Origin of the sequence: Priestia sp. YIM B13491 (assembly GCF_042787605.1) — a bacterium.
Classification (GTDB): Bacteria; Bacillota; Bacilli; order Bacillales; family Bacillaceae_H; genus Priestia; species Priestia megaterium_E.
This window is the reverse complement of the sequence record NZ_JBHZOR010000002.1, coordinates 518,409-749,094: the sequence shown is the minus strand read 5'-3', so window position 1 is coordinate 749,094 and position 230,686 is coordinate 518,409. Positions and strand designations below refer to the sequence as shown.

Genomic DNA, 230,686 nt, shown 5'->3' with positions numbered 1-230,686 from the left:
CAAAATGGCTCAAGTTGCAGCTGACTATAATGTTCCTATTATTTTAATGCATAATCGCCATGAGCCCAATTATACAAATCTGATTACAGATATGATAAGTGATTTGGAAGAAAGCATATCAATTGCAAAAGCTGCAGGAGTTCGAGATGATCAGATTATTTTAGATCCAGGCGTTGGCTTTGGAAAAACGGCTGCGCATAATGTAGAAGCGATTCAGCATCTAGATCAGCTGACAAAGATGGGCTATCCTGTGCTGCTTGCTACTTCTCGTAAAGGATTTATTGGACAAATAGTCGATGCTCCTCCAACGGAAAGAATGGAAGGAACTGCAGCTACTGTATATGCAGGGATTGCACAAGGCGTTCAAATGGTTCGAGTTCATGACGTATTAGAAATCAAGCGCTTTATAAAGATGGCAGATGTACTGGTAGGAAAACATATATTTCAGTTTTAATAATCATTTAAGCAGACGCGTAAGCGCTGCTTTTTTATTTTCCTTGATTTCTCCGGATAGAATACATGCCTTTAGATAAATTTAAGTAATATGAAGGTTGTAAAAATGGAGGGTGAAAATGAGAGCAGTAACGTATCAAGGACCTAATCAGGTAAAAGTAGCAGAAGTAGAAGATGCGAAGTTAGAGAAGAAAGATGACATTGTCATTAAAATAACGTCAACGGCTATTTGTGGTTCTGATCTGCATTTATATCAAGGAAGCATGCCATTGCCTCACGGTTATATTATTGGTCATGAACCAATGGGGGTTGTGGAAGAAGTAGGGCCGGAGGTTACAAAAGTAAAAAAAGGAGATCGCGTTATTATTCCGTTTAACGTAGCGTGCGGACAGTGTGCATACTGTAAGGATGATTTAACGAGCCAATGTGATAATTCTAATCCACATTACGATTCTGGCGGCTATTTCGGTTATACTGAAAAGTTTGGAAATCATCCGGGAGGTCAAGCTGAATATTTAAAAGTGCCGTTTGGGAATTTTACACCATTTGTCATTCCGGAATCGTGCGAATTAGAAGATGAATCGCTTCTTTTTTTATCAGATGTGCTTCCAACTGCTTATTGGAGTGTAGAGCATGCGGATGTTAAAAAAGGAGATACCGTTATCGTACTCGGCTGCGGACCAGTGGGATTAATGGCTCAAAAGTTTGCTTGGATGAAAGGTGCCAAACGGGTTATTGCCATAGATCATGTTCCATACCGAATTCAGCATGCAAAGAAAATGAATGCCGTAGAAACCTTTGACTTTACAGAATACCCAGATATGGGGGAGCATTTAAAAGAAATCACAAAAGGCGGAGCTGATGTGGTGATTGACTGTGTAGGTATGGATGGCAAAAAGTCGCCTCTTGAATACATTGAGCAAAAATTAAAACTTCAAGGTGGAACGCTCGGACCCATTCAAATTGCGACAAAAGCCGTTCGTAAATGTGGAACCGTCCAAATCACCGGGGTATACGGAAGCAACTATAACAGTTTTCCTTTAGGAGCTTTTTTTGCTCGAAATGTAACTCTCAAAATGGGGCAAGCTCCTGTCATTCCGGTTATGCCGAAATTGTATGATCAAATTGTACAAGGAGAATTCGATCCAAAAGAAATTATTACTCATAAAGTCGCTTTAGAAGACGCAGCTAATGCCTACAAAATCTTTAATGATCATCAAGATAACTGCATTAAAGTTATTTTAAAACCTTAAAAGGCCAGTTCTATTAGGTGAAGATTCCCGAGCAGTGAAGCTCGGGAATTTTTTATGTATGTAAAGTGGGGGAGGAAAATAATGCACGATTGGATGGTTGATTTTACATAATTTAGCTTTATGATAGAAAGAGAAGATATAACGCTTTCATATTCTGATTAAATCGTGCTGCTTAAAATGAAATAAATAACATCTTGGTATTCAGTCTTATTCAATCACCGAAATATGGAGGAGAGAATGAATGAAATTAGCATTGCTTCTTGTCATTATTATCGGCGTTGCTGCCCTTGCAGGTACGATCAGTGCTGCAAAGAAAGTAGATGAAGATTACGGAAAATCTAAAAAGAAAAGTATAGTGAATTTATCTATTATTTACGGAGTCGTATTCATAGGCTCAATCGTAGGAGTAGCGTGGTATATTGCAGTGAGACCATAAATAAAACGAACACTTCCGTGTTCGTTTTATTTTGATTTTAACGTTAATTCTCCGCTTGAAACAGCTGCATCAATAGGATATTTTCCATTTCCATGCTTTCCTTTTAATACATCTTCTGTTACGGTTGCATTGCTTAACTTAAAGTCATTGTTTATATCACCGCTGCTTACTTTTCCATTCACTTTAAAACCAGCGCTTTTCGGAAGAACCAGCACGGCATCTCCAGATCCTACATCTACAGAAACGGCCTCTTCTAGCTTTTTAAAATCCATATAGAGATCACCAGATCCAATGCGCGCCTGAAGTTTTCCTTTATAGTTTGTTCCTTTAATTTCCCCAGATCCTACAGCAAATTTAGCTGTTTGGCTTTCAACATTACTCAGCTGTAAATCTCCAGAATTGACATCCGTACGAAGAGAGGTGCTCCTCAAGTTTGAAATACTTGCATTTCCAGAACCTACTTTAATCGAAACATCTTTCAGCTGAAGCGCTTGCTCAGGCTGTGTAGCAACTTGAAGGTCCCCAGAACCTACCGTAAGCGCAAGGTTGTGGTGATAATCTCTAGGAATGTAGATTGTCACTTTTGTGTTTGAAAAAATAGAAAGCCATTGAAAAGGACTTTTTTGATAAGTGACGACTAGGGTATCTCCATTTTGCTTTACATCTACTTTTCCTTTACCTTCTACTTTTGTTTTAATATCTTGACGATCTTGCGGCACGACAGTTGTACTAATGCTTGGAGAGTCAATTTGAATATGCTGAATATCACTTGATAACGCCGCTTCAGACTTGGACGTCTTGAACGAACTTAACGACCAAGAGGAAGGTGCAAACGCAGTAGAAAAGAGGACTGCCGTACCACCTATCACTAAAATAAAAGCCAATATTTTTTTCACGTTATAACCCGCTTTCTACCTAAATTAAATTTGTTTTCTTCTACCATAAAGTGTAAATTGAAAAGCGGTTAATTTCAACGAACAGCAGGATTATTTTTTTCTACGTCTCAAGTCGTAAAAATGAAATATTTTTTTGAGGAATTAAATGAAAAGCGAAGTAGATATTTAAACATACTCATCAAAGAATCAAATTCTTTGTTTCAAAAATAGGAAAATAATTGAGTTAAAAGAACGGTTAAATTCACTTTTTTTGTGTAATTTTCTGATGAGTAGTTCAAAAGAAGTAATAAATAAATAGAATTTTCATACCAATTTTATTATTCCGAAAAACTTTTAAAGTGTTGATTATTAAAAAAATAAAGGGTAGAATTTGTTCATATCAATTGAATACAGCTAAGATTACGATCTTGTATATTATCAGTAATATGGTCTGATAGTCTCTACCTAGTAACCGTAAAAAACTAGACTACAAGAAAGTTTGGATATAAGCAGCAAAAAGAAGGGCGTATTCTCATGAGTACAGTCTTCTTTCAAAGCTCTTACTTTTCATACTTTCTGTTATTGTCAGAATTTATGAAAAGTAAGAGCTTTTTTTGTTTTTCAAATACACACCTGGGAGTGGCTTGCATGTACTTTTTATTAAATTTATTAGGCGTTTTTGTAGTAATGGGTGTCGTCTTTTTATGTTCTCCTAAAAAGAAAGAAATAAAGTGGCGTCCTATTGCTTCACTGCTAGTCGTTGAAGTCCTCATTACTTGGTTTATGTTAGGCACTTCAATCGGAACATGGATTATTAATAAGATTGCTTCGTTCTTTACTTGGCTAATTTCCTGTGCTAACGATGGAATTGCTTTTGCGTTCCCATCCGTGATGGGAAATGAAACGGTTGACTTTTTCTTCAGTGCATTACTGCCTATCATCTTTGTCGTGACATTTTTTGATATTTTATCTTACTTTGGTATTTTAACGTGGATTATTGATAAAGTAGGCTGGGTCATTTCGAAAGTTTCTCGTTTGCCTAAATTAGAAAGCTTTTTCGCTATTCAAATGATGTTTTTAGGAAATACGGAAGCATTAGCGGTTATTCGTAATCAGCTTTCTGTGTTAAAAGACAACCGTTTGCTTACGTTTGGAATTATGAGTATGAGCAGTATTAGCGGATCTATTATCGGTGCTTATTTAACGATGGTTCCCGCTACGTATGTGTTTACAGCAATTCCACTGAACTGTTTAAACGCGCTTATTTTAGTGAGCTTATTGAATCCAGTTCATGTTACAAAAGAAGAAGATATGATTTACGTACCGCCAAAGTCGGAGAAAAAAGACTTTTTCTCTACCATTTCAAACAGTATGTTAGTCGGAATGAACATGGTTATTGTTATTTTAGCGATGGTTATTGGATATGTAGCTCTTACATCTGCGCTTAACGGTATTTTAGGCGTTATCGTAGACGGCTTGACTGTACAAAAGATTTTCTCTTATATCTTTAGTCCATTCGCATTCTTACTAGGGCTAACGGGACATGATGCAATGTACGTAGCTCAGCTGATGGGTATCAAGCTAGCAACAAATGAATTCGTGGCAATGATGGATTTGAAGAAAAATCTAGATACACTTCCACCGCATACGATTGCAGTTGCTACAACATTCTTAACATCTTTTGCTAACTTCAGTACGGTGGGTATGATTTATGGGACGTATAATTCTACGTTATCAGAAGGTAAATCAACGATTATTGGAAAAAACGTATGGAAACTGCTTGTGAGCGGTATCGCTGTTTCGTTATTAAGTGCTATGATTGTTGGATTGTTTGTTTGGTAAAAAGTTAAAAAAAGCTGTGCTTTCGTCTTAGAAAGCACAGCTTTTTTTCTTGTTGCATCACCTATTCATTTGCAGAAAAATGGTTATGAATATCCACAGTAAAAGAAAATCACACTATTCAAGAAAAATTCATTTTACTTTTGCAGAAAAACATTTTAAATCTAGTGAGCATTATGTTAAGATTACAAAAGGCTGTTTCATTTAAATTGAGAACACCGCATAAATATGTAAGTAAATATGCATAGAAAACAAAGGTTTATTAATTTTTTTCTAGGTAATATCTCGTAATAAATAGGTTGAAAGGAAATGTCGTTAATATGATAGAAGGACAACAGCAAACAAATGAATTAAAAAAGACGATGAAAAGCAGACATTTGTTTATGATTTCGCTCGGCGGGGTTATCGGTACAGGTTTCTTTTTAGGAACAGGATACACGATTAGCCAAGCAGGAGCGATTGGAGCTATCCTTTCGTTTATCGTAGGTGGCTTCATTATGTATTTAACAATGCTTTGCTTAGGGGAACTTGCAGTAGCAATGCCAGTTTCCGGTTCGTTTCAGACATATACAACAAAATTTATTGGCCCTGGTGTTGGTTTCGCTTTTGGATGGTTATATTGGTTGGGCTGGGCTGTAACGGTTGCATTAGAATTTTTGTCAGCAGGTCAGCTTATGCAAAGATGGTTTCCTGATTCTCCTGTATGGATCTGGTGTGCTATATTTGCCCTTTTATTATTCTCATTAAATGCACTGTCAGCTAAAGCGTTTGGTGAAGCGGAGTTTTGGTTTGCCAGCATTAAAGTGTTAGCTATTATTTTATTTATCGTGCTTGGTGGAGCTGCTATGTTTGGTTTTCTTCCATTAAGTAATGGAGACAGCGCACCGCTTTTCTCTAATTATACGGCTCACGGTGTGTTTCCTCACGGAATTAGTGCCGTGTTGATTACCATGATTACAGTTAACTTTTCATTCCAAGGCACGGAGCTTATTGGTGTAGCGGCTGGGGAAAGTGAAAACCCAGACAAGACTGTACCAAGAGCAATTAAACAAACGGTATGGAGAACGCTTGTATTTTTTGTACTAGCTGTAGCTGTCTTAGCGGGTATGATTCCGCTTGAAAAAGCAGGCGTAGTTGAGAGTCCATTTGTTGTTGTATTTGACCAAATTGGTATTCCATATGCAGCAGATATTATGAACTTTGTTATCCTAACGGCACTGTTATCTGTAGCTAACTCAGGTCTTTATGCAGCAACGCGTATGCTGTATTCATTGTCAAAAGATAACATGGCAAGTTCAGCTTTCATGAAAGTAAATAAACGCGGTGTGCCGATGAATGCTCTGCTTTTAACATTAGGCATTGCGCTTTTATCTTTACTTTCAGGATTCTTTGCTCAAGAAACAGTATTTGTATGGCTCATTTCTGCAGCGGGTTTAGGTGCACAAATCGGCTGGATTACGATTGCTGCATCACTGCTTGCATTTAGAAAAAGATATATAAATCAAGGAGGGCAAATCGAGGATTTAAAATTTAAAGTCCCTCTTTACCCGGTATTACCTTTAATCGCATTAGTATTAAATACAATCGTATTGGGAAGCATGGCATTTGATGCAGAACAGCGAATGGCACTGTATGTCGGTATTCCACTAGCGCTGCTGTTTTATGCTTATTATCACGCACGTGTAAAAAAGAAAGTTGATTTATCTATCAGCCGTCAAGAAGTGCAGCTTAAAGACGACAAAAAAGTAATTTTATAAAAAAAGACGCAAAAGCCTGGGCTTTTGCGTCTTTTTTTATTGTTTATTTGTCAACTTAAAATAAAATTAAGTTGACAAATAAAAAGGGATTATTGCAAACTTAAAGCAGCGAAAAGAGAAAGGAGGGTGAATATGAAACCGAAAACAATGGCGTATGTTTCCTTATTTGCAGCTTTAACGGCGATTGGTGCATTTATAAAAATTCCTATTCCCTACATACCGTTTACTCTTCAAATTGTTCCTGTTTATTTAGCCGGTGCGCTGTTAGGTCCGCGTTTAGGTTTGTATAGTCAGCTATGCTACATAGGTATTGGGTTAATCGGTGTTCCGGTTTTTGCAGAAGGAGGAGGTTTAGGGTATATTTTCAAACCAACGTTTGGCTATTTAATTGGCTATGCTATGGGTGCATTTATGAACGGCTACCTTATTCAAAAATATGACTTAAAGAAACCTTTTTCTATCTTTTTAGCTAATTTATCTACGTTAGCTATTGTGTACGCAGTCGGCTGCTTTTGGCTTTACGGAGCAATGAAATGGATAATTGAAAAGCCTCTTTCACTGAGCGATACACTTCTTTTTGGAGCTGTTTTGCCAATGCCTGGAGATCTTTTGTTGTGTATTTTATGTTCAGTGCTGATTCACCGAATGCAGCCTCGATTTAGTCGTTTGTCATCAAAGCGGGTTAAAGCGGGGTAACTAAGACATAGAAAAAAAGGAGAGAAAAGAAAATGGGCAAAGCGTATTTTATTACGGGAACTGGAACAGATATTGGAAAAACCCTGGTTACAAGTATTTTGTATAAAGTACTTGGTCGTCTAGGAATAAAAACGACAATTTGCAAACCATTTCAAACCGGCTACCAAGACAAAATTGGAGGTTATCCGGATATTCACTGGTTTGAAACAAGGCTCGGAGTAGCAGATACGGGTATTTATCAGTTAAAGCCGGAGACGTCTCCTCATTTGGCTATTGCACTGAGCAACAAGCAAGTAGAGCCTTCAATCGTCTTAAAACGCATTAATGAATTAAAAAAGAAATTTGATGTAGTGCTCGTAGAAGGAGCGGGAGGTCTTGCCGTACCTTTAATTGAGAAGGAAACAACGTTCTATATGACAAAAGATTTGATCATAGATGCACAGATGCGGGTTATTGCTGTTGGAACAACAGGGTTAGGAGCTATTCACGATGCGCTTTCTACCTTTTCATATGCAAGTGAGCATCACCTTAAAATCAACGGACTCATTTTTAATCGTTTTAATCACAGCAGTATCATTCATAACGATAATATTCGAACGATTGAAAAGCTGCTTCAAATATCATCTTTAATGACCGTTCCAGTATTCACACATATCGATGAAGAGTTAGATGCATATATTGAGAAAATGATGAGGAAAAAAAGTGTTATTCAACATATTCAGGAGGTGTTTGACTGTGCCGTATCAAAAAGCTGAGCTGGAGAAATGGGATAAAGAATATGTATGGCATCCCTTTACGCAAATGAAAGCTTACCGTCAATCCAACCCTCTTATTATTGAAAGAGGAGAAGGAAGCTATTTATATGATGTAGAGGGAAACAAATATTTAGATGGATACGCTTCTCTATGGGTGAACGTGCATGGACATAATGATCCGGAATTAAATACAGCTTTACATATACAAGTGGAAAAATTAGCGCATTCTACGCTGCTTGGATCCGCAAACGTTCCATCTATTTTGTTAGCCAAAAAGCTAGCGGAAATTACCCCTGGCAGCTTATCGAAAGTCTTCTACTCTGATACAGGCTCCGCCGCTGTCGAAATTGCGTTGAAAATTGCCTATCAATATTGGCAAAATCTCGACTCTGTAAAGTACAAAAACAAAAATAAATTTATCTCATTGAATGAGGCATATCATGGAGATACAATTGGGGCAGTCAGTGTGGGAGGCATGGATTTATTTCATCGCATCTTTAAGCCTTTGCTGTTTGAACGAATTCCCGCACCTTCTCCTTATACTTACCGTATGGACGGGGTAGAAACGGAAGAGCAAGCTTCAGCTTACTGTATTCAACAGCTAGAGAAGCTCTTGCAGAACAAAGGAGAAGAAGTAGCCGGTTTGATTATTGAACCGCTTGTTCAAGGAGCCGCGGGTATTATTACACATCCTCCAGGTTTTTTAAAACAAGTAGAGCGTCTGTGCAAAGCGTACGGGGTATTGCTGATTTGTGATGAAGTAGCCGTTGGATTTGGACGAACCGGAACGCTGTTTGCATGTGAACAAGAAGATGTTGTACCGGATATTATGTGTGTAGGAAAAGGGATAACAGGAGGGTATATGCCGCTTGCGGCTACGTTAACAAGCGAACAGATATTTAATGCTTTTTTAGCTCATCCAGATGAAAATAAAACGTTCTTTCATGGACATACGTATACCGGAAATCAATTAGCCTGTACAGTAGCGCTTAGAAATATTGAACTGATAGAAGAAAGGGAGTTAATCCGTAGTGTAAAAGAAAAGGAAAAAGTTTTTAAACGTTATCTATTAAAGCTTTATGAACTGCCCAACGTGGGAGACATTAGACAAAGAGGATTAATGGCAGGAATCGAAGTTGTGAAAGACCGCCAAACAAAGTCTATTTTTGAAGATAAAAAAGTGATGGGGGACATCATTTTAGCGGCTCGTCAAAAAGGTTTAATTATTAGAGAGCTAGGTCCTGTGATTACGATGATGCCTATTCTTTCAATGACAGACGAAGAATTAAAAACAATGGTTGAAATTGTATATGAATCAATTAAAGAAGTAATTGCACGTCATACAGTGAGTTAAATAAAAAGAGGATAGGACAAAAGTTTTTTATTTAGTTTAAAAAAGATCCGAACGATTCATCGTTCGGATCTTTTTATGGTTATGGGAACGTGAATTTCTCCTTTTTTTTATCAATAAATATTTTTAATGCTTGATAGGCGAAGTGATCGTACATGCTGATTTTCATCTTTTAATAGAAGCGTTTGTTCGAGTAAGTTTAAGTTTTGAATATAACCTTTTACCGTTTGAACAAAACCGTTGTTTTGATAGTTAATAGTTAATAATTTATTTGTTTTTAATGCTTTTAAAATCATACCTATTTTCTCCCTTCTTATATCGTAGCTGCCGAAAAACTACAAAATAATGAAGAAGCAATTGGAGGCTTGTATTATTTATAAAAATTACTCTGTTTTTTATAAATGCTCTCCTGCTACTAATAGTAGAGGGTGATGGTGAAAAACAGATGAAAGATAAAGGGTAAGGTTTGATTTATTGTAATGAACTGACTTTTCCTTTACAAATACCTATTTCAAATTTCTTTTTAGTGATAAAATACTGTTAGTGAAATAACTACTTCTCTTCATTAAAGGGTAAGAACGGGTTATATTGATAGAGTTTTAGTTCTCTATTTCTAGTAATGAAATAAGAGATAGAGAAATAGACTAATAAAAATCAATCAAGGAGTTTTTTTATGGATCAGAGTTTTATTTTAAATCTTTTAGAAATTTTACTGATTAACATTGTACTGAGTGGCGATAACGCAGTCGTGATTGCTTTAGCTTGTCGGAATCTTCCGGACCAGCATCGAAACAAAGCGGTTGTTTTCGGTACATTAGGAGCGGTTGTATTACGTGTAGGGCTAACGTTTGTCGCTGTATATTTATTAACAATCCCATTTTTAAATTTCATCGGAGGCCTGCTTCTTCTATGGATTGCGATTAGTCTTTTAAAAGGTGAAGATGACGGAGATATTAAAGCGAATTCAACTCTAGCAGGTGCTATTAAAACAATTATTATAGCGGATCTTGTTATGAGTTTAGATAACGTAGTAGCGGTTGCGGGTGCGGCTAACGGCAATATTCTACTCATTATCCTTGGTCTTGTTATCAGCATTCCGTTAATCATTTGGGGAAGTCAGCTTTTAATGAAAATTATGGAAAAATTCCCGATTATCATCATTGCCGGAGCAGCGCTTCTTGGCTATACTGCTGGTGAAATGATCTTTAAAGACAAAGCGGTGGGACATGTATTAGAAGGATTAAATCCGTATTTGCATACGATTGTTCCTATTTTGTTAGCTATTTTAGTTGTTGTTGTTGGGAAACTTAGCGGACGTTCTAAAAAAGAAACGCATTAATAATAAAAAAAGACCCCTGTGAGGGGGTCTTTTTTTATTATTTAGCTAATGGAGGTGCGGAATTAACATCTTGTACTGTTTCTACAGGAGGATGAAATTCATTTTCCATTTTCGATACAACTACAGTTGCTACACCATTTCCAATTAAGTTCGTAATAGCACGAGCTTCCGACATGAAGCGGTCTACCCCGATTAACAGCGCGATTCCTTCAACTGGAATCATTGGGAATGCAGCAAGCGTAGCGGCTAGTGTAATAAATCCAGAGCCAGTAACTCCGGCAGCTCCTTTAGACGTTAACATTAAAATACCAAGCAGCGTAATCTCTTGCATTAACGACAGGTCGACTCCATACGCTTGAGCGATAAAGATAGCAGCCATGGATAAGTAGATGGCTGTTCCATCTAGGTTAAATGAGTAACCAGTTGGAATGACAAGTCCTACCACCGATTTTGAACATCCGTACTTCTCCATTTTGTCCATCATTTTTGGCAGTGCAGATTCCGAAGAAGACGTACCTAATACAAGTAGAATTTCTTCTTTAATAAAAGCAATGAATTTAAAAATATTAAATCCATAAATCTTAGCAATGGTTCCAAGTACAAATACAATAAATAAGAACATAGTAATGTAAACAGATCCCATTAAGAAACCGAGTTTTTGAAGAGAGCCTATTCCAAAGTTACCGATCGTATAAGCCATCGCTCCAAACGCCGCAATAGGTGAAAGTTTCATAATCATATTAACAATGCCAAAGAAAATATCTGTACAGCGTTCAAAGAATGTAATGACAGGAGCCGCTTTTTCGCCGAGTGTAGCTGTAGCCATTCCAAATAGTACGGCAAAGAATAAGATTGGCAATAATTCACCATTTGCCATTGCGCCAAATACGCTGTCTGGAATAATTCCCATGATAAACTCCATAAAGCCATGCTCTGCTTCAGCTGCTTGCTGCGTATATTGAGTAACATCAGCTCCGTTTGCGCCATTGATATTAAAGCCAGCCCCAGGTTTAATAAAGTTTACAACGATAATTCCAATTGCTAAGGCAAAAGTAGTGACAATCTCAAAGTATAAAAGAGCTTTACCTCCAATTCGTCCCACTTTCTTTAAGTCTCCCATGCTTCCGATACCGATGACCACTGTTAAGAAAATAATTGGGGCAATCACCATCTTAATTAGTTTAATGAAGATATCAGCCAATACTTTTAATTTAGCTCCAAATTCAGGAAACATGAAGCCAATTGCAATACCAAGAAGGATACCGATAACAACTTGAACAGTTAGATTTTTAAAACTTAATTTCATACGTAATGCTCCTTTCGAGAATATTTTTGTTAACGCTTACATTATTCTTATCCTTATATTAACTGATAATTTTAACTATTTATATTTCTGGTGATAATGTTCTTTTTGGTCATTTTGGTCAAAAAAAGTGATGAACATATAGTCATCACTTTTTGCTTTCGATATTTTTTATTTGCTGAATGATATCAAGCGTTTGTTTTGTTGCATTGTTTTCAAACGATTGATAAAGAGAGTTAAACTGTTTTTTCCATTCGGCTTTTTGTAAATCATTTAAGTAATAAACGCGCATGCCAGATTTATTTTTTATTTGCTGCAGCTGTTCATCGTTCATCATTTTTGATTGAGTCCAAATCCAGTTAGTTGTTTCTACCATTGCATCACTTAATAGTTGTTTTACATCTTCAGGGAGGTTGTCCCAATACTTTTCATCCATTAAAACAGCATAGCCCAAGTATCCATGGTTGCTGATGGTCATATATTTTTGCAGCTCGTACAAACGTTTTGAATAAATATTAGAAATGGTATTTTCCTGTCCATCAAATTCCTGTCGTTCGAGGGATTGATATACTTTATTAAACGAGACAGCCTGAGGCTTGGCGCCAAGAAGTTCGAATTGTTTTTTGATTACTTCACTTGGCATAATGCGAAACGTTTGACCTTGAAAATCTGCTGGATGGAGCAAAGGTTTCGTATTGCTAGTCATTTGTTTAAAGCCGTTGCTCCATAACGCAAGCCCTTTAATGTTTTTCTCTTGCAGCGTACTCAACAAATCCTGTCCGATTTTACCGGTAAACACTTGTTTTGCCTCGCTGTAATCATCGAAAATGAAGGGAAGATCAAAAAGTTGCCACGTAGGGGAGAGGTCGCTTAGCTTTGAAATGGAAGGTGCAATCATTTGTACATCATTTCGGCGAAGGGCGGCAAGTTCTTCGTCGTCTGAATACAATACACCGTTTGAATATACTTCAATTTTAACTTTGCCATCCGATTTTTGATTAACGATTTCAGCAAATTTTTGAGCGGCTAAGCCTTTTGGAGTGTTTTCGGCTACAACGTGGCTAAAATTAATCACAATTTGCTTATTTAATCCTTTTTGCTCATCGTCATGATACACATTATCTTGATTTATAACCGTATACTGCAAAAAAACATAGATCATCAAGAAAACGCTGACAATGATACTTGCCCCTATAAACATCTTCAAAATGTCCAACCCCGCGATTCAATAATTTTTCTCTACAAATATTCTAACACGCAATTTCTCAACGTGGTAAAATTAAAATAAACTTCAATCAGCAGTAGGTGTTCCGCTATGACACGCTTATCCATGCAAACGAAAATGACGGGGTTAATCTTTTTTATCGTGGTCTTTTCGTTGTTTTTAGCAAGTATCGTGGTGATTAATAATTTTGTACAGTCAAAAGAAAACGATTTAGAGCAAAGGGCTTTAATCACTTCGAGAACAGTTGCTGAAATGCCTGAAATTCGAGAAAAAATTGAAAAAGATAGCAAGAACATTAATCAAATTGTAGAGCCGATTCGCATTATTCACGGTGCTTATTATGTAGTGGTTATGAATATGAATCATGAACGTTTGTCTCACCCTTTGCAAAGCATGATTGGAAAAATCTCTAAAGGAGATGATGAGGGACAGGCGTTTGCAGAACATACCTATACCGATAAAGCAAAAGGAGAAGGCGGAATGGTCATTCGCTCTTTTGTGCCCGTTGTGAACGATCAGCATGAACAAGTAGGCGTAGTCGTCTCGGGCTATCTTCTTCCGAAATTTACAGAGGTCATTTTAAGTTTAAAAAAAGAAATTTTTCTTATCTCAGGTCTTGCTCTTTTTTTTGGAGGATGGGGAGCGTGGGCGCTTGCATCTCGTATCAAAAAAGAGATGTTTGAGCTTGAACCTCATGAAATTGCTCGTTTGTTCGTAGAACGAACGGAGACCTTTAATGCCATGCATGAAGGAGTCATTGCCATTGATAAAGAGGAGAACATCACTATTTTTAATCATAAAGCGAAAATTATGATGGATGTACCCGATGAGGTAATTGGAAAAAAGATCTATGATGTGATTCCAGATACAAGACTTCCAGAAATTCTGCAGCTTAATCAGCCTGTTTATAATCGAGAGCTTCAAGTTCGGAATTTGAATATTTTAAGCAATCGTGTGCCGATTAAGGTTAATAATCACACAGTCGGTGCGGTCGCTATTTTTCAAGACCGAACGGAAGTTAAAAAATTAGCTGAAGAGTTAACAGGAGTTAAATCATTTGTAAGCGCTCTTAGAGTTCAAAACCATGAATACATGAATAAACTTCATACGATTGCAGGGCTTATCCAACTTGGAAATAAAGACAAGGCTCTTCAGTATGTTTTTCAAGTGTCTGAACAGCAAGAAGAGCTCACCCAGTTTCTTCATAAGCATATTAAAGATGAAAGTATATCGGGATTGCTGTTGAGCAAAGTCAGCCGTGCCAAAGAACTTGGAATTGAGTTAGCTATCGATCGCCACAGTGAGCTTCACTCATTTCCTCCTTACCTAGATCATCATGATTTTGTGATTATTATTGGTAACTTAATTGAGAACGCTTTTGATTCATATCAACATTTGGAGCGTCGTGAACGGAAGATCTATATAAGTATGGAACAAAATGACGGGATTCTTTCTATATTAGTTGAAGATAACGGGTGTGGCATGAATGAGGATCAAGTAGAGAGAATCTTTGATGAAGGTTTTTCAACCAAGGCAAAGGAAAATAGAGGAATTGGTTTGCATTTAGTGAAACAAATTGTTGAAAAAGGAAACGGTCAGATCGAAGTAGAGTCAGAAGTAGATGTTGGAACGACTTTCATCATTACATTCTTTTTATAGGGGGAGTGGGAAATGAATAAAAAAGAATGGACGGTGCTTCTCATAGAAGACGATCCTATGGTACAAGAAGTGAATCGCCAATTTATTGAACAAGTTGAAGGGTTCATCGTTATCGCTGCAGCTTCGAATGGTTTAGAGGGTATGCAGCTCATTAAACAGCATCAGCCTGATTTAACGATTATTGATATGTACATGCCTAGTCAAGATGGCTTAACTACCTTACAGCAAATTCGAGCAAATGGCTATAAAACAGACGTGATAGCGGTTACGGCTGCAAGTGATATTGAAACCGTACGGAAAGTTCTTCAATACGGGGCGGTGGATTATATTATGAAACCGTTCAAGTTTGAACGAATGAAGCAAGCGCTTGAGCAGTATCGTTCGTTTCAAGTTAAAATAAGTCAAAAAGAACATATTACTCAGTCTGAATTAGATTCTATGCTGTTTCAGCAATTCGAAGAAAAAGCCGATTTGCTTCCAAAAGGGCTAAATGCGGTTACGCTAAGGAGGATACAACAATATCTTTCCGAACAAAATCATCCAATTTCCGCTGAAGAAGTAGCGGACGGCGTAGGAATTGCGCGTGTGACGGCAAGAAGATATTTAGAGTTTTTAGAACAGGAAAACGAGCTGAAATTATCAGTTGAATACGGCAGAGTGGGGAGACCTATTAATCGCTATATGTTAAAAATAAATTAAATGATACAGAACAGCTTTTATTTGGAAAAGCTGTTTTTTTGCGTTAGAAAGTATATCTTTTTCTCTCCTAGAACAAATTAAGGTATACAGTTTTCGCTATCCAAAGAATATTTCGTGCGGTCATTAATTCATAAAATGTCCCTGAAAAAGGATTAATGGCGGAAAAATTGGGGAATATGCACTTTGACATTTAATTTTAGCACAGGAAGGTTTTGAAACATGGACATATTTTTAGCCGTCTTACCAGCCATATTTTGGGGAAGCATTGTGCTTTTCAATGTGAAACTAGGCGGAGGACCTTATAGTCAAACGCTTGGAACTACATTGGGAGCTTTGATTTTCTCCATAGGTATTTATATTTTTGTACACCCTACGCTTACACCTTTAATCTTTGGCGTTGGAGTTGTATCGGGGCTATTTTGGGCAGTTGGACAAAGTAATCAGCTGAAAAGTATTGATTTAATTGGAGTTTCTAAAACGATGCCTATTTCAACTGGGCTTCAATTAGTTTCCACTTCATTATTTGGAGTAATTGTGTTTCACGAGTGGTCTACAAAAACTTCAATCATTCTTGGTGTGCTCGCTCTTATCTTTATTATTGTAGGGATTGTTTTAGCATCACTTCAAAGCAAAGAAGAGAAAGAGGCTGAAGAAGGAAAAGGAAACTTCAAAAAAGGAATTGTTATTTTATTAATTTCAACCGTTGGTTATTTAGTTTATGTTGTAGTAGCCCGTCTATTTAATGTAGACGGATGGTCGGCTTTATTACCTCAAGCGATTGGTATGGTTATTGGAGGAGTATTGCTGACGTTTAAGCATAAGCCATTTAATAAATATGCAATTCGCAACATTATCCCAGGTCTTATTTGGGCCGCTGGTAATATGTTTTTATTCATCTCACAACCTAAAGTAGGCGTAGCGACAAGCTTTTCGCTTTCCCAAATGGGAATCGTCATTTCAACATTAGGCGGGATCATTATTTTAGGTGAGAAGAAAACGAAGCGTCAGCTAGTTGGGATTATTATTGGAATTATACTGATCATCATAGCAGGAGTCATGTTAGGGCTCGCCAAAAGCTAACTAGGAGGGTATTAACAATGTATAAAGATTTAGAAGGAAAAGTAGTTGTCATAACAGGTTCATCTACCGGTTTGGGAAAATCAATGGCGATTCGTTTTGCGACAGAAAAAGCCAAGGTAGTTGTGAATTATCGTTCGAAAGAAGAAGAAGCTAACAGCGTTTTAGAAGAAATTAAAAAAGTCGGCGGAGAGGCAATTGCCGTTAAAGGTGACGTAACAGTTGAGTCTGACGTGATCAATCTAGTTCAATCTGCTATTAAAGAATTTGGAAAGTTAGACGTTATGATTAATAACGCAGGAATGGAAAATCCGGTTTCATCTCATGAAATGTCTTTAAGCGATTGGAATAAAGTCATTGATACGAACTTAACGGGAGCATTTTTAGGCAGCCGTGAAGCGATTAAATATTTTGTGGAAAATGATATTAAGGGAACAGTTATTAACATGTCGAGTGTTCACGAGAAAATTCCTTGGCCGTTATTTGTTCATTACGCAGCAAGTAAAGGCGGAATGAAGCTCATGACTGAAACACTTGCATTAGAATACGCTCCAAAAGGTATTCGTGTAAATAACATTGGACCGGGAGCGATTAATACACCGATTAACGCTGAGAAATTTGCTGATCCTGAGCAGCGTGCAGATGTAGAAAGCATGATTCCAATGGGATACATCGGAGAGCCGGAAGAAATTGCAGCGGTTGCTGCATGGTTAGCTTCTTCAGAGGCAAGTTATGTAACAGGGATTACGCTCTTTGCTGACGGCGGTATGACACAGTACCCATCATTCCAAGCAGGACGCGGATGAGAAAAAACGCACTCTATGATAGAGTGCGTTTTTTAGTTTTCCTGAGCTTTTTTTTGGTTCTTAGGAGCTGACTGGTGTTGAATTCGTAAAAAAAGCAAAACCAAAACGGTGCAGCCAGTGATGCTGTACATCCCAAGAACAAGCGGCTGCTGTGTATCTGTTCCAGAAGTAATGCCGTGATACAGTGCAAGCAAATAGCCTGGAAAAGCAAGAAAATGAATAGCTTTCCATGTTTTTCTCCCCAGCTGTTTTATAAAATCGGATGTGATGATCAGTACGAATAAAATGTAGAGTGAAATAGTACCAAGACCTGTGCTAATTGGTTTGTAATCGGAAGTGAACGGAATTAAAATGTCAGATAGTGAAAAATGAATAGATTGATCAAATGATAAAACAAGTCCGTGAATCATACCAAATAATAACCCGAACCACCCTGATGATTGATGAACCAGCAAAAGCTGTTTTTTTCGTTTTGGTTTAAAAAATGAAAAGCTGTGAGAAATGCCAGCGGCAACCGATACAAACATGAGTAAATAAGAAGTTAAGCCGGCTGCCCGAATGGTATTCCAAACGGGAAAGTGGGCACTAAATTGCGCGAGGAGAGTAGCCATAATGGTATACCTGACCTTTCACATTTTTTTCGATTAACACTTCGCCTTCTTTTGTAACCGCAATGACCTCTAAAGAAGGGTGATGCATTTTAGCTAATCTTAATCCGGCGTCCCATCCGAGAATAAGCATGCATTTTGCATAGACTTCAGAAACGGTCAAGTCTTCTGAAACAACCGTTGCTTGCAGAAGCTCTGATGAACTAGGCTTGCTGATTCTGCCATCAATAATATGATGGTGAGTGTGGCCGTTTACTTTCCACAAACGCTTGCCCACACTGCTTGTGGCAATGCCGCTGTTGCTCTTTACTTTAATACTCATGAGATTTTTTGATAAATCAAATGGATGAGAGAGCGCAATAGACCAGTGCTTGCTAGCAGGCCCCCATGTTACAATATCACCGCCTCCATCGATTGCCCCAAGTGAAGTTCCTTTTTTCTTTAATTGATTCGCCATTTGCTGAATGCTCCAACCTTTTGCGATTCCGCCTAAATCCAGGCCGACATTAGAAGCAAGGTGAATACTTCTCATTCCTTTATGAATCATAAGAGGGTTAACAGCATCAAAAGCTGCTACTTCTTGAGGAAGCTGATTGTTAGGCAGTTGTTCAAAACTTTGGTCATATCCTAGAGTTTGAATAGAATGATACAGAAATGGGTTGAAAATTCCGTTTGTCTCATTGTAATAGTAAGAGGCTGTTTTTACAGCTTCATACAACATTTTTGACGGTAAAAATAATCTTCCGTTCAGCGAATTAAGCTGTGAAAGTTCGCTTGTTGGAAGAAAGCGGCTTAGGGTTTCTTCTACAAGATAACACCAGCTCTCCACTTTTTGGCTGACATGTGTTTCAAGCTGATATACGTTAAATTCGGTATTCATTGCTTTAAATGAGTAGCTCATTACATCACATCCTTAAGAAGGTCTTGATTGCATAGAAGAATCATCGTTATTGCCCCAATTATCCTGACTATTTCCGGAATCATCATTAGACCACTGATCTTGCTGATTACTTGAATCATCGTCTGACCACTGATCACTTTGCTCACTAGAACTGTCATTTGACCATTGATCTTGCCCGTTAGTTCCATTGTCCGTATTGGAGTCAGATCCTGAATCTGGAAATAGCTCCGTCTCATCTTCCATTTGAGTTTGAGATGAATTATCAGCTGATGCATCGTTATTTAGTGCTGTAGTTGTTGAATTTGTTTGATCATATTTTTGAGAAAGTCCTATAAAAGTGGTAAATGCAGCAACGCTCGATAAACCAACCATCCATTTTGTCCATTTATTAGCTGCCATTGATATGCTCCTTTTATCTTTCATATTTTGCAACTGAACACTGAAGAAAAACTGTAGTGGAAGGTAACATACATCGTTCAATTGTTATAGTTCAATATAGACAGAGAAAATGAAAAAATAGTGAAATAGATGTAGGTCGGATTATTTTTGTGGGGGAATTCAGTGAATTATTAGATTAAAAAAGGGTTGTTCTTTTTAGAACAACCCTTTTTTAATCACCGATAAATCTTACTAATTGATACGTAATAAACCGTTAACTGTACAAGAGAAAGAAGCAAAAGAACGGCAATGGGATAGAAGCTAAAAGAATTAGGTAACAGCGGATAAAAAGCTATTAATATAGCACCTATAGGAATAGAAAATAGGAGGAAAACAAAGGCTTTTTTACAAGCTTCTGCTGTTATCATCTTTTCACGTTCATCTTCTTCTGCAAATTCAAACGGAAATAATAAAGGCGAAACGTTCTTCGTCTTTTTACGGGCGCGGTAGTAAAAAAATGAGACAATTAAAAGAACAATTAAAGAAGCAAAAGAGCCTATAGACATAGTAATTTCCCACGGAGGTTCAGGGTCGGTCATAACTTCACTAAATTGAATATTTAGGCTTAAAAAATCATATAAAAACCAACCTACGCACAACAGGGACACTACATTCAACAAATAAGATTTAATAACATTACTCAACATTTTTCTCCTCCTTTTGAAGTGTAAAAACATCTTCCATTTTTAATTGAAAGACATCACAAATTGTTAAACCAAGTAGTAGGGAAGGAACGTAATTTCCCTTTTCAATAGCTGCAATGGTTTGGCGAGTGGCTCCAACTTTTTCAGCTAAATCTCCTTGCGTATATCCATGTTTAGCTCTAAGCTCTTTTACGTGATTAATAAGAGTCAATATGATCACCCGCTGACTTTTTAATAAATTTGTTAAGTTGATTTAACATTATGTAAAGTTAATTTAACATCAATTGGATGATTTTTCAATAACTAATGGATAAAAAATACAAAAAAGATCCTAGAAGAATTCTTCAGGATCTTTTTTGTTAATAAATTTCTTTAATGCCAGACAAACGAATGGAAAAAATATTTTGTTTTTCATCTCGTAGGGAGAGGGTTTGGTCGGTTAGGTTTAAATTTTGGATTTTTCCTTTGAAGGTTTGAAGCAGGCCATTTTCGTAATAATTCACGGTTACATGTTTGTTTTTCTTTAACGCTTTTAAAATCATTTATTCATCTCCTTTCATGTGTGCATCTGTTATGAAAAGAAAGCTGTGGTTTAAGCATAAGAATTTGAAGAATGCTCAAGGCAGAATTATTATTATACAGCAAGATGAGAATAGTTTGTAGATAAATTGTGAAAAAATGCACAAGTTTGCAGTACGGGTGTTGCAACAGAATACAGTATATGAGGGGATAAGGGGTTTTATGATAAAAAAGGTGATTTTAGTTTATTTATTTATGGGTATTAGGTAAACTAGTAGATGAATTTAAAGAATCTATCTATAGTTGTGAAGGCTAGGATTTCATTTAATTTTCATTTTCTATGAGTATAATGATAAAGGTTTTCTATATGTTCTTTGTGAATCTACTCATAAACTAATCGAGAAAGGAAAATCAAAATGAAGCGAATCGTTTCTAAGCCGCTGCACTATTTCATATTAGCCGCTGTTTTAATGTGGATAAAGTCGTATGTGGCTTATAAAACTGAATTTAATTTAGGCGTAAGCGGCGTAATGCAGCAAATGCTGCTATTCATAAACCCTGTGAGTTCAGTGCTGATTTTTTTAGGAATCGGCTTATTTTTTAAAGGAAAGAAAGCAGGAGCTTGGATTCTTGCAGGCAGTTTCATTATGACGCTGCTGTTATACAGCAACATTCTCTATTATCGTTTTTTTAACGATTTTGTAACGCTTCCTACACTATTGCAGACAAGTAATGCAGGAAGTATGGGCGGAAGCATTATGGATTTATTAAAAGCGCATGATGTTTTTTATTTTGTTGATTTTATTATTTATTTTTTCTTCTTTTTTAGTAAAAAAATTGACTGGCATAATGAAAAAGTATCGGTTAAGAATGCTGTAACCATTCTTTCTTTAGGATTCATGGTCTTTTCTGTCAACTTAACATTAGCAGAAATTGATCGCCCGCAGCTTCTATCTCGAACTTTTGACCGCAATTATTTAGTAAAGTATTTAGGGGCATATAATTATACGATGTATGACGGTGTTCAAACTGCTCAAAACTCTAAACAGCGAGCTTTTGCAAGCAGCAATGATTTAACAAACGTCGTTAATTTTAAAAACAGTCACTATGCGGAGCCTAATTCCGTTTATTTTGGAAAAGCTAAAGGGAAAAATATTATTAAAATTCATTTGGAATCATTTCAGTCTTTTTTAATTGATTACAAATTAAATGGCCAGGAAGTGACACCTTTCTTAAATTCATTGGCCCATGGAAATGACTTTACGTATTTTGATAACTTCTTTCATCAAACAGGACAAGGAAAAACATCAGATGCTGAGCTGATGATGGACAACTCTCTATACGGCCTTCCTCAAGGTTCTGCCTTTGTACTGAAAGGAAGCAATACGTATCAGGCAGCACCAGCTATTTTAGATCAAAAAGCTGGCTATACGAGCGCTGTGCTTCACGGAGACTATAAGACGTTTTGGAACCGTAACGAAATTTACAAGCAGTTCGGTGTGGATAAGTTCTTTGATGCAAGTTATTACAATATGACGGGTGAAAATAAAATTAATTATGGCTTAAAAGACAAACCGTTCTTTAAAGAATCTGTTCCAATGCTGCAGTCTTTACCACAGCCGTTCTATGCGCATTTAATTACGTTAACAAATCATTTTCCATTTTTACTTGGAAACAATGAGGCAAGCATCCAGCCGGCTAACACGGGCGATGCAACAGTTGACCGTTATTTCCAAACGGCTCGTTATTTAGACGAATCATTGCAATCTTTCTTCCAAGAACTGAAAGCTTCTGGGCTTTATGATAATTCTGTGATTATGATTTATGGAGATCACTACGGTATTTCTGAAAATCATAATGCGGCAATGGAAAAAGTAATAGGAAAAGAAATTACGCCTTATGAAAATGCTCAGCTGCAGCGTGTACCTCTATTTATTCACGTTCCTGGAGTGAAAGGCGGAGTTAATCATACGTACGGTGGAGAAATTGACGTTGTGCCAACTCTTCTTCATTTAGTAGGAATTGACAGCAAAGAATTTATCCAATTTGGTACAGATTTATTTTCTAAAAATCATGATGATGTAGTGGCATTCCGTAATGGCAACTACGTATCTCCGAAGTATACATTAGTGGATGGAACGTATTATGATTCTAAGACGGGCCAAGCGCTTAACGAAAATAATCAAATGAAAGCTTATAAACAGAAGGTAGCGAAAGAACTGGAGTTATCTGATCAGGTTCTTTATGGAGACTTACTTCGTTTCCACAAGCTGAAGGATTTCCAAACAGTCGACCCTTCGAAATATATGTACGGGAAAGAAGAAACAGAAACACCAGCTAAATAAAGCTAAAATCAAAAGAACATGATGACTTCTGCAAAGCAGAATGAACATCATGTTCTTTTTTACTGTAAACTATTCATCAATAAATTTCTTTAATTCCCGATAAGCGAATAGAGAAAGTATTTTGCTGTTCATCTTTTAATGAAAGCGTTTGGTCTGTTAAATCTAGGCGCTGTACTTTTCCTTTAAACGTTTGAAGCAAACCGTTTTTATAATAGTTAATTGTAACGGCCCCGTTTTTTCTTAATGCTTTTAAAATCATTTTCAAAACTCCTTCCATATTTAAAATGTGTATGATTAACGAGCTGTAACATTCATTTTCATTTGCATATTTTTATTATACACAAAAATAGAAAGCGTTTTCACTTAAAGTTTGAACACTTTGTGAAAACTTTAACAGAGAATGTGACAAATACATACAGAAACTGATTTATTTGTCGTATTCATCATAAAACACATTTATGAAAGGAGTGTTAAGAACGTGTTAAAACTTTATGGATGGAAGAATATTATAAAATATTGTTTGAAATGTCGTAGTGAATCCATTCATCGTTCGTTACATTTCCGCCCATTTTTCTGTAAAGCGTTTGGGCTCTTGTATTATCACGAGCCGTTTCCCAAGACATAGCTGCATACTGCTGTTCTTTTGTATACTGGTGACTAGTAGAAAATAATTTTCCGCCAATTTTTTGTCCTCTTGCTTTTTCTATAACGTACAAGTCATTTAAAATCGCTACAGGCTTTACACGCGTGGTGCTAAATGTAAAATAAAGCGTTGAAAAACCTACTGCCTCGTCATTTTGAGTCGCGATAAACTGAACGCCAGCATCCGGATGGTGAAACAAGTGATTAATCAAATTTCTCAGCTGCTTTTTGGTAGGCTGAGGGCGCTTGTAAAAATCAACAATGTATTCGTTCATTAATGAAATAAGTGCTTCCATGTCAGCAGCATTAGCTTGACGAATTGTAATAGTAGTCATTAAATCTTCTCCTTTTTAATCAGATGATCTACACTTATAGTAAAAGAAATGCATCTCCTCTAAAAGAGCCAGATTTGAAAAATAAAATAGGGACAGATGAAAGGAGCTAGCGTGAAGTTCACACCTTTATTAAACCGCAAGGATGATATACCTTTGTATCACCAGCTATATGAATATATAAAAAAAGAAATTGTGTCCAGCAGGGTAGAAGTGAATGACAAACTGCCTTCTATCCGGTCTCTTGCTGCTTACTTAAACGTAAGTCGAAATACTGTAGATATGGCCTATCAGCAGCTTTTAGCTGAAGGGTATGTAGAAAGCAAGCCCAAAAGTGGACTGTACGTAACGAATACACGGTTTGATTTACTGCAAACAGATAGAAAGCCGACTGTATTTTTACACCCTCACTCAGAAACAAAGTCGTGTACCTATGATTTTCGGTATGGAAAAGTTGATAGCCGTTTGTTTCCCTTGAATGAGTGGAAAAAACGATACAATGAAAGTCTTCAAACTTATAGAGAAGCTTTGTTCACGTATCAAGAAAGTCAAGGAGAAGAATCACTGCGTGAAGAAATTGCGACGTACCTTTATCAGTCAAGAGGAGTGGTTTGTTCAAAACATCAAATTGTTATTGGAGCAGGTACGCAGCAATCACTCAGTTTATTAGCGCAGATGTTAAAGCAAAGCATCAGAGATATTGCCTTTGAAAATCCTTGTTATGACGGGGCTAGCTTTGTATTTAAGCAGCATGGATTTTCCTTAAAAACCGTGTCGCTTAATAACAAAGGCATAAACATTCAAGAGCTTTATGATAGCCAAACACGAGCTGTTTATGTTACACCATCTCATCAGTTTCCATATGGAATGATCATGCCTGTTTCAAGAAGAATAGAGCTTCTTGAATGGGCGAATGACTGCAATGGGTTTATTATCGAGGACGATTATGACGGAGAGTTTCGTTATAAAGGAAGTCCTATTCCTTCATTGCAAAGCTTGGATTCGAATGGTCGCGTCATTTATACAGGTACATTTTCAAAATCTTTTATGCCTTCTTTAAGAATCAGCTACCTTGTGTTACCTGAAGTTCTTCTAAAAACATATCATGAACAACGTTTCTCTTTATACGAGCAAGCTGTTCCAACTCTCCATCAACAGACGCTCGGGCTGATAATGAAAAATGGAGAGTGGAATAAGCATTTAAGAAGAGTGAGAACTGCTTATCAACTGAAACACAGTACTCTTTTAGCAGCTTTAAAGAAAGAGTTTAACGAAAACATTACGATATCAGGTGAATTGGCAGGTTTGCATATACTTGTACGCGTACACAACGATATGAACGAACAGCAATTAATTAACGCAGCTCGAAAGCAAGATGTCTCCGTCTACGGTACCTCTCGTTATTGGCTTACGGAAGTACCTAAACAAAAACCTCATATTTTGTTAGGCTTCGGAAGTTTGAGGAGAGAAGAAATAGAAGAAGGAATAAGGCGGTTAAAAAAAGCTTGGTTATAAATCCATGCTTGTTTTTTCGGTTTCTTGACAAAAGTTGCCTAGTCCTTTAGACTTTTTTGCATATATTTTAAATTATCTGAAAGGAGGATAGGGTAATCGAAGCTAACTGCTAGTGGACAACCCTAGATTAAACAATGAATCCTATCCAACAAATTTTACATACATTCCCTGTGATTGTACTAGATGGTGCAATGGCAACTGAACTTGAAAGATATGGCTGTGATTTAAACGACAGCTTATGGTCTGCAAAAGTGCTGATGGAGCAGCCGGAATTGATTAAGAGAGTGCATCAAGATTACTTTGAAGCAGGAGCTGACTGTGCGATTACAGCAAGCTATCAAAGCACATTTGAAGGTTTTGCTAAACGTGGACTGAGTGAAGCAGAGGCTCGCGAGTTAATTCAAGCATCTGTAAAAATTGCGGCTGAAGCAAGAGATGAATTTTGGCACCAAGAAGAGAATCGTCTTAATCGTCCCAAACCAATTGTCGCCGCTTCGGTAGGGCCTTACGGAGCATTTTTAGCAAACGGATCGGAATATACTGGACAGTATGACGTAACAGAAGAAGAGTTAATGGAATTTCATCGTCCTCGTATGAAAGCATTAGTTGAGGCAGGAGCGGACGTATTAGCTTGTGAAACTATTCCTAATGTAATGGAAGCAAGAGCTATTGCGAGGCTGCTACAAGAGTTTGAAGGAGCGTACGCATGGATTACGTTCAGCGCAAAAGATGACCTGCACATTAGCAGCGGAACATTAATCTCGGAGTGTGCACGCTATCTGGATTCTTATGAGCAAGTAGCGGCTCTTGGAGTTAACTGTACGCCGCCTCAATATATTTCTTCACTTATTAAAGAAATTAAATCTCAAACGGATAAGCCAGTCATTGTGTATCCAAATTCAGGGGAGCATTATGATGCTGAATCTAAAACATGGAACGGGACATCTGCTGGCGAAACGTATGGCTGCAGCGCTCACAGCTGGTATGAAGCAGGTGCTCAGTTAATCGGAGGGTGCTGCCGTACAACTCCAGATGATATCAAAGGCATTACAAAATGGGCTAGAAAATAACAGATTGAAAGAAAGAGAATGTGAGAAAAGTTGTTTCGCTAACGTTAAACACGAACGATCTATTTTTGATAGATCGTTCGTGTTTTTTTATGGTCCTGGTGAACGTAGGCTTCGTGTGGGCAGGTCCTTCTAGCTGTTGCACGGAAATCAACAGAGGTGTCACAAGCAGTTCAGCTCATTTATCCCCATGTTCCGTCTTTAGAGTAGATTCATTTTATTATGTCCCAGTCTTTTTTTCTTGTAAAATAAAAGAATATAAGTTAAAAAATCTTTATTTGAACGAAAGAAGGGATGATGAAAGTGAAAGATATTAAAAATATTTATTGTGTAGGCCGAAACTACGCACTGCATGCAAAAGAATTACATAATGATATTCCAACATCACCTTTTTTATTTTCCAAACCTACTCACGCTCTCGTTGAAGCAGCTGGACAATCAATCACTCTTCCTAGCGACCAAGGAGAGGTGCACTTTGAAACTGAACTGATTCTTCATATTGGACAATCTTACAAAGAAGGCATAACAGTGGATGAACTCGTTGACGAGATGACGATTGGATTAGACTTGACTCTTCGAGACGTGCAGAGCGAATTAAAACAAAAAAAGCACCCTTGGCTGCTTGCAAAAGGATTCAAACATTCAGCGGTTGTGGGAAACTTTATTCCATTTGAAGGAGTAGAAGCATCTAAGAAGAAAAACTTTTCGCTAGTGAAAAACAATGAACGCGTGCAGCTGGGGAATATTAAAGATTTGATTTTTGACTTACAAACGATTATTGATTTTACAGGAAAACATTTTGGTCTTGATAAAGGAGACCTTATTTTTACAGGTACACCTGAGGGAGTAGGTCCGCTTACTCATCATGATGAGCTTTCACTTAAATGGGGACAGCAAGAGCTTGGTTCTTGCATCATTTCCTTTCGTTAACAAAAAGAAGCTGAAACAAAAGTAGTTCAGTTGAAAGAAGATCCGAACGATGAATTGAGATTCTTGATAGAGAATCCAACTCGTTCGGATTTTTTATTGTGATGGTGAACGTAGATTATATATATTTGCTTCTAGCTGTTTAGAGGGTAAAGCGAAGACTCCTAGGGGTGAAGTGGAATGGATGAGACCCCGCAGGAGCATGAGCGACGGGGATGCTCAGCGGCCGCCCGCGAAAAGCAAAGTCTTGCGCGGAAATCAACAGCGGTGTGCCAAGCAGTCCAAAACATTTATCTCAGTTCGTATTTAGATTATCTTGACTTCGTTATGCTTCAATCTCTTTTTTTACGAAGTCTTAATTTTTTAGCCTTCAGAATGAATTTAATATCCAATGGGAAAGCTGTTTCTATCTCCTATAGAAAACGAGGTTCTCAGCGTGGTGCTCTTAATTCTTACAACGGTGATTTCTATTTTGAGTGTACTAGTTATGCCAAAGCGTATCAGCTGGATAGAAATGTATACAACTTCTTTGTTTGTCATGTTTTTAGGATCGGTAGCAGATATATATCTTGATGTTAAATATGATCTTTATGGATTCTTCACAAAAGGAGTAGATTTTGAATATCTTTTAATTTTTATTTTTGTTTATCCTGCAACGAATAGTGTATTTTTAAATTTTTATCCACAGAGCAAGAGTTTGGCTAAAAAAGCTTTATATATTACAGTGTGGGTAATTCTTACAACCCTGTTTGAATACATTTCTGCCCAAACAGAAGTGTTTTATTATAACGAATGGAAGACGCTATACTCGTTTTTTTGCTATCCTTTTCTTTATATAGCAATGGTTTTAAATTTAAAAATGATACGGAGGCTTCAGATTATCGATAAACAAAAATAGAAATAAAAAAAAGTAATGATAAATCATAAAAAAATGATATTTTATTAATGGCTACATATGTAATATAGTAAAAATAGAAAATAAACGAAGCAGCATATAAGCAGGGTTAAAAAACATCAAAACGGGAATCTTGACATTAACTTCATGTTTTTAACCATGTATTGTGAATGAATATACTTATTGCTAAATAATATGTTGTAGAAGGAATTTAGCAAAGGAGGCAAGAAGATGTTTAAGCGTAGTGAAAAAATCCAAATTCATGGCGTAACGTTTCATGGAGTCATGAGTGCGAAGCAAAAAGCCGCCCTGCAGGAAATTGCTAATGTAACAGACGAAAAAGACTGGGATGGGCTAAAAGGCGTGTATTGCTTAGGCAGTGTAAAAGTGCAAGGGAAAGATGTGCTAGGCGTGTACTATGGCCAATTTAATGATAACCTTCCAAAAGATAAGCGCAAACTTCAGTTTGAAATTGACTATATTAAATATACAGTAACGGAATGTCCTATTGTCTTTATCGATACAACAAAAAATAAAAAGCCTCATCAATTTGCTTTTATCATTCTGCATGAATTAGGCCATCATGTGGATCGTATGACAAATGGAACGCTTTTAAAAGAAGGAAATAGAACGCAAGAAATGTTTGCTAATACGTATGCTTTAGAGAAATATTCAAAAATAGAAAAGTTCCAAACAAAGAAGTTGAAAAACATTCCATTTTTAGAGGAGTCTCTTGCTCAATGGAATAAAACTCCTCATTCTGGAGCTTATTCTCTTAGAGTTCAAATTGAATAATTCACGAGAATAGTTCCTCTCTCTCCGTTTTTTATTTTCCTATCTTTTTTCCTCTTCCTTTCTTTTATTCTTCCAATGAACAAAAAGGATTTAATTACCCATAAAGTTTTAAAAGTTTTTATAGTACGAATTATTTACACTATACCCTTCTGTAAATTATGATTATTTTAAGAAAAAACAGAAAATTTTAAAGTTTTAAGGTACAACTTAATAGTGAACAAGCGATGTTGTAATCGTATAGACGAACTGGCATACATATGCGAGTCATACATACAAACGAATCGCTTCCACTGTTATGAAAGCGGATTCAAAAATAGGAGGGGTAATAATGTTAGCTATTCTTGGGTTTTTGATGGTTTGTACATTTATGTTTCTAATTATGACAAAACGATTAACGCCGCTTATTGCTTTAATGGTTATTCCAGTATTGTTTGCAATCATAGGGGGATTCACAAGTGATATTGGAGAAATGGCTTTAAATGGTGTAAAAGAATTAGCACCTACAGGCGTTATGTTAATGTTTGCTATTTTATATTTTGGGATTATGATTGATGCTGGTTTGTTTGATCCAGTTGTAGGAAGAATTTTAAAAATCGTAAAAGGTGATCCACTAAAAATCACAATTGGTACAGCTATTTTAGTTCTTATTATCTCATTAGACGGAGACGGAACAACAACATATATGATTACGCTCTCAGCGATGCTTCCGCTTTATAAAAAGCTAAACATGAAGCCTATGATTTTAGCCTGTATCGCTATTATGGGCAGTGGAGTTATGAACTTAACGCCTTGGGGCGGACCTACTGCTCGTGTGATGAGCGCATTGAAGTTAGATGCTTCACAGGTGTTCACACCACTGATTCCAGCCATGATTGGTGGAGCTGTTTGGTTATTATTTACGGCTTACTATTTCGGGAAAAAAGAGCGCCAGCGCTTAGGTGTTATTGATATTCAAGACGTTACAAATGCTCAAGTAGCTTTTGCAGAAGCAGCCGCTGCTGAAGGAATCGAGTACAAGCGTCCGAAGCTTTTATGGGTAAACTTTGCTTTAACAGCTCTATTATTAGTAGGACTTATCACAGCAGTTATGCCGCTTCAAATCCTGTTTATGATTGGATTTGCAATCGCTATCATGATTAACTATCCAAATTTAGAAGTTCAAAAAGAGCGTATCACAGCACATGCCGGTAATGTACTTGCTGTTGTATCTCTTGTATTCGCAGCAGGCGTATTCACAGGCATTTTATCAGGTACAAAAATGGTAGATGCAATGGGTAATAGTTTAGTAGGATTAATTCCAGATGCGTTAGGGCCTTACATGTCTGTGATTACAGCCATCACAAGTATGCCATTTACGTTCTTTATGTCAAATGATGCTTACTACTATGGAATTTTACCAATTATTGCTCAAGCAGCTTCAGCATACGGTATTGATGCTGCAGAAATTGGCCGTGCTTCATTGATTGGTCAACCTGTTCACTTACTAAGTCCTTTAGTTGCTTCTACGTATCTATTGGTCGGTATGGCAAAAGTCGAGCTTGGTGAATTCCAGCGCTTTACTTTAAAGTGGACGATTGGAACAGCGATGGTGATGCTTTTAGTAGCTATTATTACAGGAGTTATTACGCTGTAAAGATCATGAACCTAAAAACTTATCAATTCCGCTTTTGGGATTGATAAGTTTTTTTGTCTAAAAAGCTTTTGGAATAAGGAGCGGATATACAAAAAATTTTGATAAAATAAAAGAGGAATAGAACTATAAGGTAAAGGCTAAAGGTGCGATGAAATGAAAAAATGGTTTCAAGTATCGCTGCAAACAAAAATCGTAGGTTTATCCGCAGCATTAATCATAACTGTTATTGTTCTTTTAGCGAGTATTTTCTCTTACATGCAGTTTGTAGAATCTAAAAGGCAAGCCGAGCAGCTGGCTCTTCAAGCAGCCAAATCAATATCATTTATGCCGGAAGTCAAAGCTGCTTTTCAAAAAAAACAGCCGAGTCGCTATATTCAGCCGCTTGCCGAGCAAGTGAGGGAACAAATCGGAGCAGCAAGTATTGTGGTTCAAAACCGTGAGCAACTCATCTATTCTCATTCTAATCAAAAATGGATAGGAAAGAAAAACAAAGAGGCGGTTAACGATAGAGCACTGCTGTTTGGCGGATATTATACGCTTGACGGAGAGGGAACCACAGGTCCTGCAATTATGGGGAAAGCGCCTATTGTTATCAGTCACGGAAAGTATACGGAGGTCGTGGGAGTAGTGACGGTTGAGTTTTTAAAGTCTCATGTTCATGCTCAGCTCATTACGCGCATTCAGCAAATTATCCTATTTTCACTAGCTGTTTTATTGCTTGGTATGATCGGGGGTATTTTTTTAGCTAAAAGTATCAAAAAAGATACTCTCGGTCTTGAGCCCCATGAAATCGCTTCTTTATACCGTGAACGAAATGCGATTTTACTGTCGATAAAAGAAGGAATTATTGCTATTGATCATCAGGGCTTTATTACGATGATGAATACATCAGCTAAAAATATGCTAGGACTACAGACGGAATATTTACATCATCATATCATTGAAGTATTTCCTTATACGAATATGATTGAAGTGCTAGATACGGGAATAGCCCGAAGCGACCAAGAGATTTTTTTGAATGAAAAAACGTTTATCTTAAACTTAACACCTATTATTGAACATCAGCGAATTGTAGGAGTGGTCGCTAGTTTTCGTGATAAGACAGAATTAAAAAGCTTAATCAATACGATTTCAGAAGTACGAAAGTATTCAGAGGATTTACGAGCTCAAACCCATGAGTTTACGAATAAGCTGTATGTTTTGTCGGGTTTGCTGCAGTTAGGGCAGTACAAAGATGCATTTGAGTTTATTCAAAAAGAATCAGCCGTACACCAAACACAAAATCGTATTCTATTTGATCAGATACTAGATTCTAAAGTCCAAGCAATATTGCTTGGGAAGATTGGAAAAGCATCTGAAAAGAAAATTCACTTTTCGGTTGATTCGGAGAGTACACTCGATACGCTCCCAGAACATATTGAAATTTCTCATCTCATTATCATTATTGGGAATTTAATTGATAATGCATTTGAAGCAGTGAGTCAGCAGTCTGAAAAAGAAGTGTCGTTTTTTATTACCGATATTGGTCATGATTTAATTATTGAAGTGATGGATAACGGACCTGGTATATCAGAAGAAGTACTAAATCAAATTTTCACAAAAGGTTTTTCAACCAAAGGTACAGACAGAGGATACGGACTGGCAAATATAAAGAAAATGGTAGATGAGCTTGGAGGATCTATTGAAGTATATAATCAGCCAGAAGGAGGAGCCATTTTTTCAGTTTACCTTCCAAAAAACTGAATCATGAGAAGTAAGGGGAGAGTCGAAATGTTAAGAGTCGCAATTGCAGAAGACGATTTTCGAATTGCTCAAGTTCAAGAGCGATTTTTATTAGAAGTAGATGGTGTGGAAGTTGTAGGTAAAGCGTTGAATGCAAAAGAGACGCTTGAAATGCTAAAGGAGAAGAAAGTTGATTTACTTCTTTTAGACATCTATATGCCAGATGAAATGGGAACAGATTTACTGCCAAAAATCAGAGCGCAGTTTCCACACGTTGACGTTATCGTGGTAACGGCTGCCACCGAAAAAAACATTGTAGAAATCTGTTTGAGAAACGGCGTCGTTAATTATTTGATTAAGCCGGTTATGATGGAATCCTTCATTAATGCTATTAAACAGTATCAAGAGAAAAAGGAACTGTTTAGTACGCGTGAAGAAGTTGATCAATCATTTATTGATGCGTACTTTGGACATGTCAGAACAAAGCCAAAAGCGGATAAATCTCTTCCTTCAGGTATTGATGGTATCACGTTACAAAAGTCAAAAGACATTTTAAAAAGCATCAAAGGAATTACGATCGAAGAGATGGGGCAACACATGGGAGTATCTAGAACGACAGCTAGACGATATTTAGAGTATCTAGTATCAACTGGTGAATGTCACGTTGAGTATGATTATGGGATTATTGGACGGCCGGAGCGCAAGTACTATTTAGCGTAGCATTAGCCTTGAAGGATGGTATATATGATCAAAAAGCTCATGATAGTGTTTATAAGTGTATTGCTTGTTAGCTGTTCTTCTCCCTCTAAAAAAGACCGTATTGATATGGGGGAAATTGAAATTGTGGCAGCCGGTGCAAAAGGCGGAGGAGCAGATGCAACAGTAAGAGCCATTCAACAAGTGCTAACGGAAAAGAAGATTGTGAAGGTACCCGTTTCTGTTAGTAATAAAATAGGCGGGCAAGGTGAAGAAGGATGGAAATATATTAAACAGAGAAAAGAAGGGAATATTGTTTCCGGAAATTCCAGTTTGCTGATTACAAATAATTTGCTAGGGCAAAGTCAATTAACCTATAAAGACTTTACTCCGCTCGCTATTTTAACATCTGAATGGGAGGTCATCGTAGTTCCTGCTAACTCTCCTATATATAATTTAAAACAGCTCATACGCACGTTAAATCAAAGTGAATCCAGCATGAAAGTAGGAATATCACCTCGCTTAGGAAACGACGATCATTTATCGTTCATGCAGCTGAATAAAAAAGCAGGCGTAGACTCTTCCAAGCTTGAGTTCTTCGTTTACAACAGCAGTCATAAAGTGATCGATGCGCTCGTTCATCATCAGCTAGATGTAGCACCTATGTCATTATCAGAAGTAAAAAAGCAGTATGAACAAGGGCAGGTAAGAATACTCGCCGTTTCTTCTCCCAGCAGGCTAGAAGAGTTAAAAGAGATCCCAACGTGGAAAGAAGCGGGAATTGACGTAACATTTAGCCATTGGAGAGGTCTAATGGGACCGCCTAATATGACCAAAGAGCAGGTAGCATATTGGAATAAGACAGTGTATGAAATGGTTCATACAAAAGAATGGGAACAGCTGCTTAAAGATAACGATTTAACCTCTTTTTATAAAAATAGCAGCGGTGCTAAAGTCTTTCTTGAACAGCAAAGCAAGCTGTATTCTGACTTAATGGGCGGAACAAATGACGAGTAGACATGATAAAGAAAAGGTTGAGGCATGACGAAATGAATCTAATCTAAAGATGAACAAATGGGATATATGAGCTGAACTGCTTTAGACACCGCAGTTGATTTCCGTGCAAGACTTCGCTTTCCGCGGGCGGGCGATGAGCCTCCTCGTCGCTTACGCTCCTGCGTGGTCTCACCTGTCCCGCTTTTCCCGCAGGAGTCTTCGTCTTGCCCTACAATCAACTGCTAGAAGGAACGAAACAGATGAAACCTATGTTTACTACAACAAAAAATGAACCACTAATCAAACATTTTGATTAATGGTTCATTTTTTCATTTCGGCTAAACTACGTTTGTTTCAACCTCTTTCTATCAGTGTACATCTTTTAAATCCAAGTTTTGAATGAACTCAATAAAAGCTTTTACGATGTTAATTTTTAATGAATCCTCATGATAAAACATCCATGTACTGCGCGTTAAAGGCTGCTGGTCTTTTGTTTTTAACGTGTATCTGTAAATCTCTGCTGCGTCATCAAGCAGCATACTCGGCAAAATCGCATAACCGAGTCCGTTTACAACCATCTTTTTGCATGTTTCTGCTTTATCCACTTCAATACTGACAAGGGGAGGCTGAGAGTAATTTTCAGCCCACCAGTTATCAACAGATGTTTTTAAAAAACGATCTTGGTGATAGTCAATTCGAGGTATATTGGGAAGGTTGTTTATGTCAACAGGCTGTGCAGACGCAATGCAAATCGTTTCTTTAAAAAGCAGCTCTTTCTGATCCTGCCAGTTATAATCACCTTTTACAAACGCAATATGAACATCGTGCTTATAAAGTAAGTGAGCCATGTCACTGCTCCATCCGGTGGTGACTTTGAATTCAACGTCAGGAAATCGCTCTTTAAATAACCGTAATAGTCCAGGTAGCTTGTAGTCAGTGAAAAAGTTAGACACTCCTAGACGTAAAGTACCGGTTAATTGATCATCCATGTTTAACACATTTTCTTTTATTTTTTGAAGCGTGAGCAGCATTTCTTCTGCGCACTTCACTAAATATTCCCCCTGCGGTGTAAATTGAACGCCGCGGCGTCCTCTGTTCACAATCTGAACATGAAATTCCTTCTCCATCTGCTGCAGTCTATGCGTAAGCGCAGGCTGAGAGATAAACAGCTCCTTGGCTGCTTTTGTAATGTTTTTTTCTCGATACAACACTTGTAGAATAAGCCAATCTCGATCGTCCATACTACCCCTCCAGGAATAAAAAAAATGAATGGTTTATAATAAAATTTCGATATTTTAATTATCTCTAAAATTATACTATAGTTAAGAAGAAGAATGTTCGGTGTAAGAAAGAAAAGCCTTGTAGAAGGAAGGAAGTAGATATGAACGCAAGAATTATTTTTTTACAATCTATATTTTTTATTTTATTAACAAGCGTCGGAGGATTTCTTTTATCGTTAACAGGTTTATCCATTGGCTGGATGCTTGGGACCCTCATTTTAGCTGCTATTCTAGCTTTCCGAAAGCCGCGTTTTTTATCTCAAACAAGCAAAAAAGGTATTCCAAAATATTGGCTGTACGCAGGACAGTGTATTTTAGGGATTGAATTAGGTCAAAAGATTAACTTGTCTGTATTAACTACGTTTCAATCTCACTGGTCCACCATTACGATCATGCTTTTGCTGTCCGTTGTTTTTTCTCTTTTATCCGGTTATTTGCTATGGAAGTTCAGTTCCACAGACTTATTAACAAGCTTTTTCGGCACGACTCCTGGAGGAATGAGCGCAATGCCAGGCATGGCTGAAGAGGTAGGGGCTAATACGGCAGTTGTAAGCATCATTCAAACAATGCGCGTGTTTTTAGTTGTGCTTGCTGTTCCTTTATTTGTGGTCTATTGGGGAAGTAATACAGGTCGGCATGCAGTGGCAGCTACTCTAAGTATTTTTGGGTGGGAATCACTGCTATGGACAGGCGTTTTAATCGTTACAGCAGTAGTAGGCTATTATATAGGAAAAAAACTAAAATTTCCTGCTCCTTGGTTAGTAGGGGGAATGCTTACTGTTGCGATTGTTCAAACAGCTGCTTCATCGTACGCGGGCTATAATCTTCAAGCATACTGGCCTCATTCTGTGATGATTTTATCGCAAATTTTTATCGCGTCAAGCATTGGTTCTCGCTTTCATAAAGAAATGTTTATCGGCGTAAAAAAAATTATAGTTGTTGCGCTTATTAATACAATCGGCTTAATTGCTGCTATGTTTGTTTGTGCACTACTCGTCTCCAAAATAACTGGAATCGGGCTTATTACGTCTATTTTAGCGTTTGCTCCTGGAGGCATTGCAGAAATGGCGACTACATCAATTGTACTGCAAGCTGATTCGACGTTGGTAGTAGCCGTCCAAGTACTTCGAATTTTAACCATTTGGCTGCTTCTTCCTCCGCTGTTTCGCATGTTTCATCAATGGGGAGAAAGAAAAAGAATACATTCACACGTTTCCTAATAAATATGTGAATGCACTAGGCAAAGTAACAGAGAGTTTTAAAGAGGAAAATGGGGGGAGAATAGATGAGTAATAAAGAAATGGTGGTCAGTCAGTTCGGGGGGAATGCTGGAAAGTACGTCAAAAGTAAAGGTCATGCGAAAGGCAAAGATTTAGCTGTTTTAGCGGAAATTGCTGAAGAAAATAGAGGAGGAAAGCTGCTTGATGTAGCAACAGGAGGAGGACACGTGGCAAATAAGCTAGCACCTGTTTTTCAAGAAGTAACGGCTTTTGACTTAACTCCTCAAATGCTGCAAAGTGCTGAAGGCTTTATTAAAGAAAATGGTCATGAAAATGTATCGTTTGTTCAAGGAGATGCTGAAGATATGCCATTTCAAGATGACGAGTTTGATACGGTAACGTGCAGAATTGCACCTCACCATTTTCCTAATATTAAACAGTTCATCAAAGAGGTATACCGAGTGTTAAAGCCAGGCGGACAGTTCTTGCTCATTGATAATGTAGCACCGGAAGTGAATGCTTATGACGAGTTTTATAATCGAGTTGAAAAGACAAGAGATCCAAGCCATTATCGTGCTTATAAAAAAACAGAGTGGCTTTCTATGCTTGAAATGCAAGGGTTCCGTACAGAAGTGCTGACAACTTTTCCAAAGCGCTTTTTATTTGATGACTGGTGCGGGATGATGAATGTTCCGGAAGAGACAAAGCATGAGCTTACTCAATATATGCTGAATATACCAAGGGGATTTAAGCAGTTTTTTGACATCAAAACGAATCAACAAAGAATTGAATCGTTTCAAGGGGAAGCAATCTTTGTAGCGTGTTACAAAAATAAATAAAAAGAAGCCAACTCACCGGAGTTGGCTTCTTTTTTTACTTATGCTCGTTGGTTTGAACGATTTCCAAAATATTGCGTAATACGATCTAAAATAATCGCTAAAATAACGATTGAAATTCCAGCTTCAAAGCCCGTGCCGACTTCAAGTCGAGAAACTGCACGGTATACTTCCGCACCAAGTCCCGGAGCACCTACAAGAGAGGCAATAACAACCATTGAAAGAGATAGCATGATGCTTTGGTTAATTCCGGCCATGATGGTTTTTGTAGCTAATGGAAGCTGTACTTTAAATAATTTTTGTTTTGTTGTTGAACCGTAGGCATTTGCTGCTTCTACTAAGTCAGCGGGTACTTCGCGAATACCTAGGTTCGTTAAGCGAATCGTCGGAGGCATTGCAAAGATAACAGATGAGATAACACCTGGCACTACACCGATTCCAAAAAAGAAAAGTGCTGGAATCAAATAAACAAATGCGGGCATTGTTTGCATAAAGTCTAAGATTGGCGTAATAATTCGAGCCGTCTTTTCGCTTTGAGATGCCCAGATGCCAAGCGGAATTCCTACTATAATCGAAATCAGTACGCTTGTTAAAACGAGGGCTAGTGTGTCCATGGTTTCTTGCCAGTAGCCAAGATTAAGAATAAATAACAGGCCAATCATTGATAAAATAGTAAATGACCATTTTTTACTTGAAAACCAAGCAATGATTCCGACAATTAAGATTAAAATTAATGCTGGTGGAAAAGTTAACACTAGTACAATAAAACTTACAATACCATCGACAATAGCTGAAATAACATCAAAAAAACCTTTGATATTATCATTTAAAAACGTGACAAAATGGTCAATCCAATTGCCAACGGGAATTTTAGGAATACTATTCATTTACGTTCACCTCATTACTATCAGTACCGGCGAGTGCTTCAATCACTCGTTCTTTTTTAATGATGCCGCGCAGACGATGGTTTTCATCTACAACCGGTAGCGGAAAGCGGCTGATAACCATTTTGTCGTACAAGTTTTCTAGTAGCGTATCTGTTGTAACAGTTGGAATATCCGTATCTAATACGTCTGCTGTCAGTTTATCTTGTTTAATGGCACGGCTAATATCATCTGCAGTTACAACTCCTAAAAGAGTTTTTTTCTTGTCTACGACGTAGATGCTTGAATAACCAGCTTCTTGCATGATTTTAAGAGCCACGCGCGGACCTCGGTCTACGGTAATAGATTCGGCACGGTTCATCACGCTTTCAGCTGTGTATACTTTAGCTACATTAACGTCTTCCACAAAGCGCTCAACATAATCATTGGCAGGGTTTGTCATAATTTCTTCAGGTGTTCCTACCTGAACAACACTGCCGTCTTTCATTAAAACGATGCGATCTCCGATTCGAAGAGCTTCATCAAGATCATGGGTAATAAAAATGATTGTACGTTCCATTTTTTCTTGAAGCTCCAGTAAGAAATCTTGCATGTCTTTACGAATAAGCGGATCTAGTGCACTGAATGCTTCATCCATTAATAAAATATCAGGGTCATTGGCAAGTGCTCGGGCCAGCCCGACGCGCTGCTGCATACCGCCGCTCAGTTCACCAGGGTATTGATTTTCGTACCCTTTCAAACCTACTAATTCAAGCGCTTCTTTTGCTTTCTTTTCACGTTCGGCTTTTGGTGTACCTTGAACTTCTAGTCCGTATTCTGTGTTATCAAGAACCGTACGGTGAGGGAATAGGGCAAAGTTTTGAAAAACCATGCTCATTTTTTTTCGGCGCATGTCGCGGAGTTCATCTTTGTTCATTTTTACTACATCGTCACCGTCCAAAATAAGGGATCCAGATGTTGGTTCAACAAGGCGATTAAACATACGAACTAAAGTGGATTTACCACTTCCAGACAGGCCCATAATAACGAAGATTTCACCGGATTTGATTTCGAAGTTTGCTTGATTAACCCCTATTGTCATTCCTGTTTCTTCTAGAATTTCTTTTTTTGTTTTTCCTTTTTGAAGTAAATCAATCGCTTTTGACGGATTCTTACCAAACACTTTGGTTATATTTTGTACTTTTAATTTTACGTGTTCCATATGTCCACCTCAATTGTTGTTTTCTTTTACGTCCATTAATCTTTTGTCCAACTGTCAACTAGCTTTTTATGCTTTTTTACCCATTCTTGCGCTGCTTCTTCAGGATTCGAAGATTTTTCAACTTGTGATAGAAGAGGACTGATTAATTTATCATTCATCTGTGCATTATTCATCCATTTTATGACTTGAGGATTTGTCTTTTTAAATTCCTTGCTTGTCATTGTGTAAATGTTGTCAGGGTCTCCAAACGAATTTTTAGGATCTTTTAAGTATTTGATATCAAAGTCTGCAAAAGCCCAGTGAGGATTCCACATAGTAACAACAATTGGTTTTTTGGCATCATAGGCTTTGCGCAGTTCACTGAGCATAGCTGCCTCAGACGATTTTACAAGCGTATAGCTTTTAAGGTTATAATCTTTTAACGCCTGTTCGGCTAATCCATTAATACTGGAGCCTGGGTCAATTCCAATTACTTTGTTATCGACATCAGAAGCAACCTTAGCAAGGTCTTCCGTTGTGTTCACATCTTTCATATAGGCGGGAACTGCGAATCCTAAGCGCGCGTTTTTAAGCCAAGGGTCTTCGATGTTTACTTGATCTTTATACTTTTTGTAAAAAGGCGCATCTGTTGTAGGCAGCCATGGTGCAAACGAAATATCAATGTCGTCATTGGCCGTTCCTACCCAAACACCGGCTTTCTCTAAGAAAACAGTTCTAACCTTATAACCTCGATCTTCTAAAATCTGTTTCCATACGTATGTGTAGGCGATGTTTTCAGTATAGTTATTCATGCCGATGGTAATGGTTTTTTTATCTTTAAATGCGCCATTACCGTTGCCGCAAGCCGAAGTAATAACTAGAAGAAAACAAATCATACTGATTAACAATAGTTTCTTCATGCAATGTAACTCCTTTATAAAGTTTTAAATCAATCTGACTGATATGTAGAACGGATGCTAAACACAACGAAGTGTATACCCGGTTTTTTTAGGTAGTAAACATAGAAAATATAAAATGTGAAATAGAGTGGGTGATTTTTCGGCGTTATAAAGTTATTTTTAACTAAAAATGTACATTGTAGTTAAGAGAAATTATGGGAAATAAATGGATAAAATAAGTGACTGTAGAATCAGTTTTACATGTTACCACTCTTTTTTTTACTCCGTCAACTTTAAGTGAAGAGTAATTAGGTCATAAAGCTTTATAAATAAACGCAGAAAAGTATCTTTCTAATAAAGATACTTTTTCAGAAGAATAGTTGCTTGAAGAGCGTTATATCAGCTTTTATTTTGGATTGTCAAAAGAAGAGAAATAACAGTGAGACATATAAAAAAAGCGAGGGTAAAATGATAAAATAAAAAAATATTTTTGAAGTCGGTATACGGCCGATTTTTAATTAAATTTAAAGATTCAGAAAATTTTATCTTGCGTAATTTTGGTTGCTTGTAGTAAAATGAATGAAAGTCATTCATTTTATAGGTGGAGGGAAAGAGTTGGTTACAAGCACAAGTGAAAAATACGATAAAATCTTACAGGCAGCGATTGAAGTTATATCTGAAAAGGGGCTTGATAAAACGTCAATTTCAGACATTGTAAAGCGTGCAGGCGTAGCTCAAGGAACTTTTTATCTTTATTTCAGATCCAAAAATGCCCTTGTTCCTGCTATTGCAGAAAACTTACTTTCTTTGTCGCTTGAAAAAATTAAAGAAAGAGCTAAAACAGCAACAAATTTTTTAAGTACATTAGAGGTAATGATTGACGAAACGTATAAAACAACAGATGAATATAGAGATGTTCTTGTTTTATGCTATTCAGGGCTCGCTTTTGACTATTCATTAGAAACATGGGAAGCTATTTACTTACCTTATTACAACTGGTTTGAAGAGGTATTAAACGAGGCTGTTAGAAAGGAAGAAGTCATTAAGCAGCTTAACGTTAAATGGACAGCTAAAACGATGATCAATTTGATTGAAAATGCTGCGGAACTTTTTTATATCGGGCGAGAGCAAGATGTCACACTTGAACAATCGAAGGAAGAACTTTTTCAATTCTTAAAGCGTTCTCTTGTGCCATCCGTGTAATATTAGCGCTGCTGATATTACACCTATCAAAATGACTGACATTCATTCAAAATATACAATTAATTATCAGAATTATAAGTTTTTTAAAGTTTAAAATGACTGACAATCAGTCGTTATTTAATAAGGAGGTATCTTATGGATCGTACAGCCGTTAAAACGTTAACTTTAAATATGTACATAAACGGAGAGTGGAAAAAAGCAGAGAAGCAGCGTCCTACTGTTAATCCAGCGACAGGTGAAGTAATTGGATATGCTGCAGAAGGCAGCGCAGAAGATATGAAAGCAGCAATTAAAGCTGCACGGGAAGCCTTTGACAGCGGAATTTGGTCTGAGACTTCTGCATCTGAAAGAGCAGCTATCTTATTTAAAATTGCCGATAAGCTTGAAGAAGCGAAAGAGGAATTAGCAGCGCTAGAAACAATGGATAACGGAAAGCCCTATCGCGAAGCTGAGGCTGATGTGGAAGATGCAGCTGCTTGTTTTAGATATTACGCTGGATTAATTACAAAGCCAGACGGTCAAACGTACAGTGTTCCTGCACCTATGCAAGCAATGGTTATAAAAGAACCAATTGGAGTGTGCGGATTGATTGTACCTTGGAATTATCCGCTGTTGATGAGCGTGTGGAAAATTGCACCTGCTTTAGCTGCAGGAAATACGATTGTATTTAAACCTTCTGAAGTGACACCGGTTACTCCTACAAAACTTTTTGAGATCTTAGAAAGCGTAGGATTGCCAAAAGGAGTAGCAAACCTTGTTATGGGAGCCGGAGATACTGTAGGAAATACGCTTATTCAAGATAAGCGTGTTGATAAGATTTCCTTTACAGGCGGAACGGTAACTGGAAAACACATTATGCGTCAAGCAGCAGAGAATGTAACGAAAGTCTCTTTAGAACTTGGAGGAAAGTCACCGAACATTATATTTGCTGACGCTGATTTTGAAACAGCTGTAGATTATGCCTTATTCGGAATTTTTGCAGGTAGCGGCCAAATTTGCGCTGCAGGTTCTCGTATTTTAGTAGAAGAAAGCATCGCTGAGAGATTTATCGAACGTTTTGCAGAGCGTGCTCAAAAAATTAAAGTAGGAAATGGAATGGAACAAGAGATTGAAATGGGCCCTCTTGTAAGTGAAGAACATATGGAAAAAGTATTAAAGTACGTCGAAATTGGAAAGCAAGAAGGCGCTCACCTTGTATGCGGAGGCAATCGAATCACCAGCAGTGGATTGGAAAAAGGATTCTTTGTAGAACCTACGGTTTTTAGTAACGTTACGTCAAATATGAAAATTGTGCAAGATGAAATCTTTGGTCCGGTTGTTGTTATTCAAACGTTCAAAGATGAAAAAGAAGCTATTAAGCTTGCAAATGATACGGAATACGGTTTAGCAGGCAGTGTGTTTACAACCGACGGCGCAAAAGCTCTTCGAGTGATTAAAAAGCTGCGTGCGGGCATCACTTGGGTAAACACGTATCATTTTACATTTAACGAAGCGCCTTGGGGCGGATATAAGCAGAGCGGAATTGGCCGAGGACTGGGCACGTTTGGATTGGAAGAATTTCAAGAAGTAAAACAAATTAATATTAATTTACAAGTAGAGCCAATCGGCTGGTTTAAAAATTAAAAAGTAGAGAAGGAGCGATATTAAAATGAATACAGTGACGAAAAATCAAGAAGTAAACAAAGCATATGGTGAAGTAAACGAATATATCAACAAAGTGCTGGGGCTTATTGAAAAAAGCGAAGTGTCAGCTGAAGAAGCACAGTGGATTACGAAAGAAACAGTAGACGGATTTCGTGAGCATGTCAACCCAGGCTTTTTAGAATATCGCAAAACAGTAACGGTGGATACGCAGTTCGCAGCTGTTGAATGGTCAGATGAAGGCTCTTGTTTTACGGATGTAAACGGTAAAAAATACATTGATTGTTTGGGCGGATTTGGAATTTATAACGTGGGGCACCGCCATCCTAAAGTAGTCAAAGCTGTTCAAGATCAGCTTCAGCGTCAAGCGCTCCATAGCCAAGACTTATTAGATCCACTTCGTGCGATGCTTGCGAAAATTTTAGCAGATATTACACCGGGGGATTTGAAGTATTCCTTTTTCACAAACAGCGGAACAGAAAGTGTAGAAGCCGCTTTAAAATTAGCGAAAATGTATAGTGATCGAACAACGTTTATTTCCACAACACGTTCTTTTCATGGAAAAAGTCTAGGTTCTTTATCAGGTACGGCAAAAGGAATGTTCCGTAAACCATTTCTGCCGTTAATTCCAGGTTTCCGTCACGTACCGTTTGGTGATATTGACATGATGCGCAAAACATTTGAAACGTGCGCGCTTGTAGGGGAAGATGTGGCAGCTGTTTTATTAGAACCAATTCAAGGAGAAGGCGGCATTATTCTTCCTCCTGAAAATTATTTAAAAGAAGTGCGTGCACTATGTGATGAGTACGATGCTATCTTAATTTTTGATGAAGTTCAAACAGGTATGGGACGTACCGGTGAAATGTTTGCATCAGAACTATACGATGTTGTACCCGATATTTTATGTCTTGCTAAAGCGTTTGGAGGAGGGGTTATGCCTGCTGGGGCAGTCGTAGCAAAAGAAAAAGTGTTCTCAAGCTTCTTTGATAATCCTTTTATGCACACAACAACGTTTGGAGGCAACCCGCTTGCCTGCGCAGCCGCTATTGCAACCATTAACGTGTTGATTGAAGAACAGCTGCCAAACCGTGCGAAAGAGCTGGGAGAATATTTCCTTGCTGGTTTAAAGAAAGCAGCTGAAAAACATGGAGATAAAGTACTTGAAATCAGAGGGCAAGGTTTAATGATTGGAATTGAGTTTCACCAAGATGAAATTGGCTACGCGCTTTCTAAAGGTATGTTTGATGAAGGGATTCTAGTAGCCGGCACGCTTGTAAACTCTAAAACAATTCGTATTGAGCCACCGTTGACTATTTCAGCGGAAGAAGTAGATCAAGTCATTTCTACATTTGAAAAAGTATTAAATGAGCTGAACCACCAATAAATGTAACAAGGAGCAACGAATATGAGTCGGCAAACGTTTCTTATTCCCGTATTGCTTTCAATGATTTTAGTAGTGGAAATGCCTAGCGACTAACTGAAATCATTGAAACGGAGGAATAAATTATGAAATATCCATTGTCCCCAGATGTCAAACCAGAATTTTGTACAACGGGCTCATTTATGAGGCTGCCAGCGGAAAGAGAAAATGCAAAAGTAGGGCTAGTAGGGATGCCGTTTGATACGGCAGCATCTTTCAGAGTAGGTGCGCGCTTTGCCCCTCAGGCAATTCGGCAATCTTCCATGACGCTGTTTCCTTATCACCCGGTACACGACGTATATCCATTCGATGATACAAATGCTATCGATATTGGTGATGTGCCCGTTATTCCACATAATATTCACAGAAGCTATGAATTAATGGAAGAAGCGGTAGGCACTCTTATGGATAGAGGAATTGTTCCAATTGGAATTGGAGGAGATCATTCGATTACCTTAGCAAGCCTTCGTGCTGCTGCTAAAAGATATGGTCCAGTGGCTATGATTCATTTTGATTCTCATACAGACACGTGGGATACGTATTACGAGGAAAAATATTGGCACGGATCTCCTTTTATACGCGCATATGAAGAAGGGCTAGTAGATCCAAAGAAGGTCTTTCAAATTGGTATCAGAGGAACATTAAACCACCCGGGAGATGTTCAAGAAAGCAAAGACCTCGGTTATCATGTAGTAACGGCAGGGGAGCTTGAACATCAAGGATTTTCAGTGGTTTTAGAGCAAATGAAGACAGCGATTGGAGATACGCCGTGCTTTTTAACGTTTGATATTGATTTTGTTGATCCTTCTTGCGCACCAGGAACAGGAACGCTTGAAGTAGGCGGATTCAGCAGCAGAGAAACGCTGCAAATGATTCGTTCTCTGACGGAATTTAACTATGTTGGATTTGACCTGGTGGAAGTGCTGCCTTCTTATGATCCAACTCAGATAACCTCGTTGCTTGCAGCTACAATCATTCATGATTTTGCTAGTTTAGTTGCAGTGAAAACGAAAAGAAAGTGATTGAATACTACGATTGAATAACGGCTTGTAAGCAGAAATCCCTCTTATTCAGAGGGTATTTCTGCGTTGATATAGCAGGAGATTAGGAACATATAGCTATTTAAAATAAAGCGCTTTCATAATATGATAAAAGAAAAAGATAGTTTGTTAGCAACCCTTACCAACTTAAAGAAATAAATCATATATTTGCTATAGTAAATGTAACAACTCTTTATATAAAAATGAATGAAAGTCATTCATTTTTATATAAAGAAATTAAATACAGGCATTTATGGATTTGATTGTCAGAATGTTCTTAATAAATAGAAGGGGGAAGATAAATGAAACATGAAACAGTAACATTAAAAAGGTCGTTGAAATTATGGCAGATTGTATTAATGGGGATCGGATATATGACTCCGATGGTAGTGTTTGATACGTTTGGGATTGCGTCTGATATGACGAATGGACACGTTCCCACGTCTTATATCATAGCCCTTGTCGGGATGCTTCTCACGGCAGTAAGCTACAAAAAGATGATTCAAGTGTTTCCAAATGCAGGGTCAGCTTATACATATACGCAAAAGACAATCAATCCACATTTAGGGTTCTTAGTTGGCTGGTCTGCATTAATGGATTATCTCTTTTTACCGATGGTTAACGCACTTATTTTTCAAATTTATTTATCATCTATTTTTCCTTCGGTACCATCGTGGATTTGGGTTGTCAGCTTCGTCATTATCGTTACGCTGCTAAATCTACGAAGCGTTAATTTCACCGCCAATTTCAATACGTTTCTTGTTGTATTTCAAATGACGATTTTAGTATTGTTTGTTGCTGTTTCAATCAAAGCCTTGCTAGGCGGAATGGGGGAAGGTGCTCTTTTTTCTATGAAGCCTTTCTTTAATCAGAACATGACCTCATCAGGGCTAATAGCGGGAGCCACACTTATGTGTTTTTCCTATTTAGGATTTGATGCAGTGGCTATGTTATCAGAAGAAACGCCTAATCCTAAAAAAACGATTCCGCAAGCTATTTTTTTAGTTGCGTTAATCGGAGGAGTCATGTTTACCGTGACATCTTATTTTATTCAAGCGGTTTTTCCAACGTTAGAAGGATTCAAGCATCCAGACGCTGCGGCTCCTGAAATTGCTATGTATGTGAGCGGTACGCTGTTTCAAATTGTCTTTTTAGCTGGAGGAATTGCAGGAACATTATCATCAGGCATGTCATCGCATGCAAGCGTTTCACGTTTATTATACGTAATGGGACGCGATCGAATTTTACCTCAGTCATTTTTTGGTTATGTTCATCCTAAGCTGCGCACCCCTTCGCGAAATATTGTATTAGTCGGAGTTGTATCAGCAAGTGCTATTTTCTTCAGTCTAGCAACAGCTACGTCATTTATTAATTTTGGAGCACTCATTGCGTTTTCTTTTGTTAATATTTCGGTTATTGCGCACTATGCTGTTCATCAAAAGCAGCACCGGTCGGCTAAGGGATTTTGGTCATACATTGTTATGCCACTGTTAGGAGCAGCAGCGATTGGCGTTTTATGGCTTAACTTGGAGCGCAACTCCTTTTTACTTGGTATTGGCTGGGCTATTGCCGGTTTAGTTTATTTAGTGTATGCAACGAAAGGTTTTAGAAGGCAGCTGTCTTCCATTGAGTTTAAGGAAACAGAGGAAATGTCACCTTTGATGAAAGTCGGAGAAAAGTAAGGATAGAAACTACCTGTTTAAGCCTATCTTATTAAGGAAGCCACATTTATGGATTACGTATTTTGAACGTGTTACTATGTAAGAACGATAAGATAGAAAAAGGTAGGTAAATTATGATTAAAGCAGTTGTGTTTGATTTTGATGGATTAATTATTGATACAGAATCAGTGTGGTATGAGGTATACCGCGAAATGTTAGAAGACAGGGGAGTAGATCTACCGATTGCAACGTTTGCTTCTTATGTGGGAACGGATGCTACGGCACTTTACGATTACTTGCTTCAGCAGTTTAACAATGAGTTCACAAAAGAGGAACTAGCTCAAGAATCGTTAAGACGTCATCAAGAAAAAATGAAATCATTAGTAGCCCGAGAAGGTGTAGCGGAGTACTTGGCAGAAGCAAAAGAACTTGGATTAAAAATTGGTTTAGCAAGCAGCTCATATCGAGACTGGGTAACAGCATTTTTAAAAGAGCTAGATTTGCTGCACTATTTTGAAGTCATTCAAACGCGCGATGATGTAGAAAAAGTGAAGCCAGATCCGGCTCTTTACCGAAATGTAATTGAAAAGCTAGGAGTAGAGCCCTCTGAAGCTTTGGCATTTGAAGATTCTTCTAATGGAGCGAAAGCTGCTATGGCAGCAGGCTTGCGCTGTGTGATTGTACCAAATCCGTTAACTAAACATCTGTCATTCGAAAGATATCACTTACACATCGAATCGATGAAAGAGAAAAGTTTAAAAGAAGTGATTCAGTATCTTTGTATTGAAGACTAACGCTAAAAGCGCCACATTTTTCAAAAGAAAATGTGGCGCTTTTTTTATTGTTTTACTGCTTCCTCAGTCAAATAAAAAGGGTTATCTACAGGGGTATAGACGCTGTTGTAGTGTTTTTTTAGCTGTTGCAATAATAAGTCAATAACCTTTAAAGAAATCCTAATTCAGCATTAGTAATAGCTTCATTTATGTTTCATTATAAAGAGAGAAGTTTCGTTGACACCCTGGAAGAATATGTTTTAAGATTACTTCCAAACAGATTTAATTCTTAGTTAATTTATGTATTTAATTAGTTTTGGAGGTTTCTATGGGGAAACATATTTATTTAAATGCGTTTGATATGAATTGTGTTGTACATCAGACACCTGGTTTGTGGACGTACCCAAGTGATCAGGCGGCCGAATATAAAACGTTAGATTACTGGGTGAAGTTAGCTAAGCTATTGGAAAAAGGAAAGTTTGACGGTTTGTTTTTAGCCGATGTGTTAGGTATTTATGACGTTTATAGGAAAAGTAATGAAGGAGCACTTAAACAAGCTGCTCAGCTTCCAGTGAATGAACCAACTGCACTTATTTCCGCTATGGCATATGCAACAAAGCATTTAGGGTTTGGGGTAACGGTCTCTACTACTTATGAGAAGCCTTATGCGTTTGCGCGAAAATTTTCGACGTTGGATCATTTAACAAATGGACGTATTGCATGGAATATTGTGACTTCATATCTTGAAAGCGGGTCAATTAATCTAGGATTAGAAGAACATTTTACGCATGAAACCCGCTATGATATTGCCGACGAATTTTTAGAAGTTTGCTATAAATTATGGGAAGGAAGTTGGGAGGAAAGAGCTGTTGTAAGAGATAAAGAAAAAGGGATCTTTACACTTCCAGACCGGGTTCATCCGATTAATCATAAAGGGAAGTGGTTTAGTGTTCCGGGTGTACATTTATCAGAACCTTCCCCGCAGCGAACTCCAGTTTTATTTCAAGCAGGAGCTTCTGCCCCAGGAAGAGCATTTGCCGCCAAACATGCTGAGTGTATCTTTACAAGTTTTCCTACCAAAAAAGTAGCTGCAGATTATGTGAAAAAAATGCGCGCTCAAATCGCCGCAGAAGGCAGAGACCCACAGAGCGTATTAATTTTTAATTTATTTACACCAATTGTTGGACGAACTGAAAAAGAGGCTGAGAAGAAGCTTGTTCAGTTTGAGAGCTATGTCAATTTCGAAGGAGCAGCTACGCTGTTTAGCGGCTGGACGGGAATCGATGTTTCTGCCTATGAACCAGAACAGCTCATTGAATTTATTGCGACGAATTCAGTTCGTTCCGCTTTAGAGAAATTTACAATAAGTGATCCCGATAGAAAGTGGACGGTAGAAGAGGTAGTGAAATTTGTCAGTATCGGAGGAATGGGACCTGTTACTGTGGGAAGTCCGGAACAAGTAGCTGATTTTATGGAAGAGTGGATAGACGATACAGGCATGGATGGATTTAATATGGCTTATGTGACCACGCCGGGAACGTTTGCTGATTTTATTGATTTAGTGATTCCTGTTTTGCAGGAAAGAGATTTATTCAAAACAGATTACAGTGAAGGAACTTATAGAGAAAAGCTATTTAAAAAATCACATTTCTTGCCTGATGAACACTATGGCGCTCAGTATCGAAAGACGAGCCAAAGGGAGAGTTTAACATGACTGCAACAACTGTAAAGGAAGAAATTTATCTTGATCAAGCAAAAAAGCTGTCCGTTTCTTTTGCAAAGGATGCAGCACAAAGAGATAAAGAAGGCGGAACACCTAAACAGCAAAAAGATGCTATTCGCCAAAGCGGGCTATTAAATTTATTAATTCCTCAAAAATATGGCGGAGAAGGCGGGAAATGGTCAACGGCTTTAGCTATTGTTCGAGAGTTGGCGAAAGGCGATGCAGCATTGGGTCACTTATATGGCTATCACTCCTTGTTTGTCTCAGATATTCGAATCAAAGGCACAGAAGAACAGCAGGCCTATTTTTATCCTTTATCTGTTCAGCAGCAAGCTTTTTGGGGGAATGCCTCTAATCCTTTAGTAGAAAGCCTAAAAGGTGACAAGCAATCACAAGGTTATCTATTAAATGGAACGAAAGCGTTCGGTTCTGGTTCACCGGATTCTCAGTACTTATGGTTATCATTTAATGACAGAGAAACGGGGCAATATTTAAACGGAGTCGTGCCTACTGACAGAACAGGCATTACCGTCAAAGATGATTGGAATGCGATGGGACAAAGACAGACGGGAAGTGGAAATGTAGATTTTAAAAATGTACGAATAGAAGAACATGAAGTGATTCAAGATTTTGTTGAAAACCCTACTTCTTTTTCAACTATTGGAGCCTCGCTGTCGCAAATTATTTTAACGAATGTCTTTATAGGAAGCGCCTTTGGAGCAATTGAAGAAGCACAAAACTATACGGCTTCTAAAACAAGGCCTTGGTTAACATCAGGAGTAGAAAAAGCTTCGGATGATCCAGGTATACTGCGGAAATACGGTGAACTCTGGATTCAAGCGAAAGCAGCCAGTGCACTTGCAGATGAAGCAGCTCTCATATTGGATGAAGCGTGGGAAAAAGGCAGAAAATTAACGGAAGAAGAACGTGGAAACCTAGCAGTTCACGTAGCGGCTGCCAATGTTTTTGCTGGTAATGCTGCACTGGATATCACAAGTAAGATATTTGAAGTTATGGGAGCGCGTTCGGTTCATGCTGAATACGGATACGATCGATTCTGGCGTAATGTAAGAACTCATACTCTTCATAATCCAGCTGAATACAAGCTTCGAACGGTTGGGAACTGGGTGTTAAATCAGCAGTATCCTACACCTAATCCGTATGCTTGATTTAAAAATAGTAAAAAATGAAGCTATCAGACAACTGAGGCTCCTTATTGCAGTTTATTTGTAATAACGGAGTTTTTTTATGTAGCTTTAAAAAGGGGCGAATACAAGTGGAGTTATTTTGGTTTATTCCAACGTATGGAGATGGACGTTATTTAGGAAGCCATGAAGGAGCCAGGGCTGCAAGCTATTCTTATTGCAAACAAGTTGCACAAGCTGCGGATGAGCTAGGATATAGCGGGGTTTTGCTTCCAACGGGAAAATCATGTGAAGACGCGTGGATTGCTGCATCTACTTTAGTGCCAGTCACTGAAAATCTGAAGTTTTTAGTAGCGGTACGCCCGGGTTTAATGTCGCCTACACAAGCCGCAAGAATGGCTGCAACATTTGACCGCTTTTCGAAAGGAAGGCTCCTTATTAATGTCGTAGCAGGAGGAGATCCCGTTGAGTTAGAAGGAGACGGAGTGTTTTTAAACCATCACGATCGCTATGAGCTGACAGATGAATTTTTAACGATATGGAGAAGGGTATTAAATGAATCCGATGTTCACTTTGACGGAGACTACTTGAGTGTTAAAGGTGGCAACGTACTTTATCCGCCAGTCCAAAAACCGTATCCTCCCCTTTATTTTGGAGGTTCTTCTCCTGTAGCGATGGACGTTGCCTCAAGGCATATAGACGTCTATTTGACTTGGGGAGAGCCTCCTGCACAAGTAAAAGAAAAAATTGAACGCATGAAAGAAAAAGCAAAGCAGACAGGAAGAGAAATTCGATTTGGCATCAGGCTTCATGTCATTGTTCGTGAAACTGAAGAAGAAGCCTGGAAAGCTGCAGATGAACTGATTCAACATGTAGATGGAGAAGCTGTTAAATCAGCCCAAAAAGTATTTTCTCGAATGGATTCAGAAGGTCAAAAACGTATGAGCGCCTTGCATCAAGGTGACCGTTCAAACTTAGAAGTAAGCCCTAATCTATGGGCCGGTGTAGGGTTAGTTCGAGGAGGAGCAGGGACTGCTTTAGTAGGAGATGCTGATACGGTGGCACAACGAATCAAAGAATATGCAGAGTTAGGTATCGAAACATTTATTTTATCTGGATATCCCCATTTAGAAGAAGCATATCGAACAGCAGAGCTTTTGTTTCCAAGGCTTCCAGTTAAGCGTAAGCACGATGAGAACGAGCGCACATTTATCAGTCCATTTGGTGAAGTGAAAGTGAATGATAAAGCACCCGCTAAAAGGTGAGAAAGGAGGGTAATCATGAACAACACCCAAACGATTGCAGCGTCTCAAGAGAAGATCCTCGAATTGGCTAACCAGTTGGCTAAAGAGTTTTCCAAAACTGCTGCAAAAAGAGATAGAGAAGGTGGAACGCCTCTACATGAGCGTAATCTGCTTAGAAAAAGCGGTCTTTTAGCTCTCCCGATTCCTAAGGAATACGGGGGTTATGGAGCCAGCTGGCCGATTGTTTTTAAAGTCGTGAATATCATTGCGAAAGCAGATAGTTCACTTGCCCACTTGTTGGGGTATCATTATTTGACGGTTTGTTCGACGTTTCTATTTGGAAGTATTGAGCAGTACAAAACTTTTTACAAAGAAACAGCAGCTCACCAGCTATTTTGGGGCAATGCCTTTAACCCTAGAGATTCAGGACTAAAAGCAGTCCGAGAAAATGGGCGATTAATGCTTAGCGGAAGCAAGAGTTTTTGTTCCGGGGCAACCGATTCAGACCGTTTGTTAGTATCGGCTCAAGAAGAAGGAAGCGGTGAGGTATTGCTATGTGTACTTCCTACTCATAGAGCCGGAATCGTTACTGAAGATAATTGGGATGGATTTGGCCAGCGCCAAACGGATAGCGGAAGTGTAAAGTTTGAAGATGTTATCGTTTATGAAGAAGAAATGTTGCGTAAAGCAGCTGAAGAGCAAAAGGTTTTTCCTACGGTACGAACGCATTTGGCTCAGCTTATGCTCACTCACTTATTGTACGGTATTGCTCAAGGCGCTTTGGAAGAATCAAAAGTTTACGTGAAGGCTCATACAAAGCCGTGGATAAGTTCAGACGTTGAAGCAGCAGAGCAAGATCCGTACATTATTCAGCAATACGGTGAAATGAGTTTAAACCTTCATGCTTGTTCAGCACTTATAGAAAAAGCTGTTGCAGAATTTGATCATGCATGGAAAAAAGAAGATGCGCTAACGAAACAGCAGCGGGGCGAGTCTGGAGTTGCGATTGCGTTGGCCAAAACATTTACTGTCAAAACGGCCTTACATATTACCTCTACTATATTTGATGGGATGGGAGCGAGAGCCACGTCTGATCAGTATAAATTTGATCGATACTGGCGCAACGCCCGGACAATTAGCTTACACGATCCTATTGCTTATAAGCTGCGTGACATAGGGAAATGGTGTCTTAGCAGTGAACTGCCGCCTATTACACCATATTCATAGAAAGTCTGCTAAAAAGAGGCTGGGAGAAAAATAATTTAGTTGAAGGAAGATCCGGACGATGAATCGTTCGGTTTTTTTATGGTGATGGTGAACGTAGGTTTCATATACTGAGTTTCTTCTAGCCGTGTCTTAAGCAGTTCAGCTCATATATCCCATTTGTTCGTCTTTAGATTGGAATGATGTAGCTATATCTCAATCTCTTTTTTGTAGAATAGATATAATTTTTTTAATTAAAAAATAACGAATCAGCTTGTTTAAATAGATAAAACTGATATAATGATAACGATTATCAGTTTCAAGAGTCGATTATCTACATAAAGATACAAGCAGGAGGAATGACATTTGAATAAGAAAAAAATAGGACTGCTGGCTTTTATTACAATGCTGGCAATCGGAATGCTTATCGGCTGCAGCAACACGAATAAGGAAAATTCAGCTGATGAAAAAAGTGAAAAAACAAGAGTGGTCAAGCATGAGCTTGGAGAGACAAAGGTAAAAGAGAATCCAAAGCGAGTAGTCGTATTAGAGTTAGGCTTTATTGATGCATTGTTAGATGCTGGTATCAAACCTGTAGGAGTAGCTGATGATGATAAAGCAGAACAGCTTATTGATAAAGATGTACTAAAAGAAATCAAAGGATACAAATCAGTTGGCACGCGAGCGCAGCCAAGCTTGGAATCGATTAAACTGCTGAAGCCAGATTTGATTATCGCTGATTCAGAACGTCATAAAAATGTATACAAAGAATTATCGAAAATTGCGCCAACGATTGAGTTGAAAAACTTAAATGCTAATTACGATGATTTATTAAATACAGAGTTAAAAGTAGGAGAAGCGGTTGGGAAGAAAGCAAAAGTTGAAAAAGTGGTAGAAGAGCATAAGCAAAAAATGAAGGATTTAAAAGAAAAAGCACCAAAAAATCCGGGCAATGTACTTGTTATCGCTGATGCAAATGGTAATATTAATGCTAGAACTTCAAATTTCTTTACAACGGGTGTTCTTGAGCAATTAGGCTTCAAAAATGCATTAACAGATCCTACAAAAGAGTACAGTGTAAAAATGACAATGGAACAGCTTGTAAAAGCAGATCCTGACAAACTCATTGTTATGCGAAATGAAAAAGGTCATACGCCTTTAGCAAAACAGCCATTATGGAAAGAGCTAAAAGCGGTTAAAAATAATCAAGTGTATGAAGTTGATGTATTTAAATGGTCTCTTCGCCGAAGTGTACAAGGTGCAAATGGTATTGCAGATGAAGCAGAAAAGTTATTATTTGAAGGCAAATAATAACGAAGAAAAGAACAATCCAGTGGGGTTGTTTTTTTCTTTTTAGTGAACTTTCAAATGAAAGGAGGCGCAGTCTACTATGAAAGCTGTTCATGGTTTATCCAAAAGAAACAAATCTCCGCTTCGTATAATAGCTATTTTTCTTGCGGTTATTATTCTTTTACTGATTTCAATGTTTTTATCTATTTCCATCGGTTCTATACATATTTCTTTTGGAACGATTAAGCAAGCTATACTAAATTTTGATGGATCAAAAGAACAGTCTATTATTCAAACTGTCCGCCTGCCTCGCTTACTGGTAACGGCATTTGTTGGCGCTAATTTGGCTGTCGCTGGAGCGTTGATGCAAGCATTAACTAGAAATCCATTAGCTTCTCCTGGTATTTTTGGTATTAATGCCGGCGCATCAGCGGCAATGGTATTTTTAACGGTTTTAGTGCCTGGTGTAAGCATGATTGGCGGGGTATTTGGTGCATTTTTAGGAGGCGCATTTGCTGCTGTTATTGTTTATGTCATGAGTTCGTTGATTAAAGGAGGCGACAGTGATGTAAAGCTTGCTTTAACAGGTGTTGCTATACAAGGTATGCTTATGTCTCTCACGCAAACGCTGCTGATTTTTAATGAAAGCAAAACAGAAGGCGTTATGTTCTGGCTCACCGGTTCAGTTATTGGGCGAGATTGGGGACATGTTCATGTATTGGTTCCTTTTAGCATCGTGGGCCTGCTTATTGCGTTTGGTCTGGGAAGAGCGTCTTCTTTATTGTCTTTAGGAGATGACGTAGCTAGAGGACTCGGGCAGCGAGTCTTTGCCATTAGAGCGTTCACTGCAGTTGTTGTGATTGTATTAGCAGGTGTTTCGGTGGCAATTGCGGGCCCCATTGGCTTTGTAGGGCTTGTTGTTCCTCATATGGTACGCTATTTAATAGGTGTAGATTACCGGGTCGTTTTGCCAATGAGCGCGCTGCTTGGTGCATCTTTATTGCTGTTAGCAGACGTATTATCACGATTTATTACATACCCGTATGAGACTCCTGTAGGTGCAGTAACAGCATTGCTCGGAACGCCGTACTTTATTTACTTAGCGAGACGCAAAAAAACAGAAAGGAAGGCATGAGTTATATGCAGACTGTCAATAAAACAAAAAAGCAGCCATCTCGATTCAAGTCTGTCGGCCTGTTTATCATTCTTTCTGTCTTAATTATAGCGCTGAGTGTGATAAGCCTTAGCTTAGGAGACATTAACATACCTCCTCTAGACATTATTACGTCTTTTATTGGTATTGGCGATCCTGACTTGACGTCCATTTTAGTAGAATTTCGTCTGCCTCGTATTTTGCTGGCTATTTTAACGGGAGTCGGCCTAGCTGTGTCCGGAGTCGTCGTACAGTCTATTATGAGAAATCCGCTCGCTAGTCCAGATACATTAGGTCTATCAAGCGGGTCAGGATTAGCAGCTGTTGCAGTCACTATTTTACTGCCTTTAGCAAGCCCATCTGTTTTATCCGTCGCTGCGTTTGCAGGAGGCTCGCTTGTCTTTGTCATCGTCTATTTGCTTGCTTATAAAAAAGGAGTAGAACCTATTCGATTTGCATTAATCGGTGTAGCAGTCAGCGCTTTTTGTTCATCCGGTATTCACTTGTTAATTTCAAAAGCAAATCCAAACGTAAATGCGGCACTGATTTGGCTGAGCGGCAGCTTATGGGGAAGAACATGGGATCAATTAATTGGTTTACTTCCCTGGATCGTTATATTAGTACCGCTGATTTGGCTGTTAGCTGCCCGGTTAGATTTAATTCATTTAGGTGATGAAGTGGCTCGAGGACTAGGGGCTAGAGTAGAGTTAATTCGTCTAGTATTGCTGGCAAGCGCAGTGGCAATGACGGCTGCGGTTGTATCGGTGGTTGGCACAATTGGCTTTGTAGGGCTTATTATTCCTCATGTGGCCAAACGGTTAGTGGGACCGAGACACAAAAAATTGATTCCTACAGCCGCTTTGCTTGGCGCTTTGTTTGTACTAGCAGCAGATTTAATTGGGAGAGGAATTGCTCCTCCGATTGAAATTCCGGCCGGATTAATCATTGGCATTATCGGCGCTCCGTATTTTCTTTATTTACTGTGGAGAGAATCTAAAAAATGAGGCTGTGACAAAAGTAGTGTAGTTAAAGTTAAACACGAACTATCCATCAAAAATGGATGAATAGTTCGTGTTTTTTTGTAATCATGGTGAACGTAGGTTTCATATATGCAGGTGCTTCTAGCTGTTGGTTGTAGAGCAAGGCGAAGACTCCTGCGGGAAAAGCGCAACAGGTGAGACCCCGCAGGAGCGCAAGCGACGAGGAGGCTCAGCAGGCGCCCGCGGAAAGCGAAGCCTTGCACGGAAATCAACAGCGGTGTCACAAGCAGTCCAACTCATTGCTCGTCTTTAGATTGGGTTCATTTCGTTATGCCCCAATCTCATTTTTATTCCAAATGAATTTTTGGGAATGGAATATGCGGAGGCTCTTCTAGCCATCCTTGCTCAATACTTATTCTTGATACTTCTTTGGCGTATTCCAAAATTTCATTCGTGAAGTTTGTATAGTTTAAAGCGAGATCTAAACGCGGGCTCGTTGACATCGCAAGCCCATATCCACGTACATTTTCAGTAATCATCGCAGCCAGGTGAAACATCATGAGTTTTTCTGAAAATGGAGGAACGGAAGACTTTTCTACTCCGTAATCCCACTTCATTGTGACCGGTATGTTTTCTACCATTAGCGGTTGTGACAGGGATTCAATGTGCTGCTGTACCTGCTCTCTACCCTTTAACAAAAAAGCTTGAATTTCCTGAGAAGGAGCTGTTTGAGCAAACCCTAAAATTAAATCCTTTGCAATTAAGTTCGTCTGTATGCTTGACACGATATGAGAAATTTCAATGACCGTTAACGGCCGCTTTTCATCAAAATAGCTCCCTAAGAAGAGCTCTTTGTCGTTCATATCAGATGCATCTGCAATAGGAATAGGAGGAAGCTCTATAAAAATTTGTTTTTCTAACAGCAAATCTGTAATCGTTTGGTTAAGCTTTTCCGCTTTTAGCAGTAAGCTGCGAAAAAAAGACCGTACATCATTCCTTGCGGCAACATCGACGCCCATAGTTGCTGATAGCAGAAGGACATTTGAAATATGCTTCAAATAAAGCAAATAAAAAGAATCCGAAAATAATTTTGGAGCTTCAGTATCAAGGTCTTCTTCTCCGAAACCGAGCGGGATTGGCATATTTTCTTTTAAAAAGATAGCAGTGAGCGCATCACTGTTTCTTGTTGTGATGTGCAGTGTACCTTGAATCGCTTTTTGAATATCTAAATCGTCTACATGACACAGAAAATGGTTAAGCATACAAGAAATTGCTTTATCGTTCATATATTGCTTCCAAATAACAGCCATCTCGGCAGCTGATAGTGGAGAAAATGATTGATTGTTCATAATAAACTCCTCATATATAGATAATTAACAAGTTTCTAAAAGGTTATCAACTAGTATAAGTCAAAGGAAGTAAGATAAACACTATAGAAAGTAAAAAAAGGTATCAACATTTTACTATAAGAGTAACCGTCATGCATAATTTAAAGGTTCTTTTAGGAAAAGAAGAGTTCAACCGATTCTTTCTTGCAAAGCAAAAATAAAACCGAAATAATAAATGAAGAAAGTCAGGAAAGAAAGGAGTTTCATTATATGCCAGAAGGTCCAGAAATTAGACGAGCAGCCGATGAAGTGGAAAAAGCGATTATCAGTCTTCCCGTTGGAGAGATATGGTTTGCTTTTCCCTCTTTACAGCATTACGAAGAAGTATTAACGGGTGCTCGTATTAAAAGGGTAGATACAAAAGGGAAGGCTATGCTTATTCGTTTCGACAACGGCTATACCATTTATTCACATAATCAGCTTTATGGAAAATGGTATGTACGTTCATCTTACAATTATCCATCTACAAACAGACAGCTGCGTCTTGCTATTCATAATGAAAAGAAATCAGCGCTGCTCTATAGCGCTTCTGATATTGAAGTATTGCGTGATGAAGAAGTTTCTGCTCATCCTTTTGTATCAAGAGTAGGTCCGGATATTTTAAGTGAAGAAGTAATGGCAGATGAGCTTTTAGATCGCTTCTACTCTAAGCCATTTTACCGCAGAAAATGGGCGTCGCTGCTGCTAGACCAAAGCTTTATAGCGGGGATTGGAAATTATTTGCGCAGTGAAATCCTATTTGTAGCGGGAATTAATCCTGCAGCTCGTCCGGTAGACTGCACGGAAGAACAGCTTAAAAAGGCAGCTGAAGCAACCATTTCTCTTGTCAAACAGTCCTATGAAACAGGTGGCATTACAAATGATGTAAAGCTTGCTGAAACGTTAAAAAAGAAAGGTCAAAAGCGCTCTGAATACCGCCACTGGGTTTTTAACCGTGAAGGAGAAGCTTGCCGAATTGACGGCACCCCTATCTTAAAAGTGCAAGCTGCTTCTAGAAGGCTTTATTACTGTCCTACTTGTCAAAAATAGCAGGATATATTTATTCTGCTATTTTTTCGATGTGAAAATGAATGACTGTTCATTTTTGTGATATAGTTAAAAAGTAAAGTCATAACCTTAAGGGGATGGATAAGATGGAATGTAAAGCAGGAGATACATTTACGTGGCAAAGAACGTTTCAAGAGGAAGAAATCATGCAGTTTGCGGAGATGACTGGAGACCGGGGCAAACATCATATAGAACGTGACGAAAAAGGGCGGCTAATGGTGCATGGACTTATGACTGCTAGTATTGGAACGAAAATAGGAGGAGACTTAAACTACATTGCAAGAGAAATGGTGAGTGAATTTCTTCGTCCAGTTTTTGCAGGAGATACAGTTACCTGTGAATGCATATTAACTGAAGTAGAAAAAGCAGATGGTTTTCAAAAAGTGAAAATCAAATCAGTGTATCGAAATCAACAAGGTAAAGAAGTACTGATAGGGAGAAGTAATGGAATTATTAGAGATTAAAATAAAAACGTTAACAAATAAGTATGAATGCTGTTAGAAAAGTCACGGATTCGTGACTTTTTTATTGTGCAATTTCCTTCTTTTGTTGGTTACCATTTAAATGTAAATATGGTAATTTAGTAAAGTTGGGTTTTGTAAATGGTAAAATTGTGTATTTACTAAGTACATAGATTCTTGTTTTTGGAAAAATATTTAAAAAGGAGTTTCTTATATGAAAAAAATAATGAATACCAGCTTAGCACTATCATTCGCTCTATTGCTTTCGGCATGTGGGATGCCGTCTTCAGAGGAATTAACGGGTGACGTGAAAGAAGCACAAGAAAAGGTGAAAAATGTTCAAGTGAAGGTCACTGGAAAAGAAGAAGGCTCCTCTGATTACCAAGTAAACGGAGTACAAGAATTTGATTTTAAAAGTAAAGCAGGTTACATTAACACAAAAATGAACGGCGAAGAATTGAAGATGTATCATGACGGTGATGAAACGTTAGCTGTGGCTGGAGAAGAAAGCACAAAAGTACAGGGAGAAGAAAAAAAGTACGTTACGGCTTTAATTAATAACGCTATGGAGCTTCAACAAAATCCAATACGCTACTATCAAAAATATGATAAAAATCTTCCAAATGAATTTGACGTCACCGAAAAAGACAAAGAGTATGTATTAACATTTAACGGAGACAAAGACAAAAAGCAAAAAATTGTAGCAGGTGATGCTAAAGCTTATTATAAAATAACAAATCAAGGCAGCGATACCGCTGTAGACCTTGACCAAATTAAAGGAAAAGATTTTTCGCTTGTTGTGACAATTGATAAAGAAACGAATCAAATAAAGAAAGTAGTAAAAAATCAGTCGTATTCAGTTAAAGTAGACGGAAAAACAGAAAACTCAAAGTCTAAGCAAACGTATACGTATACATATAATCAATTAGACAATGTAACAAAACCAAAAGTGGAAGCAAAAGCCGCTGCTGCTTCTAAAGATAGCAGCAGCGAAACGCCTAGTAAAGAAAAGCAAGCTGCTTATGCCAAGGAAGCGGGACAATACGTGGATGCTTTAATTCAAGCAACTGTGTATCAAAATACAGATCAATTTGTTGCTAAACATCCGAATCAGCAAGATAAGAAACAAATGAAAGAAAAAGGGGAGTTCCAAAAGAGCTCGTTTGTAGAGTTTTTTGAAACGAATTTTAAAGGTGCTTTATCATCATTGAGCTCAAATATAACCGACGAGCAGTTAAACGAAGTAAGCAGCGCTTTTCTACAAGCTCTTTCATCTACAAAATATAAAATTAAAGATGCAGCATATAGTGATGAAGATGATGCGTACGTCGTACAAGTCGAAATTCAAGGATTTAACGATGCAAGTGTATTAGCGGAAGTCATGACACCACTTGCAGAAAAATATCAGGCGGGTGAGCTGAGTAACGAGCAGTTAGTAAACGAACTTATTAACGGAGTAGCAAAACGCTATCGTGAGCCAGTTGAATTACTTCCGGCAAAAACAGTCCCTGTACACGTCGTAAGAAATGGTGAAAAAGATTACGAAGTTTTAATGCAAGATGAGTATCTGTTAACATTTGCTCAACAATCATAAAGAGACATAAAAAAAGATTTCAGCTATATGCCTGAAATCTTTTTTTATGTTCGTTTGAAATATAATTTTAAAAAATAAAATAAATTATTGAAATTATATTTTAAACGAATTATAATAACCATAACTTCACTACAAGATGAAAAAGGAGCCAAAAAAGATGAATGAACAGCTTACGTTATTAACAACGGAGTCTCAAAATGAGCAGACAACGAAGATCGATACAGCTAGTACAAAAGAAATTTTAAACATAATGAATAAAGAAGATCAAAAAGTGGCGCTTGCTGTACAAAAAGTACTTCCAGACGTAGGGGTGGCAGTTGAATTTGTAAGTGAATCGTTTCAAAAGGAAGGCCGGCTTATTTATGTCGGAGCGGGAACAAGCGGAAGGCTGGGAGTATTGGATGCTGTTGAATGCCCGCCTACTTTCAGTACCAATCCGGATCAAGTACAGGGATTGATGGCTGGAGGAGAAAAAGCATTTGTTAAAGCAGTTGAAGGTGCTGAAGATAAAGAAGAATTGGGAGCAGCAGATTTACAAAAAATTCATTTGAATGAACGAGACACAGTCATTGGAATTGCTGCAAGCGGACGCACTCCTTATGTGATTGGTGCATTAAGATATGCAAAATCTGTAAAAGCTAAAACGGTAGCGCTGTCTTGCAATGGTAATTCTCTTATTGGAAAAGAAGCGGACCATAGTATTGAGGTGGTAGTAGGTCCGGAAGTGCTAACAGGTTCCACAAGGTTAAAAGCAGCAAGCGCTCATAAAATGATTCTCAACATGATTTCTACAGCGGCTATGATCAAAGTAGGAAAAGCGTATGAAAACTTAATGATAGATGTTCATGTGAGTAATGAAAAGCTTAAAGAACGAGCGATAGGTATTATTTGTAAAATTACAGGTGTTTCTTATGAACAAGCAAGCCAAACGCTTGAAGAAGCAAATAATGAGGTAAAAACAGCAGTGGTTATGATCAAAACAAATGAAAATTACGACACCGCGAAGATGTTACTGAATAATGCGGGCGGTTATGTGAGAAAAGCGATTGAACATTACGTATAAAGGAGAGAAACGATGTCAACAGGCGGATTAACAATGATTAAAAACATGGTGGCTAAGCTTCCTGATTCGGAGAGGAAAATTGCTGAATATATTTTAAACAACCCGCATACTGTGATAAACAGTACGGCTGGAGAATTAGGTAGACTAGCGAATGCTAGCAGTGCTGCTGTTATTCGTTTGTGTAAATCTATCGGGGTTAGCGGGTTTCAAGAATTAAAGGTAAGAGTAGCCGGTGATTTAGCTAGAGATACGGAGCAAGGATACCGCGATATTGAAACAAATGAAACGATTCAATCTATTGTCAAAAAAACGGCAAGCAACAGCATTCAAAGTCTAAGTGATACGGCCGAGCTTGTGAATTATAAAGAAGCAGAGCGGGCTGTTTTAGCGCTGATTGAAGCTAAAAACATTCATTTTTTTGGAATCGGTGCTTCACATATTATTGCTATGGATGCGCAGCAAAAATTTCTTCGAATTAATAAAAATGCCACGGCTTTTGCAGATAGCCATTTAGCAGCTACACTCATCGCAAATGCAAGTAAAGACGATGTAGTTGTGGGCATCTCTTTTTCAGGGGAGACTCCTGAAGTAAGCAACGTCTTATCTTTAGCTAAAAATCGCGGAGTAAAGACGATTAGCTTAACCAAATACGGACAGTCTACCGTTTCATCTTTAGCTGATATCTGTTTGTATACGTCTTATTCTCAAGAAGCGCCGTTTCGAAGCGCAGCTACATCGTCTCGTTTAGCCCAGCTTTATGTGATTGATGTACTATTTTTAAGTATTGCAGCGCAGCAGTATGACCAGACGATTGAGTATATTGATAAAACAAGGGATGCCATTCAGTTTTTGAAAACTAAGAAATAAAAAAAGAAAACGATTACAAAAAGGGGATTTTGTGGTCTGTTTCCTCAGTACCGTATCCATCTAAGAGGAAAATACAAAGGGGGATTAACATGTCTTTAGATAATCATCAATTAGCAAAGGTTATTTTGAAGATGCTTGGGGGAGCATCAAATATTGAAGCGTATACGCATTGTATGACGCGGCTGCGCGTGACTGTAAAAGATGATTCAATTGTAAAAAAGGCAGATATACGAAAGCTTGAAGGCGTACTCGGATTAGTGGAAGAAGAAACGCTGCAAATCATTATTGGTCCTGGAAAAGTAAACAAAGTAACAGAGGAGTTTGGAAAGTTAATTGATGAATCTGGCGGTATTAATTTAGAAAATCGTGCGGCTCAGCGGAAATCGGAGCTGAAAGAAAAAAATGCAACTCCGTTTAAGCTCTTGCTTCGCCGAATTGCAAGTATTTTTATTCCGTTAATACCTGCTCTTGTAGCATCTGGACTTATCACCGGAGTGACAAAAGCAGCAGTTCAAGCGAAGTGGCTTCCTGCAGATTCACAGATTGCTATTCTTTTAACCGTTATCGGAAGCGGCTTATTTGCTTATCTGGGTATTTTAGTAGGTATTAATGCAGCAAAAGAATTTGGTGGTTCGCCGGCTTTAGGGGGCTTAGCTGGTATTTTAGTCATTAATCCTGCCGTAGCTGATATTAAACTTTTTGGTGAAGCACTTTTGCCGGGTCGGGGTGGCTTAATAGGAGTTTTGCTTGCAGCAATCTTTATGGCCGTAGTGGAAAAACGAGTGCGTAAATTTGTCCCTCAGTCACTGGATATTATTATTACACCAACCGTTACGGTGTTAATTACAGGCATTATTACGTATGTAGTATTCATGCCAATCGGCGGCTTGATTTCAGACGGAATCACAAAAGGCCTTTTAGGAGTTTTGGAGGTTGGAGGAGTTGTAGCAGGCTTTGTTTTAGGAGCAACATTTTTGCCGCTCGTCATTACAGGACTTCATCAAGGTCTTACTCCTGTTCATTTAGAGCTTATCAATTCAATTGGAGATGATCCGCTTCTTCCTATACTAGCAATGGGCGGAGCCGGTCAGGTCGGTGCAGCTTTTGCTATCTATATCAAAACAAAGAAAAAACGTTTAAAGCGAGCAATTGGAGGCGCTCTTCCTTCAGGGCTGCTTGGAATTGGAGAGCCGCTTATTTTTGGAGTCACACTTCCTTTAGGACGCCCCTTTTTAACCGCTTGTCTTGGAGCTGGAATCGGCGGAGCGTTTCAGGCGCACTTTCATATTGCGACTGTAGCAGTGGGAGTCTCAGGTTTGCCGCTTACGTTTTTAGTTCATGCGCATCAAATTCTTCTTTATTTACTCGGGTTAGTTGTTGCTTACGCAGCCGGCTTTGTTTGTACGTATTTCTTTGGATTCAACGATGAAATGGCGAGAGAGTTTGAATGATTGGCATTTCGTTTTATTTAAATGATAGTGATGCTAAAAAAAGATTAATAGAAGCAAGTGAGTGCGGCGTCACACGTGCATTCACTTCGCTTCACATTCCAGAGGAAAAAGGAGATTTGGCTGAACGGGCAAAAGAACTGCTGTATGTGGCTAGAGATTGTGGAATAAGCGTGTATGCAGACGTATCCAAGCATACGCCGGTTCATTTAGGTATCGAAAGCCTTATGTCGCTATCTTCACTTGGCGTATCTGGTATTAGACTAGACGATGGGTTTAGCACAGCAGAAACTCTTTCGCTTGCGAATGAATTTTATATTGCTGTTAATGCAAGTACGTTATCCAAACAAGAAATTGAAGCACTCTTATGTGCAGGTCTTCATCATCATCAGCTGCTTGCATGGCATAATTTTTATCCTCGACCTGAAACAGGGCTTGAAGAAACGTTTTTTCAACAGCAGACAGATTTATTTAATGAACTTCGTATCCCAGTCTGCGCTTATATTCCCGGGGAAGGCGAAAAGAGAGGCCCTATTTATCAAGGTCTTCCTACTAGAGAAAAAGACCGTAATAGATGCCCTTTTACCTCTGCAGTAGATTTATACGGCTGCGGAGTAGCGGAGGTTTATATTGGAGATCCATGCGCCGGTTCAAGTTTATTAAAGCGTTTGGTTCAATATCAAGAAAGCAGCATTATTCCGCTGCGCATTCGTTCACCTCATATAGAGGGAACGTACAGCGTGCGTCCAGATGTATCAAGAGACGCTCTGCGTTTAGTTGATACACGATCTGTGAAACCAGTGCCGCCATTTCATACAGTCGAGCGCAGAATCGGAGCAATTACAATGGACAATGATGGCTACGGACGTTATAGAGGAGAGGTTCAAATAGCTAAAACGAATTTGCCTGCAAATGCGAATGTGAACGTGATTGGGTATGTGATAGAAGAAGATCATGAGCTGCTTTCGTTAGTGAAACCGGGGCAAAAACTTGAGCTTATTCCTGTCTGAATGGAAAAACGGTGTATTTTTAAAGAAGCCGATAGCTAACTAGTAAGCTTATAAAAGTAAAGAGCACACACTGCTTAAAAAAAGTGTGTGCTTTTTATTTTACTAAAAAGGAAACTATTTTCATTGCTGAATCATGAACCTTTCTATTGAATAAAACGCTTTACTATGATAAAACTATTACAGGTAAACATATGATAATCGTTTAATTTTATAGAGATACAACGCCACTAGGGGTGCTTTCTAAGCTGAGAGAGACGAGAAGTCTTAACCCTTATAACCTGAACTAGGTAATACTAGCGTAGGAAAGAGGTATTGTAATGGATGTTTTGTATGGTATTTCCTTACGAACTCGTTATAATAATTTTTTGTATATAAACAAAAACACTTCTTTCCTGCGAAAGAAGTGTTTTTTTATGCGTAAAGGAAGGTGTCATACATGGAAGAAACAATTGATTTGCTTGTCAAACAGGTAGAGGAGCGCAAAGGGGAGCTAATCCAGTTAGTAAAAACGCTTGTTGCATATAAAACGCCAGCGCCTCCTGCACGAAATTCTCATGAAGCGCAGCGCTACGTAGCGGATTTCCTTAAAAACTGCGGTTTTTCCATCGATATGTGGGATTTATATTGCAACGATCCTATTGTAGTGGGCACGTTAAAAGGGAAAAAATCAGCTGACTATCAAAGCTTAATTATTAACGGGCATATGGATGTAGCTGAGGTACAAGAAAATGAAAAGTGGGAGACAAATCCGTTTGAAGCTGTAGTAAAAGACAACATGATAATCGGACGCGGAGTTGCTGATATGAAAGGCGGCTTGGCAGGAGCATTATTTGCAGTCCAGCTTTTAACAGAAGCAGGAATCGAACTGCCGGGAGACTTGATTTTTGAATCCGTTGTAGGAGAAGAAGTGGGAGAGGCAGGTACGCTGCAATGCTGTCAGAAAGGATATACAGCTGACTTTGCGCTTGTTGCTGATACGAGTGATTTACATATTCAAGGTCAAGGCGGAGTAATCACGGGATGGATTACGATAAAAAGCAGTAAAACCTATCATGACGGTACACGCCGAAGTATGATTCATGCTGGAGGAGGTCTGTTAGCTGCGAGTGCTATTGAGAAGATGGCAAAAGTGATCGGAGGGCTGCAAGAATTGGAGCGCCACTGGGCTGTTACAAAAAGCTATCCAGGATTTTTGCCGGGAACAAATACGATTAATCCAGCAGTAATCGAAGGGGGAAGACATGCTGCTTTTATTGCAGATGAATGCAGGCTGTGGGTCACCGTTCACTATTATCCCAATGAATCATACGACCAAGTATCAAAAGAAGTGGAAGAATACATTTTAGCTATTGCAAAAGCAGATCCATGGTTAAAAGATAACCTGCCAACCTTTGAATGGGGAGGCACATCAATGATTGAAGACAGAGGAGAAATCTTCCCGTCATTAGAAATTGATGAAAATCATGCTGGAGTACAGCTGCTTGCACATACTCATGAACAAATTGAAGGGAAAAAGCCCCCAATCGATGTGTCAACTAGCGTAACAGACGGGGGATGGCTAGCTGATGCGGGGATTCCGGCCGCTATTTATGGTCCGGGAAATTTAGCAAATGCACATGCTGTGAACGAACAATTAGATATAAATCAGCTTGTTCAATATACAAAAGTGATGTTGCAGTTCATTTATACGTGGCTGCATACGCATAAGGAGTGATCATCATGAAATTTAGTGAACGATTATACGAAAAGCTGCAGCCTATTTGGCGTCAAAATCATAATCATCCCTTTGTACAGGGAATGGGAGACGGAACGCTTGAAAAGGAGAAGTTTCGCTTTTACATGATTCAAGATTACCTTTACCTAATTGATTATGCAAAATTATTTGCGGTTGGAGCCATGAAAGCTACTGATGTTCAAACGATGGGGAAATTTGCTGCACTTTTGGATTCTACATTAAACGAAGAAATGAGCCTGCACCGTGAGTATGCCAAGAAATTTGAAATCAGTGAAAAAGAATTAGAAAAAGCGCAGCCATCTCCTACAACGCTTGCATACACACACTATATGCTGCACGTTGGTCAAAGCGGCACATTAGCTGAATTAGTGGCGGCTCTTTTGCCTTGTATGTGGAGCTATTGGGAAATAGGAAAAGAACTCAGTGAAAAGCCTGGAGCTAACAATGAGTTTTATCGTGAGTGGATTGAAATGTACAGCTCAGAAGAATTTGGAGAACTAGCGACATGGTGTATTAATTTATTCGACTCACTTACTGAAGACAAATCAGAAGCGGAGTTAGAAAAGCTCGAAGAAATTTTCTTGAATACAACGCGTTTTGAGTATATGTTCTGGGATATGGCTTATAACGAAGCGATGTGGCCAATTCATGAATAAGTCTGTGTTATCTTTTCAAAACGTCAGTTTTACGTACAAAAACGGTGATCAACCGATTTTAACATCATTAAACTTAGACGTAAAAGAAGGCGAGTTTGTCAGTATCGTTGGAGCGAGCGGTTCTGGGAAAAGTACGTTGTTTCGTCTCATTACAGGCCTTGAACAGCAGAGTGAAGGCGATATCGTGATTAACGGACAGTCTTATGAAAAACGGCTTGGAAAAGTAGGCTACATGCCGCAGCAAGATTTGCTTCTTCCGTGGCGCACGATTTTAGACAATGCAGCTCTGCCGCTTGAGCTTCACAATGTGTCAAAAGCAAGTGCTCATAGGCAAGTATCTCAGCTGCTCGAAGAGTTTGGTTTAAAAGGGTATGAAAATCGTTTTCCAAGTGATTTATCCGGAGGGATGAAGCAGCGTGTTTCTTTTCTGCGAACGGTATTAAGCGGTTCTAACGTACTGCTTTTAGATGAGCCTTTTAGTGCGCTTGATGCCATTACGCGTTTATCAATGCAGGAATGGCTGCTTGAACAATGGCAAAAGCGTAAACATAGCATCTTATTTATCACTCATGACGTAAACGAAGCCCTGTTTTTATCAGATCGTATTTTTATCTTTTCAGACAAGCCGGTAAGTCATCTTGAAGAGATTAAAGTACCGCTTAGCAGGCCTCGAACGCAAAAAGATTTGAATCAACAGCGTGTGCTTGATGTGAAAGATTATTTAATTGAACAGCTAAGATCGAAGGTGAACACATGAAAAAATACGGGGCTTCAGTTATTTTAGTCGTCATTTTGCTGGCTGCTTGGGAAATTGGAGCACGCATTGTAAACTATCCGTTTATTTTACCAACGCCCACCGGTATTTTAACGAAGCTTTGGGAGCTGCGAATGGATTTATTGTTTAAGCATTTACCAGCTACGCTATCTATTGTTGTAATTGGGCTGGTTATATCCGTGGTGCTGGGAGTTATGCTGGCTGTATGGATGAATTGGAGTCCGCTTATTGAGCGTGCTTTCTATCCGCTTATTATTGCGTCGCAAATGATTCCCACCATTGCCATAGCTCCTGTATTTGTTCTGTGGTTTGGCTACTCCATTTGGAGCAAAGTGATTGTGACCGTATTAATTACTTTTTTTCCTATTACGGTTAGCACATTTGACGGGCTTCGTTCGACCAATAAAGAGTTAAAAGAACTCATGCTGACCATGGGAGCAACAAAAAAAGATATTTTCTTTAAGTTGAACATTCCTTCTGCACTGCCTCATTTTTATTCAGGGCTCAAAGTAGCGGTTACCTTTAGTATAATAGGTGCTGCCATTGGCGAATGGTTAGGTGCACAAGCAGGCTTAGGATATTTCAGTCGTCGTATGATGACACAGTTTGATGCAGCTGGTGTATTTGCACCAATTGTGATTTTATCCGCGCTTGGTATTTTATTCTTTATTATTGTAGTAGGTTTCGAAAAACGTTCATTAAAGTGGAGGAAAACAGAATGAAAAAATGGTTTGTAATTGGTTTAAGCCTGATGCTTGTTTTGATGCTCGCTGCTTGCGGCCAGGACAAGGAAAATAAAGCTGGTGACAGTAAAAAATTAAAAGACGTTACAATTATGCTTGATTGGTACCCAAATGCAGTGCACAGCTTCATTTATGCTGCACAAGAAAAAGGATATTTCAAAAAAGAAGGGCTGAATGTGAAAGTACAGTTTCCTGCTAATCCAACAGACTCGCTTAATTTAGCAGCTGCGGGGAAAGTTACACTCGGCCTTTATTATCAGCCTGATGTAGCAATGGCACGAGCAAATGAAGATGTGCCGGTAAAGTCGGTAGGAGCAATCGTAAGGTCTCCATTGAACCGAGTTGTGGCGTTGAAAGATAGCGGTATTAAGCGTCCTAAAGATTTAGAAGGAAAAGTAGTAGGATACAGCGGAACACCATTAAGTGAATCTGTTCTAAAGAAAATGGTGAAAAGCGATGGAGGAGATCCGAATAAAGTAAAACTAGTAGACGTAGGATTTGAGTTAAATTCATCGCTGATTAGCAAAAAAGTAGATGCCGTAATAGGTGCATATATTAACCACGAAGTACCATTACTTCATAAAAAAGGATATAAAACAGTTGACATTGATCCTTCAGATTACGGCGTGCCATCTTATTACGAGCTAGTGGCAGTTACTGGGGATCAAACGTGGGCAAAAGATTCTGATACGATTAAAGCGTTTTGGCGTGCCGCTACAAAAGGGTATGAGTACACAGAGAAACATCCAAAAGAATCACTTCAAATTCTATTAGATAACCAAGATAAATCAAACTTCCCCCTTGAAAAAGACGTGGAAACAAAAAGTTTAAATATTTTACTTCCGAAAATGAAGTCTGAACAAGGATTTGGCAGTCAAACGAAAGAATCATGGCAGTCAAATGTAGACTGGTTAAAAGATTCAGGATTAATTAAGAAAAAGCCAAATGTAGATGAAATGTTTGAGAATATCGGAGAATCCAAGTAAATAATTTAAGACAAATTTAAAAAAACCTTCTTATACTGAACGTAACTTTCTGAACGAGAAAGTGAAAAGGTAAAGGAGGTTTTTTTATGGCTTTTACAATAGTAGATAAGGAAACATGTATTGCTTGCGGAGCATGTGGAGGGAGCGCACCAGGTCTTTATGATTATGATTCAGAAGGTCTTGCTTATGCGGTGTTAGATAACAACGAAGGAACAAAAGAGGTTCCTGAAGATCAGCAAGATGAGATGATGGAAGCGTATGAAGGATGCCCAACAGAATCCATTAAAATCGCAGATCAGCCGTTTTATGGAGATGCAACAAAATTCGAATAAGGTTTTTAAAAAAGTTAACGATAAAGTACATTTAGTTATGACATAAGTGAATATTTGGTGAAATAGAAAGTTTCAAAATAAAAAAGGTCTTGCCTAGAGCAAGACCTTTTTTTATTCTAAATTTGCATGCTTTCCGTACATTGTATGGGTATCAAGTTCTTTCTTCTCCATGAAGCGAAGAATCAGCGCATCGTAAAAGAGAAGAAGCGTTTGCTCAAACAGCGACGCCATAGGCTGTACTGTTTGATAACTGCTTTGTTCTTGATCCTTCGGAGCACCAGGCAGCTTCACGACAAAGTCAGCCAGCTTGCCAAGCGTGGAGTCGGGAGAAATTGTGACTACTCCAACTTTTCCTCCAAGTTCTTTTGCTTTTTGAGCGATAGGAATCAAGCTCTTCGTCTCGCCAGAACCTGATCCGATGATTAATAAATCATCCTTTGTGAAAGTAGAAGTCACGGTTTCTCCAATGACATAAGCATCAATGCCCATATGCATCATACGCATAGCAAACGACTTGCCCATAAGACCTGAACGGCCTGCTCCAGTGACAAACACTTTTTTAGATGAGATGATGCCATTTACAAGCTGCTCAGCTTCATCATCAGCGATTAGAGCTGTTGTTTGTAAAAGCTCATTCATAACTGTTTTTAAATGTTCGCTTGTCTGCATAGAAAGCTCCTTAATTTGTAATAAGCTCTTTCATTTGAGAAGCAACTGATTTTTTATCATCTTGGCTCGTGATTCCTCCACCAACAATAACAAGATCAGGCTGTGCTTTTACTACTTCAGGTAAAGATTCTAATTTAATGCCGCCAGCAACGGCTGTTTTTGCATTTTTTACAACGCTTTTGATTGTTACTAAATCTTCAAAAGAGTTTTGACCAACTGCTTGAAGATCGTATCCTGTGTGTACACAGATATAGTCAACGCCAAATTCGTCTAGCTCTTTTGCGCGTCCTTTAATATCTTTTACACCAATCATATCGACAAGAATTTTTTTACCTTGTTTTTTTGCTTCTTCTACAGCACCTTTGATTGACATATCTTCAGCAACACCTAAGATGGTAATGATGTCTGCTCCGGCTTGAGAAGCTTGCTGTACTTCATAGCCAGCCGCATCCATAATTTTTAGGTCAGCTAATACTTTTAAGTTAGGAAATGCTTCTTTAATTTCTTTAACGGCGCGAAGCCCTTCATTGATTACAACTGGCGTACCGATTTCTACGATATCAATATGTTCTTCAACTTCTTTTACTACCTCTTTTGCTTGAGCGATATTAACAAGATCTAATGCTAATTGTAATTCCATTCTACTCCACTCCTTAGAAAAATCTATAGATACCTTTTGTGCTTTTTTACGTAAAAAGCAGCTGGTTTAGTTATTGTACCCGCAGTTTGAGGTTCTTAAAAGTACGCACTTTTCCCGCAAATAGTGTGGGAAATGATAGTATACAGAAGTATACTAATGGACATATCAGTCTTGTAACCGCTTAATTTTCATTAAAAATGCGGATGATGTTGAGTAACATCATCCGCATAAAAAAATAAAAACTATGGAATAGAAGGAGTAGTTTCCATCATTTAATTAACGTTTCCGCCTTTTGTTCTTGATTAGCGAGCACTGTATCACGGTAATTTTTACCCCAATCGTACATAGCTGTCAAAATCGGCATTAAACTTTCTCCTTCTTTCGTAAGTGAGTATTCGACTTTAGGTGGTACGACAGGATAGACTTTACGATTAACAATCAGATCTTCTTCCAGTTCCCGCAGCTGATTAACCAGCATGCGCGGCGTAATATCAGGAATAAGCGATTTTAATTCCCCGAACCGTTTTGTTCCTTCACGTCCTAAGTGCCATAGTATTAGCATCTTCCATTTTCCACCGATAATAGCAAGCGTCAATTCTTTTTCACAGTTAAATTCCTTATTAAGCTGGCTCAATTGCTTCACCCCTATGACCAATAGTATAAAATTTATTTTAAAGTACTTCTTATTATACCGGTGCTGACAATCCTTTTACAAAAATCCGGCTTGCGCTTTTCCGTTAAAAAAGGGGAGCTTTTTTATTACATAGTTATTCTTGACTAGTGGGAGCAAAAAGGTGGCCTTTAGTCATGTTTTTTGTGTTCAATTGTTTAAATATAAAAAAAGATGGGAAATCACTCAATAACAATGCTAAAGGAGGCAGTAAAAATGGAAAGAAGTCGATCTGAATTACAAAACCCTGCTGTAAGCAACAGCGCAGGCATTAACAACGATATAGGAATCAATAACAATCCACAGACAGCTAATAGCCCTACTGCTGTTGGCAACGGAAAAAGCTGCAGCAGCAAGCTCGTAAAAGGTGTTGTTGTCGGAGCAGTTGTGGGTGGATGTATAACACTACTCGATAGCAAAACTCGTTCGTCTGTTAAAAGAAGAGCTGTTACGTTAAAGGACTCTTCTACAAACATGATTAATCAAGTAAAAGAAAATCCTCAAGAAACAAAAGAAAAAATGGTGCAGCAAATGAAAAACGCATCGAATCTTTTAAAAGATGCAATTAATGATGCTAAACATTTGTACGAGCGTGTAAATGAAGATTTCTTTAAGCAAGCAGAAGATGTGAAAAGCGTTACGCATGATGCAAAATCGACGGTAGAAGATGCTAAAAGTGATTTACAGCAAATTGGTGAAAAAGTGAAAGATGCAACTTCTGAAATAAGTAAGGAAAAGATGACGCCAGACGAAAAACCAGAAGCTGAGCGTGAAAGAACATACCAGTCTATTCACTAAAAGGGAGATGTTAACTGTGAGTCAAATGAATGAAGGAACTACAAAAGACATGAATAAAATTGAAGAAACGGCAGATAATTTAGGGACGGAGAAAAAAGAAGCAATTTTGCAGAACTTTGATACGTTTACCGATTATTTAAGTCAAAAAGTTCATGTCGGTAAAAAGCTCGGGTTAAGTGAGGAACAATTAACGGCCGCTACAAAAAAAGTGGCTAGCTATTTAGCCAAAAATGAGGAGCCTCGAAACCGAGAAGAAAAAGTCCTTCATGAGTTATGGAAAGTCAGCAGTGAAGAGGAAAAGGAAGTCCTTTCTCATCTCATTTTAAAACTAGTTGCGTAACATTAAAAAAGCATCCCATCTATCAGGATGCTTTTTTAATGTATTAAGATGATTGATTTTGAGCCTCTTGAATCGTTTTATCCCAGTCAATACCGCAATCATCCGTTGCACAAGAAGATTGCTGTGCGCAGCTTGCACATTTTCCCTGAGTACTCTTGCGGAAGAATTTTGTCATATGATAAAGAGCATATCCAAATATCAAAACCCCAATTAAAATGTTAATAATCAATGTTATTCACTCCTTTTAAGAAAAACCAAGTACTTTTCCAATAGTGTGTACAAGCAAAGCTACGACATAAGCGACAACCAAAGGGTAGGCCACAGCAAATGCTGTCCATTTCAATGAGCCGGTTTCTCGTCGAATAACAGCGACGGTTGCTAGACACGGAACATAAAGAAGAACAAACACCATAAACGTATAGGCTGTTAGCGGTGTAAAGAATGTCTTCATTGTGTCGCCAAGCTGTCCTTCTTGTACTTTATAAATGATGCTCATAGTCGAAACAACCACTTCTTTTGCTAGGAAGCCTGTAATCAGTGATGCTACAGCTTGCCATGTCGCAAAACCTAAAGGGATAAATAGCGGAGCGATAGCACCTCCAATAATAGCCATAAAGCTATTTTCCATATCTACTCCAAAACCGCCAGGGCCAGCGTAAGATGATAGCCAGATAAATACAGAGCCAGCTAAAATAACCGTACCTGCTTTCCGGACGAAATTTCGGCCTTTTTCCCACGTGCTTCTCCAAAGAGTCTTGGCTTGAGGTACGCGGTAAGGAGGAAGTTCAACAATAAAAGTTGATTGTTCGTCTTTAAGAAGCGTTACTGATAAAATTTTCGTTACAACAAGTGCTAAAATAATGCCAAGCAAGTACATAGAAAACACCACAGCTGCTCCGTTTTGTACAAAAAACGCACCTACAAACAAAGCGTATACAGGAAGGCGTGCTGAGCAGCTCATAAATGGATTTACTAAAATGGTCATAAGGCGCTCTTTTCGCTGTTCAATTGTACGCGCGGCCATGATCCCTGGTACGTTACATCCAAAGCTAATAATCATCGGAATAAATGCTTTTCCGTTCAAACCGAAAAATTCCATGATACGATCCATTACTACAGCAATTCGAGCCATGTATCCTGAATCTTCAAGCAGTGAAATGAAAAAGAACAGGACAAAAATTTGTGGTACAAATACTAGTACGCCGCCTACGCCTGCGATGATGCCGTCCACAATTAAATCATGAATAAATGGAGCGGCACCAGCTGCAGTTAGAAGAGAATCAGCGCCTTTACTAAGCGTTCCGCCAAAAAAACCGTCCAGTTTATCAGAAAGAGGAACGCCAATCCAAGTAAACGTAATATTAAAAATCAAATACATTAAGCTAAGAAAAATAGGGAGACCAAGCCACTTATGCGTCACAATTCGATCGATTCGATCTGTGAAGGTTAGAGGTGTTTCGCTGCCCTTTATGATACACTCGCTGGAAATGCGCTCAATAAATGCTGTACGCACGTCGAAGAAATGCTCGCTAAGCGGCTTGGTTAATTTTTGTGCAGCCGCTTTTCGAAGTTCAAGCAGCTCTGAGTAACTCGTTTTTTCTTTTAATGTTGATTCGATTACGCTATTTTCCGCTAAAAATTGAATGGCAATCCATCTGCTGACATCCGCTTTTGTTTGAATCATACGAATTGCTTGTTCAGTGGTTTCCCCGTAATTTAATTGAAATGAAGGGGCTTTTAAATCTTGCTTCAAAGTGGAGAGAAGCTCATTAATTCCTTTTCCATTGCGGGCAATAATTGCAGAAACCGGAATATGTAATGATTTGCTAAGCTTCTCCAAATGAAAAGTCAATCCGCGTTTTTCTGCTACATCAATCATATTTAAGCCGATTACTAATGGTTTTCCATATTCCAATGCTTGAATAGTGAGATGCATGCTTCTTTCAAACTGAGAAGCGTCTACGATATTCAGCATACTGTTAAATTCTCCGGTTAACAAAAAGTTAGTTACCACTGCTTCATCTGAAGAAAGAGGAGTAAAATCATACACACCCGGCAAATCAACCAGCTGGCTGTTTTGCTTTTTAATAGACCCAACTTTCTTTTCAACGGTTACACCGCTCCAGTTTCCTACGTATTCATAGGAATCTGTTAATATATTGAATAAAGAAGTTTTTCCTGTGTTTGGATTTCCTAAAAGTGCAATTGTACTCATGCTGTCTCAACCTCAATTTTAGCCGCATCCCTTTTTCGGATGCTAATCATTTGACCTTGACATTCAATAATACAAGGTCCTCCTAAGATGGTTTTTTGCTTCATGCATAGTTCACAGCCTTTTTTTACTCCAAAAGAAAGAAGGCGGCGTTCTAGTGATCTATCTAAAAATTCAATGTTTTTAACTTTTACTTTGTCGCCAATACTCACGGTAGTTAAATTCATCATTCAGCACTCCTGTTAATGATAATCATTTTCAATTTGTATCTATCTCGATTATACATAAGGTTCTAAAATCAATCAATGCTTCTAGAGCGTTACAATTAAAAATATATATTTATAACTATATTTTTCAGATGAAATTATGTACGATTTTAGCAGCAAATTGTCAGGAGGGATGTGAGTGGAGGTAATCATTCGCAAAATGAGAAAAGAAGATATTACGTCTGTTCAATACGTCGCAAAGATGAGCTGGTATGATACATATGAAGGAATTATTCCTAGAAGCGTTCAGAATCGGTTTCTTTCAGAAGCATACTCCAATAAAAGGATGCTGTGGCGCTTGCGTAATTCGTTCATTTATGTAGCAACTATTGATGAGAAAATCGTAGGGTACGCTAACTTTTTCCCACTACAAAACAGAGGGGAAATAGAACTAGGATCTATCTATATACTTCCTGCTTATCAAGGAAAAGGAATCGGTTCGCAATTGTTAGAAAAAGGAATGAAGCGCTCGAAGGAACTAAAAATCGTTTACATTAATGTAGAAAGGGAAAACGGAATAGGCCGTGCTTTTTATCAATCAAAAGGTTTCCAGCTCGTGGATGAATTTGATGATGAATTTGAAGGGCATTTGTTAAAAACGATGCGGATGAAGTTAATGATTTAAGCCTATAGCATGAACGTTATCTTAAAAAAGCTGATTTTAAACTTTCTGCTAAAATCAGCTTTTAATTACAGAATAACGATTGACCTTATTCTTGTGAATATGGTAACATTAATCAGAACTTAATGACCGAAAATGTTTTTCGGTCAAACAGTCAGGCGGAAGTAAGGATTATTGGAGGCTAAAAAACATGAATATGATTAAAGGAGAATGGAAAAAAATCTTTTCCAAACCAATGACTATTGTTGTGATTTGCGGATTGTTATTTGTTCCATTACTTTATAATGTCATCTTTTTATCTGCTTACTGGGATCCATATGGAAAAACAGATCAAATTCCAGTTGCAGTGGTAAATGAAGATAAAGGTGCTACGTTAGATGGAAAGAAATTGAATGTCGGTCGTGATTTTGTTGATGATTTAAAGAAAAATGATAAATTTGACTGGAAATTTACGAACAAAGAAAAAGCGTTAGAAGGCCTAAAAAATGAGGACTACTATTTAGTTTTAGAAATTCCAAAGAATTTCTCCAAAAATGCAACAACATTAATGGATAAAGATCCTAAAAAAATGAAATTTATCTATCATACAAATGCCGGAAAGAACTATTCAGGCGCTCAAATTAGCTCAAATGCAGTGGCTAAAATCAATGATCAGATTAAAGAAGCAGTCACAAAGCAGTATGCTGAAACGGTATTTGACAGCTTTAAGCAAGTAGCGGACGGTCTTCAAAAAGCAAGTGACGGTGCAGGAGAGCTCGAAAACGGCTCGAAAACGCTGCGAGATAATATGAAGAAACTAGCAGACAGCACGGTTACATTCGAAGACGGTACAGCTAAATTGGCAAACGGATTAACGGATGCACGAAAAGGAGCAACAGATTTAAATGCAGGTGCTGCTAAGCTCCTAAACGGTGCGGACACAATTAATGAAAACTTAGGCAGCCTAAACAGCGGTTTAGGGAAGCTAGAAAGTGGGAGCGGGCAGCTTTATGCGGCTTCTAAAGAACTTGAAACAGGTGCCGGAAAGCTTAGCACTGGATTAGGACAACTACAAGACGGAACTGCAAAACTGCAAGGTGCAACACAGCAGCTCAATGAAGGAACAAAGACACTTCAAGGGAAATTACCGCAGTTTACAAGCGGCTTAAACCAAGTGGACGCTGAAGTGAGCAGCGTTACGCAGCAAATTAATCAAGCAGAACAGGAAATTACGCAGATTAAACAGCAGGTCGATTCAAAAAAAGCAGAGTTTGAACAGCAGCAGCAAGCTCTCATTGACAGCATTAACAGCAACGAGTCCATTCCTGATGAGCAAAAACAAACGCTGATTGCAGGAATTAAAAAACTTACGTCTCAGCAGTTTATGGATGAACAGCAGCAAAAAGCAGAGCAGCTAAAAGCAAAAGTAGATAAAGTGAAAGAGTTATCTGCGGCTCTTCAAAAGCTGTCTAAAGGCGGAGAAGATATTCAAAGCGCTATTAATAAAATTGCTGATGGACAAAGTCAGCTGTACAATGGCCAAACAAAATTATACAATGCCCAAACTCAACTATACAACGGTGCTGTTAAACTAGCAGACGGAGAAAAGCAGTTCAACAGCAAATTTGCGGAACTAAACAGCGGTATAGCTGACGCTCATACAGGAGCTGGAAAGCTTGCTGACGGGCAGCAGCAACTTGTGAATGGACTTAAAAAGTCTGAACAAGGAAGCGCAGCGCTAGCAAATGGCTTAACGCAGCTAGAAAACGGGGCCACCAAGTTAGTAAATGGTTCTAAAGAGTTAACAAATGGTTCGTCCAAACTATATGATGGTTCATCTAAATTATCAGATGGAACAAGCGAGCTTCATTCATCTTTAGCAGATGGTGCAAAAGATGCAAAAGATGTTAAAGCGGATGATAAAACATATAGCATGTTTTCAAATCCAACGGATTTAAAATCAGATAAACAAAACAACGTAGATAAGTACGGTGTCGGATTAGCTCCATACATCTTATGTATTGGCTTGTTTGCGGGAACGTTAATGTTCTCAGCGGTATATCCAATGAAAGAGCCATCAATTCGACCGACATCAGGCATTTCGTGGTTCTTAAGTAAGTTTAGTGTCATCACTATTGTAGGTATGCTGCAGGCAGCGATTGCTGTTACAGCTCTTCTATGGGGCTTGCATTTAAACGTAACAAGCATTTGGCACTTCTATATCTTTACCATGATTACAGGTGTGACGTTCTTTACACTTATCTTGTTCTTAACAACAGGGTTAGGAAAAGTAGGGCAGTATTTAGCCTTCATTATTCTGCTGCTTCAAATTGGCGGCAGTGCAGGTACATTCCCTAAAGCACTTGTACCGGAATTTTTCCAGGCAATTAATCCGTACTTGCCTATGACCTATGCAATTCGCGGTTTCCGTGAAATCATTTCCATTGGTGATGATTTCGGCTACGTATGGCATCAGGCTGGCGTACTTGGAATCTTTGCAGCAATCTTCATCACTCTTTCATTGATAATGTTTTATATCAATGCCAGAAAAGAGAAGCATCACAAAGAGGAACAGGCAGCAGCATAATTTAACTAATATAAAAAGAGAGTTCCAGTTTAAAAAGGAACTCTCTTTTTCTTTATGATAGTATAGGTTTACGTATAAAAGAGGGGAACGTGAATACATGCAGCTTACAAAATTTTCGATATATGAAAGTGATCGTGTAAAAAAGTGGCAGGAAGGGCTGAAAGAATGGGACGGTTCAATATCGGAACGGATGATAAACGACCGAGCTGAAGATGAATTTTGGCAGCAGTATGTAGAAAAAATGTCTTTTAATTCAGTAAATGACCCTGTAGTAAAACAGCTTCAACGAGAACTTCTTGCTTTTTTGAATCCAACTGACTCTGTTATGGAAATTGGCCCTGGCTGGGGAAATTATACGTTTTCGATTGCTGATTATGTAAAAGAACTTACGTGTATGGATTGTTCGCCAAGCATTATTCGCTACTTACAAACGCAATCAGAGGACCGCTCTAATCTAAAGTTCATAGAAGGTAAATGGGAGTATGAGCGTCTAACAGATAACTATGATGCCGTAGTAGGAATAAACTGTTTTTACCGTATGCATAATATTGTCGATGGTCTCTTAAATATGAATGATTCGGCTAATCGTTTGGCGGTTATAGGCATGTCAACGGGTCCAGAAAAGCCTCACTACGTAGAGTTACATAGAAAGCTTGGGTACGAGATTAAATGGCGCCATAAGGAATATATTGACTTACTAAATATTTTATATGAACTGGGTATTTACGCGGATTGTAAGCTGGTTCCTATAACCAAAACGGTAACCTATGAGACGTACGAAGATCTTATCAAGAAGAACTCGACAAAGGTGCTTTCTAAAGATATTGACAAGTTAGAAACTGAGAAGATTATTTTACAGCATGTAAAGAAAATAAATGGCACATATGAATATACGTATCAATATCATATGGCTTTTATTTATTGGAAACCGATAAAAAGAACCCGTTGAGTAAAATCAACGGGTTCTTTTTAGTAGGGATAAAGCTGTAATTTAGGATAAGCAATATTAAAATCGTCGCCGCTTAGAAGAACTTTCAATTCCTGCTTCTTCACGGTATTTAGCTACTGTTCTTCTTGAAATCTGAATTCCTTCGCTGGAAAGAAGAGACATGAGCTTTTGATCTGAAAGAGGTTTTAATTTATTTTCTTCGGCAATTAATGTTTTAATTTTTTCTTTTATAAAGGCAGTAGAATTGCTTTGTTCGCCATCAGTTCGCTCTAAAGAATTGGTGAAAAAGTATTTTAACTCAAACAGCCCGCGTGGCGTTTGAATATACTTTCCGTTAGTCGCACGGCTTACCGTTGATTCGTGACAGTCTATTTTTTGAGCAATATCTTTTAAGGTAAGCGGCTTTAGCCCCGAAATACCCATTTCAAAAAAATCTTGCTGATGTTCCACAATTGCTTTGGACACGTTGTAAATCGTCGCATTACGCTGCTCAATACTATTGATTAGCCAAGTAGCTTCATGAATTTTTTCCTGTACGTATCGATCGGTTGTTACGCATGCAGAGCGATGAACCAGCTTTTGGTAGGTACTGTTAATTTCGATGGACGGAAGCAGCTCGCTATGAAGAATAACATGATAGCGGCCGTCAATTTTTTGTACCGTTACATCAGGCGAGATGTACTTCGTAAGCGGGACGTGGAAATCTCCTGCTGGCCGAGGATTTAATGTCCGCAAGCAGTCAACAATTTCTTGTACTTCACGCATCGAAATAGAGTATTTTTTTGAAATGTTCCGATATTTTTTGTTAGCAATATCTTCAATATCGTGTTTTACCACGTCGTATAAAAGAGGAGGCTTTGACTTTTTGGCCTTAATTTGAATAAGCAGTGAATCGACAAAATTTTGAGCGCCCACGCCAATCGGATCAAAGCTTTGTAAAACGTGAATCATATCGTTGACTTCGTTAAATGAAACATTCAGCAGTTCGGCTGCCAATTTTGGCTCAATTGCTAAAAAGCCGTTTTTATTTAAGTTTCCAATTAGAAATTGAACGATGTGTTTTTGGTGTGTGTGTAAATGATTTAGCATAGACAGCTGCTCTAATAAATGACTCTCTAATGTCACAGTTTGATCAGATATATAATTAAACGGATTATAATCGTCATCGGTATAACCTTTTGAATATGAACGCTGTTCTCTAGTATCAAATGAATCTTTTTGCTGAGAGTCGCTAGCAGACAGTTTAATTACAGGATTTTCATTGACTTGCTGATGAAGATAATGAACTAAATCGGCTGTAGAATAATTTAAAATGTTGATAGACTGACGTAATTCAGGTGTCATGGCCAATTTTAATAGTTGTTTTTGGGATAAATCTAAACCTAATTGCATCATTGAATCACCTATCATTCTTGAGTTTTATTTCGACAATTCTGGCTGCATCGTTCGACATCATCATAGCTGAAAATGCGAAAGAATTCTATAGTGTTGTCAGATGTTCTTACATAGGGGCGAATCGCAAGAAAGAGTAGGAGAATAGATAAAACAAGCGAATAGCTCCTGGCAATAGCTATTCGTTTGTTTTAACAGAGCCGCTAGGAGAACTTAGCTGCAATTTGGGGTGTTTCCCATTCTTCTATCTCCCCATGCGCACATCATATTTAAAATTTCTCGTAAGGTTTCGCCTTCTTCACTGAGTGAGTACTCTACTTTAGGAGGAACTTCATTGTATACTTTTCTATTAACCACACCGTCTTTTTCTAATTCTTTTAGCTGTTGAGACAGCATTTTTTTGGTAATAGCAGGCATAGCTCGCTGAAGTTCACTAAAACGTTTTTCGCCTTCTTTTAATAGGCATAAAATAACAACTTTCCATTTCCCGCCGATTACTTCAAGCGTTGCTTCAACAGGTATATTATAGTGGGGTGCTTTCACCGTTAATCCTCCATTCATAAACAGATATGAAATATGGATATAATAATTTAATATCCATAGACCTAGGTTACCGGGAAGGTACCTGGTTACATGAAAGTGCCGTCTTTTGTAAACAACATGTATTTATTATACTGAAAAAGAACTTTTAATTGAAGGAAGAAATGTAAAAGGGGAGATCTTGATGAAAGCTTTACTGCTAGAAGGAAAAGGGAAAGTAAGTGAGATGAAAGTCGGAAATATTCAAAAGCCGCATCCAGCTAAAGGTGAAATTTTAGTTAAAATTAAAGCTACTGCCCTGAACCCTGTAGATTATAAAACAGGAAACGGCGGTAATCCTAGTTGGACATATCCTCATGTATTAGGACTTGATTCAGCTGGCGTTGTAGAGGAAGTGGGAGAAGAAGTCACAGCTGTCAAAGTCGGAGACCGCGTTGTATATCATAGCGATTTATCAAAAAAAGGCGGGTTTGCACAATACGGAGTGACAACAGCCCACACAGTTTCTCTTATTCCGCAAGGAGTTTCATTCGAAGACGCTGCGGCTATTCCATGTGCGGGATATACAGCATATCAAGCATTGTTTCACAAAATGAACGCTTCAAAAGGACAAACGATTTTAATTCACGCAGGTGCTGGAGGGGTTGGAGGATTTGCCATGCAGCTTGCCAAAAATGCAGGTCTTACAGTGCTCACAACCGCATCTTCTCCCAATCATGAGTTTGTAAAAAGTTTAGGTGCTGATTATGTAATCGACTACCGCAAAGAAGACTTTGTGAAAAAAGTGCTGGAGCTTACCGATGGAATCGGTGTAGATTTAGTCTTGGATACCGTTGGACGAGACAATGCAGACGAGTCGGTAAAGGCTCTTGCTTTTAATGGTCAAATTGCATTCATCGCGGGACCGCCTAATGTAAACGATGCGATTTCGTTTGCGCACCCACTATCGTTTCATCAAGTTGCATTAGGAAGTGTACATCAGTCTAATAACGTAAAAGAACAGCGAAAGCTTGCTGAGATGGGAAATAGAATGCTTTTGCTTTTACAAGAAAATAAGCTAAATGCACTCGTGGAAAAAGTCATTTCACTAGACGAAGTGCCGGCAGCATTAGATGAACTGGCGACTCGTCGAGTAAAAGGGAAAATTGTAGCTGTAATAGATAAGTGATAGAACAAAAAAGAGATTGAGACATAACTACATCAATTCAATCTAAAGCCAAACAAATGTAAGAAAGGAGCTCATATCGATCATTTATTACACCACTGTTGATTTCCGTGCAAGGCTTCGCTTTCCGCGGACGATGAGCCTCCTCGTTGCTTGCGCTCCTGCGGGGTCTGATCCCTTCCGCTGTTCCCGCAGGAGTCTTCGCCTTGCTTTCTAATCAACAGCTAGAAGCAACTAACTGGATGAACCCTACGTTTACCAACACAATGAAAAGGTCCGAACGAGTACTCATTCGGACCTTCCTTAAACTAACATACTTTTTATTTTACCTCTTTTAAATCGTAAACTGCTGCGTATAGAGCTTGTGATAAAACCCTTGTTTTTCTAGCAGCTCGCCATGATTTCCTTCTTCAATAATTTGTCCGTCTTTTAAGACAAGGATTTGATCTGCATTTTCAATCGTTTTAAGGCGGTGGGCAATCACAAAGCTTGTTTTTCCTTTTAATAGATTACTCATTCCTCGTTGAATATCAATTTCTGTTTTTGTATCAATATTGGAAGTAGCTTCGTCTAAAATTAAAATGTCACAGTCAGAAAGCATGGCTCGAGCAATCGATAAAAGCTGCTTTTGACCTTCACTTAAATTTCCTCCACCAGCTGAAATCACGGTATCGTATTGCTGCGGCAAATGTTTGATAAACGAATGAGCATTGGCCATCTTTGCGGCGCTTTTCACTTCTTCATCGCTGGCATCTAACCGGCCAAATCGAATGTTATCCGCAATCGTACCGGAAAATAAATAGGTATCTTGAAGAACAATGCCGATTCGGTTTCGTAAATCATGGATGTTATAGTCACTGATGGAACGTCCGTCAATTTTAATGTCTCCGTTTGAGATGTCATAAAATCGTGTGAGCAAGTTAATGATGGTTGTTTTACCAGAACCTGTTGGACCGACCAAAGCAACCATTTCACCTTTTTTTGCTGTCAGTGTAACATTTTTTAAAATCATTTTTTCATCGTTATAGCCAAATGCTACGTTTTCAAAAGCAACGTCTCCTGCAAATTTTGTAACAGAAAGAGCGTTTGGCTTGTTTGTGACGTCCGGCTGCTCATCCATAATCGCAAACACGCGCTCTGCGCCGGCAATAGCTGAAAGAATGGTGTTTACTAAGTTTGCCATTTGACTGATTGGGCGAGAGAACTGACGTGAGTAGTTAACAAATGAAGCGATCATCCCAACTGTAACGCTACCTTGAACAGCCATAAATGCGCCCGCTCCGATCACTAGTGCTAAGCCTAAGTTGTTAATAAAGTTTGTGACAGGACCTAAAAAGCCTGAAAATGTTTCCGCCTTTGTTGCTGAACTTCTCAGCTGTTCATTTCGTTCATTAAAAACAGTTAAAAAGTCTTTTTCCTTACTAAAAAGCGTAACAACTTCTCCTCCAGAGATTGCTTCTTCTACAAAGCCGTTTAGCTCACCTAAGTCTTTTTGACGTTTGACAAAATTTTCACTGCTGCGTTTTAATATTTGTCGAACGATTATAACCATCAAGGGAATAACAATCAGCGTGATAATGGCAAGAATCCAGTTGAGCGAGAACATCGCAATGGTAATGCCGACTAAAGACAAAATAGAGGACAGAGCCTGAATAACGCTTTGACTCAGAGCGCTGTTTAGATTATCAATATCATTTGTGACTCTGCTCATTAACTCTCCGTGAGCTCGTTTGTCAAAAAAGCGAAGGGAGAGAGTCTGAAGCTTTGCAAATAAATCTTGGCGGAGCATTCCAATAGTTGTAAACGAAACGTTCACCATTAAATAGGTTTGCAGCCATGTTAATAAAGATGTCGTGATATAAATTCCTGCAAGAATAAGGGACATTCGTATCGTCCCGCTGATATCTTTAGGAATAATATGCTCATCAATAATAACCCCAATTAAATAAGGGCCTAATAAATTAAGCAGGGAAGTCACAATAACTAAGATTATCGCAGCCGCAAGCGGAGGTTTTCGTTTCCCCATATATGACCAGATTCTGTACAGTGTTTTTTTCGCATTCTTTGGCTTAACTACAGGGCCTTTCATCATTCCTCTAGGGCCGCGAATAGAGCTCATTTGATTTTTACCTTGATTATTCACTAGGCAACACCTCTTTTCCGCCTTGTGCAAGGTAAATGTCGTAATAAAGAGAGCGATAACGAAGCAACTCTTCATGAGTCCCTTGTTCAGCAATTTTGCCTTCATCCATGACGATAATATGATCAGCGTGGAGAAGAGACGAAATTTTAGAAGCAATAATGATAACGGTCGCATCAGCAAACTCTTCTTTTAAATGTTTTAGTACCTGCGCTTCTGAGACAGCGTCCAATGCCGAAGTTGCATCATCGATGACCAGGATAGCGGGCTTTCTAACAAATGCACGCGCGATTGAAAGACGCTGCTTTTGCCCTCCTGATAAATTGGTTGCTCCTCGCGTTAAAGGATACTCATATCTTTCTGGAAGTTTTTCAATAAACTCCGTTGCGCATGCAAAATCCGCAGCATCTTCAATTTCTGAGGAAGAAGCCTGATCTTTTCCCATTCGAATATTCATATCAATCGTGCCGGTAAACAGCGTAGCTTTTTGAGGAATAAACCCAATGGATGAGCGAAGCACTTTTACGTCATAGTCCGTAAGGTTTTTTCCATCTACGAAGATTTCGCCGTCATCAGGATCATATAAGCGGGAAATAAGTTTTGCAAGCGTCGACTTCCCGCTTCCAGTAGAGCCGATAATGCCAATGGTTCCCCCGTGTCTAGCAGTGAACGAAATATCTTTTAATACGTTTTCGCCATTTTTACTATAGCTGTATGTAACGTTTTGAAACGATAGATCACCTTTAAGTCTGTTGATTTGAGCAGCAGAGTTTGCTGGAGGGATGTCTATTTTTGTTTTTAAAACAGAATCGATTCGTTCAGCTGAAGGGAATGCGCGTGTAATTTGCATCAGCACCATGCTGCTTGACATAAGTCCGTTTAAAATAATCGTTAAGTAATTAATAAAAGCTAAAATCACACCTGCTTCAATTTTTCCTGCTTCGACTTGAAGTCCTCCCAGCCATAGAGTAGCTACCATTCCGATATTTACGACAAATAAAATAACGGGCATTAAAAGCGAAATAAGCTGAACAGCACTCATATTAGCTCGCGTCAAGGAGCTGTTTGCTTCTTTAAACTGATTGATTTCATACGATTCTCTTACATACGCTTTTACTACACGCATCCCTGATAAATTTTCTTGGACTTTTGTATTTACACGATCAACGCTTTGCTGAACTTTTTTAAAAAGTTTTCCAGCTTTCGTGATCACAAACCAAATGCATAAAAATAAAATAGGGACGACCACAACGATAATAGGAAACAAAGAACGAGCGGTTAATAACACGATCACAATACTTCCTGCAAAAAGTAAAGGACCTCTAACTAATACTTTTAGCGTCATATTCAATGCGTTTTGAACACTCGTTACATCATTTGTCATGACGGTAATTAAGTGACCAGTCCCTAGTTTGTCTCTGTTGCTGTTTGAGAGGTTTTCAATTTTTTCAAAAAGCGATTTCCGAATATCGGTAGAAAAATTTACTGCCGCTTTTGTGCTAAGGATGGCGCAGACGATACCGGCAGCTAAGCCAATGACTGCTAACATGAGCATAAGGATACTTCGCGTGATAACATATGTTTGATCGTTGTTTGCAATGCCATAATCAATGATATGCTGCATAATAGTAGGCTGAAGAAGGTCAGCTAACACTTCAATTACCATCAATAGCGGGGCAAACAGCGCGAGCCATTTGTAAGGTTTTAAGTAAGGGTACAAAGATTTAATTGTATTCACACATTGTGGCACTCCTTTCTGTAAAAAATATGGTAACATAGAATAAGTTTAGAAGTTTGTTTCAAGCACCATTTATTATACGCCAATGCAAGCAGAAATCCACTTTTTGAGAGGGTCAGGTATGCAATGAATCAAACATTACGAGTACATCATCCGCTTTTTGGATCTTTGTTATATGACTCGGCCTGGGTTGGAGAAAAACAGGTCACTTTCTTTGGACAAAAACAACAGGTGTTGCTGACAATTGATGGAGATAAAGAGAAGCCATTTCAAAAACGACAAGAAGAGGCCTTTCAAGCATTTTGGCTTCAAGGTGAATTATTGTTAAAGAGGACGGAAAAAGCTCTTTTTGATTATTATCAGCAGGTGCGAGATGAATACAGAACTCAAGTTGAAAAAGACGTAGTAGACTTATTAGTTCCGAATGTAAAAAAGCGAAAAGACATCGGTTTTTTAGTTGAGTGTATTCAAATCTTTGTTCCTGAAGCACCTCATGATACAAGAGAACTTGGTTTGTTTTTTGAATGTACGTGGGAAGAAGAGCATATGTTAGCTGTAAAGTTTAGAAATGAACAAATTTCCGCTATTGGTTTACAAGAAGATTTATTCTAGTAAAAAGCCTTGAAGCAACCTGCTTCAAGGCTTTTTGGCATTAATGTTTGACAGGCTCTTCGATTCCCATACCTGTATTTGCTTTTACTAAAATTTCATCAAATTTCTTTTCGTCTGCTTTTTTAGACGAAAGAAGTGTTCCTACAAAAGCAGCTAAGAAGCCTAGAGGAATAGAGATAATACCAGGGTTTGTTAGCGTGATGAGCGGTTCGCCTACAAAGATAGCAGCTCCCGGCTCAGGTGCCCACACGTTTGGACTAATGGCAACTAAAAATAGTGAGCTGAATAGCCCAACCAGCATCCCCGTAACTGCTCCTGCTGTATTGAAACGTTTCCAAAAAATAGTGAGAAGAATAATTGGCAAGTTAGCGCTCGCTGCTACGGCAAAGGCAAGTGCCACTAAAAATGCCACGTTCATGTTTTGAGCAAATAATGCAAGAATAATAGATAAAATGGATACCCCAATAGAAGCCCATCGTGCAGCCACTACCTGTTCTTTTTCAGTAGCAGCTCCTTTACGCAGAATATGACTATAGAAGTCATGCGCGAATGCTGAAGCTGCTGAGAGCACCAGTCCAGCTACAACAGCTAAAATTGTAGCAAATGCTACAGCTGAAACGAACGCAAAAAGAAAGTCTCCGCCAAGAACTTGAGCGAGCAGAGGAGCCGCCATATTTCCTGCTGCATTTGCTTTGATAATATCATCATATCCTACAAAAGCAGCAGCACCGAATCCTAAAAAGATTGTCATAATGTAAAAAACGCCAATGATCCACGTTGCATAAATAACAGACTTTCTTGCGGTGATGGCATCTTTTACTGTGAAGAAACGAATAAGGATATGAGGCAGGCCTGCTGTACCAAGAACAAGAGCTAAATTCAACGAAATCATGTCCAGCGGATTTTTGAATTTATTTCCTGGATTTAAAAAGCCGTCACCAAGAGGAGTTGCAGTTTTCATCTCGGAAAACATTTTAGCTAAGCTAAAATCAAATTTTGAAAATACGATAATGGAAATAATGAACGTACCAATCATCAGAAGCAAGGCTTTGACAATCTGAACCCAGCTAGTCGCTGTCATTCCTCCAAATACAACGTAAACCGTCATCAAGACGCCGACAATCAAGACAGAGTATACGTAATCTAGACCAAGTAATAAATGAATTAATGCTCCTGCTCCAACAAGCTGCGCAATCATGTAAAAAATGGAAATGGTGATCGTGTTTAACGCAGCAACTCCCCGCACTTTCTTTTCGTTAAAACGAGCTGCTATCATATCTGCCATCGTGTACTTTCCTAAGTTGCGAAGTGGTTCAGCTACAACGTATAACACAACCAGGTAAGCAACTAAAAAGCCGATGCTGTAAAAAAAACCGTCAAACCCAGAAAGCGCTACCATTCCAGCTATGCCTAAAAATGATGCAGCAGACATATAATCTCCGGCAATTGCCATACCGTTTTGCCAGCCGGTTAAACTTCCATCTGCTGTATAAAAGTCACTGGTCGTTTTTGTCCGCTTGGATGCCGCATACGTAATGATTAGCGTAAGACCTACAATGGCTAAAAAAAGTGAAAAAGCTAGTACGTTCATTGATTTAACCCCCTATTTAATTTGCAGCTTCTTTTTTAATCGTGTCAACAAGTTCATCGAATTTCGAGGCTCTTTTTGTGTATAGAATGCATAGGGTCCAGGTCATCACAAACTGTGCAAAAGCAAATACCCAGGCCCAGGTCATAGAAGCAAAAGCTGGTTTGTTTAGGACGGTTGTGTAAGCCGTTAAGATAGGCAAGGTAAAATAAAAAGCAAGAAAAAACAGAGAGAGCGGTAAAATAAAATTGCGTTTTTGTTTTAAAAGCTTTTGAAATGAAGCAGACTGTACAATTTCTGTGTAATCAGGAGAGGAAGAAGCATTGTTTACCTTCTTTAAAGAATTTTCATTCATCGCCAAGCAGAATTCCCCCTTTAATAATAAATAGATGAAGCGAAAAGCTTCATATCACTTGAATTATATTATTTTCGGAATAAAAAGTAAATTCTGTCTTTTTGTGAGAATGGTAACTGTGTAGGTTTTTTAATATACTGAAGGTTCGTAATAAATGCATACTGACATAATAAAAAAAGAACAACATTTAATACAAAGGAAAAATCATTCGCAAAAGAAATGTTGAAATTAATCCTTAGTTTCTTATATATATAAGGCTTTTCTTTATTATTTAAACGTTATTTGTTTGTTTGATCTTTTGAAAAAGAAAAGAAGATGATGATAGAATCATAAGCACACAATAATGCTTAGAGAGGAAACAGGTTGAGAAAATAAGCTATTATTTAGAGATGGTTATAAATAGACAAGATATTATGAAAGATTTCTATATGAATGATATTTTTTCTTTATAGTAAACAAATAATGTAACTACTTATATAAAAGAGAAAAGGTGAAAGAATGGCATTTGGAATTAAACGCCCGGAACTAAACGCATGGAAAGCAGCTGTTAAGCGAGGAGAGATCGCGTTTTTAACTCATTATTGGCTTGATGAGCGTTTTCCACATGCAACTACCGTAACAAAAGTAGGTTGCAGTGACTTAAATAAGCTGATTAAGTGGGGAAAAAAGTACGGTATTCCCGCTAAGTATATTGATAATCGATCCGGCTATCCTCATTTCGATTTACTAGGTGAGCGTCAGAAAGAAATTATGAAAAAGGAAAATCAGCTGGAGCAGCTGAAGCGATTTGAAGAAGTTAACGAGTGAAAAGCAAAACTAATTTCAAAAAATGTAAAAAAATTCTATTGTTAAGACTTTTTTTATGTTTAAATAGAAAAAACAGTGGAATAGATTAAGAAGAACAATCACGTTATGTATTCTCTTATATAGGGAAAATAACTTAGTGTAGTTTCCTTATTTGATACGATAAAGAGCTTTGTTTTATAATAAAATTGTTGTTCGGATAAAAGGAGGAAGAAGGGCATGTCCGAGGTTGGAACTTTAAAAAAAGGATTAGATATCTTCTCTTTGCTTTTAAACCGTCCGAATATGACTATTCCAGAAATGATGGAAGCGCTCGGTTTTAATAAGAGTACGATGTATCGTCTTGTGAGCACGCTTGAGCAAAACGGATTTATTGTAAGAAACCCGTCTAACCGCTATACGGTTTCACCGCAACTGGTGCTGGCACTCGTGCAAAATACGATGCATACGAACTATGAAATGAATTGGCTCTCTGTTCCTGCTATGCAGAAGCTGAGTGAAGAGACCAAAGAGACCATTTATGCGGGAATTCTCCATCATAAACAAATGGTTACAACTCAGGTGGTTAACGGGCAATATAGCACTCGTACGCATTCTGAAGTAGGAAATAAAAAGCCGCTTCATGCAAATGCTATTGGAAAGTGTATTCTTGCTTATCAAGAGGACAGCGTACAAAAATCTATTCTTCATGAACTTTCGCTTGAAGCTTATACAGATCGAACGATCACCGAGCTGGACAAGCTTGAAGCTGATTTAGCTTTAAGTAAGGAAAGAGGATATGCTGTCGACGATGAAGAACGGGAGCCGGGCGTTCGCTGTATTGCAGCCCCTATTTTCAGAAAAGGAAAAATAATGGCGGCTATTGCTTTATCAGGTCCATCCTTTCGTATTTCACAAGAGAAAGACGAAGAACATGCTGCACTTGTTAAACAGTGCGCAGAACAAATTTCACAAGCAATTACTCTTTACGAATAATTCAATAGTAAAAAAAGGGGATGAACAGCAACATGGAAAACTTACAGTCAACGACGACCTTAGCAAACGGCGTTAAAATGCCTTGGTTAGGTTTAGGTGTTTATAAAGTAGAAGATGGTCAAGAAGTTGTAGATTCAGTTAAATATGCAATCAAAGCTGGATATAAAAGCATTGATACGGCTAAAATTTATGAAAATGAAGAAGGCGTGGGACAAGCGATCAAAGAATCAGGTGTTTCTCGCGAAGAACTGTTTGTTACATCAAAAGTGTGGAATGCAGATCAAGGATATGACACAACTATTCAAGCGTTTGAAACAAGCTTAAACAAGCTAGGTCTTGAATATTTAGATTTATACTTAATTCACTGGCCAGTTGAAGGCAAGTATAAAGATACGTGGAAAGCACTTGAAAAGCTTTATAAAGATGGGGAAATTCGTGCAATCGGCGTATCAAATTTCCAAGTTCATCATTTAGAAGACTTAATTGCAGACGCAGAAGTCAAGCCGATGGTAAACCAAATCGAATTTCATCCACTTTTAACACAAACAGAAGTGCGTGAATACTGCAAAAAACAAGGAATCCAAGTGGAAGCATGGTCACCGCTTGCACAAGGTGAGCTGCTTGATAACGAAGTGTTAACTCAAATTGCTGAAAAGCATGGAAAATCAACTGCTCAAGTTATCTTACGTTGGGACTTGCAAAACGAAGTAGTAACTATTCCTAAGTCAACAAAAGAACATCGTATTATCCAAAATGCAGACGTATTTGATTTTGAATTAAATGCAGAAGAAGTTGAAAAAATTAACGCATTAAATCAAAATCACCGCGTAGGTCCCGATCCAGATAACTTTGACTTTTAAAGCAAGACTAAAACGTCTTGTAAGATAAATAATAAACAAAGCGCTATTGTCATTCATGCAGTAGCGCTTTGTTTATTAAAAAATAAATGTGATGGTTGAACGAGGAGGAAAAGTAATGAAGATGTCAGGAAACACTATTTTAATTACGGGCGGAGCGTCTGGAATTGGGTTGGCACTTGCAGAACGGTTTTTAAATGAAGGAAATGAAGTTATTATTTGTGGAAGAAGGGAGTCAAAGCTGCAAGAAGCAAAAGAAAAATTCCCTTCAGTACATACAAAAGTGTGCGACGTATCAATAGAAGAAAGCAGAGTAGAGCTAGTAAAATGGGCGACTGAAAGATTCCCGAAATTAAATGTTATTGTGAATAATGCAGGCATTCAGCAGCGCGTAAATCTTTTACACATGCACAAAGAGTGGCAGTATTACGAAAAAGAACTAATGAGTAATGTAAGTGCTCCTATTCATTTAACGTCGTTATTGATTCCTCATTTCGTTCAGCAAGAAGGTGCTGCGGTTATTAACGTTACTTCCGGGCTGTCTTTAACACCTGGAGCATGGGTGCCAATCTACAGCGCAACAAAAGCGGCATTAAGGTCGTTTACGATTAGTCTAAGACATCAATTAGAAGAAACAAATACCGAAGTGATAGAAATTCTTCCTCCAGCCGTGAACACGGATTTGGGAGGACCGGGACTTCATACATTTGGAGCACCGCTTGATGACTTTGCCGATTCGATATTTGAAGAATTGAAAAAAGGTAAAATCGAAATTGGCTATGGAGACAGCGCTAAGAGGCTTCATGCTTCCAAAGAAGAAATTGAGAAAGCTACAGCACAGGCTTGGAGTGGATTTTTGAAAAATAATCCTGAATTTTAAAGACAGCAAACAAAAAGCTTACTAAACTCGTCAATAGTAGCGGGTCATAAAAAGCGTGTGTCCATAAAATAAATGAACACACGCTTTTTAGCATTAACGATCTACAGTTTGTCTAATTCGTTTTTCCATTTTTTCAAGCATGCGGAGGTACTCATCCTGTTCTTCAGGAGTTAGAGCAAAAAGCATGTCTTGCCAAAATAAATTCCGCTGCTCAATTACATAGTTCACTAATGTTTCGCCAGCCTCTGTTAAGGATATCCATACAATTCGGCGGTCTTTTTGGTCACGTACGCGCTTAATGAGTGCATCAGCTTCTAATTGATTTAATAAAATGGTAGTAGCCCCGGAGGTTAGCTTTAGATTTGAAGAAATTTCGGCTACCATACGTTTAGAGCTGACTCCAATGAATTTTAGAATTAAAAATTTCGTAATGGTCAAATTATAGGGCTGCTCACTGATTTTATCTTCCAAGAGCTTTCGCTTGAGTTCAAATAATGAGGTTTTAACTTGGTCAAGTTTTTCTAGTTTATCTATTAACTGCTGATCCATTATAATCACCTTTTCTTTATCATTATAGGTGTTAAACAATTGCTGCTAGTTACCTATTGTGGTTTATGTATATAGGGAGTTTGTTCCAAAAAAAGAAGCTGTTTTTGTGTATAACCCTATGCTTATATATCTAACTTTAAAGTAAAGTAAAGTACTTGTAAAGAAACCAAAACTTTTAAGTTGTATTTCAGTTAAAGATGTAGTAAAGTATTCAGTCGGGAAAACTTTATGAAACATAAATGTTTAGTTTTAAAAATAAATTAAAATCAAAGTTATTTACAACTAAATATCTTTGTGATAAAGTTATCTAGCGTAATACTTAACTGAATGAAATATTAAGGAGGTAAAATAAATGTCAAGAGGGCGTTTAATTTTAATGAACTTTATCGGAATTATTGTAGTATTAGCTTTAATTATTGGTGGGGGATACTATTATATTCAAAAATCTAATTATGTATCCACAGACAATGCAAAAGTGTCCGGCGACCTTTATACAGTAGTAGCGCCAGCAGCAGGTAAAGTAGCAAGCTGGAACGTTGAAGAAGGTAAAGATGTTTCAAAAGATGATGAGGTAGCTAAAATCCAATCAGAAGATGGAGAAAAAACAGTTACAGTACCAGAAGACGGTAAAATCATCAAAACACAGGTAAAAGAAAATCAAATGGTTCAAGCTGGTCAACAAATTGCTAGCGAAGTAGATATGAATAACTTATTCATCATTGCAAACATTAAAGAAGACAAATTAAAAGATATTGAAGCTGGCGATGACGTTGATGTAACAGTTGACGGAGATACTAAAACAACAATCGATGGAAAAGTAGAAGAAATCGGTTATGCAACAAACTCAATTTTCTCATTAATGCCAAGTTCTAATTCAGACGGCAACTATACGAAAGTATCACAAACAGTTCCTGTTAAAATCTCTATTTCTAACTACTCTGAAAACGTACTACCAGGTATGAACGCAGAAGTTAAAATCTCTAAAAACTAAGAACGTACATGATTAAGAAGAGAAGAAAGGAGGAAGGAACTGATGTCAGCAAACACGATACAACCAGAGGAAAGCTCAGTTAAAAAGCATATTCCGCTGCTAGTCGTACTTATGCTTGGATTGTTCTTAGCAATTTTAAACCAAACGCTGCTAAATGTTGCGATCCCGCATCTGATTACAGAGTTTGGCGTTACGGCTAATACGGCACAGTGGTTGCTTACAGGATACATGCTTGTAAATGGTGCACTTATTCCATTATCAGCCTATTTAATTGAACGTTTTGGAGTTCGTCGCTTATTCTTATTTGCAATGGCCTGCTTTACAATAGGGGCACTTGTCTGCGGAATTGCGCCGACTTTCTCGATTATGCTAATCGGACGTCTTGTTCAAGCAGTCGGAGGCGGAGTGCTAGCACCTCTAGTTATGACCATTATCGTATTTATTTTCCCTCCTCATATGCGCGGAAAAGGAATGGGTATCTTTGGTTTAGCCATGATGTTCGCTCCGGCAATTGGACCGACGCTTTCAGGATGGGTTATTCAAAACTATGACTGGCACATTTTATTTACGGGAATGGTGCCACTAGGTGCGCTCGTATTTATTATTGCAGCTTTTAAATTAAAAGATATTAAACCACCTCAAAATGTAAAAGTAGATCTAATTTCTGTGTTTACATCTCTTGCAGGTATGGCTTTACTTCTATACGGCTTCAGTGAAGCTGGAAACGATGGCTGGACGGATTCAGTTGTATTGTCAACGATGATTGGCGGTATTGTCTTATTAATCATCTTTGTCGTGCAGCAGCTTCGACTTAAGAGTCCATTACTTGATGTGAGAGTATTTAAATACAGTATTTTCTCATTATCTAATATCATTAGTATTGCCATTACAATTAGTATGTATGCTGGTATGTTCTTATTGCCAATTTACTTGCAAAACATTCGTGGCTATTCAGCATTTGATTCAGGTTTATTAATCTTGCCCGGTGCACTTGTTATGTTAGTTATGTCACCAATTTCTGGTACGCTGTTTGATAAATTAGGACCGCGTCCACTAGGGATTGTCGGGATGTTGATTACGGTTGTAACAACATTTGAATTTACAAAATTAACGCTTGAAACACCGTTTAGTCATATTGTTATTATTTATATGATCCGTGCATTCGGTATGTCATTATTGATGATGCCAATTATGACGGCTGGTTTAAATCAGCTGCCGGCAAAATTAAGCAGCCATGGTACATCAATGGCGAACACGCTTCGTCAAGTGAGTGGTTCAATCGGTATCAGTTTAATGACTACAATCTTTACAAATCGCACAACATATCATGTGAATGAAATGAGCAGTTCCATGACTACATCCGATCCATTCTTTATGAATAACTTCCAGGCATTTGTGCAAAAAATTGCTCAAACGCTTCACCTTTCTCAAACAGAGGCGCAAAAACAAGCTTTAACAACATTAGCTGGAAAAGTTCAAGCGCAAGCAACTGTGCAAGGAATTAACGACGCGTTTTATTGGACAGTTATTATTGCCATTATTGGATTGATTTTAAGTTTCTTCCTACGTGATGTTCGTAAAGATGCAGTAGTAGAAGTAGAAGAGACAGAAAAAGAAACAACAGACGATATTCGTATGTTACCGGCACCAAAAGATATGAACTCATAAGCAACGGAGGGATAAAGGATGAAAATTTGTATCGTATATGATAGTGAAGGCGGACATACAGAAGCATTAGCAAAAGCGATTGCTTCTGGCGCCGAGCTGTCTGGAGAAGCAACTGTATATGTAAAGCATGTAGAAGAAGCAGATGTACGTGAACTGCCTGAAATGGATGCTATTATTTGGGGCTGCCCAGGGCATTTTGGAACAATCAGTTCAGGGTTAAAAACGTGGATTGATAAATTAGGTTATTTATGGGCAGAAGGTAAATTAATTGATAAAGTAGGTGCGGTGTTCTGTACAACAGCTACAACGCACGGTGGCTTAGAAGCAACGCTTTTAAATTTAATCACACCGATGCTTCATCAAGGAATGGTTATCGCTGGCTTACCAGGTAACATTCCAGAAAATGCGCTGTACGGTACTTATTACGGTGTGGGAATTACTTGTCCAATCGAAGGTGACGAATTATTAACAGAGAACGACCAAGCGCTAGGTAAAGCGTTAGGAGAACGTGTTGTTCAAGTGACTAAACGAATGACACAAGGACAGTAGGTGACAGTATGTTAGGTATTTTACTGATCGTTGTAGCTGTGATTCTGGTTGTACTAATTATTACAATGAATGCTAAAGCATCATCTTCTAAGCGCCAGCGTACAGTTCCACCTAAAAAAGAAGCGGCTGCTTCAAATGCTCCTAAAGAGCCAAAAGTAGAAGAGAAAAAAGTGGCAGAAAAAAAACCTGCAACACCAAAAGAAGCACCAAAAGAAGAGCCAAAAGAGCCACAGGCCAAGACGGAAACGAGAACATCTAGACATAAGAAAGAAAAAGATGTCATGAACGATGATATGTATCGTCAAGTGCTGCAAAAGTTTAGAGAAGGCGAAAAAGACGACACGGTTTTTACAAAAGAAGAACGTGACGTTATGAATGATGACGCTTTTCGTAAGGCTTTAAGATCGTTTAAGAAAAACGATAGTGAATGAGTTTCTTCTATTATAATAGTACGGAATAAAATAGATAGAAAATAGGTTATAAGCATTCCGCGAAACCAGCCGCTCTCCCCAGGCTAGGTTTTGCTTGGAGTGCAGCAGGGGGCTGACATGTTAACCATCGACTCCCTGATTATAAGAAAGGGGACGTCAAAACATGGAACAGCTCACATTTATTGAAGAGGTCCAGAGAATTTCGATATCCCTTAACAAAAAGGTAATGACAGAGATAAAAGAAAGGTTACTTTCACAAGGGATTACACCTTTTCAATATCATATCTTATTAATTATCGGTAAGTGCAGTCACATTGGAGTAACCAAGCTGGCAGAAGAGATGCGCGTCAAGCCTAGTGCAATTACTCCTGTTATTAATCGTTTAATAGACTTAGAGTTAGTTTCACGCTATCACTCTAAAGAGGATCGCCGCAAAGTAAACATTGAGTTAACAGCTAAAGGTGAACAAGTGATTGAAGAAGCAAATGAAATTGTGCAAAAGATGATTGCTCATTTCTTTTCTTGCTATGAACCGAAAGATCAAGAGCAATTTTTGAAATTATTTAAGAAACTAGACGCTAATATCTAATGAAAGAAAAATCACTTCTTAATGAAGTGATTTTTTTTAATAAAAAGATTGTCAACTTCACTTTTCCATGGTATCATTTGTGTAAACGGTTACATATATGAAGGGAGGGAAATAAAGTGGTAACAATTCGCGATGTAGCAAAAGAAGCAGGCGTGTCCGTTGCGACCGTTTCGCGCGTTTTAAACAGTACAGGATATGTAAAAGAAGACACGCGTGTGCGAGTAATGAATACAATTCAAAAATTAAACTACAGCCCTAACGAGGTAGCCCGTTCGCTTTATACACGTGAATCTCGTTTGATTGGTCTCTTGCTTCCAGACATTACAAACCCTTTTTTCCCTCAGCTTGCACGAGGAATAGAAGATGAAGTACATAGCCATGGATTTCGTTTAATTCTTGGCAATAGTGATGAGCAGTTAGAGAAAGAATTAACTTATCTCCAAACGTTTACGCAAAACCATGTAGTAGGGATGATCACGGCAACAACAAGTCTAGCTCAGAAACTATATGAAGGTCTTACATTTCCCGTCGTGTTTTTAGATAGAAGTTCTGATCAGTATCCATCCGTTTATGCTGATGGTTTTGAAGGTGGAAAACTTGCTGCAGAAGAAATAATCAAAAGAGGAAGTAAAAGAATTACACTTATCAAAGGTCCAGTAAATGTAAAGCCTGCTCAGGAACGTTTTCAAGGCTCTCTGTCTGTTTTGAGTCAGTCTGATGCAGACTTTTACGTATTAAATACAAATTCTCTAGCGTTTGACGATGCGCAGAAATGGGCAAAGGAAATCTTTCAAAAGTACCCTGAAACGGACGGGATTATTGCAAGTAATGACATTGTAGCCACAGCCGTTTTACACGAGGCGTTTCGATTAGAAAAAAGCGTGCCTGATGATCTGCAAGTAATTGGTTTCGATGATATTCCGCAAAGCCGCTTTTCGTTTCCAGCGCTGTCTACAATTCGTCAGCCTGCTTATGAAATGGGCAAGCAAGCAGCAGGTCTGTTAATGAAATGCATTAAGAAAGAACCTTTAATTCAAAAGCAAGTACAACTACCCGTTACGTTTATTGAACGAAATACGACACGAAAGGTTGAGGAACATGGCTAAAGTAACTGTGATTGGAAGTTCATCAATGGATTTAGTAGTAACATCAAATATTCGTCCTGGAGCTGGAGAAACAGTATTAGGAGAATCATTCAAAACCGTTCCGGGAGGAAAAGGAGCGAACCAAGCTGTTGCAGCAGCCCGTCTTGGAGCTGATGTGAGTATGATTGGGTGTGTGGGCGAAGATCATTACGGAAAAGCAATCCTGGAGAATTTCAAATCAAACGGTGTATCTGTGGAAAATGTGAAACCGGTTACAGATTCAGATAGCGGAACAGCGCACATTATACTCGCTGAAGGAGATAACAGCATTGTAGTCGTCAAAGGAGCAAACGATTATATTACTCCAGACTACGTGGAAAAAGCAAAAGAAAAAATTAAAGAAGCGGATATCGTACTTATTCAGCAAGAGATTCCAGAAGAAACGGTTGAATATGTTGCTGAGCTTTGTCAGGAACTTAAAGTACCGCTTTTGTTAAATCCGGCGCCTGCAAGACCATTAAAAGCAGAAGTGATTGAACAAGTTTCTTACATCACTCCAAATGAACATGAAGCAGAGCTTTTATTTGAAGGAAAAGAAAAAGAAGAAGTATTAAAACAGTATCCAAATAAATTGTTTATTACAGAAGGAAAACAAGGTGTGCGCTATTTTAACGGCAAGAAAGAAGTATTGGTTGCTTCTTATCAAGTAGAAACGATTGATACAACAGGAGCAGGAGATACATTTAACGCAGCGCTTGCTGTGGCACTTGCCGAAGGAATGGGTTTTGAAAAAGGAATTCAGTTTGCTAATCGCGCAGCTTCGCTATCCGTCACTAAATTTGGTGCACAAGGCGGTATGCCGACTCGCAAAGAAGTGGAGGAGAGTCTGTAAATGAAACGTCACGGAATGATTAACAGTCATATTACGAAAATACTAACAGATCTAGGTCATACAGACACTATTGTCATTGCAGATGCAGGGTTACCTGTTCCGAGTGATGTGCCTAAAATTGATTTATCTTTAAAGCTAGGAGTGCCTAGCTTTGAAGATGTAGTAGTAGCTGTGTTAGAAGATATGGCTACAGAAAGAATAGTGATTGCTTCTGAGATGAAAGACAGAAATCAAAAGGCTTACGAGTTGATGGAAAAGCAAAACATCTTAGTAGAAGAAGTATCGCATGAACAATTAAAAATGCTGACAAGCAAAGCGAAAGTTGTGATTCGTACAGGAGAAGCAACTCCTTATGCAAACTGTATTTTACAAGCGGGAGTTATTTTTTAAAAGAGGTGAACAGCATGCATATTGCAATGAGAGGGATTCATAAAGCCTTTGGAGCAAACCGTGTACTAAGAGGCGTGGATTTTGAATTACATGAAGGTGAAGTTCACGCACTAATGGGGGAAAATGGAGCGGGGAAATCTACGCTGATGAATATTTTAACCGGCCTTCATAAAAAAGATGAAGGGCAGATTCTGATTGATGGCAAAGAGACGTATTTTCAAAATCCAAAAGAAGCAGAACAAAACGGAATTACCTTTATTCATCAAGAGCTGAACGTTTGGCCTGAAATGACGGTGCTTGAGAACTTATTTATCGGCAAAGAATTAAAAACGCCTTTAGGTTTTTTAAAAACAAAAGAAATGAAAGCGTTAGCAAAGAAGCAGTTTGAAAAATTAGCTGTGACCATTCCTCTTGATCAAGAAGCGGGACTTTGTTCTGTCGGACAGCAGCAAATGATTGAAATAGCCAAAGCGCTGATGACGAATGCAAAAGTCATTATCATGGATGAGCCAACCGCAGCGCTTACTGAGAGAGAAATTCAAAAGTTATTTGACGTAATTAATGCGCTGCGAAAACAAGGTGTATCGATTGTGTATATTTCACATCGTATGGAAGAGATTTTTGCTATTTGTGATTCCATTACGGTCATGCGTGACGGACAGACGGTAGACAAAAAGCCGATTCCAGAAACCAGCTTCGATGACGTGGTTCGCAAAATGGTAGGAAGAGAGCTAACCGATCGATTTCCTGCTAGGACATCTCCTAAAGGAGACGTTGTATTTGAAGCAAAAGGCTTGGAGAGAAAAGGTGTATTTCATGACGTTCATTTTTCAGTGCGATCAGGAGAAATTGTCGGTGTTGCGGGGCTAATGGGAGCTGGCAGAACCGAAATTATGCGCGCTATCTTCGGGCTTGATCCATTAGAAAAAGGCGAAATTATATTAAATGGCAAACGGGTCAGTATCACAAAGCCCGACCAAGCCATTAAATTAGGTCTCGGGTTCATTACAGAAGATCGTAAAACAGAAGGGCTCGTCCTGGATTTTTCTATTCGAGAAAATATTGCGCTTCCAAGTCTATTCAGCTTTTCGCCAAAAGGCTTTATTGAACAAAAAAGCGAGCAGCAATTTGTAGATTTACTTATTAAACGTTTAACGATCAAAACCGAGTCGTCTGAGACGAGTGCGGGTAACTTATCGGGAGGCAATCAGCAAAAAGTAGTGATTGCCAAGTGGATTGGCATTGGACCAAAAGTGCTGATTTTAGATGAACCAACTCGAGGAGTTGACGTCGGGGCAAAGCGTGAAATTTATCAGCTTATGAATGAACTGACAGACAGAGGCGTGGCTATTATCATGGTGTCTTCAGAGCTTCCGGAAGTGCTCGGCATGAGCGATCGCATTTTGGTTGTGCATGAAGGAAAAATAACGGGTGAACTGACAAGTGAAGAAGCAACTCAAGAAAAAATTATGACATTTGCAACAGGAGGTCAGTAAAATGAAAGCAAACACAGCGATAAAAGAAAATCGCGTTGATAACGTGATGCAAAAGCTAGGTCCGTTACTAGGTCTATTTATTCTTATTGTCATTGTATCGATTTTAAATCCAAGCTTTTTAGAACCTTTAAATATTTTAAACTTGCTGCGTCAAGTAGCCATTAATGCCTTAATTGCATTCGGTATGACGTTTGTCATTTTAACAGGCGGAATTGATTTATCGGTTGGCTCTATACTTGCTTTATCAAGTGCGTTAATGGCAGGTATGATTGTGTCAGGTGTAGATCCTATTTTAGCTATTTTAATAGGATGTGTGTTAGGAGCTGTAATGGGTATGATTAACGGCTTGCTTATTACAAAAGGAAAAATGGCGCCGTTTATTGCAACGCTAGCGACGATGACAATTTTTAGAGGGTTAACGCTTGTTTATACAGATGGAAATCCGATTACGGGCTTAGGCGAAAACTATTACTTCCAGTTATTTGGCCGCGGCTATTTTCTAGGTATTCCTGTTCCGGCAATTACGATGGTACTAGCGTTTGCTGTCCTATGGGTGATTTTGCATAAAACGCCGTTTGGCCGCAGAACATATGCAATCGGGGGAAATGAAAAAGCAGCATTTATTTCAGGAATTAAAGTACCAAAAGTTAAGGTTATGATCTACTCACTAGCAGGATTATTGGCAGCGCTATCAGGAGCGATTTTGACTTCTCGTTTGAACTCTGCTCAGCCAACGGCAGGTACGTCTTACGAGTTAGATGCTATCGCTGCAGTAGTACTGGGTGGAACAAGCCTTTCTGGAGGACGTGGACGCATTGTTGGAACGTTAATTGGTGCGCTGATTATCGGAACGTTAAACAACGGTTTGAACTTACTCGGCGTTTCGTCATTTTACCAGATGGTCGTAAAAGGAATTGTTATTTTAATCGCGGTATTAATTGATCGCAAAAAGTCAGCTTAGGAGGGAAAAGCATGAAGAAAATTTGGCTCGTGCTATTATCATTTTCATTATTACTGTTAGGGGCTTGTTCACTTCAGCCTCCTGAGTGGGCGAAACCATCTGAAAGTAAAAATTTAAAAGATATTAAAATTGGTTTATCCGTTTCTACGTTAAACAATCCGTTCTTTGTTTCGCTAAAAGAAGGGGTACAAAAAGAAGCAAAAAAACTGGGCATGGAAGTAGTTGTAGTAGATGCTCAAAATGATTCAGCCAAACAAATTAACGATGTAGAAGATTTAATGCAGCAAGGTGTTAACATTCTGCTTATTAACCCAACGGATTCAGCTGCTATTTCAACAGCTGTACAATCGGCTAATAATGTAGGCATTCCAGTTATTACGCTAGATCGTTCAGCAGAAAAAGGAAAAGTAGAAACACTGGTAGCTTCAGATAATGTAAAAGGTGGTCAAATGGCTGCTGATTACATTGTGAAAAAAGTAGGGGAAAAAGCTCAAGTAGCAGAACTTGAAGGCGTGCCGGGAGCTTCAGCAACTCGTGAACGAGGAAAAGGGTTCCACAACGTTGCGGATCAAAAGCTAGATATTACGGCTAAACAGTCGGCTGATTTTGACCGTACAAAAGGCTTAAACGTTATGGAGAATGTTCTTCAAGGAAATCCTGGGATCAAAGCCGTATTTGCTCATAATGATGAAATGGCATTAGGAGCTATTCAAGCGATTAACAGCTCAGGAAAAGATGTGCTAGTAGTAGGGTTTGATGGAAACGACGATGCAATTAAAGCGGTAAAAGAAGGGAAGCTAGGAGCAACTGTAGCTCAGCAGCCTGTTTTAATCGGTAAACTTGCCGTAAAGTCTGCTAAAAATGTTCTTCAAGGCAAAAAGGTAGATAAGCAAATTCCAGTGCCTTTAAAACTAGTAACCTCTGACAAATAATGGTTTTATACATGTGTAGAAAAAAGACGCTCATTTGATTTATGGGCGTCTTTTTATGTATGTAAAGTGTAAAAAAGAAGTGAAAAAGTCACAACTTTATAAATAGTGTAGGAATTATGTAGGTGGAATTTATGTAATAAAAAGTAAAAAACACCGAAAAAAGACGGTAAAACACATAATTTTCTGTGAAAAATTTGTAATATACCTGTAATAATAAGCGTTTATTTCTATTTTTAAAGAGTAATTTTGCCCTGTTTATGACAAAAATATATCTTTTTTAATAAACAGTAAACCTCTCTATCAAGGGATTCTGGTGATGAATTCCCAGAAAGAGATTCTTGGTTATACAGATTATGGGAAACTTTTAACTGTATTGTAACATAAACAGATAGTTTTTTATGGTATAACTATGTCTATGAGGAAAGGGGACTATTACTTTATGAAAATTTTTAAGCGTATGACTCTTGCAGCAGTCACAGGAATTTTCTTCATGACCGGCATCACAGAGACTCACGCCCAATCGAATGAAGAAGCGCTCCAGAGTACTGAAAATAAAATTAAAGAAACAGAAAAGGCTGTTCAACAAAAAGAGAAAGAGAAACAGTCTATCAATTCAGATGTTCAAAACATTCAATCACAATTAAATTCATTACATACAGTAATCTCTAGCAATAAAAAAGAGTTAGCATCGACTGAAAAGCAGATTTCAGAAGCGAACAAAATGATTGAGAAAAAGAAAAAAGAAATTGTTTTGCTTCAGGAAAAAGTGTTAAGTCGTAAAGATATTATTGAAAATCGATTAGTTGCTTTGCAGCAAGACGATAAAACAAGTGTTGTTATTGATACATTAATGAATGCTGATAACTTTGGAGATTTTGTTGCACGTATGGGTGCTGTCACAACGTTATTGTCAGCAGATAATGATATTTTAAAGCAGCATCAAAATGATTTAGATCAAATTGAAAAAGATAAAAAAGAAATTGATAAGCAAGAAAAAGTATTAGAAGCAGCAAAAGGTAGCTTAGCGGCTAAACAAGCTGAATTAGATAAAAACGTTGCCAAACAAACAGCAACGTTAACAACTATGCAAGAAAAGTACAGCACGGTCGTAAATGAAATTGATGCAGCTTCTTCAGAAAAAGCAAACCTTCAGTCTGAATTAACAGGCATTCAAGATAAGATTGCAAAAGAAAAAGAAGCAGCTCAAAAGCAAGCTGAGCAAGTGGCAAAACAGCAGGCAGCTGAAAAGGCTGAGGCTGATGCAGAAGCAAAGCGTCAAGCTGAACTGGCAACGGCTAAAAAAGAAGTAAAAACAGAGCCAAAACAAGAAGTAAAAACAGCTGCTGCTACAGAGAAGAAAGCAGCCGTTTCTTCAGAAGCAAAAGAAACGAAAAAAGAAGAAAGCACACAAAAGCATTCTGGAAAAGAAATGTATGTAGAAGCAACAGCTTATACAGCTAATTGTGCAGGATGTAGCGGCGTAACAGCGACTGGACAAAATGTAAGTTCAGGCACTCATAAAATTATTGCGGTAGATCCATCCGTTATTCCATTAGGTTCAAAAGTATATGTAGAAGGATACGGAGTGGCAACAGCAGGTGATACGGGCGGTGCGATTAAAGGATATCGAATTGATGTATTAGTACCTTCTGAGTCAGCTGCAAAAGCATTCGGACGTCGTACAGTGAAAATCACGGTGTTAAATTAAAGAAAAAGGCTGAAAATATTTTAGTTGCAGGAAAATCCGAACGATGAATCGTTCGGATTTTTTCATTGTTGTAGTGAACGTAGGTTTCATCTAGTTAGTTGCTTCTAGCTGTTGATTGGAGAGGAAGGCGAAGACTCCTGAGGGAAAAACAGAAGTGATGAGACCCCGCAGGCCCGTAATCGACGAGGAGGCTCATCGGTCGCCCGCGGAAAGCGAAGCCTTCTATGGAAATCAACAGTGGTGTCACAAGTGATCGATACCAGCTCATTACTCCCATTTGTTTGTCTTCGGATTAGGTGGATGGAGGTATGTCTCAATCTCTTTTTTGCATATTTGGTGAGCAAGTTGCTAGCTAATCTATACTCTTTTCGTTACCATACAATAAAGTAAATGGAAGAAAAGGAGTGTGTAAAATGAAGATAGTCGATCCAGCGGTACAAAGTGCAAAAGACAATTATCATTTGTTAACAGGGGTCGTCATTCCCCGGCCGATTGCGTTTGTTACAAGTCAAAATGATGACGGTGTAGTGAATGCCGCACCGTTTAGTTTCTTTAATGTAGTTGCGGCAGAGCCTCCGCTGATTGCCGTTTCGGTTTCGAGAAGTGAAGGTCAAATGACGAAAGATACGGCAAAAAATATTAGTGCATCTAAAGAATTTGTAGTTCATCTTGTAGACGAAAACTTAGTGGAACAAGTGAATCAAGCGGCATCTTCTTATCCTTCTTCCGTGAGTGAAGTCGAAGAAACAGGGTTAACACTAGCACCGAGCAAAAAAGTGCAGGTTCCCGGAATTCAAGAAGCCAGCATTCGGATGGAGTGTAAGCTTCACCAAATTGTTCCATTAGGAACGGATGAGGCATACAGCTCAGATTTGTTTATCGGTGAAGTTGTGATGTTTCATATTAGTGAAAAAGTGATAGAAAACGATCGCGTTTCTGCAGAACGTGTGAAGCCAGTCAGCCGACTTGCGGGTTCTAACTATAGTAAATTGGGGCAATTATTTTCCTTAGAACGTCCCAAATAAGCAAGAAAGTGTTACTTATGTAGCAAAAAAATAGTATACATTGGATTTTTTTAAATAAGCGATTGTGTTCTGTTTCAACAACGACAGTACATTCGCTTTTTTTCATGAACGAAAAAGTTAATAGAAACCATAATAACAAAATCAATTTAGAAAAAGGCAAAAATGTAAGGTTTTTGCCTTTTATATTTACCATTGAGGAAAAGGGTATTCATTCATATAATTTAGATTAAGTAAATTGTATACGCTTTCAATATACAGAATTATTTTTCAATAATTCTCTTGAGAAAGAGTCATGAGCGTTTACAAAAAAACTTGCCACACTAGGAGACGAGATTATAGGAGGGGTATTCATTGAAACGTTGGTTTAGTTTAATCAGTTTTGCACTCATTTTAACCCTAGTACTTGCAGGATGCGGAGGAAAGTCCGCTAATGAAACAAGTGGTAGCGGTGGAAAAGAAGTTGTTGCATGGGCTTGGAATATTAACGTACCGGTATTAAAGAAAGCAGCAGCAGAATACCAAAAAGAGAATCCAGGATTTAAATTAAAAGTAGTGGATATGGGACGTGAAGACGTTTATTCAAAATTAACAACAGGATTGCAAGCTGGCGGAAAAGGCCTTCCTGATATTGTATTAGTAGAAGACGATCGTTTCCAAGGATACTTGGATGCATTTCCAAATGCATTTTTAAACCTATCTAAAAAAGGATTTGATAAGCAAGAAGATAAGTTTCCAGAGTTTAAGAAAACTCTTTTATCAAAGGATGGGGACATGTACGGCTTCCCGTTTGATGCAGGTCCAACAGGCGTTTTCTATCGCACAGATTATTTTGAAAAAGCAGGCGTAGATCCAAACAGTATCAAAACATGGGATGATTACATTGCGGCTGGTAAGAAAATTAAAGAAAAAGTTGGCGTTGATTTACTAGGTTTAGATTTTAATAATGACGATGGCTTATTCCGAATGACGCTGACACAGCAAGGTACGTTCTATTTTAATAACAAAGGAAAGTTGAATTTAACTTCTAAAGAAGCGAAAAAAGCAATGGAGTTAAATAAGAAGTTAAAAGAAGCAGGCATTGTTAAAAATACAGTGGGCTGGGATGCTTCAATCAGTGCTTTAGCAGAAGGTAAAGTAGCAAGTTCACCATCTGGTGCTTGGCTATCAGGTTCTATTACGCAGCAGGCTCCAGATTTAAAAGGAAAATGGGGAGTGTTTTTATTACCTTCGTTTGAAGAAGGAGGCAACCGTGCTTCTAACTTAGGCGGAAGCAACTATGTGATTTCAGCAACTAGTCAAAAAGCAGATGAAGCGTACAAATTTATGGAGTATTTCTCAACAACGGATAAAGTTCAAGAAGAAGCGATGAAGGGCGGATTATTCCCATCATTAAATACCGTATATTCTTCAAAATTATTCACTGCACAAGATGAGTACTTTAGCAATCAAACGATTTGGAAAACATTCGCAGATGAAATGAAAGATATTAAGCCGGTTAACTTTACGGGCAATTACTCAGTTGCAAACAGTGAAGCAGTCAAAGCTGTGTCAGAAGTAACAAATGGTAAAGGCGTTAAAGACTCGCTTGAAGCAGCTCAAAAACGCTTAGAAAACCGAATTCAAAAATAATCAAGAAGCATAGAAGGTGATTTTTAGAAAATTGCCTTCTATCTCTTCTTCTTGCGGTACTAGGAGGTCATCATGAAGACAAATAAATCGTTGCCTTACTTATTTATTGCTCCAGCACTTTTGCTGTTTGCGCTGTTTACCATCTACCCTATTTTTTCATCTTTTATTCTAAGCTTTCAGAGCATGGAAGGCGGAAAGTATGTATTTACCGGGTTATCAAACTATACACGATTGCTCGGAGATGATATTTTCTGGAAAGCGCTTGGAAATACCGGCATTATTTTAATCGTTCAAGTGCCCGTAATGATTTTATTAGCACTTGTACTAGCTAACGCGTTAAACAGTCAGCTTTTAAGACTAAAAGGTTTTTTCCGAGTTTCATTTTTCTTGCCTGCAGTAACGTCACTAGTTGCCTATTCTATTTTGTTTTCAATCATTCTTCAAGATGAAGGAATAATGAATACTATTTTAGGTTTTTTTGGTATTGATGCCATTCAGTGGCTGGGAGATCCATTCTGGGCTAAAGTCTCAATCATCGTTGCGATGACTTGGAGATGGACAGGTTATAACATGGTTATTTTTCTAGCAGCTCTTCAAAGTTTATCTCATGAAGTTTACGAAGCAGCTGATTTAGACGGGGCAAACCGAATTCAAAAGTTTTTCCACGTAACGGTTCCACAATTAAAACCCGTTATCTTATTTGCTACTATTTTATCAACAATTGGCACGCTTCAATTGTTTGACGAACCTTTTAACTTAACAAAAGGCGGCCCTGCTGATTCCACGATGACGCTAGGCTTATATATTTATCAAAATGGCTTTAAATACTTTGATTTTGGATATGCTTCAGCTATTGCGTACGTTGTTGTATTATTAGTTGGTATTTTAACGTTCTTCCAATTTAAATTTACGGGTGATAAATCATGAGTGTATTAGAGAGAGTAGAAGCAACTGCAGTAGCTACCGTGCCTAAAGTTAAAAAGAAAAGTAACATCATGCGCAAAATAGGATTATACAGCATGCTTGGGCTGTTCACGATTATTTCTATTTTTCCTTTTTACTGGATGATTATCGGCGCTACGAATGAATCAGGAAAAATGTTTACAAACCCTCCAACGCTGAAGCCTGGCGATCAATTTATGACAAATCTACAAAATTTAAATGCTTCAATTGATTTAGGGCGCGTCTTTTTTAACTCAGTATTTGTTTCAGTCGTGTATGTGATTGTAGCTTTAATGGTCTGCTCCACAGCCGCATATGCGCTGTCTAAATTTGAATTCAAAGGTCGAAACGCAATTTTCACTACGCTTTTATTGTCTATGATGATTCCATATCAAGCAACGCTCATTCCGCTTTTTCAGCTGATGTCGAATTTTAATTTGCTTGATACGTATTTTGCTCTTATTGTTCCGCAGCTGTGCTTTCCGTTTGCTATCTTTTTATTACGTCAGAACTTTTTAGCTTTTCCAACGGAACTTATTGAAGCAGCTCGTTTAGACGGAGCTGGAGAGATGAGAATCTTTTTAACTATTGTGCTTCCTTCTATGAAGCCTGCTATGGCTGCAGCAGCTATTTTCTTATTTATGACACAGTGGAATAACTTTATGTGGCCTCTAGTTGCGACTACATCTAACGAAATGGCTACATTGCCAGTTGCTCTTTCAAGCTTAATTGGGTTATCGATTATTGATTACGGTCAAGTAATGATGGGAGTAACGATTGCAACCATTCCAATCATTGTTTTCTTCCTGGCACTTCAGCGTCATTTTATTTCAGGAATGCTTGGAAGTGCAGTAAAATAAAAGCAGAAGCTCCTATTATAGGAGCTTTCTCAATGAACAGGGGGAGAGAAGATGGAAGAAATACCTGTAGGAGTTCAGCTTTATACGCTGCGTAAAGAAACGAAAAAAGATTTTAAAGGAACGCTTCAAAAAGTAGCTGCTTTAGGATATCAAGGGGTAGAATTTGCAGGGTACGAAGGATATACAGCAAAAGAAGTAAAAGCATGGTTAACGGATTTACAGCTGAAGCCGGCTTCTAGTCATGTGCCGCTTGAACAATTAGAATCTAATTTAGAGCAAGTGATTCACTTTGAACAGCAAGTTGGAAATTCACATATTGTTTGTCCTTATTTAATGCCTGAACGTCAAACGGAAAAAGGGTATTACGAACTTATTGATTCTTTAAATTCTATTTACGTGTATTGTAAAAAAGAAGGTATGTCGTTTAGCTATCATCATCATGATTTTGAGCTGAAGAAATTGTCAACTGGAAAGTCAGCTCTCCAAACAATCTTAGAAGAAACTGAGGTAAACGTAGAGCTGGACATTTATTGGCTGACTAAAGCAGGCGAAGATCCAGTGGAGTGGATGAAGCATTATCAAAATCGTACGCCTTTTATTCATTTAAAAGATATGACAACAGACGGCGAGCAATTTTTTGCTCCTCTTGGTACCGGAGGAGTAGATGTAAAGGCTGTAATGCAAGAAGGACATAGAGCAGGCGTAAAATGGTGGATCGTTGAACAAGATCACTGTATAGAAAGTCCTCTTAGCAGCATTAAAAAAAGCTTAGCATATATCAAATAAAAAACGAACAGACGCTGTCTGTTCGTTTTTTTTATTGATAAGCTGGAGTCCACTCAATTTCTCCGCACTTATTCGTATAATCGATATTCACCTCAAAGTTATGTTTTTCATAAAAATGAATCAATCTTTCGAGATGATCCCAGTCGCGCTCAGCGATATCGCCTTTAATGACATGAACATTTTGATCAACCGCTACTTCTTTTAAATAATTCATACATACAGAGCCATATCCTTTATTAGCAGGCCCTTTAATATCACCGATAAAAATCGTGTGATTATCTTCATATACGCCGTCGATAGCAAAATCCCAAGCCCCTCTATAAGCTTTTGTGCATTCGTTTAGCATAATTTTACATGCGTTTCCGTCATTTTGTGCCGATACAATAACTAACTGATTATCTTCAGGCTGATCGACGCCAATAACTTCATACTTTTTAGCAATTTCTTTTAAATTATCCTGCATGCGAAATAGCTGAAACTCTAAATCATCAAGTGTTTCTTTTAGTTCTTCTGCATTCTGGTTTTTTTCTGTAAGCTGAGTAAACATTTTATACTCCTTTCCGTCTGTTTTCGGTCTAAGTGCGCCTATGACAAAGAGGACACGGTGTATAAAGCGAAACTTTATTTAGCAAAGTATCTACCTTAGTAAAAATATAAAAAGGAAAGAACCTGATTTGATTGATCGTTCATCAAAACGGCTGCTTTCCTTAACATTCACTTTTAAATTTTTCACAACGTGTATAAGGGTAACAAAGACTCATTAATTTTGTCAATAAGGTTGTAGGTCTATTTATAAAGAAGATAACAGGTCATTTTGCTTATTGGGAAGAAAAAATAATGAGTGAAAAAAGAATCATTTTAAAGTAAAATCATTGGAGGAAAAGTATGGTTAAAAAGGAATTGCTTTTCATTTTAAAAAAACATACTTAAAATAAAATTAAGAAAATATTTCATTTACTTACAAAATATTATAGAAAAATGTATGGAGTAATATGGAGTAAGTGTTAACTATATCGAACAAAGGGTGTATAAGATGGATAAATATCAAATTGCATTATTAGCTAATGTCCGCAAGCAGCTGCAAGAGTGGACCGATCAAAATAAAGAAATACCTCATGAAGAGGTGTACCGCTTTTTGCATTCAATTTCTGGAACGGCTGCGACCATTGGACTGCATTATTTAGGAGACCGCTCCCGCGAGTTAATGGAAGCTGTGGAAAAAAATCAGAAAAAAACCTGGGATTACGCGGAGTTAAATGCTTTTTTATTAGATATTATTAAAATTTGTTATCAAGATGAAATTCAATCGGTAGAAGATATAAATAAACCGCTAGAAATCAGTGAAAAAACAGCTAATATTTTACTTGTTGACGACGACCTTTCAATGTTGATGTATTTAAAAGAACAGTTTGAAAAACAAGGCTGGTACGTATTAGCAACTGCCTCTAAAGAAAAAGCTATTACGGCTTTTTACGAATTAAAGCCGGATTGTTTTGTTGTAGATGTCCATATGAAAGACGGTACAGGCTTTGACATTCTTTCATTTTTACGCGATAAAACAAAGCAACTGTTCGTCCCGATTGTCATGATGAGCGTTGATAATCAAAGAGAGACGCGTTTGAAGGCCTTTAAATTAGGGGCCGATGATTTTTTTGTTAAACCTCTCGATATGGAAGAAAGTCTACTTCGAATTGGTCACCATATTGAACGAAAGCAGATGTTTAACTCCTATTTAATGTTTGATGAATTAACAGGAGCCTATAACCGAACGTATTTAAAAGAAATCTACAGTCAGCAGCTATCCAGCTACGACCGCTTAAAAGATCCTTTTTGTTTAGCGATTTTAGATTTAGATTTCTTTAAGAGAATAAATGATGGATATGGACATCTTATGGGAGACCGTGTGCTGCAAGCATTTGTAGAGTATATGAAGCATGAAATTCGTCCAACAGATCACATTTTTAGATATGGAGGCGAAGAATTTATTCTTTTACTGCCAAAAACCAATATAAAAGAGGCAGAAACAGTATTGAATAGACTGTTGGATTTCTTTGTGGAAAAAGTGTTCACACATCAAAGCAATTCGTTTTATTGCAGCTTTTCCGGCGGAGTTGTAGAAGTTCATAACACTGAATGGCCGTTAGAAAAAGCTCTTCATCAAGCTGATGAGGCATTATATATAGCGAAGGAATCAGGACGTCAAAAAATTGTAGCTTCTTCTCAAAGCAAGCTGGTTAAAAAGCGAACGCTTCGTATGGCTATTATTGATGATGATTCTATCATTCGAACGATGCTGAAAGAGCTTTTAAGCAAGATTGATGTAGGAGATCGCTATGAAGTGAAAATAGAAGTGTTTAAAGATGGGATCGAATTTTTTGAGTCTCAATGGATTCATTCTAGCGATCAGTACTTTGTTATTTTAGACGGAATGATGCCTAAAATGGATGGCTTAGAAGTACTGCAAAAATTAAGACATAATAAACGTCACGATCAGTATACGGTTATTATGCTTACATCAAGAAACAGCGAACAAGATATTCAAAGAGCATTAGAACTCGGGGCAGACGATTACATGACAAAGCCATTTAAGTTAATGGAGCTTGAAGCGCGCGTACGTCATTTAATGAAGAAGGTGAAATAAATGGCGATGTCCATTCAAGTGGTGTATGTCTTATTTAGCGGATTGCTATTGCTTTTAGTCTGTTTTCTGAGTTATTTACTTATTCAAAAAGCGCGTTTAAACGCTTTTCGAGCAAAAGTAGAATCCTATAAAGATAGTATAAAAGAATCTCTTTTTATTTATTTATACAGAAAAGATGAAGAGCATCGGGTAGAGCCTAAAAATAAAATAGAGCTGGCGGGTGTAGAGGAACTATTAAGCGGTTTTTCTGCAGCTGTGCAAGGCGATGAAATTTTAAATAACATTACGCTCTATGCGGAGAAGGTTTTTACTCCCAAATATAAAAAAGAGCTGCATCATTCTAGGTGGAGTGTCAGAATGAATGCCCTTTATGCTATTGAAGACTTTGGTCTAACTACGCTAACAGACCAATTAGTAGAAATGTATGAGAAAAAAAATAGTACAGCGGCTGAAAAAAATCAAATTTTAAAGATTTTGGTTAAGCTGAACCGCCCTGAGTTTGTTGTGTACATGACGAACGCTTCTAGACCGCTGTCTGAATTTATGTACCGCTCTTTGTTTGGAACTATGAACAGTGAACAGTTTCAGCAATTTATTAATAAATTTGAAGACCTGCAAGAAGAAATTCAGCTGCCTCTTATCGATATGATCGGTATCAATCATAAGTTAGAGTATATAGATTTCTTAAAAATGCACATGAAAAGTTCATCAGAAGAACTGCGAATTCGTTCGTTGAAATCACTTAATGCTTTATCTTTTCCATTAAGAATAGAGGAGCTCACGAACCATCTTCAGTCAGGTATTTGGCAAGAAAGAATGATGGCTACAAAACTAATAGGTAAAACGAGAGATGAGAAGGGGTTATCAATTCTCGAGCAGTCGCTAAAAGATTCTCATTTTCTTGTGCGTTCGAATGCTGCTCAGTCAATGATGAAAATCCCAACAGGTAAAGAATACTTAGTTCATGTATACAAAACGACTGATGACAAGTTTTCGAAAGATATGGCAGCAGAATGGCTTGAAAAAGGAGGAATTACGGTTGTGGAATAATGTTTGGCATCTTTTATTGTCCATTTGCGGATGGGCTGTATTTGCTTATATGATTTTTGTGCTTTGTTTTTATTTTATGATGTTTATCATCTCTGCTTTTCAACTGCGAAAGCAATATCAATTAAACGATGAAGAACCTTATGAAGATTTGCTTGCGGTTAGCTATACAACGCCGTTATCTATATTAGTTCCCGCTTATAACGAATCTGTCGGGATTATTGGGAGCGTACGTTCGCTGCTTGGAATTGAATATCCGGAATATGAAGTAATCGTAGTAAATGACGGATCTTCAGATGATACGTTAGAAAAGCTTATCGAAGAGTTTTCTCTTGTGAAAATGAATCGAGTTGTGAGAAAGCAAGTAGAGACGAAAGCAGTAAAAGCTGTATATCGTTCTAAATTATACGATTATTTATATGTAGTCGATAAACAAAATGGGGGAAAGTCAGATGCATTAAATGCAGGAATTAATTTATCCAACTATCCTTATTTTTGTTCGATCGATGGCGATTCAGTGTTAGAAAGAGATGCTTTTTTAAAAGTTATGAAGCCAATTATTGATTCAGACGGAGAAGTAATTGCTTCAGGGGGAAGTATTCGAATTGCAAACGGATGTAAAATCGAAAACGGTGCGGTCGTATCGATTGGACTTGATACGCAGCCGCTTGTTGTGATGCAGATTATTGAATATTTACGTGCCTTTCTTATGGGGCGCATTGGTCTCAGTCGCCATAATTTATTACTTATTGTGTCAGGAGCATTTGGCGTATTTTCTAAACGCTGGGTGATTGAAGCTGGCGGGTATTCTCATACAGTCGGCGAAGACATGGAGCTTGTCGTTCGCCTGCACCGGCTGATTAAACAGAAAAAAACCAACAATCAAATTGTTTATATTCCAGATCCCGTATGCTGGACAGAAGCACCCGATGAAATCAAATATTTGCGAAGACAGCGAAACCGCTGGCACCGCGGTTTATTTGATAGTCTTTGGAAGCATAAAGAGATGCTGTTTAATCCGAAATACGGAAGCATCGGAATGATTTCCATGCCTTATTTTGTGTTTATTGAACTAATCGGACCGGTCATGGAAATGTTAGGCTATTTGTTTATTGTTATTTCTCTAGTTGTAGGCGGAATTTATGTAGAATTTGCTTATTTGCTTTTTCTTTTAATGGTTGTATATGGTTCTCTTTATTCAATGGCGGCCGTTTTGCTAGAAGAGTGGAGCCTTCGTAAATATCCAAAAGTATCTGATATTGCTAAGCTGTTTGTTTTTTCGCTGACGGAATCCTTTTGGTATCGCCCTCTAACTGTTATATGGCGCTGTCATGGATTGTTGGATGTTATTCGCAATAAAAAAGGCTGGGGAGACATGCAGCGAAAAGGAGTTTCACAATGAAAAAATGGTTATTAATCGGCGGCATTATTTTGGTTATGGCGATAACGGCTTCTCCATTTCTTATTTGGCAGCTAAAGAAACCAACTGATTTGAATATGCTTGTCATTGATAAAACAGTGCCAGATCAAACGTTTCGAGAGCATCAAGGCTTAATGTGGATGCTGAATCAAGCGAAAGTACGCAAAGACGGGAAGCCTTATGAAATCTCAAAAGATTATGCAGGGTTTTACCCGAAAGGAGATAAAACATACAGCATTAAATCTCTGCCAAAAACAAACTCTGCAGATATGATTTATATCACGGACACGTATGGTGTATACAAAGAAGATTTAGGCGTAAAAGCTAAAAGAGGAGATCGCTCTCAATTGGTGTATGGCGGCATGACTTCTGAAGACGTGAGCTACGTTAAGAAAGCATTGAATGGACGTACAAAAACGCTGATTGGAGAGTTTAATACATTTGGAAGCCCTACTTCCTTAGACGTTCGCAAAGAACTGTATGAATTGTACAATGTGACGTGGTCCGGCTGGATTGGTCGCTATTTTGATGAATTCGGCAGTGAAGAAGTTCCTGCTTGGGTGAAGAGTGCTTATAAAAAGCAGTACAACAAAGAGTGGAGCCTTACAGGAAAAGGCTTATTATTCGTTAATGAATCCAATAAGCTCGTTATTATAACGGAAAAAGAATTAAAAGAAAATCCAGTATGGTTTCAATATACAAAACAAGGAAAGAAAACATCGAATTTACAGGATGAATCTGCTTATCAATATTGGTTTGACGTAATTACACCCCAGCAAAAAAGTGATGTGCAGGCTCAGTTTGTCTTTCACTTGGATTCTGAAGGAAAAAACAAGCTGAAGGAAAATGGTATCCCTTTGTCCATACCAGCAGTCGTTCATCATAACAAAGAGCGATATGATACTTATTACTTTGCAGGAGATTTTGCAGATCAAGGAGAAGTACCTTCCATTTATCAAACTTCTTTTTACCCGGTGTGGAAGAAATGGACAGAGAAAATCGGAAAAGAAGATGAGTCTTCTTTTTACTGGACTGTTTATCTTCCTCTTATGAATAAGATCATCGATCAACAGCAAAATGAATCGCAGCCTGCTTCTGTTACTTTTAATAAAAATATGGAAATCTATGAAGATGCTGACCTTAAAGTAGCAGGGAAAGTAGGAAAAGATTATTTGCAAGTTTATCAAAATGGTAAATGGAAAGATTTGCTTATTAAAGGAGTAAATATGGGCATTAGTAAGCCAGGCCATTTCCCTGGTGAGACTGCTATTTCAAAAGAAGAATATTTGCGCTGGTTTGAAGAAATTGGAAAGATGAATGCCAACTCAATCCGCGTATACACCATTCATCCTCCCGCCTTTTATGAAGCGCTTGCTGAGTATAACCAAAAAGCCGAAGAACCTATTTATCTTTTTCATGGGGTATGGGTGAATGAAGAAGTTTTCTATGATTCCCAAGATGCTTTTGCGAAGGAAAATACAAAAGAATTTGAAGCTGAAATGAAAAGGATTGTAAACGTTATTCACGGAAAGGCAACACTGCCAAAACGGACAGGACATGCAAGCGGAACGTATACAGCAGATGTGTCTCCTTATGTTTTAGGATGGATTATAGGAGTTGAATGGGATCCCACGGTAGCCCTTTCGACAAATGAAAAACATAAAGGCATGAAAGATTTTAAAGGGCAGTACATCTATACCGAAAAAGGCAACCCCTTTGAAATTTGGCTTGCCCAGCTTATGGAAAAAACAATTTCCTATGAGCAGGATAAATATGATTGGCAGCGGCCTATGAGCTTTACGAACTGGGTGACGACGGATTTGCTTACTCATCCATATGAGCCTTCTGAAGACGAAGATAAAGTGTCTGTTAATCCTAATTTAATTCACACAACTAAAAAATTTGAGCCGGGCTTATTTGCCTCTTATCATATTTATCCGTACTATCCTGACTTTTTAAACTATGAACCTCGTTATCTCGCTTATCGAGATCATCGAGGAGAGAAAAATAACTACGCAGGCTATTTGCAAAATATGAAAGAAGTTCATCATATGCCCGTTCTTGTTGCTGAATTTGGCATTCCGGCTTCGCGAGGACTCACCCATAGAAACGTATACGGATGGGATCAAGGTTTTCATACGGAACAAGAACAAGGAAAGATTCTGTCACGCTTATACGAAGATATTGCTGAAGAAAAAATGGCTGGCGGTATGGTCTTTACATGGCAAGATGAATGGTTTAAGCGAACGTGGAATACGATGGAGTACGACAATCCGAACCGCAGGCCATTTTGGACGAATTTGCAAACGGGAGAGCAGCATTTTGGACTGATGAGTTTTGATCCAGGAAAGAAGCTGAAAGTCAAAGTGGACGGTAAATCAGATGATTGGAAAAAGCTGAACAGCAAGTCGGTGTATAAGCCGTCTAAGAAGTTAAAAGCATTGAACATTACAAGTGATGAAGGTTATCTATATCTACACGTGAATGCAAAAGAATTGGAAAATCAAAAGCTTTATTTCTTGTTTAACACGATTAACAATCAGGGACAGTCAAAGATCCCTCAAATCCCTTCCTTAAAAACAAAAGGAATTGATTTTGTAGCAGAATTAAACGGGAAAGAAGACAGTCATTTATGGGTAGACAGCTATTACGATACGTATTATTTTTCATATGCTCATCAGCTTCAAATGATTCCGGCGGTAAAAGGAACCGATACAAAAGACAACGGCATGTTTAACCCAATCATGCTCGCCCTTAACAAAGAGTTAGCGATTGGAGAAGGGGAAAACAAGAGAACCATTCCTTTTGACGCCTATGAAACAGGGAAGCTCAAAGAAGGAAACAGCGATCCTAACTCTTCTTCATTTGATTCGCTAGCAGATTTTAAAGTGAATGAATCAAATGGAATTGCTGAACTTCGCATTCCTTGGGCGCTTTTAAATGTAAAAGACCCTAGTCAAAAAGAAATAATGGGAGATATTTGGTCCAAAAAAGGATTGGAATCCAGCGAGAAAATAAAAGGAATTCAAGTGGGAGTCGTAGCTGTTAATAAGAAGAGCAATGATGTGGAAGATACGTTTCCGACTCAGAAAAAAGGAGAACTTTTATTAAAAGATTTTTACTTATACAAGTGGAAAAATTGGGAGTATCCAACTTTTCACGAACGAATAAAGCCGTCCTACTTCATATTGCAAAAAACGTATGGACGACTACAAGCGGAGGGATAACAATGGCAAAAATTTTATTAGCGGAAGATGAAGAAGTGCTTCGTATGTTAGTGGTAGATACGCTTGAAGATGAAGGACATGATGTGACGGAAGCAGAAAATGGCGAAGAAGCTTTGGAATTTATTAAAGAACGTGATTTTGACTTGATTATTTTGGATTATATGATGCCCGTGTTCACCGGGCTTGAAGTCATTCAGCAGCTGAAAGAAATGAAAGATAAGCGCCATACAAAAGTATTGATGCTTTCAGCTAAGAATCAAGCTGCTGATCAAAGCCGAGTGTTAGAAGCAGGGGCTGCGTATTTTATGTCTAAGCCGTTTAGTCCCCTATTACTAGCCGAACGTGTCGAGGAAATTTTAGATGAACAATAAACTAAAACGGAAAAGTATCTCAACCCAGTTCATCCTCTTAGCAAGTATCCTTTTACTTGCTTTTGCGGCGGGTTCAACTGTACTTGTTGTACGGCAAAAAGAAATTACAGCTGATTATGCCCAGTACAGGGCACAAGTACGGGAAAAGGCACAGCTGCTATCTACAATTGATAAATCAATGAACAAGGCTTTTTTGCAGGCTCGTGGGTTTATTGCATTTGATTCGGAGGATATGTATAACGAGGCTGCAAGTCAGCAAAAAATTATCGAAGAAAATCTTGATCGACTGTCAGGTCTAGCTGCAGATAGACGTGAACGTACGTTTGTAAATGAAGCGACGGTTATGCTAAACACGTATTTTAATCAAACGCTTCCTTATTTTAAAGATATTTACGACAAAAAAGGTATTGAAGGAGTCCGCTCTAGCCCTGAGCGGAAGGCTGCTTCTAAATCAATAGAACAAATGCAAAAAGAACTTGATGACTACCAAAATGAATTAACTAAAGACTTAAATACACAGTACGATGACACGTCGAGTGACATGCAGAAAAGTCAAACGTTCTTTATTTTATTTTTAGCGTTTACAGTGGTCATTTTATTATTGCTTACACGGGTATTGCTAAATAAGTTTGTAAAGCCACTGAGTCAGCTAGCATATACGGCAAGCGAAATTGCTGCCGGAAAAGAAATGCCTATAACATTTGATGAACATAGAAGAGATGAAATCGGTATGCTATCTCAAGCCTTTTACAAAATGGTATCGACTTTGCAAAATAATGAACAGGAGTTAACGGCTCAAAATGAGGAGCTGATTGCACAGCAAGATGAGTTGCACAGTCAGCAAGATGAACTTCAGCACGCATTAGAATTAACAAAGGAACGAGAAGGAGAGTTAGAACTGCGCAATTTATTTGTGCATGGACTAACAAATTCTCTTCACAAGCAAGAAGTTCTCACGAGTGCTGTCACAAACATGAGCCGGGTGATGAAAGCTGATCACGGTTTTATTATGCTAACCGATGAAAAGACACATGCTTCATTTGGTCTATCTTCAGCAAGTGTTCAACAGATGGTGGCAAATCTTCATAATAATTACGTTGATCATGTGCAAAAGACGAAAAAATGTATGGTAGTAAAAAGAGAGTGTATAGAACATGAGCGCCTATATCATCAGCAAACGTTTTATTTGTATGATGTTATCGTACCGGTGATGTCTTCGCAGGGAGATATGCTAGCCTATATGTTTTACAGCCGCTACGCGGATGAATACACAGAACATGAATTACAGACATTTGAAATACTGGCCAAACAAATCACGATTGCTCTTGAAAAAATTTATATTTACGAAGAGTCCGAGCATGACCGATTGCTATCTCAAGATATTTTAAATTCGATTCAAGAAGGAATGCAGCTTGTAGATACAAGCGGTACGATTCTACAAGTGAATACAAAGATTAGCGAATTGTTTCAATATGAGCATCAAAGCGGGCTTCTTCAGCTTTCTCTCGATCAATGGATAGATGCTCTCTCTCAAAAAGTCGAAAATATACAGCAGCTGAGACAATACGTTGAAGACATTTGTAAGGGAGAGCAAGTAGAAAAGTCTTTTGTTTATTACCTGCACACGGATGGTAAGCGAAAAGTTATAAAAGTTTATAGCGAATACGTGTATCGAAACCGTCAGATGTTTGGCATATTGTTCGTTCATCGTGATATTACGAAAGAATTTGAAGTTGATCAGATGAAGTCGGAATTTGTAAGCACTGTGAGTCATGAGCTGCGCACACCGCTAGCAAGCGTATTAGGGTTCACTGAGCTTATGCTAAACAAAACATTAAAAGAAGAAAGACAGAAGAAGTATTTAACTACTATTTATCAGGAAGCACAGCGGTTAACGTCTTTAATCAACGATTTTCTGGACGTCCAAAGGATGGAAGCGGGGAAACAAACCTACGATAAAAAGTATCAAGACGTTCTGCCGCTTATTAAGCAGGTGATTGAGGTCCAGAAAATACAAACAAGTAAGCATGAATTTGATATGATTTCTGATCAAGAGCATTTTACAGTAATGGGAGATAAAGATAAGCTGCTGCAATTGTTTAATAATGTAATTAGCAATGCAGTGAAATATTCGCCCGATGGAGGGAACGTTACAGTTAAAGTGTATCAAAAGGAACACGCTGTTTATATTGATATTCAAGATGAAGGAATTGGTATACCAAGTGAAGCGATAGGTCAATTGTTTACCAAATTCTACAGAGTAGATAATTCCGATATGCGCAAAATTGGCGGAACGGGTCTAGGATTAGCAATTGTAAAAGAAATTGTAAAAGCTCATGGCGGAGACATTACTGTACAATCGGAATGGAAAAAAGGAACAACATTCACGGTTGTTCTGCCTCTTCTATATGAAGTTCAGTACGATGAAGAGATGATAAATACAAATGATAACCGTAAAAGCGTAGTGATTGTAGAAGATGATAAAAGTTTAGCGACGCTTTTACAGGTAGAATTAAAAGAAAGCGGTTTTCATGTTCGGTATTTTAACAACGGAGAAGACGCATTAAACTCTATTCATCAGCAAAAGCCTGAAGTGGTTGTTCTAGATATTATGCTAGGGGAAAATAAGTTAGACGGATGGGATGTTTTAAGACACCTCAAAGAAAATACAGAGACAGAAAAAATCCCTATCTTAATCTCATCTGCTTTAGACGAAAGAAGCAAAGGGTTAGAGCTTGGAGTGTGTGAGTTTCTGATTAAACCTTATCAGCCTAGTAAATTATCCAAAACGATTCTCCAGCTGCTCTTAAAAAAACAAGAGCATGAAGGAGAAATTATGATTCCATCAGATAAAGAAGAGTAGAAATTTGGTGAGGCTTCGTTATATTTACGGAGCCTCATTAAACGAAAAGAAAATTAGTAAAGTAATAAAAAAATGTTGAAAACGCTATCAAATTGTGGTTTTATAGTAAGTAGGCATAACATGATGACCTTAGAATTATCTTTTTCCACCTCCTTACATGCGTAAGGAGGCTTTTTTGTATAAATATAGTAAGATAAGATAACAAAATCTTATGCAGAATCGTTTATTGAATTTCAGCTAGTTAAGAAACTGCTCAAGAAAGTTTGATAATGAAAGGAGTGAAGCTCTGGAAATCATTTCACAAAGGGAGGATAGTCTATCCCAGAAGTGAAGGTAGTTCAATTTTTATAATCATAGTATAATAAAAAATACGGTTATAAAAGCTGTGTTTTTTATACATCTTTTATATAGAAGGTAAGATTGAATTTTATATTTGCTTAAAGGAGGTCTTTCCTTGGATATTGCGTATATAATTGCTGAAGAAAGAATTAGACAAGCAATAAAAGACGGTGACTTTGATAAGCTGCCTGGGGAAGGCAAACCATTAAAGTTAGAAGATTTGTCACACATACCTGAAGAACTGCGCCAAGCGTATAGGATATTAAAAAATGCAAACATGATAACGGATGAACAAGAGCTGAAACGAGATATGGCTACAATAGAAGAATTGATTTCTATATGCACGGATGCTAATGAAGAACAAAGGCTAACAGAGATGCTTACGGAAAAGCGTTTGCGCTTTGAGCAGCTCGTTGGCAAGAAAAAGATGACAAGTTCTGCAGCTTACAGGACGTATCAGAATAAAATTTACTCCAAATTTTTTTATTAATGAGTGTAGTGGACCAGACGATCGGAGGGTGAGAACTTGCGGCTGTTAATTTTATTGATCAGTATCATACTATTTATTTCGCTTTGTTTTTATATTTTTGCCCCACAAATAAAACGAGGTGCCCAATCGAAAAATGTGCCGGTTTTATTTATTCATGGCTATTTAGGCAGTCAAAAAAGCTTAGGGAAAATGATTAAACGATTTGAACAAAACGGATGGGGAACTAAAGTAGGTTACTGCGTTGTTCAAAAAGATGGAGCTATTCAGTGGAAGCATATTATGAAAGCAAAAGAGGGAAAACTTCCGCTTATTCATATCGTTTTTAAAAAGCCAGATGCCAGTATTGCACAGCAGCAAAAATGGATTGAAGCTATTATGCAAGATGTACGTGATACATATAAAGCATCTTCTGTTGATTTAGTTGGACATAGTATGGGAGGAGTAACAGCAGCAGCTGTTAGTTTGTCTAATCCTCAATATATTCAAAAGTTAGTTACGTTAGGGTCGCCAATTCAAGGATTAGATTATCAGGAATTAATGGAAATGTACCCTCATGCACGCAATCATATTGAATCTATGGGTGCTCGTGATTTAGCTTTTCACTCTATAGCATTAAACAAGCTGTACGAAAGTCGTCAAGATTTCTCAAAAGAAATCGACGTTTTTTCAGGAGCAGGAGATGTGGGAGATAAGACAGATGGAGTGGTAACAGTAGAAAGTGCGTACGGACTGCAAGAGTTCACCGAACACATTCATCTCCAAACATTTCATGAAGCACATTCGGATTTACATGAAAGCTCAGAGGTTGATAAAGCTGTCTATCAATTTTTAAAACGGGATTAAAGGGGGATTACGATGCTTTACTTAATTAGACACGGCCAAACAGATTGGAATAAAAACAAACTTATTCAAGGGCATGCTGATATTCCGCTCAACGAAGCGGGAAAGCAACAAGCTAAACGCGTAGCGGAACGTTTTCGAGATATCCATATTGATGTAATCTATACAAGCGATTTGCTTCGTGCGCAGGAGACGGCTAGGGAAATTGCAGCAGCTGCTAAAGTAGAGAAAATCGAAGTTTGTGAGCAGCTGCGTGAGCGCTCTTTTGGAGAACTAGAATCAAAGAACGTAGAAGTTCTGCATGAGCTTGTGCCAAATTATGCGACAAATTGGGGAGAAGAGCCTTTATATAATATCGAAACACTCGAAGCGGCTCAAGAACGGATGGTTCGGCGGTTAACGGAAATTATGAAGAAGTCTATCGGAAAGAAAGTAGCAGTTGTTAGTCACGGAGCGGCAATTAATACATTCATTCATCATGTAACAAGCGGAGAACAAGGAACAGGGACTACTATTTTACAAAATACATCGATTACAACTTTTGCTTATGAAAGTGGAAAATGGCGTCTTGAAACGATCAATGATGCCAAACATCTTGAATAAATATACTTAAAGAGACTGTGGCAGTAGTATTTTAGTTGAGGGAAAATCCGAACGATTAATCGTTCGGATTTTTTTATGGTGATGGTGAACGTAGGTTTCATATATGTGGGTACTTCTAGCTGTTGATTGAAGGACAAGATGAAGACTCCTGCGGGAAAAGCGGAAGGGATGAGACCCCGCATATTAATTTTATATATAAATATTTATACAATTGATTTTAATAAAAATGCATAGTAAAATAAGTTTTATTACTATTCTATTAAAGCGTTTAGTATAACTGAATTTCCTAATATTGTTTAATAAGTAACTATATTTCGGAATAAGATTAATTGATTTGTATAATTTCAAGGAGGATGTAGTATGTCAAAAGATTGGAGTCACTTATTTGAAAGAATGCCTGAATTGCTAGCACCGACGATGGCTAAAGACCATCCAAATCTGCCCGTTGTGAAAGAAGAAGGATGCTATTATTATGGATTGGATGGTAAAGAATATCTCGATTTTACTTCCGGAATCGCTACGACAAATGTAGGACACAGACATCCGAAAGTAGTAAAAGCAATCAAAGACGGAGCAGATCAATTATTGCACGGTCCTTCAGGTGTTATTATGTACGAATCGATATTAAAGTTAGCCGATGAGTTAGGAAAAGTAACGCCGGGCAATTTAGACTGCTTTTTCTTTGGAAATAGTGGCACCGAAGCAATTGAAGGAGCCTTGAAATTAGCGAGACATGTCACAAAGCGTCCGTATGTTATTTCTTTTTTAGGGTGTTTTCATGGCCGCTCGATGGGAGCTTTAAGTGTTACAACCTCGAAAAGCAAATATAGACAATTTCAGCAGCCTTCGGGACTGACGTATCAGATTCCATATGCCAATCCAAAAGAGTGCCCTGCGGAGCTAGACAGCGATGTGTACTTTACTGAAAAGCTTGAAAAAGATTTTGAAATACTCTTTAAGCACCAAGTCACGCCTGAAGAAGTGGCGGCCGTTATTTTGGAACCAGTATTAGGAGAAGGCGGCTATATTATTCCTCCGAAAAGTTGGATGAAGAAATTAAGAGAGATTTGTGATCGTCACGGAATATTACTTATTTTCGATGAAGTGCAAACAGGGTTTGGCCGTACGGGCGAATGGTTTGCTGGACAAACGTTTGATGTCGTACCAGATATTATGGCTATAGCAAAAGGAATTGCTTCTGGAATTCCGCTTAGTGCAACGGTAGCTTCTCAAGAATTAATGAAGCAGTGGCCCCTTGGCACACATAGTACAACATTTGGAGGAAATCCTATTGGATGTTCAGCAGCCCTTGCAACTCTTGAGGTGATGAAAGAAGAACAACTGCTGGATAACACAAGAAAAATGGGCGCTTATGCGTTAGAAAAGCTGTATCTTTTAAAGGACAAACATTCAGTTATTGGGGATATCCGTGGTTTAGGACTTATGATTGGAATCGAAATTGTTAATCCGGATACGGGAGAAGGCGATGGAGACGCCTTATTTGAGATTCTGGACTTAGCTTTAGAAAAAGGCGTGTTATTTTATTTTTGCGGAAATGCAAGTGAAGTTATTCGCATGGTACCTCCGCTTACTGTAACGAAAGAACAGATAGATGCCGGCATTCGTATGCTAGATGAGGCTATTACTTCTTTTGAGAAAAAGTCAGTTGTAAAAGCGTAATAAAAAAATATAAAAAATTTATCTATTTGTAACCTAGTTGTCATAGTAATGGTAGCGATATCATAGTTTTAGAGGGAAAACAATTTTCTGAAAAGTAGTTGACATCTGTTTGTGCAGCATGTAACATAATATTTATCTTATCAACAATTATCAACAAAATTCGACAAACTTCTTATCAAGAGAGGTGGAGGGATAGGCCCTTTGAAACCTCGGCAACGGACTTTATAGAACCGTGCTAACTCCCACAAGCAGTGCTTGAAAGATAAGAAGAGACCAGGCTTACTAAAAATTGTGATCCCAACCTCTTCTTACAGGCACTTAGACACTGTAAGTGGAGGTTTTAATTTTATGACAAGAAGATGACATTTAGATAAAAAACAGCAGGTGAAATTACCTGCTGTTTTTATATGCTGTAAAATGATAAATAACCTACCAGAATTCCTAGTAAAAGTACTCCAATTGTAATACCAATAATCCACCACATCATTTTTTTCATTATTTATTCCTCTTTGTCAATTAACTATAGCTGTTGATCCGCCTGAAGCGCCGGAAGCTGTACCATAAACAGTTTGTCTTTTAATTCCGGCATTTTTAGCTGCAATTTTCCACTGCCAGTCAATTTGCCCGTACGCTCGATTATTTTGCACCCAAGATTTTGAACTCTTTTTTGAAATAGACACAAGGGGGTTTACATTTTTCGTGACGACGCCTCGTACACTTTTGACTGAAGTCACCGATGAGTTTTTCGTGTAATAGTCTACATACACCGTTAGTTTTGTTGTTGTAAATCCAGCCGCTTTATAAGAAGCCGTATAAGCTGCTGTTTTGAATAAAGGTGAAGCCGTTCTTGCTCCGTATGCTGCTGTGCTTGCAGCTTCGACCGTGCCGCTAGTCTCTTCAATATCCATTTTTAACGGAGATGAATCCTTTAGTGATTGTACAACTTTTTGTTTTTGCTGACGCGACAGTTTTGAAAATTCATACAGTGAACTTTTATCACTTTGCGCTTTCAAGAACTGCGTGTAAGAAGCAACCGTTAAATGTGCAGGGTTTTCACTAGCCATAACAGAGTTTGGCACGATTAATAGACATAATAATGAACTTATCAGGAAAAAAGAAAAAAACGTTCTATTTGTAGCCATATTTATATAAATCCTTTCTAGCATTCTATCTTTATAAACAGATAAGAAGTAATTTATCGTTTTGAAGAAGGACTGTGTGCTGACATATTAACTGTCATCACGACACGAGCTTGCTGTACAGATTTCATAAAACATTCGTATAGAGAAGCGAACACTTTGTCCACATCTCCTTCTAAACCTGTTGCAAAAGGCACGGTTTCGGCAAATACTCCCTGTTGTTTAACTGCGCCAATTCCGCTTTTGATGATGTCTACATAATGCGGCGTATCTAATGGATACAAAGAAAATTGAGTGGATACAGGAAACGAAGCACAAAGCTGTTGATTTGAAGACACGTTTTCTTTTGGTTTTATTTTTCTTTCTTCGAAATATTCTTCGTGCTGCCCTGTTGAAAACGTGGCATTCAGCACAATATGCTTTCCTGACTTTCCAGCACTTTTATAAACGGCTTGCACAACTTCAAATACGTCTTTGGCAGTTCCTTCAATAAACGTACTCACACGGTCCGTTTTTCGCTGAACTTTAGACATATCCACTTCGTTTAGTGCACCTAAAATAATATCGATGAAGTTATCACTCATAACGGAAAGCGTAAAACGACAGCCAACATTTATTTTTTCCAAGTTAATCACCCCTAAAATATAGATTTGTAGTTTTTTAATCATACAAATCATAAAATAACTTTTCTGTTTTGTATAGAAACAGAAGATAGATTCTTTATTTTTAGGAAATATTACATAGAAAAAACAAAAATAAATTGCATAACATGAAAAATAAGGGTGTTAAGAAAAGTCACATAATGAAAAAGAATAAAAAAACAATGTTAGAACTTCTGACAAAAAGCTGGTATATAGACTGAAAACACCATATTATAAATACAAGATCACATTATTCTCCTGCGATTTCGTATAACCTCTTGAAAAAGGGATTTGGGATTTTATCATAAATCCAACCTCCTAGCTGTATAATCAGCTAGGAATTTTTTTTACCCAAACTCTCTATCGCGCATGAGGTTACCTACACTTATTCAACTCAGAGCATACATCATATATATATAAGATCAGTGTAAGAAAGATTGCTTGAAGATGTTAGTGTTCGGCTTGAGCTAGAAATAGATAGATGTTACGAAAGAGGGGAAAGAAGGTATGACGCACACATTAATTAAAAATGCAGAGATTATTACGATGAATGAGAAGAATGATATTATTTACGGTGACCTTTATATTGTTGGAAATCGTATTGCAGCCATCGGGAAAAACCTGCATCCGGAAAAGGTAGATAAAGTCATTGACGCAGCAAATAAAACGATTGTGCCGGGCTTTATACATACTCATATTCATTTATGTCAAACGCTTTTTAGAGGGCAAGCAGATGATTTAGAGCTGTTAGACTGGCTAAAGAAGAAAATATGGCCGCTTGAAGCTTCACATGATGAAGAATCTATCTATTATTCAGCCCTGTTAGGCATCGGCGAACTCATTCAAAGCGGGACTACAACAATTGTAGATATGGAAACTGTTCATCATACGGACTCTGCTTTTCAAGCTATATCTCAAAGTGGAATCCGAGCCCTTGCAGGAAAAGTAATGATGGATAAAAAAGGCGATGATCTGCCAAAAGCTCTGCAGGAGACAACGGCTGACTCGATCAAAGAAAGTGTAGAGCTGCTTGAAAAATGGCATAATTCAAATAACGGTCGTATTCGATACGCATTCTCCCCAAGATTTGTGCTGTCGTGTACGGAAGATTTGCTGCGTGAAGTGAGCCATTTATCAGCTGCATATAATGTTCATGTACATACTCATGCTTCTGAGAATCAAGAAGAAATTCGCATCGTAGAAGCTGAAACGGGTATGAGAAATATCATGTACTTAGATCATTTAGGATTAGCCAATGAACGCCTTATTTTAGCGCACTGTGTGTGGCTAAATGATCAAGAAAAGCAAATTATTAAGAATCAAGGAGTAAAAGTTAGTCATTGCCCAGGCTCAAACTTAAAACTTGCATCGGGAATCGCAGATGTGCCCGGTTTATTAGAGCAAGGTGTATTTTTAAGTCTTGGCGCTGACGGTGCTCCTTGTAATAATAATTTGGATATGTTCAACGAAATGAGGCTGGCCGCTACGATTCATAAACCCTCGCACGGACCAACGGCCATGAATGCAAAGCACGTGCTAGAAATGGCTACAATCGGCGGAGCGAAAGCAGTCGGGCTTGAAAAAGAAATTGGAAGTTTAGAGGTCGGGAAAAAAGCGGATCTTGCTATTTTAAATTTAAATCAGCTTCATACTTTTCCATCTTACGGCGTAGACCCTATTTCCAGAGTTGTGTATTCAGCAACGCGAGGAGATGTAGAATTAACGATGGTTGATGGAGAAATTGTGATGGAAAATCGCGTGTTAAAAACAATTGACCAAGGAATTGTATTGAAAGAAGCAAATCATTCGATTGATCGTCTTTTAAAAAGAATCCCGCTTTTGATTTCATAAGATGTAAAACAAAGAAGAGGCTGGAATAAAAGTATTTTAACAAAAGTAAAACTCGAATTATTAATCGGAGTTATTGATTAATAATTCGAGTTTTTTTGTTGTCAAGGTGAACGTAGGTTTCATCTGTTTATTTGTCTTGAGAATGGATTTATTTAGTTATGTCTTAATCTCTTTTTTGTATAAATGAGTAAAAAGAGTACTCTTGCAACAGACTAAAAAGATAAGAGAAATAAATTTTCAAAATTCCAAACTAACGGAAGATAAAAATTTTTATAATGATAGCGTTTTCTGCCTTTGCATATCTACAAATTAAGACTATAATAGGACAAAAGATTTTACTTTGCAACGTAAAATCCTCCTAAATCGTGTCTTTTTTAGGACATTTGAATAGGTAGGATTTTTTATTTTTTTTAGAAGTAGGGAGGCGCGCGTGTTGGAGCGTAACGGAATATTAGAGCGCTTGTTTAAACTATCAGAGCGCAACACAACACCAAAACAAGAAATACTAGCAGGACTTACAACTTTTATGACGGTCAGTTATATGGTAATTGTCAATCCCATTATCATGTCTGACGCGGGTATCCCCCGAGAAGCGGCTCTTGCAGCTACCATTTATGCCATTGTATTTAGTACGTTACTGATGGCCCTATGGGCAAATTTCCCGATTGTAACCGGTCCAGGGATGGGTTTAAATGCGTTTTTTACGTATTCAGTAGTATTAGGACAAGGATTGTCATGGCAAACGGCACTTGGAGCAGTTTTTATATCCGGGGTCTTATTTTTTGTTTTAACGGTAACAGGAATACGCGGAAAGATTATTGATGCCATTCCGAACGTATTAAAGTCTTCCATAGCAGTTGGAATTGGTCTTTTTGTTGCGTTTATCGGTTTGAAAAACGCTGGATTAGTTGTGGCAAACGAGTCTACTTTTGTAGGGCTTGGAAATGTCATGGATAAAGGTCCCTTACTGGCTATTTTTGGGCTGATATTAGCAGCTGTACTGATGGCTAAAAATGTAAAAGGTGCTCTCATTATAAGTATTTTTGCTACGACTATATTAGCGATGATTGTAGGAGTACAAGCAGTTCCTCATTCCTTGAAAGACGTCTTTTCAGCTACGCCGCCAAGCGTTGGAGAAACATTTTTTCAAATGGATTTAAAGGGTGCAGTTGCCTACGGCATTTTTTCAGTTGTATTTTCTTTCACCATCGTAGAATTATTTGATACACTAGCGACATTGATTGGATTATCTAAAAAAGCCAACTTGGTAGATAAAAACGGTAAAATTCCAGGTTTAAATCGCGCGCTTGCAGCGGATTCAATCGGTACAATGGCGAGTGCTATTTTTGGAAGCACTGCGTTAAATACGTATATTGAAAATGCAACAGGTATTGCAGAAGGAGGGCGTACCGGCTTAAAGGCATTAACGGTTGCCATCTTATTTATATTTACCTTGTTTTTTGCACCGCTCATTCAATTTATCCCAAGCGTTGCTACTGCTCCAGCACTCATTATTATTGGTTCGCTTATGCTAAGTGACATTCGAAACGTTAACTTCGACGACTTTACCGAAGTTGTTCCCGCTTTCTTAACAATTGTCATGATGCCGTTAACCTACAGCATTGCAGAAGGTTTAGCATTCGGCTTCATTTCATACACAGCGATTAAACTGTTTACAGGACGCCGTCGCGAAATTCATTGGATGATGTATGTGATTACCATTGCCTTTTTTATCAATTTTTATATGAGTTCGCATTAGGAAGAAAAGACGTAGCCCCACGCTGCGTCTTTTTTTGTTACTGATTCCTTGTCAGAGAACATCGTGAAAGGATGAAGCTTTTCTTTTATTTTAGATAATTGTAAAATAATTATAAAAGGTGCGTTATAAAGGGTTGGTGGAATAAATTGAAACAAAGTAAACGCAAACGTGTAACCTTACAACAAGTGGCAGAACACGCGGGAGTATCTCGAGCTACCGCTTCGCTTATTGTGCGAAATAGTCCGAGTGTTTCTGAAAAAACAAGGGAAAAAGTTCTAGCTTCGATGAAAGAGTTAGGATATGTATATGACCGTATTGCAGCAAATTTAAGATCTCAAACTTCATCAACAATCGGAGTTATTATTACGGATATATCTAATACGTTTTTTACAGAATTGTTAATTGGAGTACATGAGGAGCTCGAGAAAGACGGATATACGGTGTTTTTAGGTACGACGTTTGATTCGGATAATCGACAGGATCAGCTGCTTTCTACGATGCTAGAGCATCGGGTAGGAGGCATTATTTTATGTCCTGTTGCGGGTACATCGGAAGACACGATAAAAAAAATTCAGCATTTAGATGTTCCTTCAGTACTAGCAGTAAGGGAATTGCCTGAAGTGGAGTCAGATTATGTAGGGGTAGATTATAGCTTAGGCGTTCAAAAAGCGGTTCAACACTTACTTGAACAGGGACACAAAAGAATCGCATTTTTAGGAGGAACAACCGGTTCTACAACGTGGAAAGAAAGAATGGAAGGTTACCGCTCGGCGCTAAAGAACGCAGGAATTTCTATTGATGAAGAGCTTGTTATTCCGAGCGGTCCGACAAGAAGCGGCGGTGTAGAAGCTGCACGTCAAGTGCTGGACATTTCTGAGCCTCCAACAGCAGTTTTTTGTTTTAGCGACTTAGTTGCATTTGGTGTTATGCAAGGTTTAAAAGAGAAAGGGATTGTTCCGGGAGAAGATATAGCGGTAGTGGGATTTGATAATGTCATGGAATCGTCCGTATGTCACCCTACTTTAACAACCGTCTCTTCTTTTGCAAGACAAATAGGAAAAGATGCTGCACGGTGTCTTCATAACCAAATTGTTGATAAAAAAGAACATCATCATCGCATTATTTTAACGCCTCAGTTAGTTGTTCGAGAATCGTCATCAAAAAAAAGAAGCAGTTAATGAACTGCTTCTTTTTTTGGTGAATTATTTAGACGGTTCGTAAATATCCCAAGCCATTTTCAAGGAATCAACAATATAATTTGCTACTTCTTCAATATCCAAATTGTCAGTTTCTACTTTGGAGTGGTGGTTGGAATAAATTGCTTGTCGCGTATAAAATAATTCTTCAATATCCTCGAGACTTCTTCCTTGTAAAACAGGGCGACTGTCAATAATGAGGCTGATACGCTCTTTCCATGAATCCCATGAAAGGTCTAAAAAGAATACAATACAATTTGATAAGCATATTTTTTGAATTTCTTCTTGAAGAAATGCGCCTCCGCCAACGGATATAATTTTTAAACGCTGTTGAGATAACTGGCTAATTACTTCTTTTTCTTTATTTCGGAAAAACTCTTCACCAAACTCTTTAAAGATTTGTGATGTAGGCATTTGAAACATTTTTTCGATTTCTTGGTCTATATCGACAAAATCTCTGTATAATTTCTTAGCGACTAGTTCGCCGATTGTTGTTTTACCTACGCCCATAAAGCCAATAAATACAATGCTTTTTTCTCTAAGAGACATCTCGCTGTAAGTCATTTTTCAAAGCCTCTTTCTGTTTTTAACAATAAAAAACTTATTATTTTGTATTTTAGTTATTAGAATTATAATACAAATTTTACTGTTTGTAAAAACAGTGAAAGGTATATTATGTCCTAAGAAGCAAGTATTAGCTCACGTTTATAGAATTTTTGTTAGTCAACAGATGGTGATACGCTGTAACCAAAATAAATAAGCAATAGTTAAGCTCGATCACAATCATAAATCTTCGTCATATTGACAGTACTGCTATCTTATACACTCCTATAGTGTATGTAAGAAAAAAGAGGAAGTGATTGTGAGACTACGTAAGCGAGTATAGGCAACCTGAACTCAGTATCAATAAATATTTTTAGAAAATTCTTTAATTTTCTATTGCTAGATTAAAATTTCTGTTGTAGGATTATGATAACGTTTACAAAACGAATTATTACTTTAAATCAATAGGATTTATAAAAAACTTTATTAAATTTTAGATCGATCTAAAAATAAAATTAGATCGATCTAAAAGAAGTAGTCAGGTCAATTTTTAAAAGGAGAGATCACAATGAGCTTTAGACGAGCAAGACCTTATGTAAATAAAGAATGGCTTGAAGGTAAACGATCAGCAGTAAGTATTAAAAGTCCGTATTCCCAGGAAGTAATTGGTGAGCAAATTATAGCAACGTCAGAAGATGTTGAACGAGCGCTATCAGCCGCTTATGAAGCTAAAAAAGCAATTGCGAGTCTGTCTTCTTATGAAAGGGCCAAAATTTTAAAAGAAGCAGCACGGCTTTTGGAAAAGCAAAAAGAAAAGTTTGCTTCTCTCATCTCAAATGAGTTAGGAAAACCGCTGAAGAATACGTTGGATGAAGTATCTCGATCTGTAGAAACATTAGAGCACTCTGCGGAAGAAGCAAAAAGGCTTATCGGCGAAACGATACCAGGAGATGCTTCCGAACGAGGGGGAAAAGCGATAGCTTCCACATTCCGTGTGCCTGTCGGGGTTGTTGCCGCTATTACTCCTTTTAATGCACCTTTGAATTTAGTATGCCACAAAATTGGACCAGCTTTTGCTGCTGGCAACAGTGTTATTTTAAAACCAGCTCCGCAAACAACCTTAGTTGCTACAGAGTTTATAGCTCTATTATTAGAAGCTGGAATGCCTGAATGCGCTATTAATATGGTTTTAGGGGGAGTAGAAACAGGACAGCAAATCGTAAAAGATGACCGTGTAAATATAATTTCTTTTACCGGTGGAACAGTGGCAAGCAGAAATATATGTGAACTGGCTGGAATGAAAAAAGTGCTTCTAGAATTAGGAGGAAATGCTTCAACGATTGTTCATGAAGATGCCGACATTAAGAAAGCTGCTGAAATGTGTGGGAGAACAGGGTTTAGCAACTCTGGTCAAAGCTGTATTTCAGTTCAGCGTATTTATGTACATGGCTCAGTTGTTTCTGAATTTACAGAGCTTCTGAAGAATGAGGTAACGTCTTTAAAAGTTGGTGATCCTCTGCTGCCGCAGACGGATGTTGGATGTTTAGTAGATGAAAAAGCAGCAAACCGAGTTTTGGCTTGGATTGAAGAAGCAGTCGATCTAGGTGCAAAGCTGATATGCGGCGGCAAAAAGACAGGGGCTTCTATAGAACCTACTGTTCTATTAAATCCTCCTAAACAAAGCAAAGTAGTGTGTCAAGAAGTGTTTGGACCTGTGGTGAGCATCATTCCTTATCAAGATATTGAAGAAGCTATTCGGGAAACAAACGATTCATCATTCGGTTTGCAAGCAGGGCTGTTTACAAATCAAATGGATTTAGCTTACCGTGTTGCTGAATCTTTAGAAGTAGGAGGAGTTGTGATTAATGGGACCTCTAATTTTCGACTCGACCATTGGCCGTACGGTGGGATAAAAGACAGCGGCGTTGGTAGAGAAGGACCTCGATTTGCGATTGAAGATATGACAGAAACAAAAATGATTGTCCTGCAGCTATCGTAGCTGAGTTTATTACCTGAAAAAATATATAGTGAATTTAAAGGAGGATATACAATGGAAAAATTAATATCACATCAATTAGTAAATTATCTTGAGGAACGAGGCATCGAGCATATTTTTGGTTTGTGTGGTCATACAAACATAGCGGTACTAACAGCCTTAGAAGAAAGCGAAATTAAATTTATCAACGTTCGACACGAACAAATTGCAGCGCATGCAGCTGATGGCTATGCACGTGTGACGAAAAAAGCAGCAGTAGTATTAAGTCACTTAGGTCCTGGGTTAACAAACGCTGCTACAGGTGTAGCCAACGCAGCGTTAGATTCAATTCCAATGGTTGTCATCGCTGGTGATGTTCCTACTCATTATTATGGAAAGCATCCGCATCAAGAGGTAAATTTACATGCTGATGCTTCGCAATATGAAATTTATCGTCCGTTCGTTAAGCGTGCATGGAGAGTTGACCGTCCGGATTTATTTCCAGAAATATTAGAGAAAGCATTTTTACTAGCGGAAAGTGGAAATCCTGGCCCCGTATTAGTATCTGTACCTATGGATATCTTTTCAAAAAAGATCGATGTTTCTTTATTTGATCGATTGCATCGCCAAACGAAATCTTTGCAAAAACCTTCTATCGATGATGAAACGGCAAAGAGTATTGTACAAAAATTAATTAAAGCCAAAAATCCAGTGTTATATGTAGGCGGAGGCATCCTATTAGCAGACGCAGCAAATGAATTAAAAGAGCTTGTGGATCACTTGAACATTCCGGTAGCCCACTCCTTAATGGGCAAAGGAGCACTTCCAGATGATCATGACTTGACTCTAGGGATGACTGGTTTTTGGGGCACGAAGTTTATTAATGAAAAGTGTCGGACTGCTGATTATATTTTAGCATTAGGAACAAGATTTGCAGAAGCAGATTCTAGCTCCTGGGAGCCGGAATATACGTTTGATTTTTCAAAAACAAAATTGATTCATATTGATATTGATCCTAGCGAGATAGGGCGTAATTATCCTGCCGAAATTGGTGCAGTAGCGGATTTAAAACAAGCCCTTAAAGTCTTAAATCGCGTAGCTAAACAGCTTATTCCGGAAGGAGTAAAAAATGAAGCATTAATCAAAGAGATTGCTTCTTATCGTGAAGAGTTTAAAGCTAGCAATGAAGAATATATTCACGACAATTCATTCCCAATGCAGCCGCAGCGAATTTTAAATGAAGTTCGTGAAGTCCTGCCGAAAGATGCCTATATTACTACTGATGTAGGGTGGAATAAGAATGGGGTAGGACAGCAGTTTCCAATCTATGAACCTGGAAGTATATTAACTCCAGGAGGTTTTGCCACAATGGGCTTTGGAGCGCCGGCAGCTTTAGGAGCAAAGGTAGCTCAGCCTGATAAAGTAGTTGTTTCTCTAGTAGGAGACGGAGGTTTCGGCCAGAATCCAGCTGTGCTTGCTACGGCAGCCGAAGAGAATATTCCGGTGGTTTGGATCATTATGAACAACTTTGCGTTTGGTACGATCGCGGGACTGCAAAAAGCACATTTTGGAACCACTCTAGGCACGGTATTTGAAAAAGATGGAGAGGTATATTCTCCTGACTTTGCAAGTATCGCTAAAGCTTATGGAGTAGAAGGTATAAAAATTCAATCAGCCGAAGAGTTTAAACCGGCACTTCAAAGAGCTGTTGCTTCTAATAAACCAGTTGTAATTGATGTAGCGATGTTAAACAATCCTGTACCAACGTCAGGACATTGGAACATCATGGATATTTACTCACCGGATAAGAAAGTACACCATGTATCTGTTTAACAAGTATGGAACAAATGCTGAAATGAAAACGGAATCATTTAACTTTGATAAAAAGGAGCTGTTCCTATGTTAGAACGAGGAGAAGGAGCTCATTCTCCGGCTATTTGTACGCCTTTAGTGGGCAAAGATCGCAAAGAGCTTTTAACGGAGCTAGCGGAAATTCTATTAAAAAAACCGGATATAATTGAATGGCGCTTAGATTTTTACGAAGAAATTGAAGATATAAACAGCGTCCTTTCTGCAGCTAAAGATATATATGAAAATAGCGAGCGCACGCCTATTTTGCTTACTGTACGTTCTCAAAAAGAAGGGGGACAGCCTATTTCCTTATCAGAAAAGGAAGTAGTAGCGATACTTGCAGAGGTATGTAAGCATCCATATGTAGCAATTATTGATTTTGAAGTATCAAATCAGCCAGAGCATATCCGCTATTTACGTGAAGTTTCCAAGGAAAATAATAAGAAACTTGTGCTTTCTTATCATAATTTTTCTTTTACGCCTCCTAAAACGGAAATTTTTAAAAGCTTATTTTTAGCTGAATTTTACGGAGCAGATGCAGCGAAAGCAGCTGTCATGCCTCAGAACAATCAAGATGTTTTAACTTTATTGGAAGCTACAAGAGAGGCTGAAAAAGAGCTCACCATTCCTCTCATTACCATGTCGATGGGAGGGTTAGGAGCTATTAGCCGGATCGTCGGGTGGATGTACGGATCTTCTGTTACTTTCGCTGTAGGGAAAAGCAGCTCAGCTCCTGGGCAAGTTCCAATTGATGAATTACGAAAAATAATTCAGTTAACAAAAAAAGTTACGGGTCCTGAGAGCCATTATTCCCATCAAATTGTTTCGATATAAAATAAAAAGCACAAGAGCATAGCATGCTCTTGTGCTTTTTATTTATCCTTTAAATGCATGGAAAGATACACCCGAGTATCTTTTTTGCGCTCGTACTTTGGATTAGCGCTTCGCGTATATTCTTTTGACTGATGTTCTATATGGTAGTTTTGTTCAAACTGTTTGATCGCTTCATTAATTTCTTCTTGTTTTCCCATTAATCTTACTTGCAGCATTGTAACGTCTCCTTCCATATACTTTGCTTTTTGACTATATCATGAAATGAAAAAGAAGTAATTTTATTTTTGTTGACGAACCTGTATATACAGGTTAGAATAAAAATATAAAACTTGTATATACAGGTTTGCGGTGAGATTTATATGGGGGATAGGAAATACAGGAGTAAAATGAAAACGGAAACAAGGGGGAAAAGACATGAATCGAGAATCTGTGGAGCGCATTGTAGAAGCCGTTGGCGGAAAAGAAAATATCTCTGCTGCAACGCATTGTGTAACGCGTCTTCGACTTGTTTTAAAAGATGAAGGTAAAGTCAATCAACGTATGCTAGATGAGCACGAATTGGTAAAAGGATCTTTTTCTACAAACGGCCAGTTTCAAGTTGTTATTGGTCAAGGCACGGTTGATAAAGTATATAAAGAAATGGTGGCGCTTACAGGGATAGGTGAACTGTCAAAAGAGGAAGTGAAAAACGAAGCGGCTAAAAACTTAAATCCGCTGCAGCGCGCAATAAAAACATTAGCTGACATTTTTATTCCCATTTTACCGGCCATCGTAACCGCGGGTTTATTAATGGGAATCAATAATGTATTAACAGGAGCCGGAATTTTTTACGATGATAAATCAATCGTAGATGTTCATACACAGTGGAAAGACTTCGCGAGCATGATTAATTTAATTGCCAATACGGCTTTTGCCTTTTTGCCGGCTCTTATTGGATGGTCAGCTGTTACGCGTTTTGGAGGAAGTCCTTTATTTGGAATTGTCCTTGGGCTCATGCTGGTCCATCCTGATTTGCTAAATGCCTGGTCTTATGGAGAAGCATTAAAAAAAGGAAGTATCGATACGTGGAATTTATTTGGTCTGCACGTTGAGAAAGTTGGCTATCAAGGGCAGGTTTTACCTGTGCTAGCTGCTTCGTTTGTACTGGCAAAAATCGAATTGTTTTTACGAAAACGAATACCGGATGGTTTTCAGCTTTTAATTGTAGCGCCTGTAGCTCTTTTAGTAACAGGGTTTCTCGCTTTTATTGTGATTGGTCCAATTACATTTGCAATAGGAAATGTTATTACAGGTGCAGTTGTATGGCTTTTTAAAACGGCTCCATTTATTGGAGGGCTTGTATACGGAGGCTTATATGCTCCTCTTGTTATTACGGGCATGCACCATACATTTTTAGCTGTAGATTTACAGCTGATTGGAAGCGTGGGAAGTACGTTCTTGTGGCCAATGGTAGCATTATCTAATATTGCACAAGGCTCTGCGGCTTTTGCGATAATGATTCTTTCAAAAAATGATGAGAAATTAAAAGGACTGTCTTTAACGTCAGGGATTTCAGCGTGGCTTGGCATTACGGAACCTGCAATGTTTGGTGTGAATTTACGCTTTAGATTTGCTTTTATTTCTGCAGTGATTGGTTCAGCTATTGCAGGTGTCGTCATATCCGTGGCGGGAGTGAAAGCAGCATCGGTGGGAATTGGGGGTATCCCTGCTCCGTTATCAATTGTTCCACAGAGCTGGCCAGCTTTTATTATTGGAATGGTAATCGTAATTGTGGTGCCGTTTCTTTTAACGTTAACGCTTGGAAAGCTTCAGAAAAAATCAACCGTTACATCAACTGTCGCGGCTACAGAATCGTTTCAACATAATCCAAAGAATTAAATGGTGGTGTTAAAAATGCAAGAACCTTGGTGGAAAAAATCGGTTGTCTATCAAATTTATCCTAAAAGCTTTTACGATACGACTGGCAACGGCGTGGGTGATATAGCTGGTATTATTGAAAAGCTAGATTATTTGAAAAAGCTTGGCGTAGACGTTGTATGGCTAACGCCAATTTATAAATCGCCGCAGCGGGATAATGGATATGATATAAGTGATTATTTTGTTATTCAAGAAGAATACGGAACAATGGAGGACTTCGATCGTTTAATAACAGAAGCGCATAAGCGGGATCTTAAAATCATCATGGATATTGTCGTTAATCATACGTCAACTGAACATGAATGGTTTCAAGAAGCTAAAAAATCGAAAGATAACCCGTACAGAGATTTTTATATTTGGAAAGATCAAAAAGAAGATGGAAGTGCTCCGACGAATTGGGTTTCAAAATTTGGAGGTTCGGCGTGGGAGCATGATAAGCTGACAGAACAATCGTATCTGCATTTGTTTGATGTCACGCAAGCGGATTTGAACTGGGAAAATGAGCGTGTGCGCCGCAGCGTGTACGATATGATGACGTTTTGGTTTGAAAAAGGAGTAGATGGATTTCGTCTGGACGTTATTAACTTAATTTCAAAAGATCAGCGCTTTTTAGATGATGATGGTTCTATCGCGCCAGGAGATGGACGGAAATTTTATACCGACGGTCCTCGCGTTCACGAATATATGCGAGAAATGAATCAAGAAGTTTTTTCAAAATACGATAGCATGACCGTTGGAGAAATGTCGTCGACAACTGTTGACCACTGTATTCAATATTCTCATCCGGACCGGGGCGAGCTTAGCATGACGTTTAATTTTCATCATTTGAAAGTCGATTACCCAAACGGAGAAAAGTGGGCGCTAGCAGATTTTGATTTCATTAAATTAAAAGAGATTCTATCAACTTGGCAAACGGAGATGAATAAAGGAGGGGGATGGAATGCACTATTTTGGTGCAACCATGATCAGCCTCGCGTTGTTTCCCGCTATGGAAACGATGAACTCTATCATAATAAATCTGCCAAAATGCTCGCTGCAACGATTCATCTGATGCAGGGAACACCTTATATTTATCAAGGGGAAGAAATAGGTATGACAAACCCGAAGTTTTCTTCTATTGATGAATATAGAGATGTGGAGTCATTAAATGTGTATGAGATAAAACGTGCACAGGGAATGGACGAAAATGAAATTTTGGAGATTTTAAAACATAAATCAAGAGATAATTCCCGTACACCGGTGCAATGGAGCGATGAGCATAATGCAGGTTTTACAAAAGGAAAGCCGTGGATTAATCCAGCCGATAACTATCGTGAAATTAATGTAGAAAAAGCGTTAGATGATGAAGATTCAATTTTTTATTTTTATCAAAAGCTTATTGCACTGCGCAAGCAGTATGAGATTATCACCTATGGAAACTATGAATTGATTCTTGGAGAAGACGAGCAGATTTTTGCTTATATCCGAAATGGAGCAGATGAAAAGCTGCTCGTGATAAACAATTTCTACGGGAGTGAAACAATTTTTCAACTGCCAGAAAATCTAACTTTTGAAGGATATCATAGTGAAATATTGCTGTCTAACTACGAAGATTCATCAAAGGAATTAAAGCGAGTCTTGCTTCGGCCGTATGAATCGATCGTGTATCATTTAAAAAAATAGAGAAAAAAGTACAAAGAACGATGGGTGACAATCTATCGTTCTTTTTATACAATTGGGTATATATAGAAAGTAAAATAGGTGATGGCAATTGAAAGAAAATAAATTTATCAGCATTTACGAACAGTTAGTCGATAAAATTAAACGTGGTGACTGGCGTCCTAATACAAAACTTCCTTCTGAAAATGAGCTTGTTGAACAGTATCAAACGTCTCGTGAAACGATACGGAAAGCGTTAAATTTACTTTCACAAAATGGGTACATTCAAAAAATGAAAGGAAAAGGCTCATTTGTATTGGACGTATCACGCTTTGATTTTCCAGTATCAGGACTTGTTAGCTTTAAAGAAGTAGCGGAAAAGCTAGGACATACATCGACTACTATTGTAAAAGAGTTTGAATTAGTCAAGGCCGATCAAGATCTGTGCACACAGCTTGGGGCGACGAAAAAAGATCTCATATGGAAAGTAGTTCGAGCGCGTGAAATCGATGGAGAAAAAATTATTTTAGATAAAGATTTTTTTCATAAAAAGTATGTTCCTCACCTCACAAAAGATATATGCAAAGGCTCTATTTATGAATACTTAGAAAAAGATCTTGGGCTGAAAATCAGCTTTGCCAAAAAAGAAATTTCCGTTGACGAGCTGACGGACGAAGATAAGTGTTACTTAGATTTAAAAGACTATGAACATATTGTGGTAGTAAGAAACTATGTGTATTTAGAAGATGCAAGCCTTTTTCAATATACGGAATCACGTCATCGTCTTGATAAGTTTCGTTTTGTAGATTTCGCTCGCAGAGGTATATAATGGTTTACTGCCCATGAGTTTTTCCTTTTTGTACATGTTTACAAAAAAACTGCTTTGGTATAAAAAACAAAGCAGTTTTTTTATGGGGAAAATTGAAAAAGCGTGATCCTTTTGACGATAAAATTTTAAAAAGGTTGAATTTTTCTTTGGAGTTTGTTTTAGTAGAACATAAGATTATTTTATATTTATATAATGTTATCCATACAGGATAGGGATTTATTGTTCTTTTTTTTATTAGATATATAAGAAATTGTTATTCAAAAACAATAATTTCATTAGTAATTCTAATGGATGTATCTAATTACAGCATTAAAGGGAGCTGCTCAAACAATACTAAGTAAAAAAGGAGGAGACGGAATGAGCCACGATTATCGACTTTATCCTCTTGGTGACAGCGGCATTGTCGTTTCATTTGGAGACGAAATTAATTTCGGCATACATAAACGTATTCAGCAATTTACTGAGGTGCTAGAGCAATCATTATGTAAGGGGATGATTGAATATGTGCCGGCTTTTACAACAGTTACAATCTATTATGACCCTTGGATAATGAGTGAAAAAGGAAGAAGAAATCCTTACACAGCAATATCTACATATATTGAAGAGCTGCTTTTCCGCCAGGAAGAAAAATCTGAAGCGGTCGCTAGACAAATTGAAATTCCGGTGTGCTACGGAGGAAAGTACGGCCCGGACTTAGAGAGGGTAGCTGCTTTTCATTCATTAACGCCTGATGAAGTTATCTCCATTCATACAAATGGAGAATATTTGGTGTATATGCTAGGCTTTGCTCCTGGTTTTCCTTACTTGGGTGGGATGAGCGAAGAAATTGCGACTCCAAGAAAAGAATCACCGAGAAACAGCATCCCAAAAGGGTCAGTTGGCATCGCAGGAATGCAAACCGGCGTGTACCCAATTGAGACACCTGGAGGATGGCAGTTGATTGGGCGTACTCCTCTTACACTATTTAACCCCAAAAAAGATTCGCCAAGCTTGCTTCAAGCAGGTGATCGTGTCCGATTTGTTTCTATCTCTGAAACGGAATATGAAGCCCAAAAGGAGGTGGACGAAGATGAGTATTAAAGTGATACGTCCCGGTTTATTAACAACGATTCAAGATACCGGCAGACATGGATATCAAAAGGACGGCATGATTGTCAGCGGAGCAATGGACAAAGTTGCTTTAAGGATTGCCAACTTATTAGTAGGAAATCAAGAAAATCAGCCGGTTATTGAAATTACGTTAATGGGACCAAAAATTGAATTTCAGCAAGATGCTTTGATTGCCCTGACGGGAGGGGATTTATCGCCAACTGTTAATGATGAAGCCGTAAAGATGTGGCGGCCTTTATATGTGAAAAAAGGGAGCGTGCTACAGTTTGGTGTTCCGACTTTAGGGTGCCGTTCTTATTTATCGGTTTCCGGTGCTTTTAATGTTCCTGCAGTTATGGGAAGTACATCTACTTCACTTCGCGCTCGGATAGGCGGGCTGCACGGTAGAGCACTACAGTCAGGGGACGAAGTATTAAGCCGCCCTCCTACAGAAACGGGGGAAGCAATTATAAAGAAACTGATGAAAAAGCAAACGGACCGCTCTTTTCAGCAGGCTTTTTGGACGATTCATCCTAAACTTCTTCCTTCATACGAGACGTCTATTATCCGCACGATGAAAGGTGCGGAATTTGATTGGTTTACAAAAGAAAGTCAACAACATTTCTTTAATCAAGAATTTGACGTTACCCCTCAATCTGACCGCATGGGCTATAGGCTAAAAGGGAAGAAATTAGTCCTTGGTCAAGAAAAAGAGCTGCTCTCTAGCGCTGTGACGTTCGGTACGATTCAAGTACCAAAAGAAGGACAGCCCATTGTTTTATTAGCAGATCATCAAACGACAGGAGGATATCCTAGAATCGGACAGGTAGCAACTGCAGATTTTTCAGCGCTGGCGCAAATTTCTCCAGGAAAAAAGGTTTTTTTTCAAACAATTTCACTGGATGAAGCGCAGCATTTATATATGGAGCAGGAAAAGAAAATAAATCATATTAAAAGAGCACTTCGAATGAAAATATAAGGAGAGAAGAAGATGGCTACCGTTGATTTGAACTGTGACTTAGGGGAGAGCTTTGGGAACTATAGATTAGGAAATGATAAAGAAATTTTACGCTATGTAACGTCTGCAAACATTGCTTGTGGCTTTCATGCCGGAGATCCTTCGGTTATGAGAGAAACAGTAAAGCTGGCTTTGAGTGAAAATGTGGCGATTGGCGCGCACCCCGGATTGCAAGATTTAGCTGGATTTGGACGTAGATATATGAAAATTACGCCTCGAGAAGCTTATGATTTAATGGTGTATCAAATGGGGGCTCTTTCAGCTTTTATACGTGCAGAAGGAGGGACCCTTCATCATGTGAAACCTCATGGCGCTTTATATAATATGGCTGCAGGGGATCGAGACATAGCTAAAGCTATTGCTGAAGCTGTTTATAATGTTAGTCAGGAAGCTATTCTATATGGTTTGGCTGGAAGTGAATTGATTAAGGCTGGAAACGAAATGGGCCTGTGTACGTCTCAGGAAGTATTTGCAGATCGAACCTATCAACAGAACGGCATGCTGACGCCGAGAAACGTTGAAAACGCCGTGATTCAAGATGAAGAAGCGGCTATTTCTCAAGTAATTAAAATGGTCAAAGAAAAGAAAGTATTCACTGTGCAAAATGAAGAGATTCCCATTCAAGCAGATACCGTTTGTATTCATGGAGACGGTGCACATGCTGTTGAATTTGCCAAAGCTATTTGTGACAAGCTAAAAGAAGAACAAATCATTATTCAACCACAATGAGGTGACATCATGAAAAAAGAACGCAACTGGAGCGTGCTGCTCGGAGCAGCATTTTTAATGGCTACTTCAGCAGTGGGGCCAGGTTTTTTAACTCAAACAACGGTCTTTACACAAGCTCTCGCCGCAAGTTTTGGTTTTGTCATTTTACTGTCGATTTTATTAGACATTGGCGTTCAGCTAAACGTATGGCGTATTATTGCCGTTTCAGAAAAAAGAGCACAGGATATCGCTAACAATGTTTTGCCAGGCCTCGGCTTATTTATTGCTATTTTAATTGTAATTGGAGGCTTAGCATTTAATATTGGAAACGTAGGAGGAGCCGGTCTTGGCTTCAATGCGCTATTTGGTATTTCTCCTAAAGCGGGTGCAGTCATTACAGCCATCATTTCTATCGCAATTTTTTTAGTCAAAGAAGCCGGAAAATTAATGGATCGATTTGCTCAATTAATGGGCGGAATATTAATTATTTTAATGGTGTATGTGGCTATTTCGTCCGCTCCCCCAGTAGGAGAAGCAGTCTCCAAATCATTTTGGCCGGAGCACATTGATGTAATGGCGATTGTTACTCTTGTAGGAGGAACGGTAGGAGGATATATTACATTTGCAGGAGGTCACCGTTTATTAGATGCAGGAATTAAAGGAAAAGCCGCGATTCCTGAAGTAACAAGAGGAGCAGTATCTGGTATTACGATTGCTTCGATCATTCGAATTTTTCTATTTTTAGCGACATTAGGTGTGTTGAGTCAAGGGTTAAAACTGAATCCTGACAATCCACCAGCCTCTGTTTTTCAGTTAGCCGCAGGGGATATTGGCTATAAATTATTCGGCGTCGTCATGGCAGCAGCGGCTATCACTTCAGTTATTGGTTCAGCATATACATCGGTTTCCTTTATTAAATCCTTCAGCAAACGGATTGAGAAATATGAAAACTGGATTATCATTGCATTTATTACGATTTCAACCCTGGTTTTCTTGACGATTGGCCAGCCGGTCACTCTGCTTATTTTAGCTGGAGCATTAAACGGGTTAATCTTACCTATTACACTCGGAACAATGCTTATAGCGGCGTATAAAAAGAAGATAGTAGGCGATTACAAGCATCCGACTTGGCTTACCGTTTTTGGCAGTTTTGTGGTCGTTATTATGGCTGTGCTAGGAGTCTATACGCTTGTGACTCAAATGGCCAAACTGTGGTAAGGAATTCTATAACCAATTAAAAAAGGGCCTTCTGGCCCTTTTTTAATTGGTTATAGGCAATACATATAAAATGATTGCTAAAAAGTGGAGTACGGTTCCGCCAAGAACAAACATATGCCAAATCATATGATGAAAACGAAATCCTCGCCATACGTAAAAAACGGCCCCGATTGTATACAACACGCCTCCAACTACGAGAAGGACAATTCCTTGATGGGCAATGTTTTGAGTTAACGAATCCCAAGCAAACACAATCATCCATCCCATAAATACGTAAAGAATAGTGGAAATAAAAAGGAATTTCTTCACAAAAAAAGCTTTGAATACAATTCCTGCAAGAGCGATGCCCCATACAATTCCAAAAAGTGTCCAGCCGGTGGTTCCCTTTACTGCGATAAATAAAAATGGAGTGTACGTACCGGCAATAAACAAATAAATAGAAGAGTGGTCAAATATCTCAAAAAGATCTTTTACCTTACCTTCCGGAAAACTATGGACAAGCGTAGAGGAGACATAGAGAAGCAGCATGGTTACTCCGTAAATAGTAAAACTGATAACATGCCAAGGCGTTCCTTCTAACGAAGAAAGTACGATTAAAAGCGTTAATCCAACAATGCTGAGTACGGCTCCAACGCCGTGTGTAATCGCATTTGCAATTTCTTCTCCTCTTGTAAATGTGTGTGTAGTAGCCATTTACAAAATCCTTTCTTTACACAAATTTATCTTCTATTTTCTCAGAGGATCAGGTTTGAATATACCTGCTGAGAAAAAATCCGTAACTGTCAAAAACATGAGTGAAAAGGTCATTGGTTATTTCTTTATTATAGACCATTCTTTTGATTTTATCTATTTTGACTGGAGGTCCGAAAAGAGGAAAGATGTATATGTGAATGTTCACTAGCTGTAAAAAACATGTATAGAAGAAAAAATGGCTTTTTGAAAAAATGGCAGAAAAGTTGTCATGAAGGCATGATTTTGAAATACATATAAAATAAAACTTTTAACAGTCAAGGTTACGATTACTGCTTAGCTCATTTGCAATAGATAAGTAACAAGATTGTAAGAAGGCAGGGGGATGGAAGCAGTGAAAAAAGAAGTTATTTTTGATGAAACAGGCACATACAAATATTCTCTATTATGCAAATGGAGTGAAGTAAACGAACGTAAACTTACGTTTATCTTGTCATTCCCAGAAAATACGTATGAATACAGCGACGATACAGCTGTATCCAAATGCATAGAACTGGCGCAAAAGTGGGGATTTGGAGTCTTAGAAATCGTTTATTTATTCAGCTATCAAACGGACCATGTTTCGTTTTTACGCATGCTTTCAAAAGAAGAAGCTGTTGGAACAAGAACAGGTGAATATATTCAAAAAGCAGTGGAAGATGCTGAACTGGTTGTGGTAGCTTGGGGTGATCATGGAAGCATTTATAACCGGCAAGAGGAAGTAGAACGCTTTTTGAAACACAAGCCGGTATACTGTTTTGGAAAAACGAAGCAGCAATTTCCTCGCCATATTTTATCCGTCGTGCACCGCACAGAATTACAAAAATACGAAATGCCGGCTAATCGTGAAGAGTCGGAAGAAGTTTCTTCATTTATTGAAGACATAGATCAAAGTTTTGGTGGAGAGGAGTATTCTCCAATTAAACAACTAACAGAAGAAGAACCGCTTATGTTTATTGAAGATATTGCCAGTATGTATCGGTAAAAAGAAGAAGCGAGGTTTATATTCCTCGCTTTTTCGTTAGTATAAAACACCAAGTTTTGTCATATGGTTGTATCAAGAAGCGTGTGTGAAGGGGGAACTTTATGAAGTTGAATGAAGTGTTGCACCGCATCACAACTATTTATAATGAGTTAGAAGAAGAGTGCTTTCAATATATAGGGGCTGTGATCAACGAAAATGCAGAGCTGGATATTTCTCGTCTAGAAGAATTAAGTACGCTGTTAAACTTTGTATATGAATGCGCACAGGATGTATTAGTAGGTTCTATTTTAACAAAATTGGATTATGGACAACCCATTTATCAATTTGCTATGTTAAAGCCTATTTCCCTTGAAGGAAATGAAGATAAGTTAGATATTTTATATGAAGAAAAGGTAAAAGTAGAAAGGGCTATTCTAGATGTGTATACAGCTCAGCGAAAGAAGTTATTGACTGAAGCAGCTGAAGACTTAAAAGAACTTCACTACGAGCTGCAGACATACGTGTATGCTTGCAACATATAAGTGAATCTGTTGAAATGGCAAGGCATATATACAAATAAAAGGGAACATGTTAGGATAAATAAAAAGAACTCCTAATCAAAGAGTTCTTTTTATTGTAAAATATATGATTTTTAACTAGTAAAGCATAAAGACGGTGGTAATGGCAGTTACCCTTTTCTTTGTGCTTTTTTTATCCGATTGTGTTGATGATGCTGCTTACTGCGTTAAAAAAGTTCATAAGTACCTCGTTTAGCATGCAATATGCCCCCTCTCTTACTCAATATGTACAATCAAATTATCCAATTGTGTTAATGATGCTGCTTACTGCGTTAAATAAGTTCATTAAAACGTCGTTGAACATGTTTGCAACCTCCTTTATGATAGATTCATATAGTAATACGAGAAAACATAAAGTTTGGATCACATTTTTTTAATGTTTTTTTAGAAAAATAGTTAAAAAAAGAGTTTAATGGAGGTTGAAGAAGATGAATTCGTTTACAAACGACGAAAAGCAAGCAGTATACAAAGCGATTTATGGAAGAAGAGATGTACGAACATTTTTGTCTGATGAGATTCCGAATGAAACGGTTTATAACATTCTGCAGGCTGCTCACAGCGGACCTTCCGTCGGGTTTATGCAACCTTGGAATTTTATATTAGTATCTGATACAGAAGTGAAAAATAAACTTGCCTGGGCAGCAGATAAAGAGAGAAGAGCACTGGCTATTCATTATGAAGGTGAAAAGAAAGAAGATTTTTTAGAGCTAAAGATTCAAGGATTAAAAGAAGCGCCGTTAACTATTTGCGTAACGTGTGATCCAACAAGAGGGGGCTCTCATGTTCTCGGAAGAAACTCAATTCCAGAAACCGATATGATGTCAACTGCGTGTGCGATTCAAAATATGTGGCTTGCTTCATATGCAGAAGGACTGGCAATGGGGTGGGTAAGTTTTTATAAGAAAAATGATGTACGTGACATTTTACATATTCCTCCTCATATTGATCCTGTAGCGCTTATGTCAATTGGCTATACAGATAAATATCCTGAGAAACCAATCTTAGAACAAGCTAACTGGGAAAAAAGAAGGGATTTAGACAAGCTAATTTATCATAATGTATGGGAAAATGAAAAAGAATAGCGGAGAGAAAATAAAGACATACTAAAAAGCGCCGAAATATAGTAAAATTTGAATATTAAATGATACACTATATATAGCGAAAGCGGATATGAGCGTCTAGCGTATCCGTTTTATTTATATGTATACAAATGACTTGGGAAAAAGAGAGATAGGAGAATTGAAGGTTTCATGAATATTGCAAGAAGTTGGCTTCACAACAAACTTACTATTCGCATCATTACGCTTATTATCATTACAGTTTTACTTGTCAGCATTAGAAGTATGCTTCAGCTGCTGTTATTTACGTTTATTTTCACCTTTTTAATTGGTCGTCTTCAACAAACGTTAAGAAGAAAGCTTCCGCTTAATTCAACGCTTATACTCATCGTCATCTATATCGCACTGATTGGGGCGCTCGGTATTGTAGGATATGTATATATCCCGGTTATTATGACGCAAGTTACTGAGCTTATACAGAAGCTGATGTATTTTTACAAACACCCCCCTGATAATACATTCGTCACCTATATTATCGATAATCTAAAGAGATTCAAATCACCAGAGAATATTCAGCAGAATATTGATTTAGTATACAGCTATTTATCTAATATTGGAAAAGTAAGTGCACAAGTTTTCTTAGCACTCTTGTTAAGCCTATTCTTTTTACTTGAAAAGTCGCGGATTCACCGATTATTTGTCCAACTGGAACAATCTAGGCTGGGCTGGTTTTTCAAAGAAGCTGGCTATTTGGGGAGAAAATTTGTTAATTCCTTCGGCAAGGTAATAGAAGTTCAGTTTATTATCGCTTTTGTGAACAGCATTTTGTCCGTTATTGCGCTGTGGGTGTTAGGGTTTCCTAATTTGCTTGCACTTGGCGTTATGGTCTTTCTACTAGGGCTAGTGCCGGTTCTTGGGGTATTTGTTTCACTCATTCCACTTTGTACAATCGCTTACAGTTTAGGAGGCGGTGTAAAAGTACTATCTGTGTTAATTATGGTGGTAGTGCTTCACGCACTTGAAAGCTATGTATTAAATCCAAAGCTCATGTCATCTAAAACAAACTTGCCAACATTCATTACGTTTATCATTTTAGTGTTTGGTGAACACTTCTTGGGCGTATGGGGGCTAATTCTTGGTATTCCTATTTTTATTTTCTTTTTAGATTTAGTAGGCGTAGATTCAGCCCAGCAACTGTCAAAAAAAGAAACCTCCGCAGACTAGTCTGCAGAGGTTTCTTTTTTTAAGCAGCGTATCGTTTTTTGAATAGTAGGATGATCGCGATGCTTAAGTTTATAAGCAAGAAAGATCTGATTTTTTACTGCTAAATGTTCAAGTTCGATTTTTACTTTTTTTTCTCGAAGCGCTTCTTGAATTAAATAGCGGGGGAGCAGGCTGATTCCCATGTGATGCTGAATGGCTTTTAACACCGTTTGAAGATTTGGAATCACGTGATGAGGCTGAATTTCAGGTCGTTTTTTAAAATGCTGCCGCCAAAAACGTCTAATAATAGGAAGTTCAAGACCATAGCTAATCCACCGCTGGTTGTATAAAAACTCTTCTACGTCTTTACTAGGTGTCATTTCAAAAGAAGGAGGGACGGTTAAGACAAACTCTTCTTCTTCAATGACCGTATATTCAATTCCAGGTATTTGCAATCTTTGGGTTGTAATCGCAATATCAATTTCGTCGCTTTGTATCTTTTCAAGCAAAACAGAAGCAATACCAAACTGGCTGTAGCAGCGGATGCCTGCATCTTTTATTCTTTCTAAAGCTTGTTCGGTAAAATACTCTACGGGAGAACCAATTTTTACGACCGGCAGCGCGTCGGGAGATGAAGCGGTCATTTTTAATTCAATTGAAGCAGCTTCTAGACTTTCAATTAACGGGACAATACGCGTGTACAGTTCTTTACCTTTTTCTGTTGGAATCATTTTTCTCGGTGCACGGATAAATAAACCTTCCCCTATTTCAGCTTCTAAAGCAGCTAAGTGCTGACTCATGGCCGGCTGCGTTAAGATCCTCGCTCTGGCTGCTTCAGAAACGGATCGGTATTTGTAAATGCTAATAAAGCTGCGATACCATTCAAAATCAATCATTTATGCTATCCTTTCTTATAAATTTATTTATGGATATCTATTTATTTTCTAATTTGTATTATAGACAAGCTCTCTTTAAAATAAAAATAGTAAGCAAATCATTTTTAGATAAAATAATAAAAGCAACGCTAGGCAAATGATTTAAAAAGGAGAGTTAGACTGTGAAAGCATTATTATTGCAAGATAAAAATAAATGGACAGAAATGAAAGTAGAAGAAATAGAAAAACCTCTTCCAAATAAAGGGGAAGTAGTAGTTGAAGTTCACGCAGTGGGACTTAATCCCGTAGATTATAAAACGGCTACTAATGGAAATCCTTATTGGACATATCCTCACATTCTAGGTTTAGATGTAGCTGGGACAATTGATGAAGTTGGAGAAGGAGTAGTTGACTGGAAAAAAGGAGACCGCGTTGTCTATCACGGGGACTTTATGAAAAAAGGCGGATATGCTGAATATGCGGTTACAACTGCTCATTCAATTTCGCGCATTCCTGATGCTGTTACATTTGAAGAAGCTGCTGCTTTGCCTACGGCAGGTTACACAGCGTATGAAGCACTATTTCGTAAACTTCCAATGAACCATATTCAAACAATCTTAATTCATGGAGGAGCTGGAGGCGTAGGAGGCTTTGGCGTGCAGCTTGCTAAAAACGCTGGAAAAACCGTTTTCTCAACAGCTTCAGCACATAATCATGAGTATGTGAAGTCGTTAGGAGCTGATTATGTAATTGATTATCGCGAGGAAAACGTCGCGGAAAAAGTATTGGAGCTGACAAATGGCCGCGGCGTAGATGCTGTGCTTGACACGGTGAGCGCAAAGAACGCAACGGATTCTTTAGATATGATTGCCTATAGAGGACATTTAGCACATATTGCTGGTGCACCTGATTATACAAAAGTAAAGCCTTTTACAAAGGTGATTTCTTATCATGAAGTAGCTTTAAATGCTGCACACCACATTAATGACATGATTGCGCAAGCGGATTTAGCAAAAATGGGCGATGAGCTTTTAGCATTAGTAGCAGAGAAGAAAGTAGCTCCGATGATTGAGCGCATCATCTCGTTAAAAGAAGTGCCAAGTGCATTAGAAGAGCTTTCAAAACGCCATGTGAAAGGGAAAATCATTGCTAAAGTTAAATAATAGCAGAAAAAAACTCTTTTATTATAACTAATAAAAGAGTTTTTTTCTGCTATTTTCTTTTTTTGCGTTACTTCACTTATGAACTGCATATGATAGAAGATAATCGAATATAGCAAACGGGTGCGTATGAGCTTTTTTTACTAGTAAAATTGCTTTGAAATCGTGAAATTTTGAATAGTTTGAGTTATGATGAAAGAACGTGAAATTTGTATGATTGAAAGGAGAAAAAAGGTGCAAGGGTTTATTGATTTTGTACAAAATTTAGGCATAGTGGGCATCTTTATTGCTACAGCAATCGAAGCTGCGGCAATTCCTTTTCCGTGTACGTTATCGATTTTGCTTATTGGCTCGGTGCTGCAGCTCTCAATATGGAAAATCCTTATTGTTTCAGCTGTTAATACCGTTATTTATATTGCATTCAACTATATTCCGTTCGTTATGGGATACAGGTTTGAATCTATTACCAAGCGCTGGTTTGGTGAAAAAAATATAAAACGTGCCCAAAAATGGTTTCATAAATATGGAAAATGGAGTATTACGATTTCCCGTCCCATCAGTATCGCAAACTATATAACCTATTTGGCAGGTCTTAGTAAAATCAAATCTAGGGACTTTGTTTTATACAGCACCTTAGGCATTTTTCCGTGGTTTGTTTTTTTGCTCTATGTAGGAGGACTTGGAGATATTGAAAAAATCCAAAAATATTTGCATGATGTTGATCGTTTAATATTTGTTACTCTTATAATCGGAGTGATAGTTGGTGCAGGCTGGTGGATGAAAAAAAGAAGAGAAAGCCACGCTCAAGAATAAAGCTATAATAATGGTTATAGCTTTATTTTAATATAAAGAAATTCTTTAAATAAAAAGATTTTTCTGAAAAATAACAAAAAAACATTTTTCCTTTTAAAAAAATGTGATACTATGATACATAAGGTCGCTAAGAGTTGTCTTGGTTCACCCAGTGTTTGCTGCAGTTATTTAATAAAAGAAGACTAGGTATAGGTAAAAGCTTTGTTTCTAGCAATGTTGAGAAATGCTGCCTTGTGAAGGGAGGTAAGAGGTACAGTACGTGTCAAACGTATGTTATTAAAACCGTAAATATGTAAGCGATTTCTTGTTTTTGCATGTGAGTAAAGAAGCTTTGGTTTTGAATGCGGCTTGTTACAGGTCGGTTGAATAGGGAGTATAGCCAAAAATTAGATCGATCTAATTATCTGTATGATATGAATGTGAAATGTGTTTGATCGTAAATGAAAATAAGTTTAAAAAGTACAGGTTAGGTACCACAAGTATTTCTGAAATTTTAATAAAACAGGAGGTAAAATCATGAAAAGCGTAGGGCGTATTAATGGCCAAACTCAGCTCATCGGCCTTTTAGCAACTCCAATTGGACATTCATTGTCACCATCCATGCATAATATGGCCTTTAAAAAACTGGGATTAAATTATGCTTATTTAGCTTTTGAGGTAGGAAATGACTCGTTAGAAGATGCGATTAAAGGGCTGAGAGCGTTAAATGTTAAAGGTTTTAATGTATCCATGCCAAATAAAACAAAAATTCTCCCGTTTCTTGATGAATTAGCAGACAGCGCTAAATTTTCAGGAGCTGTCAATACGGTCGTAAACGATAATGGCGTACTAGTTGGGCATAGCACAGACGGTATGGGCTACATTCGAAATTTAAAAGAGCACGGCGTGGATATTACAGGGAAAAAAATGACGTTGATCGGTTCGGGTGGAGCAGCGACGCCTATTGCTATTCAAGCGGCTTTAGAAGGACTTGAAGAATTAACAATTTTTGCTCGTCACGATGAATTTTATTCAAAAGCTGTAGAAAACGTAAAAATTATTAATGAAGAGATGAAACATGTTTCATGTAAAGCGAAGCTGTATTCTCTTGAGGATACAGACAGGTTAAGAGAAGAAATTAAAACGAGCGATATTTTGACAAATGGAACAGGAGTGGGAATGAAACCGTTAGAAGAATTCAGCATTATTGAAGATATATCAATGCTGCGCCCTGATTTAATTGTAACAGATGTCGTGTATATGCCTATGAGATCAAAACTGTTAGAACAAGCTGAATCAATTGGATGTCACACCATTAACGGAATAGGAATGATGATCTGGCAAGGGGCCATGGCGTTTGAATTGTGGACAGGAAAAGAGATGCCTGTGGAGTATATTAAGGAACAAATGTTTGAACCGAGCTTACAATATTGAAAACTCATATCTTCAAACCTTACTAGAAACTTGTACGAATGAAGTGTCTGTATTTTCTATTTCTTTAACGCAATAAGAGAAATGTTTGTAAAATTAATACAATTATTTCTTGAATTTATTATATCAAAAAAGTGTGTATCTTAATTTTCTAAAAATTAAAAATATATATTGCGCAGGCAAATGTAATTCAGTATACTAAAACTCAAGTTTGAATTGATTTTATATTAGGCTGGGTCAAAAGCAGACGCTTAGCAAAAAAAGGCAGGTGTTACCATGAGAAATTAAAAAAGCAGACGTTGATCATCATGTTCGGATATTTGAGTAGATCATAAAATATACAGCACCATTCCGCAATATGTGAAGAGATTCCCGCTGAAATTAGATCGTTCTAATAAAAATTTATTGGATCGTTCTAATTAGAACTTTCTATTAATCTTTTTAATTCCACTAATAAAATGTTTTTACGAAAGGATAAAAAAATAAGTAAATAGCTAGAGGATTAGGTTTTCAGCATTGCCATCTTTCAACTTTAGTTCAGACAGACTTTATGTAAGCAAACAATTATAAATGGGATCTGAGCAAAGAAATATTCCATAAAAATGAAAGCGCATACTTAAAATCTTATGAGTGAGGGAAAAGAATGAAAAAACATCGTTGGTCGATTGTATTCTTGATTGCGGTTGGTGTAATTGTAAACTATTTTGATCGAATTAATATGTCCATTGCTATGCCGTTGTTACAAAAAGAATTTAACTTGACAGCAGGTCAGATGGGGATTTTCCTATCAGCATTTGCATGGTCTTACGCTTTACTTCAACTTCCTATAGGGCCTTTGCTAGATAAAATAGGCGTAAAATGGGTAACGCGTGTAGCGACCGTGATATGGACAGTAGCTTGTCTTTTAACTGCAGTAGCAAATGGATGGGGGTTAATTATTTTATCTCGGGTGCTGTTAGGAGTTGGAGAAGCACCATTCTTTCCATCCGCTGCCAAAGCAGTTAGCCATTGGGTTCCGCGTCAGGAACGCGGAAAAGCTATCGCAGCTTATGATTCTCAATCCAAACTTTCCAACGCCATCGGGGCGCCTATACTAGCACTAATTGTAACAGAGTGGGGCTGGCGAGGCGGTTTCTTAGCAACTGCTATTCTTAGTTTCATATATGCTATTGTTTATTGGATCTGGTATCGTGAACCTCATGAAGATGAGCGTTTGACGAAAGAAGAATATGACTACATTGTTCAAGGCGGTTCTCAAAGTTCAGAAGAAGTTAAAGGCAGTGCAATGGAGAACATCCGATATTTGCTAACTAAAAGAAAAGTCTGGGCAGTATTCATTGGGTTTGCGGCATACGGCTATTCATGGTTTTTGTTCTTGACTTGGCTTCCTGGATATTTAGCAACAGAAATGAACATGTCTATTTTAAAATCAGGCTGGTACTCGGCTATACCTTGGATTGTAGGTACCATTACTGAAATAGTAATAGGGGGCTGGCTTGTTGATCGTCTTATTAACAAAGGGTATAACCGGACGCGTGTCAGCAAGTTTTTTCTAGTAATAGGTATGGTATTTGGTTTGTCAATTATTGGGGCAGCATTTACTCACAGTGCGAACGTAGCTGTATTTTGGATTTCAACAGCACTTGGAGGTCTTGTTGTCACATCTGCTGTTGCCTACAGCATTCCTACATTTATTGCACCAAAAGGAACGGTAGGAACATTAACGGGACTTTTAACATTCGGGAATAACTCGATGGCTATTGTTGCACCTATTACGACTGGGTTTATTGTTCAGGCCACGGGTTCATTTATGTATGCTTTCCTTTTAGCAGCTGCTTTTTTAGTGATTGGAATTTTAAGCTATACGTTCTTATTAACAGATTTAGACCCGATTGAAAGCAAAGAGTCTATCCTATTAGAAGAAAAAGAGTTAACTTTAGAAAAATAAATAATCTTACTATTTCGACTATTGGTATTCGTTTTTAACATATCAAAGGAAATCTACCAATTAATTATATTAGTTAACCATACAAACAGTTATTACCGGAGGGGATTCAACGTGTTAACCAAAAATTATGGACCTTTAACAGGAGTTCAAATACTAGATATTTCTACTATGATTGCTGCTCCCTTTGGAGCTACTTTACTAGCGGACTTGGGGGCGGAAGTAACCAAAATTGAACTTCCGGGAAAAGGAGATACGCTTCGGACTGTAGGGCCTTGGAAAGGAACTGAACCCTTAAGGTGGCCCGGACTTGCTCGCAATAAAAAGTCCGTTACGCTGGACATTCGATCAGAAGAAGGAGCAGAAATTTTCAAAAAGCTAATTAGTGGCGTAGACATTTTAATTGAAAATTTTCGCCCCGGTACACTGGAAAAATGGAACTTAGGATATGAAGAGCTTAAAAAAGTTAACCCTAAGTTAGTAATGGTGCGCGTATCAGGTTATGGACAAACAGGTCCTTATCGAGAAAAAGCTGGATTCGGTACACCTGGGACAGCATTTAGCGGACATACTTATTTACAAGGATATTCAGATCGTCCACCCGTCAGTCCTTCTTACTCTTTACTAGATTATGTAACGGGCATATATACTGCGTTCGCTTGTGTAAGCGCTATCTATCATAGAGATGTACACGAACAGCCGGAAGGTCAAGTAGTAGAAATGGGATTATATGAATCTATTTTTCGAATGATGGAATTTTTAATCGCTGAATATGATCAAAACGGAAAAGTAAGAGAGAGAAGCCCTGGACTTGCAGGTCACTCAAGCCCTGCAGGCACATATGAAACAAAAGACGGAAAGTTTGTTGTATTAGTATGCAGTACAGACTCTACCTTTGATCGTCTTGCAGAGGCAATGGAAAGAAAAGATATGTTAAAGGATCCGCGATACTATACAAACGTAGAGCGTCTAAAGCATGATCATGAAGTTCAGGAAATTGTGTCAAATTGGATTAAGTCCTTCACTCAAGACGAGCTGCAGGCAAAGTTAGATTCATTTGGTGTGCCGGTTAGTCCTATTTACAGCATTGAAGATATATTTAATGATCCTCAGTATAGAGAACGAGAAAACATTGTAGAAGTAGAGCACCCCCGCCTAGGAAAAATTAAGGTTCCGGGAGTAGTGCCAAAGTTTTCACATACACCAGGAGCAATTCGTCATCGTGCCCCTGAATTGGGAGAACATAATGAAGAAATTCTAGGCGGAAAACTGGGGTTATCAAGTGAAGACTTAGCGGTGTTAAAAGAAAAGGGGGTTATTTAATGAATACTATTCAAAAAATAGAATTACCGGAAAAAGTTATAATCTGTGAAGTGGCCCCAAGGGATGGGTTTCAAGCTGAACACGAGTGGATTCCTACAGAAGAAAAAATATCTATTATTCGTCAGCTAGCCAAGACAGGCATTCAATCAATGGAAATTACATCTTTTGTACACCCAAGAGCGATTCCTCAGTTAAAGGATGCCGAGCAGGTCGTAGAAAGTGTTCAAGATTTAACAAATATCAAATTTCGCGCGTTAGTGCCGAATGTAAAAGGTGCACAGAGAGCCATTGACGCCGGAGTGAAAAAGTTAAAGCTTATGCTTTCAGCTACAGATTCTCACAGCTTATCTAACGCAAATTGTTCTGTAGAAGAAGCCCAAAAAGGTTTTTATCCTATTATCGAATTAGCGGAAAAGCATAACGTTAAAGTAGGAGGCTCAATTTCGGTAGCGTTTGGATGTCCTTATGAAGGAAAAGTTGCTATAGAACGCATTTCTTCTATTGTAGAACGATACAGAATGATGGGTGTCAAAGAAATTTCTTTAGCGGATACAACGGGGATGGCAAACCCTCAGCAAGTGTATCGTATGCTAGGGTTTCTTAAACGAAATTATCCCGGCATTATTTTCTCCATGCATTTGCACAATACGAGAGGAATGGCATTTTCTAATGTAGTGGCTGCTTTGCAGCAGGGTGTTATTCATTTTGATAGTTCTATTATCGGTTTAGGAGGGTGTCCCTACGCTCCAGGCGCCACTGGTAATATAGCTACAGAAGATCTGGTTCATGGATTAAGTGAAATGGGAATCCATACAGGCATTGATCTTAACAAGCTTATTGAAGCAGCAAAAGAGGTGAAGCAAGTAATTGGTCATGACGGTGGAAGCTATATGCTGCAAGCAGGTCCTTGCTCAGAACTTCATGCCAAGCCAAAGGTTCAAGAGAAATTAGTATAACTAAGCCGCGAACATGATAGCCTTTTAGGAGGTGATGGGAGCGTTTAAATTAAAATAAATTAGATCGATCTATTTTTCTCTCATGTAAAAACGTTCAGGCCTTGTTTTATATAAAAGTTTGTTTAATAAAAATGAAAAGTTGGTGCTAAACATGATAGAAACTATTGAAAAAAAATCACAGCCTTATATTAACGGTGGATGGATTATTGAAGATCGAGAAGTTGCTTTAATAAAAAACCCCTATTCTGGAGAAGTCATAGGTGAGCAGCTATTAGCGAATGAAGAAGATGTTGAAAAAGCATTAGCATCAGCCTATGAAGCAAAAAAACATGTCGCCGCCCTTTCTTCTTACCAGCGTTCTAAAATTTTAAAGAAAGCGGCTCTATTACTAGAACAAGAGAAAGAAAAATTTGCTCGACTTATTTCTTTAGAATTAGGAAAGCCTTTGAAAAATACGCTGGACGAAGTGGCCCGTTCAATCGAAACATTGGAACTGTCAGGGGAAGAAGCAAAAAGATTGATTGGCGAAACATTGCCTGGCGACGTTTCAGAACGAGGCGCACAAGCTATTGCATCTACTTTCCGAGTGCCCGTTGGTGTTGTAGCGGCTATCACACCGTTTAACGCCCCTTTAAATCTTGTATGCCATAAAATTGGGCCGGCTTTTGCTGCTGGGAATAGCGTGATTTTAAAGCCGTCTTCGCAAACAACTTTGATTGCAACAGAGCTCTTAAAGCTGCTGCTGCAGGCAGGATTTCCTAAAGATGCTGTAAATATGGTGCTTGGTCGAAGACAAGTTGCACAGCAAATTGTAAAAGATGATCGCGTGAACATTATTTCATTTACAGGTGGAACGGTAGCTAGTAAAAACATTTGTGAGCTAGCTGGAATGAAAAAAGTATTGCTAGAGCTAGGAGGAAATGCTGCAACGATCGTCCATAACGACGCAGATTTAAACCGTGCTGCGGCTATGTGTGCTAAAACCGGATTTAGCAATTCCGGGCAGAGCTGTATCTCTGTTCAGAGAATTTATGTACATCAATCTGTGGTCTCTGAGTTTACCAATCTTTTAAAAGAAGAGGTACTGAAACTTAAAATCGGAGATCCCTCATTGCCTGATACGGATGTGGGATGTGTAGTAGATGTCCATGCAGCTGAGCGAGTGACGAGCTGGATTGATGAGGCTGTACAGTCGGGGGCACAAGTGATATGCGGAGGAGAGCGCCGCGGAGCTACGGTGGAACCTACCGTTCTACTAAATCCTTCTAAAGAAAGTAAAGTTATTTGTGAAGAAGTATTTGGCCCTATTATTAGTATTGTGCCGTACAATACGATTGAAGAAGCTATTGAAGAGACAAATGATTCTGCTTTTGGTCTTCAAGCAGGGATTTTTACGAACAAAATGGATTTGGCTTATAAAGTAGCTCATTCTCTTGAAATGGGCGGTGTAGTTATTAATGGAACATCTAACTTTAGATTAGATCATTGGCCATATGGCGGAGTGAAAAACAGCGGTATTGGCAGAGAAGGTCCACGTTACGCCGTTGAAGAAATGACTGAAACGAAGATGATTGTATTAAGACTGCCTACAGAGAATTAAAATCGAATCAATATGCAGGACGTTTATAAGGATATATCGTCATTTTAATTAGATCGATCTAATTTGTTTGAATAAAGGAGGAATTTATAAAATGTCTAATCAATTTTCTCTTGCGTATCTTACTGTTCTTGGATGTTCGCCGCCTGAAATGACGTATATGGCTGCGAAGGCAGGATATGATTTTGTTAGTTTAAGGCCAATTTACATGGGATTGCCTGGAGAGCCTAACTATGCGTTAGCTGAAAATAAGCAGCTGATGCGAGAAACAAAATCTGCTATGTCAGAAACAGGAGTGAAGCTTCTTGATATAGAGTTAGCGCGTATCTATGAGGGAGTTGATCCAAAACGTTACTTACCTGCAATGGAAGCAGCTGCTGAACTTGGAGGGCGTCACGTCCTTAGCAGCATTTGGACGGACGATCGCAATTTTGGTATCGAATGCTTTGCTGAACTCTGTGATCTAGCTAAGCCTTTTGGGTTAACCATTGAATTAGAATTTGTTCCTATTGCGAGCGTATACAACCTTAAAGGCGCAATGGATGTTCTTCATACGGCTAATCGTGAAAATGCAGGTCTTATGATTGATATCCACCATTTTCATCGATCAGGAGATAAGGTGGAAGATTTGGACGACGTGCCTCGTGAGTGGTTTCGCTATCTTCATCTTTGCAATGCTTCTGCGGAAATTCCAAGTTCAAAGAAGGAGATGACTCGAGTTCTTAGGGAAGAACGATTGTATTTAAATGAAGAAGGTATTGATGTTGCAAGTATTATTAATCGTATCCCGCAGGTTCCTTATTCCATAGAGTTGCCAAATGTAAAACGTGCTAGCGAACTAGGATATGAAGAGTTTGCGCGCCAATGTTTACAAACTGCTAAACAATACTTAGATAAATATCCTCGCAAGAAGTATGTTTCTCATCAAGATCAGCTGCGTTTTCATTCTACACGATAGGTGCTTTGGAGAGTATTGTGCAGCTTGCCTTTTAGGTTTATTTAATTAAAGTACCCCTACTTAGCAAGCTTAAAGTGGGGGTATTCTCTGTTAAAACGGTAAACGTAAGAATCAAGAATAAATATAAAAGTGCCACATCATACATTCACTTTGTCATAATTAATGCTAAGTTCTTATTTTTATATACATTGAAGGTTTGATGAAAAAGAGCTGTTGAGAATGTACTCAACAGCTTAGTAAATAATCGATTTATGAGTAAGTTGAGAGAGCCCGCCAGCTTCTATAAGACGTAATATCCTCCGCATCTTCTGTCGCATGAGCTTCACAAAGAAAACCCGCTACTTCACTGCCGTCTTCAAGAGTGATTTTGCCTAGTCCGAGAGGAGAAGGGATAGAATCGGCAAAAGAGCCGAGTAGTGATAAAGGCATTTCCCAAAGTTCAACTTCAATTTTTTCTCCTTGTTGATGTGTTCGCAACAGCCCCGGTTTTGCTGGAGAAGTAGGTAGTTTAAAAAGCTGGTAATAAGGAGCGGTTTGGACTTTTCGTACGAATGAAGCTCCGTGTTCACGCATTTGAGATTCAAGTGGAAACCCGCGCATATGCAAACCGCAAACAGCTACTAATGTTGTATCTTTTTTTGAATCAACGGTTCGTTCCCCATTTAAAAACAATTCGCTGAGTCCGCAAATGAATTGTTCGCCGTCAAATGTAGAGAAAAATGAAATGCCAAACGGTAAATCAAGATCCGCATCTTGAGATGGAAGAGAGACAGCACACAAGTCGAGTAAGTTACAATGATTTGTAAAACGCCCCATGTCACTGTTTGTTTCAATTGGATTTTCTCTTACTTGTTCTCGCGTCCACGTTCCGCCTGCTGTCGGCATAACAAGAACAGCATTTTTAAGCTGATGATATGCTTTATGTTTAAAGGATTGAAGCTTATGTGAAGCTTGAAATAAAGCAGCAGCATCATATTCTGATTTAGCTCCTGAACGAAGCACTTGCTCGGTTACAGGAAAGGCTGTTTCTTCATGAGAAGTGATAAATTCTCCTAAGTCAGCCCAGCGCTCTGCTACGTAAGGGCCGTCATATAATAAAGCAGCTGCTTCACTTAAATACGAGCCGTCCATGTATTCGATGGGAATAGATAAATCTTCAATCTTTTTCACAGCTTGTTTCCACGCTTTTTCGTACTGCTCAGCAAACGGCCCGTAAAACGAAAGCGGTTCTTTTACCATATAAATTTTTTCAGGAAGGGCCGAAGAAGCCCGAACAACAGAGCGTGACCATGGGTCTCGATCGTCTACTCCTCTAATAATGGAATCTACGAGCAGTACGTCACTCCATTCATGAGCAAAAGCAGTGACGCAGTCCAAGCTTTTACATGCCGGAACTACACCTGCAGATGGCCAAGCTCCAAGGGAAGGTTTGTAGCCGATTAGGCGATTTAAACCAGCTGGAACCCGCCCTGAACCTGCTGTATCGGTGCCTAAAGAAAAAGCAGCATGCCCCCGAGCTACGGATACAGCTGATCCTGAGCTCGATCCGCCGCTAATGAGCTCTGGCTTTAACGCATTCTGCGTTTCGCCATACGGGCTTCGTGTCCCGACCAGTCCTGTAGCAAATTGGTCCAGGTTGGTCTTTCCAAGAGGAATAGCACCTGCATCGATAAGGCGTTGCACAACCGTAGCATGTTCAGAAGGGGTATACGTATATTCTTTACATCCGGCTGTCGTCGGTACATGTGCTACATCGATATTATCTTTAACGGCGAATGGAATTCCCCACAAAGGTAACGCTTCAGGGCCTAGCGTAGCTAAGCGATCTAGATAAGGTTTTAACTCACCGAGTGTGGGAGGGGTAATCCAAATATTCATGTCTTTGTCAGCTTCTACCCGCGCAAGAATTTGATGTACTACATCTTCTGGAGTTAATTCTTTTTTGATATACATATCACGTAACCATTGAACCGAAAATGTTTTAGGCAAGCTCACTGTTTTCATTGTATCCACCGTCCTTAATGAGTAATTGGAGCAAAAGCTTTTATACCGGCAATCAGCTGTCCAGCTTGTACTTCATCGCCGGGTTTCACATGAATAGAACTGATATATCCATCCATAGGTGCTAGCTGCGGAAACTCCATTTTCATGCTTTCTTCGATAATTAACGTATCGCCTTTTTCAACTTTTTGTCCTTCTTCTACAAGAACTTTCCATACGCTTCCCGGCATTGTACAGCGCGCAGCTTCCGTACCTTCGGGCAGTTCTTGTTCCATAATTTCAGTTGTTTCGTGTTCAGAGACGTACTCAGCTAAACCAAGTGCTTTCCAATTTTCTCGTTCTGTTTGAAAAGCAGCCTGCTGGGTATGACGAAAAGCAGCCGTGCTTTTTTCAATAGATGAAAGAAAATTTAAATATTCTCCAAGTTTAAACGTTGTCTCCGTAATATCTGCTTCAAATCTCCCACGAAGGAAATCTTCGCGCAGTTTTAAAAGCTCGTCTGCTTCTACTGGGTAAAATTGAATTTGATCAAAGAAACGAAGAAGCCACGGTTTTCCTGCTTCAAAACTTTCCGTTTGACGAAGTCGGTTCCACATTTGAATCGTGCGTCCCACAAATTGATAGCCGCCAGGACCTTCCATTCCGTATACGCACATATACGCACCGCCAATACCAACTGCATTTTCAGGCGTCCATGTACGGGCAGGGTTGTATTTCGTTGTAACTAAGCGGTGACGAGGGTCTAAAGGCGTAGCAACAGGTGCGCCTAAATATACATCTCCAAGCCCCATTACAAGATAATTAGCTTCAAATACAACTCTTTTAACATCTTCAAGGTGGTTCAGACCGTTTACTCGGCGAATAAATTCTAGATTGCTTGGACACCAGGGTGCATCTGGACGAACGTTTTGCTGATAGCGTTCAATAGCTAATTGAGTTGCAGGGTCATCCCATGAAAGTGGAAGTTTTACAATGCGAGACGGAACTTCCATTTCTTCAAGAGGAGGAAGCGCGCGATCAATAGCTGAAATATGCTGACAAAGTTCAAGAATAGACATCTTTGTTGCATCAATATGAATTTGAAGAGAACGGATACCAGGCGTTAAATCTAGAACCGGTAAATCCTCACGCTTTTGGATAGCTTCCATTAAAGCATGTACTTGGAAGCGAAGCAGCAGATCAAGCTCCATTTCTCCGTATTCCACAAGTATATTCGCATCGCCTGAGCAGCGGACGGAAAATGGGAAGCGTCTATTTTCCGTTTCGTTAATCAGCAGCGGATAATCGCTTTTAAGCGGCTGTGCTACTGGGTTTGTAAGCACAGGAAGTGATGCAGGTGTTCCGATACGCTGTAAAAAATCTTCCTGCGTACACTTGAGTTTTTCAGCTTGTTCAAGGTCAATTAATTTAAACGAAATTTTATCTCCGGGATGAAGCTGTCCTATTTTCCAAAACTCTGCTGAAGCGGTGGTAACAGGGCAAACAAAGCCGCCAAGACTCGGACCGTCTGGGCCAAGTAAAATAGGCATATCTCCCGTTAAGTCTAAGGTGCCGATGGCATATGCGTTATCATGAATATTTGATGGATGCAAACCGGCTTCTCCTCCATCTTCACGGGTCCAAAAAGGAGCGGGACCTATTAACCTAACGCCTGTTCTAGAGCTGTTAAAATGAACTTCCCATTTTGTATCTGTTAGCTGCTGTAAGTACTCTGGCTGTAAAAATTCTTCTGTACAATGAGGTCCTGGAATTACTCCGATTGCCCATTCTTTAGTCATGGCTGGCTGATAGGAAAGGGCAAGTTCATTTTCAACGTGAGAGTGGTCAGAGACACGGAGTACATCTCCAGTACGAAGTGCTCTTCCGCCGTGTCCTCCGAAGCTTCCTAGTGTAAAAGTAGAAGAACTGCCTAATATTTTAGGCATATCAAGTCCGCCGCCAATCAGTAAATACGTACGCATTCCTTCGGTTGCTTCATTAAATGAAAGAATTTGTCCCGGCTTTGCTCTAATGGTCTTATACATAGGAATTTCAGCGCCGTCTAATGTAGCATGCATGTTGGCACCCGTAATGCAAAAAGATACATTGTCTCTAAATTTATAAGAGCCGCCTCGGAGAGTCATTTCAATCCCTGGTGCATCTGGGGAGTTTCCGAGAAGTTTGTTTCCTATGCGAAAAGCAAAAGGATCCATTGGACCGCACGGAGGAACCCCTACGTTCCAGTGCCCGGTGCGCCCCGGGTAATCTTGAACAGTGGACTGAACGCCTCCGTCTAATACTTCGAGTGCTCGTTCGCTTGGATTATATGAGTTAAGCATTTGAGTATACACGTCGCCTGTTTTGCACGCTTTTTCTTCTAACAGTCCCTGCAAGTATTGAAGATTAGTAGTAACGCCGTATAATCTTGTCTCTTTTAAAGCAGCGCTCAATTTTAGAAGAGCTTCTTCTCGTGTTTTTCCATGAACGATAATTTTAGCGAGCATAGGATCATAAAGTGATGTTACAGTAATACCGTCCCGTACCCACGTTTCAACTCGAGCACTTTTAGAGAAAATTGCTTGGTCAATTTGCCCGCCGCTGGGACGAAAATCATTTAAGCAATCTTCTGCATAAATACGAGCTTGGATACTGTGACCTGAAGGCACGGGAAGCAAAGAAGGAAGATTTACTAGCTCATCGCATGCTTCTTTAAGCATCCATTCTACTAAATCAACGTTTAACACTTCTTCTGTAACGCCGTGCTCTACTTGAAGACGAGTATTTACTTCTAAAAAATAAAATTTCTCTGCTTCAGCGTCATAAAGAAACTCTACCGTTCCTGCGCTTCGATATCCGACTTCTTTAGCTAGTCGTGTAGCTGCTTGCAGCATATTTTCCCGTATATATGAAGGGAAGTTTGGAGCTGGGCTTTCTTCAATTACTTTTTGATTTCTTCGTTGAATAGAGCAGTCGCGTTCTCCTAAAGCCACTACTTCTCCAAAAGAATTACCGAAGATTTGAACTTCCACATGGCGAGCTTTTTGAATGTATTTCTCTAAAAAAACACCGCTGTTTTTAAAGTTTGTTTGTGCTAAATGGCAAACTGAGTCAAAAGCTGCTTGAAGAGCTTTTTCATCTTGGCAAACACGCATTCCAATTCCGCCGCCGCCAGCTGTACTTTTTAACATAACGGGATAGCCAATCTCTTCAGCAGCACGTACAGCTTCTGATACATCTGTAATAAGAGGTGTACCGGGAAGCAAAGGCACGTCGGCTTTTTGCGCAATTTCCCGAGCTGAATGTTTTAATCCGAATATTTCCATTTGTTGGGGTGTAGGACCAATAAATACGATTCCTTCAGCCTGACAGCGACGAGCAAATTCCGCGTTTTCACTTAAAAAACCGTAGCCTGGATGAATAGCTTCCGCGCCTGTTTTCTTTGCAATATCTAGAATAAGGTCTTCGTTTAAATAACTTTCTTTGACTGAGCCGCTGCCAATTAAAATGGCTTCATCTGCTTCATCAACGTGCAGGCTGTCTTGATCAGCTTCTGTATAAACAGCGACAGATTTCACTCCTAAATGTCGTAATGTTCGCTCAATTCTAACGGCAATTGCTCCTCGGTTCGCAATTAATACTTTTGTAAACATAGATGAACACTCCTTTTTATAATGAATCCCAAATAACTAAGCGAATAGGGGTAGGGTTATAATCGTTGCACGGATTGTTAAGCTGAGGGCAGTTGCTGATCAATACAAGTGTAGGATTGATAGCTTCCATTTCTACATAGTATCCAGGTGCAGATACCCCGTCATTAAACGTTAATCCGCCGCTTGGCGTCACAGGTACATTCATAAAAAAGTTTACGTTTGGTGCTAAATCTCTTTTGGTGTAGCGGCTATCATATTTTGATAGCTGAAGCATAAATGTATCTCGGCAGTTATGCATCGGAAGCGTGTTATGTGCATAGCGTACGGTGTTGCTTTGTGCCGAACAAGCTCCGCCTAAGGTATCGTGGCGTCCGCACGTGTCAGCAACAATTTTGACTAGTTCTTTGCCAGATTGAGAAAGCAGCACTGTGCCGGTAGATAAATAAATATTTCCTTGATTAGCAATCGTAGATACTGCACTGTAATGATCTTCTAGGTTTTCAGCATCAAAGAATAAAGTATCCGCTGCTTGATTGCCTTCTACATCTATTATTCTAAGCGTTTGGCCGGGTTTAAGCTCGTGCATCCAGCCGTCCCCAGCCAGTACCGTTTCATCATAAATTGCGTTCCCTATTTTTCTGTTGCTTTCCACTCGATTAAATACAGCCATTATAAAGCCTCCTTTATTTTTAAATCGTTGATAGTGTTTTATTTCCAAGCAATAGATCATAAGACCATGTGTTTTCAAACGCTCGTTTATTTTCAGGTCTAAAATTTAAACAGTAGTCGTCTGAGCTTACAGGAGCTGCTTCATCTACGGTTATTTCAATCGGAACAGAAGGGTACGTTCCGCTCGGGTCTAGAGGGTTAGGTGTATTAGACAGTAAAAAAAGCAAATCCATTTCTGTTCTAAGCGTAATAAAATCTCCTTTTTTACAATGAGAAGAAACAAAATTCATATTGCCTTTTTCGTCGCAGTATATTTTTGAAAATAAGTTAAGGTTAGGGACTAAATCCCGTGTTGTTAAACCGTTGCGCAAAAGCTCCATTGAAAAATTTTCTTCGCCATTTCTTCGCCATTCGTTTCGAGATTCTTGATAAGTAGATGCGCCGTATTTTTGATGAGTTAAGCTGCGCGTAGTGTAGCCTGAAATGGTATCATGCCAGCCGGTGGTGTCAGCAGTAATGCTGGCAAATGCTCTGCCGTTGTCACTCATCAGAACGTGTCCTTTTGTTAAGTGAGCAGTGTGCTGAGCTTTTAAGGTATCGGGCATGTTATATCGTTCTGTTAAATCATAAGCGTTGTATAATAGTAGGGAGACATTTGCACCGGATTCTTGTGCGGTAAACGTCACCGATTTTCCTCTTCCAATTCGGCCTGACCATTTTCCACCAGCCGGGATTGTTTGCTTCCATATAGAACTCATAAAATAACCTCCTTAGAATAAAAAAAAGATAAAAGCCTGGGAGAGTAGTCTCCCAGGCTTTTATCCTTCCGTGTTATACAGCGTAGCGCTATATCGCTCTCTCTCGGACCAGTCTTTAACATATGTTAAACGGAACCCTAGACAGCTTTTTTGTTCTTAACGGCTGTAAGAACCTTTATCCATTTGTGGCTTTCGATTAACCGTAGTATAGTACGAGTGAAAATGAGTTGACAAGCAGTTTGTTAGAATACCTGACATAAAAACTGATTTTTCAGTTTATTTTTCGGGGACCGTCACTTTTGAATGATCTCTCTTTACAAAAGGAGCGGACAGTCGAGATTTTACAAATAAATAGAGAAATCCAACAGTAAGCCAGGCGACACCAATCAAAAGAGTGTCTTTGTTTAACAGTGTGAGCAGCCATCCGATAAATGCTGCTCCGATCAAAGGGAAGATTAAATAGAGTATTGTTTCAGTAAACGACCGTTTCTTTAACTTAATATAAAAATGGGCAATGACTGATACATTAACAAATGTAAAGGCGGTTAAGGCACCGAAACTGACAAAAGTGACGGCTGTGTTTAAATCAATGAACATTCCCAAAAACGAAAAAGCGGTAACAAGCAAGATATTCACCACGGGCGTTTTAAACGTTGGATGAATATATGAAAATACCTTTTGAGGCAGTACGGATTCACGGCCTAAAGCATATAAAAAGCGAGTAACGCTTGTGACTGAAGAAACTCCTTGAGTAAAGGTTGCAATAATTAATACCGTAATAAATAGACTGCTTAAAAGATTTCCGCCCACTAATTTTACAAGGGTGTAGGCTGCATTATCAGGGTTAGTAAACGTGAATCCCGGATAGGCAATCTGTGTAAAATACGAGATAGCGATGTACATAACAGCTGCGATACAAACAATAAGAAAAATGGCTTTTGGAATTGTCTTTTCCGGTTGAATCGTTTCTTCCGCCATTGTTGTAACTGCATCAAATCCTAAAAAGCAAAAGCAAATGAGCGCAGCTCCAGAAAAAATAGTCGTAAATGGTATATCTGAAGCCAAAAAAGGATGAAGTGAAAAAAGAGTAGAAGAACTAGCTTGACCTGTTGCAATATCTTTGATGATAAATAAACAAAACAAACTTATAAAGAGAATCTGAACTACAACGGAGATGCCGCTTATACGAGCTACAGATTTAATACCAACAATATTGACTAAAGCTAAGATAATGTTCATGACAATGACCCATACGTATACAGGAATAGAAGGAAATTCCGTATGCATAAAAATACCAAATGTTAAAATAGCGATAATAGGGGAGAAAATATAGTCTAAAAGAAGTGCCCAGCCTACTAAAAAGCCAAGGCGAGGATGTATAGCTTTTTTCGTATACGTAAAAGCAGATCCCGCTATCGGATATGCTTTTACCATTCGGCTATAGCTATATGCGGTAAAAAAGATAGCTGAAAAAGCGATTAAATAAGCAAGGACCATTTGCCCTCCAGCCGCATCGTAGGCTACTCCGTAAACCGTAAAGAAAATCATCGGAGTCATCCAGGCAAGACCCAAAAACACAATTTGATATACCTTTAGCGATTTACTTAACGCTGGTTGGTTGTTCATATAAATCCCTTCTTTCCTCTATTTTTATTTTATAGTAGTAAAAAAGAAAAGCCTGGGAGAATGATGTCATTCTCCCAGGCTTTTATCCCTCCGTGTATACGGACCGTTCCGTACGCTCTCTCTCGGACCAGTCTTTAACATGTGTTAAACGGAACCCTAGATCGCTTTTTTGTCTTCAACAGAGTGAAGACCTTTATAGGTAATGTAAGTAGTTCGAAGTATAAGCAGGATTATAAGAAGATGCAACTACTGTGTTAGATAGTTTAACAAACTTTTTTAAAAAGTAAACTTTTATAAAAGACGAACTATATATAATTTTATTGAAAAGATTATTCGTTTATAGTTGACTTACAGAAAGACCTGTAGTATATTTGTAGACAAGAAAAAGCTAAATACGGTTCACTCATATATGTTTGAGAATATGGCTCAGACGTTTCTACCTTATCACCGTAAATGATAGGACTATGAGTAAAAAGTGAATCTAGGTTCCCATTTTTACGTTAGTAGAAAGTTTGGTCCAAGCGATTCACATATTCATTTTTGAAAAGAAGTGGATATGACACCGAAGGGATAAAAGCCCAGGCGGGTAGGTTTTTGCTCATTGTATTTGAGAGACCTGCCTTTGTTTGGGCTTTTTCTTATGTGTCTATTTACAGTATGAGCGAGTGATGGAAATTTCTTGTTTGTATCTGCATTGCTTTCTGGGGAGAACAGCAATGCAAAGCATGAAATCACTCACTGAAGCTTTATCTGTAAGCCCTCATTTAACCATGGGAAGTACATTCTATCTATTTTCTAGCATTTTTTCTTTGATGAGCAGCGTGGGGACGCTGCTCCTTTTTTTTGTTCTTGCTTTTCTCTCTGTAAATAAAGGTCTCTAAAGAGAAGGTGATTTGCGAAATTTGGCGAATTAATGCTTTAAACAATAAATGATAGAGAAGATAAAGCGGTCTATGAAAAATGAAGAAGTTGAAAAATTGAGGAGGGAATTATGTTGCTTCACTTAATTAATGTTCGTTTGCCAATTATGCACGACCACGCTCTTTTTGAAGTGAAAATTTCAAATGGAATGTATACTTCTATCGTTTTACAAAACGGTTATCTTGAAGGTGACGAGTTTTTTCCGCTGCACGCGGCCGTGTTAGGAAAAGAAACGTCACTTGATGCACAGGGTCGTGTGCTATTACCAGGATTTGTAGATATGCATATGCATTTAGACAAAGCTCATTCGCTTCCTCAAGTGCCCAATATATCTGGAACTCTTCAAGAAGCCATTAAAAATTACAGCAGCAGCCTGCCGGCATTTCCAGAAGAAGAAATTAAGCAGCGAATGTTAAAAACTGCTTTGCAGGCATTAGCTAACGGTACGACTACAATTCGAACGCATATTGATTTTGACTGCAGCATGGAAGAAGATAGTTTATTTCGAAGTTTACAAGCTGCTGTCGAAGTGAGAGATGAATTAAGCCCGTATATGGACGTGCAGGTTGTTCCGCTATTCTCTAATCTAGACATTGATGATATGCATAAGATGAATAAAATTGAACGAGCATTCGCCCTTGAAATTGATGCAATTGGAGGCTGTCCTCATTTAGCTAGAAATCCAGAAAAAGAGATTGATGCTCTATTTTCGCTGGCTCAAGCCTATAATAAACCTCTTGATTTACATGTGGATGAAAGCGATGATCCGTCTGTTGATACAATAATTAACATTGCTCATAGAACAATTGAATTAGATATGGAAGGAAAAGTGGTAGTGGGGCATCTTTGCTCGCTTGCAGGAATGACTGATGCAAAAGTGAAAGAAATCTTAAACCTTTTGAAACAGGCGAAGATTGGAGTTGTCACATTACCTGCTTCTAATTTATATTTACAGGGAAGAGAAGATAAAGGAATTGTAAGACGAGGCGTAACGCGTATTCGTGACATACAAAAAGCAGCGGTTCCAATTGCTACTGCATCTGATAACGTGAATGACCCTTTTCATCCGTTTGGAAAAGCAGACTTGCTGCAAGTAGGGTTACTAACTGCCTACGCTGCACATATGGGAAGTCCGGATGATCAGAGGCAGTTGCTCCGAATGATTACAAGTATACCAGCCCGGCTGATTGGAAAAGAAAAGTATGGAGTGGAAGAAGGAAACGAAGCAAACTTTGTTCTATTGAATGTCCAGTCTGTACAGGAAATATGGACTGAACTTCCCGAAACTCGCTTTGTTTTCAACAAGCATCGCTGGCTTAGCGTAAAAGAGACGCATCAGCGGCTCGCTGATACGAATTTGACTAACCTTTGGCAGGAAAATCAAATTTTAATTGGTTAAATAGACATAAAAAGAAGCTGTCACATTAGTGACAGCTTCTTAATCAATTACTTTTGAACGTTAGCAGCTTGTGGTCCACGAGCTCCATCTTCGATTTCAAATGTAACTTCTTGACCTTCTTCAAGTGATTTGAAACCTTCGCCTTGGATAGCTGAGAAGTGTACGAATACGTCGTCTTGTCCTTCTACTTCGATGAATCCAAAACCTTTTTCTGCATTAAACCATTTTACTTTACCTTGTACCATTGTAGTACCTCCTGTGTGGAAAATCCACGAATATATTACTATCTCTGCTCAATTTCAATAAGAATCACTTTAAAGAAAGTCTTTCTATTTGTTAACACCGAACAAGAAATAATATACCTATTATAACACTTTTTTATAAAAAAGAAACCTTTTTTCATAAAAAAGTACTCTGAGATAAAAATAAGTTGAAAATATGGATATATTTTGAAATGGTAAATGAACTATTATTTTGTGGCTTTTTAGCAATCGCTAAAATCTTTTATCACGTAAAAAAATAAATAGCGAGGTTGACAAATTGAGCAATGTGTAACTATAATGGTTACAACGAGCTGAGAAGAATTAGCAGTGCTATAAAAAGCTCAATTTTTTTGTGTTATATGTAACTGTAATGGTTACAACTAAAAAAAAAGGAGAGAATAAAAATGAAAATTGGTGTTATTGGAGCAACAGGTAAAGCAGGTCAATTAATTATGGAAGAAGCAAAACAGAGAGGACATGAAGTAACAGCCGTTGTTCGAAATGCTTCTAAACTAAAAAATCAAACAAACGTAATGGAAAAAGATATTTTTGCCATTACTTCAAAAGACATTGAACAGTTCGATGCTGTGGTAGATGCATTTAATGCACCTCCTGGAAGCGAACAGCTCCACGTTGAGTCTATACAATCACTTATTAAAGTATTTCAAGGTATTCAAACGCGACTCGCAGTAGTGGGCGGAGCGGGAAGTTTATTTGTAGATGCAGAAAAAACAACGCCTTTAATGAGCACAGAAGGTTTTCCAGCAGCTTATTATCCAACGGCTTCAAACATGGGTAAAGGTTTAAAAGAACTTGAAAAATCGACTATAAATTGGACTTATTTAAGCCCAGCAGCCTTTTTTGATGCAGAAGGTGCTCGCACGGGAGCCTATCAATTAGGAAAAGATCATGTGATCACAAATAGTCAAAATGAAAGCTATATTAGCTATGCTGATTATGCGATTGCTTTAATAGATGAATTAGAGAATAAAAACCATGTGAATGAACGTTTTGCTGTAGTGGGTGAGAAAGCATAAGCTTACGTTTGAGTCATATAAAAAACAGCTTACATTTGTTGTGAGCTGTTTTTTATATAAAACAAAATAGATATAAAGCACTTGGAAATGGTATAGATTTTTTATTATTTCTTCGTTTTTCTTTTTAAAGACGATACTATACAATATAGATGATAAAAAGGAGATGAAAAGATGATTCGTTTTGGCGTAATAGGAACAAACTGGATAACAGATCGACTGTTAGAATCAGCTCAGTATGTAGACGACTTTCAGCTTGCAGCTGTTTATTCTCGAACGATTGAAAAAGCAGAAGAATTTGCAGATAAATATGATATTCCTCATATATTTACTGATTTAGAGGAAATGGCAGTGAGTGCTGAAATTGATGCAGTGTATATTGCTACTCCAAATGCTTATCATGCGGAACAAGCTATCTTATTTTTGAAAAATAACAAGCATGTACTGTGTGAAAAGCCGCTCGCAGCCAATGCAGCAGAAGTAACTCGCATGATTCAAACAGCCAAAAATCACAAGGTATTACTAATGGAAGCGATGAAATCAACCCTTCTTCCTAACTTCAAAGTGATTCAAGAGAACTTACATAAAATTGGTCCAATTCGGAAATACGTTGCATCTTACTGTCAGTATTCTTCTCGTTATGATAAATACAAAGAAGGTATCGTGCTTAATGCCTTTAAGCCAGAGCTTGCCAACGGTTCACTGATGGATTTAGGTGTATATTGTCTTTATCCTCTGATTACGTTGTTTGGAGGACCTCATAAAATAAAGGCAACTGCGTTTATGCTAGAATCTGGAGTAGATGGAGAAGGATCAGTTGCTTTAGAGTACGAAGATCGAGACGCGGTCATCATGTATTCCAAAATTACAAATTCGCATTTGCCAAGTGAAATTCAAGGAGAAAAAGGCAGTATGGTTATTGACAAAATACATACCGCTGAAAAAGTAGAAATTCGATACAATGACGGACAGGTAGAAGAGTTAACGGTGGATCAGCCTTATCCTGCTATGTACTATGAAATAAATGAATTCGTAGAGCTGTTAAAGCAAGGAAAGATGGAATCGAACACAAATTCTTATGAGAATTCATATTTAACAATGCACGTAATGGATAAAGTGCGAGAGCAAATCGGTCTTGTATATCCAAATGATAATAAATAAATAAATAACAGAACAGAGGCTGGACAAAAGTAGTTTAGTTGAAGAAAGATCCGCACGAGTTTGATTCTTGATGGAGAATCAAACTCGTGCGGATTTTTTCATTGATAGGGTGAACGTAGATTTCATGTATGAAGCTGCTTCTAGCTGGTGATTGTAGGGCAAGGTGAAGATTCCTGCGGGAAAAGCGCAAGCGACGAGGATGCTCATCGGCCGCCCGCGGAAAACGAAGTCTTGCACGGAAATCAACAGCGGTGTAACCATTCATCCATACTAGATCATTTTCTAATTTGTTCGTCTCTAAATTAGATTGAGATAATTATGTCTCATTCTCTTTTATTGTGGTTATAAAGAGCATAATTGAGATTCGAAATCTTGCCGCAGCACATTTTAAAAGCAAATATGTTGAAACAAGGGAAGTTTTTTAGTATCTTCTATCTTTATTCATCCCTGCATATATAGGATTAATCAAAGGAAAGAATAAAAAGAGTAGAAAATATTCGATAATTAATCCTAGATTAAAATGATTATAAAAAAGTATTGACTATAATAATAGCTCGTGTATAATAAAGAGTGTAATCAATAGTCATTACTAGTTTATAATGATACTAATAATCGTTATCAAATAGGAGGAGTCATTGATTGCATTAAAAATAATACATACAAGCATAAGCTTGTGAAATACATTGTACAAGGAGAGATTTTGACATGGCAGAACGTATGGTAGGAAAACAAGCACCACACTTCGAAATGGAAGCTGTACTTGCAAATAAGGAATTTGGAAAAGTAAGTTTAGAAGAAAATATGAAAAACGGTAAATGGACAGTATTGTTCTTCTATCCAATGGACTTTACATTCGTATGTCCAACAGAAATTACAGCTCTATCAGATCACTACGAAGAGTTTGAAGATCTAGATGCTGAAGTTGTAGGTGTTTCTACAGATACAATTCATACTCACTTAGCTTGGATTAACACAGATCGTAAAGATAATGGACTTGGAGATTTGAATTATCCATTAGCTGCAGATCCAACTCACGCAGTAGCACGTGATTACGGCGTGTTAATTGAAGAAGAAGGCGTAGCGCTTCGCGGATTATTTATTATTAATCCAGAAGGTGAATTGCAATACGCAGTTGTAAACCATAACAACATCGGCCGCAGCGTAGAAGAAACATTACGTGTGCTTCAAGCCCTTCAAACTGGCGGACTTTGCCCAGCTAACTGGAAACCAGGTCAAAAAACACTTTAATAAATAGCGGTAGAGTAGAGGAGAAATTCCTCTACTGCTGCCATTAAAATAGAAAAGATAGTTTTCTAACTATAAAAGACAGAATATTCTTTTTATATCGATGAGGAGGATTTTAAAATGAAATTACGTGAACAAATGCCTGAATTAACTGGAGCAACATCTTGGATTAATGACGAAGTAACAAAGGAAGACTTAGTAGGTGATAAAGCAACGCTTATCCACTTTTGGTCAGTAAGCTGCCATTTATGTAAAGAAGCAATGCCTGAAGTTAATGATCTTCGTGATGAGTATGATGATCAATTGAATGTTGTAGCGGTTCATATGCCTCGTTCGGAAGATGACTTAGATATGGGTGTCATTGAGGCAATGGCAATGGGACACGATATTACTCAGCCAATTTACGTAGACAGTGAGCATAAGTTAACAGACGCTTTTGAAAATAAATATGTACCAGCATATTATGTATTTGGTAAAGAAGGTCAGCTTCGTCATTTCCAAGCGGGTGGAAATGGAATGCCAATGCTTCGCAAACGTATTAACCGCGTCTTAGGCGAAGAATAATCTCTACATGAAGAAGAAATAAAAAGGCCCCGGATAAAAATATTTTAACTGAAATTAAAAACGAACCACTGATCAACATGTTTGATTAGCGGTTCGTTTTTTTTTGCTATGCTGAACGTAGATTTCATCTGTTTCGTTCCTTCTAGCAGTTGATTGGAGGGCAAGGCGAAGTCTTGCACGGAAATCAACGGCAACGGCGGTGTCACAAGCGGATCAGCTCATGTCTCCTATTTGTGCGTCTTTAAATTAGATTCATTTCGTTATCTCTCAATCTCTTTTTTTATTTTTTACTAAGTCTTTTCAATCATTAATAAGCCTTTCATCATATTGACATAAAAAACCTAATATAGTTAAATTTAGATAAGAACAAATGTTCGTTTTTTGGTGTTGTTATTTTACTCTTTTCTCCCTTTTTAATAAGTATAGGAAAAAAAGGAGGAGATTTGCACAATGACTCAGCTCTATTCGCAGCAAGAAAAGCGGCACGACAAAGAATGTACCTTTCATACATTTCTTACAAAGCATAGCGCAACTCTTCAGACTCATATAATGAATACATTTTTGACACCAGAACGCTATGAGCGATTACAAAAAGCGGTTGTTAAACATGATACAAAAGAACAAAGACTTCTAAACAAAGAATTTCATCAGTTTTATAGCGAAGTTAGATTGCTTCATTATGTTAACAAGCTTTGCAGACATTATTCCAGAGATGTTATGCGTGTAAAAGAAAAAGAGCGTTCTTATATTCCTCTTCGCCTGCAGCAGCCGGCTGCGCTAGATGGAAATCGAACAGTGGAAGATATGCTAGGAGTACAGGACAGGGCTGTATGGGAGCATGAATTTTTAGGAAATCAACTCGAAAATCGTATTCTTCATCATGCATTTCGCCAATTAACGGCCAAGCAGCAGTATATGCTGCACTTGATTATTGTCGAACGCTGGACTCATAAAGAAATCGCTGCTTATTTTTCTATTTCTCAGCAAGCGGTTTCTAATCATTATCAACGTGCGCTAAGCAAGTTGAAAAAAATTATGAAGGTGAGTGATAGATATGTTTGATCCTCAGTGGCTTCAACTTGTTGGAAACGTAGGATTTCCCGCTGTCCTTTCTTTTTATTTATTACTGCGTGTAGAAAACAATATAAAGCGACTTGAAGAAAAAGTGGAAGAACTAACAACTGACTTAAGAAAGAAGTGAAGAAATGGAAACTCTATATGAGCTTGTAAATAAAGTGAAAGCTGGAGATGAAGAGGCGTCAAGGCGTCTATTAAAAAAGCTGGAACCAAAACTAAATAAAGCTGTCCAAAGCTTTTCACTGCATGAGAGAGAAGACGTAAAGCAAGATTTAAAGATTAAAATTCTTTCCGCTGTTAAGACGTTTGATTTTTCCAAAACGCCAGGACTTTGGGAATTTTTACGCCAAAAATAAAAAAGAGCGCTCGTTGTATCGACGCTCTTTTTTTATTTTTGTTGCAGTTCGACTACGTACCTTACAGTAAAAAATACAAAAAATAGAAAATGGATAAATATTTTAAAAAAGGTAAAAGGTGATGTGTAAGAATAGAGTTTAGTAGTATACTAACAAGTAGAATTTCTTGTGTAAAAGGAAGGTAATCACTCTTTATATAGAAAGGATTGTCGGCGACGAATAGAGGATAGAAGAGTTTTATTTAATGAAGGAAGAAATCGTGCTGTTCGATAAATCAAACAGTACGATTTATAAAAAAGCGGCAGTAAAAAATATGTAAGTTAAGAAGCCTATTGTTTTTTGTTTTAGCTTTTTGGAAAGAGGTGAAGAATAAAGTGAGTCAACTTCTCTTTAATATCACGTTAATTGTTTCTTTCATGTTTGCTGCGAGTATAGTTCGAGAGCAAATCATTTATAGAGTAGAAGGAATAAAACGGTACAAAATGTATCGTTTAATTTATTACGGATTTTCTTACGGACTATTAGGCAGCATTTTAATGGTATATACAATTAAAATAGATTCTACTATTATTCTTGACCTTCGCTTTTTAGCAGTGACAATTGTTTGTCTTTATGCAGGAATAGTACCGGCTATCATTGCGGCTTGTATTATAGGGGTAATGCGTCTGCTTTTGTTTGGAATTACGGCAAGCGGAATAATAGGCGCTGCTGCAATTATCGTAATGGCTTTACTGTCTGGGTGGGCGGTTCGCTTACCTTATCGTCCATTTATTCGTTTTCAATTAATGAATTCTATCAGCTTGCTTTGCGTATTTTTCTCACTGTCCTTTCTTTTTAAAGATATCAAGCACGCTGCTACAATTATCGTCTATTTACTGCCTGCTTCTTTTATAGGTGGGTGTTTAGTGTATCTGGTAGGCAGATATATATATGTATCTCGAGTAACGACAAGTCAGCATAAAAAACTGTCTAAAATGTTCTCGGTTATGGTTCAAAATGCAAAGACAGGCACCATGATTGAAACGCCAGAGCGCGAAGTAGCCGTTATTAATCAAACTTTTTGTGACATGTTTGATATACCCGGACCTCCTCATCAATACGTTGGATTGAAAAGTAATCAGCTGTTTTTATCTCACGCTCCTATGTTGAAAGATCCTGCTAGATTTTTAAAAACGGTAGAAAGCACCGTTTATTCAAAAGAGTCAATAGTAGATGAAGAAATTACGTTTATTAACGGTAAAATTTATGCGCGTGACTACATTCCAATCTATGAAGGTCATGTGTATATTGGCCACTATTGGGAATATCGAGATATTACGGAGAAAAAGAAGGCTGAGTGTGATCTTCGCAAAGCAAATAAAAAGCTTGAAATGCTGTCCATGAAAGATGGCTTAACGGGTCTGAACAACCGCCGATCTCTTGATAAAAAGCTGGAAATTGAGTGGGAATACGCACAGAAAGAAAACGAACCGCTTTCTTTTCTCTTATTTGATATTGATTATTTTAAAGCGTATAACGATACCTATGGCCATATTCAAGGAGACGAATGCTTAAAAGAAGTAGCGAATATTGCTAAAAGCGTTGTCTTTGACGAATCAGCTTTTGTCGCAAGATACGGAGGCGAAGAGTTTGGTATATTGCTTCCTCGAGCTAATCAATATGAAGCGATAAAAATGGCAGAAGCTATTAGACAGCAAGTGGAGCACCGTGGCATTATCCATCAAGCTTCTGATGTGTTTAAGTGTATCACAATCAGTGTTGGAATAATGACAGTCGTTCCATCCGAAAACATACCGCCGATTTCAATTGTCCATGGAGCAGATCAGGCTTTATATGAAGCAAAGCGTACGGGTCGAAATCGAATTTCAGTATATTCTCACCACAAAGAAGCTGACTCAAACGTTTGAGTCAGCTTTTAAAAGAGATATAAGCCTCTTATTTAGGAGGGGCTTTTTCTTTTTCATCTTCTTCCATAATTCCTTTTGTAGCGTTTTTAAACTCTTTTAACGTTTTTCCGGCAGCTTTCCCTAATTCCGGAAGTTTCTTCGGGCCAAAAAGCAATAGAGCGACAAATACAATTAAGGCAATTTCTCCAAACCCAAGGTTCATTGTCATCGTCTCCTATTTTTTGAAAGTGTTTACAAGTTTAGTATAGCATGAAAAGAAAGGAAGTAGTACACCATTATCCAGTGATTTTAAGGCCGATTACACCTGCTACAATACAAAAAATAAATAAAATTCGACGCATATCTTTTGCTTCATGAAAGAAAAGCATGCCAAGAAGTACGCTTCCGGCAGCTCCTACCCCCGTCCATATGCCGTAAGCTGTTCCAATAGGTATCTCCTTTAATGCTAAGGAGAGAAGATAAAAGCTTCCTGCACCAAAAAGGATAAATCCAATGGAAGGAACCAGCCGCTTAAACCCATCAGAAAGTTTTAAAAAAATCACAAATCCCACTTCGCAAAAACCAGCAGCTATTAATGCAATCCAAGCCATGTTAAGATTCCTCTCTTTCTGTTTCTTCAGTAGAAATTAACTTTAAACCAACGATTCCAAAGATCATTAATCCTAAAAATAAAATCTTTCCAATATTTGCTCCTTCGTCTAAAACGGTCATTCCAAGTATCGCTGTGCCAGCAGCTCCTATACCAGTAAATACTGCATAAGCTGTTCCGACAGCAATTTTTTTTAAGGCATTTGAAAAGAAATAAAAGCTGATGACAATTGTGACGATCGTAATGATTGTTGGAGTTAATTCGGTAAATCCATGTGAATATTTTAAGCCGATTGCCCATACAATTTCGAGCAAACCAGCGATAATAAGGTAAATCCAAGCCATTTTAATTCCTCCTTGCATAATAATAAGCCCTTTTTACAGGGCCTATTTAGCACGTATGCCTTCCCAAAATATCGTCCAAGCATCGTGGATTTTTTGGTCATAATACTCTGGTTCATAATAAAAGCGCTGAATGAACAGTCCGTCGGTTAAACAATAAAAGCTATTGATATACAAATCAATCGGACGTTCAATTATTTCGCCTTCAGCCATTCCCTGTGTAAAAATAGCATGCAGAATTTGATCAGACAATCGTTCGCTTCTTAAAAAAATAGCTTTTACTTCCGACTGTAAATGTTCAGGTGGAAACAAAATAAGACGACGGTACATCTGGCCAAAAGAATCTTTTTCAATCATCGTGCAGAAATCTACAACAAAGCAGTGAAGCTGTTCTTTAGCAGACTTTGTTTTATGCTGTTCGTATATAATAGATAACTTTGTTAAAAGTAAATTCATTAAATCATGCACGGTTAGTAAAAATAAGTCGTCTTTGTTCTTAAAATGAGCGTACAGGGAAGGTTTTTTTATGCCTACTTTTGATGAGATATCAGCAAGCGATGTTTCTGTATAGCCTTTTTCTCCAAAGAGCTCCATTGCTGCAGCTCTAATTTTTTCTACAGTTGATAATTCACTCAAGAAAAGCTCCTCCTCAATCTAACTAACGGTCGTTAGGTAAAAGATATCAAATATAAAAAAAAGAAGCAAGGGAATCGCTTCTTTTTAATGTATTTTCACTAAATGACGCTGAGTTAGAAATAAAGAGAAGATAAAAATAAGCTCAAACGTATTTGTTACGGCTGTGCTTGGTATAGGAATTGACACGGCACTTCCTATAATCATCACGGCTACTCCAATCATCATACTGCTCCACCTGGTCTTGCGAAATAAGGAAATTCCAACGAAAAGCAAAATAATCGCCACAATGAGAACCATAAGAGGGGGACCGGATGATCCCACTAACGTATAGCGAACAATGCCATATTCACGTACAACTTCCATGCGCTGACTAATCGTCTCGATTATTTCATAGCCGATTAAGGCAAACGTAGTTAGCAAAAAAAGAATGCCGGCCACAGGTTTTTTAGCCCATGTAATCGTCGAGTATTTCGCTACGCCATAAGCAAAGAGCACCAAAGTAGGGGTAAATAAAGCGTGAAACCAAAAGCGAAGCATGCTGAGTGAACGTAAAGTATCGCCTTCACCGATAAATGAACCAATCCCAATCATTATATTATCGTAAATTAGTCCAGCTATTACTAAAGGAAGAAAAAGCATGTAAAACGGCGAAGTGTTTTTTCGTACTACATATATGCTAAAGAAAAACAGGACGATATAGCAAAAAGAAAATAGAAAATAAAGGATTGTATCAACCATTGTTTTCCTCCTTTTGGTGATACTTCTTCTTTTTATGATAACATCATATGCCAAAAAAGTGAGAAATCATGCATTTTTCTAGGCAATCTTATCGGACAAAAGCTACCTTTATCGGTAGAAAGATTCAGAAAATATTGAAATAAAAATAGGAAAAGAGGCCATAGTCAAGAGATTTAGATTTACTGAATTGATTATTAAATAAAGGGAATCTATAAAACAACAACAAAAGAACTAGGAACATATGGAGTCTAAATGCTTATATAATTAGAAAAAAATATTTAATGTCCTTTCTATCTAAGTAAGTTAAATGTAAGCGGAAAATGATAAGAAAATGTATTTTTTTTACTTTTATATCTATCTATCATCCTTACAAGTACGGTTGTTAGACAAATTCAATTGGTATATCCATAAAAAGTAATTAATGTAATAAAATATATTTTATCCCATCTTTATATTACAAAACGTTTTCTAAAGTTAAGAAATTTTTAATTACGTAATATTTCCGTGTGTTAACTGTAAGAGTGATGTATAAAATATTCCTGTTGTTATGGTAAAAAAAGGTACGTATGGGATTTTTCTAGGTAAATAAACTTTAGACCTATTCTGTAAATTTTAAATAAAACGATGAGTTTTTAATTCTGTAAATAGACAATCGGAATTGTAAGAATATATAACATTTGAGCTATTGACCACTAATGAGCGCAGATGATAGTTTTAGAGCTGTTGAAATTGGTACTCGAGTCCATTTTTCAAAGCAGGTGTTTTAGCAGCATGCTAGCGCTGTTAATTGATTAGCTCCCATACATATATATAGGGAGTGAAACTATGAAATCGTATATCTATCATTATGAATCAAAAGCATTCATAACGTATCCAACAGGAGAAGTTTGGAAGGAGAAGAATGAAACATGATCTTAATTATCCTATGCTGCCTATTTTTAGTAGGGTATGGCGTTTGGGAGTATCGCAGACATTTACGCAAGCTGCATTCAATTCCTGTACGAGTGAATGTTAATGGTATTCGCGGAAAATCCACCGTTACACGATTGATTACAGGTATTGTAAAAGAAGCAGGTTATAAAACAGTAGGGAAAACGACAGGAACACAAGCGCGTATGATCTACTGGCATACAAGTGAAGAAGAACCAATTATTCGTCGTAAAGAAGGTCCGAACATTGGAGAACAGCGACGAGTGGTAAATGAAGTTGCCGATATTGGCGCGGAAGCTCTTATTTGTGAATGTATGGCGGTACAGCCTGATTATCAAATCACATTCCAAAATCAGCTGATTCAAGCCAAGGTAGGCGTTATTGTAAACGTACTAGAAGATCACATGGATGTAATGGGTCCAACTCTAGATGAAGTTGCTCAAGCGTTCACTGCTACTATTCCTTATGATGGCCACCTTGTTACGATTGAAGGCCCATATTTGGAATACTATAAAAAAATAGCTGCAGAGCGCAACACAAAGGTTATTGTAGCTGACAATGATAAAGTATCTGAAGCGTATTTACGTGAATTTGATTATATGGTTTTCCCTGATAATGCTTCCATCGGTTTAGCAGTAGCAGAAGCACTTGGTATCGATGCTGAAACAGCGATGAGAGGAATGTTAAATGCTCAGCCTGACCCAGGAGCTATGAGAATTACAACGTTTGGCGATGAAAAAAATCCAGCATTTTTAGTAAATGGATTTGCTGCCAACGATGCTTCTTCCACGCTTCGTATCTGGGAACGTGTAGATTCAATGAACTATAGCGAAAAGCTTCCTATTGTCATTATGAACTGCCGTCCGGACCGTGTAGATCGCACGGAGCAATTTGCTGAAGATGTAATGCCATACATTGAAGCGGACGTAATGATTGCAATTGGTCAGACGACCTCACCAATCGCTGCAGCATATCAAAGAGGCGAATTGCCAACAAAAGAATTCTGGGATATGGAAGGCGCTTCTACAGAAGAAATTTTAGAGCGCATGAAGCCTTATTTAAAAGATCGTATCGTATACGGTGTCGGAAATATCCACGGTTCAGCCGAGCCGCTTGTTGAAGCTATTATTGAAATGAAAAAGATGAGAAAAGCAGTTTAATCTAGGAGGCCATTTCATGTTCGGATCAGATTTATATATTGCCCTTGTGTTAGGGGTTACACTAAGCTTAATTTTTACAGAAAAAACGGGCGTATTGCCAGCCGGTCTTATCGTACCGGGGTATTTAGCGCTTGTATTTGATCAGCCAATTACCATTTTAATGATTTTCTTAATTAGTATTTTAACGTATGTTATTGTCGTGTACGGAATCTCAAAAGTAGTTATTTTATATGGACGTCGCAAATTTACAGCGATGTTAATTACGGGTATTGTGATTAAAGTTGCATTTGATTATTTCTTCCCGATCTTGCCGTTTGAAGTGTTTGAATTACGCGGAATTGGTATCATTGTACCGGGCTTAATTGCAAATACAATGCAAAAGCAAGGTCTTCCTTTAACAGTTGGAACAACGGTTTTATTAAGTGGTGTAACATTTGGAATTATGCAAGTTTATTATTTATTTTAATACACAAACAAACCGCAGCTGATAAAGGAAGGTGAAAGCGTTGAAAGAGAAAAAATTAAACTTTCAAGAAAAAGTATTGATGTTTATAAAGAAAACAAAGCCTACAACGGGCAAGCAAGCTCTTATCTTAACGCCAATTTTAATCGTAATTTTAGCTCTTTCAGGATGGATGGAGCGTTCGGATGCTCTTGAAAACCCTGAGACGGCTAATCCAGAGGCCAATAATGATTTAACGATGACTATGGTCGGAGACATTATGATGGGTCGCCATGTAAGAGAAGTAACTGAACGCTACGGAGAAGATTTTGTATTCCGCAACGTGGAGCCGTTCTTTAAAAATTCGGATTACGTAAGCGGGAACTACGAAACACCGATTTTAACAAATGACGTAGATTCATATAAAGCAATGGAAAAAGGTATTCATTTATATAGTAAGCCTGCTGATCTAGCGACTGTTAAAAATGCAGGTTTCGATGTATTAAACTTAGCGAACAACCATTCAATGGACTACAGTGCAAAAGGGTTAGAAGATACGATCTCTACTTTTGAAGCAAACAAATTAGATTTTGTTGGTGCTGGCCGTAACTCTGAAGAAGCAAAACATATTTCGTATAAAGATGCTGACGGTATCCGCATTGCAACCGTAGGGTTTACGGATGTACATTCAGACGGAATGTCCGCTGGAAAAAACAACCCAGGTATTTTAAAAGCAGATCCGGATCTTATTTTCAGCACGATTCAGCAAGCGAAAGCAAATGCTGATTTAGTTGTAGTAAATGCCCACTGGGGTGAAGAATACGATGCACAGCCAAGTCCTCGTCAAGAAGGACTAGCAAAAGCGATGGTAGACGCTGGTGCGGACATTATCATTGGTCACCATCCGCACGTTCTACAGTCATATGACGTATATAAAGGTTCGGTTATTTTCTATAGCTTAGGAAACTTTATTTTTGACCAGGGGTGGTCAAGTACAAAAAATACAGCGATGGTTCAGTATCATTTAAACAAGCAGGGCCAAGCTAAAATTGATGTTATTCCAATGGTTATTAAAGCAGGTACACCAACTCCAACAGATAACCCTTGGCGTATGAAGCGTATTTATAACGATTTAAACAAGTTTTCTTCAAACCCTGAACTGTTAGAAAAAGAACGAAACAAGTTTGAATTAAACTTAGATCATTCTCGCATTATAAAACATGCAGAGGAGCGCAAAAAGAACGAAGCGCAAGCTAACTAATAGCCCGTCATACACAGAGGAGGTAAAAGATGATAAATAAACGTAATACGATTATTGTTTCCATTGTCATCTTTTCACTCATAGTAGGTGTATGTGTTTATCAATTTATGTTTCCAAAACAAGAATATGCAGTAAGTACTTCAGATCCTCGCGCCACAAAAGTAGGTATGGAAATTCTTAAACAAGGCGGTACAGCAGTTGATGCAGCTATTGCCATTTCCTACACGCTTGGTGTTGTGGAACCGTACGGATCAGGACTTGGGGGAGGCGGCGGAATGCTGATTGATCCAGCAGATGCCTCTCCAACATTTATTGACTACCGAGAAATTGCACCTAAGAATGATAAAGAAGATGAGATTGGCGTACCAGGGTTCGTCGCTGGTATGGATTATATTCAGCACCACTACGGATCTCTGTCGATGAGCAAACTAATCGACCCGGCCATTAACTATGCCGAGAATGGGTACAAAGTGGACAAAGATTTGCACGATAGGCTGGTTTCATACAAAGGTAATGTGAATGAAGATGAAATTCCTAGCTTTTATCCAGATAAGGACGCCATTAACACAGGTGAAATTGTCAAACAGCATGAATTAGCGAACACGCTGCAAAAGATTAAGGAAGAAGGGCCAAATGCTTTTTATAGAGGGAAAATTGCAGACGATATTACAGAAGAAACAAAAGTAAGTCACAAAGACTTGCGAAAGTATGCGCCTGTTGAGCGGAAACCTCTATCAACGAATTATAAAGGTCATCAAATTATTTCAGCACCTCCGCCTTTTGCTGGTGCTACGCTCATTCAAATGTTAAAAATGACGGATCAAGAAGATATTTGGAAGCTGAAGAAATCGCATCCTAGTCTTTATTATCATTTTCTTGGTCAAATTTCAAAAGTAGCTTATCAAGACCGCTTGAAAAAAATTGCCGATCCGGCTTTTATAAAAGAAACGCCAAATGATTGGATCGACGATCATTACGTGCATTTACTTCGTAATAAATTAAATAATACTGAAACAGATCATACAAAAGTAAGCGACGTCGAAGAACATGAAAGTACCACTCATTTTGTTGTCATGGACGGTGAAGGAACCGTTGTATCAACAACAAATACGCTGAGTAATTTCTTCGGCAGCGGTGAGTATGTAGATGGATTCTTTTTAAATAATACACTCAATACGTTTGGAGAAGGAATTAATAAGCGTCAACCTGGTAAGCGTCCAAGAACATTTACAGCCCCTACCATTATTCGTGAAGGTGATGAATGGGTAATGTCCATTGGCACACCGGGAGGAAATCGCATTCCTCAAGTATTAACGCAAGTAATTGGGGATTATTTTGAAGACAAAGATTCCATTAAAAACGCAGTAGAAAACAAGCGTGTCATTTTTGATTCTCATAAGTTTTATTCAGAAGCTAAGCTTAAACAGTCAACTAAAGATGGTTTAAAAACGTACGGTTATGACTTAAAAAACAATGATAACGCGATGTTTTACGGAGGCGTTCAAGCACTTGTGAAAGACTTAAAGAAAAACAAAATTCAAGGTGACGCTGATCCGCGCCGCCACGGTTTATGGGAAAAAAGTACAGACTAACTTAATTGGAGGAATAGAAAATGATCGCAAAACGAATCGTAGGGATTGTAGGACCAATTGCTATTGTAGCAGGAGTAGTAGCAGGACTTGGAGCTTTAAAACATCCGGCTACTCTTTCAACAGATGAACAGCAAAAAATTGAAAATAACGTAAAAATGATTGAACAAACAAAATCTGCTGCTACAGATGCAGTAAATGATGCTGCGGCAGCTTCTGGAAAATAAATCTTAGGTAGTGACAAAAAGGCATCGTCCTAGACGATGTCTTTTTTGTGTGCAATGTAATGTATGGATAAAAATGAAAGCGCTTCACAAAATATACAGATGAGTAAAAATGGAGGGTAAGATGTGAATAAAAAATTACTGTTGTTTAATATTATGGCTTTTTTATTATTAATTTGCGTTATAGTCGCTTTTTTTATGACTCAATCGAGTACAGACCTTAGTCCTGAGAAGCTGCTTAAAAAAAATAATGATCATTCTTATGGTGTGAGTTCTTCTAATTCTCTGGCAGCAAATGTAGGGATGGACGTATTAAAAGAAGGCGGGAATGCAGTAGATGCGGCCATTGCTATTTCGTATGCCCTCAATGTAGTCGAACCTTTTGGATCTGGAATTGGCGGAGGTGGAGGTATGCTGATTGCCAAAAAAGATCAGCCTGCTACCTTTATCGATTACCGGGAAACCGCTCCAACTTCTATGAGTGGTAAAAACGGCGTGCCGGGATTTGTCGCTGGTATGGAATATATTCAGCAGAAGTATGGTACAAAATCAATGAGTGATTTGATTCAGCCGGCTGTTGAATACGCTGAAAAAGGGTTTGAAGTAGACTCTCTTTTATCTTCTCGATTGTATTACTCTAGAGGAAGGATGGATGTAGCCGATCTATCCGCTTTTTATCCGAAGGGAGAAGCAATCGAAGAAGGAGAAACGCTGTCGCAGCCAGTGTTGGCTAAAACGCTAATCAAAATTCAGCGAGAAGGTGCATCTGCATTTTATAAAGGAGATATGGCACAAGATCTTGCTGATGCAACGCCTATTTCTAAAAAAGACCTATCTTCCTATCAAGTGACAGAAACCAAGCCTGTCGTTTCTGCTTACAATGGAACGGAAGTGATTTCAGCGCCTCCGCCTTTTTCCGGAATTACACTTATTCAAATGTTAAAAATGGCAGAGAAAGAAAATCTTGAAACCAAGCCTGATAAAGACTATTACGAAACGATGAACAGAATTAAAAAAGCAGCTTACTCCGACCGCTTAAAACAAATCGGCGATCCTGACTTTCATAATCAAAACTCAAGTGAGTTAGTTAGTGATGATTATATAACAAACCTGGTCAATCACCCGACACGTTCTTCAGGTGAAGGCGATGAAGAACACGAAAGTACAACACATTTTGTAGTTATTGATTCAGAAGGAACCGTCGTATCTACAACCAATACGTTAAGTAACTTCTTTGGTACAGGGGAACAAGTTGACGGCTTTTTTCTTAATAACAATGCTGATACGTTTGGAAGCAAAGAACCGAATAATCGTGAGCCGGGAAAAAGAGCAAGAACCTTTACGGCTCCAACTATTATAAGAGAAAAAGGCGAGTGGGCGATGGGAATAGGTTCTCCAGGCGGAACACGGATTCCTCAAATTTTAACTCAGGTACTTTCTAAAAATCTTGAAGGAAATGAACCGCTTCAAAAAGCTGTAAATGAACCGAGATTTATTTTTGACGATTCGACTATTTATGTAGAGCCTGATTTAAATACAAAAAATATTCCTTCTGCGTTTCGAATAGAAACAAAGGAAAGCGACGTCTTTTATGGAGGTATCCAAGCGTTAACCATTAATTTTCAAGATAAACAAATGGAAGGAGCGGGAGACCCTAGAAGAAATGGAGTTTGGAAAACAGGAGATTAACGAAGTAAAGATCCCTTCTCATATGCTTAGGCATAGTGAGAAGGCGTTTGAAAATATCGAATGGAACGAAATTCTTTGTCACTGGAATGAAAATGTACGTAAATGGGGGAACGATCTAAAGCAGGGTGAGCGTTGAAAAACGTGGCATCACCGTAGCGCAATGCTTTTAGCAAGTAAGGCATTTCTTGTTTGAAAATAGCATATCGTATGGCTTGAACGGATTTTTCCGTTTGTTCATTTCCAATAAATACGTATACATACAGTGTATCAACACCGTCTTTGTGGAGCCATTCGGCAAAAAGCTCATTTCGCTGCTCATTTAATTGATCAACAGCAAACTTTTCGTCGATCCAAAGAAATAAATCGTCTGTTTGTTCAGAATGTGTGAGGGTATAGCGTCGCCCAATAAAAGGAAAGGTGGGCGTGCTTCCTTGCCGGTATGTGACGCTAAATTGCTGAGGATTAAAAGCAGACAAAGGGCATCTTCCTTTCACGCTTTTAAGTAGTTTATGCATAAAAAAGAGAAATTTCACACATTCGTCAAGAATTTTAAGCTGTTTTTCTTACATGCATACTTATGAAAAAGTTGTTACACTGAAGAAAAGAAATAGTGGGTGATAAAAGATGGAGCCGCTGTATATTGTCTTATCCATTTTTTTAGCAGCGATGCTATCGTATGATATTGCTAAATTTGTTCGAGGGGACCGGCCAGATTGGAAAGAGGGTCTCGTGACGGGCCTTGTGTTCGTGGGCTTTTTAGCAGCCATGCAAATGGCTTTTCACATTGTATAGCGCCGAAAGAGGCTGGGACAAACGTAGTTTAGTTGAAGGAAGATCCGAACGATAAATCGTTCGGATCTTTTATGTTTATGTCTCAATCCCTTTTTTAAAGATATGCCGGATAAGTTTAGTCCGGCAAGACTAAAAAGCTTGGATATCGAATAAGCTGTTGTATACTGCATTTTTGATAAAGGGGCTTTTTACTTGTATCGAAAAAAAACACTGCTTTTGAAGCAAAGTTTAGGAGTAGCTGTGTTTCTTTCTGTTATTGCGCTGGGAGTTTGGATGTTTCAATTTACATTCTTTTCTCCGAGTCATCAAGCCAAATCTGCCGTAAAAGAATTTTATACGCTAGAACAGGAAGGGAACTTTTCGGAATCATGGGATCTTTTTCATTCATCCATGAAGAAGAAGTGGACAAAAGGTGCATACATACAAGATCGAGCACACGTATTTCTCAATCATTTCGGCGTAGACACTTTTACTTATTCCATTGAAGATGTTGAAAAAAGAAAGAGCTGGAAGATGGAAAATGATCGTAAAGCGTTTTCTGTTGTTTACGAAATGACCGTTATCCAAACGTATAAAGGGAAATATGGAAACTTTGATTTAGTGCAGAAAGTGTATGCTGTTCGTGAAAAAGGAAAATGGAAAGTCGTGTGGGATTATAAACAGTAGGAGAACCTGCTGTTTTTTTTATTTTCATAAGAAGTGAGCATACCTCAGCTGTTAATATGCCTCTTTTTTAACAGAAAAAACGTTATGTTTTTTTGCGAGTGGGTAAAATGAAAGAAGGAGGCGAACACAGATGAAATTTAAAACGATTTTATTTGATGCATATGGAACACTGTTTGATGTACATACCGTTATTGAAACGTGTGATAAGCTGTATCCGGAGCGGGGAGAAAGCATTAGCCATTTATGGCGTTTGAAGCAAATTGAATATGCCATGCAATACCAGCTGATGGGACGGTACGTTGACTTTTATACATTAACAAATCAATCCCTGAAATATGCAGCAGAAGCAAATGATATTGATTTAACGGAACACGAAGAAAAAATGCTGATGAGTGCTTACATGAAGCTGAATGTCTACGATGAAGTCAAAGAGGTGCTCGCCTATTTAAAAGAAAAAGGGTATCGTCTGGCTATTTTTACGAATGGCCCTAAGCACATGATTGATCCGCTTGTTTCTTATCACAATATGAATCATTTATTTGAAGACGTTATTTCCGTAGACGAAATCAAACAGTACAAGCCTACGATGGCAAGCTATCACTATGCAAAAAATAAAATGAACGCAAAAAGAGAAGAAGTATTATTTTTGTCATCGAATACATGGGATATTGCCGGTGCTAAAAACTACGGGTTCGCAACGGCTTGGGTCAACCGAAAAGGAAATGTAGCTGAACATAAAGAATTGCAGCCAAACGTAATCATTAAAAGCTTAAATCAGCTTATTAAATAAAAAAAGAACGAGCATTAAGCTCGTCCTTTTTTATTTATTGCTAAATGTATCTTTTGTTTCGCCTACTGCTTTTTGAGCATTTCCTTTTGTTTTCTCAGCTTTTCCTTCACGCTGAAGGTCGCGGTTATTCGTTGCATTTCCTACTTGATCTTTTACTTCACCTTTAGCTTTTGATACATTTCCTTTAACTTTATCTCCTAAACCTTTACTCATTTTAATCTTCCTTTCTATTAGTAATTAAGTAGTGTTACTTGTCTGTTCCACCATTAGAAAGAAATTAAACATATTTTCTGATTTCAACTTAAACAGCAGCTAAGCGTACGATATTCAGGAGTAATTTATAGGCACTATTATTATTGTTGGGAGGTTTTAAGCTCCCAATCATCATAAATCTGAGATTCATAAGGCCATGATAATAAGCTTAAAGATTCCACTGCTTTTAGAACAAGAGGCGAAGCATTATCGATGTTGAGATCCTGCGGTGCAATCCATAATGCTTCCAAAGAATCCTGTCCTTCAAACTGTACGGGGTGGGAAAGAAGCTCACCGCCGGCAATGTCTACGTAATAGAATACAGCGATGTGATGCACGTGGGTAAATTCTTTCCACTTACAAGGATACTGAAAATCTGTTGTACCCGCTTGAGAAACAATGTTAATCTCGAATCCTGTTTCTTCCACAAATTCTCTTTTCATCGCTGCCGTTAATGTTTCACCGTGCTCTAGCTGTCCGCCTGGCAAATCAAAACGATGAATATACGGACCTCTGTTTTTTCGAATAACAAGCAGCTTGTTATTTCGCATACAAATTCCATATACGCCAAAGGCGCGATCATAGTTTGGTTCCATTTTTTTCACTACTTTCTATAACAGAATGGCTTGATAAGGCATCATTTGATTTCTTTATCCTACCATACATTTTGCTATAGAACCTTTTTTAATGAGATGCTTTTACAGTAAGCGTGCGGGAAATGGCACTTTCGTTATGCAAACGGTCAACAGAGGTTACAACATATGTGTATGTTTGATTTTCAAGTGCATTTTGATCTACAAACAATTGTGTTTCTCCCGTTTTTCGAACCGTTGTCAGCAGGTTTTCTGCGCTGTTAATGTCGCCTTTTTTATTGCCTTGAAAGCGATAAATGGCATAATAAGCGGAGTCATTCTGCTGGTGATCTCGAATTTCAAATGCTGCTTCTTTTGTATGAGGACCCGCGTTTTTTAATTTTGGTGCTTTTGGGGCCGTATTATCAAGCCAAGGCATTGCTGGAATAAGCGCAGGGTGTTTATAAATATCGTTTTGCAGCTTGTCTTTTATTCCTAGCGGGTTTCGGTTTAAATCTTTCAGGCTAAAATGCATGCTTCCCTGTACTTCTGGAAACTGGTGATTTAGAGCAATTTGCCTTGGACACTCATCGGGATCAGACCAAGCTTCCACCGCGTTGTTATTAATTTTGTAAGCAGCTTGTCCAATATAAAGGTGGACTGGCTTTCCGCGCACTTCATCTCTCCACCAGTTGAGCAGCGTATCGTAAGCAGCGGGTTCAAATCCGATATTCCAATAAATTTGCGGAGTGATGTAATCAATGTATCCATTTTGAATCCACGTACGCGTATCGGCATACAAATCATCGTAGTTTGTTTGTCCAGCAGTCGTCTCAGAGCCAGTTGGATCATTAGCAATGTTTCGCCATACGCCGAACGGACTGATGCCAAATTTCACGTACGATTTTGTTTTTTTAATAGATTTATTTAAATCTCGAACAAGCTGATTAACATTGTCACGCCGCCAGTCTTCAATATTGGAAAACGTTTGAGCACCGTAGGCTTCATATGTTTTTTGATCTGGGAACATTTGACCTGCAATTTTGTAAGGATAAAAATAGTCGTCCATATGAACAGCATCAATATCATAGTTTCTTACGACTTCGAGCACTTCTTCAATAATAAAGTTTTTTACTTCTGGAATACCTGGGTTGTAGTAGAGTTGTTTTCCGTAGGAGACGACCCAATCAGGATGTTGTTTGGCAGGATGATTATCGGCTAGTTTGTTTAAATCAGTATGATTCATTGTAATGCGGTAAGGGTTAAACCATGCGTGGAATTCTAAGTTGCGCTTGTGTGCTTCGTCTACCATAAAGGCTAGAGGATCATAGCCGGGATCTTTTCCTTGTGTACCGGTTAAATATTCTGACCATGGGCCATATTTTGACGGATAAAAGGAATCGGCGGTCGGTTTAATTTGAACGACAACAGCATTCATCCCCATCTTTTTTACTTCGTCTAGCAAATAGGTAAACTCTTTTTTCTGCTGTTCAATCGGAAGACCAGGCTGAGAAGGCCAATCAATGTTGTATACGCTTGCAATCCAAGCAGCTCGGAGCTCCCGCTTTTGATACGTAGTAGGTACGTCGGCTTTAGCAGGCAATGTGCTCGAACAAAACAGCAGCAAAAACAAGATGCCTCCAACCCATTTTTTAATATGCATGTTCGTTCCTCCTTCTTTTTTGGTTGAGATAAAATTTCTTTCATAATATAGCATGCGGTCGTTATATTCACAATAGATTTTGATGAAATATTCTGAAAAATAAAATAAAGTTTTAAAAATATCAGAAAAATATTGAAATTAAACTTCAGAAAAAATATAATAATGGTAATTTAAAGAATATTTTAGAAATACGTTACTTAACGTAACGATGGAGGAATTCATGCGCCAATTTTCCGTACTTACTTTAATCGATGCACAAATGAATCATTACAGTCCCGCTGAAGGAAGAGTAGCTGATTACGTGTTAGAAAATCCTACCACCACGTTGAACTTAACGACCAAACAGCTAGCTAAGCAGTGTCAGTGCAGCGAAGCTACGATTATTCGCTTTTGTCAGCGTGTAGGCATTAATAGTTTTAAAGAATTAAAGATTGAATTAGCCAAAGATGCTCATAAGGTGAATACCGAACAGCTGCCGAATCTTCCAGTTAATTTTGAAGACGAAACGGATGCTGTGCTTGAAAAAGTCATAAGCAAAAGTATGAGCGCACTGATGAATACAAGCCGGCTAGTGAGCACTTCGGCAATTGATGCAGCTGCGGAAGCTATTCATGGAGCGAAACGAGTGTTTTTATACGGAGCAGGAGGATCATCTGTAGTTGCGCTAGATGCTCAGTATAAACTGCTTCGAATCGATATTTCGGCTCTGTTTTCATTAGATAGTCATGTTCAAATGGTGATGGCTACGAATATGACAAAAGCTGATGTGCTGTTTGTGGTATCCACTTCGGGTCAAACAAAAGAAGTGGTAGAGCTGATGCAAATAGCCAAAGACAAAGGAGCAGCCGTCATTTTGCTAACGCAGCACGGATCATCGCCAGCTTCTAGATTAGCTGATATTCTGCTGACTATTTCGGTAGAAGAACAGCATATTCGAATTGGAACGATGAGCGCTCGTATTGCTCAGTTAGCCATTGTAGATGCGATGTTTATACGGTTATGTATTCAAAAAGGCAATCAAGTGTTTGAACGCATAATCGATACACATAATGTAATTCAAAAAATAAAGAGGTAGGGGGAAACGAGAAAATGAAGGTATTGTTTGTATGTTCTGGAGGAATGTCAAGTGCGATTGTGGTAAAAGCATTAAAAACGGAAGCGCAAAAGCACGGAACAGATATGGAAGTGCTGGCAATTGGAACAAATGAAGTGGCAGAGGAAATTCAAAAGGGCTGGGACGTTGTAATGGTTGCACCGCAGATTCGTCATCGGTTTAACGCAGTGAAAGCGGAAGCGGATAAAGCTTCTGTTCCGTGCGGGCCCATTCCGCCGCAGGCTTATACGCCGCTTGGAGGTCCAACGCTTTTTAAAACGGTTCAACAGCTCGTTAGCTAAGAAAAGCAGGTGTATTCCTGCTTTTTAAATAGATAAGGGGTTTCGTTTACACAAGGGGAGAATATAGAGGGGGAAAGGGTATATGAGCAAATTTGTGTCGTTTTTAGAGAACAATTTATCGGGACCTATGGCCAGGTTATCAGAACAGCGGCATCTTCAAGCCATTCGCGATGGTGTTATTTCCGCTTTGCCGTTTATCATTATCGGAAGTTTTTTCTTGATTCTAGCGTTTCCGCCTGTGCCGCAAGATAGCACAATTGCGAAATGGGCAGCTGATAACAGCGCCAACATTTTAATACCATATCGAGTAACGATGTTTATTATGTCTTTATATATAGCCTTTGGGATAGGATACAACTTGTCTAAAAGCTATAATCTCGATCCGCTGTCAGGAGCGCAAATTGCAGTAGCTGCACTGTTACTTACGGTGACTCCAAAGCTGATTGAAGAAGAAGGGTTTATGCTTCCAATGACAAACCTTGGAGGTCACGGTTTATTTGTAACGATGATTGTATCGATTTTATCAGTCGAGATTCTCAGGTTTTGTAAAGCAAAAAATGTCACCATAAAAATGCCGGAACAAGTGCCGCCTTCGGTATCAAGGTCTTTTGAAGCACTAATTCCGGTTGCGATTGTGGTTGTACTTATGACGATTATTACCATTGTTTTAGGTATCGATCTTCACCATTTAGTTGATAAACTAGTTGCTCCGCTTGTGGAAGCTGGAGATAGTTTAGCAGGAGTGTTAATCCCGGTTTTCTTAATTACGTTTTTCTGGTCATTTGGAATTCACGGCGTCTCTGTTGTTGGGACAGTGGCACGGCCTGTATGGGAAGTATATTTAGCCAAAAATGCTGAAGCGGTAGCAGACGGAGCTTCCACACTTCCTTATATTGCACCTGAAACGTTCTTTCAGTGGTTTGTTTGGATCGGAGGATCTGGAGCGACGCTAGGTCTTGCCTTAGCGATGCTGTTTTTCTCAAAATCTAAATATTCGAAAGCGCTTTCTAGGACATCTTTTATTCCAGCGGTTTTTAATATTAACGAACCAATTATTTTCGGTTTGCCAATTGTCTTAAATCCTATTTTAATTATTCCATTTATCATCATCCCGATTATTACAACGATCATTTCATACGCAGCAACGGCGACAGGTCTTATTACGCCAACCTACGTAATGGTTCCATGGACACTCCCGGCACCGATCGGAGCGTATCTATCAACCGGAGGAGACTGGCGGGCGGTTGTGCTAGTCGTTATCAATATTGCTATTTCTGTTGTCATTTATCTTCCGTTCTTTAAAATGTACGACCGAAAGATGGTCGAAATGGAAAAAAGCGATGAAGCAACGGTTGCACCATCCGATAGTTCAGTTCAAATGTAAAGAAAGAGAAGCCAACTTGTTTGGCTTCTATCTCTTTAGTAGGAGTTGAGGGTCAATGTTTGTACGGTTTCGATATAAAACTGTGTTTTTATTTCTGCTAACCATGGTTCTTTGCAACGTTATTTTTACACCTCTGCTGCAGTATGCTGGTTTATCAGCGCAGCATAGTTCATTTGCCATTACAAGCCTATCAGCAGCCCTGCTTACAACATTTATTTCCATTCGGCTTTCAACCGCAGCTTTATCTAAAACCGCCGTTTGTATACGCTTTGTTTTGATTGGAATAGGGTGCACAGCCGTTACATATTTAGCCGTTTTTTAACAAGGAGGGGCAAAAAATGAAAGTAGTGACAATAGGGGGAGGATCAAGCTATACACCGGAATTGGTCGAAGGGTTTATTAAACGATACGATGAGCTTCCAATTCGAGAGCTATGGCTTGTAGATGTTGAAGAAGGAAAAGAGAAACTTGAAATTGTAGGAGCACTTGCGAGAAGAATGGTCAAAAAAGCAGGTGTTGATATGGAAATTCATTTAACGCTTGATCGACAAAAAGCGTTGATAAATGCTGATTTTGTAACGACACAGCTTAGAGTAGGTCAGCTTGATGCGCGTATTCAAGATGAACGCATCCCTCTTAAGTACGGAATGATTGGTCAAGAGACAAACGGGGCGGGGGGATTATTTAAGGGCTTGCGAACGATACCGGTTTTGTTGAAAATTGCCGAGGAAATACACGAAGTTTGTCCAAACGCCTGGCTTATTAATTTTACAAATCCTGCAGGTATGGTAACGGAGGCGCTGCTTCGCTACGGAAAGCATTCTAAAGTAGTAGGAGTCTGTAACCTGCCTGTACATATGACAAACTCCATCGCGGGCCTGCTTCAAATAGAAAAAAAAGATGTTCACATTGAATTTGCAGGGTTAAATCACTTGGTATACGGACTGCATGTGTATGCAAAAGGAAAGGAAGTAACAAAAGAAGTCATTCAGCGATTAAGTGATCCAAAGTCTCAAGTAACGATGAAGAACATAGCGCCTATTCCGTGGCAACCGGACTTTTTGGAAGCTCTTGGCGTGATTTTATGTCCGTATCATCGCTACTACTACAAAACAAAAGAAATATTAGCAGAAGAGCTTCTGGCCTTTCAATCAGGTACTACGCGTGCTGAAGTGGTCAAAGTATTAGAAGCCGAGCTTTTTGAACTCTATAAAAATCCAAATCTAGAAATGAAGCCTCCGCAGCTGGAAAAACGAGGAGGCGCTTATTACAGCGATGCCGCATGCAATTTAATTTCATCCATTTATAACGATAAAGGCGATATTCAAACATTAAATGTAAAAAACAAGGGAGCTATTTCCTCACTCCCAAACGAATCTGCGGTTGAAGTAAACTGTGTAGTAACAAAGCAAGGACCGGTACCGCTCGCTGTCGGTGAACTTCCGGTAGAAGTGAATGGACTTGTGCAGCAAATTAAATCGTTTGAACGAGTAGGGGCAGAAGCTGCGGTTACAGGATCTTATGAAAAAGCACTTGTTGCCATGACCATTAATCCGCTTGTTCCAAGTGACGAGCTGGCTAAGTCGGTCTTAGATGAATTGCTTCAAGCTCATCGCAAGTATTTACCTGCTTTTTTTAAGGAAGTGAACGCGTAGTATGTATGCTGTTGGACTTATGTCAGGAACGTCACTCGACGGAATTGATGCAGCTCTTGTTCAAATTGAAGGAAGCGGTTATGAAAGTAAAGTTAAGCTTCTTCATTTCATTACCATGCCGTTTTCACCTCAGTTAAAAAAGGAAATTGAGCAGGCGCTTTCTTTTGAACATTCAAATGTACAGCTAATCTGCAGCTTAAATTTTAAACTTGGCTATGCATTTGCAGATGCAGTGAAAAAAGTGTGCCAAGAAGCCGGCTTTTCTCTTGAACAAATAGATGTTATTGGATCGCATGGGCAAACCATTTACCATCAGCCTTATGCTTCGGGAAGTACAGCGATGTCTACACTCCAAATTGGAGAGCCGGCTGTTATTGCCTATGAAACCAAAACGAAGGTAGTAGCAAACTTCAGAGTGATGGACATGGCAGCGGGCGGGCAAGGTGCTCCGTTAGTTCCTCACACGGAACTGATTTTGTACAGCCACGATGACCGTACAAGGCTGCTTCAAAACATTGGAGGTATTGGAAATGTAACGTTGATTCCGCCAAAAAAATCTCCTATATCCTATACCCGTAGTAGCTTTTGATACGGGACCGGGAAACATGATGATCGATGAAGCGTGTCAGCAGCTTTTTCATGTTTCATTTGATGAAAATGGGCGTTTAGCAGCTGAAGGAAAGATTATTTCAGAGCTTTTAGAAGACTGTATGAATCATGATTACATGAAGCTTTCTCCTCCTAAATCGACGGGAAGAGAGCTGTTCGGTACACAGTACACAAGGAGACTGCTGGAGAAATATAGCAAACATAAAAAAGAAGATCTGCTAGCCACGATTACTATGTTCACAGCATCATCCATTGTACATCACTATGAAACATTTATTTTTCCTGCCTATTCTATTGACGAAGTGATTATTGGAGGAGGCGGAAGTTATAATAATATGCTGATGAATATGATTAAAACGCAGCTCGGGAAGCGCTGCAGCGTGTATACACAAGAAGAAATTGGAATGTCTTCAGAAGCAAAAGAAGCCGTAGCTTTTGCGGTGCTCGCAAATGAAACACTTTCAGGTTATCCAAGCAATGTACCAAGTGCAACCGGCGCCTTGTCTCCTGTAATATTAGGAAACATTACGCCTGCACCACTATAAAAAAGGGGATGGAAGAAATGACAGAAGCAGCAAATATGGAAAATGAAATTTTTGAACTTATTGCATATGGAGGAAATGCCAGATCACTTGCATATGAAGCGTTAGAAGCAGCTGAAGACTATGATTTTAATAAAGCTGACGAACTTTTAAAACAGTCTCAAGAAGAGCTCAGTCATGCTCATAAAACGCAAACTGCGCTTATTCAACGTGAATTGAACGGAAAAACAATTGAAAAGTCCCTGCTTTTAATTCACGCACAAGATCATTTAATGACGGCTATTTCAGAGCAAAAATTAATTGAACATATGATTAAGCTTATTAAAAAATTTAAAAAAGAAGGCGAGAATCAATGAAAAAGCTAGGTATTGCGATTTATCCTGAACATTCGACTGCCGAAAAAGATAAAGCGTATATAGCACTTGCGCATCAATACGGATTTACCCGCATTTTTACATGCTTGCTTTCTGTTGAAGGCGATCAGAAAAAAGTAATGGCAAATTTTAAAGAAACCATTGAGTTTGCCAATGAGCTAGAGATGGAAGTAGTAGTGGACATCGCTCCTCGCGTATTTGGAGCGCTTGGCATTTCTTATGATGACTTATCTTTTTTTCACGAATTAGGGGCTTATGCTATTCGTCTTGATTTAGGGTATACGGGAAATGAAGAGTCCATTATGACTTTTAATCCATACGGCTTAAAAATTGAAATTAATATGAGCAATGCGACGAAGTATGTGGATAATATTTTAAGTTACCGACCGAATCGAAAGCAGCTGCTCGGGTCGCACAACTTCTATCCTCATCGATATGCGGGATTGTCGTATGATCACTTTTTGAAGTGTTCAGCATTGTTTAAAGAACATAACCTTGAAACAGCAGCCTTTATTAATTCACCAAGCGCTACTTTTGGACCGTGGCCTGTTACTGAAGGACTTTGTACGCTTGAAATGCATCGCACGCTTCCGATCGACGTACAGGCTAAGCATCTTTTTAAAACGGGATTAATTGATTGTGCCATTATTGCGAATGCGTATGCATCAGAAGAAGAGATGAAGGCGCTGCGTGATGTTGTTCAGCAAGAGCGCTTTACTTTTAACGTGACCCTGTATGATACGATTACCGAGCTTGAGAAAAAAATTGTGCTGGAAGAGTTTCATTTTTACCGCGGAGACGTATCTGATTATTTAATTCGCTCTACGCAAAGCCGAGTAAAATATAAAAAAGAAGAGTTTAAGCCTACGCATACTCCTTCCATTCGAAGAGGCGATATTTTAATAGAAAATGAGCTCTATGGACAGTACAAAGGAGAGCTGCAAATTGCGCTGTTAGACATGGAGAACTCAGGTAAAACAAACGTAGTAGGACGCATTGCAGAAGAGGAAAATTTTTTACTAAATGAACTGCAGCCATGGGACAAATTTGCTTTTTGTGAGCGGTGATAAAATGGACTATATTATTGGTATCGACGGCGGGGGAACAAAAACAGAAGGCGTTGCATATAGCTTAGACGGTCAAGAGCTCGCTGCTTCAAAAAGCGGATATGGAAATTTGCTCATTAATTACAACACGGCTATTACTCATATTGATGAATGTATTACGGCGTGCAAAACTGCGCTTGCCGGTCATACATGTAAAGGCATTTCACTAGGGCTTGCTGGAAGTAAAGCATTATCTAAAGAAGAAATAAAAAGATATTTTTATGATCGTTATCAGGTAGAAGTAGGTTTATATGATGACGCCATGATTGCACATGAAGCACTACTGCATGGAAAAGACGGGATTTTAACCATTGCAGGAACTGGAGCCGTCAGCATTGGAAAAAAAGACGGAGTGTACGAATACGGAGGAGGGTGGGGACACCTTCTTGGAGATGAAGGGAGCGGATATTGGATTGGTCTTCAAGCACTGATATTGCTGACGAAAGAGCATGATCAAAGTCTTCCTTACAGCAGCCTTAGTCAGACAATCTTGCAACATGTAAAAGCAGATACCATACACGATATAAAAAAGTTTGTCTATTCATCTCCTAAATCAGAGGTTGCTTCACTCACTCCGCTTGTTGTAAATCAGGCGAGAAATCATAAACAAGAAGCAAGTGACATTCTTCAACAGGCTGGAAAGAACCTTGCAAACATGACTCTTCATTTATATAAGAAACAGCGGTTTGAAGGGAGCTGCTTGCTGTCATGCAAAGGCAGCATTTTAACGGAAGTTCCAGAAGTGTTTGATGTTTATAAAAAAGCATGTGAAAAAGAAATAAAGCATATCCAGTGGGCAACACAGCGAGTATCATCTGCTAAAGGAGCTTATCAGCTGTTCATGAACGAGTATAAATAGAGAAAAAATGATGGTGGAAAAGGCAGGGGATCACAGTGAACTTAAATCATATCTTAACAGAAAAACGCAATCCGCAAACCTTAAACATTGATGAATTATCAAGTCTGGAAATTGTAAAAAAAATTAATGAAGAAGATCATCAAGTGCCTCAGGCAATCAATAAGGTGCTGCCCGTTATTGCTTTGTTAGTAGATGAAATTGTCAGTGCTTTTAAACAAGGCGGACGTCTTATTTATATCGGAGCAGGTACAAGCGGGCGGCTAGGTGTGTTGGATGCATCTGAATGTGTACCAACATTCGGTACACCTGCCGAACAAGTAATTGGGATCATAGCCGGGGGAGACAAAGCGCTCCGTCATGCGTTAGAAGGAGCAGAAGATAATAAGAAACAAGCGATAGAAGATTTGAAAGCGATTAATTTATCAAATAAAGATATTGTTGTAGGTATAGCTGCAAGCGGAAGAACGCCGTATACACTCTCAGCGCTTACGTATGCAAACAGCCTGGGAGCAGTAACGGGCTGTGTTGTCAATTCTCCTCAATCACCTATGGAACAAGAAGCAAAATATGCAATAGTAGCAGAATCAGGGCCGGAAGTTGTAACAGGTTCAACAAGAATGAAAGCCGGAACTGCCCAAAAGCTTGTTCTTAATATGCTGACGACCGCTTCTATGATTCAAATTGGTAAAGTCTACAGCAATCTCATGGTAGACGTACAGCCGACTAACGATAAACTCGTACAGCGTGCTAAGAATATTATTACGGAACTAACAGGCGTCTCATCAGAAGAGGCAGCGGAAAGTTTACAAACCTACAAAACGCCAAAAGCCGCCATTCTTGCGCTTCTTACTTCTACAGAAGGTGATGAGGTGCATCGGCTGCTTGATAAACATGATGGACATTTAAAAAAAGCCATTGGAGAAGCAATGAAACAGCAGACTAAAGATTAACCTTTAAAAGAAGTGCATACAGCACTTCTTTTTTTATTGAGTACATTTTTTGCACAATGTATGTGGGTGGATTCGGTCTAATCATTTTGTAAGACCCGTAGTATAGTAGAAACATAAAGGATAGTAAGTATTTCAATTTGTGCACGAATTGGACTGAAGGTGATTCATTTGTTAGACAAACGCAGTACGGCCGTATTGCAAGTTTTGCTTCAAGCCGCAACGTTTATATCAGTACAAGAGTTAATGAAGCAGTTTCAAGTGTCAAGGCGTACCATCTATTATGATATTGAGAAAATTAACGATTGGCTGTGTCAGCAAGAATTAGAGTTTGTTCAGTACACATATGGGAAAGGCTTTTTTCTAAACGATCAAGCAAAGGACCAAGTTGCTAAACAAATTTCTCATGTTATACCATCTGCTTACTTATCAGTTGAGGACCGGCAAATATACGTTGCTTTGATGTGTATACTTCGAGGCGGGAAAATCGGAACTCAGCAGCTCATGGATGAAACAGAAGTTAGTCGCAACACTGTCTTACAAGATATTAAAGACTTAAAAAACAAGTGGATAAAGAAAGGCATATCTTTGACATATAGCTATAAAGATGGGTACGAAGTAAAAGGATCTGAAAGCGACATTCGAAATTTGCTTTATATACACATCACAGAATTATTAAGTCAACATCAGGAAGAGTTGTTGAAAAGGGTCATGAAAGCAGATTACGAATATTCAATGATTTATAACTGGCTTGTAGAGTGTGAAGATAAACTGGGAATGGCGTTTACAGACAAGATGCTGACGCAATTAGCCTATATGCTCACGTGCTGTATTCAGCGTATTGGAGGCAAGCGCTATGTAGACGCCTCGGTTACTAGAAAAGAAGAATTAGAAAAAACCAGGCAGTACAAAGCGCTCCAAGAAATTGAAAGCGTTTTAGAGTTTGATTTTCCACCTTACGAAAAACATTATCTGGCCACGGTTTTACTAAGTGCAAAAGTGAATGTAGTAAATCAAGCAGATAGTGATGATTGGATGAGAAGCATTGTAAAAGAAATGGTATCACGGTTTCAAGCATATGCTTGTGTGGTATTTGAAGATCGAAATCGTCTTGAACAAAATTTATATATTCATTTGAAGACGGCTTATTACAGGCTTCTCTATAATATTCACCTCCCTAACCCTATGCTTTCGGCTATTGAAACAAAGTATCAGGATATAGTGGAACTGACAAAAAAAGCGTTGCTTCCTTTGGAAAACAGCCTTCAAATACGTATTAATGAAGACGAAATTTCTTATTTTGCTCTTCATTTCGGAGGGTGGATGAAAAAACAAGAGGGAAGGCAAAAACAAAAGCGTATTGTTATTGTTTGTGCCAATGGAATTGGAACGTCCCGTATGCTTCAGTATCAGCTTGAACAACTGTTAACAGATGCTGAATTGATAGGGCCAATGACGGTAAGAGATTATGAGCAGTTTAAAGAAACCTATGATTTAGTTATTACAACTACGCCATTAAAAAAGCGAATGAATGTGATGCTTGTGAATCCTATTTTAACGGATGATGAAAAGCAGCGGTTAATCGACTTAGTTGAACCAGCTTCTTCTCAGCTAACCACTCAAGCCATCATGGGTATTATTAAGCAGCATGCAAATATTCAGGATGAACCAGCTCTGTTAGCTAATTTAAAACTAGTGATACAGCAATCTAAAAAAATGGTAAGAGAGGATAAAAAGCCAATGTTGCATGAAGTATTGCAAGAGCCATTCTTGCAGCTTACAGATTCAGCAGATGATTGGAAATCAGCTGTTAGGCTGGCTGCCAAGCCTTTGTTGAACTATGAATATATTGAACCTTCTTATGTAGAAGCAATGATCAAAAGTGTAGAACAGTTAGGCCCTTATATTGTTATTGCGCCAAAAGTGGCGCTCCCTCACGCAAGGCCGGAACAAGGTGTAAATCGTGTGGGTATGAGCATGCTTCGTTTAAAGGAGCCGGTCTATTTTTCTACTGAAAAACAGCACGGAGCGCAGCTTATTATCGTACTTGCTGCTACTGATAATGAAACCCACTTAAAAGCACTGTCACAGCTTTCAATGATGCTATCTGAAAACGATAATATTGACAAGCTTATTGCTATGAATACAAAACAAGAAATGCTTGCATTAATTGAAGCGTACTCAAATTAAAAGGAGAGATAAAAAATGAAAAAGATTTTAGTTGTATGCGGAAACGGTTTAGGAAGCAGTTTTATTGTGGAAATGAATGTAAAGAAAATTTTAGTAGAGCTTGGTGTTGAAGCACAGGTATCTCATACGGATTTAACAACTAGTAAAACGGAGCAGGCAGATATCTATTTAGGATCTGCAGATATTGTAAATCAATTGGATGATGGCACTCGCACGGTCGTGGCACTGCGAAACATTTTAAATCAAGCGGAAATTAAAGGAGCACTGCAAAAATACTTCGTGGAGGCGTAAGCCATGTTTGATTTAATTATGAAAGATATATTAGGAACACCCGCTATTCTAGTAGGGTTGTTTGCACTAATCGGTTTGTTGCTTCAAAAGAAAAAAAGTGCAGATATTGTATCGGGCACCTTAAAAACAATTATGGGTTTTCTTATATTAGGAGCGGGAGCTAACATATTAATTGCTTCACTTGAAGCGTTTGGAAAAATGTTTAATAAAGCGTTTTCCGTTGAAGGCATCATTCCTAATAATGAAGCAATTGTAGCTGTAGCTCAACAAACGTTTGGTACAGAAACAGCGATGATTATGCTTTTAGGTATGATTGTAAATATCATTATCGCGCGCATCACGAAATTTAAGTATATCTTTTTAACTGGGCATCACACCATGTTTATGGCTTGTTTGATTGCAGCAATTTTATCTACAGGCGGGTTAACGGGAGCACCTTTGGTTTTGATCGGTTCACTATTATTAGGTATTTTAATGGTTTTATTTCCTGCACTGCTTCAGCCGTATGTGCGTGAAATTACAGGGTCAAACGATATTGCCGTTGGTCATTTTGGTTCCTTAGGCTATTTAGTAGCAGGGTTTATCGGCAAGCGAGTAGGAAATCGCGAAAAAACAACAGAAGAAATTAAAGTTCCTCAATCCTTAGGATTTCTTCGGGATACATCCGTTTCTGTCTCACTGACCATGACCGTTTTATTTATTGTTGTTGCTCTTTTTGCAGGTCCTGCATTTATCGAAACAAAATTAAGCGGGGGTCAAAACTTTATTGTGTACTCGCTAATTCAAGCAATCACTTTTGCAGCAGGAGTATATGTTGTGCTGGCGGGTGTTCGTATGCTTTTAGCAGAAATTGTACCAGCATTTAAAGGAATTGCTGACAAAGCGGTACCAAATGCCATTCCAGCTCTAGATTGTCCAACTGTGTTTCCGTTTGCTCCTAACGCAGTGGTCATTGGATTCTTTTCAAGCTTTATCGCAGGTCTCATTTCAATGTTCTTTTTGCCTCTATTTGGTCTAAGTATTATCGTGCCAGGCCTCGTTCCGCACTTTTTTACGGGAGCAGCTGCCGGAGTATTTGGAAATGCGACGGGGGGAAGAAGAGGAGCAGTGGTCGGGTCATTTGCCAATGGAATCTTAATTAGTTTTTTACCGGCTATTTTACTGCCTGTTCTCGCGTCGTTAGGTTTTAAAGGCACAACATTTGGAGATTCGGACTTTAGTGCGGTAGGTATTCTTCTTAGCATTCTAATTAAATTATTTACGTAAAGATAAAAAACTCATGTTACGCTAGTAGCATGAGTTTTTTTATGATATTGGAAACGGAGGAGCAATGAATGAAAATTGGGTTAGCGCAAGTGAGATTTCCAAAATCAGCCTCAGAGGGTGTAGAAACGGTAGAAAATTATATGAAACAAGCAGCAGAAGAAGGGTGTAACCTTGCATGTTTTCCAGAATCAATTGTGCCGGGACTTAGAGGAGTGGGTTTTGAAGTTGAGACATACAATCACGAAATTCAACAAAATACGCTTTATAGAGTTAAGTTGCTTGCCAAACAGTTAAAGCTCAACGTAATTTTACCACTGGAGTGGCGCGACGAACTTGGTATGCATTTAACTGCTTTTGTAATTGATGAAAATGGAAAAGAATTAGGGTATCAAACTAAAAATCAAATTGATCCAGCAGAAGATCAATTTGGTTATAAGCCTGGAAATGGCCGCCAGTTGTTTGAAATAAACGGCGTGAAATTCGGTATTGTCATTTGCCATGAGGGATGGCGCTATCCTGAAACTGTCCGATGGGCTGCTGTAAGAGGAGCAAGCATTGTGTTTCATCCACAGTTTACTGGTGAAGTACCAGATCCGAAGTTTTATGATTATGCAATGATTGCAAGAAGTACGGAGAATGGTATTTACTTTGCAAGCGTGAATTATGCCTTAGAGAACCAAAAAAGCACGACTTCTCTTCTTTCTCCAAAGGGTGAATGTTTGATAAAAGCGAAAGCTGAAAAGCAGGAACTACTAACGTATACGCTAGAGCCCGGTGAGGCTAACCGGCTGTTAGCTCAGCGTCTGTTATCAAATTTACTATTGTAAAAAAGTTTATTTTCTCTAGTTAAATTAGCATGTGCGCTCATATAACCCTTTGGTTATTTCTCCTTATGACGACATAAACGTCAATATGGTATTATCAAAAGTTAAAGGGGTATTAAAAGGTGTGTGGAAACAATGGATCGAAAAAAAGTCGCATCAGTAGCCGGAGCATTAGTTATTGCCGTAGGAATTTGGCTATTTCAAAGCGGGAAATTTAAAAGTGAAGCGCAGGCAGATAAGTTTACGAGTACATTTTTGGTCGATCATGAACAGACAGACAATGGATTTGAATTATTTACTTCGGATACCAATCAATATAGGATGTGGTTTCCGCTTCAGTATGTTATTCATAAATCTTCTTATAAAAGCAGTGAAGATGAAAGTGAAGTATGGACAGCATCAACGAAGGAAAATGATTCATACAATGCTGGGAAAATAACGGCTTTATTTTCTAAGAAAAAAAGCAAAGCAGCTCAAAATAAAATAGATGCGTTTCAGCCTGATTACATGTTAAAAGGTAAAAATGCAACGATTTATGTGAAAAAACAAACAAGAGATGGAAAGCATAGCATTTATCATGCTTATGTGAATGATGATTATTCAGACAAGTATATTTACTATACGTTTGAACTAAAAAGCAGCGAACAGACAAACAGTACAAAACAGCAGTATTGGGTAGAAAAAATTCTTCTAAATACGCAGTTTCAAAAAAACTCAGCTGAGTAGTCAGCTGAGTTTTTACGTAAGGGTTCATAATGCTTTTCCTTTTTTATGTAAACGGGTACAATATGAGTAAGGAGGCCTTTGTATGATTGAAAAACAAGCAGTTGGTGAAAAAGCAGCACAATTTGTTGAAGATGGAATGATTGTAGGGCTAGGGACAGGTTCAACAGCTTATTATACAATTATAAAACTAGGTGAACGAGTAAAAAATGGATTACACATCAAAGCGGTTCCTACTTCTCAAAAAACAGAAGAGCTGGCAAGGAAACTAGGTATTCCCATTGTTACTTTAGCAGATGTTGAATATATTGATATAGCAATTGACGGAGCAGATGAAGTAGATAGCGAACTTTCTTTAATTAAAGGAGGAGGAGGCGCGCTGCTTCGAGAAAAAATGATTGCGTACGCAGCGAAGCGGTTTATCGTGATTGCAGATTCTAAGAAAATAGTGAAGACGCTAGGAGCTTTTCCTCTTCCTGTTGAAGTTATACGTTTTGGCTGGGAAATGACGGCGAAGCACATTCGCAGTGCAGGTTGTGTACCGCAGCTTAGGCTTTTAGATGATCATACGCCGTTTATCACCGATAATGGAAATTACATTCTAGACTGCCATTTTTCAGAAATTGAAAATCCTGCTGAGTTGGAAAAACAGCTGATAAGGATCCCAGGCGTAGTAGAAAGCGGTTTGTTTGTAGGAATGACGGAGGAAGTCATTACCGTACAAAACCAAGATGTTCATATCATAAAAAAATAGAAGCTTTGGCGTCGGGCCTAGGCTTCTATTTTTTAATTGGAAAGAACGTTCCAATTTTTCTCTAATTGATATATGTATTGAGACGCGTTCAGTACATTTGGATGAACGAAAGTATCAATTGTTTTTTGCGGACAAGCAGATCCGTATAATGAAAAAATGACAAGCTTGCTATGCTCGATTGGTGATACAACGTGAGATAAACAGCGATAAGAAGGATTTATCAAGCTTTTTACCATCTCATGAATATCTTCTTTGTCGTAAAAATCGACTTCAATTTCCGTCTTTACTAAATAACGGCTTTCAATGGCGCTGCTTCGATAATAATTGTAGCGTGCTCCTATGAAGTAGGACGGATCTGATGTTGAAACGTCTAAATTCGTATATGTTTGATCCTGCTTGCTTTTATAAAAAATAGAATCATGAGTATGCTTCATGAATTCTTGATAAGTTGTTCCATCTTCCCATAGAGCTAGAATACACGCATCTGTTTCATCTTCCACGTTCCAACCCCCTAATTGGCCAATGAAACCATTCACGTGTGCAAGAGCAGCCCAATGCTGTTGCGTATATGAAAAAGATGCTTTTTTATCAGTCGGTATGCTGCATTTCACAATTTTTGTCAACATTCTCCCATCACCTCAATTAATTACTTCGATAAATGAAGGAAAAATCCTTCTAAAAAGAGGAAAATCATAGACATATCCCCCCTTTAAAAGCCATACATTTCAAATAGGACAATGTTAGGGAAAGAAGGGGAAATGAATGAAAGTTTTTCGTGCAAAAGCCTGTCAATCTCCTATGCGAAAAGGCTGGTCAATTATGTTTCAGCATCCGTTTAAAAAAGATGAAAGAGGAAGATCGCACCCGTTTGTTAAACGGTTTATGTATACAGAGCAACACGATGAAATTGACATTCTGGTTGAAGAGATGAATGAACTGCTGAGAGTGCAGGATTTTTGGACAAGTACTGCAAAAGGAAGAGCAAAAGCAAGATATGATGAACGAGTAGTGAACGCTTTTTATAACGATATTGAAAAAAGGACGAGCGAACAAATTGACAGCGAGTATGAGTACATTCATGTAATCGGAGAACAAGGAAGCGGAAAAACAGCCTTAATCCGCCAGCTTCTTGGTATAAAAAAGGAGTGTGGTTTTCTAGGAATAGGCAGTAAAGGCGCTTATTCTGCTACGTATAAGGTGAAGGATTCCCAACACTATGAAGCTGCCGTCTCTTTTTTTACGCGAAGTGAAGTGCAAAGGAAATTGGAGAATATCCTACTAAAAAGCGCTGAAGTGTATGCTGAAGGAGGCACGGATTATGACTTGGTCTTTGAGTTGTTACACGGAGATTCCTCTTTTAATCTGCGCGCTCTTTTGGGAGATATCCCATACAAAGCCCGTTATTTTAATGATGATGTTCCTTTAAGAATGAGCGACGAAAATAGTTCATTCAAACAATTTGTAGATGCAATTAAACGAGAAAGTGAAATAGTAAAAGACGCTGTTGATCAAGAAGGAAGAGATTTTGCAGAGGGATGGCACAAGCGGCTTGAATGCAGGAAAATCACCGAGCAAATGCTTCTTGCAATCGAATCCCGGTTGAAAGAATACAAGGAAGGAACATGGGAAATAGGAGAAGACGACTGGCCAATATCCTGCCGTCTCACAGCAAAAGAGCTGTCTTCCTTTGGGGCGCTAACAAATGAAGAAGAAGAAAATAACGGACGTCTTATTTATCCATTGTTTCGTAGAATTGAAGTTTGCGGCCCTTTTTCTTTTAAAAAAGGAGTAGCGATTTGCGAGCATGTGTGTTTTGAATATACGAGCACCATCCACGATTCTTTTAAACAAGCAGCTTCTATTTTATACGTACATCATGGGCTTAAAGAATTAGATATTCAATTTCTTCAACAGCTCATCGTACATGGTCACGGTGCTAAGGTAAACGTTTGTGTTACACACGGAGATTTGCTGACCTCTCCAAGCTGCCGTACGGATTATGCTAAAAAACATGCCATGGCTAAAATGATAGATTATGCGCTTAAAAGCGTTTCACCTCTTATGAAAAAGCAGCTTCACTACTATTTAACAGTAGGGAATACGACTATTTTAGAACGTGTACATGAGGAATTCAAAGAGAGTCACCTTCTGTATAAAGACTTAAAGGCAGCTTTAGTATCAGAAACGAGAAAAAAGCAGCAAGAGCTGCATCCTATTTATTTAAACTTGACTGTCTCTCAGGCTTTTTATGAAGCGATGGAGTCGCTAAACATTCCTTATATGGATAGAGAAACATGTTTGAACATTTCCTTAGGAGAGCATGAAGGGCCTGTGCCAGTCATTGCGTCCGCTTTTATTTCATCTGTCTACGAGCATTTTCTAATCCAGCCGTCTGGGTGGTCAAGTACCTATCATTCGGTCACCGACCGACAGCAGGTTATTCAAGAATTGGCAGGTGAGTTTGCATCCGTTGTTTATTCCTATTTCAACGAACAGCTGCTTGAAAAATCTCGTAATGACTGGCTCGCTCTTTATAAACAAAAAGAAGACGATCAAGCCTACAAATATAGCAGACTGATAGAAAACGTAATTCCTGCCAAAAATGATATCTATCAGCAGCAAATTCTTATGAGAACGGTTTATCAGCTGATTAAGTATGTCATAGAAAAGAAAGACGGCGTACTGGTTCATTAAGGAGTCAAGGCGCGACTTAAAAAAGGTTTATCAATAAAAAAACAGAGCCTGAAATCAGGCTCTATTAGCGTTTAGAAATAGCAGTTAAAGTATTAGATCCGGCAATGCCGTCCACTGCTAGCTTATTGTCTTTTTGAAAATTACGTACAGCTGCTTCCGTATTAGCACCAAAGATACCGTCCGTGCCTTTTGTATCATAGCCAAGCGACGTTAATTTCTTTTGAAGAGCTTGAACATTGCTGCCTTTGCTTCCTTTTTTAAGCGTTTGTTTTGTGTTAATTGTTGTATCTGCCGGTGGATTTGTTGGCTTTGGATTTGTTGGGTTTGTTGGTGTCGTCGGGTTCGGTTTCGTTCCTGAACTTCCTAAAGCTTTATATGTTGATGGGCCAACAATGCCGTCAGCCGTTAAGCCGTGGTCTTTTTGGAACTTACGAACAGCTGAATCTGTATTAGCACCGAACACACCGTCCGTACCTTTTGTATTATAGCCAAGTGAAGTTAGTTTCTGCTGAAGTTCTTTAACTGCATTTCCTTTGCTGCCTTTCTTTAAAACAGTTCCTGTAGAAGGAGCTGGAGTAGAACCTGAGTTTCCAGAAACGTTGTATCCGTTTGCTGCTGCAATGTCATTAAATGATTTAGAAGAAGTTGTAATCACAACCGGTGTACCGACGGTCACTTTACTAAATAACCATGCGACTTCTTCATCGTACATACGAACACATCCGCTGCTTACATATTTGCCAATGGAAGCAGGATTGTTATTTCCGTGAATAGCATACGTCGTGCCGTATGTACCTCTCGCATTTAGACCTAGCCAGCGATTGCCAAGCGGATTTCGAGGATCTCCACCAGGAATGTTCCCTGAGTAATAAGGGCGATTGACAATTTTATTCACTACTTTGAAATGCCCTTCTGGTGTAAGAGACTGCGTGCGCCCTGTTGCGACTGAAAACGTTCGGACAAGTGAACCATTTTGGTAATAAGCGAGTTTATTTGTTGCTTTGTTAATGATAATTAAATGAGATGGTGTTGAAGCAGCTTCTGTTTTTGGAACCCCTACAAACAAGCAGGCTAGAGCTAAAATAGCCGCTATGAGTACGATTGTTGTTCTTGATATTCTATTTGCCATGTGCTGCGCCTCCTTAGGCTGCATTAATGAAAAACGTATGGTGCGGCAGTGCTATAAATTCTTCACTAATAAAATAAAAGACGAATAGCTGCATTTTCTATACCTGTATGTATGCGCTTAATAAGGAAATCATTAAGTAGAAAGACTTTACTAGCGGGAATTTATAATAATAAGAATAACTAAGTTTTTCTTGATGTTTTGCATAATTTTACTAATATAAGTTTACTAATCTAGCGGATTTATATTTACATAAGCAGCACATCCTTTCCAGTTCTTCATTTTCGTGTAAAGAAATGAAAGCGTTATACAGATTGTTTTGTAATCATATTGTAACATAGTTGTATTTTTTATACCATAAAAAGACATAAAATAGTATAAAAATACTTTATATGGGTTTTATGTACAAAAAATTCAAAAGTTCAGGAGAACGAAGCTATTATTAGATATACGAAACTGGAAAAGAAGTATGCGTAGTTTTGTGGAAATAGATAAATATTCTTATTCGAATATAGGGAGGAAAAGAGTAAAAAAACTACTTGCAAAGAGACAAGTAGTTTTTAAACCGTTATTTTTGAGCATACATCACAACAAAATTAAAAAATTTATAAATGCAATCCACTGTGCTGAACCCGCTTGCTGTTAACCAATTTAACTGGTCATGCAAAGTTGCCATTTTATCTAACTTCGTACGTTCATGAGCAGCCTCAATTTGCTCATGAGTTAATCCGCTTGCGGCAATTCTTTCACTCCAGTCTTTTTTATATAACTCTTCAATAATAGAAGAATGGCCTAATACTTGATCGGCATTAATAAATATTCCTCCTGTATGCAGCAAATTATAAATTTGCCCATACAGCTTTTGCTTTTGTTGGTCTTCTAAATGATGAATAGCAAGTGAAGAAATCACAATGTCGAATGAGTGTTCAAATTCGTAGCTTGTTATATCTGATACAATAAATTCCATATGCTGTTCGTTTTTAAAGCGCTCCTTGGCTTTTTCAAGCATTTGATCTGACACGTCAATCAACGTGAAATGAGCATCTGGGTATCTTTCTTTGACAAAAGAAGAAAACAATCCTGTACCTGCTCCGATATCAAGTACGCGAAGCGGCTTGTTTGAAAAGTGAAGAAGAGAAACGGGAATGGAATAAAAATCAAAAAAACAAGGAATAAGTTTGCGGCGCTGCTCATCATACTGAGAAGCATGGGCATTAAATTTTTCTTTCACGTTATTTTTCATTTTTACAGCTCCTTTATTTGGTAATATTGAGATACATATATCGTATAGAAGTTTGGTAGAAAAGAAAATAAACAAAAATAAGCAGTATTGATTCCAGTTTGTTATGAATAGAAAGAGATGGAGAGAAGAAAATGGAGATCAAATGGTTAAAAACATTCATCATAGCGGCTTCTTATGAAAATTTCAGGCAAGCGTCTGAAGATTTATTTTTAACACAGCCTGCTGTATCAAAGCATATTCAGCGACTGCAGCAAGAGTTAGGAGATGAGCTTTTTGAAAAAAAAGGTAAATATATCGCGCTGACTGAGGCCGGACGCTTTTTTTTGCCTCATGCTCAAAAAATGGTGAGGGCATATGAAGAAGGAGTAGGGAATTTTAAGTTATGGAAGCAAGGATATAACCGAAAACTGACTATATCCGCCGCTCCTCAAATAGCAGCATCTGTTTTACCGAGCCTAATCAAACAATTTGTCGAGAGATATCCCCATATTGAAGTCACGGTCAATATCACGAATTCGTTTCAAGTGGGAAAAGACATCAGCGACAGAAGGTCAGATATTGGATTAACAAGGATGATTCCAGGTCAGGCAGACGTATTTTATGAGTTAATACATAAAGAAAAAGCAGTCTTAGTTGCCCCGTTTTCTGCGGAAGCACGTGCGGAACAGGAGGTGTTATCTTCCTACCGGCTGCTTACGAATAATCATCCTGTTTATTGGGAAGATTTACTCCTTCAAATCACGGCTTGTTATCCTCACATTCAGCTGCTTCCTGTGACGCAAGTAGAAATTACAAAGCGCTTTATTGAAGAAGGTCTAGGCGTATCTTATTTGCCATTTTCTATGGTGAAAAAGGAAGTTGAAAATCAAACGTTAAGCGTAATTTCACAGCAAAAAATTATCCGGCCTTCTTCACACACGTATATCGTAACAAAAGGCGAAACAGAAGAAATAAAGCAGTTTAAGCACTTTGTAGCTGAGACCTTAACAGAAACGAGCTGAAATGATACCATAAAAAGGAAGGGGGAGTGGCGATGTATATATTAATAATACTTGTAGCAGCAGCGGTCTTAGCAGACTTTATCTTAAGAAAAGTGCTTGATATCCCTCGTAGCAAATTTTGGGGCAAATATGAGTATGAAAGTCTAGCTTTAGGCCGGTGGGATAAGTATGTGACGATAGCTTTTGTTCTTTGTCTGTTACTCGATATGATCTTTATGTTTGTGGAGCCTTATATCGTATCGTTCCTATTTTTAGTCGTGAATATTTTGTTGAAAAGTATAGATGAATGGAAATATAAACAAGAAACAAAAGAGTACGTAACAAGCTTTGTACAGATGGGCTTCTTCTTTACGGCTTTTGTTCTATTAGTCAGCGGAATTGTATAGAAAAAAGAGCTTTACCTATGGCAAAGCTCTTTTTATATTATTTAAAAATATGATCAATGTCTTTAATTTCGGAAGAAGTGAGCTGAACATCTAATGTTTTTAAGTTATCAAGTACTTGATCAGCACGTTTTGCTCCTGGAATTAATACATCAATTGAATCGCGCGTTAAGTACCAAGCCAGAACAAGATGAGCTACTTCTACGCCTTTTGCGCTAGAGATTTGACGAAGACGCTCTACTTTTTCTAGATTTTGCTGAAATGCTTCCCCGATAAAATGAGGCATATCTTCGCGCAGGTCATTAAACTTTGTATTTTTATCGTATTTCCCAGCAAGTAAACCAGCAGCTAGCGGGAAGTATGGAATAAATGAAATGCGGTTTGCAGCCGTATAAGGTAAAATATCGTTTTCTGCTTCTCGCTGAATTAAGTTATATTGCCCTTGTACCACGTCTACATAACCATCTTTATTTGCTTCTTTTAACTGATCTAATGAGAAGTTTGATACGCCAATAGAACGGATCTTACCTTCATCTTTTAGTTCTTTTAACGCACCAACTGCTTCGTCTTTTGGTGTGTTTTTATCTGGAAAGTGAATATAATATAAATCGATATAATCTGTTTGAAGGCGTTTTAAGCTATCTTCAACCGACTGTTTTAAAAACGCAGGAGAGTTGTCTAGCAGTACCTCATCTCCAACAATTTTATGTGCTCCTTTTGTGGCGATAACCGCTTCTTCACGATTTCCACGTTCTTTTAGCACTTCACCAATTAGTTCTTCAGAACGTTTTGGACCATAAATGAACGCTGTATCAAGGAGGTTTATCCCATTATCTAGCGCCTTATGAACAAGGTCTTTGCCGACTTCTTCGTTTAGGTTAGGATATAAGTTATGTCCTCCTACAGCGTTTGTTCCAAGTCCAATAGGATTAACATATAATTCGGATTTTCCAATCTGTACTTTTTCTGCCATGTCTAACGTCCATCTCCTTTTTTATATCTTCTTTTTTACTATAGCAAAATATACCATGAATCAAAAATAGTACGCTCATATGAAAAGCAGCTTTAAAAAAGTATGTGAACTAGAGTTACATGTAAATAAGGAGTATATTCTACAGGGCTCTATTTCAATAGCAAAAATAAAAAAAGAACCTCTTCTAAATAAGAGATTCTCTTTTAGTCATAGTAATATGATAACTTTTTGACAGCTGAAATGTTTCAGCAAGCTGCCTGCGTCCTTGCGCTCCTTGTTCGCGTACATACTCTAATTCGTTTGGTGTAAGAAGCTTCATGCTAATCAGTTTAATAGATTCGTAAGGTAAAGAGAGGCTAGCTGAAACAGAAGGAGACTGAACGCCTAGCAATACACCAATTTCTCCATTTTCATTTACAAAATGAGACGGTACGTCCAAATCAGTAAATTCAATTGAAAGAATATCGTGCTTCATGAATAGTTCGAGCATATTAGGATGAGCGGCAGCATTTTGACTCATTTGATAAAGAAGGTCAAATGCCCAGTGATCCTGAATATCAGATAAAGGTCCGCGCAGAGATTCATCATCGCATTCGATATAGAATTCTAAACCTTTTCCTTGCTTTCGGCTCTTTTCTTCGGGGGATTGAAACGGATCGGACAAGCCGTCGCTTGCGAGAATAACCGTCTCTGTTTTTTGAACACGAATAAATGTTTGACGTCCAGATGGCCAAGCAGGCCCGCCAAAAAACATGGGATTTAATAAATGAGTTAATACGTCTCCGTCTACATGTCCAATTGTGTTCCAGTAGTCTTTTCTTTTTGAGATTGATTCCTCAAGAACACGCTCTGCTTCTTTTTCCTGCTTCTTTTGCTTCCACTTTAAAAATAATGACAAGTATCCCACACCTCTTTGCGACTTCATAGTACCCAATATATACCTCATTAAGGGAACTCGTAAACCACTATTTAACAATAGTGTATAAATTATTATATATATGCTAGATACATATACGACGGTTTACTACTTTTACTCATCTACCACATAAATTTGCTTCTATTCCAATAATAAACAAAGATAAATAAAATAAAAATAAGTGTTGTTCTTAATAAAGGTACGAATTTTGTAAAAATTTATATCTTTTTGTTCTTAATAAAGGTTTACTATTTTTGTTTTGTTCTTTATAATAGAAAACAACTAGTTATTAAGTATTATAAGCCCAGATTTCATAGGTTTAAATGACTAGTCAGGGATATCTTTCGGAATTTTGTTCTTTATAATGAACATTATTATGAAGTATGAAAGGAAAGCGAGTAGTGTCACAACTGTCTTTTATCCCCTTGTCTAAAGGACATATAAAAATTTAAAAAAGAATGTGTAGAAGCGTGAAATTCATGTGAAACAAATTACTTTTTGTGAAGTGTTTTTCTAATTACTAGGTTAATAGTTGAGGGGAAACCTTATCACTTTGCTTCTGAGAGTTGAGGTATAGTAACGTCTGTAATTCTCGAGATCACGGAGTTAAAAAAGAACCCTCAAATTATTATATATAATCTGAATAATATGACGAATTGAAAGGAGGACTACATTATGAAAATGACAAAAAAACAACCAGGCGTATCATCTAAGCGCCCAATGGTTATGGATCATCAGCCTATTAGATTTGAAACTGCTCAAAGCTGGAATCCTGGACAAGGTAACCAAGACCACCCTGGACATGGTAATGGAGGTGTTAATTTCCCACCAAACAATCCAAATAGACCATAAAAAAGGATATACGAAGAGGCGCTAAACCCACTTGTTAGGCATCTTAACAAAATCTATTATTTTTAAAACAATGTTGAATGCTACATATAGATGATTGTAGAGATGCCTAACATTTACTTGTTTTTCTCTATTTAAGAATTGAAGGAGCATATTATGGAAAAAGTTACAATGAGAATTGGAGAGCATCAAGCTTTAATTGTTTGTCATTCATTTCATATTTTAAATTTAATTCAAAAAAACTACGAGCCTTTTTTTGCTGAAATTGAACGTCCAGATATGGTTATAAGAATAGAAGATGGATACGGAGTTCCTTTTGTAGACTATCAAGTAGAAGTCGAACAAGAGGCAGATACTATATCTTTTCAAAGGGCTGATTATAGAATTCAAGCAAATTTGAGCGAGGGAAAGGCTCAAATTCAAATTTATGATGAATTAGCTTTAAAGCATGCGCTTATGAATTTTTATAGTTCTTATATTGTTTATCACAACTGGGGGCTGCTTATTCATTCCTCATGTGCAACTGAAAAAGGAAAGGCCCATTTATTTGCTGGCCAATCCGGAGCAGGAAAATCAACTTGTGCACAATTGTCCGCTCCAAGACCCATTCTTTCTGATGAAGCAACTCTTGTAAAGGTAGAAGAAAATCAAATTACTGTGTTTAATTCTCCGTTTCGGAGTGAGCTCTCAGCTCCATCTATTAAAGGAACTATTCCATTAGCAAGTATTCAGCTGTTGCATCAAGCTTTAAACAATGAGAGAACAAAGTTGGGAAAAGCAAGTGCTTTACTTCAAATAATGGATAAAGTCTTTTATTGGAATAAAGACCGCGAAGAAACAAAGAAAATTGTTCAAATGATAAAAGAGGTATTAGATTATGTACCTGTATATGATCTTTACTTTCAAAAAAATAATACGTTTTGGGAGTTGATATCCTAATGAAACAGTTTATTCGAAATCAAGATATGGAGGCCGTTCAACTTGACAGTGAATGGGTGATTTTAAACACGGAAGCATATACGGTAACAAAAATTAACGAATTGGGAGGTTGCTGCTGGTCTTTACTCGAAAACCCTTGTACCATTCCTTCACTTATTAAATCTTTGCAAGCGGATTATCAAATAGAAGACGAGCTTTCGTTTGAAGATATGGAAAGCTTTCTATCTGAATTAATAAAATATGGATTAATTGACCATGTCGATTAACCAAGAAAGCATACTATTGCTGAAGAGTGTTATAGAAAAAAAAGGGTATGTCCATTTTCCTTCTGAGGGGTTCAGCATGTACCCTTGCATTCGTCAAAATGACCTTTGTACCTTTGAAAAAGCATCTGTTTTAAAAAAAGGTGATATTGGTCTCTTTCATACGAAAAGCGGGCAATTGATTGCTCATCGATTAATTAAAACAAGATACAAGAAAGAGCAGCTGCACTATATATTTAAAGGAGATACTAATCTTTGCTGTGATGAGCCTGTAACGAGAGAACAAGTTATTGGGAAATTGACGGCAATCTCCCGAAAAAAACAAAAAAAAGTTTATATGGCTGCTCCTTTTGACTATATATGGTGCTGGTTAATGCTTTTTTTTCCTTTTAGCTCCCGTTTCTTAAAAAAATATATTAATCAAAAAATAGTTAATTAAGCTAATCGCTTATTTTTGGAGTGTTATGATGAAATTAAATCGAGCTGATATAAAGCGGTATTTTGACAAAGAGGAAATGATAAGCGCTTTTTCAATTGTATACCCTTTGCTTAGAAAACATTGGAAAGCTTACGCAGGTCTAATGCTTTTTTTATTGACGGACATTTTAATTACTCTTGTCTCCGCATGGTTTCTTGGAGATCTTTCAGATGCTGCCGTTCAAGGAGACTTTACCCGGGTTAAGCACTTGCTGCCACTTGCTTTTGGTCTAATACTTATAAGCTTTCTTACAATCTATTACGATACGTATATTGAAGCGGTTGCAACATCTTCTATTAAACGGGATTTAAAAGAGCAGCTTCTAAGGCAACTGTTACTTTCTCCCGTTCATAAAATTCATACAACCCACTCTGGAGAATTGATTTCTCATTTTACCAATGATATTAACAGCATAGATGGAATGATTGGGCGAAATCTTATTAACCTTATAAAATTACCGTTATTATTTATTGCTATCTTTCTTTATTTAGCCCATATTAGTCCATTACTGTCATTTGTGGGTTTATTTATTATACCTATTGCTGTGATTGCCGGTGGTGTTTTTGGTTTTTTATTGCGCAACAGCAGCAGGGAAATTCTAAAGTTAAACAGTGCAATGACGAGTAGTTTATCTGAAATCTTTCAAGGATTTATTGTCATTCGATCTTTTTTATTAGAACGATCTTTCTTTAGTAAATACCGTCAGCAAAATCAGCAAGCTTTAGCATTGGATTTGTATAATGGAAAAATGAAGGGGTTATTTTATGCAGGAGGCGAAGCTATTGCATTAATAGCCTTTCTAGTCACTCTATGGTTCGGCGCTTTAATCGTTTCAAAAGGAATGTTAACAGTGGGATCCCTTCTAGCGTTTGTAACTCTAAGCAACCGGATAATTTATCCATTGAATGGACTCGCAGGACAGTGGGCTGCATTTCAACGGTCTATATCAGCAATTGAACGAATAGCACCTATATTAAAAGTGCAATATGAAACTACTGACTTTCCTGAGTTTTCTCAAAAGAAACCAAAACAAAAAGCTATTTGTTTTCAGAATATGACCTTTAGCTATGACGGAGAAAGGTATATCTTTGAAAATTTTAATTTACAAATACCTGCAGGAAAAAGCATAGCTATCGTAGGAGCGAGCGGTGCAGGGAAATCTACTCTATTTAACTTGTTACAAGGTTTTTATAAGCCTCAAGCGGGAAAAATTTATGTGGATCAAACCCCGATTGGTACTCTTAATGCATCCGAACTGCAGAATTTAATTGCATATGTCCCACAAGAAACTTTTCTGTTTACTGGTACTATAAGAGAAAATCTGCTTTTAGCTAACCCTCAGACAACTGAAGAAGAGCTAGTCACAGCTGCAAGAGCTGCTCATATTCATGACTTCATTCTATCACTTCCTCATGGATATGAGACCAAAATAGGCGAAAAAGGGGTAACGTTATCCGGAGGGCAAAAGCAAAGGATTGCAATTGCTCGCGCTATTTTAAAGAATGCACCTATTTTGCTGCTTGATGAAGCAACATCTGCACTAGACAATGAAACAGAATACTTGGTTAAAGAAGCGCTCCAAAGAATTATGAAAAATAGGACAACTATCGTAATTGCTCATCGTTTATCTACTATTCAAAAGGTTGATTCTATTATTGTTATTGATAATGGAAAACTGATTCAATCAGGAAAGCATGAAGAGCTGATTCATCAGCCAGGCTTATACCGAGACCTTGCTAATGTCAACACATCACAGCTTTTTAATAACGAAGAAAGAGCCATCATGCTGTAAAGACAGATAAATTAGGAGGATTTCCATAATGTTCATTGAGTTTATTCAATCATTATATGATCAAAGCCATCCATTGCCAGAAAATCCGAATGATTATAGCTCTATATTAGAAGATATCGAATACTTTCACTTATCAGCAACGGTATATTCTTTGTTAAAACAGCAAGGAAGAATGGAGCAAACGCCAACATATTTTCAAAATCAGCTGAAGACAGAATATCAAGCTGTTTTGTATAACAACCTTTATATTAAAAATCAGCTAAAGCTTATTTTGGATACGTTCGAAGCTAATGATATCTCTGCTATCCCATTAAAAGGAATTTTATTTAACGAAACATATTTTGGTCATTTCAGTGCAAGAAGGACAACGGACATTGATATATTAATTCGCAAAGAGGATATGGAAAAAGCGATAAGGTGTATTGAAGAGCTAGAATACGATACAGAAGGAGAATACTCATCTCATCACTTTCATCGTTCGTTTGGTAAAGTGATTCCTCATTCACCTGTTCCGTTAGCTATTGAACTTCATTGGGATCTTCTTAAAGAGGAGAGTTCCTCATTAGAGATTGAGCAATTTTGGAAGCACTCTACTCCTTTAGAAGGTTACAAACATATAAAACAACTGTCTGAAGTACATACCTTCTATATGATTTGTCTTCACGGCTGGAAGCATGGAATGGATTCTTTAAAATATTTTATCGATATTATACAAACTATACATGTCTTAAATCATAAAATTGATTACAATGCATTATTTAAAATAGCAAAAAACGATCACACTTTAAAAAGACTAACAAGTACATTAACAGTTGTTTATAATCAATTTCCACATCTCGATCAAATTAATAGCTTTCCTTTTAATAAAAAATCAAAAATATGGTGGGATTATCAAGAAATACGTTATGGAGACAGACAAAGCGTAAAAGGATTTAAAAACCTTATTCGGGTACATTTGTCTGAGTATGACCAGTTTAAGCATTCTATGATCTTTTTTAAGAGATGGCTTTTTCCAAATAAATCGGAGATAACTAATCTTTATCCACCTTCAATAAAGCATAAAAAATATAGTATCTTTAGAGGATATATTAAATTTTATCAAAAAAAGTTTCATACATTATTTCGTGCTTTATTTTATTCAAAAGTTAAAAATTAGCAAAAATATTGAAAGAGTAATATAGTTAAACCTGGTTTTTGGTAATTTTACAAGACATTCAATGATCGTTGATTAAAACTTTAAAAAGGTAGCTATAATAAAGCGTCTTTCTACTTAGAAGGTGCTTTTTTGTTTTAGACAAAAACATTAAAAAGTCAGGTTACTTTTGTGAAGGTGCTTTTAGATAAAAATCCATTGCAAGGAAAACGTAAATAAAGAATGCTATCTCACACAACGAGAAGCATCCTTTATTTAAATATATACGTTTGTGAAGCAATAATTAATTATATTGTTTCTTCTGCGTCGCTCTCTAATAAATCAGTTGAAAAATCAAATAAGCCACATAGACGGCCTGTGCGAAAAATAAAAAACCCCAAAAGCGTGCTGAAAGATGGGTAAGCTGCTTTAAACTCGTAGCGTCACCTGCATCGTGTGGATATTTGATACTTAACACAAAAATAATAAAGGCAGAAAATAGAGATTCTACAAGTAACAGCGCACCAACAAACATCATGCTGTAGCGCGTAAGCTGTGGGTCTTGTAAATAATAAATACCTCCGAGGATCAAACCGATAGAAAAAAGCCACACAATTCCGTATCCGTTACGTACCCAAAGCAGTAAATTAATAACAACCACACTTCCTAACCCGTAAAAAAGCCAGTCGTAGTGATGGTGAACGAGCAGGTAGAAAAACAAATAAGCCATTGCTGAGCTGAACGGGTACCCGGTTAAAGCAATAATGACGCGCGGCAGCCATCCACGGGATCCCGCGTAGGTGGCAGTCACAGCTACGCCTTCATTATTAGTATACAGCTCAATGCGATTGACGCCTTTTCCGACAATAAGCCCCATTAACGCGTGGCCATCTTCATGAAACATCGTATTTAAATTTGAAAAATAACGTCCAATATGCCGAAGCAGCTGATTAATGCTAGGAGCAAATGAACCTATAAATGGAATGCCTCTTGTTAGCACAAAAGCTAATAAAATAAATAAGAAAAGCGTAGTAGATTGTTCCATCGCGATAGTCCTTTTCGTAAAATGATATGTTTCTACTTTACTCGCAAACGTGCTAAAAGGGAAATAAAAAGGCTAGTTTCTCTAGGAAAAGAGAAGCTGGAAGATTTGCATAATATTAATGTTAACAGACCTGACACATTCATTGACCAGCTTATTCCAAATTTTATATTCTAAACAGATATAAGAAATGAGGAGATGGTTGAATGAAAGATACGTGGAACGCATTTGTAGACAGTGATCTTTACGTACCTCCAACGGGAACGGGAATGTTAAATAACTTGAGTTTTGCGTTAAAAGACGTATTTGATGTACAAGGACATATATCAAGTGCGGGAAATCCAGATTGGCTCTCCACGCATCAGCCTGCAAGTGAACATGCAGACGTAGTAGCTGCTCTTTTAAAAGAAGGAGCTGCACTAAAGGGAGTTACGCATACTGACGAGCTTATGTACGGATTAAATGGAGAAAACGCGCATTACGGAACACCGGTAAACCCAAAAAGCGCAGATCGAATTCCCGGAGGTTCTTCAAGCGGATCAGCGGTTGCTGTCGCAGCGGGAATAACTGATTTTGCGATTGGAACAGATACGGGAGGATCGGTTCGAATTCCTTCCAGCTACTGCGGTATTTTCGGGTATCGTCCTTCTCACGGACGCATTTCTACAAACGGTCTGATTCCACTGGCTCCAAGCTTCGATACAGTTGGTGTAATGGCTAGAGACGGCCACACTTTGCAAAAAGTAGGAGCGGTTTTATTGAATTCAACGTCGCGTGCTAGTGGATTTACACGGCTGTATGTACCAACAGATGTAATGGAACTTGTGGATGAACAAAGCATGCGAGCTCTTGCGCCGTCTATAAATCACGTAATAGAGTCTTTCTCTACTATAGAAGAGATAGCGATTGCTCCTCAGGGTTTTTCTACATATATGGAAACCTTCCGTTTGCTGCAAGGAAAAGAAATCTGGCAAACGCACGGAGAGTGGATTCAAAAAGAAAATCCAACCTTTGGAGAAGACATCGGAAGCCGTTTTCAATGGGCTAGCACTCTTACATTATTAAATATGAATTATATAGAAGAAAAGCGTCGTGAACTTCGCTATTTTATGTACTCACAGCTTGGAGAAGAAGGAATATTAGTACTTCCTACAGCTCCAGGACCCGCGCCTGTAAAAGATGCAAAAGGACCGGAGTTAGAAAACAGAAGATTGCGAACGCTTCAAATGACGTGTATTGCCGGCCTAAGCGGCCTTCCCCAAATTACGATACCTGCAGGAGAACTAGACGGTTTGCCAATCGGTTTATCTTTTATTGCAGGATACAACCAAGATGAAAAATTATTAAATTGGGTAAAAGAAAACAGCGATCGTATCATTCAAGCATCGGTAAGGAGCGTATCATGAAGTTAGTAAATATAATAGAGCAAGGGAAAGAACAAGCAGCCATTTTAGACAATGACAGCATTCTGCTTATAGAAGATATTAATACCAAATATTTAACAAACTGGTCTACAACAATTTGGGCTCTGATTCAATATAAAGAACTTCGCCACCTTGAAACATGGTACGCCCATAATAAATTTGGTATGAACAGCTCTTTTCCTGTAATGCACTTGCAGGGCAGAAAAACAGCTCCTATCATTAGTAATCCGTCGAAATTATTAGGCATTGGGTTTAATTATGCCGCTTCTGAAGAAAAACTAAAAGACTACGACCGTGCCATTGATCCAGTTAGTTTTTTAAAACCCGCAACCGCCATTATTGGACCAGAAGACAGCATTCGTATTCCAAAGCAGTCCTACAAAACAACGGCTGAAGCGGAGCTAGCGGTGGTAATCGGCGAAACGTGTAAGGATATAGAGCCAGATGAAGCCATAAACGTAATTGCTGGTTATACGTCAGCAATCGACGTAACCGCAGCTGATATTCATGCGGCGAATCATCGCTACTTAATGCGAGCGAAAAGCTTTGATACCTTTTGCAGTATAGGTTCAGAATTTGTTACAAAAGAAAGTATATCAAACGTGAAATCACTTCAAGTGCGCACATTGCTAAATGGAGACATGCAGCATGAAAATACAGTGTCTAATATGATTTACGACATCGCATACTGTGTTTCATTTTTCTCAAAAGTCATGACGCTGCATCCAGGTGATATCATCCTCACCGGAACGCCGGGACCGGCTGTTATTGAAGACGGGGACTGTATTGAATGTCATATTGAAGGGATGCTTCCATTAAAAAATAAAGTAAAAGATATGAAGAAAGTGCCTCAGCAAATCTAAGAAGAAAACCCGTTGCCTACACGCACGGGTTTTTAAGCAGAAATGAATATCTTCACACTCAGTTCACAATTAGTAGATATATTAATTAAAAGAGACAGCTGCGTTATCATATACTGAAAAATGAAATATTTACAAATGGAAAAGAAACGGGTACGATATCTGTAGCGACACTTAATAAAAAGGAGCTGACTGACAGTATGATTTTAGTCATCGGAGGAGCAGGCTATATCGGAAGCCACCTAGTAAAAGAATTAGTGAAAACAAATGAAGTTGTGGTACTTGATAATCTATCAACGGGTCATCGCTGGGCAATCGATGAGAAAGCGGTATTCGTAGAAGGAAATCTAGGTAATGAGAAAGATTTAGAAAGCGTATTCACAAATCATAAAATTGATGCTGTCATGCATTTTGCTGCTAATAGTTTAGTAGGGGAGTCAGTAACAGATCCTCTTAAATATTATCAAAACAACGTAGCTGCGACGTTAACCCTTTTACAAACGATGATGAAGCACAATGTGAAAAAGTTTATTTTTTCATCTACTGCTGCTACATATGGGATTCCTTCTGTAGATATCATTACAGAAGATACGGCAACAAACCCAATTAATCCGTACGGACGTTCAAAGTTAATGATTGAACAGATTTTAGCTGACTTTGCAAGTGCTTACGATATGGAATATGTGGTGCTTCGTTACTTCAACGCAGCGGGTGCTTACGAAACAGCGGAAATTGGCGAGTGCCATGATCCTGAAACGCACTTAATTCCAATCATTCTTCAGCACCTGCTTGGTGAACGTGAAAACATCTCTGTATTCGGCTCAGATTACGATACTGAAGACGGAACGTGCATCCGTGACTACATTCACGTAACGGACCTAGCAAATGCTCACATTTCAGCGCTTCAAGCACTGTTAGACGGCACGAAGAAAACAGCAACGTACAATCTTGGAAACGGCCTTGGCTACTCTGTAAAAGAAGTGATTGAAACGTGTGAAAAAGTAACGGGTAAAAAAGCGAATATTGTGATGTCAGACCGCCGCGCTGGAGATCCGGCACGCTTGGTCGCATCTTCTGATAAAATTCACGCAGAATTAGGCTGGAAAGCGCAAATTTCATTAGAAAAAATTATCGCATCAGCTTGGAACTGGCACCAAAACAGCGCAAAAGTAACAAATTAATAAAAAAGCCTCTTTTTTCTTTGAAAGAGGCTTTTTTGTTACGATCAAACTGATTTATGTTCTAAATAATCATTTTGAAAAGCCAGCGGTTTAGCCCATGGACAAGCCTTCTCCTTTTCGGACATTTTCCCTAAACAAGCACGACTTTTGTTCTTTTCCATATGATGTAGGTAAATATACCATTCAAAACTATCCCCGTTTATAAAATAGTCCGCAAGGAGGTTATGATATGTATTACTGTGTAAGATGCTCCAAATTTCATGACGAACAGGACAAAGAAAACATCTTTCAAAATGGTTTTTACATTGATCCCTATTTGCTTCAAAAAGTCCATCTAGGCATGTGCGTCCACAAATCCCCATCAATCAAACAAATGAGAGCCGTAGAACGATTCGAAACCAAAAAAATGTAGAATTCACATTCACCAATAAGAAGCTAGATCTAACCAGGTCTAGTTTTTTCAGTGAATAACAGCTTTCTTCAGCTATCTTTCATGTAATATTAAGAGAAATTTAAGACAAGCCCGCTATACTAGTTAGTAGACGTATACATAGGATATGGTACGTTAAGAAATTGAAACAGCAGTCCGTTTTATAAACTAGAAAGGATGGCGTCAAATGATTTCTGAAAAACGATCACTTTTGTTGAAAGAACAAGCAAAGCTTCTCGCATTAAAAGAATATAAAGGCATTGTCAAATCCATATCGCTGAGTAAAATACTCACTCTTCCTATTTATACAGTAGACATCCTTACGTTAAACGGAGAAGAGCACAAAGTAAAAATTAACGCCGAAACCGGCAATGTTTTGAAAGAAAAAACGATTCCTTTAACTAAAAGCCGTGCAAAAGCATACGCCTTAAGACAGCATAAAGGCATTATTGAATCGATTGTCCTTGCTAACAAGCAGTACGAAATTGTGATTCTTGGACTTGATGGAAAAACCCACAGCGTGAAGATTGACGCTGAAATTGATGTGCTAGCGCAAGAAGAGCGAAACATTCAGTAAATGGCCTATATTATGTAATCAACCTCACTTTTTTGAAAGTGGGGTTTTCTTTATTGAGAGAAATCATTAATAACGGTAACAATGATAAAAAAAGAAACGATTATTTTTTTAATAGAAAGGGTAAGTGATAGTGAAAAATAACCACTTCCTAATTATGGTTCTTTGATTCGTTCTGCTTATGACTCTCCCATTATAAGTATGATAGTATCGAACATGTATAAAACATAGGTTATAACATAACTAAAAGGGTGTGCGACAATGAAAAAACGTACGAAGACCATTATTGCAGTCATTGCAGGAGCTGCTATTTTAATAGGAGGAATATGGATGATAAACGAAAGCCGATACCCAAACGTCCCTGCTTTTGATGATCACTTTACGCGTGAATTCTTAAACAAAGATAAAAAAGTGGATGACGGATTTTATGAGTTTAAGTCGAAGACAGGGCAGTATACGATGTGGTTTCCGGAGGAGTATCAATTAATACATGAGGATGCATCAGATTATGTTAAAGACGATACATATTATGAATTTTGGAAAGCCTCGAATAATAACAATGAAGGACATAAAGGATATATTAACATTGAGTTGTCTGAGAAAAATCCCGATAAAGAAAAGGTCTATGTAGAAAGCTTATTTAAGAAACGTTTTCATAGCACTAGCCCTCAAAAGTTACAGACAGATACAACAAAAATTTATTATGACAGAGCGTACATATATTTTAAAGGAACAGATAAAAGGGTGATTACGGACTTTAATAGACATATTCCAACTACATATGCTGGTTATATTGCAGACAAGAACTCCGAGCGTGTAATTGAATTTTATTTTGATAGTACAAATGATCATCTTTCTAAAAAGTCAGCAGAAGAACGAGATAAATGG

The 230,686-nt window shown here is 38.2% G+C and carries 224 protein-coding genes, 1 pseudogene and 6 riboswitches (2 of these 231 only partly in view); of the genes and pseudogenes, 165 read left to right on the top strand and 60 right to left on the bottom strand.

From position 1 onward, the window contains the following. From folP to ACFX4E_RS09825, 3 genes are all read left to right on the top strand, one after another. On the top strand, positions 1-454 hold the 3' portion of the coding sequence (folP, locus tag ACFX4E_RS09835) for a dihydropteroate synthase (protein ID WP_102813466.1). It extends 395 nt beyond the left edge of the window; 454 of the gene's 849 nt are visible here — the last part of the coding sequence; its start codon lies off the left edge, out of view; its stop codon occupies positions 452-454. A 118-nt stretch (positions 455-572) separates the two neighbouring features. Next, the gene (locus ACFX4E_RS09830; RefSeq protein WP_098333808.1) at positions 573-1,706 is read left to right on the top strand and encodes a zinc-dependent alcohol dehydrogenase; all 1,134 of its coding nucleotides are present in this window, start codon (positions 573-575) and stop codon (positions 1,704-1,706) included. A 241-nt stretch (positions 1,707-1,947) separates the two neighbouring features. After that, positions 1,948-2,142: a hypothetical protein gene (locus tag ACFX4E_RS09825; protein ID WP_013055532.1), complete on the top strand. Its 195-nt coding sequence runs from the start codon at positions 1,948-1,950 to the stop codon at positions 2,140-2,142. Between the two features lie 26 nt (positions 2,143-2,168). On the opposite strand, the gene liaG is transcribed toward ACFX4E_RS09825, so the two are convergent. After that, positions 2,169-3,038: a LiaG family protein gene (gene liaG, locus ACFX4E_RS09820; protein WP_098333807.1), complete on the bottom strand. Its 870-nt coding sequence runs from the start codon at positions 3,036-3,038 to the stop codon at positions 2,169-2,171. Between the two features lie 387 nt (positions 3,039-3,425). Beyond that, positions 3,426-3,527: riboswitch (purine riboswitch) on the top strand. Between the two features lie 138 nt (positions 3,528-3,665). Here liaG and ACFX4E_RS09815 point away from each other — a divergent pair. The 5 genes from ACFX4E_RS09815 (at position 3,666) to bioA (ending at position 9,418) form a co-directional block, all read left to right on the top strand. After that, complete coding sequence (locus tag ACFX4E_RS09815; RefSeq protein WP_013055534.1) at positions 3,666-4,859, top strand: NupC/NupG family nucleoside CNT transporter; 1,194 nt, start codon at positions 3,666-3,668, stop codon at positions 4,857-4,859. Between the two features lie 317 nt (positions 4,860-5,176). After that, entirely contained in the window at positions 5,177-6,613 is a 1,437-nt protein-coding gene (locus ACFX4E_RS09810; protein ID WP_013055535.1) for an amino acid permease, read from the top strand. Positions 6,614-6,745: 132 nt separating this feature from the next. After that, positions 6,746-7,309 carry a biotin transporter BioY gene (locus ACFX4E_RS09805; protein ID WP_377237347.1) on the top strand — a complete coding sequence of 188 codons (564 nt, stop codon included), beginning with the start codon at positions 6,746-6,748 and terminating at the stop codon, positions 7,307-7,309. A 32-nt stretch (positions 7,310-7,341) separates the two neighbouring features. Beyond that, on the top strand, positions 7,342-8,064 hold the full coding sequence (bioD, locus tag ACFX4E_RS09800; protein WP_377258302.1) for a dethiobiotin synthase: 723 nt from the start codon (positions 7,342-7,344) through the stop codon (positions 8,062-8,064). Beyond that, the gene (bioA, locus tag ACFX4E_RS09795) at positions 8,045-9,418 is read left to right on the top strand and encodes an adenosylmethionine--8-amino-7-oxononanoate transaminase (RefSeq protein WP_098332463.1); all 1,374 of its coding nucleotides are present in this window, start codon (positions 8,045-8,047) and stop codon (positions 9,416-9,418) included. Before bioD ends, bioA begins: the two co-directional genes overlap by 20 nt. A gap of 110 nt (positions 9,419-9,528) precedes the next feature. Here the strand turns inward: bioA and ACFX4E_RS09790 are convergent, their stop codons facing one another. Next, positions 9,529-9,711: a YolD-like family protein gene (locus tag ACFX4E_RS09790; protein WP_013081858.1), complete on the bottom strand. Its 183-nt coding sequence runs from the start codon at positions 9,709-9,711 to the stop codon at positions 9,529-9,531. Positions 9,712-10,088: 377 nt separating this feature from the next. Between ACFX4E_RS09790 and ACFX4E_RS09785 the strand changes: the two genes are divergently transcribed. Continuing rightward, positions 10,089-10,754: a TerC family protein gene (locus ACFX4E_RS09785; protein ID WP_050689286.1), complete on the top strand. Its 666-nt coding sequence runs from the start codon at positions 10,089-10,091 to the stop codon at positions 10,752-10,754. 37 nt (positions 10,755-10,791) lie between these two features. Here ACFX4E_RS09785 and ACFX4E_RS09780 read toward each other — a convergent pair whose 3' ends face one another. Then, positions 10,792-12,060: a dicarboxylate/amino acid:cation symporter gene (locus ACFX4E_RS09780; RefSeq protein WP_028407566.1), complete on the bottom strand. Its 1,269-nt coding sequence runs from the start codon at positions 12,058-12,060 to the stop codon at positions 10,792-10,794. A 145-nt stretch (positions 12,061-12,205) separates the two neighbouring features. Further along, positions 12,206-13,264: a DctP family TRAP transporter solute-binding subunit gene (locus ACFX4E_RS09775; protein ID WP_028407567.1), complete on the bottom strand. Its 1,059-nt coding sequence runs from the start codon at positions 13,262-13,264 to the stop codon at positions 12,206-12,208. Positions 13,265-13,372: 108 nt separating this feature from the next. On the opposite strand from ACFX4E_RS09775, the gene ACFX4E_RS09770 reads away from it, so the two are divergent. From ACFX4E_RS09770 to gdh, 4 genes are all read left to right on the top strand, one after another. Further along, a complete protein-coding gene (locus ACFX4E_RS09770; protein ID WP_060744869.1) occupies positions 13,373-14,941 on the top strand; it encodes an ATP-binding protein in 1,569 nt (522 codons plus the stop codon). A 12-nt stretch (positions 14,942-14,953) separates the two neighbouring features. After that, the gene (locus tag ACFX4E_RS09765) at positions 14,954-15,640 is read left to right on the top strand and encodes a response regulator (protein ID WP_028407569.1); all 687 of its coding nucleotides are present in this window, start codon (positions 14,954-14,956) and stop codon (positions 15,638-15,640) included. A gap of 219 nt (positions 15,641-15,859) precedes the next feature. Next, entirely contained in the window at positions 15,860-16,720 is an 861-nt protein-coding gene (locus tag ACFX4E_RS09760; RefSeq protein ID WP_028407570.1) for a RhaT/GlcU family sugar-proton symporter, read from the top strand. A 17-nt stretch (positions 16,721-16,737) separates the two neighbouring features. After that, positions 16,738-17,523, top strand: coding sequence for a glucose 1-dehydrogenase (gene gdh / locus ACFX4E_RS09755; RefSeq protein ID WP_043980290.1), 786 nt, complete (start codon positions 16,738-16,740; stop codon positions 17,521-17,523). Positions 17,524-17,555: 32 nt separating this feature from the next. Here the strand turns inward: gdh and ACFX4E_RS09750 are convergent, their stop codons facing one another. The 6 genes from ACFX4E_RS09750 to ACFX4E_RS09725 all read right to left on the bottom strand — a co-directional run bounded on the left by ACFX4E_RS09750 (position 17,556) and on the right by ACFX4E_RS09725 (position 20,656). Next, positions 17,556-18,134: a ferric reductase-like transmembrane domain-containing protein gene (locus ACFX4E_RS09750; protein WP_377237348.1), complete on the bottom strand. Its 579-nt coding sequence runs from the start codon at positions 18,132-18,134 to the stop codon at positions 17,556-17,558. Beyond that, entirely contained in the window at positions 18,109-19,032 is a 924-nt protein-coding gene (locus ACFX4E_RS09745; protein ID WP_060744873.1) for an FAD:protein FMN transferase, read from the bottom strand. Before ACFX4E_RS09745 ends, ACFX4E_RS09750 begins: the two co-directional genes overlap by 26 nt. A 12-nt stretch (positions 19,033-19,044) precedes the next feature. Next, the gene (locus tag ACFX4E_RS09740; RefSeq protein WP_098966082.1) at positions 19,045-19,431 is read right to left on the bottom strand and encodes a hypothetical protein; all 387 of its coding nucleotides are present in this window, start codon (positions 19,429-19,431) and stop codon (positions 19,045-19,047) included. Positions 19,432-19,646: 215 nt separating this feature from the next. Next, positions 19,647-20,117, bottom strand: a complete 471-nt coding sequence (locus ACFX4E_RS09735) for a DUF2178 domain-containing protein (RefSeq protein ID WP_013081869.1) — start codon at positions 20,115-20,117, stop codon at positions 19,647-19,649. Further along, positions 20,107-20,325: a helix-turn-helix transcriptional regulator gene (locus tag ACFX4E_RS09730; protein ID WP_013081870.1), complete on the bottom strand. Its 219-nt coding sequence runs from the start codon at positions 20,323-20,325 to the stop codon at positions 20,107-20,109. Before ACFX4E_RS09730 ends, ACFX4E_RS09735 begins: the two co-directional genes overlap by 11 nt. A 148-nt stretch (positions 20,326-20,473) precedes the next feature. Next, positions 20,474-20,656: a YolD-like family protein gene (locus ACFX4E_RS09725; RefSeq protein WP_013081871.1), complete on the bottom strand. Its 183-nt coding sequence runs from the start codon at positions 20,654-20,656 to the stop codon at positions 20,474-20,476. Between the two features lie 393 nt (positions 20,657-21,049). On the opposite strand from ACFX4E_RS09725, the gene ltaS reads away from it, so the two are divergent. Next, a complete protein-coding gene (gene ltaS / locus ACFX4E_RS09720) occupies positions 21,050-22,978 on the top strand; it encodes a lipoteichoic acid synthase (RefSeq protein WP_098248642.1) in 1,929 nt (642 codons plus the stop codon). A 76-nt stretch (positions 22,979-23,054) separates the two neighbouring features. On the opposite strand, the gene ACFX4E_RS09715 is transcribed toward ltaS, so the two are convergent. Together ACFX4E_RS09715 and ACFX4E_RS09710 are read right to left on the bottom strand one after the other, a co-directional pair. Then, positions 23,055-23,255 carry a YolD-like family protein gene (locus ACFX4E_RS09715; RefSeq protein ID WP_074893948.1) on the bottom strand — a complete coding sequence of 67 codons (201 nt, stop codon included), beginning with the start codon at positions 23,253-23,255 and terminating at the stop codon, positions 23,055-23,057. Between the two features lie 229 nt (positions 23,256-23,484). Then, positions 23,485-23,955, bottom strand: a complete 471-nt coding sequence (locus tag ACFX4E_RS09710) for a GNAT family N-acetyltransferase (protein ID WP_098333799.1) — start codon at positions 23,953-23,955, stop codon at positions 23,485-23,487. A gap of 111 nt (positions 23,956-24,066) precedes the next feature. Between ACFX4E_RS09710 and pdxR the strand changes: the two genes are divergently transcribed. From pdxR to ACFX4E_RS09665, 9 genes are all read left to right on the top strand, one after another. Further along, positions 24,067-25,467, top strand: coding sequence for a MocR-like pyridoxine biosynthesis transcription factor PdxR (gene pdxR / locus ACFX4E_RS09705; protein ID WP_377237349.1), 1,401 nt, complete (start codon positions 24,067-24,069; stop codon positions 25,465-25,467). A 134-nt stretch (positions 25,468-25,601) separates the two neighbouring features. Beyond that, complete coding sequence (gene mmuM / locus ACFX4E_RS09700; RefSeq protein ID WP_028407579.1) at positions 25,602-26,537, top strand: homocysteine S-methyltransferase; 936 nt, start codon at positions 25,602-25,604, stop codon at positions 26,535-26,537. 294 nt (positions 26,538-26,831) lie between these two features. After that, on the top strand, positions 26,832-27,464 hold the full coding sequence (locus tag ACFX4E_RS09695; RefSeq protein WP_028407580.1) for a fumarylacetoacetate hydrolase family protein: 633 nt from the start codon (positions 26,832-26,834) through the stop codon (positions 27,462-27,464). Positions 27,465-27,933: 469 nt separating this feature from the next. Beyond that, positions 27,934-28,359, top strand: coding sequence for a CBO0543 family protein (locus tag ACFX4E_RS09690; protein WP_176528180.1), 426 nt, complete (start codon positions 27,934-27,936; stop codon positions 28,357-28,359). 228 nt (positions 28,360-28,587) lie between these two features. Further along, positions 28,588-29,151: an ImmA/IrrE family metallo-endopeptidase gene (locus ACFX4E_RS09685; RefSeq protein ID WP_377237351.1), complete on the top strand. Its 564-nt coding sequence runs from the start codon at positions 28,588-28,590 to the stop codon at positions 29,149-29,151. A gap of 328 nt (positions 29,152-29,479) precedes the next feature. Beyond that, complete coding sequence (locus ACFX4E_RS09680) at positions 29,480-30,784, top strand: CitMHS family transporter (protein ID WP_028407583.1); 1,305 nt, start codon at positions 29,480-29,482, stop codon at positions 30,782-30,784. Positions 30,785-30,937: 153 nt separating this feature from the next. Continuing rightward, complete coding sequence (locus ACFX4E_RS09675) at positions 30,938-32,527, top strand: ATP-binding protein (RefSeq protein WP_028407584.1); 1,590 nt, start codon at positions 30,938-30,940, stop codon at positions 32,525-32,527. Between the two features lie 27 nt (positions 32,528-32,554). Then, complete coding sequence (locus ACFX4E_RS09670) at positions 32,555-33,226, top strand: response regulator (RefSeq protein WP_028407585.1); 672 nt, start codon at positions 32,555-32,557, stop codon at positions 33,224-33,226. A 24-nt stretch (positions 33,227-33,250) separates the two neighbouring features. Beyond that, the gene (locus ACFX4E_RS09665) at positions 33,251-34,219 is read left to right on the top strand and encodes a tripartite tricarboxylate transporter substrate binding protein (RefSeq protein WP_025749762.1); all 969 of its coding nucleotides are present in this window, start codon (positions 33,251-33,253) and stop codon (positions 34,217-34,219) included. A gap of 38 nt (positions 34,220-34,257) precedes the next feature. Here the strand turns inward: ACFX4E_RS09665 and ACFX4E_RS09660 are convergent, their stop codons facing one another. Next, the gene (locus tag ACFX4E_RS09660; protein WP_081731996.1) at positions 34,258-34,437 is read right to left on the bottom strand and encodes a hypothetical protein; all 180 of its coding nucleotides are present in this window, start codon (positions 34,435-34,437) and stop codon (positions 34,258-34,260) included. 129 nt (positions 34,438-34,566) lie between these two features. Continuing rightward, a complete protein-coding gene (locus ACFX4E_RS09655; protein WP_013055563.1) occupies positions 34,567-35,439 on the bottom strand; it encodes a LysR family transcriptional regulator in 873 nt (290 codons plus the stop codon). 140 nt (positions 35,440-35,579) lie between these two features. Here ACFX4E_RS09655 and ACFX4E_RS09650 point away from each other — a divergent pair, with 140 nt between their 5' ends. Next, a complete protein-coding gene (locus ACFX4E_RS09650; protein WP_377237352.1) occupies positions 35,580-36,698 on the top strand; it encodes an AbrB family transcriptional regulator in 1,119 nt (372 codons plus the stop codon). 65 nt (positions 36,699-36,763) lie between these two features. Beyond that, the gene (locus ACFX4E_RS09645) at positions 36,764-37,537 is read left to right on the top strand and encodes a class I SAM-dependent methyltransferase (protein WP_028407588.1); all 774 of its coding nucleotides are present in this window, start codon (positions 36,764-36,766) and stop codon (positions 37,535-37,537) included. Between the two features lie 38 nt (positions 37,538-37,575). Here ACFX4E_RS09645 and ACFX4E_RS09640 read toward each other — a convergent pair whose 3' ends face one another. Genes ACFX4E_RS09640 through ACFX4E_RS09630 form a run of 3 tightly spaced genes read right to left on the bottom strand, consistent with a single transcriptional unit; the run spans position 37,576 to position 40,518 of the window. Beyond that, positions 37,576-38,421, bottom strand: coding sequence for an ABC transporter permease (locus tag ACFX4E_RS09640; RefSeq protein ID WP_013081885.1), 846 nt, complete (start codon positions 38,419-38,421; stop codon positions 37,576-37,578). After that, on the bottom strand, positions 38,414-39,619 hold the full coding sequence (locus ACFX4E_RS09635) for a quaternary amine ABC transporter ATP-binding protein (protein ID WP_028407589.1): 1,206 nt from the start codon (positions 39,617-39,619) through the stop codon (positions 38,414-38,416). Before ACFX4E_RS09635 ends, ACFX4E_RS09640 begins: the two co-directional genes overlap by 8 nt. 35 nt (positions 39,620-39,654) lie before the next feature. After that, positions 39,655-40,518 (bottom strand): glycine betaine ABC transporter substrate-binding protein, encoded by an 864-nt coding sequence (locus tag ACFX4E_RS09630; RefSeq protein WP_028407590.1) that lies wholly within the window; start codon positions 40,516-40,518, stop codon positions 39,655-39,657. Positions 40,519-41,112: 594 nt separating this feature from the next. On the opposite strand from ACFX4E_RS09630, the gene ACFX4E_RS09625 reads away from it, so the two are divergent. From ACFX4E_RS09625 to ACFX4E_RS09560, 14 genes are all read left to right on the top strand, one after another. Then, a complete protein-coding gene (locus ACFX4E_RS09625; RefSeq protein WP_080781636.1) occupies positions 41,113-41,700 on the top strand; it encodes a TetR/AcrR family transcriptional regulator in 588 nt (195 codons plus the stop codon). A gap of 135 nt (positions 41,701-41,835) precedes the next feature. Then, complete coding sequence (locus ACFX4E_RS09620) at positions 41,836-43,323, top strand: aldehyde dehydrogenase family protein (protein ID WP_098333797.1); 1,488 nt, start codon at positions 41,836-41,838, stop codon at positions 43,321-43,323. Positions 43,324-43,348: 25 nt separating this feature from the next. Beyond that, a complete protein-coding gene (locus tag ACFX4E_RS09615; RefSeq protein WP_028407593.1) occupies positions 43,349-44,725 on the top strand; it encodes a putrescine aminotransferase in 1,377 nt (458 codons plus the stop codon). 122 nt (positions 44,726-44,847) lie between these two features. Beyond that, complete coding sequence (gene speB / locus ACFX4E_RS09610; protein ID WP_028407594.1) at positions 44,848-45,783, top strand: agmatinase; 936 nt, start codon at positions 44,848-44,850, stop codon at positions 45,781-45,783. A 320-nt stretch (positions 45,784-46,103) separates the two neighbouring features. After that, positions 46,104-47,483 (top strand): APC family permease, encoded by a 1,380-nt coding sequence (locus tag ACFX4E_RS09605; protein ID WP_060744885.1) that lies wholly within the window; start codon positions 46,104-46,106, stop codon positions 47,481-47,483. A gap of 116 nt (positions 47,484-47,599) precedes the next feature. Further along, a complete protein-coding gene (locus ACFX4E_RS09600) occupies positions 47,600-48,256 on the top strand; it encodes an HAD family hydrolase (protein WP_208757603.1) in 657 nt (218 codons plus the stop codon). Between the two features lie 307 nt (positions 48,257-48,563). After that, positions 48,564-49,949: an LLM class flavin-dependent oxidoreductase gene (locus ACFX4E_RS09595; RefSeq protein ID WP_272767603.1), complete on the top strand. Its 1,386-nt coding sequence runs from the start codon at positions 48,564-48,566 to the stop codon at positions 49,947-49,949. Beyond that, on the top strand, positions 49,946-51,127 hold the full coding sequence (locus tag ACFX4E_RS09590) for an acyl-CoA dehydrogenase family protein (RefSeq protein ID WP_028407597.1): 1,182 nt from the start codon (positions 49,946-49,948) through the stop codon (positions 51,125-51,127). Before ACFX4E_RS09595 ends, ACFX4E_RS09590 begins: the two co-directional genes overlap by 4 nt. Before the next feature lie 107 nt (positions 51,128-51,234). Next, on the top strand, positions 51,235-52,368 hold the full coding sequence (gene ssuD / locus ACFX4E_RS09585) for an FMNH2-dependent alkanesulfonate monooxygenase (protein WP_098332447.1): 1,134 nt from the start codon (positions 51,235-51,237) through the stop codon (positions 52,366-52,368). 15 nt (positions 52,369-52,383) lie between these two features. Then, complete coding sequence (locus tag ACFX4E_RS09580) at positions 52,384-53,574, top strand: acyl-CoA dehydrogenase family protein (RefSeq protein ID WP_377258296.1); 1,191 nt, start codon at positions 52,384-52,386, stop codon at positions 53,572-53,574. A gap of 342 nt (positions 53,575-53,916) precedes the next feature. After that, positions 53,917-54,861 carry an ABC transporter substrate-binding protein gene (locus ACFX4E_RS09575; protein WP_028407600.1) on the top strand — a complete coding sequence of 315 codons (945 nt, stop codon included), beginning with the start codon at positions 53,917-53,919 and terminating at the stop codon, positions 54,859-54,861. A 79-nt stretch (positions 54,862-54,940) separates the two neighbouring features. Next, entirely contained in the window at positions 54,941-55,975 is a 1,035-nt protein-coding gene (locus tag ACFX4E_RS09570) for a FecCD family ABC transporter permease (protein ID WP_028407601.1), read from the top strand. A 5-nt stretch (positions 55,976-55,980) separates the two neighbouring features. After that, positions 55,981-56,997, top strand: a complete 1,017-nt coding sequence (locus tag ACFX4E_RS09565) for a FecCD family ABC transporter permease (protein ID WP_098248628.1) — start codon at positions 55,981-55,983, stop codon at positions 56,995-56,997. Positions 56,998-57,121: 124 nt separating this feature from the next. Further along, entirely contained in the window at positions 57,122-57,286 is a 165-nt protein-coding gene (locus ACFX4E_RS09560; RefSeq protein ID WP_165918632.1) for a hypothetical protein, read from the top strand. A gap of 34 nt (positions 57,287-57,320) precedes the next feature. On the opposite strand, the gene ACFX4E_RS09555 is transcribed toward ACFX4E_RS09560, so the two are convergent. Next, positions 57,321-58,322: a DUF3231 family protein gene (locus ACFX4E_RS09555; RefSeq protein ID WP_377258294.1), complete on the bottom strand. Its 1,002-nt coding sequence runs from the start codon at positions 58,320-58,322 to the stop codon at positions 57,321-57,323. Between the two features lie 249 nt (positions 58,323-58,571). On the opposite strand from ACFX4E_RS09555, the gene nei reads away from it, so the two are divergent. The 13 genes from nei to ACFX4E_RS09490 all read left to right on the top strand — a co-directional run bounded on the left by nei (position 58,572) and on the right by ACFX4E_RS09490 (position 71,078). Further along, positions 58,572-59,390 carry an endonuclease VIII gene (gene nei / locus ACFX4E_RS09550; RefSeq protein ID WP_098525493.1) on the top strand — a complete coding sequence of 273 codons (819 nt, stop codon included), beginning with the start codon at positions 58,572-58,574 and terminating at the stop codon, positions 59,388-59,390. A 104-nt stretch (positions 59,391-59,494) separates the two neighbouring features. After that, on the top strand, positions 59,495-59,872 hold the full coding sequence (locus ACFX4E_RS09545) for an FAS1-like dehydratase domain-containing protein (protein WP_377258291.1): 378 nt from the start codon (positions 59,495-59,497) through the stop codon (positions 59,870-59,872). A gap of 211 nt (positions 59,873-60,083) precedes the next feature. Continuing rightward, positions 60,084-61,463 (top strand): DUF6612 family protein, encoded by a 1,380-nt coding sequence (locus ACFX4E_RS09540; RefSeq protein ID WP_377258288.1) that lies wholly within the window; start codon positions 60,084-60,086, stop codon positions 61,461-61,463. 157 nt (positions 61,464-61,620) lie between these two features. Then, positions 61,621-62,526 carry an N-acetylmuramic acid 6-phosphate etherase gene (gene murQ / locus ACFX4E_RS09535; RefSeq protein ID WP_060744895.1) on the top strand — a complete coding sequence of 302 codons (906 nt, stop codon included), beginning with the start codon at positions 61,621-61,623 and terminating at the stop codon, positions 62,524-62,526. 12 nt (positions 62,527-62,538) lie between these two features. Next, positions 62,539-63,393 (top strand): MurR/RpiR family transcriptional regulator, encoded by an 855-nt coding sequence (locus ACFX4E_RS09530; RefSeq protein ID WP_377237356.1) that lies wholly within the window; start codon positions 62,539-62,541, stop codon positions 63,391-63,393. A gap of 89 nt (positions 63,394-63,482) precedes the next feature. Then, positions 63,483-64,844, top strand: a complete 1,362-nt coding sequence (locus ACFX4E_RS09525) for a PTS transporter subunit EIIC (RefSeq protein WP_377237357.1) — start codon at positions 63,483-63,485, stop codon at positions 64,842-64,844. Further along, positions 64,841-65,851, top strand: coding sequence for a MupG family TIM beta-alpha barrel fold protein (locus ACFX4E_RS09520; protein WP_377237358.1), 1,011 nt, complete (start codon positions 64,841-64,843; stop codon positions 65,849-65,851). Before ACFX4E_RS09525 ends, ACFX4E_RS09520 begins: the two co-directional genes overlap by 4 nt. A gap of 219 nt (positions 65,852-66,070) precedes the next feature. Next, a riboswitch (TPP riboswitch) is annotated at positions 66,071-66,173 on the top strand. A 114-nt stretch (positions 66,174-66,287) separates the two neighbouring features. Next, complete coding sequence (locus tag ACFX4E_RS09515; protein ID WP_098248622.1) at positions 66,288-67,565, top strand: acetylornithine deacetylase; 1,278 nt, start codon at positions 66,288-66,290, stop codon at positions 67,563-67,565. A 5-nt stretch (positions 67,566-67,570) separates the two neighbouring features. Continuing rightward, complete coding sequence (gene tenA, locus ACFX4E_RS09510; RefSeq protein WP_098433444.1) at positions 67,571-68,242, top strand: thiaminase II; 672 nt, start codon at positions 67,571-67,573, stop codon at positions 68,240-68,242. Then, positions 68,235-68,999 carry an ABC transporter ATP-binding protein gene (locus ACFX4E_RS09505; RefSeq protein ID WP_028407612.1) on the top strand — a complete coding sequence of 255 codons (765 nt, stop codon included), beginning with the start codon at positions 68,235-68,237 and terminating at the stop codon, positions 68,997-68,999. Before tenA ends, ACFX4E_RS09505 begins: the two co-directional genes overlap by 8 nt. After that, entirely contained in the window at positions 68,996-69,739 is a 744-nt protein-coding gene (locus ACFX4E_RS09500; RefSeq protein ID WP_028407613.1) for an ABC transporter permease, read from the top strand. The genes ACFX4E_RS09505 and ACFX4E_RS09500 overlap by 4 nt, the downstream gene beginning before the upstream one ends. Then, positions 69,736-70,746, top strand: coding sequence for an ABC transporter substrate-binding protein (locus tag ACFX4E_RS09495; protein ID WP_028407614.1), 1,011 nt, complete (start codon positions 69,736-69,738; stop codon positions 70,744-70,746). The genes ACFX4E_RS09500 and ACFX4E_RS09495 overlap by 4 nt, the downstream gene beginning before the upstream one ends. 86 nt (positions 70,747-70,832) lie before the next feature. Continuing rightward, positions 70,833-71,078, top strand: a complete 246-nt coding sequence (locus tag ACFX4E_RS09490; protein ID WP_028407615.1) for a ferredoxin — start codon at positions 70,833-70,835, stop codon at positions 71,076-71,078. 111 nt (positions 71,079-71,189) lie between these two features. Here the strand turns inward: ACFX4E_RS09490 and hxlB are convergent, their stop codons facing one another. The 3 genes from hxlB to hxlR all read right to left on the bottom strand — a co-directional run bounded on the left by hxlB (position 71,190) and on the right by hxlR (position 73,021). After that, positions 71,190-71,747: a 6-phospho-3-hexuloisomerase gene (gene hxlB / locus ACFX4E_RS09485; RefSeq protein WP_028407616.1), complete on the bottom strand. Its 558-nt coding sequence runs from the start codon at positions 71,745-71,747 to the stop codon at positions 71,190-71,192. A gap of 10 nt (positions 71,748-71,757) precedes the next feature. Continuing rightward, positions 71,758-72,387, bottom strand: coding sequence for a 3-hexulose-6-phosphate synthase (hxlA, locus tag ACFX4E_RS09480; protein ID WP_028407617.1), 630 nt, complete (start codon positions 72,385-72,387; stop codon positions 71,758-71,760). 268 nt (positions 72,388-72,655) lie between these two features. After that, positions 72,656-73,021, bottom strand: coding sequence for a transcriptional activator HxlR (gene hxlR / locus ACFX4E_RS09475; RefSeq protein ID WP_028407618.1), 366 nt, complete (start codon positions 73,019-73,021; stop codon positions 72,656-72,658). A gap of 252 nt (positions 73,022-73,273) precedes the next feature. Between hxlR and ACFX4E_RS09470 the strand changes: the two genes are divergently transcribed. Together ACFX4E_RS09470 and ACFX4E_RS09465 are read left to right on the top strand one after the other, a co-directional pair. Then, positions 73,274-73,855 (top strand): hypothetical protein, encoded by a 582-nt coding sequence (locus ACFX4E_RS09470; protein WP_195695253.1) that lies wholly within the window; start codon positions 73,274-73,276, stop codon positions 73,853-73,855. A gap of 16 nt (positions 73,856-73,871) precedes the next feature. Next, entirely contained in the window at positions 73,872-74,195 is a 324-nt protein-coding gene (locus tag ACFX4E_RS09465; RefSeq protein ID WP_013055602.1) for a DUF3243 domain-containing protein, read from the top strand. A gap of 43 nt (positions 74,196-74,238) precedes the next feature. Here ACFX4E_RS09465 and ACFX4E_RS09460 read toward each other — a convergent pair whose 3' ends face one another. From ACFX4E_RS09460 to ACFX4E_RS09450, 3 genes are read right to left on the bottom strand one after another with little or no spacing between them, the layout of a single operon-like run. Then, entirely contained in the window at positions 74,239-74,424 is a 186-nt protein-coding gene (locus tag ACFX4E_RS09460; RefSeq protein WP_013081918.1) for a FeoB-associated Cys-rich membrane protein, read from the bottom strand. Positions 74,425-74,439: 15 nt separating this feature from the next. After that, complete coding sequence (feoB, locus tag ACFX4E_RS09455) at positions 74,440-76,410, bottom strand: ferrous iron transport protein B (protein WP_377237359.1); 1,971 nt, start codon at positions 76,408-76,410, stop codon at positions 74,440-74,442. Beyond that, positions 76,407-76,637, bottom strand: coding sequence for a FeoA family protein (locus ACFX4E_RS09450; RefSeq protein WP_013055605.1), 231 nt, complete (start codon positions 76,635-76,637; stop codon positions 76,407-76,409). The genes feoB and ACFX4E_RS09450 overlap by 4 nt, the downstream gene beginning before the upstream one ends. 175 nt (positions 76,638-76,812) lie before the next feature. Between ACFX4E_RS09450 and ACFX4E_RS09445 the strand changes: the two genes are divergently transcribed. The 3 genes from ACFX4E_RS09445 (at position 76,813) to ACFX4E_RS09435 (ending at position 80,810) form a co-directional block, all read left to right on the top strand. Further along, positions 76,813-77,298: a GNAT family N-acetyltransferase gene (locus ACFX4E_RS09445; RefSeq protein WP_081085192.1), complete on the top strand. Its 486-nt coding sequence runs from the start codon at positions 76,813-76,815 to the stop codon at positions 77,296-77,298. Between the two features lie 187 nt (positions 77,299-77,485). Then, positions 77,486-79,861 (top strand): YhgE/Pip family protein, encoded by a 2,376-nt coding sequence (locus ACFX4E_RS09440; RefSeq protein WP_377237360.1) that lies wholly within the window; start codon positions 77,486-77,488, stop codon positions 79,859-79,861. 97 nt (positions 79,862-79,958) lie between these two features. Beyond that, positions 79,959-80,810, top strand: a complete 852-nt coding sequence (locus ACFX4E_RS09435) for a class I SAM-dependent methyltransferase (protein WP_377258285.1) — start codon at positions 79,959-79,961, stop codon at positions 80,808-80,810. A gap of 57 nt (positions 80,811-80,867) precedes the next feature. On the opposite strand, the gene rpoN is transcribed toward ACFX4E_RS09435, so the two are convergent. Further along, positions 80,868-82,205, bottom strand: a complete 1,338-nt coding sequence (rpoN, locus tag ACFX4E_RS09430) for an RNA polymerase factor sigma-54 (RefSeq protein WP_377237362.1) — start codon at positions 82,203-82,205, stop codon at positions 80,868-80,870. Between the two features lie 210 nt (positions 82,206-82,415). After that, on the bottom strand, positions 82,416-82,763 hold the full coding sequence (locus ACFX4E_RS09425; RefSeq protein ID WP_183128396.1) for a winged helix-turn-helix transcriptional regulator: 348 nt from the start codon (positions 82,761-82,763) through the stop codon (positions 82,416-82,418). Between the two features lie 163 nt (positions 82,764-82,926). Here ACFX4E_RS09425 and ACFX4E_RS09420 point away from each other — a divergent pair, with 163 nt between their 5' ends. Further along, positions 82,927-83,910, top strand: coding sequence for a zinc-binding dehydrogenase (locus tag ACFX4E_RS09420; RefSeq protein WP_116515237.1), 984 nt, complete (start codon positions 82,927-82,929; stop codon positions 83,908-83,910). Positions 83,911-83,990: 80 nt separating this feature from the next. Here ACFX4E_RS09420 and ACFX4E_RS09415 read toward each other — a convergent pair whose 3' ends face one another. The 3 genes from ACFX4E_RS09415 to ACFX4E_RS09405 all read right to left on the bottom strand — a co-directional run bounded on the left by ACFX4E_RS09415 (position 83,991) and on the right by ACFX4E_RS09405 (position 87,785). Further along, positions 83,991-84,128, bottom strand: a complete 138-nt coding sequence (locus ACFX4E_RS09415) for a hypothetical protein (RefSeq protein WP_165802481.1) — start codon at positions 84,126-84,128, stop codon at positions 83,991-83,993. Between the two features lie 113 nt (positions 84,129-84,241). Next, on the bottom strand, positions 84,242-86,026 hold the full coding sequence (locus ACFX4E_RS09410; protein WP_208757605.1) for an ABC transporter ATP-binding protein: 1,785 nt from the start codon (positions 86,024-86,026) through the stop codon (positions 84,242-84,244). Positions 86,027-86,042: 16 nt separating this feature from the next. Beyond that, positions 86,043-87,785: an ABC transporter ATP-binding protein gene (locus ACFX4E_RS09405; RefSeq protein ID WP_028407627.1), complete on the bottom strand. Its 1,743-nt coding sequence runs from the start codon at positions 87,783-87,785 to the stop codon at positions 86,043-86,045. A 126-nt stretch (positions 87,786-87,911) separates the two neighbouring features. Between ACFX4E_RS09405 and ACFX4E_RS09400 the strand changes: the two genes are divergently transcribed. Next, a complete protein-coding gene (locus ACFX4E_RS09400) occupies positions 87,912-88,397 on the top strand; it encodes a DUF6985 domain-containing protein (protein WP_013055615.1) in 486 nt (161 codons plus the stop codon). A 40-nt stretch (positions 88,398-88,437) separates the two neighbouring features. Here the strand turns inward: ACFX4E_RS09400 and ACFX4E_RS09395 are convergent, their stop codons facing one another. After that, positions 88,438-89,988, bottom strand: coding sequence for a solute symporter family protein (locus ACFX4E_RS09395; protein WP_028407628.1), 1,551 nt, complete (start codon positions 89,986-89,988; stop codon positions 88,438-88,440). 16 nt (positions 89,989-90,004) lie between these two features. Continuing rightward, complete coding sequence (locus ACFX4E_RS09390; protein WP_034275644.1) at positions 90,005-90,340, bottom strand: DUF485 domain-containing protein; 336 nt, start codon at positions 90,338-90,340, stop codon at positions 90,005-90,007. A 498-nt stretch (positions 90,341-90,838) separates the two neighbouring features. On the opposite strand from ACFX4E_RS09390, the gene ACFX4E_RS09385 reads away from it, so the two are divergent. The 4 genes from ACFX4E_RS09385 (at position 90,839) to ACFX4E_RS09370 (ending at position 93,856) form a co-directional block, all read left to right on the top strand. After that, entirely contained in the window at positions 90,839-91,147 is a 309-nt protein-coding gene (locus ACFX4E_RS09385) for a hypothetical protein (RefSeq protein WP_013055618.1), read from the top strand. Between the two features lie 216 nt (positions 91,148-91,363). Further along, entirely contained in the window at positions 91,364-92,119 is a 756-nt protein-coding gene (locus tag ACFX4E_RS09380; RefSeq protein ID WP_043980166.1) for an IclR family transcriptional regulator, read from the top strand. Positions 92,120-92,151: 32 nt separating this feature from the next. Continuing rightward, complete coding sequence (locus ACFX4E_RS09375; protein WP_377237366.1) at positions 92,152-92,979, top strand: aldo/keto reductase; 828 nt, start codon at positions 92,152-92,154, stop codon at positions 92,977-92,979. Between the two features lie 115 nt (positions 92,980-93,094). Beyond that, the gene (locus ACFX4E_RS09370; protein WP_060744912.1) at positions 93,095-93,856 is read left to right on the top strand and encodes an SDR family oxidoreductase; all 762 of its coding nucleotides are present in this window, start codon (positions 93,095-93,097) and stop codon (positions 93,854-93,856) included. 93 nt (positions 93,857-93,949) lie between these two features. Here ACFX4E_RS09370 and ACFX4E_RS09365 read toward each other — a convergent pair whose 3' ends face one another. After that, the gene (locus tag ACFX4E_RS09365; RefSeq protein WP_043980161.1) at positions 93,950-94,405 is read right to left on the bottom strand and encodes a MarR family winged helix-turn-helix transcriptional regulator; all 456 of its coding nucleotides are present in this window, start codon (positions 94,403-94,405) and stop codon (positions 93,950-93,952) included. 352 nt (positions 94,406-94,757) lie between these two features. Between ACFX4E_RS09365 and ACFX4E_RS09360 the strand changes: the two genes are divergently transcribed. The 17 genes from ACFX4E_RS09360 (at position 94,758) to ACFX4E_RS09280 (ending at position 111,339) form a co-directional block, all read left to right on the top strand. Beyond that, positions 94,758-95,396, top strand: coding sequence for a biotin/lipoyl-containing protein (locus tag ACFX4E_RS09360; protein ID WP_013055624.1), 639 nt, complete (start codon positions 94,758-94,760; stop codon positions 95,394-95,396). A gap of 42 nt (positions 95,397-95,438) precedes the next feature. Then, positions 95,439-97,064 (top strand): DHA2 family efflux MFS transporter permease subunit, encoded by a 1,626-nt coding sequence (locus ACFX4E_RS09355; RefSeq protein ID WP_028407633.1) that lies wholly within the window; start codon positions 95,439-95,441, stop codon positions 97,062-97,064. Between the two features lie 18 nt (positions 97,065-97,082). After that, the gene (locus ACFX4E_RS09350; protein ID WP_014461382.1) at positions 97,083-97,613 is read left to right on the top strand and encodes an NAD(P)H-dependent oxidoreductase; all 531 of its coding nucleotides are present in this window, start codon (positions 97,083-97,085) and stop codon (positions 97,611-97,613) included. Between the two features lie 8 nt (positions 97,614-97,621). Then, a complete protein-coding gene (locus ACFX4E_RS09345; RefSeq protein ID WP_060744913.1) occupies positions 97,622-98,044 on the top strand; it encodes a hypothetical protein in 423 nt (140 codons plus the stop codon). 163 nt (positions 98,045-98,207) lie between these two features. Next, on the top strand, positions 98,208-98,633 hold the full coding sequence (locus ACFX4E_RS09340) for a MarR family winged helix-turn-helix transcriptional regulator (protein ID WP_013055628.1): 426 nt from the start codon (positions 98,208-98,210) through the stop codon (positions 98,631-98,633). Between the two features lie 116 nt (positions 98,634-98,749). Next, the gene (locus tag ACFX4E_RS09335; RefSeq protein WP_013081939.1) at positions 98,750-99,739 is read left to right on the top strand and encodes a LacI family DNA-binding transcriptional regulator; all 990 of its coding nucleotides are present in this window, start codon (positions 98,750-98,752) and stop codon (positions 99,737-99,739) included. After that, positions 99,732-100,610, top strand: a complete 879-nt coding sequence (rbsK, locus tag ACFX4E_RS09330) for a ribokinase (protein WP_060744914.1) — start codon at positions 99,732-99,734, stop codon at positions 100,608-100,610. The genes ACFX4E_RS09335 and rbsK overlap by 8 nt, the downstream gene beginning before the upstream one ends. Then, complete coding sequence (rbsD, locus tag ACFX4E_RS09325; protein WP_060744915.1) at positions 100,611-101,000, top strand: D-ribose pyranase; 390 nt, start codon at positions 100,611-100,613, stop codon at positions 100,998-101,000. A 14-nt stretch (positions 101,001-101,014) separates the two neighbouring features. Next, a complete protein-coding gene (locus tag ACFX4E_RS09320; protein WP_050689236.1) occupies positions 101,015-102,496 on the top strand; it encodes a sugar ABC transporter ATP-binding protein in 1,482 nt (493 codons plus the stop codon). 1 nt (position 102,497) lies between these two features. Beyond that, positions 102,498-103,457, top strand: coding sequence for a ribose ABC transporter permease RbsC (gene rbsC, locus ACFX4E_RS09315; protein WP_025749709.1), 960 nt, complete (start codon positions 102,498-102,500; stop codon positions 103,455-103,457). 11 nt (positions 103,458-103,468) lie between these two features. Then, a complete protein-coding gene (gene rbsB / locus ACFX4E_RS09310) occupies positions 103,469-104,389 on the top strand; it encodes a ribose ABC transporter substrate-binding protein RbsB (protein WP_013055634.1) in 921 nt (306 codons plus the stop codon). A 439-nt stretch (positions 104,390-104,828) separates the two neighbouring features. Next, positions 104,829-106,097 (top strand): 3D domain-containing protein, encoded by a 1,269-nt coding sequence (locus tag ACFX4E_RS09305; RefSeq protein ID WP_025749708.1) that lies wholly within the window; start codon positions 104,829-104,831, stop codon positions 106,095-106,097. A gap of 413 nt (positions 106,098-106,510) precedes the next feature. After that, positions 106,511-107,122, top strand: coding sequence for a flavin reductase family protein (locus tag ACFX4E_RS09300; protein WP_025749707.1), 612 nt, complete (start codon positions 106,511-106,513; stop codon positions 107,120-107,122). Between the two features lie 351 nt (positions 107,123-107,473). Then, on the top strand, positions 107,474-108,751 hold the full coding sequence (locus ACFX4E_RS09295; RefSeq protein WP_028407641.1) for an ABC transporter substrate-binding protein: 1,278 nt from the start codon (positions 107,474-107,476) through the stop codon (positions 108,749-108,751). A 72-nt stretch (positions 108,752-108,823) separates the two neighbouring features. Continuing rightward, the gene (locus ACFX4E_RS09290) at positions 108,824-109,678 is read left to right on the top strand and encodes a carbohydrate ABC transporter permease (RefSeq protein WP_014461372.1); all 855 of its coding nucleotides are present in this window, start codon (positions 108,824-108,826) and stop codon (positions 109,676-109,678) included. Positions 109,679-109,746: 68 nt separating this feature from the next. Next, positions 109,747-110,553, top strand: coding sequence for a carbohydrate ABC transporter permease (locus ACFX4E_RS09285; protein ID WP_013055640.1), 807 nt, complete (start codon positions 109,747-109,749; stop codon positions 110,551-110,553). A 51-nt stretch (positions 110,554-110,604) separates the two neighbouring features. Continuing rightward, the gene (locus tag ACFX4E_RS09280) at positions 110,605-111,339 is read left to right on the top strand and encodes a sugar phosphate isomerase/epimerase family protein (protein WP_208756056.1); all 735 of its coding nucleotides are present in this window, start codon (positions 110,605-110,607) and stop codon (positions 111,337-111,339) included. A 31-nt stretch (positions 111,340-111,370) separates the two neighbouring features. Here ACFX4E_RS09280 and ACFX4E_RS09275 read toward each other — a convergent pair whose 3' ends face one another. Beyond that, positions 111,371-111,886 carry a GNAT family protein gene (locus ACFX4E_RS09275; protein ID WP_013055642.1) on the bottom strand — a complete coding sequence of 172 codons (516 nt, stop codon included), beginning with the start codon at positions 111,884-111,886 and terminating at the stop codon, positions 111,371-111,373. A 486-nt stretch (positions 111,887-112,372) separates the two neighbouring features. Between ACFX4E_RS09275 and ACFX4E_RS09270 the strand changes: the two genes are divergently transcribed. The 10 genes from ACFX4E_RS09270 (at position 112,373) to ACFX4E_RS09225 (ending at position 126,860) form a co-directional block, all read left to right on the top strand. Then, on the top strand, positions 112,373-113,980 hold the full coding sequence (locus tag ACFX4E_RS09270) for a GGDEF domain-containing response regulator (RefSeq protein ID WP_377237374.1): 1,608 nt from the start codon (positions 112,373-112,375) through the stop codon (positions 113,978-113,980). Next, positions 113,981-115,030: a HEAT repeat domain-containing protein gene (locus ACFX4E_RS09265; RefSeq protein ID WP_098332429.1), complete on the top strand. Its 1,050-nt coding sequence runs from the start codon at positions 113,981-113,983 to the stop codon at positions 115,028-115,030. Next, a complete protein-coding gene (locus ACFX4E_RS09260) occupies positions 115,020-116,429 on the top strand; it encodes a glycosyltransferase family 2 protein (protein WP_098248600.1) in 1,410 nt (469 codons plus the stop codon). Before ACFX4E_RS09265 ends, ACFX4E_RS09260 begins: the two co-directional genes overlap by 11 nt. Next, positions 116,426-119,674, top strand: a complete 3,249-nt coding sequence (locus tag ACFX4E_RS09255) for a hypothetical protein (RefSeq protein WP_377237376.1) — start codon at positions 116,426-116,428, stop codon at positions 119,672-119,674. The genes ACFX4E_RS09260 and ACFX4E_RS09255 overlap by 4 nt, the downstream gene beginning before the upstream one ends. A 2-nt stretch (positions 119,675-119,676) precedes the next feature. Next, positions 119,677-120,045: a response regulator transcription factor gene (locus tag ACFX4E_RS09250; protein ID WP_025749698.1), complete on the top strand. Its 369-nt coding sequence runs from the start codon at positions 119,677-119,679 to the stop codon at positions 120,043-120,045. After that, complete coding sequence (locus tag ACFX4E_RS09245) at positions 120,035-122,908, top strand: ATP-binding protein (protein WP_132018464.1); 2,874 nt, start codon at positions 120,035-120,037, stop codon at positions 122,906-122,908. The genes ACFX4E_RS09250 and ACFX4E_RS09245 overlap by 11 nt, the downstream gene beginning before the upstream one ends. 454 nt (positions 122,909-123,362) lie before the next feature. After that, on the top strand, positions 123,363-123,737 hold the full coding sequence (locus ACFX4E_RS09240) for a DnaJ family domain-containing protein (RefSeq protein WP_028407648.1): 375 nt from the start codon (positions 123,363-123,365) through the stop codon (positions 123,735-123,737). A 36-nt stretch (positions 123,738-123,773) separates the two neighbouring features. Continuing rightward, positions 123,774-124,580, top strand: coding sequence for an alpha/beta fold hydrolase (locus ACFX4E_RS09235; RefSeq protein ID WP_013081956.1), 807 nt, complete (start codon positions 123,774-123,776; stop codon positions 124,578-124,580). Positions 124,581-124,592: 12 nt separating this feature from the next. After that, positions 124,593-125,180, top strand: a complete 588-nt coding sequence (locus tag ACFX4E_RS09230) for a histidine phosphatase family protein (RefSeq protein WP_028407650.1) — start codon at positions 124,593-124,595, stop codon at positions 125,178-125,180. A 360-nt stretch (positions 125,181-125,540) separates the two neighbouring features. Continuing rightward, on the top strand, positions 125,541-126,860 hold the full coding sequence (locus tag ACFX4E_RS09225) for an aspartate aminotransferase family protein (RefSeq protein ID WP_028407651.1): 1,320 nt from the start codon (positions 125,541-125,543) through the stop codon (positions 126,858-126,860). 169 nt (positions 126,861-127,029) lie between these two features. After that, positions 127,030-127,129, top strand: a riboswitch (SAM riboswitch). Between the two features lie 243 nt (positions 127,130-127,372). Here the strand turns inward: ACFX4E_RS09225 and ACFX4E_RS09220 are convergent. Continuing rightward, positions 127,373-128,002: a hypothetical protein gene (locus ACFX4E_RS09220; protein ID WP_060746024.1), complete on the bottom strand. Its 630-nt coding sequence runs from the start codon at positions 128,000-128,002 to the stop codon at positions 127,373-127,375. Between the two features lie 53 nt (positions 128,003-128,055). Then, positions 128,056-128,634: a YkoF family thiamine/hydroxymethylpyrimidine-binding protein gene (locus tag ACFX4E_RS09215; protein WP_321191429.1), complete on the bottom strand. Its 579-nt coding sequence runs from the start codon at positions 128,632-128,634 to the stop codon at positions 128,056-128,058. Between the two features lie 513 nt (positions 128,635-129,147). Here ACFX4E_RS09215 and ACFX4E_RS09210 point away from each other — a divergent pair. From ACFX4E_RS09210 to ACFX4E_RS09200, 3 genes are all read left to right on the top strand, one after another. After that, positions 129,148-130,491, top strand: coding sequence for a 5'-deoxyadenosine deaminase (locus ACFX4E_RS09210; protein WP_028407654.1), 1,344 nt, complete (start codon positions 129,148-129,150; stop codon positions 130,489-130,491). A gap of 433 nt (positions 130,492-130,924) precedes the next feature. Further along, the gene (locus ACFX4E_RS09205; RefSeq protein WP_028407655.1) at positions 130,925-132,250 is read left to right on the top strand and encodes an NCS2 family permease; all 1,326 of its coding nucleotides are present in this window, start codon (positions 130,925-130,927) and stop codon (positions 132,248-132,250) included. A 146-nt stretch (positions 132,251-132,396) separates the two neighbouring features. Next, positions 132,397-133,428, top strand: a complete 1,032-nt coding sequence (locus ACFX4E_RS09200; protein ID WP_098332423.1) for a LacI family DNA-binding transcriptional regulator — start codon at positions 132,397-132,399, stop codon at positions 133,426-133,428. 24 nt (positions 133,429-133,452) lie between these two features. On the opposite strand, the gene ACFX4E_RS09195 is transcribed toward ACFX4E_RS09200, so the two are convergent. After that, positions 133,453-134,010: a shikimate kinase gene (locus tag ACFX4E_RS09195; RefSeq protein WP_013055659.1), complete on the bottom strand. Its 558-nt coding sequence runs from the start codon at positions 134,008-134,010 to the stop codon at positions 133,453-133,455. Between the two features lie 547 nt (positions 134,011-134,557). Here ACFX4E_RS09195 and ACFX4E_RS09190 point away from each other — a divergent pair. From ACFX4E_RS09190 to aroD, 3 genes are all read left to right on the top strand, one after another. Next, positions 134,558-135,988 carry an aldehyde dehydrogenase family protein gene (locus tag ACFX4E_RS09190; protein WP_098332422.1) on the top strand — a complete coding sequence of 477 codons (1,431 nt, stop codon included), beginning with the start codon at positions 134,558-134,560 and terminating at the stop codon, positions 135,986-135,988. A gap of 51 nt (positions 135,989-136,039) precedes the next feature. Continuing rightward, entirely contained in the window at positions 136,040-137,797 is a 1,758-nt protein-coding gene (locus ACFX4E_RS09185) for a thiamine pyrophosphate-binding protein (RefSeq protein WP_028407658.1), read from the top strand. Between the two features lie 66 nt (positions 137,798-137,863). Then, positions 137,864-138,649, top strand: a complete 786-nt coding sequence (gene aroD / locus ACFX4E_RS09180; protein WP_377237382.1) for a type I 3-dehydroquinate dehydratase — start codon at positions 137,864-137,866, stop codon at positions 138,647-138,649. 38 nt (positions 138,650-138,687) lie between these two features. Here the strand turns inward: aroD and ACFX4E_RS09175 are convergent, their stop codons facing one another. Further along, positions 138,688-138,864: a YvzF family protein gene (locus tag ACFX4E_RS09175; protein ID WP_013081969.1), complete on the bottom strand. Its 177-nt coding sequence runs from the start codon at positions 138,862-138,864 to the stop codon at positions 138,688-138,690. 199 nt (positions 138,865-139,063) lie between these two features. Between ACFX4E_RS09175 and treP the strand changes: the two genes are divergently transcribed. The 7 genes from treP (at position 139,064) to ACFX4E_RS09140 (ending at position 147,066) form a co-directional block, all read left to right on the top strand. Continuing rightward, a complete protein-coding gene (gene treP, locus ACFX4E_RS09170; RefSeq protein ID WP_028407660.1) occupies positions 139,064-140,527 on the top strand; it encodes a PTS system trehalose-specific EIIBC component in 1,464 nt (487 codons plus the stop codon). Positions 140,528-140,542: 15 nt separating this feature from the next. Further along, positions 140,543-142,228 carry an alpha,alpha-phosphotrehalase gene (gene treC / locus ACFX4E_RS09165; protein ID WP_098966157.1) on the top strand — a complete coding sequence of 562 codons (1,686 nt, stop codon included), beginning with the start codon at positions 140,543-140,545 and terminating at the stop codon, positions 142,226-142,228. Positions 142,229-142,316: 88 nt separating this feature from the next. Then, positions 142,317-143,033: a trehalose operon repressor gene (gene treR, locus ACFX4E_RS09160; protein WP_013055666.1), complete on the top strand. Its 717-nt coding sequence runs from the start codon at positions 142,317-142,319 to the stop codon at positions 143,031-143,033. A gap of 357 nt (positions 143,034-143,390) precedes the next feature. Further along, complete coding sequence (pxpB, locus tag ACFX4E_RS09155; RefSeq protein WP_028407662.1) at positions 143,391-144,113, top strand: 5-oxoprolinase subunit PxpB; 723 nt, start codon at positions 143,391-143,393, stop codon at positions 144,111-144,113. Then, positions 144,103-145,101: a 5-oxoprolinase subunit C family protein gene (locus ACFX4E_RS09150; protein WP_377258282.1), complete on the top strand. Its 999-nt coding sequence runs from the start codon at positions 144,103-144,105 to the stop codon at positions 145,099-145,101. The genes pxpB and ACFX4E_RS09150 overlap by 11 nt, the downstream gene beginning before the upstream one ends. Positions 145,102-145,113: 12 nt before the next feature. Next, a complete protein-coding gene (locus ACFX4E_RS09145; protein ID WP_195695220.1) occupies positions 145,114-145,869 on the top strand; it encodes a LamB/YcsF family protein in 756 nt (251 codons plus the stop codon). A 9-nt stretch (positions 145,870-145,878) separates the two neighbouring features. Continuing rightward, complete coding sequence (locus ACFX4E_RS09140) at positions 145,879-147,066, top strand: NRAMP family divalent metal transporter (RefSeq protein WP_377258279.1); 1,188 nt, start codon at positions 145,879-145,881, stop codon at positions 147,064-147,066. 42 nt (positions 147,067-147,108) lie between these two features. Here ACFX4E_RS09140 and trhA read toward each other — a convergent pair whose 3' ends face one another. Beyond that, positions 147,109-147,759: a PAQR family membrane homeostasis protein TrhA gene (trhA, locus tag ACFX4E_RS09135; protein ID WP_013055671.1), complete on the bottom strand. Its 651-nt coding sequence runs from the start codon at positions 147,757-147,759 to the stop codon at positions 147,109-147,111. Between the two features lie 382 nt (positions 147,760-148,141). On the opposite strand from trhA, the gene ACFX4E_RS09130 reads away from it, so the two are divergent. The 4 genes from ACFX4E_RS09130 to ACFX4E_RS09115 all read left to right on the top strand — a co-directional run bounded on the left by ACFX4E_RS09130 (position 148,142) and on the right by ACFX4E_RS09115 (position 151,619). Further along, positions 148,142-148,780: a DUF1643 domain-containing protein gene (locus tag ACFX4E_RS09130; protein WP_225049547.1), complete on the top strand. Its 639-nt coding sequence runs from the start codon at positions 148,142-148,144 to the stop codon at positions 148,778-148,780. A 101-nt stretch (positions 148,781-148,881) separates the two neighbouring features. Beyond that, positions 148,882-149,301 carry a hypothetical protein gene (locus ACFX4E_RS09125; RefSeq protein ID WP_377237387.1) on the top strand — a complete coding sequence of 140 codons (420 nt, stop codon included), beginning with the start codon at positions 148,882-148,884 and terminating at the stop codon, positions 149,299-149,301. 464 nt (positions 149,302-149,765) lie between these two features. Next, positions 149,766-150,419: a 5,6-dimethylbenzimidazole synthase gene (bluB, locus tag ACFX4E_RS09120; RefSeq protein ID WP_013055676.1), complete on the top strand. Its 654-nt coding sequence runs from the start codon at positions 149,766-149,768 to the stop codon at positions 150,417-150,419. A 168-nt stretch (positions 150,420-150,587) separates the two neighbouring features. After that, positions 150,588-151,619, top strand: coding sequence for an AI-2E family transporter (locus ACFX4E_RS09115; protein WP_263034548.1), 1,032 nt, complete (start codon positions 150,588-150,590; stop codon positions 151,617-151,619). On the opposite strand, the gene ACFX4E_RS09110 is transcribed toward ACFX4E_RS09115, so the two are convergent. Continuing rightward, complete coding sequence (locus ACFX4E_RS09110) at positions 151,616-152,494, bottom strand: LysR family transcriptional regulator (RefSeq protein ID WP_050691266.1); 879 nt, start codon at positions 152,492-152,494, stop codon at positions 151,616-151,618. The two genes, ACFX4E_RS09115 and ACFX4E_RS09110, sit on opposite strands and share 4 nt — an antisense overlap. Positions 152,495-152,655: 161 nt before the next feature. Here ACFX4E_RS09110 and ACFX4E_RS09105 point away from each other — a divergent pair, with 161 nt between their 5' ends. From ACFX4E_RS09105 to ACFX4E_RS09070, 8 genes are all read left to right on the top strand, one after another. Beyond that, on the top strand, positions 152,656-153,636 hold the full coding sequence (locus ACFX4E_RS09105) for a zinc-binding dehydrogenase (protein ID WP_263034546.1): 981 nt from the start codon (positions 152,656-152,658) through the stop codon (positions 153,634-153,636). A 231-nt stretch (positions 153,637-153,867) separates the two neighbouring features. Continuing rightward, positions 153,868-154,446, top strand: coding sequence for a DedA family protein (locus tag ACFX4E_RS09100; protein WP_244299990.1), 579 nt, complete (start codon positions 153,868-153,870; stop codon positions 154,444-154,446). 516 nt (positions 154,447-154,962) lie between these two features. After that, positions 154,963-155,859 (top strand): shikimate dehydrogenase, encoded by an 897-nt coding sequence (locus ACFX4E_RS09095; protein WP_028407672.1) that lies wholly within the window; start codon positions 154,963-154,965, stop codon positions 155,857-155,859. A gap of 640 nt (positions 155,860-156,499) precedes the next feature. After that, positions 156,500-157,804 carry an MFS transporter gene (locus ACFX4E_RS09090; protein ID WP_028407673.1) on the top strand — a complete coding sequence of 435 codons (1,305 nt, stop codon included), beginning with the start codon at positions 156,500-156,502 and terminating at the stop codon, positions 157,802-157,804. Positions 157,805-157,915: 111 nt separating this feature from the next. Beyond that, positions 157,916-159,124 carry a CaiB/BaiF CoA transferase family protein gene (locus ACFX4E_RS09085; RefSeq protein WP_013055684.1) on the top strand — a complete coding sequence of 403 codons (1,209 nt, stop codon included), beginning with the start codon at positions 157,916-157,918 and terminating at the stop codon, positions 159,122-159,124. Continuing rightward, positions 159,124-160,080, top strand: coding sequence for a hydroxymethylglutaryl-CoA lyase (locus ACFX4E_RS09080; RefSeq protein WP_263034545.1), 957 nt, complete (start codon positions 159,124-159,126; stop codon positions 160,078-160,080). The genes ACFX4E_RS09085 and ACFX4E_RS09080 overlap by 1 nt, the downstream gene beginning before the upstream one ends. Before the next feature lie 151 nt (positions 160,081-160,231). Then, the gene (locus tag ACFX4E_RS09075) at positions 160,232-161,680 is read left to right on the top strand and encodes an aldehyde dehydrogenase family protein (RefSeq protein WP_028407675.1); all 1,449 of its coding nucleotides are present in this window, start codon (positions 160,232-160,234) and stop codon (positions 161,678-161,680) included. Between the two features lie 91 nt (positions 161,681-161,771). Continuing rightward, positions 161,772-162,635: a sugar phosphate isomerase/epimerase family protein gene (locus tag ACFX4E_RS09070; protein ID WP_263034544.1), complete on the top strand. Its 864-nt coding sequence runs from the start codon at positions 161,772-161,774 to the stop codon at positions 162,633-162,635. A gap of 249 nt (positions 162,636-162,884) precedes the next feature. Here the strand turns inward: ACFX4E_RS09070 and atzF are convergent, their stop codons facing one another. The 5 genes from atzF to ACFX4E_RS09045 form a co-directional block, all read right to left on the bottom strand. Continuing rightward, positions 162,885-164,639 (bottom strand): allophanate hydrolase, encoded by a 1,755-nt coding sequence (atzF, locus tag ACFX4E_RS09065; protein ID WP_377258276.1) that lies wholly within the window; start codon positions 164,637-164,639, stop codon positions 162,885-162,887. A gap of 14 nt (positions 164,640-164,653) precedes the next feature. Next, the gene (uca, locus tag ACFX4E_RS09060; protein WP_377258273.1) at positions 164,654-168,265 is read right to left on the bottom strand and encodes an urea carboxylase; all 3,612 of its coding nucleotides are present in this window, start codon (positions 168,263-168,265) and stop codon (positions 164,654-164,656) included. Between the two features lie 16 nt (positions 168,266-168,281). Then, positions 168,282-168,935 carry an urea amidolyase associated protein UAAP2 gene (locus ACFX4E_RS09055; protein ID WP_098433471.1) on the bottom strand — a complete coding sequence of 218 codons (654 nt, stop codon included), beginning with the start codon at positions 168,933-168,935 and terminating at the stop codon, positions 168,282-168,284. A gap of 19 nt (positions 168,936-168,954) precedes the next feature. Next, positions 168,955-169,692 (bottom strand): urea amidolyase associated protein UAAP1, encoded by a 738-nt coding sequence (locus tag ACFX4E_RS09050; protein ID WP_060746595.1) that lies wholly within the window; start codon positions 169,690-169,692, stop codon positions 168,955-168,957. Positions 169,693-169,739: 47 nt separating this feature from the next. After that, a riboswitch (guanidine-I (ykkC/yxkD leader) is annotated at positions 169,740-169,844 on the bottom strand. A 124-nt stretch (positions 169,845-169,968) separates the two neighbouring features. Continuing rightward, positions 169,969-171,318, bottom strand: coding sequence for an APC family permease (locus ACFX4E_RS09045; RefSeq protein WP_377258269.1), 1,350 nt, complete (start codon positions 171,316-171,318; stop codon positions 169,969-169,971). 69 nt (positions 171,319-171,387) lie between these two features. After that, positions 171,388-171,489, bottom strand: a riboswitch (guanidine-I (ykkC/yxkD leader). Between the two features lie 212 nt (positions 171,490-171,701). Continuing rightward, positions 171,702-171,803, top strand: a riboswitch (purine riboswitch). 506 nt (positions 171,804-172,309) lie between these two features. Between ACFX4E_RS09045 and ACFX4E_RS09040 the strand changes: the two genes are divergently transcribed. Further along, positions 172,310-173,638: an amidohydrolase family protein gene (locus tag ACFX4E_RS09040; RefSeq protein ID WP_028407682.1), complete on the top strand. Its 1,329-nt coding sequence runs from the start codon at positions 172,310-172,312 to the stop codon at positions 173,636-173,638. Positions 173,639-173,685: 47 nt separating this feature from the next. On the opposite strand, the gene ACFX4E_RS09035 is transcribed toward ACFX4E_RS09040, so the two are convergent. Then, complete coding sequence (locus ACFX4E_RS09035; RefSeq protein WP_013055689.1) at positions 173,686-173,883, bottom strand: cold-shock protein; 198 nt, start codon at positions 173,881-173,883, stop codon at positions 173,686-173,688. 422 nt (positions 173,884-174,305) lie between these two features. On the opposite strand from ACFX4E_RS09035, the gene ACFX4E_RS09030 reads away from it, so the two are divergent. From ACFX4E_RS09030 to ACFX4E_RS08990, 9 genes are all read left to right on the top strand, one after another. Continuing rightward, positions 174,306-174,938 carry an NAD(P)-dependent oxidoreductase gene (locus tag ACFX4E_RS09030; protein ID WP_028407683.1) on the top strand — a complete coding sequence of 211 codons (633 nt, stop codon included), beginning with the start codon at positions 174,306-174,308 and terminating at the stop codon, positions 174,936-174,938. Positions 174,939-175,109: 171 nt separating this feature from the next. Further along, positions 175,110-176,096, top strand: a complete 987-nt coding sequence (locus tag ACFX4E_RS09025) for a Gfo/Idh/MocA family protein (RefSeq protein WP_028407684.1) — start codon at positions 175,110-175,112, stop codon at positions 176,094-176,096. 147 nt (positions 176,097-176,243) lie between these two features. Further along, on the top strand, positions 176,244-176,402 hold the full coding sequence (locus tag ACFX4E_RS09020; protein WP_377258266.1) for a hypothetical protein: 159 nt from the start codon (positions 176,244-176,246) through the stop codon (positions 176,400-176,402). A gap of 399 nt (positions 176,403-176,801) precedes the next feature. Then, a complete protein-coding gene (locus tag ACFX4E_RS09015) occupies positions 176,802-177,344 on the top strand; it encodes a peroxiredoxin (RefSeq protein WP_263034541.1) in 543 nt (180 codons plus the stop codon). A gap of 117 nt (positions 177,345-177,461) precedes the next feature. After that, complete coding sequence (locus ACFX4E_RS09010) at positions 177,462-177,905, top strand: TlpA family protein disulfide reductase (RefSeq protein ID WP_377258263.1); 444 nt, start codon at positions 177,462-177,464, stop codon at positions 177,903-177,905. Positions 177,906-178,355: 450 nt separating this feature from the next. Then, positions 178,356-178,967: a sigma-70 family RNA polymerase sigma factor gene (locus ACFX4E_RS09005; protein ID WP_263034539.1), complete on the top strand. Its 612-nt coding sequence runs from the start codon at positions 178,356-178,358 to the stop codon at positions 178,965-178,967. Beyond that, positions 178,960-179,106 carry a YvrJ family protein gene (locus tag ACFX4E_RS09000; RefSeq protein WP_013055696.1) on the top strand — a complete coding sequence of 49 codons (147 nt, stop codon included), beginning with the start codon at positions 178,960-178,962 and terminating at the stop codon, positions 179,104-179,106. The genes ACFX4E_RS09005 and ACFX4E_RS09000 overlap by 8 nt, the downstream gene beginning before the upstream one ends. A gap of 4 nt (positions 179,107-179,110) precedes the next feature. Next, positions 179,111-179,338: a helix-turn-helix domain-containing protein gene (locus tag ACFX4E_RS08995; protein ID WP_025749662.1), complete on the top strand. Its 228-nt coding sequence runs from the start codon at positions 179,111-179,113 to the stop codon at positions 179,336-179,338. A 374-nt stretch (positions 179,339-179,712) separates the two neighbouring features. Beyond that, complete coding sequence (locus ACFX4E_RS08990) at positions 179,713-181,245, top strand: sensor domain-containing diguanylate cyclase (RefSeq protein WP_377258260.1); 1,533 nt, start codon at positions 179,713-179,715, stop codon at positions 181,243-181,245. 28 nt (positions 181,246-181,273) lie between these two features. Here ACFX4E_RS08990 and ACFX4E_RS08985 read toward each other — a convergent pair whose 3' ends face one another. From ACFX4E_RS08985 to ACFX4E_RS08965, 5 genes are all read right to left on the bottom strand, one after another. After that, complete coding sequence (locus ACFX4E_RS08985) at positions 181,274-181,447, bottom strand: twin-arginine translocase TatA/TatE family subunit (protein ID WP_013055701.1); 174 nt, start codon at positions 181,445-181,447, stop codon at positions 181,274-181,276. 73 nt (positions 181,448-181,520) lie between these two features. Beyond that, entirely contained in the window at positions 181,521-181,835 is a 315-nt protein-coding gene (locus tag ACFX4E_RS08980) for a DMT family transporter (RefSeq protein WP_028407687.1), read from the bottom strand. Position 181,836: 1 nt separating this feature from the next. Further along, positions 181,837-182,178 carry a quaternary ammonium compound efflux SMR transporter SugE gene (sugE, locus tag ACFX4E_RS08975; RefSeq protein ID WP_014461313.1) on the bottom strand — a complete coding sequence of 114 codons (342 nt, stop codon included), beginning with the start codon at positions 182,176-182,178 and terminating at the stop codon, positions 181,837-181,839. Between the two features lie 42 nt (positions 182,179-182,220). Beyond that, the gene (locus tag ACFX4E_RS08970) at positions 182,221-182,811 is read right to left on the bottom strand and encodes a TetR/AcrR family transcriptional regulator (protein WP_264408932.1); all 591 of its coding nucleotides are present in this window, start codon (positions 182,809-182,811) and stop codon (positions 182,221-182,223) included. A gap of 84 nt (positions 182,812-182,895) precedes the next feature. After that, positions 182,896-183,549, bottom strand: coding sequence for a hypothetical protein (locus ACFX4E_RS08965; RefSeq protein WP_264408933.1), 654 nt, complete (start codon positions 183,547-183,549; stop codon positions 182,896-182,898). A 908-nt stretch (positions 183,550-184,457) separates the two neighbouring features. On the opposite strand from ACFX4E_RS08965, the gene pgsB reads away from it, so the two are divergent. The 6 genes from pgsB to ACFX4E_RS08935 all read left to right on the top strand — a co-directional run bounded on the left by pgsB (position 184,458) and on the right by ACFX4E_RS08935 (position 190,844). Further along, positions 184,458-185,639: a poly-gamma-glutamate synthase PgsB gene (gene pgsB / locus ACFX4E_RS08960; protein WP_016763263.1), complete on the top strand. Its 1,182-nt coding sequence runs from the start codon at positions 184,458-184,460 to the stop codon at positions 185,637-185,639. Between the two features lie 16 nt (positions 185,640-185,655). Further along, positions 185,656-186,105 (top strand): poly-gamma-glutamate biosynthesis protein PgsC, encoded by a 450-nt coding sequence (gene pgsC / locus ACFX4E_RS08955; protein WP_013055707.1) that lies wholly within the window; start codon positions 185,656-185,658, stop codon positions 186,103-186,105. 40 nt (positions 186,106-186,145) lie between these two features. Then, positions 186,146-187,342, top strand: a complete 1,197-nt coding sequence (locus tag ACFX4E_RS08950) for a CapA family protein (protein ID WP_013082012.1) — start codon at positions 186,146-186,148, stop codon at positions 187,340-187,342. A 29-nt stretch (positions 187,343-187,371) separates the two neighbouring features. Continuing rightward, the gene (locus tag ACFX4E_RS08945) at positions 187,372-188,934 is read left to right on the top strand and encodes a gamma-glutamyltransferase family protein (protein ID WP_264408934.1); all 1,563 of its coding nucleotides are present in this window, start codon (positions 187,372-187,374) and stop codon (positions 188,932-188,934) included. 20 nt (positions 188,935-188,954) lie between these two features. Next, positions 188,955-189,158, top strand: a complete 204-nt coding sequence (locus ACFX4E_RS08940; protein ID WP_014461308.1) for a CapE family protein — start codon at positions 188,955-188,957, stop codon at positions 189,156-189,158. Between the two features lie 123 nt (positions 189,159-189,281). Continuing rightward, entirely contained in the window at positions 189,282-190,844 is a 1,563-nt protein-coding gene (locus tag ACFX4E_RS08935; protein ID WP_277448202.1) for a gamma-glutamyltransferase family protein, read from the top strand. Between the two features lie 26 nt (positions 190,845-190,870). Here ACFX4E_RS08935 and ACFX4E_RS08930 read toward each other — a convergent pair whose 3' ends face one another. Beyond that, complete coding sequence (locus ACFX4E_RS08930) at positions 190,871-191,320, bottom strand: staygreen family protein (protein ID WP_221783947.1); 450 nt, start codon at positions 191,318-191,320, stop codon at positions 190,871-190,873. A gap of 148 nt (positions 191,321-191,468) precedes the next feature. On the opposite strand from ACFX4E_RS08930, the gene ACFX4E_RS08925 reads away from it, so the two are divergent. The 3 genes from ACFX4E_RS08925 to ACFX4E_RS08915 all read left to right on the top strand — a co-directional run bounded on the left by ACFX4E_RS08925 (position 191,469) and on the right by ACFX4E_RS08915 (position 193,092). Continuing rightward, the gene (locus ACFX4E_RS08925) at positions 191,469-191,636 is read left to right on the top strand and encodes a hypothetical protein (RefSeq protein ID WP_013055713.1); all 168 of its coding nucleotides are present in this window, start codon (positions 191,469-191,471) and stop codon (positions 191,634-191,636) included. Positions 191,637-191,828: 192 nt separating this feature from the next. Next, positions 191,829-192,302, top strand: coding sequence for a hypothetical protein (locus ACFX4E_RS08920; protein ID WP_028407692.1), 474 nt, complete (start codon positions 191,829-191,831; stop codon positions 192,300-192,302). 130 nt (positions 192,303-192,432) lie between these two features. Beyond that, positions 192,433-193,092: a haloacid dehalogenase type II gene (locus ACFX4E_RS08915; RefSeq protein ID WP_013082018.1), complete on the top strand. Its 660-nt coding sequence runs from the start codon at positions 192,433-192,435 to the stop codon at positions 193,090-193,092. Positions 193,093-193,122: 30 nt separating this feature from the next. Here the strand turns inward: ACFX4E_RS08915 and ACFX4E_RS08910 are convergent, their stop codons facing one another. The 3 genes from ACFX4E_RS08910 to ACFX4E_RS08900 all read right to left on the bottom strand — a co-directional run bounded on the left by ACFX4E_RS08910 (position 193,123) and on the right by ACFX4E_RS08900 (position 195,579). Continuing rightward, positions 193,123-193,305 (bottom strand): CsbD family protein, encoded by a 183-nt coding sequence (locus ACFX4E_RS08910; protein WP_013082019.1) that lies wholly within the window; start codon positions 193,303-193,305, stop codon positions 193,123-193,125. Between the two features lie 140 nt (positions 193,306-193,445). Beyond that, positions 193,446-193,940 carry an NUDIX hydrolase gene (locus ACFX4E_RS08905; RefSeq protein ID WP_098333763.1) on the bottom strand — a complete coding sequence of 165 codons (495 nt, stop codon included), beginning with the start codon at positions 193,938-193,940 and terminating at the stop codon, positions 193,446-193,448. A gap of 88 nt (positions 193,941-194,028) precedes the next feature. After that, a complete protein-coding gene (locus tag ACFX4E_RS08900) occupies positions 194,029-195,579 on the bottom strand; it encodes a glycoside hydrolase family 10-like protein (RefSeq protein ID WP_377258256.1) in 1,551 nt (516 codons plus the stop codon). A 220-nt stretch (positions 195,580-195,799) separates the two neighbouring features. Between ACFX4E_RS08900 and ACFX4E_RS08895 the strand changes: the two genes are divergently transcribed. The 16 genes and pseudogenes from ACFX4E_RS08895 to rpiA all read left to right on the top strand — a co-directional run bounded on the left by ACFX4E_RS08895 (position 195,800) and on the right by rpiA (position 210,498). After that, positions 195,800-196,654: a MurR/RpiR family transcriptional regulator gene (locus ACFX4E_RS08895; RefSeq protein ID WP_060746583.1), complete on the top strand. Its 855-nt coding sequence runs from the start codon at positions 195,800-195,802 to the stop codon at positions 196,652-196,654. Positions 196,655-196,668: 14 nt separating this feature from the next. Beyond that, the gene (locus tag ACFX4E_RS08890; protein WP_013055720.1) at positions 196,669-196,974 is read left to right on the top strand and encodes a PTS sugar transporter subunit IIB; all 306 of its coding nucleotides are present in this window, start codon (positions 196,669-196,671) and stop codon (positions 196,972-196,974) included. An 82-nt stretch (positions 196,975-197,056) separates the two neighbouring features. Continuing rightward, the gene (locus ACFX4E_RS08885) at positions 197,057-198,358 is read left to right on the top strand and encodes a PTS sugar transporter subunit IIC (RefSeq protein WP_013082024.1); all 1,302 of its coding nucleotides are present in this window, start codon (positions 197,057-197,059) and stop codon (positions 198,356-198,358) included. 55 nt (positions 198,359-198,413) lie between these two features. Next, positions 198,414-198,680: a hypothetical protein gene (locus ACFX4E_RS08880; protein ID WP_263034536.1), complete on the top strand. Its 267-nt coding sequence runs from the start codon at positions 198,414-198,416 to the stop codon at positions 198,678-198,680. Between the two features lie 16 nt (positions 198,681-198,696). Next, positions 198,697-200,013 carry a 6-phospho-beta-glucosidase gene (locus tag ACFX4E_RS08875; protein ID WP_263035965.1) on the top strand — a complete coding sequence of 439 codons (1,317 nt, stop codon included), beginning with the start codon at positions 198,697-198,699 and terminating at the stop codon, positions 200,011-200,013. A gap of 1 nt (position 200,014) precedes the next feature. Beyond that, positions 200,015-201,167 (top strand): annotated as a pseudogene (gene anmK / locus ACFX4E_RS08870) (anhydro-N-acetylmuramic acid kinase AnmK). A gap of 17 nt (positions 201,168-201,184) precedes the next feature. Then, complete coding sequence (locus ACFX4E_RS08865) at positions 201,185-201,520, top strand: PTS lactose/cellobiose transporter subunit IIA (protein WP_013055725.1); 336 nt, start codon at positions 201,185-201,187, stop codon at positions 201,518-201,520. Then, complete coding sequence (locus ACFX4E_RS08860; protein WP_263034533.1) at positions 201,517-202,605, top strand: DUF871 domain-containing protein; 1,089 nt, start codon at positions 201,517-201,519, stop codon at positions 202,603-202,605. The genes ACFX4E_RS08865 and ACFX4E_RS08860 overlap by 4 nt, the downstream gene beginning before the upstream one ends. Beyond that, positions 202,562-203,503: a BadF/BadG/BcrA/BcrD ATPase family protein gene (locus ACFX4E_RS08855; RefSeq protein WP_231504466.1), complete on the top strand. Its 942-nt coding sequence runs from the start codon at positions 202,562-202,564 to the stop codon at positions 203,501-203,503. Before ACFX4E_RS08860 ends, ACFX4E_RS08855 begins: the two co-directional genes overlap by 44 nt. 35 nt (positions 203,504-203,538) lie before the next feature. Continuing rightward, the gene (gene murQ, locus ACFX4E_RS08850; RefSeq protein WP_377258252.1) at positions 203,539-204,453 is read left to right on the top strand and encodes an N-acetylmuramic acid 6-phosphate etherase; all 915 of its coding nucleotides are present in this window, start codon (positions 203,539-203,541) and stop codon (positions 204,451-204,453) included. Positions 204,454-204,621: 168 nt separating this feature from the next. Continuing rightward, positions 204,622-206,640, top strand: coding sequence for a BglG family transcription antiterminator (locus tag ACFX4E_RS08845; RefSeq protein ID WP_377579682.1), 2,019 nt, complete (start codon positions 204,622-204,624; stop codon positions 206,638-206,640). Positions 206,641-206,655: 15 nt separating this feature from the next. Further along, on the top strand, positions 206,656-206,931 hold the full coding sequence (locus ACFX4E_RS08840) for a PTS sugar transporter subunit IIB (protein WP_098433485.1): 276 nt from the start codon (positions 206,656-206,658) through the stop codon (positions 206,929-206,931). Between the two features lie 3 nt (positions 206,932-206,934). After that, the gene (locus ACFX4E_RS08835; protein WP_377258246.1) at positions 206,935-208,197 is read left to right on the top strand and encodes a PTS ascorbate transporter subunit IIC; all 1,263 of its coding nucleotides are present in this window, start codon (positions 206,935-206,937) and stop codon (positions 208,195-208,197) included. A gap of 68 nt (positions 208,198-208,265) precedes the next feature. Beyond that, positions 208,266-209,024, top strand: coding sequence for a carbon-nitrogen hydrolase family protein (locus ACFX4E_RS08830; protein ID WP_098658557.1), 759 nt, complete (start codon positions 208,266-208,268; stop codon positions 209,022-209,024). Positions 209,025-209,156: 132 nt separating this feature from the next. Next, positions 209,157-209,747, top strand: coding sequence for a hypothetical protein (locus ACFX4E_RS08825; RefSeq protein WP_043980032.1), 591 nt, complete (start codon positions 209,157-209,159; stop codon positions 209,745-209,747). 82 nt (positions 209,748-209,829) lie between these two features. Continuing rightward, complete coding sequence (gene rpiA / locus ACFX4E_RS08820) at positions 209,830-210,498, top strand: ribose-5-phosphate isomerase RpiA (RefSeq protein ID WP_098525458.1); 669 nt, start codon at positions 209,830-209,832, stop codon at positions 210,496-210,498. A gap of 32 nt (positions 210,499-210,530) precedes the next feature. Here rpiA and ACFX4E_RS08815 read toward each other — a convergent pair whose 3' ends face one another. Next, the gene (locus ACFX4E_RS08815; protein ID WP_013055735.1) at positions 210,531-211,124 is read right to left on the bottom strand and encodes a YdbC family protein; all 594 of its coding nucleotides are present in this window, start codon (positions 211,122-211,124) and stop codon (positions 210,531-210,533) included. A 136-nt stretch (positions 211,125-211,260) separates the two neighbouring features. Between ACFX4E_RS08815 and ACFX4E_RS08810 the strand changes: the two genes are divergently transcribed. Continuing rightward, positions 211,261-213,192: a hypothetical protein gene (locus ACFX4E_RS08810; protein ID WP_098966202.1), complete on the top strand. Its 1,932-nt coding sequence runs from the start codon at positions 211,261-211,263 to the stop codon at positions 213,190-213,192. 64 nt (positions 213,193-213,256) lie between these two features. Here the strand turns inward: ACFX4E_RS08810 and ACFX4E_RS08805 are convergent, their stop codons facing one another. Together ACFX4E_RS08805 and ACFX4E_RS08800 are read right to left on the bottom strand one after the other, a co-directional pair. After that, on the bottom strand, positions 213,257-214,321 hold the full coding sequence (locus ACFX4E_RS08805; RefSeq protein ID WP_377258243.1) for a L,D-transpeptidase family protein: 1,065 nt from the start codon (positions 214,319-214,321) through the stop codon (positions 213,257-213,259). A 565-nt stretch (positions 214,322-214,886) separates the two neighbouring features. Next, a complete protein-coding gene (locus ACFX4E_RS08800; protein ID WP_377258240.1) occupies positions 214,887-215,561 on the bottom strand; it encodes a class I SAM-dependent methyltransferase in 675 nt (224 codons plus the stop codon). A 131-nt stretch (positions 215,562-215,692) separates the two neighbouring features. Between ACFX4E_RS08800 and ACFX4E_RS08795 the strand changes: the two genes are divergently transcribed. Beyond that, a complete protein-coding gene (locus tag ACFX4E_RS08795; RefSeq protein ID WP_098433489.1) occupies positions 215,693-216,562 on the top strand; it encodes a LysR family transcriptional regulator in 870 nt (289 codons plus the stop codon). Positions 216,563-216,594: 32 nt separating this feature from the next. After that, positions 216,595-216,948 (top strand): DUF4181 domain-containing protein, encoded by a 354-nt coding sequence (locus ACFX4E_RS08790; RefSeq protein WP_063248229.1) that lies wholly within the window; start codon positions 216,595-216,597, stop codon positions 216,946-216,948. A 37-nt stretch (positions 216,949-216,985) separates the two neighbouring features. Here the strand turns inward: ACFX4E_RS08790 and ACFX4E_RS08785 are convergent, their stop codons facing one another. Together ACFX4E_RS08785 and ACFX4E_RS08780 are read right to left on the bottom strand one after the other, a co-directional pair. Continuing rightward, a complete protein-coding gene (locus tag ACFX4E_RS08785; protein WP_013055741.1) occupies positions 216,986-217,918 on the bottom strand; it encodes an aldo/keto reductase in 933 nt (310 codons plus the stop codon). Between the two features lie 184 nt (positions 217,919-218,102). Next, positions 218,103-218,825, bottom strand: a complete 723-nt coding sequence (locus tag ACFX4E_RS08780; protein WP_236691104.1) for a suppressor of fused domain protein — start codon at positions 218,823-218,825, stop codon at positions 218,103-218,105. Positions 218,826-219,509: 684 nt separating this feature from the next. On the opposite strand from ACFX4E_RS08780, the gene ACFX4E_RS08775 reads away from it, so the two are divergent. The 6 genes from ACFX4E_RS08775 to ACFX4E_RS08750 all read left to right on the top strand — a co-directional run bounded on the left by ACFX4E_RS08775 (position 219,510) and on the right by ACFX4E_RS08750 (position 224,311). Then, the gene (locus tag ACFX4E_RS08775; RefSeq protein WP_157842260.1) at positions 219,510-219,686 is read left to right on the top strand and encodes a hypothetical protein; all 177 of its coding nucleotides are present in this window, start codon (positions 219,510-219,512) and stop codon (positions 219,684-219,686) included. A gap of 153 nt (positions 219,687-219,839) precedes the next feature. After that, positions 219,840-220,622: a hypothetical protein gene (locus ACFX4E_RS08770; RefSeq protein ID WP_377258237.1), complete on the top strand. Its 783-nt coding sequence runs from the start codon at positions 219,840-219,842 to the stop codon at positions 220,620-220,622. Then, the gene (locus ACFX4E_RS08765) at positions 220,622-220,888 is read left to right on the top strand and encodes a PqqD family protein (RefSeq protein ID WP_214985200.1); all 267 of its coding nucleotides are present in this window, start codon (positions 220,622-220,624) and stop codon (positions 220,886-220,888) included. Before ACFX4E_RS08770 ends, ACFX4E_RS08765 begins: the two co-directional genes overlap by 1 nt. Positions 220,889-220,964: 76 nt before the next feature. Then, the gene (locus ACFX4E_RS08760; protein WP_230931918.1) at positions 220,965-221,324 is read left to right on the top strand and encodes a S24/S26 family peptidase; all 360 of its coding nucleotides are present in this window, start codon (positions 220,965-220,967) and stop codon (positions 221,322-221,324) included. 28 nt (positions 221,325-221,352) lie between these two features. Next, positions 221,353-223,155, top strand: a complete 1,803-nt coding sequence (locus ACFX4E_RS08755; RefSeq protein WP_377258231.1) for an ABC transporter ATP-binding protein — start codon at positions 221,353-221,355, stop codon at positions 223,153-223,155. Between the two features lie 28 nt (positions 223,156-223,183). Continuing rightward, positions 223,184-224,311: a nucleotidyltransferase domain-containing protein gene (locus ACFX4E_RS08750; RefSeq protein WP_377258228.1), complete on the top strand. Its 1,128-nt coding sequence runs from the start codon at positions 223,184-223,186 to the stop codon at positions 224,309-224,311. A 310-nt stretch (positions 224,312-224,621) separates the two neighbouring features. Here ACFX4E_RS08750 and ACFX4E_RS08745 read toward each other — a convergent pair whose 3' ends face one another. After that, positions 224,622-225,332: a M50 family metallopeptidase gene (locus ACFX4E_RS08745; RefSeq protein WP_377258225.1), complete on the bottom strand. Its 711-nt coding sequence runs from the start codon at positions 225,330-225,332 to the stop codon at positions 224,622-224,624. A 203-nt stretch (positions 225,333-225,535) separates the two neighbouring features. Between ACFX4E_RS08745 and ACFX4E_RS08740 the strand changes: the two genes are divergently transcribed. The 6 genes from ACFX4E_RS08740 to ACFX4E_RS08715 form a co-directional block, all read left to right on the top strand. Next, the gene (locus ACFX4E_RS08740; protein ID WP_230931921.1) at positions 225,536-226,735 is read left to right on the top strand and encodes an amidase; all 1,200 of its coding nucleotides are present in this window, start codon (positions 225,536-225,538) and stop codon (positions 226,733-226,735) included. Next, the gene (locus ACFX4E_RS08735) at positions 226,732-227,616 is read left to right on the top strand and encodes a fumarylacetoacetate hydrolase family protein (RefSeq protein WP_098333749.1); all 885 of its coding nucleotides are present in this window, start codon (positions 226,732-226,734) and stop codon (positions 227,614-227,616) included. Before ACFX4E_RS08740 ends, ACFX4E_RS08735 begins: the two co-directional genes overlap by 4 nt. 197 nt (positions 227,617-227,813) lie before the next feature. Then, entirely contained in the window at positions 227,814-228,794 is a 981-nt protein-coding gene (gene galE / locus ACFX4E_RS08730; RefSeq protein WP_263034521.1) for a UDP-glucose 4-epimerase GalE, read from the top strand. Between the two features lie 229 nt (positions 228,795-229,023). Further along, positions 229,024-229,206, top strand: a complete 183-nt coding sequence (locus ACFX4E_RS08725; RefSeq protein WP_060746561.1) for a DUF3973 domain-containing protein — start codon at positions 229,024-229,026, stop codon at positions 229,204-229,206. A gap of 205 nt (positions 229,207-229,411) precedes the next feature. Beyond that, a complete protein-coding gene (locus tag ACFX4E_RS08720; RefSeq protein WP_217599536.1) occupies positions 229,412-229,801 on the top strand; it encodes a PepSY domain-containing protein in 390 nt (129 codons plus the stop codon). A 258-nt stretch (positions 229,802-230,059) separates the two neighbouring features. Next, positions 230,060-230,686: the 5' portion of a hypothetical protein gene (locus tag ACFX4E_RS08715; RefSeq protein ID WP_377237441.1), read on the top strand. Its footprint extends 54 nt past the window's final position; only the first 627 of its 681 coding nucleotides appear in the window; its start codon is at positions 230,060-230,062; its stop codon lies off the right edge, out of view.

Excerpts from the sequence above, each read along its gene's own strand:
- ACFX4E_RS09830 (WP_098333808.1), top strand. The coding sequence starts at position 573 with ATGAGAGCAGTAACGTATCAAGGACCTAATCAGGTAAAAGTAGCAGAA.
- ACFX4E_RS09825 (WP_013055532.1), top strand. The coding sequence starts at position 1,948 with ATGAAATTAGCATTGCTTCTTGTCATTATTATCGGCGTTGCTGCCCTT.
- ACFX4E_RS09815 (WP_013055534.1), top strand. The coding sequence starts at position 3,666 with ATGTACTTTTTATTAAATTTATTAGGCGTTTTTGTAGTAATGGGTGTC.
- ACFX4E_RS09810 (WP_013055535.1), top strand. The coding sequence starts at position 5,177 with ATGATAGAAGGACAACAGCAAACAAATGAATTAAAAAAGACGATGAAA.
- ACFX4E_RS09805 (WP_377237347.1), top strand. The coding sequence starts at position 6,746 with ATGAAACCGAAAACAATGGCGTATGTTTCCTTATTTGCAGCTTTAACG.
- bioD (WP_377258302.1), top strand. The coding sequence starts at position 7,342 with ATGGGCAAAGCGTATTTTATTACGGGAACTGGAACAGATATTGGAAAA.
- ACFX4E_RS09790 (WP_013081858.1), bottom strand. The coding sequence starts at position 9,711 with ATGATTTTAAAAGCATTAAAAACAAATAAATTATTAACTATTAACTAT.
- ACFX4E_RS09785 (WP_050689286.1), top strand. The coding sequence starts at position 10,089 with ATGGATCAGAGTTTTATTTTAAATCTTTTAGAAATTTTACTGATTAAC.
- ACFX4E_RS09780 (WP_028407566.1), bottom strand. The coding sequence starts at position 12,060 with ATGAAATTAAGTTTTAAAAATCTAACTGTTCAAGTTGTTATCGGTATC.
- ACFX4E_RS09770 (WP_060744869.1), top strand. The coding sequence starts at position 13,373 with ATGACACGCTTATCCATGCAAACGAAAATGACGGGGTTAATCTTTTTT.
- ACFX4E_RS09765 (WP_028407569.1), top strand. The coding sequence starts at position 14,954 with ATGAATAAAAAAGAATGGACGGTGCTTCTCATAGAAGACGATCCTATG.
- ACFX4E_RS09760 (WP_028407570.1), top strand. The coding sequence starts at position 15,860 with ATGGACATATTTTTAGCCGTCTTACCAGCCATATTTTGGGGAAGCATT.
- gdh (WP_043980290.1), top strand. The coding sequence starts at position 16,738 with ATGTATAAAGATTTAGAAGGAAAAGTAGTTGTCATAACAGGTTCATCT.
- ACFX4E_RS09750 (WP_377237348.1), bottom strand. The coding sequence starts at position 18,134 with ATGGCTACTCTCCTCGCGCAATTTAGTGCCCACTTTCCCGTTTGGAAT.
- ACFX4E_RS09745 (WP_060744873.1), bottom strand. The coding sequence starts at position 19,032 with ATGAGCTACTCATTTAAAGCAATGAATACCGAATTTAACGTATATCAG.
- ACFX4E_RS09740 (WP_098966082.1), bottom strand. The coding sequence starts at position 19,431 with ATGGCAGCTAATAAATGGACAAAATGGATGGTTGGTTTATCGAGCGTT.
- ACFX4E_RS09735 (WP_013081869.1), bottom strand. The coding sequence starts at position 20,117 with ATGTTGAGTAATGTTATTAAATCTTATTTGTTGAATGTAGTGTCCCTG.
- ACFX4E_RS09725 (WP_013081871.1), bottom strand. The coding sequence starts at position 20,656 with ATGATTTTAAAAGCGTTAAAGAAAAACAAACATGTAACCGTGAATTAT.
- ltaS (WP_098248642.1), top strand. The coding sequence starts at position 21,050 with ATGAAGCGAATCGTTTCTAAGCCGCTGCACTATTTCATATTAGCCGCT.
- ACFX4E_RS09715 (WP_074893948.1), bottom strand. The coding sequence starts at position 23,255 with ATGGAAGGAGTTTTGAAAATGATTTTAAAAGCATTAAGAAAAAACGGG.
- ACFX4E_RS09710 (WP_098333799.1), bottom strand. The coding sequence starts at position 23,955 with ATGACTACTATTACAATTCGTCAAGCTAATGCTGCTGACATGGAAGCA.
- mmuM (WP_028407579.1), top strand. The coding sequence starts at position 25,602 with ATGAATCCTATCCAACAAATTTTACATACATTCCCTGTGATTGTACTA.
- ACFX4E_RS09695 (WP_028407580.1), top strand. The coding sequence starts at position 26,832 with ATGAAAGTGAAAGATATTAAAAATATTTATTGTGTAGGCCGAAACTAC.
- ACFX4E_RS09685 (WP_377237351.1), top strand. The coding sequence starts at position 28,588 with ATGTTTAAGCGTAGTGAAAAAATCCAAATTCATGGCGTAACGTTTCAT.
- ACFX4E_RS09680 (WP_028407583.1), top strand. The coding sequence starts at position 29,480 with ATGTTAGCTATTCTTGGGTTTTTGATGGTTTGTACATTTATGTTTCTA.
- ACFX4E_RS09675 (WP_028407584.1), top strand. The coding sequence starts at position 30,938 with ATGAAAAAATGGTTTCAAGTATCGCTGCAAACAAAAATCGTAGGTTTA.
- ACFX4E_RS09670 (WP_028407585.1), top strand. The coding sequence starts at position 32,555 with ATGTTAAGAGTCGCAATTGCAGAAGACGATTTTCGAATTGCTCAAGTT.
- ACFX4E_RS09665 (WP_025749762.1), top strand. The coding sequence starts at position 33,251 with ATGATCAAAAAGCTCATGATAGTGTTTATAAGTGTATTGCTTGTTAGC.
- ACFX4E_RS09655 (WP_013055563.1), bottom strand. The coding sequence starts at position 35,439 with ATGGACGATCGAGATTGGCTTATTCTACAAGTGTTGTATCGAGAAAAA.
- ACFX4E_RS09650 (WP_377237352.1), top strand. The coding sequence starts at position 35,580 with ATGAACGCAAGAATTATTTTTTTACAATCTATATTTTTTATTTTATTA.
- ACFX4E_RS09645 (WP_028407588.1), top strand. The coding sequence starts at position 36,764 with ATGAGTAATAAAGAAATGGTGGTCAGTCAGTTCGGGGGGAATGCTGGA.
- ACFX4E_RS09640 (WP_013081885.1), bottom strand. The coding sequence starts at position 38,421 with ATGAATAGTATTCCTAAAATTCCCGTTGGCAATTGGATTGACCATTTT.
- ACFX4E_RS09635 (WP_028407589.1), bottom strand. The coding sequence starts at position 39,619 with ATGGAACACGTAAAATTAAAAGTACAAAATATAACCAAAGTGTTTGGT.
- ACFX4E_RS09630 (WP_028407590.1), bottom strand. The coding sequence starts at position 40,518 with ATGAAGAAACTATTGTTAATCAGTATGATTTGTTTTCTTCTAGTTATT.
- ACFX4E_RS09620 (WP_098333797.1), top strand. The coding sequence starts at position 41,836 with ATGGATCGTACAGCCGTTAAAACGTTAACTTTAAATATGTACATAAAC.
- ACFX4E_RS09615 (WP_028407593.1), top strand. The coding sequence starts at position 43,349 with ATGAATACAGTGACGAAAAATCAAGAAGTAAACAAAGCATATGGTGAA.
- speB (WP_028407594.1), top strand. The coding sequence starts at position 44,848 with ATGAAATATCCATTGTCCCCAGATGTCAAACCAGAATTTTGTACAACG.
- ACFX4E_RS09605 (WP_060744885.1), top strand. The coding sequence starts at position 46,104 with ATGAAACATGAAACAGTAACATTAAAAAGGTCGTTGAAATTATGGCAG.
- ACFX4E_RS09595 (WP_272767603.1), top strand. The coding sequence starts at position 48,564 with ATGGGGAAACATATTTATTTAAATGCGTTTGATATGAATTGTGTTGTA.
- ACFX4E_RS09590 (WP_028407597.1), top strand. The coding sequence starts at position 49,946 with ATGACTGCAACAACTGTAAAGGAAGAAATTTATCTTGATCAAGCAAAA.
- ACFX4E_RS09580 (WP_377258296.1), top strand. The coding sequence starts at position 52,384 with ATGAACAACACCCAAACGATTGCAGCGTCTCAAGAGAAGATCCTCGAA.
- ACFX4E_RS09570 (WP_028407601.1), top strand. The coding sequence starts at position 54,941 with ATGAAAGCTGTTCATGGTTTATCCAAAAGAAACAAATCTCCGCTTCGT.
- ACFX4E_RS09565 (WP_098248628.1), top strand. The coding sequence starts at position 55,981 with ATGCAGACTGTCAATAAAACAAAAAAGCAGCCATCTCGATTCAAGTCT.
- ACFX4E_RS09555 (WP_377258294.1), bottom strand. The coding sequence starts at position 58,322 with ATGAACAATCAATCATTTTCTCCACTATCAGCTGCCGAGATGGCTGTT.
- nei (WP_098525493.1), top strand. The coding sequence starts at position 58,572 with ATGCCAGAAGGTCCAGAAATTAGACGAGCAGCCGATGAAGTGGAAAAA.
- ACFX4E_RS09545 (WP_377258291.1), top strand. The coding sequence starts at position 59,495 with ATGGAATGTAAAGCAGGAGATACATTTACGTGGCAAAGAACGTTTCAA.
- ACFX4E_RS09540 (WP_377258288.1), top strand. The coding sequence starts at position 60,084 with ATGAAAAAAATAATGAATACCAGCTTAGCACTATCATTCGCTCTATTG.
- murQ (WP_060744895.1), top strand. The coding sequence starts at position 61,621 with ATGAATGAACAGCTTACGTTATTAACAACGGAGTCTCAAAATGAGCAG.
- ACFX4E_RS09530 (WP_377237356.1), top strand. The coding sequence starts at position 62,539 with ATGTCAACAGGCGGATTAACAATGATTAAAAACATGGTGGCTAAGCTT.
- ACFX4E_RS09525 (WP_377237357.1), top strand. The coding sequence starts at position 63,483 with ATGTCTTTAGATAATCATCAATTAGCAAAGGTTATTTTGAAGATGCTT.
- ACFX4E_RS09520 (WP_377237358.1), top strand. The coding sequence starts at position 64,841 with ATGATTGGCATTTCGTTTTATTTAAATGATAGTGATGCTAAAAAAAGA.
- ACFX4E_RS09515 (WP_098248622.1), top strand. The coding sequence starts at position 66,288 with ATGGAAGAAACAATTGATTTGCTTGTCAAACAGGTAGAGGAGCGCAAA.
- tenA (WP_098433444.1), top strand. The coding sequence starts at position 67,571 with ATGAAATTTAGTGAACGATTATACGAAAAGCTGCAGCCTATTTGGCGT.
- ACFX4E_RS09505 (WP_028407612.1), top strand. The coding sequence starts at position 68,235 with ATGAATAAGTCTGTGTTATCTTTTCAAAACGTCAGTTTTACGTACAAA.
- ACFX4E_RS09500 (WP_028407613.1), top strand. The coding sequence starts at position 68,996 with ATGAAAAAATACGGGGCTTCAGTTATTTTAGTCGTCATTTTGCTGGCT.
- ACFX4E_RS09495 (WP_028407614.1), top strand. The coding sequence starts at position 69,736 with ATGAAAAAATGGTTTGTAATTGGTTTAAGCCTGATGCTTGTTTTGATG.
- ACFX4E_RS09490 (WP_028407615.1), top strand. The coding sequence starts at position 70,833 with ATGGCTTTTACAATAGTAGATAAGGAAACATGTATTGCTTGCGGAGCA.
- hxlB (WP_028407616.1), bottom strand. The coding sequence starts at position 71,747 with ATGCAGACAAGCGAACATTTAAAAACAGTTATGAATGAGCTTTTACAA.
- hxlA (WP_028407617.1), bottom strand. The coding sequence starts at position 72,387 with ATGGAATTACAATTAGCATTAGATCTTGTTAATATCGCTCAAGCAAAA.
- ACFX4E_RS09470 (WP_195695253.1), top strand. The coding sequence starts at position 73,274 with ATGGAAAGAAGTCGATCTGAATTACAAAACCCTGCTGTAAGCAACAGC.
- feoB (WP_377237359.1), bottom strand. The coding sequence starts at position 76,410 with ATGAGTACAATTGCACTTTTAGGAAATCCAAACACAGGAAAAACTTCT.
- ACFX4E_RS09450 (WP_013055605.1), bottom strand. The coding sequence starts at position 76,637 with ATGATGAATTTAACTACCGTGAGTATTGGCGACAAAGTAAAAGTTAAA.
- ACFX4E_RS09440 (WP_377237360.1), top strand. The coding sequence starts at position 77,486 with ATGAATATGATTAAAGGAGAATGGAAAAAAATCTTTTCCAAACCAATG.
- ACFX4E_RS09435 (WP_377258285.1), top strand. The coding sequence starts at position 79,959 with ATGCAGCTTACAAAATTTTCGATATATGAAAGTGATCGTGTAAAAAAG.
- rpoN (WP_377237362.1), bottom strand. The coding sequence starts at position 82,205 with ATGATGCAATTAGGTTTAGATTTATCCCAAAAACAACTATTAAAATTG.
- ACFX4E_RS09425 (WP_183128396.1), bottom strand. The coding sequence starts at position 82,763 with ATGAATGGAGGATTAACGGTGAAAGCACCCCACTATAATATACCTGTT.
- ACFX4E_RS09420 (WP_116515237.1), top strand. The coding sequence starts at position 82,927 with ATGAAAGCTTTACTGCTAGAAGGAAAAGGGAAAGTAAGTGAGATGAAA.
- ACFX4E_RS09410 (WP_208757605.1), bottom strand. The coding sequence starts at position 86,026 with ATGAGCTCTATTCGCGGCCCTAGAGGAATGATGAAAGGCCCTGTAGTT.
- ACFX4E_RS09400 (WP_013055615.1), top strand. The coding sequence starts at position 87,912 with ATGAATCAAACATTACGAGTACATCATCCGCTTTTTGGATCTTTGTTA.
- ACFX4E_RS09395 (WP_028407628.1), bottom strand. The coding sequence starts at position 89,988 with ATGAACGTACTAGCTTTTTCACTTTTTTTAGCCATTGTAGGTCTTACG.
- ACFX4E_RS09390 (WP_034275644.1), bottom strand. The coding sequence starts at position 90,340 with ATGAATGAAAATTCTTTAAAGAAGGTAAACAATGCTTCTTCCTCTCCT.
- ACFX4E_RS09385 (WP_013055618.1), top strand. The coding sequence starts at position 90,839 with ATGGCATTTGGAATTAAACGCCCGGAACTAAACGCATGGAAAGCAGCT.
- ACFX4E_RS09380 (WP_043980166.1), top strand. The coding sequence starts at position 91,364 with ATGTCCGAGGTTGGAACTTTAAAAAAAGGATTAGATATCTTCTCTTTG.
- ACFX4E_RS09375 (WP_377237366.1), top strand. The coding sequence starts at position 92,152 with ATGGAAAACTTACAGTCAACGACGACCTTAGCAAACGGCGTTAAAATG.
- ACFX4E_RS09370 (WP_060744912.1), top strand. The coding sequence starts at position 93,095 with ATGAAGATGTCAGGAAACACTATTTTAATTACGGGCGGAGCGTCTGGA.
- ACFX4E_RS09365 (WP_043980161.1), bottom strand. The coding sequence starts at position 94,405 with ATGGATCAGCAGTTAATAGATAAACTAGAAAAACTTGACCAAGTTAAA.
- ACFX4E_RS09360 (WP_013055624.1), top strand. The coding sequence starts at position 94,758 with ATGTCAAGAGGGCGTTTAATTTTAATGAACTTTATCGGAATTATTGTA.
- ACFX4E_RS09355 (WP_028407633.1), top strand. The coding sequence starts at position 95,439 with ATGTCAGCAAACACGATACAACCAGAGGAAAGCTCAGTTAAAAAGCAT.
- ACFX4E_RS09350 (WP_014461382.1), top strand. The coding sequence starts at position 97,083 with ATGAAAATTTGTATCGTATATGATAGTGAAGGCGGACATACAGAAGCA.
- ACFX4E_RS09345 (WP_060744913.1), top strand. The coding sequence starts at position 97,622 with ATGTTAGGTATTTTACTGATCGTTGTAGCTGTGATTCTGGTTGTACTA.
- ACFX4E_RS09340 (WP_013055628.1), top strand. The coding sequence starts at position 98,208 with ATGGAACAGCTCACATTTATTGAAGAGGTCCAGAGAATTTCGATATCC.
- rbsK (WP_060744914.1), top strand. The coding sequence starts at position 99,732 with ATGGCTAAAGTAACTGTGATTGGAAGTTCATCAATGGATTTAGTAGTA.
- rbsD (WP_060744915.1), top strand. The coding sequence starts at position 100,611 with ATGAAACGTCACGGAATGATTAACAGTCATATTACGAAAATACTAACA.
- ACFX4E_RS09320 (WP_050689236.1), top strand. The coding sequence starts at position 101,015 with ATGCATATTGCAATGAGAGGGATTCATAAAGCCTTTGGAGCAAACCGT.
- rbsC (WP_025749709.1), top strand. The coding sequence starts at position 102,498 with ATGAAAGCAAACACAGCGATAAAAGAAAATCGCGTTGATAACGTGATG.
- rbsB (WP_013055634.1), top strand. The coding sequence starts at position 103,469 with ATGAAGAAAATTTGGCTCGTGCTATTATCATTTTCATTATTACTGTTA.
- ACFX4E_RS09305 (WP_025749708.1), top strand. The coding sequence starts at position 104,829 with ATGAAAATTTTTAAGCGTATGACTCTTGCAGCAGTCACAGGAATTTTC.
- ACFX4E_RS09300 (WP_025749707.1), top strand. The coding sequence starts at position 106,511 with ATGAAGATAGTCGATCCAGCGGTACAAAGTGCAAAAGACAATTATCAT.
- ACFX4E_RS09290 (WP_014461372.1), top strand. The coding sequence starts at position 108,824 with ATGAAGACAAATAAATCGTTGCCTTACTTATTTATTGCTCCAGCACTT.
- ACFX4E_RS09285 (WP_013055640.1), top strand. The coding sequence starts at position 109,747 with ATGCGCAAAATAGGATTATACAGCATGCTTGGGCTGTTCACGATTATT.
- ACFX4E_RS09280 (WP_208756056.1), top strand. The coding sequence starts at position 110,605 with ATGGAAGAAATACCTGTAGGAGTTCAGCTTTATACGCTGCGTAAAGAA.
- ACFX4E_RS09275 (WP_013055642.1), bottom strand. The coding sequence starts at position 111,886 with ATGTTTACTCAGCTTACAGAAAAAAACCAGAATGCAGAAGAACTAAAA.
- ACFX4E_RS09270 (WP_377237374.1), top strand. The coding sequence starts at position 112,373 with ATGGATAAATATCAAATTGCATTATTAGCTAATGTCCGCAAGCAGCTG.
- ACFX4E_RS09265 (WP_098332429.1), top strand. The coding sequence starts at position 113,981 with ATGGCGATGTCCATTCAAGTGGTGTATGTCTTATTTAGCGGATTGCTA.
- ACFX4E_RS09255 (WP_377237376.1), top strand. The coding sequence starts at position 116,426 with ATGAAAAAATGGTTATTAATCGGCGGCATTATTTTGGTTATGGCGATA.
- ACFX4E_RS09250 (WP_025749698.1), top strand. The coding sequence starts at position 119,677 with ATGGCAAAAATTTTATTAGCGGAAGATGAAGAAGTGCTTCGTATGTTA.
- ACFX4E_RS09245 (WP_132018464.1), top strand. The coding sequence starts at position 120,035 with ATGAACAATAAACTAAAACGGAAAAGTATCTCAACCCAGTTCATCCTC.
- ACFX4E_RS09230 (WP_028407650.1), top strand. The coding sequence starts at position 124,593 with ATGCTTTACTTAATTAGACACGGCCAAACAGATTGGAATAAAAACAAA.
- ACFX4E_RS09225 (WP_028407651.1), top strand. The coding sequence starts at position 125,541 with ATGTCAAAAGATTGGAGTCACTTATTTGAAAGAATGCCTGAATTGCTA.
- ACFX4E_RS09220 (WP_060746024.1), bottom strand. The coding sequence starts at position 128,002 with ATGGCTACAAATAGAACGTTTTTTTCTTTTTTCCTGATAAGTTCATTA.
- ACFX4E_RS09210 (WP_028407654.1), top strand. The coding sequence starts at position 129,148 with ATGACGCACACATTAATTAAAAATGCAGAGATTATTACGATGAATGAG.
- ACFX4E_RS09195 (WP_013055659.1), bottom strand. The coding sequence starts at position 134,010 with ATGACTTACAGCGAGATGTCTCTTAGAGAAAAAAGCATTGTATTTATT.
- ACFX4E_RS09190 (WP_098332422.1), top strand. The coding sequence starts at position 134,558 with ATGAGCTTTAGACGAGCAAGACCTTATGTAAATAAAGAATGGCTTGAA.
- ACFX4E_RS09185 (WP_028407658.1), top strand. The coding sequence starts at position 136,040 with ATGGAAAAATTAATATCACATCAATTAGTAAATTATCTTGAGGAACGA.
- aroD (WP_377237382.1), top strand. The coding sequence starts at position 137,864 with ATGTTAGAACGAGGAGAAGGAGCTCATTCTCCGGCTATTTGTACGCCT.
- ACFX4E_RS09175 (WP_013081969.1), bottom strand. The coding sequence starts at position 138,864 with ATGCTGCAAGTAAGATTAATGGGAAAACAAGAAGAAATTAATGAAGCG.
- treP (WP_028407660.1), top strand. The coding sequence starts at position 139,064 with ATGAATCGAGAATCTGTGGAGCGCATTGTAGAAGCCGTTGGCGGAAAA.
- treC (WP_098966157.1), top strand. The coding sequence starts at position 140,543 with ATGCAAGAACCTTGGTGGAAAAAATCGGTTGTCTATCAAATTTATCCT.
- pxpB (WP_028407662.1), top strand. The coding sequence starts at position 143,391 with ATGAGCCACGATTATCGACTTTATCCTCTTGGTGACAGCGGCATTGTC.
- ACFX4E_RS09150 (WP_377258282.1), top strand. The coding sequence starts at position 144,103 with ATGAGTATTAAAGTGATACGTCCCGGTTTATTAACAACGATTCAAGAT.
- ACFX4E_RS09145 (WP_195695220.1), top strand. The coding sequence starts at position 145,114 with ATGGCTACCGTTGATTTGAACTGTGACTTAGGGGAGAGCTTTGGGAAC.
- ACFX4E_RS09140 (WP_377258279.1), top strand. The coding sequence starts at position 145,879 with ATGAAAAAAGAACGCAACTGGAGCGTGCTGCTCGGAGCAGCATTTTTA.
- trhA (WP_013055671.1), bottom strand. The coding sequence starts at position 147,759 with ATGGCTACTACACACACATTTACAAGAGGAGAAGAAATTGCAAATGCG.
- ACFX4E_RS09130 (WP_225049547.1), top strand. The coding sequence starts at position 148,142 with ATGGAAGCAGTGAAAAAAGAAGTTATTTTTGATGAAACAGGCACATAC.
- ACFX4E_RS09125 (WP_377237387.1), top strand. The coding sequence starts at position 148,882 with ATGAAGTTGAATGAAGTGTTGCACCGCATCACAACTATTTATAATGAG.
- bluB (WP_013055676.1), top strand. The coding sequence starts at position 149,766 with ATGAATTCGTTTACAAACGACGAAAAGCAAGCAGTATACAAAGCGATT.
- ACFX4E_RS09115 (WP_263034548.1), top strand. The coding sequence starts at position 150,588 with ATGAATATTGCAAGAAGTTGGCTTCACAACAAACTTACTATTCGCATC.
- ACFX4E_RS09110 (WP_050691266.1), bottom strand. The coding sequence starts at position 152,494 with ATGATTGATTTTGAATGGTATCGCAGCTTTATTAGCATTTACAAATAC.
- ACFX4E_RS09095 (WP_028407672.1), top strand. The coding sequence starts at position 154,963 with ATGAAAAGCGTAGGGCGTATTAATGGCCAAACTCAGCTCATCGGCCTT.
- ACFX4E_RS09090 (WP_028407673.1), top strand. The coding sequence starts at position 156,500 with ATGAAAAAACATCGTTGGTCGATTGTATTCTTGATTGCGGTTGGTGTA.
- ACFX4E_RS09080 (WP_263034545.1), top strand. The coding sequence starts at position 159,124 with ATGAATACTATTCAAAAAATAGAATTACCGGAAAAAGTTATAATCTGT.
- ACFX4E_RS09075 (WP_028407675.1), top strand. The coding sequence starts at position 160,232 with ATGATAGAAACTATTGAAAAAAAATCACAGCCTTATATTAACGGTGGA.
- ACFX4E_RS09070 (WP_263034544.1), top strand. The coding sequence starts at position 161,772 with ATGTCTAATCAATTTTCTCTTGCGTATCTTACTGTTCTTGGATGTTCG.
- atzF (WP_377258276.1), bottom strand. The coding sequence starts at position 164,639 with ATGAAAACAGTGAGCTTGCCTAAAACATTTTCGGTTCAATGGTTACGT.
- uca (WP_377258273.1), bottom strand. The coding sequence starts at position 168,265 with ATGTTTACAAAAGTATTAATTGCGAACCGAGGAGCAATTGCCGTTAGA.
- ACFX4E_RS09055 (WP_098433471.1), bottom strand. The coding sequence starts at position 168,935 with ATGGCTGTATTTAATCGAGTGGAAAGCAACAGAAAAATAGGGAACGCA.
- ACFX4E_RS09050 (WP_060746595.1), bottom strand. The coding sequence starts at position 169,692 with ATGAGTTCTATATGGAAGCAAACAATCCCGGCTGGTGGAAAATGGTCA.
- ACFX4E_RS09045 (WP_377258269.1), bottom strand. The coding sequence starts at position 171,318 with ATGAACAACCAACCAGCGTTAAGTAAATCGCTAAAGGTATATCAAATT.
- ACFX4E_RS09040 (WP_028407682.1), top strand. The coding sequence starts at position 172,310 with ATGTTGCTTCACTTAATTAATGTTCGTTTGCCAATTATGCACGACCAC.
- ACFX4E_RS09035 (WP_013055689.1), bottom strand. The coding sequence starts at position 173,883 with ATGGTACAAGGTAAAGTAAAATGGTTTAATGCAGAAAAAGGTTTTGGA.
- ACFX4E_RS09030 (WP_028407683.1), top strand. The coding sequence starts at position 174,306 with ATGAAAATTGGTGTTATTGGAGCAACAGGTAAAGCAGGTCAATTAATT.
- ACFX4E_RS09025 (WP_028407684.1), top strand. The coding sequence starts at position 175,110 with ATGATTCGTTTTGGCGTAATAGGAACAAACTGGATAACAGATCGACTG.
- ACFX4E_RS09015 (WP_263034541.1), top strand. The coding sequence starts at position 176,802 with ATGGCAGAACGTATGGTAGGAAAACAAGCACCACACTTCGAAATGGAA.
- ACFX4E_RS09010 (WP_377258263.1), top strand. The coding sequence starts at position 177,462 with ATGAAATTACGTGAACAAATGCCTGAATTAACTGGAGCAACATCTTGG.
- ACFX4E_RS09005 (WP_263034539.1), top strand. The coding sequence starts at position 178,356 with ATGACTCAGCTCTATTCGCAGCAAGAAAAGCGGCACGACAAAGAATGT.
- ACFX4E_RS09000 (WP_013055696.1), top strand. The coding sequence starts at position 178,960 with ATGTTTGATCCTCAGTGGCTTCAACTTGTTGGAAACGTAGGATTTCCC.
- ACFX4E_RS08995 (WP_025749662.1), top strand. The coding sequence starts at position 179,111 with ATGGAAACTCTATATGAGCTTGTAAATAAAGTGAAAGCTGGAGATGAA.
- ACFX4E_RS08985 (WP_013055701.1), bottom strand. The coding sequence starts at position 181,447 with ATGAACCTTGGGTTTGGAGAAATTGCCTTAATTGTATTTGTCGCTCTA.
- ACFX4E_RS08980 (WP_028407687.1), bottom strand. The coding sequence starts at position 181,835 with ATGGCTTGGATTGCATTAATAGCTGCTGGTTTTTGCGAAGTGGGATTT.
- sugE (WP_014461313.1), bottom strand. The coding sequence starts at position 182,178 with ATGGCTTGGATTTACCTTATTATCGCTGGTTTGCTCGAAATTGTATGG.
- ACFX4E_RS08965 (WP_264408933.1), bottom strand. The coding sequence starts at position 183,549 with ATGGTTGATACAATCCTTTATTTTCTATTTTCTTTTTGCTATATCGTC.
- pgsB (WP_016763263.1), top strand. The coding sequence starts at position 184,458 with ATGATCTTAATTATCCTATGCTGCCTATTTTTAGTAGGGTATGGCGTT.
- pgsC (WP_013055707.1), top strand. The coding sequence starts at position 185,656 with ATGTTCGGATCAGATTTATATATTGCCCTTGTGTTAGGGGTTACACTA.
- ACFX4E_RS08945 (WP_264408934.1), top strand. The coding sequence starts at position 187,372 with ATGATAAATAAACGTAATACGATTATTGTTTCCATTGTCATCTTTTCA.
- ACFX4E_RS08940 (WP_014461308.1), top strand. The coding sequence starts at position 188,955 with ATGATCGCAAAACGAATCGTAGGGATTGTAGGACCAATTGCTATTGTA.
- ACFX4E_RS08925 (WP_013055713.1), top strand. The coding sequence starts at position 191,469 with ATGGAGCCGCTGTATATTGTCTTATCCATTTTTTTAGCAGCGATGCTA.
- ACFX4E_RS08915 (WP_013082018.1), top strand. The coding sequence starts at position 192,433 with ATGAAATTTAAAACGATTTTATTTGATGCATATGGAACACTGTTTGAT.
- ACFX4E_RS08910 (WP_013082019.1), bottom strand. The coding sequence starts at position 193,305 with ATGAGTAAAGGTTTAGGAGATAAAGTTAAAGGAAATGTATCAAAAGCT.
- ACFX4E_RS08905 (WP_098333763.1), bottom strand. The coding sequence starts at position 193,940 with ATGGAACCAAACTATGATCGCGCCTTTGGCGTATATGGAATTTGTATG.
- ACFX4E_RS08900 (WP_377258256.1), bottom strand. The coding sequence starts at position 195,579 with ATGCATATTAAAAAATGGGTTGGAGGCATCTTGTTTTTGCTGCTGTTT.
- ACFX4E_RS08895 (WP_060746583.1), top strand. The coding sequence starts at position 195,800 with ATGCGCCAATTTTCCGTACTTACTTTAATCGATGCACAAATGAATCAT.
- ACFX4E_RS08890 (WP_013055720.1), top strand. The coding sequence starts at position 196,669 with ATGAAGGTATTGTTTGTATGTTCTGGAGGAATGTCAAGTGCGATTGTG.
- ACFX4E_RS08885 (WP_013082024.1), top strand. The coding sequence starts at position 197,057 with ATGAGCAAATTTGTGTCGTTTTTAGAGAACAATTTATCGGGACCTATG.
- ACFX4E_RS08880 (WP_263034536.1), top strand. The coding sequence starts at position 198,414 with ATGTTTGTACGGTTTCGATATAAAACTGTGTTTTTATTTCTGCTAACC.
- ACFX4E_RS08875 (WP_263035965.1), top strand. The coding sequence starts at position 198,697 with ATGAAAGTAGTGACAATAGGGGGAGGATCAAGCTATACACCGGAATTG.
- ACFX4E_RS08865 (WP_013055725.1), top strand. The coding sequence starts at position 201,185 with ATGACAGAAGCAGCAAATATGGAAAATGAAATTTTTGAACTTATTGCA.
- ACFX4E_RS08860 (WP_263034533.1), top strand. The coding sequence starts at position 201,517 with ATGAAAAAGCTAGGTATTGCGATTTATCCTGAACATTCGACTGCCGAA.
- ACFX4E_RS08855 (WP_231504466.1), top strand. The coding sequence starts at position 202,562 with ATGAACTGCAGCCATGGGACAAATTTGCTTTTTGTGAGCGGTGATAAA.
- ACFX4E_RS08840 (WP_098433485.1), top strand. The coding sequence starts at position 206,656 with ATGAAAAAGATTTTAGTTGTATGCGGAAACGGTTTAGGAAGCAGTTTT.
- ACFX4E_RS08835 (WP_377258246.1), top strand. The coding sequence starts at position 206,935 with ATGTTTGATTTAATTATGAAAGATATATTAGGAACACCCGCTATTCTA.
- ACFX4E_RS08830 (WP_098658557.1), top strand. The coding sequence starts at position 208,266 with ATGAAAATTGGGTTAGCGCAAGTGAGATTTCCAAAATCAGCCTCAGAG.
- ACFX4E_RS08825 (WP_043980032.1), top strand. The coding sequence starts at position 209,157 with ATGGATCGAAAAAAAGTCGCATCAGTAGCCGGAGCATTAGTTATTGCC.
- rpiA (WP_098525458.1), top strand. The coding sequence starts at position 209,830 with ATGATTGAAAAACAAGCAGTTGGTGAAAAAGCAGCACAATTTGTTGAA.
- ACFX4E_RS08815 (WP_013055735.1), bottom strand. The coding sequence starts at position 211,124 with ATGTTGACAAAAATTGTGAAATGCAGCATACCGACTGATAAAAAAGCA.
- ACFX4E_RS08810 (WP_098966202.1), top strand. The coding sequence starts at position 211,261 with ATGAAAGTTTTTCGTGCAAAAGCCTGTCAATCTCCTATGCGAAAAGGC.
- ACFX4E_RS08805 (WP_377258243.1), bottom strand. The coding sequence starts at position 214,321 with ATGGCAAATAGAATATCAAGAACAACAATCGTACTCATAGCGGCTATT.
- ACFX4E_RS08800 (WP_377258240.1), bottom strand. The coding sequence starts at position 215,561 with ATGAAAAATAACGTGAAAGAAAAATTTAATGCCCATGCTTCTCAGTAT.
- ACFX4E_RS08795 (WP_098433489.1), top strand. The coding sequence starts at position 215,693 with ATGGAGATCAAATGGTTAAAAACATTCATCATAGCGGCTTCTTATGAA.
- ACFX4E_RS08790 (WP_063248229.1), top strand. The coding sequence starts at position 216,595 with ATGTATATATTAATAATACTTGTAGCAGCAGCGGTCTTAGCAGACTTT.
- ACFX4E_RS08785 (WP_013055741.1), bottom strand. The coding sequence starts at position 217,918 with ATGGCAGAAAAAGTACAGATTGGAAAATCCGAATTATATGTTAATCCT.
- ACFX4E_RS08775 (WP_157842260.1), top strand. The coding sequence starts at position 219,510 with ATGAAAATGACAAAAAAACAACCAGGCGTATCATCTAAGCGCCCAATG.
- ACFX4E_RS08770 (WP_377258237.1), top strand. The coding sequence starts at position 219,840 with ATGGAAAAAGTTACAATGAGAATTGGAGAGCATCAAGCTTTAATTGTT.
- ACFX4E_RS08765 (WP_214985200.1), top strand. The coding sequence starts at position 220,622 with ATGAAACAGTTTATTCGAAATCAAGATATGGAGGCCGTTCAACTTGAC.
- ACFX4E_RS08760 (WP_230931918.1), top strand. The coding sequence starts at position 220,965 with ATGTACCCTTGCATTCGTCAAAATGACCTTTGTACCTTTGAAAAAGCA.
- ACFX4E_RS08755 (WP_377258231.1), top strand. The coding sequence starts at position 221,353 with ATGAAATTAAATCGAGCTGATATAAAGCGGTATTTTGACAAAGAGGAA.
- ACFX4E_RS08750 (WP_377258228.1), top strand. The coding sequence starts at position 223,184 with ATGTTCATTGAGTTTATTCAATCATTATATGATCAAAGCCATCCATTG.
- ACFX4E_RS08745 (WP_377258225.1), bottom strand. The coding sequence starts at position 225,332 with ATGGAACAATCTACTACGCTTTTCTTATTTATTTTATTAGCTTTTGTG.
- ACFX4E_RS08740 (WP_230931921.1), top strand. The coding sequence starts at position 225,536 with ATGAAAGATACGTGGAACGCATTTGTAGACAGTGATCTTTACGTACCT.
- ACFX4E_RS08735 (WP_098333749.1), top strand. The coding sequence starts at position 226,732 with ATGAAGTTAGTAAATATAATAGAGCAAGGGAAAGAACAAGCAGCCATT.
- galE (WP_263034521.1), top strand. The coding sequence starts at position 227,814 with ATGATTTTAGTCATCGGAGGAGCAGGCTATATCGGAAGCCACCTAGTA.
- ACFX4E_RS08725 (WP_060746561.1), top strand. The coding sequence starts at position 229,024 with ATGTATTACTGTGTAAGATGCTCCAAATTTCATGACGAACAGGACAAA.
- ACFX4E_RS08720 (WP_217599536.1), top strand. The coding sequence starts at position 229,412 with ATGATTTCTGAAAAACGATCACTTTTGTTGAAAGAACAAGCAAAGCTT.